The sequence below is a fragment of the Qipengyuania citrea genome (genome assembly GCF_009828015.1).
GTDB lineage: Bacteria > Pseudomonadota > Alphaproteobacteria > Sphingomonadales > Sphingomonadaceae > Qipengyuania > Qipengyuania citrea.
On record NZ_WTYG01000003.1, the window covers coordinates 1 to 223257 of the forward strand.

Here is a 223257-nt window from a genome sequence, read left to right on the forward strand (position 1 = left end):
TGCCATGACCCCCAGCTTTCCTCCAGCTAGGATTAGAGTCGAGTGGCTTTTGCTGTGCATGAGCGCGGTTGAAGCAATAAACTGCGTAGCGGAGCCGTTAGGGCGTAGCGGCATAGCCCGTTGCTTATCCAGTTTGGCGGCGTTAGTCGAACCGGCAACGCTGGTTCGCCACTTCGCGCAGCTTCTCTCGTATCTCGTCGTAATCGTCCCTCGTGGAACGGTAGCACACGCTCCCCGATTAACATCAATGACCCGGCACGCCCGCCGCTCGCTCATCCCATGGCGGTCCTGAAGATGAGCAACAGCTTCCTGCCTCGCGCAGGGCGTCAGAACTTTCTTGCCAGGATATCCTTTAACGCAGCCTGATCAAGCATCGCATTCGCCGACAGCCGCTTCAGCTTCGCGCTCTCGCTCTCGAGCGTTCGCAAACGACGAGCCCGGAAGCCTTAAGCCTGCCATACTTCGACTTCCCGGGCCGACGAACCAAGTCAGCTCGCCCCCGCTTCGGCCTCTTTCAGAACGCTAATGATCCGCTCCTCGCCAAACCCCGCTCTTCTAATCTCGTCCGATTTCGCTACGACCTTGAGCAATACATCTAGGCTACCCTCTCGCAGTCCTACGACCTGAAGCTCGGTACCCTGGCCTTGGGCTACAGTGGCGGCGCGCTGCAGAAATCACCCTAGGGTAGTAACTGTCACGCCATTTTTGCTGTCAAAATGAAAGGCAAACTCATTAGCCGCAAGTTCTGCCTTAACGCCGTCGCAATCAAGAAATCCCCCATTCGCTATCTGAAACCTGACGGTCCCGAAGCACCCCATCCGTCGACACGACTGACTTCGGCATCACCGCCATCCACTCGGACCCGAAATATTTTACTATCGGCCTCGATCTCGAAGACATGTTTGATGAGCCCATGAGCTGAAGTTTTTGACCCGGATGCTTAGTATCGGATTGATTCACTTCGAGACAACTCGACCCCCGTCCCTTGCCCCGATGAACTATCCCAAGTGGGTGCCCCAACTCACCTATTAGGTGGCGACTGTCCCACGCATTCTGCGATTTTCGAGGCACTAATTTTTCGTCTGAGGTCCCTGCCACCCCAGCCACTATCCTGACATTTATCAAGCGCTCGCGAAGCGTCAGCTTCCCACCCGCTCAAACCACCTGGCACCCTGCCGTGGTCTTGAGAACAGCAGCATGTATCGCACCTTTCCGGCCGGATGGGAGAAGAGTACCGACCGCGCCTGTCGGAGCCGTCTATTCGGCTAAGATCTCCGGAGCCTCAGCGAATGGCTCGATACCGAAGAAAGGGTAGATATCGCTCGGGAAGTAAACCGTCCCGTTCGATACCACCATCTGGATCCTCTTGATTTCCTTCAGATTGGCAGTCGGATCACCGGGCACCAGGAAGAAATCCGCATACTTGCCCTTCTCGATCGAGCCCAGTTCCTGATCCTGATTGAGGTATTCGGCCATGTCATAGGTGGCCCGCCTCAACACCTGCGCCGGAGACATGCCGAGCTTCCCGAAGAGTTCGAGTTCGCGGTGATACGCAAAACTGCCGCCGAGGTCCGTGCCAGGAACCAGGAGAATGCCCTTGTCATTCATCAGCGTGAGCGTCTCGATGATCGTGTCGAAAGCCGCTATGTAGGCCTCTCTCTCCGCCTGATTTTCCGTGCCGAACAAAGCCTGCTTCATGTACCGCTGCGTGTTGACCGGCATGTTGTCGAACACGTCGATCGAGCCTGCGGGGACCTGCCCGTCGATGGCCGTCAAACCCAGTTCGTGAATGGCAATGGTGGGATCGTGCGCAACGCCCTTTTCCGCCATCTTGTCCAGGGTCGACTGGACCAAGTCGCCATCCAGGTCGAGTGAGGGAAATCGTTGCATCGCGGTGAAGCGGAAGAGGGTGCGTGTGTCTTCCCCCTCGTTCAGGACCCAGCCGAGCATTAGTTGATTGACGTGCGTGATCTCGTCGAAACCGGCATCAATCATGGCGTCTGCAGTCGAAAAAGCTGGCACATGGCCGGCTACGCGCATGCCGAGATCATGGGCTTCGCCAACGACGGCATCCGCCCATTCGGGATTCATGGAATTGTACAGCTTCACCTGCGGATAGCCGCGCGCGGCATACCAACGCACAAGATCGATGGCTGCCTGCTCGTTGGCTGCGATTTCACCCGTCGCTGCGGAGAATTCGGATTTGCCCTCGATAAATCCCGACCGGCTGATGCGAGGTCCCGCGATAATACCCTCGTCGATCCGTTCGATCAGCCCGTCCAGGACTTCGTTCTCATTTCCCATGTCACGGACTGACGTGACGCCCGCCACGATGTTCATCAGGGCATTGTCCTGGCCTATGTGGCCGTGCATTTCGTACATGCCAGGAACAAGCGTGCCCCCCGCCCCGTCGATCACGGTTTCGCCTTCGGTCGGGAGACTGCCCAAGTCCTCGATACTGGCAATGCGCTCGCCGTATATGACGACATCCCTGGCTTCCGTCAGGGCAAGCGTTTTCGGATCGAAAATGCGCACGTTGCGAATGCGAACCGGGCCATCGAAGTCGCGGGCGGCCTTTGCCTGTATTTCGACAAAGCGCTGCGTCGAGTAACGTTCGGCTTCGGCGCGAAGCGCCTCGTCAGCCGCTTCATAGCCTTTCCGAACGATCGCGAAACGAGGGTCCGCGACCGAGAATAAATTCAGGTCCTGATCAAGGGTGATATGGGCCGGATCGGTCGACAGTCCTGTGATTTCGTAGGTGGTGACGGTCACCTCCCCGTCGGCCCCGTCGTAGGTCGCAGTATCACGCGCCCTGATCCGGGCAGTTCCGCCGGGAAGCACCGCCATTTCAGCGTCTGGAGTCGCAAGCAGGGCCTTGGCGAGCAAGGAGATGCCCCAAGGGCTCCCGTTCTGGTCGATGTAAAATGAACACGCGCCTGCCGAACCTGGGCCAGTCGAGTCCCGCCAGCTCGCTTTCCCGTCAGCGCAGGCATAGCTCTCGTTCACCGGGTTCCCGAAAGTGGTGCGGCCCGTGATGGTCCAGTTGGTCGGGATGCCCTCCGCATCGACCTCCACCTTCTCCGTGATGGTCGGACCTCTGCCATTCTGCTTGTAGTCGAACTCGATGTTCGACGTGTTGCCGGCGGTTTCGACTTCCAACCCGCCTACATCATCGCCGCCAAAGAGGACGCGATATTGGTAAGTCTCGGCCGACGCGGCAGTTGAAAGCAACACGGCAACGGAAACGACAAGAAACTTCATGGCAGGCCCCCTGATTGAGGCGCCAACCTTAGGCGGGATTGGTAACTTTACAATCAGATTGGACGCAAATCTGGCTGCTGACACGCTCAAGAACCCTGGGGGCGCCTGGATGCACGGCGGGGTTGTCAGGACCGTTTTCAGCGCCCAACTGCGGAACCAAGGGAAATTGCTGCATTTCACCTCGGCGATCCGGATTGCGGTGCTGCTTCAATGCTTCTTTTACGGCTTCCATGGACGCGATTGAATCGACAGGATGAGCTACCCGCTTTCCGATGAAGCTCGGAACACTCTTCGCCAATCGTGGGGGAACGCGGAGCGTCTAGCCGGCCGTTTCCACATCATCCCAATACAGTTTCATGGGATTGTCCACCAACAGTTTGCGCTGCAATTCGGCTGTCGGCGCAATGCGGGGGATCATGTCGACGATGTGCCCGTCATCGGGGACTTCGTCCTGCATGTTGGGATGCGGCCAGTCGGTGCCCCAGATGCAGCGATCCGGATAATCGGCAACCAGCGGAGCGACCGCCTTGGCGAAAGCATCCCACGGGTCGCCCTGCCCGCCTTCCTTCTTCGCGTCGAGCCGGTCCGGGCAAGTGGGTTTGAACCACAGGTCCTCGCGGCTGTCGAGCAGCGACCTGAACGCCTTCATATCGGGTCCGTCGGGCCCCTGTGTCACATCGGGCCTGCCCATGTGATCGATTACCACAGGAACGGGAATAGCATCGATGAAGGCGCGCAGTTCGTCCAGAATGTCCGCTTCGAAATAGATCACCACGTGCCACCCGGCAGGTAACCGCTTGGCGACATCGAGAAACCTGTCCTTCGGTGCGTTGTCGACCAGGCGCTTGAGGAAATTGAACCGGACCGCGCGCATCCCGCCATCATGCAAGCGATGCAGATGGTCCTCCGAGATCGCCGGATCGACCACCGCGACACCCCTTGCCCTGCCTTCGGACCTGGCGATCGCGTCGAGCGTGGCGGAATTGTCGGTTCCGTGGCAGCTCGCCTGAACGATGACGTTCCTCGAAAAACCAAGATGATCGCGCAGGGCGAAGAGCTTTTCGGGCCCGGCATCGGCGGGCAGGTACTTAGCCTTCGGGCTGAACGGGAAACGCGCCTGCGGGCCGAACACATGGCAATGGGCATCGACGGCGCCGGCGGGCGGCGTGAAAGCGGGCCGCGAGGGTGCGTCGTGCCAGCTGACGATACGATCAGACATATACAGTGCCATCCGTCAGCTTGCGCGCTGTCCTGAGCAGCGCGGCGGAAACCACCCCCCCTGCGGGATCGACTTCGAGCACGCAGCTCATTTCGCCGGTCGGATGCTCGATGCCCAGGGTTTTACGGGCGCCTTGCGGCACCTTCGCGACCGCCGCCGCAGGCGAACCCGGAATCAGGCAGGCGGTCGCTGCCGTCACCGCGCCCAGCACCCCGATGCTGGCATGCGCACGGTGCGGTATGAATACGCGCGTCGTCACGGCCCCACCGTGGCGCGGCGGCGCGACCAGCGTCATCTTGGGAACGGTCTTGTCGCGCACATCCCCCAACTGCATCAGCGGGCCTGCTGCCAGCCGGATGCGTTCTATCCGTTCACGAACCGGGGCGAATGCCGCGCTTTCGAGCTCCTCGCGGCTTTCGTAGCCGGTGGCGCCGACGTCTTCCGCCCTGAATACGACGCAGGGCATGCCGTTGTCGATCAGCGTGCACGCCACCCCGGCGACATCGTCGACCGGATTGCCGGTCGGCAGCAGCGCCCCGCAGCTCGACCCCGCCGTGTCGCGGAACTCCAAGGGAATGGGCGCGTGAGTCCCCGGTACACCGTCGATGGCTGCATTACCGGCATAGCTGACCGAACCGCCGGGCGTTTGTACGCTGGCGATGGCAGTTTGGCCCGTGTTTTCCATGTAGATCGCCACACGCGTTTCCTCACCCGCGGGTTCCACCAGCCCGCGTTCGATCGCGAACGGGCCGACCCCGGCGAGGATATTGCCGCAGTTCTGCTGGTCCGAGACCAGCGCCTCGTCGACGGACACCTGCAGGAACAGATAGTCGACATCGATTCCTTCGCGCGCCGACGGCTTCACGATGGCCACCTTGCTGGTCAGCGGGTCGCCGCCGCCCATTCCGTCGATCTGGCGCGGGTCGGGGCTGCCCATCGCACGCAGCAGGAATGCGTCGCGTGCGCCCCGGTCGGCCGGCAGGTCGGAGGCGAGAAAGTATCCCCCTTTCGACGTTCCGCCGCGCATCCACATGACAGGCGCGCTGGTCTTCATCAGACGTACTTCAGCCCTTCGGCCTCGAGCCGCTCGCGCATGGCATACATATCGAGACCCAGTTCACCCTTCGCGAGGCGCTGCCGTTTTTCTTCCTCGTTCGCTTCGCGCGCGCGCGCCTTTTCGAGCACGGCCACTGCCTGCGCGCGCTTCACAACGCATACGCCGTCGTCGTCGGCGACGATCACGTCCCCCGGCTCGACATGAGCCCCGGCGCAGACCACCGGCACATTCACGCTCCCGAGCGTGTTCTTGACCGTCCCCTGCGCAAAGACCGCCTTCGACCAGACGGGGAAGCCCATTTCGGTCAGATCGCGAACATCACGAACCCCGGCGTCGATAACCAGCCCCTGGCACCCCCGCGCGATCGCGCTGGTCGCCAGCAGATCGCCGAAATAGCCGTCCTCGCAGGGACTGGTGGGCGCAAGCAGGAGGATGTCGCCCTCCTGCAATTGTTCGATCGCAACATGGACCATCCAGTTGTCACCTGGGGGCGAACTGATCGTGACCGCACTCCCGGCGATGCGCGCGCCGGAATAGATCGGACGCATGTAGCTCGCCAGCAGGCCCTTGCGGCCTTGCGCCTCATGGACGGTCGCGACGCCGCAGCGAGCCAGTCCGGCAATAGTGTCGCGGTCGGCCCGCTCGATGTTCTGCACAACCACGCCCATGGCGATCTCCTTCGGCGGGTTACCTGCGCCCGCCATTTCGGCCATGCCAATGCGAAGCTTTGCCGTCGTATAACATTTTGCTAATCGTACACGATGATCGAACGCCTGCCCAATATCCGGCATCTTGCCGCGCTCGTCGCAACCGTAGAGCATGGCACGGTGACCGAAGCGGCGCGTTCGGTGCACCTCACGCAGCCGGCGCTGACGCAGGCGATCGCCCGTCTCGAACGGACGCTGGAATGCCGCCTGTTCCAGCGTGAACCCGATGGGATGAAACCGACCGAGCCGGCACTGCTGCTTAACGCGCGTGCGCGAACCGCGCTCGAGCTGATCGGGTCCCCCCGCGTGACTGCGACGCAGATGCGCGCCTTTATCGCCCTTGCCCGGACGGGCAGCTATTCCGCTGCCGCGCAGCTTGCGGGTGTGGCCGCCGCCTCGCTCCACCGCGCGGTCGCCGACCTCTCGCTCGCCCTTGGGGAACGTCTGGTCGAACGGCGCGGACGCTATCTTACCTTCACCAGAAAGGGCACGCTGCGCGCACGCAACTTCAGCCTGGCCCAGAACGAGCTGCGCAACGGGCTCTCGGAAGTCGCGGTGTGGCTCGGTAACGCCAAGGGGCGCGTGGTCATCGGCGCCATGCCGCTGTCGCGGGCGCGGTGGCTGCCGCGCGCGCTTCTGGCATTTTCCCGCCGCCATCCGGGGGTGGAAGTCGCCGTGATCGAAGGCAGTTATCCCGAACTGGCCGGCCCCTTGCGCGATGGCGAGATCGACCTGCTGCTCGGGGCGCTGAGACTGGACGATCCCTCGGACGACCTGGCGCAGGAGGTCGCCTTTACCGATCGCCCGCAAATCGTCATGCGAGCGGGACACCCGCTTGCAAGCGGCAATCCCCTGCCGCTAGCCTCGCTGCGCGATTATCCCTGGATCCTGCCTTCGAGCAATGCGCCGCTGCGGCAGTATTGGGAAACGATGATCGGGGCCGACGGCGGTGCGGAACCGGAGGTGCGCATCGAATGCGGTTCGGTGCTCACGATCCGTGAATTGCTGCTGGAAACCGACATGCTGTCGCTCCTGTCGCCGGACCAGCTGCGCGTGGAGATCGAAGCGGGCCTGATCGAAACATCTCCGCCCCCGAGCGAGGTTTCGCGCACCATCGGGATCACCACGAGGCGCGACTGGCGTCCGACCGCCGCGCAACGTTCGATGCAGCTTGTCCTGCGAGAGATCGCGCAAGACTATTCGTAAAAACTTATTCGCTGGCCGGGCTATTCATTGGTTTGCATAGGCGCTCGGCTGCATCCTGTCGGACATGGAACGCGATCTTGCCCTTATCGGATTTGGCGAAGCGGGCAGCACCTTCTGCGCCGCTGCACGCTGGGCCAAGCCCGCATGCGCGTTCGACCCCGACCCTTCGCGCAAACAAGCAATTGAAGAAGCTGGCATAAGCGCTTCGACCGATGTTCGCAGCGCGCTTGCCGATGCCTGGATTGTGCTGTCGCTGGTCACCGCAGATCAGGCGCTGGCTGCGGCGCAAACGGCGGCAGCGTTCCTCCAGCCGGGCGCATGCTGGATCGACATGAATTCGGTTGCGCCCGATACCAAGCGCCGGGCAGCGGCTGCAATCGAAGAGCGGGGCGGCGTCTACGTCGATGCCGCGATACTCGCACCGGTCCGTCCGGCCGCGCTGAACGTCCCGGTCCTGCTTGCCGGAAACATGGCCGAAACGGCGCGCGAGGAACTCTTATCGCTCGGCTTCACGAATGTACGCGTGGTGGGCGAGGAAGTCGGCCGCGCATCCGCGATCAAGCTCATCCGCTCGGTCATGGTCAAGGGCGTGGAAGCGCTCACCGATGAAATGATGAGCGCGGCCGAAGCGGCGGGCGTGGTCGAGGAGGTCCTGGCCTCGCTCGATGCCAGCGAAAAATCGGACAGCTGGTTCAGACGGGCCGCCTATAACCGCGAACGCATGACGACGCACGGCATCCGCCGCGCTGCCGAGATGGAAGAAGCGGCCAGCACGCTGCAATCATTGGGCGTCGAACCGGTCATGACGCAGGGCACCGTCCGCCGTCAGCGCGCCGCCGCGGCCCCGATCACCACGGAGAGAAACGCGGCATGAGCCTGATTATCGATTGCCACGGCCACTACACCGTCCTGCCGAGAGGCCATGATGCGTGGCGCGAAGAACAGAAGGCGGCCTTCGCTGAAGGACGCCCCGGCCCGCCCTATCCGGACATCACTGACGACGAGATCCGCCAGACGATCGAAGACAACCAGCTGCGGCTGATCAAGGAACGCGGCGCAGACCTGACGATATTCAGCCCCCGCGCCAGCGCCATGGCGCATCATGTCGGCGACCAGGACGTGTCGGCGACCTGGGCCCGGCACTGCAACAATCTCATCTACCGGGTGACCCAGCTCTTCCCCGATGTCTTTGTCGGCGGCTGCATGCTCCCGCAAAGCCCGCAGGCGGGTCTCGAAGCGAGCGTCGCGGAATTGCGCCGCTGCGTCGAGGAACTGGGCTTCGTCTCCTGCAATCTCAACCCCGATCCGGGCGGCGGCCATTTCCAACATCCGCCGCTGACCGACGATTACTGGTTTCCGCTCTACGAGGTGATGGAGGAATTGCAGGTCCCCGGGATGATCCACGTATCGGGCAGCTGCAACCCGGCAATGCATGCGACCGGCGGATACTATCTCGCCGCGGATACCGTCGCCTTCATGCAGCTGTTGCAGGGAGACCTGTTCAGCCGTTTTCCCGGCCTGCGTTTCATCATCCCGCATGGCGGCGGAGCAGTCCCCTATCACTGGGGACGGTATCGCGGCCTGGCCGATATGCTCAAGCAGCCGAGCCTCGATACGCATCTGATGAACAACGTGTTCTTCGACACCTGCGTCTATCACCAGCCGGGGATCGATCTGCTGGCCGATGTGATCGAGAACAAGAACATCCTTTTCGGCAGCGAGATGGTCGGCGCGGTCCGCGGGATAGACCCCCAAACCGGGCATTATTTCGACGATACCAAGCGCTATGTCGATGCCCTCGACATCTCCGAGGACGAACGGCGCGCCATCTTCGAAGGCAATGCCCGGCGCGTCTTCCCGCGCCTCGATGCCCTGCTGAAGGAGCGCGGGCTATGACCGACAAGCGCGACATTCATGCCTATCTCGGCGAGTTCGATGACATCCCGGGCACACGCGTCTTCACCGCAGCGCGCGCGCGGCAGGGATATCACCTGAACCAGTTCGCGATGAGCCTGATGAAGCCGGACAACCGCGAGCGGTTCAGGGCCGACGAAAAAGCCTATCTCGACGAATGGAAGCTGACCGATGCGATGAAAGCAGCGGTGCTTCGGCGCGATTACAACGCGTTGCTCGATCTGGGCGGGAACGTCTATTTCCTGTCGAAGATATTCTCCACCGACGGGGTCAGCTTTGCCGAAGCGGTTTCGACCATGACCGACATGGATTTTCCCACCTACCGTGACATGATGAACAAGGGCGGGCGCTCTCCCGAAGGCGTCCGTTCGATCAAGGACAAACGCTGATGGCCCGGATTACCGCAGGAGTAGCGACCAGCCATGTCCCGCTGCTCGGCGTCGCCGCCGATCAGGGCAAGGCGGGCGACGAGTATTTCGCGCCGATCTTCGCAGGCTATGAGTGGTCGCGCGAATGGATCGCCCGGAACCTCCCCGACGTCATCGTGCTGGTCTATAACGATCACGCATCCGCTTTCGACATGAAGATCATCCCCACATTCGCAATCGGCTGCGGCGAAAGCTACGCCCCGGCCGACGAAGGCTGGGGACCGCGGGAAGTGCCCGACGTCGAAGGCCATCCCGACCTGGCCTGGCATATCGCGCAGAGCCTGATCCTCGACGAGTTCGACATGACGATCATCAACGAGATGGATGTCGATCACGGACTTACCGTGCCGCTGACCATGATGTTCGGCGCGCCCGACAAATGGCCGTGCAAGGTCATCCCACTGGCGGTCAACGTGGTCACTTATCCGCCGCCTTCGGGCAATCGCTGTTGGGCGCTGGGCGAAGCTATCGCCCGGGCAGTGGACAGCTTTGCCGAGGACCTCGATGTGCAGATCTGGGGCACGGGCGGGATGAGCCACCAATTGCAGGGTCCGCGCGCAGGCCTGATCAACCGCGAATGGGACAACATGTTTCTCGACAAGCTTTGCGGCACCAGCGACGACCTGCGCCACATCCCGCATATCGAATATCTGCGCGAAACCGGGTCCGAGGGGATCGAGATGGTCATGTGGTTGATCATGCGCGGTGCGCTGGGCAGGGAAACCCGCGCCCTGCACCGCCACTATCACGTCCCCTGCTCGAACACGGCCATCGGCCATCTGGTGCTGGAGCCGGTCGACGGAACCGTGCCTCCCTCGCCCAGGATCGAGGGCAACAGTCCGGCCGCGCAGGCCATGATCGAATGATTTTCAGGAGTATCCCATGATCCGCATCGCCCTCGTCGGCGCCGGCGCCTTTGGCGAAAAGCATCTCGTCGGTCTCAAGAACATCCCCGACGCCGAAGTGGTCACCGTGGTGAGCGCATCGGAGGAAGAATCGCGCAAGCTCGCCGAGCCGCACGGCATTTCAGACGTGTCGGACAGTTACGAGGCGACGTTGCGCCGCGATGATATCGACGCCGTCATCCTCACCACGCCGACCCCGATGCATGCCCGCCAGGCGATCCAGGCCATGGATGCCGGCAAGCATGTCGAAGTGGAAATCCCCGTGGCGGATAGCTGGGCGGATGCGCAGGCAGTGATGGCGAAACAGCGCGAAACCGGCCTCGTCTGCATGGTCGGCCATACCCGCCGCTTCAATCCTTCGCACCAATATGTGAAACAGCGGATCGATGCGGGCGAGTTCGCCATCCAGTCGATGGATGTGCAGACCTTCTTCTTCCGCCGAACCAACACCAACGCCAAGGGCGAGCCGCGCAGCTGGACCGATCATTTGCTGTGGCACCATTCCGCCCACACGATCGACATCTTCCAGTACATGACCGGCGCGAAGGTCGTTCAGGCCAACATCCTCCAGGGGCCGAAGCACCCCGAACTGGGGATCGCGATGGACCAGTCGATCCAGATGAAGACCGACCAGGGGCAGATCCTCACCCTCGCCCTGTCGTTCAACAATGACGGGCCGCTGGGCACCTTCTTCCGCTACATCGGCGATACCGGCACCTATATCGCGCGCTACGACGATCTGGTGAACGGACGCGAAGAGCCCATCGACGTGTCGCAGGTCGACGTCAGCATGAACGGCATCGAGTTGCAGGACCGCGAATTCATCGCAGCGATCAAGGAAGGCCGCGAACCGAATGGTTCGGTCGCGCAGGTGCTCGACTGCTACCGCGTGATCGGCGAACTGGCGGACAGCCTCGAAGCGCAAGACGGCTGGTCGTGAACACGCGGCAATTGTGCGGACGGCCCGTCCGCCCCATCGGTCTGGGCTGCATGAATCTCTCGTGGGCCTATGGTGATCCTCCGCCGCACGAGGACAAGGTGCGCTTGCTGAATGAAGCGCTCGACCTCGGCTATGATCATCTCGATACCGCCAATATCTATGGCAAGGGAGCCAACGAAGAGTTGCTCGGCGACGCCGTCATGCACCGGCGCGATGAATTCCTGCTCGCCAGCAAGACCGGCATCATCGTCGATGGCCCGCGCCGTGGGATCGATTGCTCGCCCGAGGCGATTAGCAGTTCGCTCGATGCCAGCCTGAAGCGGCTGGGCACCGGTCATATCGATCTGTTCTACATGCACCGCTTCGACCCGAAAGTCCCGGTCGCGGACAGCGTCGGCGCGATGGTCCGTGCGATCGAGGCGGGCAAGATCGGGGCTTACGGCGTGTCCGAATGGTCCGCTGCCCATATCCGTGAGGCGCATGCGGTTCATCCCATGGCCGCGGTCCAGACCGAGTTCTCGCTGTGGACCCGCAACGTCGAACTCGGGGTGCTGGACGCCACCCGCGAACTCGGTATTGCGCTGGTGGCCTTTTCGCCGGTTGCCCGCGGCGCGCTGGGCGGCGAGCTGAAGGATCCCGCGACCTTGGGGGACAAGGACCTGCGCCGGTCGCATCCTCGGTTCGATAGCGCAAACTGGCCGCACAATCGCGCGCTGATCGACCAGTTCGACGACCTGGCGCAGGAGAACGACCTCCGACCGGCCCAACTCGCGCTCGCCTGGGTCCTGGCGCAGGGCGATCACGTCCATGCGATCCCCGGCACCACCGACATTGGCCATATGGCCGACAATTTCGCCTCGTCCGACAAAACGGTGCCAGCCGAAGTCCTCGACCGCGCGGGGCAACTGATCAACCAACAAAGCGTGCGTGGTCACCGCTATCCCGAAGTGATGCGGAGCACGATCGACACCGAGGATTATGCTTAAAGCGGCAAGCCCGCATAATTCTCTGCAATCGAGGTCTGCGCTGCCCTGCTGCTCGCGATGTAATCGAGTTCCGCCAGTTGCATGGTCCGCTCGAAGGGACCGTCTTCGGGAAACCGGAGCATCAGCCGCGTGAGCGCCCAGCTGAAGCGTTCGGCCTTCCAAACCCAGGCCAAGGCCGTTTCGGAATACTCCGCGATGGCATCCGAGTCGCTGCGCTTGAAGAAGCGGACCAGCGCATTTGCCGCGTAATGGACGTCGCTGGTAGCCAGGTTCAGATGCCGATCAGCCGCTCACCCTCGGCGAGGTTGAAGCCATCATGCGGCATGCCTTCGGTCTTCACCCGGGCGTCGAGCCCGAGACGTTCCATCAGTCCGACAGTGACCTGTTCGAGTACGCCGGCCCGGATCCGGCCGAGCACATAACCGGGCGACTGTCGTTCGACCACGATGCAGTCGATGCCCTCGGCACGCAGCAGGTGCCCTAGGGGCAGTCCGGCGGGGCCTGCACCGCCAATGCAGGCCGACACTTTCACACCTGGACGACTTTCTGCTCGATCGCGCCAAACGGCAGCCCCCCATCGAGCCCGCGTGCAGCCATCCGGACCGTATCGCCAAACGCCATGAAGGGCGTGGTCGCCGGGCCCTTGTCACGGATCATCTCGATGGCCCGCACTTCGGAAATGCAGCTCGAACCCACCTGAGCGTAGTCGGCGTTCGAGACGGTGCCCGAGCCGATTATCGTTCCTGCGACGAGGTCGCGCGTAAAAGCCGCATGCGCAATGAGGTCGTGGAAGCCCACATCCATTTCCCGCCCATTAGCCGCGCCGAACCGCTTGCCGTTCCAGTCAATCTCCAGGTCGAGGCAAACGCGGCCGTCCTGCCACGCATCGCCGAGCTCATCGGGCGTCACCGCAAAGGGCGCCATCGAACATGCCGGCTTGGCCTGAACCCAGCCGAAACCCGTTTTCATTTCGACCGGCGCAATGGCACGCAGCGACCAGTCGTTGATCTGCACGATCAGCTTGATGTGCTTCATCGCTTCGGCGGCATCGGTGCCCATCGGAACGTGGTCGACGATCACCCCGTACTCGCCTTCGAAGTCGATCCCGTGTTCCATGCCCGGGAACGGCACGTTATCGACCGGGCCGTAGAAGCGATCGGAAAGACCCTGATACATCAGCGGCTTCTCGGCTTCGATCGGATCGAGACCGAAGGCGACCTGCATCAGTTCGCCGTGCGTCGAAAACGCCGATCCGTCGAGCCATTGCCAGCTGCGTGGCAGTGGGGCGGCGCAATTGGCGGGATCGAAACCATCCCCTTCGCCCTGTTCCAGCCGGTCGGCGAGTTCCGAAAGCCGCGGCATGAGTGCATCCCACCGCTCGATCGCTCCGAGCAGATTGGGGGCAGTGTCCCCGACCTCGAGATAGCGGCGCCCATCGGTGGATATGACGACCAGGCGGCCATCGCGGGACTGTGAGGTGAAAGTTGCGAACCGCATGGGTTTCTCCGGAATATCTTGCGAGCTTCGGGCGCGCCGTCACACGCGAGGATGGCGGTGCTTCAGCCCTTCAGTTCTTCGCTGAATTCGCCGTCGATCAGGATGAAGGCGATGCGGCAATTCCGGTCCGTCCGGTTGGCCCAGCCGTGATTGGTGCCGCGCTGGACGACGATGTCCCCTGCCCGCACGGTTGTCTCGCCCTCGTCCATGATCAGGACCAGCTCGCCTTCGATGACGATGCCGTAATCGACCGTTTCGGTACGGTGCATATGGGCATGACGCGATTCCTTGCCCTCGAACGACGAGGCGTCAGCCGCGCCGATTTCGGCGAAGTGCGCGCGCGCCTCTTCCGGCGTCATCTCGGCAAACGACGGATCGTCGGGCGGAATGTCGAGCACGCGGATGCGCGTCCCGTTCTTGGGCGGCGCGAGGATGATCCCCTCTTCCGGTGGTTCGCCCGAAGCGGGATCGATCGGGGCCGGTGTCGCCCGCGTGTTCCACACTTCGTAGAACATGGGGCCGGTGTCGCCGCCGATCTTCTGGATGCGCGGGACGGTGCCATCTTCCTGGATAATCGCGCGACCGGAAGCATCATGGCCCGTGACCACGCGGCGGATCGGTGCGTTATTCATATTCGGTCCTCTCAACTTTTCTGTGTGGTCACTTGAGGCGGCGTGAATGCCAGACCGCGCTGCTTTAGGTCCTGCTGCGCGCGGGCTTCGTGCTCCAATGCCCGTTTCGCCGCTGCGCGATCGTTGGCGCGCCCGGTCATTTCGGCGATTTCGGGAAATGCCGCGGCATCGAATCCCGCACCGGTTATGCGGAACCAGATCCAGGCCAGATAGGTATCGACAATCGACCAGTCGGGCCCGAGCATCCATCGCTGCTGCGCCAACTGTTCCGCGATCGGCTGCAATTGCTGGATCAGCAGCTCTTCCGCCTTGGCCCGGATTTGCGGGGCCGCCTCGTCCGACTGGAGCATCATGCCCGGCAGAACGAACCGCGTCACCAGCGGATGCAAATCGCTCGATAAGCGGAAGAGCGTCGAAACTGTCGCCGCATCCCCGAGCGGATCGCCGGTCAGCGGGAGCAATTTGGTATCCGGGTGCGTTCGCGCCAGGTACAGCAGGATCGATCCGCTCTGCGTCACGATCCCCCTCCCGGTATCGAGCGCAGGAATCTTGCCCGCAGGATTGACCGCAAGATAGTCCGGTCGGCGGTGCTCGCCCGCCTTGAACGCGATCAGGCGGGTTTCGAACGGCTCACCGATCTCTTCCAGTGCCGTAAGGCTCACGCGCGCGCAGGTTTGCGGCGCCATGTAAAGTATTGGCGCGTGCTCGGTCACTCGGTGCGGCTCCCCAGGCGGAATGAAAGGGCAGCGACGATGCTACCCACGGCCACGACGCCAGCATAAACCAGCAGCGCACCGGCCAAACCTGACGTCGCACCGACAACCGCTGCCGCAACCAGGGGGGCCAGGAACTGGCCGAGAAAAAATGCCCCTGTCCAGAGCCCGGTTCCGCGGCCGCGAAACTCGGGGGGGAGACGCCGCATTGTCCATGTCAGCATGTTGGGCAGCAGGATGCCGCTGCCGACGCAGGCGAGCGCGGCGAACCCGGCGACCGACGGCAAGCTCGTCGAATAAGCGGCCCCGGCGTAGCCCAAGGCGGCCAGCAGGAGGCCCAGCGCCAGCGGCATTCTTCCCGCGTGCTGCTTGAGTTTGTGAAAAATGAAGCTCCCGCCACCCACTGACAGATTTGTAACCGCACCGACCATTCCGATAGTCGCAGGCGAAACGGGCCCCGAAAGTTCGAGGATGGGCCCGAGCTGGACTATCAGCGTGTAGAAGACGATCCCGACCCCAAGAGTAATCACCACGAGCGGCAGGACCCTGGCGAAGGGGAAAGCGGTGGCGCCAACTCCGGTCGATCGGGCGTGGTCCTCGGGTTCGAACAGGATCATTGCGGCCATGCCGGCTATCGGCAGTCCGAGAAGGTAAAGCAGGAACGGGCCGCGCGAGCCGAGGATCTCGCCCAGCAAACCGCCGACTGCGATCAGAACGATGGCCGATACACTGGTGGTTGCCACCTGCAGTGCGATCCACTTCTCCCGACGCTCGTCGACAAAGTAATCGCCGATTAACGTGGTCGCGACGGTCATGATGACCGCCTCGGTCATTCCAAGCGCGATCCGGGCGGCGATGATCTGGAACAGATCGTCCAGAAACCACGGCACGATGCCGCAAGCGGCGTAGAGGACGAGCGCGGAAACAAGCAGTATCTTGCGGCCGATCCGGTCTGCCAGCCAGCCAGCCACGGGCGAGAACAGGGCGACACAAAGGGCCGGAATGGTGAGCGCGATGGGAACGAGAAACTCGCTGCCCGCCACCCCGGCGAATTCGCGCATCAGCAATGGCAGTACAGGAACCAGCGAGATGATCGCCATGACCGGCATGACCGAGGCGGCCAGCAGCACCACCCCGTGGCGGGTCGCGGCGATATCCCGCGTGCGCGGTGCCGGATGCAATGGCGGGGTACCCGTCATTCGCTTGCTCCGGGCTCGCGAGGGGCAACATCCTCCCAGTGGTAGGAGAGGCCGTCTTCGCGAAACGCGAAACGGGCGACGTGCCGCTCGACCGCGCCCTTCAGCCCTTTGAGCTGTCCCGGCTCGCTTGCCTCGATCCGGCACAGGAGAATTCCGTCCTCCGGCTGCAACGTGACCAGGGCATCGCCGGACCACGCCGCACCCCGCGCATCCCGCGGGAACGTGATCCGGCGCATGTCGCCGCTTTCTTCTACCGCAAGGTTGTGCTGCCAATGCTTGCCCAATTGCAGCGCGTACTTGCGCGCATGGGGTGTGGGCACCCGGGCCTGCGAGACGAGAGACATTGCGCTAGTCCTCGGGCGCGATTGCGAGCTGCAGTCCGTCGAGCGCGTCGGTATACGCGATCTGGCAGGAGAGCCGGGACTGCAGCGTACGGTGATCCGAGCTTTCGAGAAGGTCATCCTCGTCTTCGCTCATGGCAGACAGCTTGTCGAACCATTCGCCTGCCACGTGCACGTGGCAGGTGGCGCAGGAACAGCAACCGCCACACAGGGCCAGCAGTTCGTCGATCCCGGCATCCCTGATCGCTTCCATGACCGAACTGCCGCCAGCGGCTTCGACGGACTGCTCGGTCCCGTCTCGAAGGGTGACGTTGATGGTGCCCATCAGTACACGACCACCGCGCGGATACTCTCGCCGGAATGCATCAGGTCGAAGCCCTTGTTGATCTCGTCCAGGCTTAGCCTGTGGGTAATCATGGGATCGATTTCGATCTTGCCGTTCATGTACCAGTCGACGATCTTGGGCACGTCGGTACGGCCCTTGGCGCCGCCGAAGGCGGTGCCGCGCCAGTTCCGGCCTGTCACCAGCTGGAAGGGGCGGGTTTCGATGGTCTTGCCCGCTTCGGCAACGCCGATGATGATGCTGGTGCCCCAGCCCTTGTGGCAGCATTCCAGCGCATCCCGCATGACCGCGGTGTTGCCGGTGCAGTCGAAGCTATAATCGGCCCCGCCGTCGAGCATGTTGACCAGTGTTTCGACCACATTGCCGACATCCTTCGGATTGACGAAATCGGTCATTCCGAACTTGCGGCCCCATTCTTCCTTGGAGGGGTTGATATCGACGCCCACGATCCGGTCGGCGCCCGCCAGTTTCGCGCCCTGGATCACGTTCAGGCCAATTCCGCCGAGGCCGAAGACCACGACGGTGTCGCCCGGCTGGACCTTGGCGGTGTTGGTTACCGCGCCAACGCCGGTCGTCACGCCGCAACCGACGTAACAGGTCGTGTCGAACGGTGCATCTTCGCGGATCTTGGCTACTGCGATTTCGGGCAGGACAGTGAAGTTCGAGAAGGTCGAACAGCCCATGTAATGATAGATCGGCTGGCCCCGATAGCTGAACCGCGTGGTCCCATCGGGCATCAGGCCCTTGCCCTGGGTCTCGCGGATCGCGCTGCACAGGTTGGTCTTGCCGGACAGGCACATCTTACATTGGCGGCATTCGGGCGTGTACAGCGGGATGACATGATCGCCCTCCTTCACGCTGGTCACGCCTGCGCCGACTTCCCGCACAACGCCGCAGCCTTCATGGCCGAGAACGGAGGGAAACAGCCCCTCGCTGTCCAACCCGTCGAGCGTATAGGCATCGGTATGGCAGATGCCCGTTGCCATGATCTCGACCAGAACTTCCCCCGGCTTGGGGCCCTCGAGGTCAAGCTCCACGATCTCGAGTGGTTTCTTCGCTTCGAAAGCTACGGCAGCTCTGGTCTTCATTTCGGGTACTGGTCCTATTTCATTGATCGCTGCGTGCGGCAGCGAATGGGTGCTTGTGATCAGGCCGGTTCGACTTCGACCGGCACGCTGTCGATAGCGTGGAGCGTATTGTTGAGACGTCTGACCGGGGCACCGGTGAGCCGGATGGAAGCGACACGTTCGGCAATCGCGGTTCCGATCAGCTCGCCCTCCAGCCTCGCGACCATCTGGCCGAGACACTGGTGGATCCCGAAACCGAAACCGACATGCCCACTGGTGTTGCGCTCGATCCGGAAGGCATCGGGTTCGTCCCAATGCAGAGGATCGCGGTTTGCCGCGGCGAGAAACAGGAGAACCTTCTGGCCTTCGGGAATTTCGGCCCCGCCCACTTCCACCCGCTTGGTCGTCGTGCGGAAGAAGGTCTGGACCGTTGAATCCCAGCGCAGGCTTTCCTCGAATGCCCGCCTGACCAGCGAGGGATTGCTGCGCAGCTTCTGGTATTCCTCCGGATGGCCGGCGAGGGCCAGCACCATGTGGCCGATCCCGTTGACCGTGGTGTCCACTCCCGCCGAAAGAAAGGAACGCACAAGCCGCTCGGCCTCTTCATGCGTGCATTCACCGCGGTCGGCGGCTTCGAAAACGGCCATTCCCCAGCCGCCTTCCTTCAGGTTGTCGCGTTTGCAAGCCTCGGCCACCCATTCGATGGCCGCTTCCTTGCCTTCATTGCCTTCCCGCAGCACGTCATTGTCGGGGCCGAAGGCGTTGAACACGATCGTGGCATAATCGAGCAAATGCTCGCGGCCATCGTCGCGGAGGCCGATCGTGTCCGGAAAGATCATCATCGGGAAGATCTCGGACAGGTCCTTGACCGCATCGAAGCGGCGCCGTTCGACAAGGCGATCCACCAGTTCTTCGGCCTTGGCCTGCCAGCGGGGGCGCAGTTCCTTGAGCGCTTTCAGCGAAACAATGCGGTTCATCATGCTGCGCGTTCGATCATGCAGCGGAGGATCCGCCTCGAGCAGCAGAGACGGCGGCCGGAAAGGGGTTTCCTTGGCGAAATCCAGCGTGCCGACCCCGCGGCTTGAACAAAAGGTCTCGTGATCCCTGAGGCTGTCCTTCACCTCCTCGTAGCGTGCCATTGCAAAGGCGCCCACGCTATCGAGCCATACCACCGGGCCGGCTTCCCGGATCATATCGTGATACGCGTAGGGATCGCCGAGGAAGACCTTGTCGAAGGGATCGATTGCCAGGTTCGGCACCGCTTCGGCTTCGGCAGGCTTCATCACGCCGCTCCGGTATTTCCGCCCAGGGTTTCGGCGAACCAGTCCGACAGCAGGTCGAGGCCATAGGCGATGTTGTCTGCCCCGACATGCTCGACCCCGCCCTCGCGTGCGGTGAAGATCACCTTCTCACGGCGCGGCGAGTTGACGAGCTGGTCGTAAAGATCGTCGGCATAGCCCGGGCTGATCTGCCGATCGTTGGCACCATGCGTAACGAGGAAGGGAACCTTGATCCGGTCCATATGGCCGTTGAGGTTCATATCGGTGGACTTTTCGAGAAAGTCCTCTTGGCCCTCGGCACCGAACGCCCAATGGACGTGGGCCCAATAGTGCGGAACGGGGTTCTCGCCCTCGCGCTCCATCCGCTTGTCCTGCACTTCGCGCCAATTGTGGTTCGCGCCCCAGACCGCACCGCTGGCAAAGCGCGGTTCATAGGCAACCGCACGCGGGGCGAAGTGCCCACCGAGCGAGATGCCGGTCATGCCGATCTTGTCGGCGGCCACATTCGGTTGTTGTTCGAGCCAGTCGACGGCCTTGGAGGCCCAGCTCTCGCTGTGCGGATCGACAGGCAGGCCCTGCAAGCGCAGCGCCTCGCCCGACCCTGGCTGGTCGACGCACAGGGTGGAAATGCCGCGACGCGCCAGCTCTTCGGGAAGCCCCGTCCAGTAGAGAAGTTCCTTGTTGCTATCGAGGCCGTTGCAGAACACGACTGCGGGCTTCGGCCCATCGCCGGGTGCGCGCGTCCAGAGCGCCGGCATCGTGCCGGTTTCAAGCGGGATTTCGACCCGCTCGCGGTTCAACTGTCCGAGCTTGGTCGACCGGTCGAACGCCTCGCGCGCCTTGGCGAAGGTTTCCTTGCGTCCCGGGTGGCCGTGGCCCTGCATCCGTTCCGCCGTGATCAGGTAGAGCGATGCCCGCTCCAGCTTGTTGGACGCGGAGAAGTTGCGCCCCTTGGCCTCGTCTTCGGCCGCCAGCTCGAGCAATTTGTCGCCCATTGCAGCCCATTGTTTCATGAACTGCGGCGTGCCCGCATCGGCACCGCTATCGGCGGCGTCCTTGATCGGCTGGCACATGTCGACGATTTCACCGATCTTGCCACCGCTTTCCATGGCGATCGCGACCGACAGGTTCCAGATGTAATTGGGGAAGTATTCGAACAAGGCCATCGATCACACCTCCGCCGACTGGAATAGGCAGGGATCGGCCGCCGGTTTGGGCATGGTTTGCGGACCGCCCGAACCGACCCCCCACTGATCCATCACCTGCGGTCCCGGTTCGTGGACCGTGGGTTCGTGCGTCTCGAAATCGACTTCTTCCAGTTCGGACGTATATTCGACCGCGAAGCCAGCGGGCGTGCAGAAATAGCTGAAGGTGTTGTTGCCGGCGGTATGGCGTCCCGGGCCCCAGCGAATGTCGCAATCGCGCTTCTTGAGCCGGCTCGCTCCGCGCATCATGTCGTCGACCGTCAGCATGTCGTAGGCGACATGGTTGAGGCACGGCGGCCCCGGCAACAGGGCGAAACGGTGATGGGCTTCGTTGCAGCGCAGGAAGCACATGAAGTCGCCCAGCCAGTCACTGACCTTGAAGCCGAGCACTTCGGTGAAGAATTTCACCGCGGCCTGGTGATCGGGCGAATGCAGGACGATGTGGCTGATCTTGAGCGGCATGCCCTCCCACCGCTCCATTGCGCGGTGATCGCCGCGCGCAACATCGGAGGAAATCTCGAAGGGCAGCCCATCGGGTGAGAAAAACCGGAACCCATAGCCGCCGCCCGGCCCGTCGATCTCGCCCGGCTCGCGGATGATCTTGCACCCGGCATCGCCGACCTTGGCGCGCAGGGCATCGACATCGTCGCGGCTGTCGGCGCTAAGCGCGATCACTTCGATGCAATTGGTATCGCGCTTGTGCAGCCGGACAACGTGGTGCTCGTCATGTCCGTGGGTCTTGAACCAAGCCATGTCTTCGGTCGCCTCGACCTCGACCAAGCCCCAATCCTCGGCATAGAATTTCCGCTCGGTAGCGAAGTCTTCGACGCCGTATCCGACATAGCGAATTTCGGTTACTCGGCTCATATCCAATTCCTCGAAATCTTGATCAAATCGGCTGCGAAACGATGCCGAACATCTCGTGCGTGGCAGCAGCGTTATCGACTGGGGGGCCCTTGCCGAGCTGGCCGTGGCAAATGGCCAGCGACTTCTCGACGATGTATTTGCAGCGATCGAAGCGGCGATCGCGATAGGCCTTGAAGGCCTCCTGCGGCGTGTCGTGCCTGGTGATCTCGTCGGCCAGGACAAGGCTGTCCTCGATCGCCATGCCGGCGCCCTGCCCCAGATGAGGGGTGGTCGCGTGAACGGCATCGCCCAGCAGGACCACTCGGCCACGGTGCCAGTCGCCATAGAGCATCATCTGCTCGAGCGGGCGGTAGACGACACCGTGGTCGTCGGTGATCTCTTGCGCCAGTTCCTGGATCTGGGGCGGCGCCTTGGCGAGCTTCTTGCGCATCGCCTCGGCACACCCTTCCCTCGGATAGTGCGGATTGTCCGGTTCGGGCGTCGTCACGTACATGTACATCAGCTCTTCACTGATGGGCACGAGACCGATCCCGGTCGGGCCGTTGTAGACGTGCAGAGCGTTGAGGTCGGCAGGGCGCTTGAAATTGTAACGCCAGACCGATTGCCCGGTAAATTCGGGCTGCTCGGCGTCGGGCAAGATCTTCTGCCGCGTATCGGAATAGACGCCGTCCGCGCCGACGACGAGATCGAAGTCACCGCTCTCGCCATCCGAGAAAACGACATGGACGGCATCGCCGCGATCATCGAGCGATTGTGCAGTAACGCCGAGGCGAACGTTCGCGCCCGAGGCGATCGTGCGGTCGCCCAGCACCTTGTGCAACGCCGGCCGGCCGATCCCGACATTCGCGGGGTAGTTTTCGGTCAGGCGCGGAGCGGGGATTTCCGCCACCTTGGTTCCGTCGGGGGTGTGGATGGCAATGTTGTCGAAGGGGACCCCGGCAGCAAGGTAATCGTCGAGAAGTTCGAGTTCCGCCATCGCCCGGATGACGTTGGACTGCTGGATGATACCCACGCCGTAGACGGACCAGTCGGGATCCTTCTCGATCACCGTCACGGTGTGTCCGGCGCGGCGCAGGGCGATCGCGGTCGTCAGTCCGCCGACCCCCCCTCCGATTACAAGTACATTTGCGTTTCGCATGGCTCAGTACACATCCATATCGTTGGCAATGACCACGGGGCCGTCATACTGCTCGGCAATGTCGCGCAGATATTCGAAGTGCTTCGGATCACCGCGTTCGCGGCCAGCAAAATGGGTCACGACGAGCGCTCCGACGCCGGCGCTTGCCGCCATCTGGCCAACATCGCTGGGCAACAGATGATGATTGCGAAGGTGCTGCTCGATCCCTCTGGCTACAACCTCGGGCATATTCGGATTGTCGCGGCGGATCTCGGCGATGGTATCATCGACATCCATCATTTCAACTACGAGCAGGTCTGCTCCGGCAGCCAGTTCCTCGACCTCTCCGCTTGGCCCTGTATCGCCCGTGTAGACGATGGATCGCCCTGGCAGATCGAAGCGGAAAGACAGGGACTCGAACCGGTCGGCCAAATCACTGTCCGCTGCGAAACTGTAGTGCGAATTGTTTCGCACCGTCACGGTCATGCCTGCAAGTTCGACGCCGGCCTTGTCGCGCAGTTCGAAAACTTCAGCGAGTTCGTTCAGGTCGGTTTTGGGTGCCCCGGGAACACCATATCCCGCCGTCGCACCGGGGACCATGGAAGCAAGCAAGCCGGCGACCATTTCCTTCGTCCCCGGGGGCCCGTAGATGCGAAGGCGCGGGGGCGAATTCGTCTGGGCGCGCAGACCGAGGAGCGCTGCGAGCCCCCCGGTATGGTCCCAGTGCAGGTGGCTGATAAATACCGCGTCCACCTGTGCCGTGCGGAGGCCAAGCTTGGCAAGCTGCCCTGCCGTCCCGTCACCGACGTCGACCAGAATGTTCTGGCCACCCGCGATCAGCAGGTTGGCCGGCTGCGAACGCGTGGGACTGGCTACCGGACCGGCAACCGTCCCCAGCGTCACCCAGCGACCAGCATCGACCGCCACTGCGGTTGCGTCAGGTGCGGCATCGACCTCCTGAGCATGGAGAGGTGCGCCGGCAAGCGTCAGGGCGCCTGCCAATGCAGTTGCGAATTTAAACATTCTTCCCTCTCCGATCAGAAGTCGATTTTCGCCCGCACACCGTACGTCCGCGGCGGGTTATGTTCGCCGTAGAATGCTCCGGAGCTGCCTACGTTGGTATTGACCAAATACCGCTCGTCGAACGCGTTGTTGACGAAGGCAGAGATCGACCAAAGAGCGTCCGCCGGCTCAAGCGTGAGCTGGAAGTTCGCGGTGATGTATTCATCCGAAACGGTCTGCGGCGTGAAGGACAGGTCGGTCTGTTGCTCGCTGCGATAGGATGCATCGGCAAAGAACGTCAGATCGAAGTTGCCCAGGACGAAAACCTGCTCAAGCGCCAGATCAAGCGCGATTTCGGGAGAATAGAGAAGCTCGGTGCCGGCACATTCGAATGTCTGCAGGCCAGAAACCACGCCAACATTTTCGCACCCGAAACGGCCAGTGCCGGGATCGGAGACCAGTGTCAGCTGGTCCAGCTTCGCATCCAGATACTGGAACTTCACCCCCAGTGTCGTGGTCGGCGTCGCAGCCCAGAGCACGTCCAGATCGATACCCTTGATCGTCGAATCGCCATTGGCCGTACCGAAGTTGGGCGCATCGTCGATCGTCGAGAAATAGGTGATCTGCTGGCCCTTATACTCCCAGTAGAAACCTTCGATATTGACCTGGAGCGTGTCGCCCAGAAATCTGTTCTTCGAACCGATGGTGAAAGCATCGATAAATTCGGGATCGAAGCTCAGTCCGCCACCGGCACCGACCGCCGCGAGCTCGACCCCGCCCGCACGGTAACCGCGCTCATAAGTCGCATAGAGCAGGCTGTCGGGCGTCAGATCGTACTCGACGCCGACACGGTAGGTCGGCTCTTTCCAGCTGTCCTCGCTCGTCAGGCCCTGGCCCGCGCCGCCGTCGACGATAAAGCCCGCCGAGCCGTTGATGAGCGGATAGAAGCCATCGTTGATCGTCGAGCCAGGCGGAATGAAGCCACCGGCGATCAGGCTGTCGATGTAGACCTGCGGATCCGTGGTCGGCGGCAGGACGGCCGGATAGTTCTGTGCAGCGCATCCGGCAAAGTCCGGGATCGTGAACGGGGCTCCGGGGAACGGCGGAACTTCGAGCGGACAGATCGTCAGGAAGGCGAAATCGTCGCCTCTGACGAACTTGTTGTCCTCGGTGTAGCGGCCACCGACGTTAATCCGGAACTGGTCCGTAACGTCGAACGTGACTTGGGCGAATGCGGCCCAGGAATCCCCGCCGTTGGTCCAGTTCTGGATCGGTGCAACCGCAACCTGGTAGAAGTTCGCCGCAAAATCGACCTCTTCCTCGAAATAGTAGAGGCCGAAGACGCCGTTCACAGGCCCGTCGAAATCGGATGCGAACCGTGCCTCGATCGAGAACTGTTCCCCACTTTCCTGCGTAGGCGCAGGCGCGAAACCCGGGCCTACGAAAGTGTAGTCCTGCGAATATTCCCGCCAAGCAGGGATGATCGTGATCGTTCCGGCATCGAGCTCATAGGTGAGTTCGGTTTGCAGCCCGCCGTAGGACAGGTCCTGGAAGAGGTCGTCGCAGCTGATCGGCGGCAGCAATGCGAAGGAGGGACCCTGGAAGGTCTGCACCCGGAACGCATTGGAAGCGGCGCTGCATGCGCCGCTGTCGATGTCGATCCCCGTGGGCGTGAATTCGGTCTGCTGCCCCGGCGTGTTGCTGAAAAAGCCCAGCAGCGAGCCGGTAGAGCCCTTGCCCCCGACCGACGTGTAATCGAATCCAAATCTCAGGCTCAGACGGTCGGTCGGCTCCATCAACATCTGCGCGCGCACAGAGGTCGCTTCCAAGTCGGAAGTCCCATCGTCGTTGTAACCGTCTCGCGACTGATGGCTGGCAGCAAGCCTAACCGCCATCCCGTCGGTCAATGGTACGTTGACCGCCCCCTGGACACCGATCTTGTCGAAGTTGCCGTACTCGGCCTGTAGGTAACCGCTGAACTCGCCGACTTGCGGTTTCATGGGGATGTAGTTGAGCACGCCGCCCGTCGCGTTCCGGCCGTACAGCGTCCCTTGGGGACCTTTCAGGACCTCCACACGCTCCATGTCGTAGAAGTTCTGGCCGGCGGCCGAGCTGGCGCGGCCCAGGTATACGCCGTCGTAGTTCTGCGCGACGCCCGAATCCTGCAGCGGATTGACGGTCAGTGCGCCGACACCGCGAATGAAGAGGCTGGTCAGCGGTCCGCCGCCCGGGTTGACGCCGAGCGAAGGGGAAATGCGCCCCAGATCGTTCGCGCTTTCAATTCCCGCGCGCGTAAGCTTTTCAGACGAAAGCGCGTCGATCGGGATCGCTGCGTCCTGCAAGCTTTCCGCGCGCCGCTGCGCAGTCACGATGATCGTATTCAGGCCGCCCGGGACGCCTTCCGTTTCCGACAGTTCGGCTTCACGTTCAGCTTCCGTTTGCGTGGCCATGTCCTGCGCCATGGCAGGACTGGCGACCGCAACCGCGGCTATGGCACCGACAGCGCTTCCCAGCAGATAAACCTTCCGCATCCTCAATCTCCCAAATTTCATCTTTTGTTATTACCCGGCAGACTGCGCCTCACCTTATCATCAGTCCAATTTTTTGTTTTTCTGAATTGCTATCGATGATATCGATGCATGATGCGGCTGGACAATTTCGATCTCAATCTGCTCGTCGCGTTCGAGGTTCTGCTCGAGGAGCGTAGCGTGACGCGTGCGGCCAAGCGCCTCAATGTGACGCAATCCGCGATGAGCGCCGCACTCAAGCGACTGCGGGAGAGTTTTCAGGATGAACTCCTGATCCTTCATGGCAAGAAGATGATCCCCACACAGCATGCGCTGACGCTGGCGCCCGAGGTCAGCACGACCTTGATGCGGCTCAAAACGCTCATCGCCACGGGCACCGGTTTCGATCCGGCGACATCGAAGCGGCGTTTCCAGATCAACGCATCGGATTACATCACCACGGTCTTGCTTGTGCCGCTGATCGAACATCTGCAGATCGAAGCGCCCGAAATCCGCCTGAACCTGTCACTGCCCAGTGCGCAGAGTGCCCGGCGGCTCGAAGCAGGCGAAATCGACCTGTTGATGACACCCAACGAGTTCCTCGAAACCGATCATCCGCGCGAACTGTTGTTCGAAGAACGCCATGTCGTCGTCGGCGCCAGGGACAATCCGTTCCTGCAAGGCCCCCTGTCGATCGAACAGTTCAACGAATGCGGCCATGTGGTCGTGCGCATATCGAACCAGGACACCTATATTGAGGCGATCCTGCGCAAGCTCGCCCCCGACCGGCGGATCGACGTGGCCGCGCAATCCTTCATCCAGGTGCCCTGGCTGCTGCGCGGGACGAACCGCCTGGCCGTCATGCACGAACGCCTCGCGCGCGTAACCCAGCCCGTCTTCGACCTCGCGATCGTCGACCTCCCCTACGACCTGTCGCCCATGCGCGAAATGATGCAGCACCACGTATCGCGTACGCGCGATGCGGGATTGACCTGGCTACGCCAGAAGATCCTGCAATTCGCGAAGGACAGTTGAAAACGATATCGGCCAGTGCCCCGCTCCACGACTTTCCTGTTCGGGTTTCGATCTGCCTCATACGCTAGGCCGCACGGGATCGCGCTAGAAACCAACGACGATTCCACGCGAAAAAGGTTTGCATGCTCGATCGCTGTGCGCGCGTCTGCGTGCGCAAGGTCGCGGCCTCTCCCCATTGTAAGAGGCCAACTTCTCAAGTTTCGGTTGCAGCATGCAACCTGCTTGCTAGGCATGGCGGTGAGAGGAGAGCGAGCGTGACCGAGCAGGATCCAGAGACCATTGCCGTTATTATCGGTGTTGGCCAGATCAACGATCGGCCCGAACAGCCGGGTGACGGCCTGGACCCCGTCGGGTTGATGGCCGAAGCGCTGCGGCGCGCGGATGCCGATGCGGGCGACGGCGTACTCGAGGACTGCGATTCGCTGGCGGTTGTCGCGCAGCTAGCGTGGCCGCAACTCAATCCAGTGGATGGCAAGGTAGCCGAGGCGCTCGGCATCGATCCGTCGCATTGCATGCAGACGGCCATGCCCAACGGCGACAGCCCGATCCTGCTACTCAACGAGGCTGCCAATCGCATCGGTCGGGGAGAATCCCGGATTTGCGCGGTTGCCGGGGGCGAGGCGCTGCGGACTGCGGGTCAGCTGGCTGCACTCAAGGCACGCGATGGCAGCGAGAAACCCAATGCGCTGCGCGACGCATCGCACCGCGTGCGCAAGGGCTATGCACAAAGCTATGGGCTTACGGTCCCGACCGATGTCTATCCGCTGTACGAGAACACCGGCCGCGCGGCCTATGGCCAGACGCTCGCACAGGGGCAGGCCGAAAGCGGGACCATCTGGGCGGGCATGAGTGAAGTCGCGGCTGCTGGCGAGGGTGCGTGGATTACCAAGCCGGTGAGCGCGGAGGACGTCATCACGCCATCCGATCGCAACCGCCCGATCGCCTTTCCCTATACCAAGCTGCAGGTGGCCAATTCCTCGGTCAATCAGGGCGCGGGCTTTCTCGTAACTTCGCTCGCGGAAGCACGGCGGCGCGGGATCCCGGACGAGGCGCTGGTCTTCATCGGCTATGGCGCAGCGGCGCATGAAAGCGACAATTTCCTCGACCGGGACCGCTACGATGCTTCACCCAGCCTCGCGACATCGATCGAACGCGCGATGCAGTTGAACGCGGTCGGCACCGAAGATCTGGCCCATGTCGAACTGTACAGCTGCTTTCCCTGTGTCCCGAAAATGGCGCGCCGGGTGCTTGATTGGCCCCTCGATAGGCCGGCCACGGTGTTTGGCGGATTGACCTTCGGAGGCGGCCCGATCGGCAATTACATGAGCCATGCGGTCGTCGCCATGGTGCAGAAGCTGCGCGGGACCGGGGATAAGGGCCTGCTGTTCGCCAATGGCGGCTATGCAACGCACAATCATACTATCCTGCTTGCGGGGACGCCCACCGGCGCTGCCTTCCCGCACGACTTCGACTATCAGGCCGAAGCCGACGCGCGCCGCGGCGCTGTCCCCCCGCTCGACCGGACCTACGAGGGGCCGGCGACGATCGAGAGCTATACGGTCCATTATGGCCGCGACGGTTCGCCCAAATCGGGTGTGATCGTGGCACTCACCCCTTCGGGCAGCCGCACCCTTGCCGGCGTGGCAGGAGAAGATGCCGCCATGATCGCGTTCCTGACGGACGGCATGCATGAACCGGTAGGCAGTGCCGGCAATGTGACCCGCGGCGACGGCGACCTGTCAATGTGGGTGCGCGGCTAGCCACCCGTTCAGAACAGCAGAGCGGATACCGTATTGCCTGCTTCCAAGCCGGCCTGGCTGGATGGGCAGCGGATCAGCCAGTCGGCGCGGGCCAGGCCGCCCTGCACTCCGCTGTCCTGGTTGCCCAGTACTTCGAGGCCTGCCTGGCCCCAATGCGCCCTGGCGAAGGTCTCGCGGTCACCCGTCGCAGGCAGCGGTGTGGCCAGCGGCATGTCGCGCCAGGCATGATACCCCTCCCCGCCCTGCAAGCGCTCGAGAATCGGAACGAGGAACAGCCGCGCTGTCACCATGGCCGAACTGGGATTGCCCGGGAGTCCGAGAACGAGCCGTGCGCCAGCCCGCCCGAGCCACACCGGCTTGCCCGGCTTGATCGCCAGCCTGTCGAAGACCAGTTCGAGCCCATGCGGGGCGAACATGGGTTTGGCGAAATCACGATCGCCGACCGATGCTCCGCCGATGACAATCACGATATCGGCACTCTCCAGCAATTCGCCCGCCTGTCGCTCGAGCGCGGGCAAATCGTCCTGTCCGCGGCACCGCGAAGTTACGCAGGCACCGGCATCTTGCGCCAGCGACGCGATTGCCAGCGAGGTCGAATCCGGAATCGCGTAGGGTGCCAATTGCGCGGATCCCGGCTCGGCCAATTCATCCCCGGTGGCGATGATCGCAATCGCTGGCTGACGATGCACGGTGATCTCGGCGACATCGGCGGCCGCTGCCGCCACCAGCGTCTTCGCATCAAGGCGGGTGCCCCTGCGCAGCAGGACTGCGCCTTCCTCAAAATCGCTGCCACGCTGCCGCACGTGTTTCGCAGGGCCGAACCCCGCGGCGAACCATACCGTGTCCGCATCGCGCTGCGCATACTCCTGCATGATCACGGAATCGGCACCGTCGGGAAGCGGTGCGCCCGTGAAGATGCGAACCGCCTCTCCCGCCGGCAGGACGCTGGCGAAAGGGGCGCCGGGCCGCGCTTCGCCCGCGACCTGGACGGGTTCACCCCCAGCGATATCGCTTTGGCGCACCGCATAGCCATCCATCGCTGAAACGCTGTGCCGCGGAGACGGAATCGCCGCGCGAATATCTGCAGCCAGCACGCGCCCGGCGCCTGCGCTCAGAGGGACGGTTTCGATTTCCAGCGGCGCGACATGGGACGCGATCAGCGCCGACGCTTCACCGAATGTCTTCATGGCAGCTCTCATCGCGGGAGCTGCCAGGCGCCCGAAGCGCCGCCCTCCTTCTCGGTCACGCGGATTTCGCCGATGGTCATGCCCTTGTCGGCTGCCTTGAGCATATCGAACAGTGTAAGGCAGGCGACCGATACTGCAGTCAGCGCCTCCATTTCGACCCCGGTTCGCCCCTCGGTACGGACTACGGCTTCAACGATAAATCCGGGCAGGCTCAGGTCCATGGCGATCGCGACGTCGATCTTGCTGAGCGGCAAGGGATGGCACAGCGGGATCAGATCCGCGGTGCGCTTGGCAGCCATTACCCCGGCCAACTCAGCCGTTGCGATCACGCTGCCCTTGGGGGCCTTGCCTTCCTCTACCAACGCCAGCGTTTCGGCAGAACACGACAAGCGACCCTGCGCCCGCGCGCGCCGCGCGGTGACCGGCTTGTCCCCCACATCGACCATTCGTGCACGACCGTCCTGATCGAGATGCGATAGCTTGGGCAAATGCGGATCCTTGTCGGGTGAAGAAGAGAACCGCCGCTCTATCGCGTGAGCGTATCCGGCGACAACCCATCTCGCTGCGGACAATCATCGCAATACGGACCATAGGACCTATATCTCAAGCAAGCTTTACCTTTGGGAAGGTGATGAGCCACTCTGGCGGGCTGGCTCCGGAGATGGATGATGTGATGGCACGTGCGAGCGAGATGTCCCGAGCCCGACGCCGCCCGTTCGGCGGTGCTATTTCTCGCGCGTCAGCGGAAGCGGCCGCGCGGACGGTGCCAGCGCTTCCTGCCGGTCGAGTTCCCAGTTTGCGAGGCTGCGCACCTTCGTGCTGTGCGGCCAGTGGTACTGTGCCAGCAGGTCCCGCGTGCCCTCTTCGTCGAGCGGATAACCGAGGTGATAGCCCTGCCCGAACTCGGCACCAAGCTCGCGCGCGGTTTCCCGATCGCCCGAAGTAGCGATGAATTCGGCGACGCTTTCGAGCTTCATCGCGGCAATCATCTTCACCACCCCGCGGAGCATGTCACGCCCCTGAGGATGGCGCGCCCGCTTGATCAGCGACCCGTCGATCTTGACCTTGTCGAAGCGAATCTCGCGCAGATAAACCAGCGAGGCGAAACCGGCGCCGAAATCGTCCAGCGCCACCCGGCATCCGGCCTCGCGCAGCATGTCGACATTGCGCCTGGCGGTAGCGAAATCGACCAGCATCGCGGTCTCGGTGATTTCCAGTTGCAGACGCTCGGCCGGGTAATTCTTCTGCTTGATCAGGGCGACGATTTCGCTCGCCGCATCGCCGCCGCAAATATGCGCTGCGCTTAGATTGAACGACAGACGGCACGATGCCGGCCATTCGGCAGCGAAGTCCACTGCGCGCGAAAGCAATGCGAGAGTGATCGGCCGGATGCAGCCGATCCGCTCCGCGATCGGGATGAACTGCCCCGGAGATATATTGCCGAGCACCGGGTGCTCCCAGCGCGCCAGCGCTTCGAACGACGAGAGCTGTCCGGTCCGCAGGTTGAAGATCGGCTGGTAGGCCAGCGAAAGCTGATCCAGCGCGCCCTCCTCGAGCAGCGCGGTCTCGATCGCGTGGAGACGCTTGTTCTTGTCGCGTATCTCTGCGTCGAACAGCTTCGTCTCGATCATATCGTTGCGTTTGGCAAAATAAAGCGCTGCATCGGCATCGCGCAGCGCCTGGTCGACATCCGGGGCGTCCTCGCCAAGCAAGCGAGCGCCAGCGCACGCCCCGATGCTGACCTGCGCATTCGCCAGACGCATTGGTTTGCACAACTGCCTTAGCGCCTTGTCACACACATCGACCAATTCCCCCAGTTCGGCGAGGCAGGAAGATCCCGCGATGAATACGCCAAATTCGTCGCCGCCCAGACGGCCCACGACCGTTCCCTGGGGCAGAACGCGCTGAAGTCGAAGCGCGACCTGACGCAAGACTATGTCGCCCGCATGGTGGCCGTACAGATCGTTGATCGGTTTGAACCGGTCGAGATCGATCACCGCCAGCAGGCCGCACTGCCCACCGTCGAGCTTCGCCTCGATGTCGTGGATGAAGGCCAGCCGGCTACGCAATCCGGTAAGATTGTCGGTTTCCGCCTGATATTGCGCGTTGCGCCGCGCATCGGCCAGCTCGGTATTGGTGCGCTCCATTCGCAGCAACGCCGCGTCCGCATCGTATTGGGCCTGGAACAGCCGCAACTGCGTCCGATGACTGGTTTCGGCAATATAGAAATTGACGGCCGTAAGGACGACCGTCGCGACCGAAGCCGGGATATTGGATGCAGCGAAAAGATAGAGAACCGCGGCGACGACCGGCATGACGAAGCAGAAGAAAATCACCCTTGAGGCGAAAATGATCCCGGTGAGTGCGGCACCCTGCGTCAGTGCGGCTAGCAAACCCAGCGCAAGGATGGGCAACCAGCTCGGCGTGCCGCCGGCCATGCCGTCGAGATCGAAGGCAAGCGTAAGGTAGAACGCGGCCTGTGTGCAGGACAACAGCACCACCATAAAACCGGTCAGCCGGGCGGCGTTGCGATTGACGTCCTCGGTTTTCCCTTCGGGTACCGGAAGCATCCAGTGCCGGAAACGAAACGCGACGGCCAGCGTCAGAATGCACGCCACGATCCGGGTGACGAGGTGATCCCATGTTACCCAAGCCAGCCCGGCGTAAGGAGCAAGTATGGTAAGGTAGTAATAGTGAATTGTTTCGCGGACCGACTTGACGCGTTCGCGGCTGAACCTGTCAGCAATCTCGTCGTCGGATTCGAATCCGATCAACCTGTCGATGTGCTGCAACAATTTCACCCGATCCTCGATCATTCGGTCGCAGTGCCATGCACAGCCCAAATGATGGTTAAGTGATAGTCAGGGAAACTACTGTGCTTCGCAACCTTTGATATCATCCCTCGTTTCCCGAGCCTTTCCGAGTGTCGAACTCGCTCTACGATTAACCCTCGCCTTCGCCCTTTTGTCCGCTCGGCGAATAGGAAAAGGGGCCCCGCCGATCACGCGGCATGGCCCCTCTCTTATCAGTTGTAGCGATGGCGCAGCGTTACCGCGATCAGTCGACGCTTTCCATATGGAGCACCTTGCCGACCCATTCCGGCGATTCCGCCGCATCAGCAAGCAATTTGGCGACATCCCCCCGGGCAGCCTCGCCCTTGGGGTCGACATTCTCGCCCAGGCGGACCTCGCCGGTCCCGCGTTCATCGGTCAACGCGACCGGCCGCAGGATCGCATATTCGAGATCGGTCGCCTTGAGGTGTTCGTCCGCTTCGTGCTTCGCCTGCAAATAATGGCCAAGCTCGTGGTCGGGATCAGGGTCGCCCGCGCCGATGCTGCTGAGCATGACGAACCGGCGCACGCCGTTCGCCACCGACAGGTCGATCAGCTTCTTCGCCCCGTCGCGGTCGACCTTGTCGGTCATTTCGGCCGAAGTGTCGCCGCCCGAACCGGCGGCAAACACGACGACGTCGCAGCCTTCGGTGACGTCGTCGGACAGGTCGGTGAGATCCGCCTGGCGCTGGGCGACACCTTCGGGCAGGCCCGAGGTGTCCGAGCTTTCGCGGACCATTGCGACGGGGTTGAGCCCACGCTCGTGCAGTTCGCGGACGAGGCGCTGGCCGGTGTTACCGGTTGCACCGGCTACAAGTACTTGCATCATAATTCTCCGAATTTCTTTTTGGGCGTGCGGGCGATTTACTGCTCAGGAAGGCAGGAAGATCGCCTTCGCATTGACGAATTCCTTCATGCCGAAGCCGCCGTGTTCGCGGCCGTAACCGGAATCCTTCACGCCGCCGAAAGGCATGTTCGGGTCGGCCGCGCCGAACGAGTTGATCCGGACCATGCCGGTGTCGAAATGGTCGCGGGCCAGGCGGACCGCCTTGTCTTCGTCCTTGGTAAAGATGCCTCCGCCGAGGCCGTAACGGCTGTCATTGGCAATCCGCATCGCATTTTCGTCGTCCTTGGCGCGGATGACCGATGCGACCGGGCCGAAAAGTTCATCGTCATAAGCGGGCATGCCGGGCTTGCAGTCGGCGAGTACGGTGGCGGGGTAATAGCAACCGGCATCGTCTGCGGGATCTCCGCCGCAAAGCAGCGTGGCGCCCTGGTCGATGCTTTTGGAAACCTGCTCGACGATCGTGTCGAACTGTTCCTTGCTGGAAAGCGGCCCGAGCTGCGTGTCGTCCTTGGTCGGATCGCCCATGGTCACGCCCTTCATCCGTTCGACGAAGGCGGAAACGAATTCGTCATAGACCGCGTCGGTCACGATGAAGCGCTTGGCCGAGACGCAGGTTTCGCCATTGTTGTACAGTCGGCCCATGACGCAGGTCTTGACCGCGGTTTCGATATCGGCGTCTTCGAGCACGAGATAGGCGTCGTTCGAGCCGAGCTCGAGCACCGTTTTCTTGAGGTTCTTCGATGCCAGTTCGCCGATATGGCTGCCGGCGCCGTCGCTGCCGGTCATGGTCACCGCGCGGATGAGCTTGTGTTCGATCACCTTGTCCGACAGGTCATGACCGACGATGATGACATCGAACAAGCCCTTGGGCAGGCCGGCTTCCTCGCAAAGATCCCGCAGCAGCAGCCCACTGCCGGTGCAGATCGAGGCATGCTTGAGGATTACCGAATTGCCCGCGATCAGATTGGCGGCAAGCACACGGACCGGCTGGTAGAGCGGGAAATTCCACGGCTGCACGCTGTAGATCACGCCGATCGGCGAGAAGGTCACGATACCGCGCTTCTTGCCGCCGCTATGCGTCCGTTCCTGGTCGGCCAGCTCTTCCGGCCCCTTGTCGGCAGCATATTCGAACAAGCGCGCGCAAAGCTCGACTTCAGTCTTCCCGTCGCGCAGCAGTTTGCCCATTTCGCGCGTCATCAGTTCAGAGAAACGCTCCGAATTGTCGCGCAGCACTCCGGCAATCTTGCGGAGATAGGGTGCGCGCTCTTCATGCGACTTGCTTCGCCAGTCGAGGAACGCTTCATGCGCGCTGTCGATCTTGGCGAACACCTCCTGTTCGCCCATCACCTCGTAGGTTTCGAGCACTTCGCCGGTGGCCGGGTTGCGGGTCTGTATCTGGGACATGGGGGGCCTTCTCGCTTGCATAGCGCCAACCCGCCCGGCGGATCCGGACTGCTGGCGCTGCTGATTGCATGTTCACCAGACTAACGGGACCCCCGTCCCGCCGTTCCTGTGTGACACGAGGAATGCCGCTCAGCGCGCCAGAGCGTGTGGGAAGCAGGACGATGTCCGTAGGCGCGGCGTACGGTCAGGCGGTCTGCCGGCCGACAAGCTCGGGCGGAAGCACCACGCTCGCGGTGTTCTCGCCCCCCATCCGCCGCAGCAGGAGGTCGGCGAGGCGCGCGGCGCCAGCAGCGATATCCTGCCGGATGGTGGTCAGCGCCGGCCGGGTCTGCGAGGCAATGGGCAGATCGTCGAACCCGACGAGCTTCATCCCCCCGGGCACATCGATCCCGCGCTTCTGCAATTCGGTCATACAGGCAATCGCGAGCATGTCCGAGGCGGCGAAGATTCCATCGATACCCGCCATATCGCTCGCCAGATGCGCTGCAATCTCGTCGGCGGCGTGTTCAGGACTGAGATGGGTCGGCAGCGCACGGATCGGGACGCCCTTGTCATCGGCAACAGACTTCGCCCCCGCGTAACGGGCAGCAAATTCGATCGGGTCGGTTGATCCCAGAAAGCCGATCGTGCTGGCCCCCGCGGCGATCAGGCGTTCGGCGGCCAGTCGCCCACCGGCAAAATTGTCGGTCCCGACTACGCAATGGCGCTGGCCTTCCTGATGGTTGCCCCACACCACCATGGGCAGGAAGCGCGCCGCGGCAGCTTCTATCCGCTCGAACTGGTCCGACTGGCCGATCACGATAACCCCATCGACCATGCCCGACCCGACGAAGCGATCGAGCCAGTCCCCGTCGCGATCGGGGATGACCCGGCGCAGCATGAGGTCATAGCCGCGTTCGGTAAGCTCGTCCGCCAGATAGCCGAGCAGCGTCATGAAGAACGCGTCCGAAATATGCTGCCGGCGGTCGTGTCCGAGCGGGATGGCGACGCCGATGACGCCGGTCTTCTGCCGTCGCAACCGGCTCGCCATCTGGTTGAGGCGAAAGCCATGTTCGCGCGCCAGCGCCTCGATCCGCTCGCGGGTCTTGGCGTTGACCAGGCTCTTGCCCGCAAGCGCGCGCGACACCGTACCGGGCGATACACCGGCAATCCTGGCGAGATCGGTGATCGTGCGCGCGCGCTCGGGCGGCGGCGCGAGCTCCTGCGCGGTTTCGTGCGTGGGTTCGGACATCGGGTTCTAGTTCGCCTCCGGCCGCAGGCTTTTGGGCACCGGGCGGCCCGCGTCAACGAACATTGTCGCGACCGCACCGACCAGCATCAGCACTCCGCCAAGCAGCAGCACATTGCGCGGATCGCTGCCGAGCAGCGGTTCGTAGAACAGCGGCATGGTCAGCGTCTGGATAAGCATCGGAATCACGATGAACATGTTGAAAATACCCATGTAAATGCCGTTGCGTTCGGGGGGGATGACATCGGCCAGCATGACGTAGGTGTTGCCCATCATGCCTGCCCAGCCGATGCCGATACCCAGCATCAGCACGAACAGCGCGGCGGGTGTCTCGACCCCGGGGATGAGCAGCATCGCCGCGCCCGACGCGGTCAGGCAGATGGCATGCACCAGCCGCGCGCCCAGTTTGCGCACGATCGGGATCAGCAGGAGCGCGCCGAGGAAGGCGATGAAATTGTAGAGCGCCCCGGCCTGCTGCGTCGTCAGCGTCGCGTCCCTGAACGCCGCGCTGGAGGGATCGGAGGTATCGTAAATCGAACGGCCGACCGCGAAAGTGATGTACTGCCAATAGGCGAACATCGCATACCACTGGCACAGCATCGCCACCGACAGCTGCCGCATCGCCCTGGGCATGTCCTTGATCGCGCTGCCGATTTCACCAAGCGTCGCCTTGACGGTCATGGGCTTGCCGACAAGGTCCGCCTTTTCCTGCGCCGTCATCGGCAATTCGGGTACCCGCCAGACTGACCAGACAATAGTGCTTATCGAGAGGATCGCGCCGATGATGAAGGCAATCTTCACAATGACGGGAATGCCATTCGCATCGAGCACGTCCTTGGCAACGAAAGCGGTCAGCAGCGTCGGCGCAAGATAGGACAGGGTCTGCGCCAGGCCGGTAAACGCGCTCTGGGTCAGGAAGCCGGTGGCGCGCTGATCGGGCACCAGCCGGTCGGCGACATAGGCGCGGTAGGGTTCCATCGTGATGTTGTTGCCGGCGTCGAGGATCCACAGCAGGCTGGCGGCCATCCACAGCGCGCTGGAATAGGGCATCAGGAACAGGCTTATCGAACAGATGATTGCGCCGATCAGGAAATAGGGCGTGCGCCGGCCCCAGCGCGATTGGGTGCGGTCGCTCATTGCCCCGATGATCGGTTGCACCAGCAGGCCGGTCATCGGTCCGGCGAGCCACAGCAGCGGCATCGTCGCCTCGTCCGCACCGAGGAAGCCGTAGATCGGCCCCATGTTCGCCTGCTGCAGACCGAAACTGAACTGCAAGCCGAAGAAGCCGACGTTCATCTCGATGATTCGTAGCAGCGAAAGCCGCGGTTTTCCTGTGACTTGCATATCCGGTACTCTCTCCCAGCCCCACCTGTAGCAGCGACGTCGAGCAAGTTGGTGTCACAAACAACGCCTGATTGCAAACGTTTGCATTTTTGTATTGCAAACGTTTGCACCAACGGTATGTCTAAGGGGCGAATCGAAAGAATTCCATCTGGGAGAGCAATGATGAAACTTCGCAACGTGCTTGCTGCCGGGGTCGCGCTGTCGGCGATATCCGCCCCCGCATTCGCTCAGGAAGGCGCACCCGCTGCCGATGGCGACCCCGTCCTCGGTGACAATGTCATCATCGTCACCGCGGTCGCACAGGGCCAGAACCGTCTGGAAAGCTCGGTCTCGGTCAGCGCGCTCGACGCGGAATCGATCGCCGATCTCAACCCCAGCTCTTCCGCCGATCTCATCCGCCAGATCCCCGGCATCCGTTCGGAAGCCTCGGGCGGCGAAGGCAATGCCAATATCGCGGTTCGCGGCATTCCGGTCTCGACCGGCGGCGCGCGCTATATCCAGCTGCAGGAAGACGGGCTCCCGGTCCTCGAATTCGGCGATATCGTGTTCGGCAATGCCGACAATTTCGTGCGCGCCGATCGCAATGTCGGCCGTGTCGAGGCGGTCCGCGGCGGCTCGGCCTCGACCTTTGCCTCGAACTCGCCCGGCGGGGTGATCAACTTCATCTCGAAGACCGGGCTCGAAGAAGGCGGCGCGGTTGCCGGCACGATCGGCATCGATCACGAAACCTACCGGCTCGACTTCGATTACGGCGGCGCGCTCGACGCAACCAGCTATTTCCATGTCGGCGGTTTCTACCGCACCGGCGAAGGCGTTCGCGACACCGGTTTCAACGGCAAGGAAGGCGGCCAGATCAAGGCCAACCTCATCACCGAATTCGACGGCGGCTACATCCGCGTACACGGCAAGTACCTCGACGACAGCACGCCGACGATCCTGCCGCAGCCGGTGGCCGTGACCGGGACCGACAGCGATCCGGATTATACCGCGATCGCCAATTTCGACCCGCGCACCGCGTCGCTCTACAGCCGGTACATCTCGGCGGCGCGGACGCTCGATGGCGACAACAACCCGACGACTTACGACATCCACGACGGCCTGTCGGTCAAGAGCGCCGCATTCGGCGTCGAGGCGGAAGTCGAGTTCGCCCCCGGCTGGACGCTGACCAACCGCTTCCGCTACGCCGACAACAGCGGCAGCTTCGTTTCGCCCTTTCCCGCCAGCGTGGGCGATGCGCAGGCGATTGCCGACGGGATCGGCGGCGCCGGTTCGAGCATCGTTCTGGCCAGCGGCCCCAATGCGGGCCAGGCAGTCGCCAACCCGGCGACCCTGGGCGGCAACGGCCTGCTGACCAATGTCGTATTGTTCAACGTCCGCCTGAACGATCTCGACTACCTGGTAAACGATCTGCGGGTCGCCAAGGATTTCGATGTCGGCAGCGGCAGCGCGACCTTCACCGCGGGCTTCTATGGCAGCCGCCAGGACATCGACACCGACTGGCTGTGGACGTCCTATGTCCAGACGGTCGAAGGTGACGGCAATTCGGTCCTCGTCGATATCGTCGATGCCGGCGGCAACGTCGTCACCGATGCGGGCGTGGCCGGTTACAGCGCCAGCTTCTTCGGCAATTGCTGCCGCCGCAATTACGATGTGCGCTACGACACCTATGCGCCCTTCGCCTCGCTGGCCTTCGATTTCGATCGTGTGACCTTCGACGCCAGCATCCGCTACGATTTCGGCAGCGCCAAGGGCACGATCACCGGCTCGGATACCGGTTTCGGTGCTGGCGTGACCGCATTCGACTTCGACAATGACGGGGTTATCAGCCCCGCCGAAGCGCAGACCGGCGTGCTCCCGGTCGGCAACGCCCGCCCGGTCGATTACGATTACGACTATTTCTCCTTCTCGGTCGGCGCCAGCTACCTGCTGACCTACGACCTGTCGCTGTTCGCCCGCTACAGCCAGGGTGGCCGCCATACGGCAGACCGCAGCCTGTTCTCCCCCGCGATCAGCGCGGTGGACGGCAGCCTGCCGGGCGACGACGACAACGGCGTGATTGCCTCGGTCGACCAGCTCGAAGGCGGGCTGAAATACCAGGGCGGCAATGTCGATCTCTACGCGACCGCCTTCTATGCCGAGACCGCCGAAACCAATGTCGAAATCGCCCCGCTGCGGCTGACCGACAACACTTACGAAGCCTTCGGCCTCGAACTCGAGGGCAGCTATTCGGTGGGTCCCTTCTCGCTGTCGGCCGGTGCCACCTGGACCGATGCGGAGATCAAGGAATCGCTCAACGCCGCGGTGATCGGCAACACGCCGCGTCGCCAGGCCGATCTCGTCTTCCAGGGGACCGCGCAGTACGAGAACGATGTCTTCACCGTCGGCCTCAACGCGATCGGCACCACGGACAGCTACACGCAGGACAACAACCAGCTGAAGCTGCCCGGCTATACGCAGGTCAATGCCTTCATCGCCGTGCGTCCGATGGACCGGCTCGAGCTGTCGCTCAATGCCAGCAATCTGTTCGACGTCTACGGTTACACCGAAGCCGAAGAAGGTGCGATCCCGGGCAATGGCCTGGTCCGCGCCCGTTCGATTGCCGGACGCAGCATTCTCGCTTCCGCCCGTATCGACTTCTGACCCAGTGTCAGGACACCGGGCCGGCCGGGTCCCCTACCCCCGGTCGGCCCACCCTTTCCTCCCATCTGTGGACGCTGAGATGACAAGCGTATGGACACGCGAAGACGCCAGCAGGATCGACCCGCGTCCTGAGAACCGCATTTCCGAAATCACCCGGCCGCGCCGGAGCGACCTCGACCGCAACCGCGTCTATTGGGACATGTGGCCGATCCAGGACCGCGACGGGTGGATCGCCGATTGCCGCGGCCGGGAATTATGGATGGCGCTGACTGCACCCGATCGGGGCGATCCCAGCCTGCGCCATTTCGAGGCCAAGATCCGCCTGCTTGAACGCAAGCCGGATGGCTGGACCGATCTCGGCGACGTGCTGCCCGATCGCGCAGTGCCTTACGAACGCGAATGGGCGGGTTCGGCCGTTACCGATGGCACGACCGTGAGCCTGTACTTCACCGCCGCAGGCACTGCCGAGAAGCCCGGCGGTTACCAGCAGGCGCTCTATGAAACGCATGCGCGGATGCGCGAGGACGGGCTGCCGGTCGACTGGTCGGTTCCCGCCCCGTCGGTGCCGGTGATCACCGATGACTACCAGCCTGCCGACGCGCACGAAGGCGAGGCCGGGAAGATCAAGGCGTTCCGCGACCCCGCCTATTTCCGCGACCCCGCCGATGGCCGCGAGTATCTGGTCTTCACCGCCTCGCTCGCCAATGCGCAGAGCGAATTCAACGGCGCAGTGGGCATTGCCCGCAAGGATGGGACGCAGTGGAACCTGTTGCCGCCGCTGGTCCATGCCGATGGCGTCAACAACGAGCTCGAGCGCGCGCATGTGGTGTTCCACGACGGGCGCTATCATCTGTTCTGGGTGACGCAAAGTTCGACCTTCGCCCCGGGTCTGCGGCATGCCCCCAACGGGATGTACGGCATGGTCGCAGACAGCCTGTTCGGCCCCTACCGCCCGCTGAACCACAGCGGCCTGGTGCTGGCCAATCCCAGCGACGAGCCGATGCAGAGCTACAGCTGGTTCGCCTCGCGCGAACTGATCGTGTCGAGCTTCGTCGATTTCTGGGGCATGGACGGGCGCGAATTGCCGCGCGACCATTCCCAGGTGGCCGACCGCTTCGGCGGCGTCCCCGCGCCGCTGCTGCAGTTGACGATCAAGCAGGACCGCTGCGAATTGTTGCAGACGATCGACGCATGACCGGCGCGCGGCCCCTGTTCGGCGGGATCGAGGCGGGCGGGACCAAGTTCGTCCTTGCAGTCGGCCATTCGCCCACCGAAATCCTCGCGCGCCACGCCCTCCCCACGCGCGCGCCCGAGGCCACGCTGCGCCAGACCGAAGCATGGTTTCGCGAACAGGGCCCGCTGGCCGCGCTCGGCATCGCCAGTTTCGGCCCGGCGGTGGTCGATCGGGCTGATGGCAGCTGGGGCCATATCGGGACCACGCCCAAACCGGGCTGGTCGGGCTGCGACCTTGCCGGCCATTTCGCGCGCGCATTCGATGTTCCGGTCGGCTTCGACACCGATGTGAATGGCGCCGCTCTGGCGGAAAGCGCTTTCGGGGCCGGCCGCGAGCTGGCCTCGCTCGCCTATGTCACCGTGGGCACCGGGATCGGCGGCGGGCTGGTTGTCGATGGCCGGGCTCTGCACGGCGCGGCGCATCCCGAAATGGGGCACCTGTTCCCGCGGCGGCATCCTGCGGACGGCGAATTCGAAGGGATCTGTCCTGCGCATGGCGATTGCCTCGAAGGGCTCGCCTGCGGGCCGGCGATCCTGCAGCGCTGGGGGGCCTCGCTGTCCGACCTGCCCGACAACCACGAAGCGCACGCGGTCATTGCGTCCTATCTCGGCCAGCTGTGCCACGCGATCTTCGCCATGACCGCCGCCGAAATCGTCGTGCTGGGCGGCGGGGTAATGCACACCCCCGGCCTGCTGGAGCGCACGCGTGAAGCGGCAGCGCGCCTCGATCGGGGTTACCTGCCCGGCGGGGCCCGCCACGCGATCGTGGCCCCCGCGCTCGGCCCCAATGCGGGAATTGCCGGGGCGATCCTGCTTGCGCAGGCGGCCCGGGCGGAAAACAGCTAGGCGCCCACCGCGCGCAGGCGGCGGGCGCCTCGACGCGCTTATTTCGCCTGCGGCGTTCCGACCATCGCGGCCACGGCCTCATTGCCCTGTGCCAGCGCGACCGAAGCCGCGGTGTTGCCCTGGAGATCGACCACCCCGGCATCCGCGCCTGCCGCCAGCAGCAGTTCGATCTGGCGTTCGCGGCCGAACATCGCCGCCATCATCAGGGCGGTCTGGCCCATCGCATTGGCCGCGTTGATATCGCAGCCGGTGGCGATCAGCTGGCTGGCGATCGCGTCATGGCCGCGGAAGGCGACACCCATCAGCGCCGTATTGCCGCGTGCATCGCCGGGCTTGCAGGGATCCGCGCCGGCTTCGACCAGTGCCGAGAGCATTTCGCCGTGACCGGCATAGGCCGCGAGGATCAGCGGGGTGAAGCCCTGTTCGTTCGTCGCGTCGAGATCGGCGCCCAGCTTGACGAGGCCGTCGACCAGATCGACCCGATTGAGCCGCGCGGCATCGAACAGCAGCGCCTGCGCGCGATCCGATCCGGGAAGTTCGGCCGAAGCCGCGGTTGCGCCCTCTTCCGCAGGCTGGGGGTGTTCATGCCCGTGGGCATGGGCGTGCGCATGTTCCTGCGCTTGCAGCGGCATCGCCGCGCAGGCCAGCGCCGCCAGCGGCAGCAGCCGCGTCGTGAATGTCATCATGGGATTGGTCTTTCGTGGGGAGTGGGATGGCGGCACCGCGCCTGCCCCGAGAGGCTGGACGCGGTGCCGCGAGGTCTGGCGTCAGGGGCTCGGGAAGGTCTGCGGCGCCGCGGCGTTGAATTCGGCCACGGCCTGCATCACGTCCGGCATGGCCACGTCGACCGCTCCGGCCAGCCGCGTGCCGTATTCGGGATCGGCCTGGTAGAAATAGCTGACCATGATCGTCCGCGTGCGGTCCGACACGACCTGGCCGAGGTCGCCCGAAAGATTGGCGATGAGCTGCGCCTTGTCGGCTTCGGACAGCGACCGCCAGAAGATGCCAGGCTGCTCGAAATCCGGCGTCTTCTCGATCTGCTTCTGATCGACCATCGCCATGATCTCGTAATTCGAATAGCGCGCCCGCGCCGGGGTCTGCTTGGGAGCCATCGCCGAGGGGAAGTAGTTGACGTGGCTTTCGCGGCCCGAACGGTTGAGCTGGCCGTTCTGGTTGTTGTTGAGCGGCCCGTCGCCGGCCTCGGCCACGCGCGGCGCGTTCACTTCGAGATCGAACAGGTTGGCACCCACCCGGTAGCGCTGCGTATCGGCATAGGAGAACAGCCGGCCTTGCAGCATGCGATCTGGCGAAGGCTCGATACCCGGGACCATGTTGCTCGGCGCGAAAGCCGATTGCTCGGTCCATTCGAAGAAGTTCTCCGGCACCTCGTCGAGCGTCATCTCGCCGATCTTCATCCACGGACGGTCGAGCCATTCCTTGGTGTCGTCGAACGGATTGTAGTCGAGCGACCCGATTTCGGCGACGGGGAGGACCTGCATCATCAGGTTCCAGCTCGGATGGTCACCGCGCGAGATCGCGCCGTAGAGATCGTCGGTCAGGTAATTGAAGCCCGCTTCCTTGGCCTGCGCCGCGGTATAGTTCTTCACGCCCTGGTCGCTGATCCAGCGGAACTTGGCGAACACCTGCTCGCCCTCGTCGTTGACGAGGCGGAAGGCGTGCACGCCATTGCCGTCCATCTCGCGGTATGACGCGGGCGTGCCGAGATTGGTGTAGAGATGCGTCAGCATGTTCGTCGCTTCGGGAACATGGCTGAAGAAATCGAAGAAGCGGTTGGGATCCTGCCGGTTGGTCACCGGGTCGGGCTTGAGCGAATGGACCATGTCGGGGAACTGCATGGCGTCGCGGATGAAGAACACCGGCAAGTTGTTGCCAACCAGGTCCCAATTGCCCTCGTCGGTGTAGAACTTGGTCGCGAAGCCATGCGGATCGCGCAGATATTCGGGGCTCAGATGGCCGTGGATGACGCTGGAAAAGCGCACGAACACAGGCGTTTCCTTGCTCGGCTGGAACAGGCTGGCCATGCTGTAGTCCGAAATGTCGGCAGTGGCGCGGAACATGCCCTTGGCGCCCGTACCGCGGGCGTGGACCACGCGCTCCGGCACGCGCTCGCGGTCGAACCGCGCCAGCTTCTCGATCAGATGCGCGTCTTCGAGCAGCACCGGCCCCATGTCGCCGGCGGTCTTAGAATTGCGGTTGTCACCCACTGGCGCGCCATTGTCGCGGCGGTAGATCGGGGCCGCGCCCGTCGGCGTCTCGATCACGCTCATCGGGACGACTTCGACGCGCTCGGCGGTCTGCATGCGCGATGCGACCTGCGCCTCCTGCGGCGCGAGCTGCTGCGCGGCCGCGGCCGTGGCCAGCGACGAGATCCCCACCAGCAGGGCGGTGCAACGTGCGAATGTAATGGTAGCAGTCTTGGCGGACATTCATTTTCCCTTTGACCCGCGGCGCACCAGCGCGCCGCTCGATTGAACTGTGTCGCGGGCTGGTGGCAGCAGAAGGGAAGAGAACGAAACGCGGAATATCGTTCACGACAATCGATATAATTGAATATGTTAGACGGGCACGCCGTCAATCGCGCGCCAACGCGGGGCACGGCGGCTGCCATGGCCCCCGCGTCCCCGCGCGGCGAAATACGGATCACATGGCGCGCCCGGAGCATACGGGGCGGGACCCGGCCTGGCCCCCGCGCGGCGCCAATTCTCGCCGATGGCCCGCCGCCGGGAAGGAGCGCTCCCCCTTCCCGCCGCAGCGGCCGCGGGGTTCGTCAGAGGCTCTGCAGCGCCTTGTCCAGATCGGCGATGATATCGTCGACATGTTCGATGCCGACCGAGATGCGCACCACGTCCGGCCCCGCTCCCGCGGCGACCAGCTCGGCCTCGCCCAGCTGGCTGTGCGTGGTCGAGGCGGGATGGATGATCAGTGAGCGCGTATCGCCGATATTGGCGAGATGGCTGAACAACTCGACCTGCGAGACCAGCTTCACCCCGGCGTCGTAGCCACCTTTCAGCCCGAAAGTGAACACCGCCCCGCCCTTGCCGCCGAGATATCTGTCGGCGAGCGGCTTGTAGGCATTTGTCTCGAGCCCGGCATAGGACACCCATGCCACCTGCTCGTGGTTCTCCAGCCATTCGGCCACGGCGAGCGCGTTGGCGCAGTGCCGTTCCATGCGCAACGCGAGCGTTTCCATCCCGGTCAGCGCCAGCCATGCGTTCTGCGGGGCCATGGCCGGCCCCAGGTCACGCAGGCCAAGCACGCGGCAGGCCGTGATGAAGGCGATCGGCCCGATGGGCTCCAGCGCATCGACGAGCACGGCCCCGTGATAGGATCCGTTGGGCTGGGTCAGGCTGGGAAACTTGTCCCCCGCCGCCTTCCAGTCGAACTTGCCCGAATCCACGATCACCCCGCCGACCGCATTGCCGTGGCCGTTGAGGAACTTGGTCGTCGAATGCGTCACGATGTCCGCGCCGTGTTCGAACGGACGGCACAGCATCGGCGTGGCCATCGTGTTGTCGACGATCAGCGGGACGCCGTGATCATGCGCGATATCGGCAATCGCCGCGATGTCGGTGACCACGCCGCCCGGATTGGCGAGGCTCTCGACGAAGACGCAGCGCGTCTTGTCGTCCATCGCCGCGCGGACATTGGCGGGATCGTCAGCATCGACGAAACGCGTTTCCCAGCCGAACTTGCGGAATGCCTCGCCCATCTGGTTGAGCGAGCCGCCATAGAGCTTCTTCGCCGCGACGATGTTGCACCCCGGTTCCATCAGCGTGTGGAAGGCGACCAACTGCGCCGCATGGCCGCTGGCAACGCCCAGCGCGCCGACCCCGGCCTCCAGCGCCGCGATCTTCTTCTCGAGCGCATCGTTGGTGGGGTTCATGATCCGCGAATAGATGTTGCCGAACTGCTTGAGCGCAAACAGGTCCGCGGCATGCTCGGCGCTGTCGAAGACGTAGCTGGCCGTCTGGTAGATCGGCGTGATCCGCGCATTGGTCGCGGGGTCGGGCTCGCACCCGGCATGCACGGTGAGCGATTCGAGTTTCAGATCTGTCATGGGGCATCCTGTCCGGTGGAATTGCCCCGAAGGGAGCAGCTAAGCCCGCCCCCCGTCAACCGCATTCTCGCGCGCGGCGAAGCTTGCATTCAGCCGAGGTAAGCACCCGGCCTGCTTTTGAATCACCCGGGCGCGAAGCTGCGCCGAGACCGGTTTGCAAACGCCACCAAGGACAGCATTACCGGAACCTCGACCAGAACGCCCACGACCGTTGCCAGTGCGGCACCGCTTCCAAGTCCGAAAAGCCCGATAGCCACGGCCACGGCGAGTTCGAAGAAATTCGAAGTGCCGATCAGCGCACACGGGGCGGCTACCGCGTGCGGCACCTTCCACGCCTTGGCCCAGCCGTATGCGATCAGAAAAATCCCGTAGCTCTGAACAATGATCGGCGCGGCGATCAGCGCGATCAGCAGGGGCCGTGCCACGATCGTTTCAGCCTGGAAGCCGAAGAGCAACAGCACCGTCAGCAGAAGCCCGATGATCGACAGCGGCTTCATGCGTCCCGTAAATTCTGTGACCGCCGCTTCATCGCCGCCATGCGCCGCAAGCAAACGATGGCGGACGAAGGCTCCTCCCCCCAGTGGCACGACCACATAGAGGGCGACCGAGAGCAGCAAAGTCTCCCACGGCACCGCGATGTCGGTAACCCCGAGCAGCAGTGCGACGATCGGCGCGAAGGCCACGATCATGATCAGGTCGTTCGCTGCAACCTGGACCAGCGTATAGGCCGGATCGCCCTTGGTGAGCTGCGACCAGACGAAGACCATCGCCGTGCAGGGAGCAGCCCCCAGCAGAATGAGACCTGCGATATATTGCTGGGCATCGGCGGGGGCGATCAGGTCGGCAAAGACCACTTCGAAGAACAGCACGCCGAGCGCTGCCATGGTGAACGGCTTGATAAGCCAGTTGACTGTCAGGGTGATGATCAGGCCTTTCGGCTTGTCACCGATCCGGCGCACCGCACTGAAATCGACTGCGACCATCATCGGGAAGATCATCGCCCAGATGAGCACGGCAACGACGAGATTGACCGAGGCATATTCGAAAGCCGCGAGGGCGGCGAACGCATCCGGCGCGAGGTTGCCAAGACCAATCCCGCCGAGGATCGCCCCGCCAACCCAGACCGAGAGCCATTTCTCGAACAGGCCCAGTCCTGCCGCGCCGGCATCGATGTCGGAAGTGACTGTGGTCATTGATCGTCCGCCTCGTAGCCGATGGCCTGCAACTGGTCCCGCAAGGCGATTTGATCCAAGCTGGCGATAGGCAGCGCCAGCATCAGGTCGATGCGCCGCCTGAGCATCCGGAAAGCATCGAGGAAGGCCGCCGCCTTTTCCGCATCGCTTCCCTCGACCGCTGCCGGGTCGGGAATACCCCAATGCGTCGAGGTCGGACGCCCCGGCCAGACCGGGCAGCTCTCCGCCGCCGCATTGTCGCAAACGGTGAAGATCAGGTCGAACTCGGGGCCTTCGGCAAACTCCGTCCAGTTCTTGGAGGAATAGCCCTCGGCGGGATAACCCAGCGTCTCGAGCGTGTGAAATGCCCAGGGGTTGACCTCACCGGTGGGATTGCTCCCGGCACTGTAGGCTTTGAAGCGGCCTGCACCGTCATGGTTGAGGATTGCCTCGCCCAGGATCGAGCGTGCAGAATTGCCGGTGCACAGGAACAGCACGTTCAGCGGTCGGTCTGACATGGATGACCTCAACAGCAGGAATTCTTGGGGGACGCCATCTGCGGCGCGCAGCAGGCGCTCGATGCGGCGTTGGCGGAAGCGAGCTGGCCGAGGTCGGGACTGCCGCCATAGGTCGTGCTCTCGCCATCGGTCATGAAGGCTTCCCACACCACGCCGTCGGGATCGGCAATCCAGCTCTTTTCCGACTGCGCATAGCAGCACGTCGTCGCGCCTTCTTCGAGAACGGGACGGTCGGCAGCCTTCAGACGGCCGTAGACCTCTTCGAGTTCGGCCTTGTCCTCGACCTGCAAGCCGACATGCTCGACGCCCTTGGTCGCATCCTCGCGCATCGAGATAGCGAAGTTTATGCGGGGATCTTCAAGCATCCACTTGGCGTAGTCGCCCTTCACCACGGAAGGCCGGGCACCGAAAAGGCTTGAATAGAAGGCTACGGACCTATCGATGTCGGTTACGCCGACATGCACATGAAAACGTTTCATCGGGCGCTCTCTCTTTCGGGTATTGAAGCGAAGGCAGGGTCTTCCGAACACGACATGCCGCCACAGCAATTTTCGGTGAGATAGCCCATCAGGCCGCTCATCGCGGCATAGTCGGCCGAATAGATGATCGACCGGCTTTCGCGCCGCTGCGTGACCAGTCCTGCATTGGCGAGCTGCGCCAGGTGGAAGCTCATCGAGGATGCAGGGACGTCGAGTTTTTCAGCCAGCACCCCGGCAGCAACGCCCTGTTCGCCTGCCTGCACGAGCAATCGGAATGCTGCGAGGCGGTGCTCCTGCGCCAGCGCGGAAAGTGCGCGGATGACCCGATCGGCTTGCATCTTTTGCTCCAACAATTCGATAAATATCGAAATATGGAATTGCGGGGTGCCGGTCAAGGCTGCGTTGGCCTGCTTGCAATCGAAATTCCGAAACGGATCGACCAAGGTTCCCAGCCGCAGATGGTCCCGCCTTGCCGAGCGCATCAAGGCCTGCGGGAAGTGCTTTCATAACCGCGACCGGACATCATGCGCATGACGACCGGCTTCGCCGGAGAACTGTTGATCAACCATATCGGGGAAATGGTAGCGGAGGAGGGACTTGAACCCCCGACACGCGGATTATGATTCCGCTGCTCTAACCACCTGAGCTACTCCGCCCCAAAGAGGCATGCCGGGGCAATAGCCCGCTCGGCAGGCGGCGCGTTTAGGGCGGTCGGGGCATGCGGTCAACCGCGCAAATGCGTATTGTCCGTGATTTCTTCAGGCGGTCGCGTTCGGGGGCCTGCGGGGCGCCGTTTGCCGCCGATGGACAGCGCATCGAACAGGCCGGGCAGCGCGCTATTTCCGGGGTGCCGCCCGCACCTGACGCGTACCACCCGAGCGGCGTCGGTGCCGCCCCCCACGATCGTGCTCTGCCGCGGGGCCGTGCTGCGGCCCTACCCGCGATCCACGGGCACGCTTAGGGTGCGGCGGTGCCGCGAAAGGCGAAGTCCCGCACCCGCTCCCACGGGCCGCCGCGGTAGCGAAACAGTTCGAGGCCGCGAAAGGCGAACGGCGCCGGGGCGATCGTCCCCGCCAGCTGCGCCTGCAGCGCCTTCGCTTCCTTGCCCGTGACCTTGTTCTGGATGGTGACATGCAGGCGCGGACGCTGCTGGTCCTGCTGCGTCAGCAATCCGTGGAAGTGATCGGCAATGATGCCGCGCAGATCGAGCATGGCGGGCGCAGACAGCTTGATCGCGGTGCCCCGCCCCAGCGACATCAGCCCTTCGACCTGCCCCGGCACCGGCGCGAATTCCGCCGCCATGCGTTTGAGAACGCTGCAGGCTTCCGCCTCGCACATCGCCGGCAATGCGTGGAACAGCGTGACATGCGCTTCGAGATAATTGCGTTCGGGCGGGAAATGGGCAGTGCGCAGCGCGGTGAAACGCGCATGCAGATCGCGCGGGAGCTGCGCGGTGAGGATCAGCGGGGCGTCTTCCCCGCTCACATTTCCCCGCGCTGGCGGCGGATTTCGAACCACTTGGCGACGTTGCGGTTATGCTCTTCCAGCGTCTCCGCAAAGGCATGGCCACCGGTACCATCGGCAACCATGTAGCGCGCGCTCGTTTCCGCCGGGTCCAGCACCGCTGCGATCGCCTCACGCCCGGGATTGGTGATCGGACCCTTGGGCAGGCCGACCATCGTATAGGTGTTGTAATCGTTGATCGCGGCGATTTCGGACTGGCGGATGCGCCGGCCCAGCGGCTTGCCCTTGGTCAGCGGGTAGATGATGGTGGGATCGGCCTGCAGCAGCATGCCGTCCTTGACCCGGTTCGAATACAGGCCGGCGACCATCCTGCGCTCGCGTGCGACGCCGGTTTCCTTTTCCACGATCGAGGCGAGGATCACGGCCTCCTGGACGCTGTCGACCGCAATATCCTCCGCGCGTTTGGGCCAGGCCTCGGCGAGATAGTTCTGCATCGCCGCCTGCATCCGCGCGAGCACCGCGCTGCGCGCCTCGCCGCGTTCGAAATCATAGGTATCGGGCAGCACCGAGCCTTCGACCGGCACCGGGATTTCGCCAGTCAGGTGATCTTCCGCCATCAGCCGTTCGTGGACGAGGATCGACGGCAGGCCTTCGGGGATGGTGACGAAGCGACGGATCACCTCGCCATGCTGGAACGTGTCGAGGATCGCGGCGCTGCTGGCCCCGGCGGGAAGCAGGAATTCGCCGGCCAGGATCGGATCCGACGAGCCGAGGATCTTGGCGCGCAACAGGAATCCCTGCGGATCGGCGATCACGCCTTCCTCGGCCAGCTTCTCGGCGACCGAGGTCAGGCTCGCACCCGAGGGGACGATGAAATTCGTATCCTCCTCGATCTCGGCACTGCCCCACCATCCCGAGACGAACCAGATCGCCGCAACGGCAAGGACCAGCGAGAGGACGCCTGCGAGGAGGCACCCGGCCTTTTTCACGTCAATCGACCTTCTGGACGATCAGCGAGGCATTGGTGCCGCCGAATCCGAAGCTGTTGTTGAGCGCTGCGCGGACTTCGCGCTGCTTGGCCTGCTTGGGCACGAGATCGACGCCTTCGGTGCCTTCGTCCGGATTGTCGAGATTGAGCGTGGGCGGCACGATCTGGTCGCGGATCGCGAGGATGCAGAAAATCGCCTCGACCGCGCCGGCGCCGCCGAGCAGGTGACCGATTGCCGATTTGGTGCTGCTCATCGACGCGCCGCTGAGATCGTCGCCCAGCACGCGCTTGACCGCGCCGAGCTCGATCGTGTCGGCCATGGTCGACGTGCCATGCGCGTTGACGTAATCGATATCGCCGGGCGCGAGACCGGCCTTCTTCAACGCCATGCGCATCGCCAGTTCGGCACCCTTGCCCTCGGGATGCGGCGCGGTGACGTGATAGGCATCGCCCGACAGGCCGTAACCGGTGACTTCGGCGTAGATCGTCGCGCCGCGCGCCTTGGCGTGTTCGTATTCCTCGAGCACCACCACGCCCGCGCCTTCGCCCATGACGAAACCGTCGCGGTCCTTGTCATAGGGGCGGCTGGCCTCGGTCGGCCGGTCGTTCATGCTCATGTTGAGCGCGCGGGCCTGCGCGAAGCCGGCCACGCCCAGCGGATTGATAGTGCCTTCGGCCCCGCCCGCCAGCATGACGTCGGCATCGTCGAGCGCGATCATCCGCGCGGCATCGCCGATCGAATGCGCGCCGGTCGAACAGGCTGTCACCACCGCGTGATTGGGGCCCATCAGGCCGTATTTGATCGAGACTTGGCCCGAGATGAGATTGATCAGCCGCCCGTGGACGAAATGCGGCGACACGCGGCCGGGACCGCGTTCGTGCAGCACGATGCTTTCCTTCTCGATCCCCGGCAGACCGCCGATGCCCGAACCGATCGAAACGCCGGTGCGCAGTTTGAGCTCGTCATCCATGTCGACGAGACCGGCATCCTCGAGCGCCTGGCCCGCCGCGTCGATGCCATAGACGATGAACGGATCGACCTGCCGCTGGACCTTGTGATCGACGCGCTTGTCGGGATCGAAGCCGAATTCATGATCCTTGGGCTTCACCTCGCAGGCGATGGTGCATTTCTGCCCTTCGGTGTCGAAGCGCGTGATTTGCGCGGCTCCGCTCTTGCCCGCGATCAGGTTCTTCCAAGAAGTCTCCACGTCCCCGCCGAGGGGGGTGACGAGGCCAAGTCCGGTTACGACCACACGACGCATGTAATTCTCCGCAGATAAGACAACAGGCCCGGCCCGCTATGGGGTCGGGCCTGTCCGGTCCCGCATATAATGCGGGATTCGAAAAGCGCGAGCCTTAGCCCTTGTGCTCTTCGATATACTTGGTCGCGTCGCCGACGGTGGTGATCTTCTCGGCCGCATCGTCGGGGATTTCGACACCGAATTCCTCTTCGAAGGCCATGACCAGCTCGACGATGTCGAGGCTGTCCGCACCGAGATCGTCGATGAAGCTGGCTTCCTGGGTGACCTTGTCGGCCTCGACGCCGAGGTGCTCGACGACAATTTTCTGCACGCGGTCGGCAGTATCGCTCATTTGTATCCCTCTCGAATTTGGGGGTTTCTGAATTGCCAATCGCCCTAATCAACGGAGCGGCGCAGCGCAAGGGCAACTCGCCGTGTACCCCGGACCCAAACGCGTTGCGGTTGATTTCCCCTTCATAGCACACACTGCAAAAAGGGAAATAAAACAATGGCTAGCACCGTTTTCAAGAGCCTCACCGATACCACTTTCGATTCCGTCGAAGGCTATCGCCAGGCGGCCGAAACCGCCAACAATCCGCAGCTGACGCAGGCCCTGCAGCAGCGCGGCCAGGAGCGCGGCCAGACGCTGCAGCAGATGAATGCCGAACTGCAGCGCCAGGGTGAGGAACTGGTCACCAAGGGCACGCTGACCGGCGAAGCGCACCAGATGTGGCAGAGCGTCACTGCCGCCGTCGAAAACAACGACGAAGCGGCCGCAGAGCGCGTCGAGGAAGGCGAGGACTACATCAAGAACAAGTTCCAGCAGGCGCTCGAGAGCGACCAGCTCGAAGTGCAAGAGCGCGCGGTCGTCCAGCAGGCATATAGCGAGATCTGTGCCGGCGAACGTTTCGGCGACTTCGCCGCCAAGCAGTTCGACTGACATATTCCTGAATAACGAAAAAGGGCGCGGGATCCGGTCCCGCGCCCTTTTTCGTTCGCGCTGCGCGGCTTGTCGCCCTGCGCTTGCCGGTCAGTCGCCCGCGCGGTCGACGCGGGTCGCCTCTGCCCCCTGCGGCTTGGGTGCATCGACGGTCCGGATATGGACATCGCGCAGCTGGCGCGGACTGACGAGGCTGGGTGCACCCATCATCAGGTCCTGCGCCTTCTGGTTGAGCGGGAAGGCAATCACTTCGCGGATATTGGGTTCGTCCGCCAGCAGCATCACGATCCGGTCGATCCCCGGGGCCGAACCGCCATGCGGCGGGGCGCCGAGCTTGAACGCCTCGATCATGCCGCTGAAGTTCTCGTCGACATCGGCCTGGCTGTATCCGGCCAGTTCGAAAGCCTTGTACATGATGTCCGGGCGGTGGTTCCGGATCGCGCCCGAGGACAGCTCGTAGCCGTTGCAGACGATGTCGTACTGCCACGCGAGGATGTCGAGCGGGTCCTTGGTTTCCAGCGCTTCCATCTCGCCCTGCGGCATCGAGAAGGGGTTGTGGCTGAAATCGATTTTCTTCTGTTCTTCGTCATATTCGAACATCGGGAAATCGACGATCCAGCAGAACTTGAAGCAGCCTTCCTCGATCAGGCCGAGTTCCTCGGCCACGCGGGTACGCGCGGCGCCCGCCAGCTTGGCGGCGTCCTTTTCCTTGCCTGCGGCAAAGAACAGGCCGTCGTTCTCGCCCAGTCCCAGTTCGGCATAAAGCTTTTCCATGCCTTCGGTGCCGTGGTTCTTGGCGATCGGCCCGCCGAACTCGCCGCCCTTGCGGGTGACATAGCCGAGCCCGGCAAAACCTTCGCGGCGTGCCCAGTCGTTCATTTCGTCGAAGAACTTGCGGCTCTTCTCATGCGTGCTCGGTGCGGGGATCACCCGGACCCGGCCGCCGCCGCCCACGATCTTCTCGAACAGGCCGAAGCCGGAGGTTTCGAAGTGTTCGGTCACGTCCGAGATGATCAGCGGATTGCGCAGGTCGGGCTTGTCGCTGCCGTATTTGAGCATCGCTTCGGCATAGGGGATGCGCGGGAACTCGCCCGCGGGCGTGACGCTCTTGCCGCCCGAAAATTCCTCGAACACGCCGGCCAGCACGGGCTCGATCGTCTGGAAGACGTCTTCCTGCGTGACGAAGCTCATCTCGAAATCGAGCTGGTAGAATTCGGGGCTGCGGTCGGCGCGCAGGTCTTCGTCGCGGAAGCATGGCGCGATCTGGAAGTACCGGTCGAAGCCCGCCACCATCAACAGCTGCTTGAACATCTGCGGGGCCTGCGGAAGCGCATAGAAATGGCCGGGATGCAGGCGGCTGGGGACCAGATAGTCGCGCGCGCCTTCGGGGCTCGATGCGCCGAGGATCGGGGTCTGGAACTCGCTGAAGCCCTGCTCGATCATCCGGCGGCGCAGCGAGGTAATGACCCGGTTGCGCAGCATGATATTGGCGTGGACACGCTCGCGGCGCAGGTCGACGAAACGGTATTTGAGGCGCGTTTCCTCGGGATAGTCCTCTGCCGAATTGACGATCAGCGGCAGGTCGTCGGCACGGCTCTGGACATTGACCGAGCGCGCGAAGACCTCGATTTCGCCGGTCGGCAGGTTGGCGTTGACCGCAGCGCCGTCGCGGGCCTTTACCACGCCGTCGATGGTGACCACCGATTCCAGCTTCATCTTGTCGAGGATCGGCAGTGCCTCGCTGTCCTCGTCGGCTACGATCTGGGTGATGCCGTAATGGTCGCGCAGATCGACGAACAGCACGCCGCCATGGTCGCGCTTGTTGTGGACCCAACCCGACAGGCGAACGGTTTCGCCGACATTGTCCTTGGTCAGCTGGGCGCAGGTATGGGTGCGGTAGGCGTGCATGAAAAGCTCGATCTTTCTGCCGGAATCGGATGGGACCGCGCGCGCATCCGGGCGCGGCGCGAAAGCGCGCCCCTAACAGCCATCAAGGGCTGTTTTGTCAAGATTCGTCTGGTCTGGAAGGTCAGGCGATTCGCGCGCGCCGCAGCGCCCGCAGCGCGGCCGCACGCAGCCAGGGCCGCGCCCCCGGCGCCGGCAAGCGCACGCGGTAGCGGCCAAGCAGGCCGTTCAGGGCCCAAGCATCGTCCTGCATCAGGCTGCTGTGCGAGCGCCAGGTTACCGAGAGCGAGATCGACGGTTCGGCCCCGACCGTGACCGTGTGCGGGGCCTTGAAGGGAACGTGGAGCGCATCGCCCGGCGCAAGGTCGAAAGGCCAGCCCTGCGCTGCCAGTTCGGGCCGCCAGTCGAGCAGATTGTCGCCGCTGCGATGGAAGCGTTCATTGTCCGACCGGGACGGCAGGCCGCAGGATGGCGGCAGGATCGTGAACCGTTTGCGCCCGGAGATCTGGAACAGGATGTTGTATTCCGGATCGAAATGCAGCGGAGTGACAAGCCCCGGCGAACTGATGAACAGGAAGGCGGTGGGTTTGACGATCGCGCCGGTACGCGTTTCGACCACCGGCGCGACTGCCTGCAGGATATCGGCGACGAGCGGCGCGAAATCGGGCCATCTGTCCAGTTCGCGCAGCATGATCCAGCGCTTCGTGCCGGCGAGCCCATGCACCAGCGCCCGCAGATCCGCCGGGTGTTCGGGCAAAACGCGAAAGCGCTGCTGCGGCGTATCCTCGCGTATCTCGATCAGCGCGGGATCGGCTCCCGCGATGGTATCGGCCAGCCGCGCCCAGTCGAAGCACGGTTCGATGTCGAGCCTGTGCGAAAGCAGGTGCGCGGCTTCGGGATCGGCCCCCCACAGCGGCGCGCGGTCGAAGCCGGGCGTGGCTGCGACTGCATCGAAAGCATGCTGGAATTCCATGCGGGACATGGGGTGTACCATGGCACGCAAGCGTTAAGACCGCCTTGACCCGGCCCCGTGCAGGTCTAAAGCGGCGCGCATCGCGACGGTGCATAGCTGCATGGCCGCGATTGCAGGCAGCGCGCACAGCCCGCTAGCCTGCCCTTGCGGGATGACCCCGCGCATTCATGGGCCCCGGCCCGGGGGCGGTACTCCGCCCGACAGAAACGAAAAGATACGATGAAAATCCACGAACTTATAACCGAAACCGAACCGCTGGCGGAACTGTGCGAGCGGCTGGGCCAACACGAATTCGTGTGCGTCGACACCGAATTCATGCGCGAGAACACCTTCTGGCCCGAACTCTGCCTCGTGCAGATCGGCAATGGTGAAGAAGCCGCTGCGATCGACCCGCTCGCACCCGGGATCGACCTGGCCCCGCTGTGGGACCTGCTGTGCGACAATGATGACGTGCTCAAGGTCTTCCATGCAGGCGGACAGGACGTCGAGATCGTCTACAATTTCACCGGCAAGACGCCGCAGCCGATCTTCGACACGCAGATCGCGATGATGGCGATCAGCCAGTCCGAACAGATCGGCTATGCCAATCTGGTCGAAAGCTGGCTGGGACTGACGATCGACAAAGGTGCGCGCTTTACCGACTGGAGCCGCCGCCCGCTCACCGATCGGCAGATCGAATATGCGATCGGCGACGTGACGCATCTGGCGGACATCTTCCCGCGGATCCTCAAGAAGCTGATCAAGACCGGCCGCGGCGCATGGCTCGATGCCGAGATGGAGAAGCTGGCCGATCCGCAGAATTATGCCAACGATGCCGATCTCGCCTGGAAACGGATCCGATCGTCCGGCCGCAATCCCGCGGTTCTCGGCCGCCTGAAGGCGCTCGCCGCCTGGCGCGAGAGCGAAGCACAGCACAAGAACATCCCGCGCGGCCGGATCATGCGCGACGAAACGCTGGCCGATATCGCCAGCCATCCGCCCAAGCAGCAACCCGATCTCGTCAAGGTGCGCGGCTTGTCGAATGCGTGGAAAGACAACGATATCGGCAAGCGCCTGATGAAAGTGCTCGAAAAGGCCGAACCGCTGCCCAAGGATGAAATGCCCGACAAACCCAAACGCGGTGCGCCGCTCGGCAAGGAAGGCGCACTCGTCGCCGACCTGCTCAAGCTGCTGCTCAAGATCCGTGCCCGCGAGATCGACGTCGCCTCGCGGCTGCTGACCCGCGCCGACGAAATGGAAGCGCTGGCCGCAGGCGCGCGCGACCTGAGCATCCTCAAGGGCTGGCGCTACGACGTGTTCGGCAAGGACGCGCTCGAACTGGTCGAAGGCCGCCTCGCCTTCGCCGTCAAGGACGGGCGGCTGCTGATGACCCATGTCGATGAACTGCACGCCGGCATGGTCGAAGCCCAGGCCGCCGAATAGCAGCCGGGCAGGAACCGAACCGCCATGTCGACCTATCTCCCCACCATCAAGCAGCTGCAGTATCTCGTGGCGCTGCACGAACACGGCCATTTCGGCCGCGCTGCCGAGGCGAGCTTCGTTTCGCAATCCACCCTATCGGCAGGCATCCGCGAGCTCGAATCGCTGCTCGGCGTGACCTTGGTCGAACGCAGCCGCCGCGTGGTGCGGTTCACACCGCTCGGCAATACGGTGGTCGAGAAAGCGCACCGCCTGCTGCGCGAGGCGGAAGAGCTGTCCGACCTCGTCCTCGCCGCCGGCAAGCCGCTGTCGGGCGAGCTGCGGATGAGCGTCATACCGACGATCGCGCCCTTCCTGCTGCCGCGGATCCTGCCCCGCCTGCGCGAGGAACGCCCCCAGCTGAAGCTGTTCCTGCGCGAGGAGACCACCGATCACGCGCTGGAATCGCTGCATCACGGCCGCGCCGACTGCGTGCTGATGGCGCTGCCCTTCGCCACCGGCGATGTCGCCAAGGCGACGATCCGCGAAGATGCGCTGTATGTCGCTTTTCCCAAAGACGATCCGCGCGATCCGCCCGCCGTCATTCCCGCCAGCATGATCGACCAGGGGCGGCTGCTGCTGCTCGAGGACGGGCATTGCCTCAAGGAACATGCGCTGGCGGCCTGCAACCGGCCCGAATTGCGCGCCAGCGCGACAATGATCGGGACCAGCCTGCACACGATGGTCCAGATGGTCGACAATGGCCTCGGCCTGACGATGCTGCCCGAAATGGCGATCGAAGCGGGCATCCTGCACGGCACCGATGTCGTGGCGCGCCCGCTGAAGGGTGACAACACCAGCCGCGAGATCGCGCTGATCTGGCGCACGAATTCGCCGCGCGAAGAGGAATTCAAGCTGCTGGCGGAAGAGCTGCGCGCGGGCTAATTTCGGCTGAGGCGCTGATGCCGAGCCGGCGCAAAGGCCTTCTCGCGCGCGTCAGTCCATGTGCTTGAGGCCGACGCGCAGATAATCCCAGCCGGTAATGACCGTCAGGATCGCCGCGCCCCACAGCGTCACCAGGCCGACCAGATGCGGGATATTGTGCAGCACCCCGCCCGCTGCGAAGTTCCATCCGGGCAGGCCCTGGCCGAGGATGAGTGAGCCCAGCGAGACCATCTGCAGCGTGGTCTTCCACTTGGCGAGCTTGCTCACCGGCACCGAGACCTGCAGCGGCCCGAGAAATTCGCGCAGGCCCGACACGGCGATTTCGCGCATCAATATGACCAGCCCGGCAACCACATGCATGTCGCCGACATAGGGTCCGCGCAGCACGCCTTGCGCCGCCAGCACCAGGATGACCGCCGCCACCATGATCTTGTCCGCGATTGGATCGAGAAAAATGCCGAGCTTGGACACCGTGCCGCTGGTCCGCGCGAGATAGCCGTCGAAATAGTCGGTGATCCCCATCAGGCAGTAGAGCCCGAAGGCGAGCAGGTAGCCCGCCGCCCAGCCCGGCCACCAGAGGAAATAGGCCAGCAGCGGAATCGCGAAAATGCGCGACAACGTCAGGATGTTGGGCAGCGTCAGCATGATGCCCGACTGCCTAGCGATATTCGGCCCATCGCAAAAGCCGCTCAATTCCCTTGTCCGCCATCACGATAGCTCTAGACTCGCGCGGGAGAATGGGTTTCGCCCGGGGGGTCATGCTTACATCCACGCATCTGCTGCGGCGCAGGCGATTCCTGCCGCTGTTCGTCACGCAGCTGTTCAACGCGTTCAACGACAATCTCTACAAGACCACGATGGTCCTGTTCGTGGTCTACGCGGTCTACAATGACGAAAGCACCGAAGCTGCCTTCAGCGGGCTGGCATCGGGGCTGTTCATCCTGCCGTTCTTCCTGCTGTCCGCACTGGCCGGACAGCTTGCCGACATGCGCGACAAGGCGCGGATCATCCGCACCGTCAAGCTGTGCGAAATCGGCCTGATGACAATCGGCGCGGCAGGGCTCTACATGGCCTGGCAAGGCATATTGGTTCAATCGGTCGCCATTCCGCTGCTGCTGCTGGCGCTGTTCCTGACCGGGGTGCAATCGACCTTCCTCGGCCCGATCAAATACGCGATCCTGCCCCAGCACCTGAAACAGGACGAGGTCCTGGCCGGGACCGGGCTGGTCGAAGCCGGCACCTATATCGCGATCCTCGCCGGGACGATCCTGGCGGGGCCGCTCGCTGTCGAACACACCGGCTGGGCTGCGATGGGGATCATCGTGATCGCCTGTATCGGCTATCTGGTCAGCCGGCAGGTGCCCGCTGCCCCGCCCATGGGCGAGGTCGAGAAACTCGACTGGCACATCCTGCGCGCCTCGGTGAAACTGGTGCGCGACACGATGCACAACGCCGAAGTCTATTACGCCATCCTGGCGATCAGCTTCTTCTGGACGATCGGCGCGGTCCTGTTCATCCAGTTCCCGCCACTGGCCAAGAACACCATCATGGCCAGCCCCGAAGTCGCCAGCCTGTTCCTCGTCGTTTTCTCCATCGGCGTGGCGATCGGGTCGGTGGCCATCAACACGCTGCTGAAAGGTCGCGTCTCGGCGCGCTATTCGCCGGTTTCGGTGATCGTCATGGGCGCATTCGTGGTCGCCTTCTATGTCGTGGCGAAGCTGTGGGAAGCGGACCAGCCGCAAAGCCTGCTCGGCGTGGGCGCGTTCCTCGCCTGGCCGATGGCGACCGTGCTGCTCGGCTGCCTGCTGGGGATCGCGATTGCGGGCGGAATGTTCGTCGTCCCGCTTTACGCCTTTCTCACCACCCGTGTCGCGCCGCACAAGGCTTCGCGCACGATTGCCGCGAACAATATCGTCAATTCGGGCGCAATGGTGGCCGGATCGCTGGTCGCCATGGCGATGAGCGCAATCGGCATTCCGATCACCGAACAGGTGCTGCTGTGCGCGGCGATGTGCCTGGTGTCCGCCTGGCTCGGCAAGCGGCTGGTTGCCGCCGAGAACGAGGCCGCCGACCTCGCCGCGACAATGCGCATCTAGACGATAAAGGCGAGCACGGCGGCGAGCGTGGCGAAATAGGTCGAGGCGGCACCGCGGACGTCCTGCGCGGTCAGGCGCCAGTCGACCGGGGCAACGGGAGCGATATCGGCGAATGCGCGGCGGCGCTGCGGCAGGCTGGCGCGGAACCAGTGGCGGCGGGACTCGGTCGAGAGGACTAGGGAGCGTCGCATAGGAAACAGTTAACGAATTCTTAAGGATGTTGTCTCCTGCTCCGGCGCGGTTGTCCCCCGCTGGTACGCCTCATTCCATCTCCAGCATTGCGCGGCGCCCTCGCGCGGCGCGATTGCACGCCGCGACCAGCCGGGCTAACCGCCGCAGCATGCAAGCGCCCGATACGCCCGCCGCAGCCAAACTCCTCGTCGATTGCCTGGCCGAGCAGGGGTGCGACCGCATCTTCACCGTTCCCGGCGAAAGCTTTCTCCAGGTCCTTGACGGCCTTGGTCGGCAGGACGCCATCGACGTGGTGACGTGCCGTCAGGAAGGCGGGGTCAGTTTCATGGCCTGCGCCGATGGCGCGATGACGGGGCGTCCCGGAGTGGCCTTCGTCACCCGCGGACCTGGCGCCACCAATGCGAGCATCGGCGTCCATGTCGCGCAGCAGGATTCGCAGCCGATGATCCTGTTCGTCGGCGATGTCGACAGCGAGATGCGCGACCGCGAAGGCTTCCAGGAAGTCGATTTCGCTGCCTTCTTCAGCCCGATTGCCAAGTGGGCCGCGCGGATCGATTCCGCCGATCGCATCCCCGAATATGTCGCGCGGGCCTATGCCACCGCGATCTCGGGACGCCCCGGCCCGGTCGTACTGGCCCTGCCCGAGGACATGCTCGGCCGCGAGACCGCCGCGACCCCACGCGCACGGGTGGAACGCCCCGCGCAGGCCCCCTGCCCCGATGCCATGCAGGCGATGATGGCGCTGATCGGCGACGCCGCCGCACCGCTCGCCGTAATCGGCGGCGCGGGCTGGAATGCGCGGGCACGCGCGCATTTCCAGGTGTTCGCCGAACGGCTCGGTCTGCCGGTTGCAACCGCCTTCCGCCGCCAGGATGCAATCTCACCTTCAAGTAAGGTTTATGCCGGCAATCTGGGCTATGGTCCCAATCCCAGGCTGGTCGAGCGCGTCAAACAGGCCGACCTGATCCTGGCGATCGGCGCGCGGCTGGGCGAGGCGACGACCGATGGCTATACCGTCCCGCCCCCGACCGCGCCCGACAGGCGGCTGGTCCATGTCCATCCCGATGCGGACGAACTCAACCGCGTCTATCCCGCCGACCTCGCGATTTGCGCCAGCATGGACGAATTCGCCGAAAGCGCCGCGCTGTGGGATGATGGCGCGGTCGTCGATTTCGACGCCGGGGCCGAAGCGCATCGCGAGTGGGAGGAATGGGCCACCGCGCATCCCAATGGCCACAGGCTCGACATGGGCCAGGCCGTGCAGTTCATGCGCGATACGCTGCCTGCCGACACCATCATCTGCAACGGCGCCGGCAATTTTGCCGGCTGGTGGCACCGTTACTGGCGCTATGAAGGCTTCCCCACCCAGTTGGCCCCGACCTGCGGGGCGATGGGCTATGGCGTGCCCGCCGCGGTCGCTGCCGCGCTGCGCCACCCCGACCGCACGGTCGTTGCCGTGGCGGGCGATGGCGATTTCCTGATGAACGGACAGGAACTGGCCACTGCCGCCCAGCATGGGGCGCAGATGATCGTCATCGTGGTCGACAATTCCGCTTACGGGACGATCCGCATGCACCAGGAACGCGAGTTTCCGGGCGAGGACCGGATCAGTGCGACCCGGCTTGCCAATCCCGACTTCGCCGCGCTGGCCGAGGCCTATGGCGCATGGTCGGCGCGCGCTGCCACCACCGACGAGTTCAAGGACGCGCTCGTCGCCGCGCAGGGGCGCAGCGGTTTGCGCCTGATCCACTGCACGATCGATATCGAGCAATTGGCTGCCAGCGGCGCCAGCGTGAGCGGTTTGCGCGGGCGCTAGGCGGCGAAGCGGGTCAGATCCCCGCCATGGCGCAGATCACCGACCATTCGTCAGGCTTGATCTCCGCCACCGACAGGCGTGACAGCTTGACGAGTTCGCAATCCGCCAACTTGGGTTCGGCCTTGATCTGCTTGAGCGTCACAGGATGCGGCAGCTTGGTCTTCGGCTTGACCTTGACCGCGGCCCATTTGCCCTCGGGGTCGGTGGGATCCATGATCCCGGCCACGCTGACTTCGCAGATGCCAACGATCTCGAGCCCTTCGCGTGAGTGGTAGAAGAACACCTGGTCGCCCACTTCCATCGCCGCGAGGTTGTTCTTGGCCCGGTGGTTGCGCACGCCGTCCCAGGTCCCCTCCTCTTCTGCGACGAGATCGTCCCAGCTGTATTTGAAGGGTTCCGATTTCATCAGCCAGTAACGCATCGCGTAACCATCTCCGTCTACTCATTCGCGTGCCTGCGCCGTTAGCCGCTGCAGCGAGAGCTGACCACCCTGCGCAGCGCCGGCCCCCCACCTTGCGCGGTTAACCTGTTTTTAGGCGGCGCGCCTTAAGCAAGCGGAACTCAGCCAAGCCAGGGGGCGGGATTGACCGCGAACAAGACCACGACCAAGGACGCCCGATCCCCGCGAAAGGGCGTGCAGACGCGCCGCCGCGACCATGATGTCGTGACGCTGGGGATCGCTTTTGCGGCGATCATCCTGTTCGTGGGCACGGCCGGCGTAGTGCTGCCCAACCTGATCGAGGCATGGACGGGCGACAACCCCTCGCCAGATTCGGCGCTGACCAATGCCCTCCTGCTCAACATTGCGCTGATCCTGCTCGGCTGGCATCGCTACAAGGCGCTCACCGAAGAACTCAACTCGCGCCGCGAATCCGAGGAAGAGGCCCGCCGCCTCGCCGATATCGACCACCTCACCGGATGTCAGAACCGCCGCAGTTTCACCACTGCGCTGGGCGATCTGCTGCACGATCTGGAACGCCGCGAGGAAGCGCTGGCGGCGATCGCGGTGGATCTCGACAATTTCAAGCAGGTCAACGACCTCCACGGCCACCAGGCAGGCGACGAAGTGCTGCGCGTTACTGCCGGACGGATCCAGCGCCTGCTGCCCGAAGGCGGCATTCTGGCCCGGCTCGGCGGCGATGAATTCGTCTGCGTCGTCCCTTATCACCCGCAGGTGCCCGACCGGGTCGACCAACTGGCAACGCGGATGGTCGAGAACGTCGCGCGGCCGGTCGAATATGGCGACATGCCGGTGGATGTGACGATGTCGATCGGGATCGCCTCGAGCACGCAGATGGACAATGTGCGCGACGGGACCGCTGCCGCCCAGACGCTGATGCACAAGGCGGACATCGCCATGTATCACGCCAAGAAGCAGGGCAAGAACCGCTTCTACTGGTTCGAACCGCAGATGGAAAACGAACTGCGCTTCCGCAACGAACTGGAAGCGGGCATCCGGCGCGGCATCGTGAACGGCGAATTCCTGCCCTATTACGAACAGCAGATCGATCTCGACAGCGGCAAGCTGGTCGGCTTCGAAATGCTCGCCCGGTGGGAATCCCCCGAAATGGGCGTGGTCGGACCCGATATCTTCATCCCCATCGCCGAGGAAATCGGCGTGATCGGCGAAATGAGCGAGGCGTTGATCACGCGCGCGTTCGAAGATGCCAAGAAATGGGATTCGGACCTCTCGCTTTCGGTCAATATCTCGCCGGTCCAGATGCGCGACCCCTGGTTCGCCCAGAAGCTGCTCAAGCTGCTGGTACGCCACAATTTCCCCGCCAACCGCTTGGACATCGAGATCACCGAGAGCTGCCTGCACGAAAACGTCGGCATGGTTCGGTCGATGATCTCGAGCCTGCGCAATCAGGGCGTGAAGATCAGCCTCGACGATTTCGGCACCGGCTATTCGAGCCTGTCGCAATTGCGCGCGCTGCCGTTCGACCGGATCAAGATCGACCGTGCGTTCATTTCCGAACTCAAGCAGGAAGAGCACGGGGCCAAGCTCGTCGATGCGATCCTGACGATGAGCGACGGGCTGAACCTGCCGGTCACCGCCGAGGGGATCGAGAACGAAGTCGTGCTCGAAACGCTCAAGCGGATGGGCAAGATGAAGGGCCAAGGCTATCATTACGGCCGCCCGGAACCCGCCGCCAAGGTGCTCGAACGGCTCGACCAGCAGAACCTGCTGGCCAAGGACCGGCTCGACAATGTGACCGAAGTCGACTTCACCGCGCAGGAACATCGCCCCGGCGGCGGCAAACGCGCCGGCTGATCCGCACTGGACGCTCTGCGGGCGAATGCATAGATGCGCTGCACAATGCGCGTCGATTTCGTAAAAATGCATGGCTTGGGCAACGACTTCGTCGTGCTCGATGCGCGTGCGCAGGCCTTGCCGCCGCTTGGCGAGGGCATGGCGAGCGCGTTGGCCGACCGCCGCAGCGGCATCGGCTGCGACCAGCTGATCCTGCTCGAACCCAGCGGCGCTGCCGATTTCCGCATGCGGATCTTCAACGCTGACGGCAGCGAAGTGGGCGCCTGCGGCAATGCCAGCCGCGCGGTCGCCCTGCTTCATGGCAAGCCTGCGCGGGTCGAAACGGGCGGCGGCATAATTGCGGTCGAACCGCGCGGCGACGGGGCCAGCGTCGACATGGGCGAACCGCGCTTCGACTGGCAGGATATTCCGCTGGCCTATGGCATGGACACCGCGCTGATGCCGGTGAGCTGGGAGGGCCTGGACCAGCCGGGTGCAGTCAATGTCGGAAACCCGCATGTCGTCTTCTTCGTCGCGGATTGCGATGCCGTGCCGCTCGACCGGATTGGCCCCGAGATCGAAACCGATCCGCTGTTTCCCGAGCGCGTCAACGTCAACGTCGCGAGCGTGACCGACCGTGGGCACATCCGGCTGCGCGTCTGGGAACGCGGCGCCGGCCTTACCCGGGCCTGCGGCACCGGCGCCTGCGCCACCGCGGTCCATGCCATGCGCCGCGGCCTTGTCGAACGCGATGTGGCCGTGGCCCTGCCCGGCGGGACGCTGACGATCGCCTGGGGCGAGGACAACCGGATCCGCATGACCGGACCCGCGACCGAGGCCTATCGCGGCAGCTTCGAATGGGGCGATTTCGCGTGAGCGGCACGCAGGTCATCACGCTGGGTTGCCGGCTCAACCTGTCCGAAAGCGAACAGATCCGCGCGATGCTGGCGCGCGAGGACGATCTCGTCGTGGTCAACAGCTGCGCAGTAACGAGCGAAGCGGTGCGCCAGACGCGCCAGGCGATCCGCCGCGCCCGCCGCGCCAATCCCGATGCGCGTCTGCTGGTGACCGGCTGCGCGGGCGATATCGAGCGCGACCAGCTGGCCGCAATGCCCGAAGTCGACGGTTTCGTCGCCAATACGCAAAAGCTCGATCCGCGCGCGTGGAACGCCCCGGCCAACGTACCGCCCACCCCGCAGGACCGCACGCGCGCCTTCATCGCCGTCCAGAACGGCTGCGACCATGCCTGCACCTTCTGCGTCATTCCGCAGGGACGCGGGTCGAGCCGCTCGCTGACCATCGGGCAAGTGCTGGGCGAAGTCGAACGCCATCTCGATCACGGTGCAGCCGAAGTGGTGCTGACCGGTGTCGACGTGACGTCCTGGGGGCATGACCTGCCCGACACTCCGCCGCTGGGCGCGCTGGTCGAGGCGGTACTGCGCCGCTTCCCGCAGCTCGAGCGGCTGCGCATGTCCTCGCTCGACGGGATCGAGATCGATCCGCTGCTGTTCGAGCTGTTCGCCGGCGAGTGGCGGCTGATGCCGCACCTGCACCTGTCACTGCAGCACGGGCATGACCTCATCCTCAAGCGCATGAAGCGCCGCCATTCGCGCGCCGACGCGATCGATCTGGTTACCCGGCTGGCAGCGCGGCGCCCCGACCTTGCCGTCGGCGCCGATCTGATCGCGGGCTTTCCGACCGAAACCGAAGAGCACCACGCGGCCAATCTGGCGATCATCCGCGAACTGCGGATCGTCCACGCGCATGTCTTCCCCTATTCGCCCCGCCCGGACACGCCAGCCGCGCGCATGCCGCAGGTCGATCGCGCCACGATCAAGCGGCGCGCTGCCGATCTGCGCGATACCGCGCGCACGACACGCGACGCGTGGCTATCCACGCTCGTCGAAAAGCCGCATGCGGTCCTCGCCGAACGCGATGGTACCGGCTACACCCCGCATTTCGCACGCGTCGCGCTGCCCGGCACGGTACCCGCGGGCACGATCACCACGGTGACGCCGTCCAAGCATGAGAATGGCCTTCTAGAATGACCGAGAAGCAGAGCTGGAGCGACCGGCTGTTCGGCGGGTTTCGCAAGACCTCCGAGAAACTGACCAGCAATCTGACCGAAGTGGTCGGCACGGCAAAGCTCGACGATGCCACGCTCGACGACGTCGAGGACGCGCTGATCCTGTCGGACCTCGGACCGGCCGCGGCTGCACGAGTTCGTGCGAAACTATCCGAAAAGCGGTTCGGGCTGGAGATTACCGAGCAGGAACTGAAGGACGCGGTCGCCGAAGAAATCGCCGCAATCCTGCGGCCGGTGGCCAAACCGCTCGAGATCACCGCCTTTCCGCGCCCGCAGGTGCTGCTGGTGATCGGCGTCAACGGCAGCGGCAAGACCACGACGATCGCCAAGCTGGCACACCTGTTTCAGGAAGACGATTACGCCGTCATGCTGGCGGCCGGCGATACGTTCCGCGCAGCGGCCATCGGCCAGCTGGCGACGTGGGCCGACCGTGTCGGCGTGCCGCTGGTGCGCGGACCCGAAGGCGGCGATCCTGCCTCGATCGTGTTCGACGCGGTGAAGAAGGCGACCGAAGCCGGCACCGACGCACTGATTGTCGACACCGCCGGACGTCTGCAGAACAAGCGCGAGCTGATGGACGAACTCGCGAAGATCCGCAAAGTCCTCGGCCGGCTCAACCCCGAAGCCCCGCATGACGTGGTGCTCGTCCTCGATGCGACCAACGGCCAGAACGCGCTGTCCCAGATCGATGTGTTCAAGGAAGTTGCCGGGGTCACCGGCCTCGTGATGACCAAGCTCGACGGCACCGCGCGCGGCGGGGTGCTGGTCCAGGCGGCCGAACAATACGGCCTGCCCATCCACGCGATCGGCGTGGGCGAAAAAATCGACGACCTGCGGCCCTTCGATCCCGATCTGGTGGCGCGCGTGATTGCAGGAGTAGCCTGATGACCGAGAGTGCCAAACCCAAGCCCAAGACCGGCTGGCTCAACATCCTCGTCGATTACGGGCCGCTGCTGGTCTTCCTTGGCGTGTACAAGTTCTACCAGCCGCCTGAAACGTCGACCTTCGGGGAAATCGCCGCGGTAATCTACGGGACGATCGCCTTCATGATCGCGGCGGTCGCCGCGCTGGTCTTCAGCAAATTCAAGTTCGGCCATGTCAGCCCGATGCTGATCCTCTCGACTGCACTGATCGTGGGGTTCGGCGGGCTGACCATCTGGCTGCAGGATGAAAAGTTCATCCAGATCAAGCCGACCGCAATCTACCTCTTGTTCGGCGTGCTGCTGCTCGGCGGCTGGCTGCGCGGCAAGGCGCTGCTCCAGATCCTGCTCGAAGCCGCTTTCGAAGGCGTGGACCGCGAAGGATGGCTCAAGCTGTCGCGCAATTGGGGCGTGTTCTTCGTGTTCATGGCAGGCCTGAACGAAGTCCTGCGGCTGCAGCTGGACTTCGAAAGTTGGCTGTGGGCGAAGCTGTGGGTGTTCATGCCGCTCAGCTTCCTCTTCACCTTCAGCCAGATCCCCATGCTGCTCAAACACGGACTGGCGATCGAAGACCGCGATGAAGTGGTCAAGGACGAGCCGCCTACGGCTTAGGCTAGGAAAAACCTCAACCCAAATCGAAGTTCGGGTTCGGCCCCCCTGCTGGCCCGGCTTTCTACTAATTTTCTAACCCGACCACAGTGAACCTGCTGGCAGTTCCCAGCCGGTGGTCAATGCCGCACCCGGGGGCGCAGCCCCCGCATCCTGCAATCAGATTTCCACCTGGCTGCCCAGTTCGACCACGCGGTTGGTGGGCAGACGGAAGAAGTCCATCGCAGTCGCGGCGTTGCGCAGCATCCAGGCGAAGATCTTCTCGCGCCAGATCGGCATGCCGGGCTTGTCGCTGGCGAGCAGCGTCTGACGGCTCAGGAAGAAGCTGGTGTGCATCATGTCGAATTCGCCGCCACAGCGCTCCATTTCCTTCAGCCCCTGCGGAACATTGGTTTCCTGCATGAAGCCATAATGCAGCACCGCACGGTAGAAACCGTCGCCCAGATCGTGGATCTCACACCGCTTGTCGCTGTCGACATAGGGGCTGTCGGCAATCAGCACGGTGAGGATCACCACGCGTTCGTGCAGCACCTTGTTGTGCTTGATATTATGCAGCAATGCGCTCGGCACGCCGGCGGTCTGGCTGGCCATGAAGATCGCAGTGCCCGGCACGCGGGTCGCCGAATTCTTCGCGCTCTTGGCGAAAATCTCGATCGGCAGCGCGGTCTCGCTCATCCGGTCGCGCATCAGTTTGCGCCCGCGCGCCCAGGTCGTGAGTAGCGTGAATGCCACGAGACCGACCACCAGCGGGAACCAGCCGCCGTCGGGGACCTTGGCCAGATTGGCCGCGAAATAGGCGCCGTCGACGATCAGGAAGAAGGCCACCACCGGGAGTGCGATGAACCATTTCCATTTCCAAACTCCGACGAACAGCACGCCCATCAGCAGCGTATCGATCGTCACCGCGCCGGTCACCGCGATGCCATAGGCTGCCGCGAGGTTCGACGAGGTCTGGAAGGTCAGCACGAGGATGATCACCGCGACCATCAGCGCCCAGTTGACCACCGGAATGTAGATCTGGCCCGCCTCGGTTTCGCTGGTGTGGCGGATCGACAGGCGCGGCATGAAACCCAGCTGCATGGCCTGGTGGGTAATGCTGAAGGCGCCCGAAATCACCGCCTGGCTGGCGATGAAGGTCGCCACTGTCGCCAGGATGACCAGCGGCAGGCGGAACTCTTCGCTGGCGAGCAGGAAGAACGGGTTGCGCACGACTTCGGCGGCCTGTTCGGGCGGCAGGCCCGCGATCATCGCGCCCTGTCCGAAATAGTTGAGCAGCAGGCATGGCATCACGAAGCCGAACCACGACAGGCGCATCGGCCCGCGTCCGAAATGGCCCATGTCCGAATATAGCGCTTCGGATCCCGTCACTGCCAGCACCACGGCGCCCAGCGCGAAGAAGGCCACCGCGCCGTCGGTGACGAAGAACATCACCGCGTAATAGGGGTTCAGCGCCCACAGGATATCGGGGTTCTGGATGATCTGGTTGAGGCCGAGCCCAGCAATGGTGATGAAATAGACGATCATCACCGGCGCGAAGAGCGCCCCCACCTTGGCCGTACCCCGGCTCTGCAGCAGGAACAGGAAGATCAGCAGGACCAAGGCGATCGGGATCACCAGCGGGTCGAGCCCCGGATTGACCACGGTAAGTCCTTCGACCGCGGACAACACCGAGATCGCCGGCGTGATCATGCTGTCGCCGTAGAACAGCGAAGTCGCAAACACCCCGAGCAGGACGACCAGCCAGCCATAGCTCGACTTGCCGATATGGCGGCTGAGCAGTGCAACGAGCGCGAGGCTGCCGCCCTGCCCCTTGTTGTCGGCGCGCATCAGAATCGTGACATACTGGATCGAGACGACGATCAGCATCGACCAGAAGATCAGGCTGACGACGCCCAGGACGTGAAGCCGGTCGATCGCAATATTCGCCGCCCCGGCGAAAGTTTCGCGGAAGGCGTATAACGGACTGGTGCCGATGTCGCCGAAGACCACGCCGACCGCGCCGACAGCCAGCGCCGTGCGCGAGCCGCTGTGGCGGTGGCCATGGCCGTCTTTCGACGGCACACCCTCGGGAACCGGGTCTTGCGCTAACGCAGTGTCGTTCATGTGGGATCGGTTTCCGACAACATCGTGTCACTTGGCCTGTATGGCGAAGTTGCGGGCGTTAGCAGCATCGCTTCGCACCCGCAACAAGCCGTACAAGCGCTTGTTTAATCGGGACTTTGCACGGCGCCGCCTACCGGTCCGGCGGCAAGGATGGCTTCCAGCCTGTCGAGTCGGGCGGCCAGCGGGGCGCGCCACTCCGCCTGTTCGGGAGCCGATTGCAGCAATTCGCGCCAAAGCTCCAGCGTCCGTCCGGGTTCACCACCGCGCAGGAAGGCGAGTCCGAGGAAATAGGTCGGTGCCGGATTGTCGGGTGCCACCGCCTCGGCCTGCGAATAGGCGTAAAGCGCCGCGGCTGTCAGCTGGCCATCGGCATGTTCGACCAAGGCATTGCCCAGCGCCAGCCAGGCTTCGCTGTCAGCGGGGTTTTCCGCGACGGCGTTGCGCAGGAAATTCGCCGCCTGTTCGTGCTGGCCGCGCCGGGTGAAAGCATCGGCGGTGACCACGAAGCGCGAGGGAAGCCTGCCTTCGGGATAGAATTCGCGCCGCGCCACGACCATCATTTCACCCGTCTGCGCGGTCTCGTCGACCACCGGGTCGGCAGGCGCGCCGGGCTGTCCCGGATTACCGTGCATGGCATAGCCGGCGAGGCCGAACAGCAGCGCCGAACCGAACAGCATCCACAGCGCGCGGGGCAGCTTGAGCAAATAGACCGCGAGCGCGAAGACCAGCGCGGCAAGCGCGATGATGGGAAGCCAGCTCATGCGCGTTTCCGGAACCGGCGCAGCAGGATCGCCCCCGCCACCGCTATCAGCAGCAGCGGGATGGCGAACAGCGGCCAGGTCGTGGCGCTGACTGCCGGCTTATAGCTGACATAATCGCCATAGCGCTGGATCAGCCAGCTGCGGATCTCGTCGGGGCTCTCTCCCGCCGCCACCCGGATGCGCACCTGGTGGCGCATGTCGCCGGCCATCGGCGCGTCGCTGTCCGCGATCGATTGCGACTGGCACTTGAGGCAGCGCAAGGTCTCCATCAGCTCCTGCGCCGCCGCTTCCTGGGCGGGATCCTCGAGCTGGCGATAGGCGAAGGGCGCTGGCGGCATGGTTTGCTGCGCCGCCAGCGGCATGGCGAACGCGAGGCAGAAAGCGGCAAGTGCGGGACGCGTCATCGGGCCTTCTCCAGCTCGTCCAGCAGGATCGGCACGTCCCGTGCCCGGATATCACCGATATGCTGGTAGCGGATGACACCCTGGCCATCGATCACGAAGGTTTCAGGCACCCCCGAAGACCCGATCGCCAGCTGCACTTCGGACAGATCGTCGCGTCCGATATGGGTGTAGGGATTGCCATGCTGCGCGAGGAATCCGGCAACATCCTCGGGGCGGTCGCGAATGGCGATGCCGACGATCTTCGCTCCCTGCTGCTCGAGGCTTTCGAGCTGCGGCGCCTCGGCGATGCAGGGCAGGCACCAGCTGGCCCAGATATTGAGCAGCCGCGGCTCACCATCGGCAAAGGTGCCGCTCTTGACCCCTTCCACGCCGTCCATCGCCGGCGGAAGGTCGAAATAGGGCAGCGGCTGGCCGACCATCCCGCTTTGGACGAAATCGTCCTTCGGCTGGGTAAGCTGATAGGCTGCCAGGCCGACAAAGGCGGCAAAGGCGAACAGCGGAACCCACAGACGCCAGCTCATGCCAGTGCCTCCCGGTCGGCGCGCCGTTCGGCAATGCGCGCGGCCAGGCGACGGTGGCGAAGGTCGGTCAGCACCCGGCCGATCAGCGCGAGCAATCCGCCCAGCGCGATCAGCAGGCCGCCGTACCAGATCAGCGTGACGAAGGGTTTCCACCACAGCCGCAGCTGCCAGCGACCGTCAGGCGACCGATCGCCGACCACGGCGTAGAGCTGGCCGTTCCAGCGTGTCGCCAGCGCGCTTTCGGTGGTCTGCTGCGGCGGGGCCCAGAAATTGCGCGACTGCGGCGTCAGCTCGCGCGCTTCGCCGTCTCCATAGTGCGCGGAAAGACGGGCCTGGACCGCGGTCCAGTTCGGTCCGGCCACCGGTTCGACCCCTTCCAGGACGACGGTCCAAAGGCCCACCGTGGCGGTATCGCCCTGTTCGATCGCGGCGAGCCGTTCCTCGGTGAAGGCACTTTCGCTGGCCATGCCGATCAGCGCGACCGCGATGCCGAAATGGGCGACGACCATGCCCCAGGTCGCCAGCGGTGTGCGTGCCAGGTTGCGCCCGCGCAACGGCAGCCAGCTGGCCACCGCCAGTCCGATCCCGAAAGCCAGTCCGAGCAGCGGCAGCAGACCGATTTCCGTCAGCAGGCTGGTCAGGACCAGCGCGGCCACCACCAGCGCCGCGGTCAGCGCTACTTCCTTGCCGATCCGGTCGATGCGATCCTCGCGCCAGCGCAGCAGCGGACCCACGGCCATTACCGCGAACATCGGAATGGCGAAGATTGCCCCCACCGGATTGAAATATGGCGGCCCCACCGACACGCGGACATCGAAGGCTTCGGTCAGCAGCGGGTACAGCGTGCCTAGCAGGACGATCGCCAGAATGGCACTGAGCATGACGTTGTTGAACACCAGCGCGCCCTCGCGGCTTGCCAGCGCAAACCGTTCGCCTTCGCTGATCGTGTTGGCGCGCAGGGCGAACAGCAGCAGCGCGCCGCCGATAAAGATGCCCAGCAAGACGAGGATGAACGTGCCGCGTTCGGGATCGACCGCGAAGGCATGGACGCTGGTCAGGATGCCCGACCGCACGAGGAAGGTCCCCACCATACTCATCGAGAAGGCCACCACGCCCAGCATGATCGTCCATGTCCGCAAGGCGTCGCGGCTGGCGAGGACGCTGGCCGAATGCAGCAGCGCAGTGGCTGCCAGCCATGGCATGAGCGAGGCGTTCTCGACCGGGTCCCAGAACCACCAGCCGCCCCAGCCAAGCTCGTAATAGGCCCAATAGCTGCCCGCGGTGATCCCGATCGTCAGCATGATCCAAGCGGCCAGCACCCAGGGCCGCATTGCGCGCGCGAAATCGGGAGTTACCTGCCGGGTCAGCAACGCACCCACCGCGAAGCTGAAAGCGACCGACAGGCCAACATAGCCGAGATAGAGCGTGGGCGGGTGGAAGGCGAGACCGATATCCTGCAGCAGGGGGTTGAGGCCCATTCCCTCTGCCGCGGGGACAGGCAGCCGCTCGAAGGGGTTCGAACTGAGCAGCAGAAAGGCATAGAATCCGAGCGAGACAACGCCCTGCGCCGCGAGCGTTGCGTTCATCGTCCGCTCGGGCAGGCGCCGTTCGACCAGTGCGATCAGCGCCCCCGCCAGGCCCATCACCATGACCCACAGCAGCATCGAACCTTCGTGATTGCCCCAGGTGCCCGATAATTTGAACACCAGCGGCTTCAGCGAGTGCGAATTCGATGCCACCAGCTTGACCGACAGATCGGTGATGGCGAACAGCCAGACGAGCATGGCGAAGGAGAAGGTTACCAGCACGCCCTGGACGATCGCCGCGGGGCGGATCAGCGCGGCCAGTTCGCTCGCATTACCGGCGCGCAGAGCCAGGAAACCAGCGATCATCTGGAGCGCGGCAAGCGCGGCGGCAAGCCACAGGGCCGCAAGACCGAGTTCGGCGATCATTCGAGACCTACCGTGGTTTCTTCGGCCATTTCGGCAGCGCGGTGCTGCTCCATTTCCTGCAGCTCGCGCGGGACGTAGTTCTCGTCGTGCTTGGCCAGCAAATTATCCGCGATAAAGGTCCCGCCGGGACCGAGCCGCCCCTCCGCAACCACACCCGAACCCTCGACGAACAAATCAGGCGCAATACCGCTGAACCGGACAGGAACGCGCGCGCCATCGTTGCCCGTTACCGCGAATGTCAGCGTGACGCCGTCCGCCGCAGTCTGCAACGACCCCTCTTCGACCATGCCGCCGAGTCGCACCGCCTGGCCGGGTTCGGGCGGGTTTTCGAGCATCTGTTCGGGCAGGTAGAAATAGCTTGCCTGATTGCGCAGCGCATAAGCCGCCAGCAGTCCCGCCCCGATCAGCGCGAACAGCGCCAGGACGACAAGCACGAGCCGCTGGTGTTTGGGTTTCATCGCGCTCATTTCCTGCGGCTTTCATCACGGCGCTTCTCGGCGCGTTGCATATCGAACCAGGCCCAGGCGACCATGCCGAGCGTGCCGATGACACCCACCGCATAGGCCGCGACGACGAAGTCCCACTGGTCGAGCGCTTCACGCATCACACAGCCTCCATCGCGCGGCGGCGCAAGCGGGCTTCCGCCTGGATATCGGCAAGCAAGGCGCGCATCCGGGCCAGCACAACACCGCCGAACAGCAGCGAAAAGCCGATCACCGCGACCAGCAGGGGAATGAGGAATTCGGCATCGATCGCGCTCTTGCCAACGGTGATGCTGGGTGGCTGGTGCAGCGAATTCCACCATACCACGCTGCGGTTGATGATCGGGATATTGATTGCGCCCAGGAGCCCGAACAGCGCGGGAATGCGCGGTGACAGCCCTTCACGCTGCGCGGCCTGCGCCAACGCGATATAGGCGGCATAGAGGAAAGCGAGCACCAGCATGCTGGTCAGCCGTCCGTCCCACACCCACCAGGTGCCCCAGGTCGGACGTCCCCAGATCGAACCGGTGGCCAGGCAGATGATCGTGAAAGCGAGGCCCGGAAGCGCCGCGGCGCGTGCCGCCAGCGCGGCCAGTGGATGACGCCAGACAAGAAACGCAAGACTGGACAATGCAATCGCCATCCAGCCCCCCATTCCCAGCCACGCGGCAGGAACGTGCAGGAACAGTATGCGGACCGTTTCACCCATCAACCGATCGGGCGGCACCTGGAACAGGCCCCAATACAGCGCCGCAGCACTCGTCAGGAGGCCGCCGATCAGCAGCGCCGGCGTAAGCCAGGCTGCAAGCGACAGGAACCGTTTGGGATTGGCGAAGCCATGCATTGAAATTTACCGTCCGGCACCGCTTTGGCAGCGCTCATCAGGCGTCGCAAGACCGCAGTTCAACGACCGATCAGTTCCTGCGCCATGCGGTCGGCAACCTGGTCGGGCGATACGCCGGTTTCGTCGCTCTGCCGCCAGATCTGCTCGAGCCGACCGGGGATCAGCGCGATACGCTTGCGCACTTCGTTGATGTCGCAAGGGGCATTGTCGCGGCGGCACAGATATTCGAGCGTTACCGAGATGATCCCGCCCGCGTTGATGACGTAATCGGGAGCGTAGAGAATACCGCGTTGCGCCAGCATCGGCCCGTGTTCGGGCCGCTTGAGCTGGTTGTTCGCGCCGCCGGCCACGATCTGGCAATCGAGCCGCGCGATTCCTTCGTCGTCGAGCACCGCGCCCAGCGCATTGGGGCTGAAGACATCGCAGGCGATCGACATCACCGCATCGGGAGCCGCGGTTTCGGCGCCGAGTTCGGCGGCCAATGCGGCCGCGCGGTCTTCGTGGATGTCGGACAGCGTCAGCCGGGCGCCATCCTTGGCCAGCAGCCGCGCGACGCCGCCGCCAACGCTGCCGGTGCCCTGCACCGAGACATGGACGCCAGCGACGCTATCCTTGCCCAGCTTGTGCTTGACCGCGGCCTTGATGCCCAGAAAGATGCCCAGCGCGGTAAACGGGCCCGGGTCACCCCCGGCAGCGCCCTCGCCTTCAACCGGAAGCCCCGAAACATGCTGAGTGCGCTGCGCGACCGCGGCCATGTCGGCTTCCGAGATGCCGACGTCTTCGGCCGTGACGTAGCGCCCGCCAAGCGCATCGACGGCATCGGCGAAGGCCGCGAGCAGTTCGGGAGACTTGGTCTTGTCCTTGTCCGCCAGGATGACGGCCTTGCCGCCGCCCATGGGCAGTCCGGCCATGGCGTTCTTGTAGCTCATGCCGCGCGACAGCCGCAGCGCATCGCGCATCGCATCGGCGGGATCGGCATAGTGCCAGAAGCGCGTGCCCCCGGCACCGGGGCCGAGATGCGTTGAATGCAGCGCGATAATCGCGGTCAGCCCGCTCTTGGCATCGCGCACCACATGAACCAGTTCATGGTCATCGAAATCCGCTTCGGTCCAGAAAGCCGTCATGCGTGCGCGCCCCATATGCTTAGGTGGACGGCTGGAAAACGGGCAAAATGGGGCGATCGACGGGGTTCGAACCCGCGACCTCCGGTACCACAAACCGGCGCTCTAACCAACTGAGCTACGATCGCCATATGCCCCCGGAACCGCCCGGGAAGGGGGCCTGATACGCATGCGGGTAACAGCGTCAAGCCGCCCTGCGCAACGGCGCGTGCCTGTTGCACAATGAAGTGCATATGGGAAGCGAAAATCGCAAGCCGGCGTCATGCACGCAATTTTCTTTCGCGGTTGTGGTCGGGTCTTCGCGCGCTATCGTGTTCCCCATGATCCGACCGGGCGAATCTTCAGCCGATACCCTGTTGAACCACCGCGGCATTCAGCGCGTGCCGAGCGATCGGATCGAGCTGTTCCAGTTGCGGCAGTTCATTGACGGCGACTTGCGAACCGAGCTGATCCGCCTGATCGAACAGGACCGCCGACCCTCGACGCTCGCCGATGCCGGCGAAGACCGGTATTTCCGGACCAGCGAAACCTGTGACCTCGACGCCGGCGAACCCTGCGTGCGTGCGCTCGAGGACAAACTCGCCGCGCTCAACGGCATCGATCCGGCGTATGGCGAACCGCTTCAGGGCCAGCGCTACGAAGTCGGGCAGGAATTCAAGCCGCATTGCGACTATTTCAATCGCGGCGGAACTGACTGGGACAAATACTGTTCGGTCGCGGGGCAGCGCACCTGGACGTTCATGATCTATCTGAACGATGTCGAGGCAGGCGGTGCAACGCGGTTCAGGGTCATCGGCAAGACCTTCCAGCCCGAAGCGGGAAAGCTGCTATGCTGGAACAACCGCCGCCCTGACGGGACCGAAAACCCGGCCACGCTGCATCACGGCATGAAAGTCCGCAAAGGGCGCAAATACGTGATCACCAAATGGTACCGCGAGAAGCCCTGGGGCTGGTAAGCGAGCCCCGCGCAGACTGTGGCGCAAACGCAAAAGGGCGGCCCCGCGGGACCGCCCTTGAATAAGCCTTGTGGCTCGCTGCGCTCAGTTCTTCTTGAGCGACAGACCGCCGAAGCGCTTGTTGAAGGCTGCGACACGGCCGCCTTCCTGAAGCTGCTTGGTGCCACCGGTCCAGGCCGGGTGGCTGGTCGGATCGATTTCGAGCGCCAGCGTATCGCCTTCGCTGCCCCAGGTGGAGCGCGTCTGGAATTCGGTACCATCGGTCATCTTGACCGTGATCATGTGGTAATCGGGGTGACCTTCGGCCTTCATGATTTGCGTCCTTTGAGCTTCGGAGCGGTTCCGACCGATCCAGCTGTTTGTGGGAAAGGCGCGCGCCTAATCGGATTCCCTGCCAAAAGCAAGCCCGATCACGCGGCGCCGCTTGCGCCGTTCAAGCCGCGAAGGATTGCCCGTAGGCACTCCCGCAGCCGGATGCGGATCAGTCCGCCGGAGCGTCGGCGATCATGGCGGTGAACTGGACTTCGCAGGTCACCTTGCCGTCAACCGAAGCTTCGCCCGCGAACTTGCAGACCCGCGCGCGTTTCTGAACGAAACTGGCCTTGAGGTCGAGCAGGACGCCGGGCGTCACCGGGCTGCGGAACTTGGCGTTTTCAATCGCCATGAAATAGACCAGCTTGCCCGATCCGGCGAGCCCGAGGCTGTCGACTGCGAGCACGCCGGCGGCCTGTGCCAGCGCTTCGATCTGCAACACACCGGGCATGATCGGCGCGCCGGGGAAATGCCCCTGGAAGAAGTCCTCGTTGAAGCTGACCGCCTTCACCGCATGGATCCGCTCGTCGGGCACGAGCTCCTTCACTCGGTCGACAAGCAGCAGGGGATAGCGATGCGGCAAGCGCTTCAGCACCTCGACGATGTCGAAACCCGTATCGCTCATCACCCTGCTCCTTCGTTCAGGCTCAGCGGCCGGCCGGCTGCGCAGCGGGCTGCTGCTGCTGCTGCTGCGCCTGTTGCTGGGCGGCCTGCTGCTGCGCGACATTCATCAAGACCTGCGAGACGGTCTGCTGCGCGGCGAGCGAATCCTGGCGCGGGCGCCAGCCTTCGGGGGGCGTGATCTGGACGGTCGGCACGCGCTGGTCGAGCACGGCGACCAGATCGTCGGTCACGTTGACCGCTTCGGGGGCCCACTGGATCGCATCGGGGGTGAGCAGCAACTGGATGTTCTTCTGCTGAACCACCTGCTGGCGGACGTTCTGGTAGTCGTTGATCAGCTGTTCGATGGCATAGGTCTGCGCCAGCACGATCGGCTGCGAAGCCTGGCCAAGCTGCTGTTCCTTCTGCTGGATCTGCTGGACCACGCCGGGGTTCGCCTGCAGTTCGGCCTGGCTCAGCTGGCCATTGCTGTCGGTGTCGAGGCTCTGCTGCAGCGTCTGCATTTCCTGGCGGAGCGTGCGGATCTGGCCGATCTGCGCGGCGAATTGCTGGTCGATCTGCTGATAGGCAGCGATCCGCGCCTGGCTGCGCACGATCACCGCTTCGGGGCTGCTGGTGGCGATGCCGGCCACCTGGGCTGCGGCGGGGGTGGCGATGGCTGCGGTGCCCGCGAGTGCGGCTGCGGCGATGGTCTTGGTGAAAAGTTTCATCAGAATTGCGTTCCTACGTTGAAGGAGAAGGTTTTGGTGTCGTCACCGACCTGCTTCTTGAGCACGCGAGACACGTCGATCCGGAACGGACCGAAGGGCGAGTTCCAGTTCACGCCTACACCGACCGAGATACGCGGCGCCGGGCTGTCACCGACGAAGACTTCCTTGAAGAAGGTCCCGGGAATGACGTTGCGTTCATTCTCGGTACCGTCGGGAGCAAAACGGTTGGTCACCGCCTGGATGATATCATTGCCCTGGTCGTCGACACCGGGCTGGAGATACAGCAGATTGCCGTTGCCGTCGGTGGCCTGCAGGCCATTGGGATAATCCTGCAGCACCGGCTGGGTCACGCTGAACAGCGAACCCACGTCGAGGAAGATCGACGGGCGCAGGCCCATTTCGCGGGCCCCGCTGCCGAGCGGGATTTCGAGTTCGGCACGGCCGAGGTAATAGGCCTTGCCGCCCAGCGCATCGTCGACGCGCTGGTCGCTGGCGAGCGCTTCTTCGATCGTCTGCGGGACCAGCGGCGTCGCATCGTCGCCATCGTCGTTGAGGTACTGCAGGCGAACGATGCGGGGGCCGACACCGCGAATGTCGAAGCCGCGCATCTGCGGTTCACCGAGGAAATAGCGGTCGGTCAGGCGGACATCGTCCTGCCCGGCGACCGAATTGTCCTCGAGGCTGCGGATCCAGCCGCCTTCGCCGGTTATCGAGAAGATGAACCCGGCCCCGACCGGCCAGTATTTCGCGGCACGCGCACGCGACCGGACATATTTCACGTCGCCGCCCAGACCGGCGAATTCGGTAGTCCAGCTGACGGTTTCGCCGCGCGATGGGCGCAGGCGGCTATTGAGCGTGTCGTAATTGAACGTCAGACCGACGATCGAGCTCGTGCGCTCGCCGATTGCTTCGCAGAGATAGCGGCTGGCAAGGATCGGATCGCAGGTGGCGATGCCGTCCCCATCGCGGTCGGAGAAATACAGCCCTTCGTCGAGCGACACATCGTCATAATTGAAGGTGTAGCTGCCGATCGCCGAAACATATTCGGTCAGCGGAACGCCGGCACGCACCTGCAGACCGGTGGTCGACTGTTCGAAGGTGGTGTTGCGTTCGTTGTTGCGGAAATTGAAGCTGTTGGTGTCGCGGCGATAGACATCGACCCCGGCAGAGATGTTCCGATCGAAGACATAGGGCTCCGAAAAGCTCACCTGCGCCGATTTCGAGTAGCGCGAATAATTGAGGCTCAGGCCCACGGTCTGGCCGCGCCCGCGGAAATTGCGCTGGCGGATCGAGCCGGCCAGGATGAAGCTTTCGAGGCTGGAGAAGCCGGCCGACAGCTGCAGTTCGCCGGTCGCCTGTTCCTCGACATTGGCTTCGAGCACGATCCGGTCGGGCGCGCTGCCCTCGACCTGGTTGATCTCGAAGTTTTCCTGGAAATAGCCCAGCGAATTGATGCGCGCGGTCGACCGCGCGACCGACAGCGAATTGAAGGCATCGCCTTCGGCCAGACGGAATTCGCGGCGGATCACCTTGTCCTGCGTCAGCGTGTTGCCGTTCACGTCGATCCGCTCGACATAGACACGCGGCGCCTCGCGCAGGACGAAGCTCACGTCCATCGTCAGGCTGTCCTGGTTGCGGCTGAATTCGGGCGCGACATCGGCAAAGGCGTAGCCGAACGTGCCGGCCAGCTCGCTCAGCTGCTCGACCGTGTCCTCGACCTGCTTGGCGTCGTACCAGTCGCCGCCCTGCATCGGCAGGCGGGCGGTCATCGAGGCGTCGTCGAAATCGCGGATCTGCGATTCGACATCGACTTCACCGAATTTGTAGCGCTCGCCTTCCTCGACCACGTAGGTGATGATGAAGTCGCGCTTGTCGGGCGTCAGTTCGGCCACTGCCGAGACCACGCGGAAATCCGCATAGCCTTCGGTGAGGTAGAACTGGCGCAGCTTCTGCTGGTCGAACGCCAGGCGATCGGGATCGTAGCTGGTGTTGGAGCTGAGGAAGCTGGTCAGCCGCGCCTGCTTTGTCAGCATTTCGCCGCGCAGCTCGCCATCGGAAAACGCATCATTGCCGATGATATTGATCTGGCGGACCTTGGACTTGGGCCCTTCGCTGATCTCGAAGACGATATCGACGCGGTTCTGCGACAGCTGCACCATCTTCGGTTCGACCGTGGCGGCGAAGCGTCCCTGCCGCTTGTACAGCTCGATTATGCGCGCAACGTCGGCGCGAACCTTCGAACGCGTGAATATCTGCCGCGGCGAAAGCCGGATTTCGGGCAGGATCTTGTCGTTCTTGATCCGCTTGTTGCCCTCGAGGATGATCCGGTTGATGACCGGGTTCTCGACGATCGTGATGACGACATTGCCGTCGCGGTTGACGACGCTGGCGTTCGAGAACAGCTCGGTTGCGTAAAGGTCCTTGAGAACCGCGTCGCCCGCCGCCTGCGTCCACGTGTCGCCCGGACGAAGCTTGATATAGGACAGGATCGTCTGCGGCTCGAGCCGCTGCGCACCGCTTACCGCGATGGTGCGAACCACATCGGCTTGCACCGCTGCGGCAGGCGCAGCCTCGGTCGCGGTTTCTTCCTGTGCGAAAGCGGCGACCGGAACACTGGCGAGCATGGTACCGGCCAAGAGGCCCACCGCCAGCCGTGTGGCGGAATTCCTGCGTCGCGAGGCGGCAAAAGCAAAATCAGTCATCGACAAGGAGTTTCCCGTCCTCGTTATACATACAACGTACCCGGCTGGTGGCGCCCCGATCCGGCAGAGGGTCGCAGCATGCGGGACGACCCTGCCGTCCCCTGCCCCAAGCGCCTGCGCCGATCAAGCTTTGCCACCGTATATCGCCGGTTTCCCGCTCCCTTTCCCCGGCTAATTCCCGAAAACGGGCAAGCTTACGAGGTCGTTGATCGTGACGAACACCATCAGCATGAGCACGAGGGCCACGCCGGCGCGGTACGCCACTTCGGTTCCACGGGGACCCACCGGCTTCCGACGGACAGCTTCTGCCGCGTAGAAAGCCAGGTGCCCGCCGTCGAGCGCCGGGATTGGCAGCAGGTTGATGAATGCCAAGTTAAGCGAAATGAGTGCGGCGAAATTGATGAATGCCATGGCGCCCAGGCTCAGCTGTTCGCCCGAAAACTTGGCAATCTTGACCGGCCCGCCCAGTTCCTGGACCGAGCGTTCGCCGGTGAAAATCTGGCCGATCCCGGTGACCATCATGTCAACGATACCGAGCGAGTGGTCGACCGCCAGACCGAGCGATGCGATGATGCCCTGCGGTTCGAAATCGAAAGACGACGCGCCCGACGCGATCCCGATCAGACCGACTTTCGAGACGTTGCCGAACCGGTCTTCCATCTCGACGCTGCGCACGGGCACCGCGAAGGTGCGTTCTGCCCCGTCACGGTCCACCGTGATGTCGAGCGTGCGGCCGGGGTAAAGCAGGATCGAATCCTGCACGTCGCGGAAATCCTCCATCCGCTCGCCCTCGACCGCAACGATCCGGTCGCCAATTTCAATTCCCGCGGCCCGAGCCGGCGAGACCTCGGCAAATTCGGCCACCGTCATCTGCTGCGCCGCATCGGCGGGAACCGGCTTGCCGTAAAGGGCGAAAAAGCCGGCAAAAATGGCCAGGGTCAACAGGATATTTGTGGCTGGGCCCGCGAATACGATCAGCGCGCGTTTCCACAGCGCCGCATGATGGAAGCTTCCGATCCGGTCCTCGTCGCTTGCCAGCGCAGCGGCATCGGCATCGGGAATGCTCGCGGGGTTCATATCGCCCTTGAACTGGACATAGCCGCCCAGCGGCAGCGCGCTGAGTTTCCAGCGCGTCCCGCGCCGGTCGGTGAAGCCCGCGATTTCCTTGCCGAAGCCGACCGAGAACGCCTCGGCGTGGACACCGAACCAGCGCCCGACGAGGTAATGGCCCAGCTCGTGGATCGTGATCAGCGGCCCGAGCAACAGCGGGAAACCGAGCACGTAATACAGCCAGAGAGGCAGGTTCAATTCCACGGGTCAGGCAGGCTCCAATATGCGCGTCGCGCGACTGCGGGCATCCTCGTCCACCCGCAGCACGTCTTCGAGCGTGCGAGGAGCTTCGGGCAATTCGCCTTGGTTGAGGACATCCTCCACCACTACGGCAATCCGGCTGAACGCAATCTTACGGTCGAGGAAGGCGGCCACGGCAATCTCGTTGGCTGCATTCAGCACCGCTGGCGCGGCTCCGCCCGCCTCCGCCGCCTCACGCGCGAGACGCGTGGCCGGAAAACGCGTTTCGTCCGGGGCGAAGAAGGACATCTCGCCGATTGCGGGCAGGTCGAGCGGTGCCATCGGCGTATCCATCCGCGCGGGCCAGGCGAGGCACGAGGCGATCGGCACACGCATGTCCGACGGTCCGAGCTGCGCCAATGTCGAGCCGTCGCGGTATTCAACCATCGAATGGATCACGCTCTGCGGGTGCACCACGATACGGATGCGATCGAGCCCGACAGGAAACAGGTGATGCGCCTCGATCAGTTCGAGGCCCTTGTTGAACATCGTCGCGCTGTCGACGCTGATCTTGGCGCCCATGTCCCAGTTGGGATGCGCGATCGCCTGTTCGGGCGTGACCGCGGAAAGGTCATCCACCGTTCGCAGCGGGCCGCCACTGGCCGTGAGCGTGATCGACCGGACATCCTCGATCCTGCCGCCGGCGAGGCACTGGAAGATCGCATTGTGTTCGCTGTCCACCGGCAACAGCGTTGCCCCGTGGCGGGCGACTGCGGCGGTCATCACTTCGCCCGCGGAAACCAGCGCTTCCTTGTTGGCCAGCGCGATTGTCCCGCCCTGTTCGATGGCAGCCATGACCGGTCCGAGACCGGCGCAGCCGACGATCGCAGCCACGGTCATGTCGACCGGGCGCGAAGCCGCTTCGCACAGGGCACCCCGCCCCGCGGCCGCTTCGATTCCGCTTCCGGCCAGCGCATCACGCAGCTCGCCGAGCCGGCTTTCGTCCGCCACCACCGCAACCTGCGCACCGAATTCGCGCGCCGAGGCTGCCAAGGCCGCGACGTTGCTGTTGGCCGTAAGCGCGACCACGTTCCACTCGGCCGGATTGCGGCGAACGAGATCAAGCGTCTGTTCGCCCACCGAGCCAGTGGCGCCGAGGATCGATATCGAACGCATCAGCGTGCCGCCCCGAGCAGGATACCGGCCAGCAGCACGACGGGGATCATCCCGTCCGTCCGGTCGAATACGCCGCCATGACCGGGGATCAGCCTGGAACTGTCCTTCACTCCGGCCTTGCGCTTGAGCCAGCTCTGCAGGAAATCGCCCGCCTGAGCGACGACGGCAACCGCCGCGCCCAAGCCCAGGATCTGCCCTGCTTCGGAGAGGTCGAAGAACATCGTCGTCTCGCCCGCAACGCTGCGCGCCACAACGTAGATCCAACCCGCAATCCAGACGGTCGCACCGACGATTCCGCCAAGCAGCCCCGCCCAGGTTTTCGACGGGCTGATTGCCGGCGCGATCTTCGGACCGCCCAGCGTGCGTCCGAAGAGATAGGCAAAACTGTCCACGAAAATGACCGCGCCGATCACCCCGACGACAATCGGCAGCGGGAAGCGCGACAGCATGTAGCCGGCAACGCCAATGTAGATCGTGCCGGCAAGGATGCCCGCCAGGCGATAGGAAATATTGGGTGTCGCCTTGACGACGAGCAGGACGAACTCGACCAGCGTGGCCAGAACCACGGCCAGCACGAACCAGCCGAACCACGGTTCGCCCGCGACCAGCGCGCCCACTGACAGCGCGATCATCACCAGCGCGGAAACGATCCGTACCGGCAAATCGGCATTCTTGCGCGCGGCTACGCCCGCTCCATTTTCAGCGTCCACCAAATCGCCTCTCCCTCTCCGCGAACTCGGCCAGCGCCCCGGTTAGGTGGTCCGGGGTGAAATCCGGCCATAGCACATCGAGGAAGAGCATTTCCGCGTATGCTGCCTGCCACAAGAGGAAATTCGACAACCGCACTTCGCCGCTGGTCCGGATCAGCAGGTCGAGCGGCGGCAGATCGGCGCTGAACAGATGGCGTTCGATCGATTCCTGCGAGATTTCGCCTTCGGCCGCCGCCTTGCGCGCGGCCTGCGTGATTTCCGCATGCGCGCCGTAATTGAGCGCGACTGCCAGCGTGCGCGATCCTTGCGCGGTCTGCGCCAACGCATCCTCTAGCATCTCGACGATGTCCGGTGCCAGCGAACGCCAGTCGCCGAGGATATGCAGCCTGACGTCGTTGGCGATGAATTCGGGCAGGTCCGATTTGATGAACTTGCGCATCAGGTTCATCAGATCGTCGACCTCTTCCTCGGGCCGCTTCCAGTTCTCCGAACTGAAGGCATAGAGCGTGAGGCATTCGACCGGCGTATCCTTCAGGCTGCGCACCAGTTCGCGCACGGCCTCCACGCCCTTCCTGTGCCCCATTGCGCGGGGCAGGTGCCGGCGTTTGGCCCAGCGGCCATTGCCGTCCATGATGATGGCAACGTGCCGCGCAGCTTTGTCAGGGGTGGTCACGAGTTCGTCCGATAGTGGCGGGCGCTACAGGCGTGCGCGCGCGAACCGAAGGTCCGGCATCGCCCGCAGCGAACACAGATGCGGTGCGGGCCGCTCACTGCGTGAGGATTTCCTTTTCCTTCTGCGCGGCGACCGTATCGCATTCGGCGACATATTTGTCGGTCAGCTTCTGCACTTCGTCCTCGCCGCGCTTGCGCTCGTCTTCGGAAACTTCCTTCTTCTTTTCGTCTTCCTTGAGCGCTTCCATGCCATCGCGGCGCACGTTGCGGATCGCGATCTTGGCCTGTTCGGCATATTGGCCGGCCAGCTTCGCCAGCTCCTTGCGGCGTTCCTGCGTCAGGTCGGGCATCGGCAGGCGGACGTTCTGCCCGTCGATCATCGGGTTGAGACCGAGGTTGGCCTTGGCGATACCCTTTTCGACCGCGGTGACATTGGCCTTGTCCCACACCTGCACGCTGAGCATGCGGGGTTCGGGCGCGCTTACCGTGGCGACTTGGTTGAGCGGCATCATCGAGCCGTAGACCTCGACCATCACGGGATCGAGCAGGCTGGTGTTGGCGCGACCCGTGCGCAATCCGCCAAGATCGCTCTTCAGGCTCTCGACCGCGCCGTTCATACGGCGTTCGATATCAGCTTTGTCATACTTGGCCATGGCGGCTTCCTCTGTCTTTTCGTTCAGTTCCTGACGATCGTCTGCACGCCCTGACCGCTCAGCACGCGGGCCAGATTGCCTTTCTCGCGGATCGAGAAAACGACGATCGGAATATTGTTGTCGCGGCACAATGCAACCGCGCTGGCATCCATGACCTTGAGATCATCGGCCAACACCTTGCCGTAACTTACGGTATCGAAACGCTTGGCGCCGGCATTCTTCTTCGGGTCACTGTCATAGACGCCATCGACGCTGGTGCCCTTGAGCAGCGCATCGCAATTCATTTCCGCGGCACGCAGGGCTGCGCCGCTATCGGTGGTGAAGTAAGGCGCGCCCACGCCGGCCGCGAAAATGACGATACGGCCCTTTTCGAGATGCCGCTCCGCGCGGCGCCGGATCACCGGTTCGCAGACCTGGTCCATCTGCACCGCGCTCTGCACACGGGTCTGCACGCCGAGCTGTTCGAGCGCGCTCTGCATGGCCAGCGCATTCATCACCGTGGCGAGCATGCCCATGTAGTCGGCCTGCGCGCGGTCCATCCCCTGCGCCGCGCCCGCCATCCCCCGAAAGATGTTGCCACCGCCGATGACCAGGCAGATCTCGAGCCCGGTCTCCTTGGCCGTTTTCACTTCTCGCGCCAGTTCCATCACGAATGCCGGATCGATGCCGAACTGCTGATCGCCCATCAGCACTTCACCCGAAAGTTTCAGGAGGACACGTTTCATCGTCGAAAGGGGCATGGATTCTCGCTCGGCAGAAGTTGGCGCGGCTTTAGAGCGCATGAAGGGCGCTGCCAAGTGCGCGGGAGGTTTTGGAACACCAGTGGGATACGCGGCCTTACGGCCAGCGCGTGATTTGGCGCAGCGCTCCACGCGGGTTGCTTGCGCAGAATCACCGTCGCCCAATGGAAAGCGGCCGCCGAACCGAAGCCCGACGACCGCCCCGAATACGGGTATTTTCTAGTAAGCGCAGGAAAAGGCTTTGTTCCAGCCTCTTACTGCGGCTCATGCACAGAATTATCCGGCTGCTGCAGCCGCAACTTCCGCGGCGAAGTCGGATTCTTCCTTCTCGATGCCTTCGCCCAGCTGGAAGCGGACATAGTCCACCAGCTCGACCTTGGCGCCGACGTCCTTGCCGGCCTGCTCGACGACCTGAGCGATGGGGGTCTTGTTGTCCATCACGAAGACCTGGCTGAGCAGCGCGTTTTCCTTGGCGTACTTGCCGATCGCGCCTTCGACCATCTTTTCCTGGACGACTTCGGGCTTGCCGCTTTCGGCAGCCTTTTCCTTGGCGATCGCGCGTTCGCGTTCGATCACTTCGGCGTCGAGGCCGTCAGCGGTCAGCGCCTGCGGGAATGCCGCGGCGATGTGCATGGCCAGCTTTTTGCCCAGTTCCTCGAGCTTGGCGGCGTCGCCTTCGCTCTCGAGCGCGACGAGCACGCCGATCTTGCCGAGGTCGGGCGCCACAGCGTTGTGCATGTAGGGCACGATCACGCCATTGGTAACCGAAACGGTCTTCATCCGGCGGACCTGCTGGTTCTCGCCGATGGTCGCGACATTGTTCGTCAGCTTGTCGGCAACGCTGCCGCCATCGGGATAGTCAGCAGCCTTGAGCGCTTCGACATCGTCGGCCGAGGCCTTGAGCGCGACCTGCGTGGTCTTGCGGACGAAGTCCTGGAACTGGTCGTTCTTGGCAACGAAGTCGGTTTCCGAGTTCACTTCGACGGCAACGCCCTTGGTGCCTTCGACGGCAACGCCGACGAGACCTTCGGCAGCGGTGCGGCTCGACTTCTTCTGGGCAGTGGCGAGACCCTTGGCGCGCAGCGCGTCGACTGCGGCTTCGATATCGCCGTCCGCAGCTTCGAGAGCCTTCTTGGCGTCCATCATGCCTGCGCCGGTCTTTTCGCGCAGAGCCTTTACGTCAGCAGCAGTGAATGCAGCCATGGTGTTTTCCTTCTCGATATGATGTGCGGGCACCGGGCCAGCTAGGGAGCGGCCCGGCGCGTTACTCCGCTATATGACGGGCGCATGATGGCGCCCGTCAATGGAGGGCTCAGGCCCCGACGGTTTCCTCGGGCGGATTTTCCATCGCGCCGACATCGGCACCCGAATCCTGCACGCCGTCGCCCTTGCCGCTCTTGGCCGCATTGGCGACCGCTTCGCAGTAGAGGCGGATGGCGCGGGCAGCGTCGTCATTGCCCGGGATCGGGAAGGCGATGCCCTCGGGGTCGACATTGGTGTCGAGCACGGCAACCACGGGGATGCCGAGAACGTTGGCTTCCTTGATCGCCAGATCTTCCATGTTGGCGTCGATCACGAACATCACGTCGGGAATACCGCCCATGTCGCGGATGCCGCCCAGCGAAAGTTCGAGCTTGTCCCGCTTGCGGGTCAGGTCGAGGACTTCCTTCTTGGTCAGGCCGGCAGTGTCGCCCGACAGCCGTTCATCAAGCGACTTGAGATACTTGATGCGTTCGCTGATCGTCTTCCAGTTGGTCAGCATGCCGCCGAGCCAGCGATGGTTGACGAAGTGCTGGCCCGAAGCGAGCGCGGCTTCGCGGATCGCGTCCTGCGCCTGGCGCTTGGTCCCGACGAACAGCACCTTGCCGCCCGAACGGGCCGTCTGCTGGACGAAGTCGAGCGCGCGCGCAAACAGCGGCACGGTCTGCGACAGGTCGATGATGTGGATGCCGTTGCGCGCGCCGAAGATGTACGGCTTCATGCGCGGGTTCCAGCGGTGGGTCTGGTGGCCGAAATGCGATCCGGCCTCGATCAGTTCCTGCATCGTGACGGTAGGTGCCGCCATAGTAGAATTCCTTTCCGGTTATGCCTCTGGAAAGCTGGAACCCGAATGCGGTCATGTCCCGCGGCGGGCACCGGTATGTGCGCCTTCCATGTGGATTTGCCCGCAGCGCAACGACCGGGAATCGCCCGAATGCGTTGCAGACCGCGCGCCCTTAGCGCTGCGGCCGGACAAAATCCAGCATCAATTCCGGATGCGAAACGGAATTTACGAGTCAGTTACCGCTTGACAGCGCAGAACAAAAAGAGAACAAATGTTCCAGCAACGGAACAGCCGCGTTGCAGTGCTGGTTTTCCACACGGCTGGGCCCGGTCTGTCAACAGGTTTGTCGACAGGCATCTAGGGAGATTTAGAGATGTTCGCACTGGTCCTGCTCACGTTGTTTGCCGCCATGACCGCGGCGACCGCAGCCGTTCTGGCCGACAGCGCGCTGCGCTGGTGGTCGGCCTTTTCAAGCCTGCGCCGCGAACTCCCTGGCCAGGCGGACGGCGCCCTTCCCGCGCTGCGTCCGACCTCCGGCGCAGCGCGTCCCGCATTGCTCCGCCCTGCTGCTCTGCGGACAGCGAACCGCGGGATCAGCCGCGCCGCTTGAAACGGGCGTAGCGCAATAGCGAATAGGGTAGCAGCAGCAGGTAACCGGCACAGATCGCGCTGAGCGTCCACCATGGCTCGACCAGCAGTGCGGCGAACAGGAGACCCACGAAAGCCAGCACCTCGAGCCGGATTCCCCTCCGCGGGCGCAGCGAGGTCCAGCTGGGGGTAGCGATGTTGGAGATCATGAGAACGGCTATCGTGGCCAGCCATATGCCGACCAGAATGGGATTGCGCAGCTCTTCCATTCCCGTTGCCATCCACAGATAGAACGGCGCGAAGGCGAGGCCCGCCCCGATCGGCGCGGGCACGCCGGTGAGGAAGCCGAGCGATTTATGCGGCTGGTCCTCCACATCGATCTGCGCATTGAACCGCGCGAGGCGCAGCGCACAGCAGATCGCGAAAGCGAGCGCGGCAAACCAGCCGAGCCGCGGCTCCGCCGACAACGACCACAGGAAGATTATGATTGCGGGCGCGGTGCCGAAGCTGAGCGAATCGGCCAGGCTGTCAAGCTCAGCCCCGAAGCGCGACTGCGCCTTCAGCGCACGCGCGACCCGGCCATCAACCCCGTCGAGCACGCCGGCAAGGATGACGGCGACGACCGCGGCACCCCAGTTCTCGTCGATCGCGAAGCGGATGCCGGTCAGTCCGGAACACAGCGCGGCGGCGGTAACCGCATTGGGGATCATCGCGCGCAAGGTCAGCGCGCGCGTGTGGATCTCGGCGGGCGGTTCGTCCTCGGTCGCTTTCGGCCCCAGGCGGACAGCCTTATCGTGTTCGGTCATTGTGCTACACCCTCAAGCAATTGCTGCGATCCGATTTCGGCCAGCACGGTTTCACCTGCGACGACTTTCTGGCCCAGCAGGACCTTGGGATCGGTTCCGGCAGGAAGATAGACATCGACCCGGCTGCCGAAGCGGATCAGTCCGATCCGCTGCCCCACACCGACCGTGTCTCCGGGCTTGACGAAGGGGACGATCCGCCGTGCGATCAGGCCCGCAATTTGCGTGAAGCCGATCTTCAGCCCATCGGTCCTCTCGATCAACAAGTGCTGCCGTTCGTTCTGCTCGCTCGCCTTGTCGAGACCCGCGTCGAAGAACTCGCCGGGGATATAGACCACCCGGCGAACCGTGCCCGCGATCGGTGCCCGGTTGATATGCACATCGAAGACCGACATGAAAATCGAAATGCGTGTCACCCGCCCCGGGGTAAGCCCGGGATGGCCGGTGCCGTCGTCGACCATCATTTCCTCGGGCGGGTCGACCTGCGCGATCAGCGAAACGAGCCCGTCGGCGGGGGACAGGATCACCCGGTCATCCTGCGGCACCACGCGCTCGGGATCGCGAAAGAAGGCGAAGATGCCGAGCGAGAGGAGCAGGAGCGGCCAGCCGATGATCTCCCAGTCGAAACCGATCAGGAACACGAGGCTGACGAGCACCGCGACCGCGCCGAACTTGCGTCCTTCGGGATGAATCGGCGGCCATGACCAGCGCACGTCGCCGCGGCCACGATTGTCGAGAAGATCACCTGCCATCGCAAACACCTAGGGCCTGGGCCCCACGGTCACAAGGTGTCATCCCACCTTGCGCACGAACACCGCCCCCGCCGAGTATCCGGCGCCGAAGCTGCAGATCAGCCCCGTATCGCCGGCCGACAGATCTTCGTGGTGCTTGTGAAAGGCAATGATCGACCCGGCGCTGGAAGTGTTGGCATAGGTATCGAGCACCGTAGGGCTTTCGTCCGCACTGGCTTCGTGCCCCAGCACCCGCTGCGCGATCAGCCGGTTCATCCCCGCATTGGCCTGATGCAGCCATAGCCGGCGCAGCGCCTGCGGATCGATGCCAAGTCGCTCCGCTTCGGTCACGATCATTTCGGCGACCATCGGCACGACCTCCTTGAAGACCTTGCGGCCTTCCTGGACGAACAGCTTGTCCGGCTTCCCCTCGCCTTCGGGTGAAGCGCGGTTGAGGAAGCCGAAATTGTTGCGGATGTTGTTCGAGAATACGGTCTTGAGCCGCGTACCGAGGATATCCCAATGCTCTGCCGGGGCCATTTCGGCATCCTCGACAAGGACGGCGGTCGCCACATCGCCGAAGATGAAATGGCTGTCGCGATCGCGCCAGTTGAGGTGGCCGCTAGTGACTTCGGGACTGACCACCAGCACGCTGCGCGCATTGCCCGCGCGAATGTAATCGGCAGCGGTCTGGATGCCGAAGGTCGCGGACGAGCATGCGACATTCATGTCGAAGGCGAAACCGTCGATCCCCAGCTCCTGCTGGATCTCGATTGCCATTGCCGGATAGGCGCGTTCCATGTTGGACGCCGCGCACAGCACAGCGTCGACATCGGCCACGTCGCGGCCTGCCCGCTCGAGCGCATCGCGCGCCGCCTTGACGCCGATCTCCGCCATCACCGAAGGTTCGTCGTTCGACCGTTCGCGCATCCGCGGCGCCATGGTTTCCGGGTCGAGGATCGGCGCCTTGGTCATCACGTGGCGCGCCTTGATCCCGCTCGCCTTTTCGATGAACTCTACCGAACTGGGCTGCAGTTCCGCGACTTCGCCCGCCGCAATCGCCTGCGCATTGTCGGCATTGAATATCTCGACGTAGCGATTGTAGCTTTCGACGAGTTCTTCATTGGTTATGGTTTCGCCGGGCGTGAACAGCCCGGTGGAGGAGATGACCGCGCGCCCGGCCGAATTCTGGTTCTGGCTCATTGCGGCTGGTTAGTCTCGCTCAGATTTTCTCGCAACCGTCTAACCGGCCCCGCCCTGCCGTCCGGCCGCTGCGCCGCGAGACGCCGCAGTCCAGACCGATGCCCCCTCTTGGCAATGACACGGCGACTCGATACCGCAGCCGCATGCCCGAACTGTCCCTCAGCCGTCCGACCAGCTTCTGCGATGCCTGCGCGATCCGCAATCGCGCGATTTGTGCCGATCTCGATGATCGCGAGATCGGCCTGCTCAACGGCATTGGCCGACGGCGCCATTTGGTCGCAGGCGAGCAGCTGATGTGGGAAGGCGACGAGGCCGTGCTGGTGGCCAACGTCATCGAAGGCATGCTCAAGCTCTCGACGCATCTGTCCGATGGCAAGGAACAGATCCTCGGGCTCGTCTATCCCTCGGATTTCCTCGGCCGGCCTTTCGGCGAAACCTCGCCCTATGGAGTCGAGGCGCTGACCGACACGGTCATCTGCGTCTTCGAACGGAAGGATTTCGAACGCTTCGCCAGGGATCACCCCCGGCTCGAACACAAATTGCTCGAACGAACGCTGACCGAACTCGATCGCAGCCGGCGCTGGATGTTGCTGCTGGGGCGGATGACTGCCGAACAGAAGGTCGCCAGCTTTCTCCTGGAGATCGGCGAACGGCTGGGCAACGCCAAAGCCCGCGCAGGCACCCACGTCCCGCTGCCGCTTTCTCGGCAGCAGATCGCCGATGTGCTGGGCCTGACCATCGAAACGGTGAGCCGGCAACTGACCCGGCTGCGCAATGCGGGCGTCATCGACTTGCCCTCGCGCCGTGAAATCGTCCTGCAGGATCTACCCGACCTCGAGGCGCGCGCGAGCTGACCGCCGAGCCCCGCGGGCCGGTTTGTCATTTAGTAGAGGGTGGCGGTGGTGGACAGGGCTGGATTCGAACCAGCGTACGCTTGCGCGGGCAGATTTACAGTCTGCTGCCTTTAACCACTCGGCCACCTGTCCACACGGGCCATTTCACTGAGGAAATCGAGGGATCGGATAGTCCGACCCCGTGCCGAGAGGCGCCCCTTTGGCGAAGCGGCGCTTGCCTGTCAATGCCCTCGCTGGCACAGGCCCATGCAAAGTTACAGACAGGACGTATTCGATGGCTAAAGGCGAACGCAAACGCGCACTCAGGGGCCGTGCGGGCCGAATGAAGGGCGGCCGGGGCAGCGGCCGCGCGGGATCGGGGCAGGTGCGCCTGTGGGGCCGGCACGCGGTGGAAGCCGCGCTCAAGAACCCCGACCGGGTGCATCGCAAGCTATGGGCGACGCGCGATGCAATCGATACGCTCGATGGCGAATTGCCGGCGGATTTCCCGCTCGAATACGCCGAAGCGACCGATCTGGCGCGGCTGGTGGCCAAGGATGCCCCGCACCAGGGACTCGTGCTCGAATGCGCGCCGCTGGAAGACATGCATCTCGACGAGGTACTGGACGGAGACCCGGCGCGCCCGATCGTGGTGCTCGACCAGGTCACCGATCCGCACAATGTCGGCGCCATCATGCGTTCCGCGGCCGCATTCGGCGCCGCCGCGCTTGTCACACAGGATCGCCATGCCCCGCCCGAAGGCGGCGTGATTGGCAAATCGGCCTCCGGCGCACTCGAAGTGCTGCCCTGGGTCCGCGTCGTCAATCTGGCACGCGCGCTCGAGCAGATCGCCGAGGCGGGATACTGGCGCATCGGTCTGACCGGCACTGCAGATGCGACGCTGGGCGAAACGCTGGCCGCAGGCCCCATCGCGCTGGTGCTCGGGGCCGAAGGCGAAGGCATGCGGCAGAATATCGAATCGCATTGCGACGTGCTCGCGAAACTGCCGATCGGAGACCAGATCGAGAGCCTCAACGTGTCCAACGCGGGAGCGATAGCGCTCTACGCGGTCGCCACGCGCTAGCCCACTTCAACACGGGGGAACCGACATGAACCGCATCCTTATCGCGCTGTCCGCATCGTTCGCGCTCGGGGGATGCCTGTTGTCGCCGGGGACGTTCAGCAGCGAGCTGCATCTGTATTCCGACGAAAGGTTCTCCTTCGCTTATGACGGCGAGATCGAAATGCTCGCCCTCAGCCAGCTGGCACAGATGAACCGGGCGAGTGAAGAGCGCTTCGAAGCCGAATGCTATGACGAGGATTACGAGGTCCGCGAGTGCAGCGAGACCGAGATCGCTGCGCAGCGCGCTGAATGGGAAGAGACTGCCGGCGAACGCGCGGCAGAGCGCGTACGCGAAGCGGAAATGCTGCGCCAGTTCGTCGGCAGTATCGATCCGTCCGACCCCCAGGCCGCGCAGGAGATCGCTACGCGGCTGGAACGCCAGCGGGGCTGGGAAAAGGTCGAGTACCGGGGTGACGGCCTCTTTGATGTGAGCTTCGTCACTGCTGGGACACTGACGCACGATTTCGTCTTTCCCACGGTCGAAGGGATGCCGGGGGCCAATGCTTTCGTGAGCATCAACCTGCGCGACGGCGGCGAAGTACGCGTCGATGCCCCCGCCTTTGCTGCAGGGAAGGAAGAACCGTCCTGGGGCACGGCGTCTTTCGCCGCCCTTGCTGCCATGGCACAGGCCGAGGAAAGCGGCGAAGCCCCGCGAATTGTCGTGCCCCAAGGCACATTCACGATCGTCACCGATGGACGGATCCTGGCGAACAACACCGATGAAGGCCCCAAGCCGCACGCACGCGGGCAGTCGCTGAGGTGGAATGTAGGGCCGTCGAAGCAGCAGCCGCCCACCGCGCTGGTGGCATTCGACTGAACGATACGAAAACGCCGCGCCTCCCGGGATGGAAAGCGCGGCGCAGTTCGGTTCCATCCGCGCGTCAAGCGCGCGGATGCGGAAATCGTGCTTAGTTCACGGCGTCCTTGAGGCCCTTGCCGGCCTTGAACTTGGGCTGGTTCGAAGCCTTGATCGTCATCGGCTCGCCAGTGCGCGGGTTACGACCGGTCGAGGCCTTGCGCTTGGCGACCGAAAACGTGCCAAAGCCCACCAGGCGCACTTCGTCGCCGCTCGACAGCGACTTGGTGATGGCGTCGAAAACGCCTTCGACCGCGCTCGAAGCGTCGCTCTTGGAAAGGCCGCTGGAGTCGGAGACTGCGGTGATCAGGTCGTTCTTGTTCATTCTGGGAAACCCCCTTGTTTTGTCTTCGGGTGGGAATGGCTGAATCGCCTCGGCGAAGACGGAGGAATTGAGAGTTTTTTAGGCGCGCTGTCAAAGGCATTTTTGGCTGAAAACAGCGGATTTCAGGGCAAGACAGCGGAAAACTAGGGTGAACCGCGAATTCACCAATCAATCTGGCGAGTGGTCACGCGACATGGTCCGCGAAACCGAGTCCGCGGACCATGCGAGTCGCTGCAATGCAGCACATCAATTGTTAATGCGCAGTCTGTGATGCCACTCTTTGTGCGTGGTCGGGCTGCGCTGCGAGATCGTCGGCTTCGGTCCATTCGATCGGGTCCGGCACGCTGCACAGCGCATGCGCGAGCACTTCGTCGACATGGGCCACGGGAACGATTTCCAACCCGTCCTTCACATTCGCGGGGATTTCCGCGAGGTCCTTGACGTTCTCCTCGGGGATCAGGACTTTGCCGATCCCGCCGCGCAGTGCGGCGAGGAGCTTTTCCTTCAACCCGCCGATGGCGAGAACGCGGCCCCGCAGCGTGACCTCGCCGGTCATGGCGACATCGGGCCGTACCGAGATCCCCGACAGCGTCGAGACGATCGAGGTGACCATCCCCACGCCAGCGCTGGGGCCATCCTTCGGCACTGCCCCTTCGGGCAAGTGAATGTGGATGTTGCGGCGCTGGAACAGGCTCGGCTTGATCCCGTAATGCGGCGCGCGCGCCTTCACGAAACTGAACGCCGCGGCGACGCTTTCATTCATCACTTCGCCGAGCTTGCCGGTGGTCTTGATCTCGCCCTTGCCCGGCGTGGTGACGCTTTCGATCGTCAGCAGTTCGCCGCCGACCTCGGTCCAGGCGAGCCCGGTCACGGCACCGACCTGAGGTTCTTCCTCGCTCATGCCGTGCTTGAACTTGCGCACCCCGGCAAACTCGCTGAGGTTGTCAGGCGTAATCGTGACGCTTTCGACCTCGTTTTCGAGGATCTTGCGCAGGCTCTTGCGAGCCAGCCGGGCGAGTTCCCGCTCCAGCGTGCGCACGCCCGCCTCGCGGGTGTAATAGCGGATCAGGTCGCGCAAACCTTCTTCGGTCAGCTCGAATTCGCCTTCCTTGAGGCCATGTTCCTCGATCTGCTTGGCAAGCAGGTGGCGCTGGGCGATCTCGACCTTTTCGTCCTCGGTATAGCCTTCGAGCCGGATGATCTCCATCCGGTCGAGCAGGGGCTGCGGCAGGTTCAGGCTGTTCGCCGTCGTCACGAACATGATGTCCGACAGGTCGAGATCGAGTTCCAGATAGTGGTCCTGGAACTTGCTGTTCTGTTCGGGGTCGAGCACTTCGAGCAGCGCCGAAGCGGGATCGCCGCGGAAGTCCTGGCCCAGCTTGTCGATCTCGTCGAGCAGGAACAGCGGGTTGATCTTGCCCGCCTTCTTGAGGTTGGTGACGATCTTGCCCGGGAGCGAGCCGATATAGGTGCGCCGGTGCCCTCGGATTTCCGCTTCGTCGCGCACGCCGCCGAGCGACTGGCGCACGAATTCGCGTCCCGTCGCCTTGGCGATGCTCTTGCCCAGCGAGGTCTTGCCGACGCCCGGCGGGCCGACGAGGCACAGGATCGGCCCCTTCAGCTTGCGCGTGCGCGCCTGCACCGCGAGATATTCGATGATCCGGTCCTTGACCTTCTCGAGCCCGTAGTGATCGGCATCGAGCACCTGCTGCGCCTTGCCGATGTCTTTCTTGACCTTGCTCTTCTTGCCCCAGGGCAGGTCGAGCAGCACATCCAGATAATTGCGGATGACCGTCGCTTCGGCGCTCATCGGCTGCATGGCCTTGAGCTTCTTGAGCTCGGCTTCGGCCTTTTCGCGGGCTTCCTTGCTGAGCTTGGTCTTGGCGATCTTTTCGGTCAGTTCGGCGATTTCGTCGCTCGCGTCGTCGTCGCCGCCCAGCTCGTTCTGGATCGCCTTGAGCTGTTCGTTGAGATAGTATTCGCGCTGGGTCTTTTCCATCTGCCGCTTCACGCGGCCACGGATCCGGCGCTCCACCTGCAGCACCGACAGCTCGCCTTCCATGAAGGACATGACCATTTCGAGCCGCTTGAGCGGGTCGCGCTCGACCAGCAGCGCCTGCTTGTCCGACACCTTGGCGTTGATCGCTGCGGCAATCGTATCCGCGAGCTCGCCGGCATCGTCGATATCGCCCAGCTGGTCCGCCGCGTCCTCGCCCAACTTCTTGTTGAGCTTGGCGTATTCGCCGAACTGTTCGACCACCTGCCGCATCATCGCGATCACTTCATTGCCCGAAGCGGTTACCAGATCGCTCGACGAAACCACCGCTTCGACGAATTCGCCGCGCGGTTCGAGCGCTTCGAGCGATGCCCGCGCCGACCCCTGAACCAGCACACGAACGGTGCCGTCGGGCAGCTTGAGCAGCTGCAGGACCTGCGCCACCACGCCGACGTCGAACAGATCGTCGCGCTCGGGATCGTCGCAGCCGGGGTCGAGCTGCGCGAGCAGGAAGATGTCCTTGCTTCCTTCCATCGCCGATTCAAGCGCGGCGACCGATTTGTCACGTCCCACGAACAGCGGCACCACCATGCCGGGGAACACCACGATGTCACGCAGGGGAAGAAGGGGGTAGCTCTGGGTCATCAATCAATTCCATTGGGGGCCTTTGTCGGCCGTTCCCGAGGAATATGGTGAGCCATGTCCCGCAACGCAACGCCGCCGGTCAAAGTCATGTGGATGGCTGGTGACGCGCTTCACACGCGTTTAATGTCGCTTAACCATACACCGACTCGGTGCCAAGACGCGTTCTGCAGTGGGAGGGCTAGCGATGCTGGGTTCAATGGTCTGTAAAATGCGCGGCCATCGCGTGAACCGTCGCCATGTCTGGGACGATGGGATGAATTTCCGGACGAATTGCGCGCGGTGCGACGCGGCTTTGATCCGTGACCGCGAGGGCTGGCGCACCTTCGACAACAACCGCGATCTGGACGAACGGCGACGACCGCATCCTCGGCAGGACTGATATGTCATGGCCGGAGCGCTTCTGAAACGCCCCGGCCAGGGAAGTGCACATTGGCGGAAAGGCCGTGTTTGGCCCGCTGAGAGCGCGCACCGACCCGGCGCGCACCCCGATCTTACATTCCGGGCAGCTTGAACCCGGCGGGAAGGCCGGCGCCCTGCTGGATCTTGTCCATTTCCTGACCCGATACGCGATCGGCGCGATCACGCGCGTCGTTGAACGCCGCCGTCACCAGATCCTCGAGCATCTGCTTTTCTTCGGGCTTCATCAGGCTGTCGTCGATCGCAACGCCGACGATCCGGCCCCGCGCGGTCGCGCGCACCTTTACGAGGCCGCCGCCGGCCGATCCTTCGACTTCGATTTCGTCGAGCTTGGCCTGGGCATCGCTCATCTGCTTCTGGATCGTTTCTGCGGCTTTCTGCGCCTGCGCGAGCATTTCTTCCATGTTCATGCTTTTCTACTCCAAGGGATTTCGCGGCGCTGGGAGGATGCGCCGCCGTCTTCAATCAATTCCGCTTCGGGGAAGGTGTCGAGCGCAGCCCTGACGAGCGGATGCGCCCGTGTTGCTGCGGCGGCCGCATCACGCTCGGCCTCGGCCACTTCGACCAGCGAGGGCGCGCCATCCCCGCCCGGCACTTCCTCGACCGTCCAGCGCTTGCCGGTATGGCGGTGCAATGTCTCGCGCAGGACCGGCGCGATATCTTCGGAATATTTCGCATCGCGCCCGTAGCGCAGGGTACCCTCGGTAAACTCAACCACCCGCACCTGCAGGCGCATGACGCTGGCCTGCTGCATCATCCCCGAAGCGTCGATCGCATCGACCGTTTCCTTCCAGTCCAGCGCCGCTTGCGGGGCCGCCTCGCCCCCGCCTTCCGGTGCGGGGGGAGATGCTGGCGCAGGTCCACGCTCGGAAAGGGTTTCGAGCTTCCTGGCCAGCTTGCCCGGATCGGGCATCTGTCCGGCATGCAGGGTGCGCAGCAGCGCCATGCGCAGCGCAACCAGCGGATCGGGCGCAAGCCGGACTTCCTCGTGCCCCTTGAGCAGCAATTGCCACAGACGGTGCAACTGGCCGGCGGGGATCTGCGCGGCCCATTCCGCCAGCTGCTCGCGCTCGTCCGCGCTTACCCCTTCGGGCTCGTTGCCGGAAACCTGTGCCACCGTGATCCGGTGGGCCACATCCATCTGTGCGCGCAGCAGCGCCAGCGGCTCTACGCCCAGTGCATATTGTTCGTCGACCGCCTCGAGCAGGGCCTTGCCCTCGCCCTCCAGCATGTGGCCGAACAGGCGCCGCTGCGCGCTCTTGTCGGCCAGGCCCAGCATGTCGCGAACCCGCGCTGCGGTCACCTTGCTGTCGGTATCGAGATCGGCGTGCGCGATGGCCTGGTCGAGGATCGACAACCCGTCGCGAACCGAACCCTCTGCCGCGTTGGCAACGATGTGCAGCGCCTCGGCTTCCGCCTCGACGCCTTCCTTTTCGCAGATCGACGCAAAATGCGCTTCGAGCAGTTCGGAAGGGATGCGCCGCAGATCGAACCGCTGCGTGCGGCTGAGCACTGTCACCGGAAGCTTTTCGACCTCCGTGGTGGCGAACAGGAACTTCACATGCGCGGGCGGTTCTTCCAGCGTCTTGAGCAAGGCGTTGAAAGCGTTGCGCGACAACATGTGGACTTCGTCGATAATGTAGATCTTGTAGCGCGCCGAAACGGCCGCGTAGCGCACCGCTTCGATGATCTCGCGCACATCGTCGACGCCGGTATGGCTGGCGGCGTCCATCTCGATCACGTCGATATGGCGCCCCTCGGCAATCGCCCGGCAGGGTTCGCACACGCCGCACGGGCTGATGGTCGGGCCGCCCTGCCCGTCGGGTCCGACGCAGTTCAGGGCCTTCGCGATAAGCCGGGCGGTTGATGTCTTGCCCACCCCGCGCACGCCCGTCATCAGGAAGGCATGCGCCAGCCGGTTGCGCGCGATCGCATTGGCCAGCGTACGCACCATCGCTTCCTGCCCGATGAGTTCGGCGAAGGTCTGCGGCCGGTACTTGCGCGCGAGAACGCGGTAGGGCTGTGCGGGATCGACCGGCGCCGGATTGGCGGCATTTACAGTTGGCGGAGGCGATGCTTCTGCCGGGCTATCGGCATGCGACGCCACTGGCGCGGCAGGCTGCGGTGCAGCACCGCCGAACATCTGTTCCTGCCCCGCCTTCTCGAGGTCCGCCGCACTGGGCGTATCGACCTCTTGCGCGGCGCCGTCCCACGGGGGTCTGTCAGGATTGTCCGGTGAATCACCCATCGCCGACTAGGTAGGCACTACCGCGGCAAAAGTCATGCCGTCACGGTTACGAATTGTGGGTGAAAGAGGAGCCGGCCGACCCGCCGCAATTCACCTGGGCTGCTTCCTTCCGGACCTGACCCGGTGAGCGAACGCAAACGTCCGACCGACTCCCGGCGCGCCATATGGTAAGGTTGGCAGGTTTTGTCCAGCCCCCAGGCCGGGCATTCGCGGCAGCGCTATCAGCCACTGGTTATCCTGCTGAAGGACGAACTGCGCTCAGCGAAAATTGTCGGCGTAGGCCTGCAGTTTGAGGCTCTTGGGCGGCGTAGCATGGACGCGGGCAACGATATCGTATTTGCGCGCATAGGCCTGCGCCTCTTCCTTCGTCGGAAAAGTCAGCTGAACCTGCGCCTGCGTATCGCCGCTGCCGGTCCACCCCATCAGCGGATCGGGACGCCGCGCTTCTGACTGCTCGAATTCGAGCACCCATTCATCGGTCCGGGCCCTGCCCGACTGCATGGCGTTCTTCGGTCGCTGATAGATTCGTGCTGCCATGGGTGCGCCCTTAAGTCAGCCGCCGGTTTTTGAAAAGGCGTTCTTGGTTTTCAAACTCGGCTTTTCCGCCCAAGGCTGCTCGGGCCAGCGGTGCTTGGGGTAACGGCCCTTCATGTCCTTGCGCACGTCGGCCCAGCTCCCCCGCCAGAACCCCGGCAGGTCGCGCGTCGACTGGATCGGACGCCCCGCGGGACTCGTCAGCTTGAGCAGCAAGGGCGTGCGTCCGACCAGCGGATGGCGTTCCAGCCCGAACAGTGCCTGCACGCGCACTTCGACGCTCGGTGCATCATCCCCCGTATAGTCGATCGCATGCGTCGTGCCTGCAGGCGAAGCAAATACGCGAGGAGCTGCCCTGTCGAGCGTCTGGCGGCTATCCCAATCGAGCTGGCCCAGCACCGCATCGACCAGTCTGCCCTTCGGTATGTTCAGATCGCGCCGCCCCTCGACCAGCGGCAGCAGCCAGAGGTCTGCGGTCTGCGCCAGGGCCTCGGGTGAAAGCGCTTCGATCCCGGCATAGCTTGCACGCGCAAGCAGTTCCGCGGGAAGGAGTTTTGCCGGATCCTGCCGCGCCTTTTCCAACAGCAGCGCAGCGATGGCCTGCGGGTCCGGCGAAGGGTCGGGTCCGCGCGCGAGAGTGACCGCGCCGAGCCTGCGTTCGAGCAGGGCCTCGACCCGTTCCCCATTCCATCTTAGGACCTGCCGGCGTTCGATCCGCTCGGGCAACCAGCGTTCGATATCGCTTTCGGCCAGCGCGATTGCCGAAGTGATCCGCGCCCCCTTGGCCTGCCCCTGCGCATCACCGATGACGAGATAGTCGGCGCGTGCGAGCGGCGATGCCGGGGCGAGGACGAAACCGCGCCCGCCGGCGGCGATCCAGCTCTCTCCACTCGCATCGCGGCGCCGGGCAACGAATTCGGGTCGTCCGGCTGCGAGGAGGATGCCGGATGGGGGCCGGTTGGCATCCACGTTCGCCGAAACGAGGTTGCGTGCGGTTTTCGCCCAGCGGCTCGCCAGCCTGCGGTTCGCTTCCGCACGCGCGCCCCGGTCCGCGTTCCAGCGAGCGAGACGCGCTTCCAGATCTTCGCCCTGCCCGCCGAGCCCTCGTTCCTGGAGCAACAGGGCGAGCCGCGCCGCATCTTCTGCTACGCCGTGTTCGGCACCGAACAGCACGCACGCCGCTCCCTGCGGGTCGAGAGGGAGCTTGGCGAGCTTGCTTCCCGTCTCGGTAATGCGCCCTTTGGCATCGAGTGCCCCCAGTTCTGCCAGTGTGCTGCGTGCCGCGGCGATCGAAGCGGCAGGCGGCGGATCAAGCCATGCCAGTTCGCCTGGATCGCCCGTGCCCCATTGCGCCAGCGCCAGCACCAGAGGAGCAAGATCGGCGGTTTCCATTTCGGGCGGATCGAATGCGGGACGGCCCGCGTGACCTGCTTCTTCCCATAGCCGGTAGGCGACACCCGGGCCCTGCCGCGCGGCGCGGCCTGTCCGCTGCGCGGCAGCCGCCTGGCTCGCGCGATGTGTGACCAGCCGCGTGGTCCCGGCCGCGCGGTCGAATTCCGCGCGGCGGGACAGGCCGGCATCGACGACGATCGAGACGCCGTCGAGCGTGAGCGATGTCTCGGCGATGGCAGTTGCCAGCACGATCCGCCGACGCCCCTCGGGATCGCGCCGGATCGCGGCGCGCTGGCCCGCCGGATCGACTTGCCCGTGCAGCGGGAGGACGAGCGCATTCGGCAAGCGGCCTTCCAGCCGTTCGCGCGTGCGCTCGATCTCGCGCACGCCTGGCAGGAAGGCAAGGATGTCGCCCGCCTGTTCGCGCCAGGCCGTGCCGATCGCCTTGGCGACCGCGTCTTCCACCGGAATTTGCGGCATCGCGCCCAGCCATTCAATCTGCAGCGGGTGCGCACGCCCCGCGCTTTCGATCATGCGCGCGTCGTCACCGAGCAGCGTGCGGAAGCGCGCGCCGTCGATGGTCGCCGACATGACCAGCACGCGCAAATCCTCGCGCAGCACCGCTCGGCTTTCGAGCGCGAGCGCAAGCCCCAGGTCGCTGTCGAGGTGCCTTTCGTGCGCTTCGTCGAACAGCACCGCCGAAATGCCCGCCAACTCGGGATCGGCGAGCACGGTGTTGACGAAAATCGCCTCGGTCATGACCAGCACGCGCGTTCGTGCGGATCGCTTTGTGTCGAGCCGGGTCAGATAACCGATCGTTTCGCCGGGCTTTTCCCCCAGCGCCTGCGCCATCCGCTCGGCCGCGGCCCGCGCTGCAACGCGGCGGGGCGAAGTGAGGATCACGGTGCCATTGCACCACGGCTGGTCGAGCAGTGCGGGCGCCACCGCGGTTGTCTTGCCTGCGCCCGGCGGCGCGACCAGCACGGCCCCGCTGTGCATGCGCAGCGCGTCAAGCAAATCGGGCAGGACCGCGTGGATGGGTAGATGGCTCACGGCCCTGCCCCTAACCCCGTCGTCCGCATGAAGTCGAGACGGCTTGGGCAACCGCTGCCCAGCCAGACCCATCCGGATGTGGTCGGTAGCGTGAAGCCGCTCAGTACCCGCGTGCGACAGAGAACAGCGCAGCCTGCGTCATCGCCTGCCGCGCGGTACCGTCGGGGAAAATCGACAGGGCATCGATCGCGCACTGCGCAAAGTGACGCGCACGTGCTTTCGTGTCCGCCACCGCATTGTGCCGATCGATCAGTTCGATCGCATGGTCGAGATCCGCATCGCTGGTCTTGAAGCCGCCGATGGCTGCCTTCCAGAATTCACGCTCTTCCGCGCTACCCCGCGCATAGGCCAGAATGACCGGCAGCGTCATCTTGCCTTCGCGGAAATCGTCGCCCCGGTCCTTGCCCATGGCGGCCGCATTCGAATCGTAATCCATCGCATCGTCGACGAGCTGGAATGCCACCCCGAGATTGCGGCCATATTCGTCGAGCGCCTGCTCCTGTTCCTCGCTGCATTCCGCGACCACCGCAGCAATGCGGCTGGCCGCAGCGAACAGCGCGGCGGTCTTCGCGCGAATGATATGGAGGTAGCGTTCCTCGCTGGTGTCGATCTTGCGCTGCGCGGTGAGCTGGTCGACTTCGCCTTCGGCAATGATCGCCGATGCGCCCGACAGGATTTTGAGAACCTTGAGACTGCCGTCTTCGGTCATCAGTTCGAACGAGCGGCTGAAGAGGAAATCGCCCACCAGCACGGTCGCCGGGTTGCCGTAGATGATATTGGCGGCCGCCTTGCCGCGCCGCAGGTCGCTGCCGTCGACGACGTCGTCGTGGAGCAGCGTCGCGGTGTGGATGAACTCTACCGCCGCGGCGAGCTTGTGCTGCCGGTTGCCCGTGTAACCGACCAGCTCCGCACCCGCGAGCGTCAGCATCGGGCGCAGGCGCTTGCCGCCGCCCGAAATCAGGTGACCCGCAAGCGCCGGGATCAACGGCACCTCGCTTTGCATTCGGTCAAGGATGACCTGATTGACCTGGTTCATGCCCGGAGCGGTGAGAGCCAGCATCGGCTCGATCGATCCTTCGGGCTCCTTGCGCGGCAGGGTAAGTACGTCGGCAGACATTTCGGCTTGGCCATGGTCTGCGCAAGCTTTCTTGGCAAGCGTACATTTCTTGTTAGCCTACCCAGATGTCCGATAACGCCCCGCCCGATCCTGTGCTCGCCGGCTTTCGCAAGAGCATCGACAACATCGACGCCGCCCTGATCCACATGCTGGCCGAACGGTTCCGCATCACTCAGGCCGTGGGCGAATACAAGGCGAGGGCCACGCTGCCGCCCGCCGATCCCTCGCGCGAACAGGCGCAGATCGCACGGCTGCGGAACCTGGCCGAGGAAAGCGAACTGGACCCCGAATTCAGCGAGAAATTCCTGCGCTTCATCATCGATGAGGTCATCCGCCACCACGAACGCGCTGCCGGCCGCTAACTGGCAGCCGCGCGCTACGGCGCACTGCGCGGCAGCGTCAGGCGAACCAGCAAGCCGCCCAGGTCCTCGCTTTCGCCGAGATCCACCGAACCGCCGTAGATCTGGACGACATCGCGGACGATGGCGAGGCCGAGCCCGGTGCCGGGCTTGCCCGTGTCGAGCCGTGCACCGCGGTCGAAGATTTTCGCGCGCGCGCTTTCGGGGATGCCCATACCGTCATCCTCGATCCAGATCGTGCAGTCCTTCGCCGCGCGCTCGGCATCGATCGTCACGAACACGCTGCCACCTCCGTATTTGGCAGCGTTCTCGATCAGATTGCCCAGTATCTCGTCGAGATCCTGCCGTTCCATCGCGACCGCGGCATCGCGGTTGCCATCGAGGTCGAAGCGGGTGTCCTCGTAAATCCGGGTTACGGCGCGCAGCACGCTTTCCGCGCTTGGCCAGACTTCGGCACGCGCATGGCCGCTGGCCCGCCGGCCCACGGCACGCGCGCGGGCAAGATGGTGCTCGACATGGCGCTGCATCGTCTTGGTTTCGCGGCACACCAGATCGGACAGGCGCGGATCGTGCGCTGTCGCGGCGTTGGTCAGGACGGTGAGCGGGGTCTTGAGCGCATGCGCCAGATTGCCGGCATGCATGCGGGCTTCCTCGGCCTGCTGCTCGGTATGGGCCAGCAGTGCGTTGATCTCATCGACCAGCGGTTCGACCTCGAGCGGGAGCGGCGCAGTAATCCGGTTGGTGCCATGCGTCCGCATCGCCAGGATCGCCTCGCGCACCCGGCGCAGCGGCGACAGGCCGTACCAGCTCTGCAGCATCGCCATCGTCAGCAAACCGAGCCCGAGCGCGGCGAAACTCCAGACCAGGATCGAACGGATCCGCGTGATCTGGTAATCGAGCTCGTCGCGGGCCGAAGCCACCGCGAAGGTCCAGCGCGTGTCGCTGTCGGGCAGGATGACCGTGCGTTCGACGATCCGCAACGGTTCGTCCTCGAACTGGTCCGAATCGTAGAAATGGGGTTCGTTGTCGAAGTGATCGCCCTGGACCTTCAGGTTGCGATCCCACAGGCTGCGACTGGGGAACGGCTGGTGCCCTTCGCCGGTCACCTGCCAATAAACCCCGCTATTGGGTTCGAGGAACCGCTGGTCGCCGAGAGAGCGATACAGCTGCACATCCCCGAAGCTGTCGATTTCGGCCGAAGTGATCAGCGCGGTCTGCACATATTCGAGCTGTTCGTCGAAATTGTCCTCGACCAGCCGGACCAGCGTCCGATCGAGCGCGAAACCGCCGCCGAGCAGCAGCACGCCGATCCACAGCGCGGCAATCGCCATCATCCGCCGCGCCAGGCTGCGTTTGGCGGGCGGCGGCGTGGCCACGGTCACCGGATTTTCGGCGGCAGGATTCGCCGGCGGGGATTTCCCGACCTTCGCAACCGCGCCGGACGCCCCGTCAGGCGCGCGGCTGGTCGGCGGGGTCGTCGAGGCTGTACCCGAGTCCACGGATCGTCGTAATCACTTCCGCACCCAGCTTCTTGCGAATGCGGGTGACGAAGACCTCGATCGTGTTCGAATCGCGGTCGAAATCCTGATCGTAGATATGCTCGATCAGTTCGGTGCGGCTGACGACCTTGCCCTTGTGGTGCATCAGGTAGCTCAGCAGCTTGTATTCCTGCGCGGTCAGCTTGACCGGCTCGCCCTGCAGCGTCACCCGGCCCGACCGCGTATCGAGGCGGACCGCACCGGCAGTCAGCTCGCTCGACGTATTGCCCGAAGCACGGCGGATGAGCGCGCGCAGGCGGGCAATCAGCTCTTCGGTCTGGAACGGCTTGGCAAGGTAATCGTCGGCTCCTGCGTCGAGGCCGGCGACCTTGTCGGACCAACTGTCGCGCGCGGTCAGCACCAGGACGGGGAACTTGCGGCCTTCCTTGCGCCACATGCCGAGCACGGTCAGCCCATCGATTTCGGGCAGGCCGAGATCGAGGATCACTGCATCGTAATCCTCGGTGCTGCCGAGAAAATGGCCGTCTTCGCCATCGGTGGACAGATCCACCGCATAGCCATTCTGTTCGAGCGTCGATTTCAGCTGCTCGCCCAGCGTGGGCTCGTCCTCGACGATCAGGATACGCATATAAGTCCGTCCTCGGATAGTTTACGCCGCGTTTCGTTCATGTCGGTTAACGCGTCAACCGCGCCCGCGTTTCGGCGCCCGGTCAGCGGCTGCGCCGCAGCACCTTGCCGGTGCGCGCATCGACATCGACATACATCACGCGGCCATCCTTGATGAACTTGAACCGGTAGGCCATCGCAGTCGAATCGTATGCGGGCCCGAGATATTCGGCCCCGCGCATCGACGGCAGGATACGCGCCTCGATATCGCGCAATTCGAGGATATTGCCGGCGCTCATCTCGCGCCGCGCCTCGCCCTGTTCGGAACGGCGCTGCTGCGCAGAAGCAGGCTCGGCCAGAACGGGGCCCGCGACGAGCCCGGCGGCCAGCAATAAGGTCAGAATGCGTGACATGATGCGTGTCTGCCTAGCCGCAGGGCATTGAACAAGGGGTGAATGTGCGCGGAAGCGATGGTTCGACCTAGCGCGTCATCTCGAATTTCACCGTCAGCGAAACCCGCGTGCCGACCAGCCCCGGCTCGACGGGGGTCGGCGCATCGGCAACCTTCATCGCCTGCCGCCCGGCCGATTCCTCGAAGGCGATCGGCGAGCCGGCGGCCACGGATTCGCTCACTTCGAGCAGCCGTACGCCGGTGAAGCCCGACCACTGGGCATATTGCTGCGCCTGCGAGCGCGCATTGTCGAACGCGGCCTTGCGGGCCTGCGCGCGCGCGGCATTGTCATCGTCCAGCGAGAAGCGGGGACCGCCGACGTTGTTCGCCCCGGCTGCAACCAGCGCATCGAGCACTTCACCGGCGCGGTCGACATCGCGCAGCGTCACGCTGACGCGATTGGAGGCCTGATAGCCGCGAAAGACCTGTTCGCGCGTCTCCTGGTCGTAGTCGTACTGCGCATTGAGATCGATGCCCGCGGTCTGGATATCGTCCGCGTCCACGCCCAGCGCCTTGATCCGGTCGATCACGGCGGTCATCTCACGCGCGTTGATCCGCATGGCCTCGACCGCGGTGCGCGCCTGGCTGGTCACGCCCGCGCTCAGATCGACGATATCGGGCTTGGCGTCGACCACTTCGCTCACGGTGAGTTCGACGACCGGGCCCTGCGCCTGGATCTGGACTTCGGCGGCCTGCGCGGCGGAAGCGAAGGTGGCTGCCGCCAGGGCGGGAATTGCGAAACGGATCATGGCTTTGCTCCTCATAGGTCGAACGGATTATCCGTTTGGCTGCTTTACGGCTTGCTGAACGGGAATGTTCCCGCTTTCCTCGGACCGTGGCAGCCGCTAGCCACCGTCGCGGACTTCAGGGGGTATCTATGAAAGCTTGGACATTGGCACTCGCGGCGCTTGCCGGACTGGGGGGCCAGCCGCTCGCCGCGCAGATGGAGCGCGTGCCCGATCGTCCCGCCGGCGAAGGCGAAGGCCCCTTCGACAGACTGCTTATCCGCGGGGCTACCGTGATCGAAGGCAGCGGAGCGCCGCCTGCCGGACCGGTCGACATCGTCGTCGAAGGCAATCGCATTGCCGCACTCTATCCCGGCGGGGCCCCGGCCGCAGAGGCGCAAACTGCCCAGCGCGTGGTCGATGCGCAGGGCATGTACGTCCTCCCCGGTTTCGTCGATGTCCATGGTCACAATGGCGATGCGTCGAAGGCGCCGCAGCCGTCTTATGGCTACAAGCTGTGGCTTGCGCATGGCGTGACGACGGTCCGCGGCGTCAGCTTCTACTTCGGTCCCGATACGCCCGATATCAGCGACACGCGGCGCAGCGCCGCCAACACCATCACCGCGCCGCGCCTGATCCCCTATGCCGTGTTCGGCGACAAATGGGGCCGCGGCACCCCCGAAACGCCTGCCGCTGCGCGCGAATGGGTGCGCTGGGCGAAGGCGCAGGGATACTGGGGGGTGAAGTTCTTCAACGGCTATTCCCCCGCAGTCTTCGAAGCGGCTTTCGACGAAGCCGAGAAGCTGCAGATGGGCACTGTCGCCCATCTGGCGCAGACGGGCGTTGCCGAAGTCAACGCGCGCACTGCGGTCGAGCTTGGGCTCGACGACGTCACGCATTTCTACGGCCACTTCGAAAGTCTGCTCAAGGCCGGGCTGCCGCACTATCCCGGTGACTACAACTACTTCGACGAGCAGTCGCGCTTCGCCTGGGTGGCACGGCTGGCCCCGCAGGCGGTCGAGCCGGGTAACGAGAAGTGGGAAGACTATGTCGACCTGCTGATCGACGAGGACGTGACGCTCAGCCCGACCTTCAACATCTATGCCGCGAGCCGCGATGTCATGCGGGCGCGCGGTTTTGACTGGCACGCGAAGTACACGCTCCCCTCGCTCAGCGATTTCTACGCCCCCAGCGCGACCAATCACGGCAGCTATTATAAGGACTGGACCAGCGAGGACGAGGTCGCGTGGCGGAACTTCTACGCCAAGTGGTTCGAACTGACGAAGGACTTCCACGACCGCGGCGGGCGCGTCACCGCAGGCTCGGACCCTGGGTACATCTACCAGACCTGGGGCTTCGCCTATATCGGCGAGCTCGAGATGCTGCGCGAAGCGGGCCTGTCGCCGCTGGCGGTCATTCGCGCCGCAACGCTCGACGGCGCGCGCTCCTTGTACGAACCGCTCGGGCAGGAACCGCCGATGGGGCGCATCGCGGTCGGGCAGCTCGCCGATCTCGTGATCGTGCCCGAGAACCCGCTCGCCAATCTCAAGGTCCTCTATGGCACCGGGCATACGCGGCTGAACCGGGAAACCGGGGCGATCGAGCAGGTCGGCGGAGTGCGCTGGACGATCAAGGACGGGATCGTCTTCGATGCCCATGCGCTGCTCGCCGATGTCGCGCGGATGGTCGAAGAGCAGCGCCAGGCCCGCTGACGGCTTGCGGCAGGGGCCAAGCGCGCCTACCTCGCGCGGCCTATGGCACAGCCCCCCATCCTCAGCCTCGAAGGCATCGCCCTGCAGCAGGGCGGCAAGTGGCTGTTCGGCGGGCCCGACCACGAGCCGCTGAACCTGCACGTCGGCCCGCGCGACCGGATCGCGCTGATCGGACGCAATGGCGTGGGCAAGACCACGCTGTTCCGGATGATCGACGGCCAGGTCGAAACCGATGCCGGCGAGCGCAAGATCAAGCCGGGCACGCGGATCGTGGTGCTCGAGCAGGACCCCGACCTGACCGGCCATGCCACGTTGATGGATTGGGCGCTGGCCGGTGCCGGCGCCCCGCAGGAACACGAGGTCGACGCGATCGCGGGCCAGCTCGGCATCGACATGACGCGCGCCACCGAGGGCGCGAGCGGCGGCGAGAAGCGCCGTGCTGCCATTGCGCGTGCGCTGGCGCAGGACCCCGACCTTCTGCTGATGGACGAGCCGACCAACCACCTCGACCTGGGCGCGATCGACTGGCTCGAAGGCTGGCTCGAACGCTACAAGGGCGCCTTCCTCGTCATCAGCCACGACCGTACCTTCCTCAAGCGGCTGACGCGCGCGACGCTGTGGCTCGACCGGGGGATCCTGCGCCGCAAGGAAGTGGGCTTCGGCGGCTACGAGGCGTGGGAAGAGCAGGTCTACGCCGAAGAGGCCCGGGCCGCGGACAAGCTCGACGCCAAGCTCAAGCTCGAAGCACACTGGCTCGAACGCGGCGTCACCGCGCGGCGCAAGCGCAACCAGGGCCGGCTCGAGAAGCTCTACCAGATGCGCGAACAGCGCGCCTCGATGATCACCGCGGGCGGCACGGCCAAGTTGCAGCTCGCGACCGAGGCTTCGTTCAAGTCCAAATCGGTCATCGTCGCCGACGGGATCAGCAAGAGCTATGGCGAACGCACGATCATCAAGCCCTTCAGCCTGCGCATCCAGCGGGGCGACCGCATCGGTATCGTCGGCGCCAATGGCGCGGGCAAGACCACGCTGCTGAACATGCTCACCGGCGAGCTCGAACCCGACAGCGGCAGCGTCGAGATCGCCAAAACGCTGACCGGCGTGATGATCGACCAGCAGCGCCAGCTGCTCACTGCCGACAAGACCGTCCGGCAGGTGCTGGCCGAAGGCGGCGACTGGATCGACGTGCGCGGCAATCGCAAGCATGTGCAGGCCTATCTCAAGGACTTCCTGTTCGACCCCAAGATCGTCGACATGAAGGTCAGCGTGCTGTCGGGCGGTGAACGCAGCCGCCTGCTGCTGGCGCGCGAGTTCGCCAAGGCGAGCAACCTGCTGGTGCTCGACGAGCCGACCAACGACCTCGACCTCGAAACGCTCGACCTGCTGCAGGAGGTCATCGCCGACTACGAGGGCACGGTGCTGATCGTCAGCCACGATCGCGACTTCCTCGACCGGACGGTGACGATCACGCTCGGGCTCGACGGGACCGGGAGGGTGGACGTGGTCGCGGGCGGTTACGAGGACTGGCAGCGCAAGCGCCGCCAGACCATTGCGAGCAAGGCCAAGGCGGACAAGTCGGGCGGCAAGGCTCCGTCCACGCCCCCGCCCCCGCCCCCGCCGCCTGCCACGCCCGCCAAGCTGTCCTACAAGGACCAGCGCGACCTCGAGCTCCTGCCGGCGCGAATCGAGGAGCTCGAATCGGCGATCGCCAAGGGCGAGGCGATCCTGTCCGATCCCACGCTCTACACCGCCGATCCGCAACGCTTTGCCAACATCTCGCAAGGCATCGAGAATGCCCGCGCCGAGAAGGATGCCGCCGAGGAACGCTGGCTGGAGCTCGCCGAGCAAGCCGGAGCGTGAGCCCCGAGGCAGAGCTGCGCGCGGCGATCGCCGGCTGCCGCACTTGCGCTGCGCATCTGCCGCATGGCGTGCGCCCGGTGACGGGGTTTTCGGCAACCGCACGGTTGCTTATCATTGGCCAAGCACCCGGGTCGAAGGTCCATGCCAGCGGAATCCCGTGGGACGATGCCAGCGGCGACCGGCTGCGCGAATGGACCGGGCTGACCAAGCAGCAGATGTACGACCCTGCGCAGGTGGCGCTGGTGCCGATGGGCTTCTGCTATCCCGGCAAGGCCAGCGGCGGCGACAAGCCCCCGCGCCGCGAATGCGCGCCGCAATGGCACCATCGCATCCTCGACCTGCTGCCCGAAGACCGGCTGACCCTGCTCGTGGGAACCTATGCGCAGGGCCATTACCTGCCCGGTGCGCGCAGGCTGTCGATGACCGAGCGGGTGCGCCGATACCGCGAATTCCTGCCGCACTTCTTCCCGCTGCCGCATCCCGCGTGGCGTTCGACGATCTGGATGCGGCAGAACCCGTGGTTCGAGGCCGAAGTCCTCCCCGAACTGCGCGAGGCGATTGGCCGCCATATCTAGGATTGCCCCCGCACCAGCCCGACAGCATGCGGGAGACATGGACCGCATGGACCACGGTCCTGAGCGAAAAAGCCCGAGCATACGCAGCATCAACTAAGGCGATAGAAATCGGCCACCCGGTCGAGCGCCATACCGAGCACCAGCTTGCCGCTGCGCGCGGGCCAGGCCAGCGCCTTTTCCGCCGCCGGCACGCCTTCACCCCAACAGGCGACGCGCCAGAGGATATCGTTCAGCCCCGGCCCTGCCGCCGCCATCGCACCATCGAAGCGCGCTTTCGCCGCAAGCTGCCGCTCGCTTGGCGTGAGCCCGTCCCCGCCGCTTCCTGCGCAATCGACCCGCACCGGATCCCACCGCATCGTGACCGACGGCGCCAGCTGCGCCTTTTCGTAATCCAGCCGCAACCGCTCGGCGGCATCGAACCGGCGGTCGGACAAATGTCCACGCGCATGCAGCCAGGACAGCGGGCTTTCCGCCAGATTGACCGTCACGCTGCGCCGTGCGGGCCGTGCCCCCCTGCCACGGCGCGGGCCTTCCTCGGTAAGTTCACGTTCGACAAGCTTGCGGCGCATCGGCATTTCTCCTGCGGTGGGTGGGAGTTTGCCCTTGCTTCCATCTGGTTCCTGTAGGAAAGACGGAAAACCAATTTGGTTATTCCGGGGACCGTGCCGTGATCAACCGCATCCGCGATATCCGCCGCCAGAAGGGACTGACGCTGGCCGATCTGGCTGCTGCGTGCGAGCCGCCCACCACTCCGCAAACGGTGGGCCGGCTGGAAACGGGCATGCGCAACCTGTCGCTCAAATGGATGGAACGGATTGCCGCGGCGCTGGGGGTCGAACCCGAAATGCTGGTGCGCAGCGAAAGCGGCGATCACCCGCAAGTCGTTGCGACGCTCGAACAAGCGGGGCCGGAAGCGCGGGCCGCCCCGCGCGACGCCATCCTCGCCACCGATCTCGGCGGGGGCGGATCGCTGATGGTGCTCGATATCGCATTCCCGCATGGCGAATACCGCCCCGGGGACCAGTTGTGGCTGCGCCGGATCGCGCCCGAGGAGGCTGCCCGCGCCATCAACCGCGACGTGCTGGTGCCCCGCAAGGGTGGGCGCTTCGCGTTCGGGCGGCTGATCGACCGACAGGGCAGCATGGTTGGGCTGTTGCCTCCCGGGCATGGCGAAAAGCAGCAGGTGGTCGACAATCCGGCGTGGATCGCGGTGGCGGAAATGCTGGTACGGCGGCTGTGACCGTGGCGAAAACCCGCCGGGTCCTGTCGCTGTCGACCCTGTTCCCCAACACGGCGCAGCCGCGCTTCGGGATCTTCGTGGCCAAGTCGCTCGAAGCGCTCCAGCGCGACACGCATTGGGACACGGCGGTCATCAACCCCATCGGCCTGCCGCCGCTGGCGCTGGGCCGCTATCGCGCGCTTTCGGAGGCCGCTCGCGACACGCAGGAATTCGGCATGACCGTGCATCGGCCGGTATTCCGCCTGCTCCCGAAAGTCGGCGGGCGGCTCAATCCGGGCCTGATCACCAAGGCGGTCCTGCCGCTCGCGCGCGAACTTCACGCGCAGCAGCCGTTCGATCTGGTCGATGCGCAGTTCTTCTATCCCGACGGTCCCGCCGCGATGGCCGTTGCGCGCGATCTGGGCCTGCCATTCTCGGTCAAGGCGCGCGGCGCGGACATCCATTACTGGGGCGCGCGCGCCTATGGCCGCGATGCCCTGCTGAAAACCGCCGACGCCGCCGCAGGCGTGCTGGCCGTGTGCGAGACGCTGGCCGACGACATGGCAGAGCTGGGAATGGCGCGCGACAAGATCACCGTGCATTACACCGGGCTCGACCGCGACCTGTTTCGCCCGATGGATCACGTGGGCCTGAAAAAGCGCCTCGGGGAAAGCTTCGGCATCCCGCTGGCCGCGTCGGACACGGTGCTGGTCACGGTGGGCGCGCTGATCGAACGCAAGGGGCAGGCCTTCGTGATCAAGGCGCTGGCCGATCTGCCGAATGCACGTTTGCTGCTGGTCGGTGCGGGGGCGGATGAAACCAGCCTGCGCGGACTGGCCAGGCAGGTGGGCGTGGCCGACCGCGTGCATTTCCTCGGCAGCATCGAACCTGCGTTGCTCCCCCCCATCCTGAGCGCGGCCGATGCCATGGTGCTGCCGTCCGCCAGCGAAGGCCTCGCCAATGCCTGGATCGAGGCGCTGGCCTGCGGCACGCCGATCGTCATCACCGATGCGGGCGGCGCGCGCGAGGTGGTCACCTCACCCGCGGCGGGCGTCATCGTGGCACGGACATGCCGTGCGGTGCGCGAAGGGATCGACGAGGTGACGCGCAACCCGCGCCCGCCCCAGACGGTGGCGGCGACGGTGGAGCGGTTCAGCTGGGCAGCGAACGCCGCAGCGCTCGCCGCCCATTACGACGCGATCGCCTAGACCAGGCCGCGCGCCTTCTTCTCCTGTTCGTCGGCGACGCTTTCGGTCGGCACGAAACTGTCGCTGGTCACGCCCAGCCAGACCAGGATCGGCGCTGCCGAATAGACCGAGCTATAAGTACCCACGAAGAGGCCCAGCGTGATCGCGGCGACCATGCCGAACAGGCTGGCGGGGCCGAACAGCAGCAGCGGCAACAGCGCCACCAGCAGCGTGAGCGAGGTCATCACCGTCCGCGCCAGCGTTTCGTTGACCGACAGGTCGAGCAGCGCGGGAAGTTCCATCTTGCGGTATTTCTTCAAATTCTCGCGGATGCGGTCGTAGATGACGATCGTGTCGTTGAGCGAATAGCCGATGATGGCAAGGATCGCGGCGATGATCTGGAGGCTGAATTCCAGCTGGAACAGCGCGAACATGCCCAGCGTCAGGCTGACGTCGTGGAACAGCGCGAACAGCGCGCCCACACCGAACTGCCATTCGAACCGGATCCAGATGTAGAGCGCGATCGCCCCCATCGCGGCCAGCAATGCATAAAGCGCGGTCTGGCGGAATTCGCCCGAGACCTTGCCCGACACATTGTCGTTCCCGTCGAGCCGGAAATCGTCATATTCGGCCTGCAGCGTGTCGACGATATCGTTGGCTGCCTGCTGCGCGGCTTCCTTGTCGGCGGAAACCTCGTCGGGCAGGCGCACGCGGATCGAGACCTGGTTGTCTTCGCCGAAGCGCTGCACCACCGGCGATCCGTAGCCGAGCGCTTCGACCTGGTCGCGCAGCTCCACCACTGGCGCTTCTTCACTTTGCGTGAAGGTGGCGCGAACTTCGAGACCGCCGGCGAAATCGACGCCGTAATTGAGGCCCTTGGTCAGCACCAGCGCCCAGCTGACCGCAATCAGCAGCACGCTGATGGCGAAGAAGGGCACGCGCCACTTGAGGAAGCTGATATTGGTGTCGTCGGGGACGAGCTTGAGCAGTTTCATATCGTCGCCCTCCTTACAGTACGATGTCTTTGGGCTTGGTCTTGCGCAGCCAGCCGGCGACCCACATGCGGGTCAGGGTAACGGCGGTGAAGACGCTGGTGAACAGGCCGATGATCAGCACCACGGCAAAGCCGCGGATCGGACCCGAACCGAACAGGAACAGGAGCACACCGGCGATGAAGTTGGTGATGTTGGCGTCGTAGATCGCGCGGCTGGCTTCGTGATAGCCGTTCTCCACCGCGGCGATGACCCGGCGCCCGCGTTTGCGTTCCTCGCGGATGCGTTCGTTGATCAGCACGTTGGCGTCGACCGCCGCACCGATAGTCAGCACGAAGCCCGCGATGCCCGGCAGCGTCAGCGTGGTGTTGAGCGCGGCCATGATGCCCAGCAGCATCGCCACGTTGATCCCCAGCGCCGCGGTCGCATAAACGCCGAAGCGGCCATAGCTGACGATCATCAGCGCGATGACGAGCAACGAACCGACACCCAGTGCCAGCATGCCGCGCTTGATCGAATCGGCGCCCAGATCGGGCCCGACGGTGCGTTCCTCGATCACGGCGAGATCGACCGGCAGCGCACCCGACCGCAGCGAGATCGCCAGCTGGTTCGCGGTCTCGACCGAGAAGCTGCCCGAAATCTGCGCGGAGCCGCCGCGAATGGGTTCGTTGATATTGGGCGCGGACAGCACCTTGTCGTCGAGGATAATGGCGAAGGGCTTGCCGACATTGTCGGTGGTCAGCTTGGCGAAGCGGCGTCCACCGTCGCTGTCGAACTGGATATTGACAACCGGTTCGTTGGTCTGCGGATCGAAGCTCTGCTGCGCCCCGGTCAGATTGTCGCCGCGAATACCGCCGAGCCGGCGGACCGCCAGCGAAGTGCCCGCGAAATCGGAGGTATCGACATAAGGGAAGATTTCCGATCCCGGCGGGGCGAGGCCCTGTTGCACATCGCTGGGCAGCGCGTTCTGGTCGACGAGCTTGAATTCGAGCTTGGCGGTCTGGCCGAGCAGCGTCTTGAGCTGGTCGGGATCCTGCAGGCCGGGCACCTGCACCACGATCCGCGTATCGCCCTGGCGGATGATCGTCGGTTCGCGCGTGCCCAGTTCGTCGATCCGCTTGCGGACCACTTCGGTGGCGCTTTCCATCGCATCGCTGACAGCCTGGTCGGTGCCTTCCTGCGTGGGGGTGAGGACCATGCGGTTGCCGTCCTCGACCGCCATGTCCCATTCGCGCACCAGCCCGGTGCCGTTCATCGCGGGAAGCAGCAGTTCGCGGGCGCGGTCCACCTGGCCGGGATCGTCGAGCATGAAGCTGAGCCGGCCGTCGCGAGTGGAAACGTCGCCGATGCGGATTCGCGGATCGGCGCTGCGCATGGTGTTGCGCACGTTTTCTTCCATGTTCTCGAGCCGCTGCGCAGCGACCTGCGCGGCATCCGCTTCAAGCAGGATATGGCTCCCGCCGGCGAGATCGAGGCCGAGATTGACCATCGGCTGCGGCAGGGCATCGGGCCAGCGGATGCTGGTGGCCGACAGCAGCGAGGGCAGCGCGGCAAAGACGCACAGGCCGGCGATCAGCCATAGCCAGATCTTACGCCAGGTGGGGAAATCGAGCATGAAGTGGTGCGCCCCGTCCTAGTCGTTTGCGGCAGGCTTGTCGCGCGACGACAGCACTTCGCCGATCGTGTTGCGCACCGCCTTGACGGTCATGCCCTTGGTCAGTTCGACATGGACGTAGTGGTCCTCGACCTTGGTGATCTTGCCGACCAGTCCGCCGGCCGTAACCACTTCGTCGCCCTTGGCGAGACCCGCGACGCGTTCGCGGTGCTGCTTCTGCTGGCGCATCTGCGGGCGCAGGATGAGGAACCACAGGATCAGCAGCATGCCCAGCGGCAGGACCCAGCCCGTCCATGCGGGCGGCTCGGCTGCGGCGCTACCGGCGGCGGCGAGAAGATCGATCATCGATGAAATACCTGTCGGAAATTGGCGTTGTGTCGAATTCGCAATTGGAGCGCGCGGGCGCCGTGTTCAAGCCGCCTGCACCACCCTTCTTGCGAAAGTGCGGCGCGGTTAGCAGCAATGCGATGCCGGGGCAACGAATTGCCTGCGAACTGTGCTTGCCATGCTCAAACACCCGCCCTATAGGGCCGCCTCCACTGGTTTCGGGATGTAGCGCAGCCTGGTAGCGCACCATACTGGGGGTGTGGGGGTCGCTGGTTCGAATCCAGTCATCCCGACCAGTGGACTTCCCTCATATCGCAGCAGCCATGACGATCCGCGCGGTCCCGCGCCGACGTTCGCGTTTTCCTACACGAACCAATCTGGTTATTCGATTCGGTCTCGCCAACCGGAGACACCCCATGCCGCTCATCGAATCGCTTATCGGCCCGCTTGCCTCGATCATCGACAAGGTGATCCCCGACAAGGACGCACGGGCCCGGGCGAAGCTCGAACTGCTTGCGCTCGAAGGCACGCAGGAGTTGAAGCAGATCGAGGCGCGCCTGTCCGCCATCGTCGCCGAAGCGCAAAGCAGTGACCCCTGGACCAGCCGCGCCCGCCCAAGCTTTCTTTACGTCATGTACGCGCTGATCCTGTTCAGCATGCCGATGGGCGTGATCGCCGCTTTCGACCCCATCACTGCGCGCGCCATCGGCGAAGGCATGACCCGCTACCTCGCCGCGCTTCCCGAAGCACTCTACGCACTCTTCGGCACCGGCTACCTCGGCTACACCGCGGCGCGCCAATGGGGTAAGGTCAAGGGCGTGGATCAGTAGGTCTCACGGAGAGAGCGTTCTCAGCCCGCGTCGGCTTTCTGGCGCCAAGGCAGGCGCCCTTCGATTTCCGTCTCGAGACTGAAGCTCAGGAAGGTTCGGATCAAAACGATTCCCGCCAGGACGGCAACGCTTTCCAATGTCGGTTCGATGGCGACCGTGTTGATGATGTCGGCCGCGACAAGGAATTCGAGCCCCAGCAGGATGGCCCGGCCGAGGCTGGATCGCAATTTCTGCACGGCCTCGTTGCGGTCGAACCCGCTGACCAGCCGGTAAATGGACAGGGCCAATGTGGCGAAGCCGCCGATCGTAATAATGGCGATCCCGGTCAGCTCGATGATCCGGGTGGCGTGATTGGCAATTTCGATCGCGAGAGTGTCTAGCATGCGCGGGACCTCCTTTCCCCTGACACAAGACCCTCGAACGGCCAGTGCTGTTCCAAAAACCTCGCTCAATACGCGAAGCATCGCGGCCCTTCCGCGGCCTGCCGATTGCCGCTAACCCCTTCCCCATGACCGACACCGTCTTCGTCCTGAACGGCCCCAATCTCAACCTGCTCGGCACGCGCGAGCCCGAGATCTACGGCTCCGATACGCTCGCCGATATCGAGGCGATGCTTGGCGGGAAGGCGCGCGAGCTCGGCCTCGAGATCGACTTTCGCCAGACCAATCACGAAGGCGTGCTGGTCGACTGGCTGCACGAGGCGCGCAGCACCGGAGCGAAGGCGGTGCTGCTCAACGCCGCGGCCTATACGCACACTTCGGTCGCGCTGCTCGATGCGATCAAGGCGATCGGGGTGCCGGTGATCGAAGTGCACCTGTCCGACCCCGCGACACGCGAGGGTTTCCGCCATCTTTCCTATGTCGGCATGGCCGCAGTTGACGAGGTGAAAGGCCTAGGAGCGCGCGGCTATGCCGTAGCGTTGGAGAAAGCCGCCGCGCTCTAATTTGCGCCCTCACCCCTTGCCCAAACGCCGCGCGGGTAGCATAGGCGGCGCAAACAATACGCAAGGGGTTCCATGGCCGATCGTAAAGGCAGCACCGGCAAGTCCGGTATGAATGTCGACACCGCTCTCGTTCGCGAGCTCGCCGAAATGCTGGGCGACACCGGACTGACCGAAATCGAAGTCGAAGATGGCGAACGCAAGATCCGCGTTGCGCGCGGCGGCGTGGCGATGGCTGCGGCACCGGCCGCGGCGCCCGCCCCTGCGGCAGCGCCGGCCCCGAGCGCCGCGGCGCCGACGCCCGAGACATCCGCTGCCGACATCGATACCGCCGGCGCGGTCAAGTCGCCGATGGTCGGCACGGTCTACCTCGCATCCGAACCCGGCGCGGCGAATTTCGTCAAGCCGGGGGACAGCGTGAGCGAAGGGCAGACGCTGCTGATCGTCGAGGCGATGAAGGTGATGAACCCGATCACCGCCGACAAGGCCGGGACGGTCAAGTCGATCCTGGTCGAGAACGCCCAGCCGGTCGAATTCGACCAGCCGCTCGTCGTCATCGGCTGAGCGCGCCCGTGAGTATCTCCCGCATCCTGATCGCCAATCGCGGCGAAATCGCGCTGCGCATCCACCGCGCCGCCCATGAAATGGGTATCGAGACGGTGGCGGTGCATTCCACCGCCGATGCCGATGCCATGCACGTGCGACTGGCCGACCACGCGGTCTGCATCGGCCCGCCCAGCGCGACCGACAGCTATCTCAACGTGGCCAACATCATTTCGGCGGCCGAAGTCAGCCATGCCGACGCGATCCATCCCGGCTACGGCTTCCTGTCCGAAAACGCCAAGTTCGCCGAGATCGTCGAAGCGCACGACATCGCCTGGATCGGCCCCAAGCCCGAACATATCCGCACGATGGGCGACAAGGTCGCCGCCAAGCGGACCGCGGGCGCGCTGGGCCTGCCGCTCGTTCCCGGGAGCGACGGCGCAGTCAGCGAGATCGGCGAAGCCCGCGCGATCGCCGCCGAAATCGGCTACCCCGTCATCATCAAGGCTGCCAGCGGCGGCGGCGGGCGCGGGATGAAGGTCTGCGAAAGCGAAGACCAGCTCGAAACGCTGATGCAGCAGGCCGGCAACGAGGCGAAAGCAGCCTTCGGCGATGCCACCGTCTATATCGAGAAATACCTCGGCAACCCGCGCCATATCGAGTTCCAGGTATTCGGCGATGGCAAGGGCAACGCCATCCACCTGGGCGAGCGCGACTGTTCGCTCCAGCGGCGCCACCAGAAGGTGCTCGAGGAAGCCCCCTCCCCCGTGCTGGGCGAGGAAGACCGCATGCGGATGGGCGAGGTCTGCTCGAAGGCGATGCGCGACATGGGCTATCGCGGTGCCGGCACGATCGAATTCCTGTGGGAAAACGGCGAGTTCTATTTCATCGAGATGAACACCCGCCTGCAGGTCGAACACCCGGTCACCGAAATGATTACCGGGATCGACCTGGTCCGCGAACAGATCCGTATCGCAGCGGGCAAGCCGCTGTCGGTCACGCAGGACGAAGTCGAGTTCAAGGGCCACGCGATCGAATGCCGGATCAACGCCGAAGACCCGTTCGATTTCACGCCCAGCCCCGGCAAGATCACCTATTACCACGCGGCCGGCGGGATGCATGTCCGGGTCGATAGCGGGCTGTACGCCGGCTATTCGATCCCGCCCTATTACGACAGCATGATCGCCAAGCTGATCGTCTACGGCCGCGACCGCGAACGCTGCATGATGCGGCTCAAGCGCGCGCTCGAGGAAATGGTGGTCGAAGGCGTGAAGACGAGCATTCCGCTGCACCAGGAACTGCTCCAGCAGGACGATGTGAAGAGCGGCAACTACTCGATCAAATGGCTCGAGGAATGGCTCAAGACGCGCGAGGCCTAACAGAAGTTCGGCCAGTTCCGGTACGATCGGCAGGTTCGCGACTGCTCGGTGGGTTCAGCGCCTAGGTTTCGTCGCTCATGGCCGCAAATCGTGCGACCAGCGCCCGTACCTCGTCGTGATCGCACGGGGTGATCCGAAACCGCTTCCCGGCCACCGTGCGGATGTGCAGTTGCATCGCACCGAACCGCGATTCCGCACGGATGTGGCGAACTTCGTCCCAGCCCAGCGGATCCTTCCTGATAGAGGGGTGAAACCGCAATCCCTCGTCATTGGCCAGCACCGCGGTTTCATCGATCCATCGACGGGCCATCTGACCGAGGTTGTAGGTGACCGCCGCGGCGAAGAGCACCAGCGGTATGCTGATGCCCTGCCAACGCAATTGGGCGAGATACGCAATCACCTCGCTGCCCCGGGCCGAGGACGGTTCCACTTCGATTGCCGGGATCAGCGCGATCAGCGCCACGGAGATCGCGCCTACAGCCCCTGCCAGCATCACGATGGCCAGGTATCCGCCGGAGAACCGAACTCTGGTTGGTGGCACGCGGCGACGTCCGTCAGTTGAATTTGAAACCCGCCGCCTCGGCCTCGGCGATCACCTCGGCGCCGGTCTGGCGGGGGTGGTCGCCTTCGATGCGGCACCAGTCGGCGCGTTCGTCGACGAAAATTTCCTTCTCGATCGCATGTTTGGCAGCGGCATCGAACAGGCCCGCGGAGAAACTGCGGCCCCCCGTCGGCAGGAAGCGGAACCACAGATTGCTGCCGCAATGCGCGCAGAAAGCGCGTTCGGCCCATTCGCTCGAGCGGTAGATGGTGGCACTGCCCTCGCCCGAGATGCGGACGGATTCGCCGGTCTGCGCGCTGTAGAACGAACCCGCCCAGCGGCGGCACATGTCACACTGGCAGATCTCGATATGCTGCGCCGGATTGTCGAGCGCGATGGTGACCGCGCCGCACAGGCAATGGCCCTCGATCCGCGCGGCACCGCTCACAGCGGGACGCCGGGCTCGAGCTTGCTGGTGCGGATGGTGAGCGAGGTTTTCACGCTTTCGACATTGGGTGCCGGGGTCAGCTTGCTGGTCAGGAACTCCTGGAAGCTCTGCAGATCTTCGCTGACGATCTTGATGATGAAGTCGATTTCACCGTTGAGCATGTGCACTTCGCGCACTTCGGGCAGGTCGCGCATCGCCACTTCGAATTCGCGCAGCGCGTCTTCGGCCTGGCTCTTGAGGCTGACCATCGCGAAGACGGTGATCGAGAAGCCCAGCTTGGACGGATCGAGCTCGGCATGGTAGCCGCGGATCACGCCCTCTTCTTCCAGCGCGCGGACACGCCGCAGGCATGGCGGGGCCGTCAACCCGACCCGGTGTGCCAGTTCGACATTGGTGATTCGCCCTTCGGACTGGAGTTCCCCCAGCAGCCGCCGGTCGATATCGTCGAGATTGGCCATACTCATTGCCCCTGCTACCCTTACGCCGCGATGTGGCATCGCGAAACTTCCACGAAATGTTAACAACGCGACACAGGCGTCTTGGCTAACATTATTAGTCTTGCCAGCAATTGTCCCGCTTTGCAACGCGCTGGCAACTTTCCGTTCATTGTAAGTTTTACAGCGGTAGAAACCCTGGCCTGCGATGGGGTAACTGTCGCAAACCCTCGCCACCCCCGGAGAATCCATGCATTTCGACGATCGCCTTGCCACTGTGCTGCGCCACCGCGCCGCCGGCGAGCGCGCGGCGAAGACGCAGTTCCGGCAGTTGCTCGACCTGCTGGGTGAACGGCCGCAGGGTGGCGGCGACTCCGCGCTCAAGGCGGCGGCCTATCTCCGGCTGATCGCGTTGACCGACATGATCCCGACCGGAGAACGCGCCGCGATCGTGGGCGAAAACGGCTGGCGGTTCCGCAATCCCGAACTGGTTCGCTGGTTCGGCGAGGCGCATCCCGCGATCGCCGCGGCGGCTTTGCAGCGCGCCGATCTCACGGGCGAGGAATGGGCCGGGATCATTCCCACGCTGCCGATCCGGACGCGCGGCTTCCTGCGGCATCGCCGCGACCTGCCGTCGGCTGCCGTGCGCGTGCTCGACCGGCTGGGTGTATCCGACCGCGCGCTGCCGATGCCGAAGACCGTGGCTGCGAAAGAGCCCGCAGCACTGCCCGCGAAAGCCGAGGGGCCCGCGGACACCGGCGCTGGCATGCATGGTCCCGCGCCCTTCACGCTGCGTACGGCGCAGGCGCAGGCGCAGGCGCAGTCGCCGGACCCCGCGCCACCCCCGACCGAAGCGGCCGAGCCCACCAGGCCCGTCGAACCCGAAGGGCCGCCGGTCGCCCCCGAACTTGCCGAGCCTGTCGGTCCTGTCGATCCCGTGCCTGCTTCCGCCGCGCAGGATCCCGACAAGTCCGACGGCATTCGCGCGCTGGTCGAACGGATCGAAACCTTTCGCAAGGCGCGTGCGCCGCGCACCGCCCCAGGCGATGCGCCGACCCTGCCGATGGCCGAGCTCGAGCAGCCGGTTGCCCGCAAACCGATCGATTCCTTCAATTTCGGGACCAATTCCGAGGGCCGGATCGACTGGGCCGAACCCGCGATTGCCCCGCTGGTGGTCGGGATCGACCTATCGCAGCGCCGCGCCCATGCGCCGCTGGGCGGCGATTTCGCCGCCGGTTTCGCCAATCGCCAGCCGCTGCGCGACATGCCGATCACGCTGCGCGGGGCCGAGGCGATCGAGGGAGACTGGATCGTCGATGCCGCGCCGCGCTTCACCCGCGGCGACGGGCGCTTCCATGGCTATGTCGGTCGCTTCCGCCGCGCGATTGCGGCGGTCGACGACCGCGCCCAGCGCGGTGCCGACCGACTGCGCCAGCTGCTCCACGAACTGCGCACGCCGGTCAATGCGATGCAGGGCTATGCCGAAGTCATCCAGCAGCAGGTGTTCGGCCCGACCCCGCATGAGTACCGCGCGCTGGCCGCCTCGATCGCGGGCGACTCGGCGCGCATCCTCGCGGGTTTCGACGAGCTCGACCGGCTGGCGCGGCTCGAGACCGGCGCGCTCGATCTCGAGGCGGGCGAAAGCGATTTCGCCGCCATCGTCCGTGCCCAGGTCGATCAGTTGCAGAGCGTCCTCAGCCCGCGCGTGTCCCGCTTCGAAGCAGAGCTTGCCGCCGATACCGCACCATTGGCGCTGGCCCGCGAGGAAGCCGAGATGCTCGGCTGGCGCGTGCTGGCAACAATGGCCGGCGCAACCGCTGCGGGCGAACATGTCGCGCTGGCGATGGTGCAGGATGGCGAACAGGTCGCGCTGCGGATCGCCTTGCCCGCCAAGCTGGCCAAGGCCGAGGATATCTTCTCTTCCGATGTCCGCGCAGGCGGCAGCACGCTGAGTTCGGGCATATTCGGCGCCGGTTTCTCGCTCCGCCTCGCCCGCGCCGAAACGCGCGCCGCGGGCGGCGAACTGGCGCGCGAGGGCGATGCGCTGGTCCTCAGCCTGCCGCTCTTGACCGCTGCCGAGCCGCTGCCTAGCCCTGTCGATGCGCCCGATCGCGCCGCCGGCTAGGACACGCCCACCATCGCACATGCCAACCTCCTCGACCCGCCCGTACCCTCGCAGCAGGTCCGGTTTACCGAAGGGTTCGGTCAGCGGTCGCTGCTGACGGTCGACACCGAGGAGGAATTCGACTGGAATGCCCCTTTCCGTGCCGATGGCTATGGGCTGAGCCACGTCCGCGCGATTTCGGGTTTCCAGGAATTCTGCGAGGGGATCGGCGTGGTGCCGGTCTATCTGGTCGATTGGCCCATCGCCACCGACCCGCTCGCGCGCGAGATCATCGGCGATGCGGTCCGCGCGGGCACGGCCGAGGTGGGCGTGCAATTGCACCCGTGGGTCAATCCGCCGCATACCGAACAGGTCAACGCTCATCACAGCTATGCCGGCAACCTTCCGGTCGAACTGGAAGAGGCCAAGTTCCGCAAGCTGCGCGATACGATCGAGGAAGGCTTCGGCACGCTGCCGCGGATCTACCGCGCGGGCCGCTACGGGCTGGGCCCGCAGACCGCCAAGTTGCTCAGCGAAACCGGGATCGCCATCGATAGCTCGGTGCGCGCGCGTTACGACTATTCGGCGACGCAGGGGCCCGATTATGCCCGCCACCCGGTCACGCCCTACTGGACCGATCCCGACCACAAGCTGATCGAACTTCCGCTGACCACGGTGTTCTGGGGCCTGCTGCGCCAGCAGGGCGGCCACGTTTTCCCGCTCACGACGAGGTTCCCCCGGCTCGGCGGGGCGCTGTCCCGCCTCGGCCTGCTCGAGCGGATCGGCCTGACCCCCGAAGGCGTGAGCATGGACGAAGCGCTGCGCGCGATCGACATCGCCATCGACGACCAGTTGCCCGTGCTAGTGCTCAGCTTCCACAGCCCGTCGCTCGCCGCGGGGCACACCCCCTATGTCCGCACCGAGGCCGACCTCGATGCCCTCTACGACTGGTTTCGCGGGGTCTATGCCTATCTCGACACGCGCGGCGTGCGACCGACCACGGTCGAAGAAATCATGGCATCGGTCGACGCCTAGCGCTTGCCAGCCCATCGCCGCGCGGCTAGGCGCGCTGTTCCGCACGACGTGGCTGGGGGCCTGTAGCTCAGTTGGTTAGAGCTGGCCGCTCATAACGGCTAGGTCGCGGGTTCGAGTCCTGCCGGGCCCACCAAGCTCGGCGTCTTGCGGGAAAACCGGTCGGGGAGTGGCGCAGCCTGGTAGCGCACTTGTTTTGGGTACAAGGGGTCGCTGGTTCGAATCCAGTCTCCCCGACCAGTTTTTCATCGCCAGACGGCCCGGTGGCCGCTTCGGCCGGCCGAACGACCCGGCCCCGCGTGTGAGGAGCAAGGCCTGACACTCTCCGCACCATCGGCTGTCGATCCGCGGCTCATCTGGGCCATCGCGCTGCCCGCGATGGTGACCAATGTCGCCACGGCGCTGATCGGCGTGGGTGACATGTGGATCGTCGGGCAATTGGGCGATGCCCCGACTCAGGGCGCAGTCGATATCGGTGCCAAGCTGTTCGCCGCTCTATTCACCGTCATGAACTTCCTCAAGACCGGCACCACCGGCCTCGTCGCGCAGGCGGGCACGCGCGTGGGCCAGCACGCGCAGGCGCAGGTGCTGGTCAAGGGCGTGGTGGTCGGCCTCGCGATCGCGGCGATGCTGCTGCTGGCCAAGCCGGTGCTGCTGCCGCTGATGCTCGATGCGCTGGGTGCCGAAGCGCGTGTCCGCACGGCAGCCGTCCTCTATGCCGACATCCGCTACTGGAGCGCGCCGGCAGTGCTGGTGAATTTCGCGCTGATCGGCTTCCTCGTCGGGCGGCGGCGGATGCGCGAAGTGCTGGCGATCGAGATCTTCTACAATCTGCTCAACATCGCGCTGGGCCTGTGGCTGGCGCTGGGGCTGGACTGGAGCATCGCCGGGATTGGCTGGTCGAGCTTCATTGCCGAGTTCGCCAAGCTGGCGGCGACCGGCGCGCTGATCTGGTATCTGGCGGGGAATGATCTGTGCGCCGCGCTGGCAGACCGCGCGAACATTTCCCTGCGCGCGCTCGGGCCGTTCCTGGCAATCAACCGCGACCTCTTCCTGCGAACGGTGGTGCTGATGGTGGCGATCGCGATGCTGACCCGGCTGGGGGCGGAACGCGGCGCGGTGACGCTGGCGGCCAACGGCATCGTCTACCAATTGTTCGTGCTCGCCGCACTGCTGCTCGACGGGTTCGAGAACGCCGCCCAGGTACTCAATGGCGAGCGGGCGGGCGATGGCGACCGCGCCGGGTTTACCGCGCTGGTCCGGGCGATCCTGTGGCGCTGTCTCGGCGTGGCGATCCTTCTGTCGGCGGGATTTGCCGGGGCGGGCGGGACGATCACCGACAGTTTCGCGGCGACGCCCGCGGTCGCCGCCGAAGCGCGCACGCTGTGGCCGTGGATCGTGGCGATCCCGCTGGTGGGATTTTCCGGGTTCGTGCTCGACGGGGTGTTCGTAGGTGCCAGCTGGACGCGCGCACTGCTGCTGTCGATGGCGGGCGCCGCGCTGGGCTATGGCGTCATGCTGTGGCTGACATGGCCGCTGGGCAATCACGGGCTGTGGGCCAGCTTCATCGGCTTCCTGGTGCTGCGCGCCGGATTGCAGCTGGCGCTGATGCCGCGGTTGCTGCGCCGCGAAATGGCCTAGACGCGAGCGCGGCGCATGTCGGGGCCCTGCCGATGCGGTCCCATGGCAAGCAGCATCCCCTCATCCTGCGACACGATGCGGTTCCGGCCCGCCTGTTTCGCCCGATAGAGCGCCGCATCGGCGCGCGCGAACAGCCGGCCGTAACCTTCGTCGGGTTCCCACTGCGCAATGCCGAAACTGGCGGTCAGGCGGACACCGTCGGAAATGCCCTCGATCTGCATGTGTTCGAAGCGGGTCCGGATCCGCTCGGCGAGTTTGCGCGTCGGCCCGGCGGGGCAGTCCCACACGAACAGGCAGAATTCCTCGCCGCCGACCCGCCCGGCAATATCGGTCGACCGGATCGCCGAACGCAGCAAATCGCCGAAACCGGCAATCGCACTGTCACCGACCTGGTGCCCCCAGATATCGTTGACCCGCTTGAAGTGATCGATATCGGCTACGATCACGCTGATCGGGACATCCTCCTCCCGCGCGCGCTGCAGCATGGCGATCGCCTGCGTTTCGAAGGGGCCGCGCACTTTCAGACCCGTCAGCGTATCGCGCTCCGCATCGTCGCGCACCGCCTTGGTCTGATCGGTCAGCGCGGCCCCCAGCAGGATCAGGGCCATCAGGACCGCAGCCAGCGCGAGCCAGACGACCATCACGGCGTAGAACGGGGTCTCGCGGTATTCCACGGCGGTCATCTCGCCCTGGACCATGATCGCGACCAGCGGGCGGACGAAGAACTGGAAGGCGCCCATCGCGAGCAGGAAGAGGATCGCCTTGTCGAGCAGTTCACTGCCCGCCTTGCGGGCGATCGCCTGCGTTCCCAGCGCAAGGATCAGCCCATAGCTGGCGTTCGCGGCGTAGAGCCGCGCGTTGTAATCCGCCCCGAAGCTCGCCCCCACCATCATGACGAGGCCAAGCCCCGCGATAAACGCGTAGAGGCGGTGCGGGATCAGCTGGCCGTAGCGCGTGCCGATACCCCAGACCATGGCGATGGTGCCCAGGGAATAGAACAGGTGCATCGCCACGACCGCCGGGATGCCGTTGGGATCGGGCGTAAGGTGGAAGATGAAAAAACCAGCCGCGCTTGCGAAATAGCTTACGGATATGATCGCGATCCAGCTGGCGCCGGGTTCGCGGCGCCACAATATCAGGAAGGCGATACCGAACACCATGTTGAGCATGGGGTTCGCCAACGCGAGAATATTCTCCGACATGCTACACCTCGACCCTTCACCCCTTGCTTAGGTGATAACAGTTAAAGGTGGTTAAAGAATACCGCTTTTACTGGTGGATACCGCGTATGACACCAGCGATGACATGGACCGGCCGCGCCGGAAACTGCGGTCAGGCGTTGGCTTCGTGCCGCTTGTCGGCCAGTTCGGCAATGGATGTCACGACCCCGCGCTTCTTGCCCTCGCCGTCGCGCACGATGCAGTTGCGACCATTTTCCTTGGCCGCATAGAGCGCCCCATCGGTGCGTGCGAACAGCTTGCCATAACCTTCACCCTCGCCGCGTCCGGCAACGCCGAAACTGGCGGTCAGGCGCTGGTCGCCGGGCAATCCTTCGATCTGCGCCTGCGCGAACTTGCGGCGAATGCGTTCGGCCAGCGAGACCGCGGCCTGTTCATCGCAGTTCCACGCGAGGATGCAGAATTCCTCGCCGCCGATGCGCCCGGCAATATCGGTTTCGCGAATGGTCCCGCGAACGATCTCGCCGAACTGGGCGATCGCCTTGTCACCGGCCTGGTGCCCCCAGACGTCGTTGACCGCCTTGAAGTGGTCGATATCGGCAACCACCAGCGACACGGGCGCGCATTCCTGGTTGGCCCGCTCGAGCAGCGTGACCACGCCCTGTTCGAAGGCCCGGCGCGTGCGCAGCTTGGTCAGGCCGTCCAGATCGGCCTGTTCGCGTACGGCCTTGATCTGGTCGTAGAGGCAGGCGCCGACCAGGACCATCGCGCTCATCAGCGCGATCAGCGCAAGCGACAGATTGAGGACCGAGTAATAGACCGACTGCCGGTAGACGCTGGCCGGGATCGACTGTTCGATCAGCAGCGTCAGGACCGGGCGGATCATGAACTGCGCGGCCAGAACCGAGTGCGCGGCAATGATCAGCTTGTCGATCGCTTCGTGCCGCGGACCGCCCAGCAGCGACATCAGGCACACGAGATACATCGCGCCATAGCCGACATTGACGATGATCAGCCGCGAGGAAATATCCGGGCTGGTCAGCACCGCCACCGCCAGCGTGGCCGCCGACAGGCCGTAGATAACCAGCAGCACCCCGAGATAGGGCGGCTGTCCGGCGCGCTTGGTTAGCGCCCAGATCGCGGTCGCCGTGCTAAGCGAATAGAAGAACTGGGTGATGTGGAAGACGTAGGGGGAGCCCGTGTCGAACAGGTGGGTCGTCCCGAAACCGATCGCGAACAGCAGATAGGCCGACGCGAAGCCGAGCACGTAATTGCCCATCTTCCCGCGCCACCACATGATGAGGAAGACCGCGAAGAACACGATCGACATCGTCGGGGTGATCATGCCCATAATCTGTTCGCGCATGGACTGTCCCTACCCTTCCTGCCGGCATTTTAGGGGCGCCCTGTTAATAGAACGTATAAGGGAATACCCCAATCGGCGCTCCCATCGTGTTTCGCGGTTGAAAAGTCCAGCCGCCAATCGACCGGGGCTGCGCCAGTTGCCGCGGTTCGCCCGCACCCGCCGCATATGGCATTCCCCATGCTTGCCCCGTGGCGTCGGTGCGACTATCTGCGCGGCAAAGCTTGCGGGACGCCCGTGCCCGTCATCCCAAACCGATCCGAAGGACCCCGCCCATGGCCGCCCAGTACGCATTCGTCATGAAGGACATGACCAAGACCTTCCCCGGCGCTTCCAAGCCGGTGCTCAGCAACATCAGCCTGCAGTTCTACCAGGGCGCGAAAATCGGCATCGTCGGTCCCAACGGGGCGGGCAAGTCGACGCTGATCAAGATCATGGCGGGGATCGACACCGATTTCACCGGCGAGGCATGGCCGGGCGAGAACATCACCGTCGGCTATCTCGAACAGGAGCCCGAACTCGACGAGAGCAAGACCGTGCTCGAAAACGTCAAGGACGGCGCACGCGAGATCGCCGACAAGGTCGATCGTTTCAACGCCATCAGCGCGGAAATGGGCGATCCGCAGGAGGACACCGATTTCGATGCCCTGATGGAAGAGATGGGCACGCTGCAGGAGCAGATCGACGCGGTCGACGGCTGGACGCTCGACAACCAGCTCGAAGTCGCGATGGAAGCGCTGCGCTGTCCGCCGGGCGACTGGGCGGTGACCGACCTGTCGGGCGGTGAAAAGCGCCGCGTGGCGCTGACCCGCCTGCTGATCCAGAAGCCGTCGATCCTGCTGCTCGACGAACCGACCAACCACCTCGACGCGGAAAGCGTCCAGTGGCTGGAAAACCATCTCAAGGAATATGCGGGCGCGGTGCTGATGATCACCCACGATCGCTACTTCCTCGACAATGTAGTGGAATGGATCCTCGAGCTCGATCGCGGGTCGTACTATCCCTACGAAGGCAATTACTCGACCTATCTCGAGAAGAAGGCCAAGCGTCTCGAGCAGGAAAGCCGCGAGGAAAGCGGGCGCTCCAAGGCGCTGTCGCGCGAACTCGAATGGATCCGGCAGACGCCCAGCGCGCGCCAGACCAAGTCGAAGGCGCGTATCCGCAAGTTCGAGGAACTGCAGGAGGGCCAGAAGGACCGCAAGCCGGGCAAGGCGCAGATCGTCATCCAGGTCCCCGAACGGCTCGGCGGCAAGGTGATCGAGGCCAAGAACATTTCCAAGGCCTATGGCGACAAGCTGCTCTTCGAAAACCTGTCCTTCATGCTGCCCCCGGGCGGCATCGTCGGCGTGATCGGTCCCAACGGCGCGGGCAAGTCGACGCTGTTCAAGATCCTCACCGGCAAGGAAGAACCCGACAGCGGCACGGTGGAAATCGGTTCGACCGTCCATCTCGGCTATGTCGACCAGAGCCGCGACCATCTCAATCCGAAGAACAACGTCTGGGAGGAAATCTCCGACGGGCTGGATTACATGAAGGTCAACGGCCACGACACCAGCACGCGCGCCTATGTCGGCGCATTCAACTTCAAGGGGGCCGACCAGCAGAAGAACGTCGGCAAGCTGTCGGGCGGTGAACGCAACCGCGTCCACATGGCCAAGATGCTCAAGGAGGGCGGCAACGTCCTGCTGCTCGACGAACCGACCAACGACCTCGACGTCGAAACGCTCGCCGCGCTCGAGGAAGCGATCGAGAATTTCGCCGGCTGTGCGGTGGTCATCAGCCATGACCGCTTCTTCCTCGACCGGCTGGCGACGCATATCCTCGCATTCGAGGGCGACAGCCATGTCGAATGGTTCGAAGGCAATTTCGAAGCCTATGAAGAAGACAAGCGCCGCCGCCTCGGCGATGCGGCGGATCGTCCCACGCGCCTGGCGTACAAGAAGCTGACCCGGTAACCACCGGCCCCCGTCATCCCGGGCCGCGGCACGCAGGTGCTCCGCGGCCCGGTCGGACCTTTCCCCATCGCGCGCACGGCTGCGCGCCAAGTTTGCGCTGTCCCGTGGGCGCTCCGGGCCGACTGCGTTTGACTAGTGCAGGCCGAGTTGCGACAATCGCGGGCAAGGCGCCCTGCAATGGGCGCGTCCCCGCGCGGCGCATCGCCGCCGCCACACCAAATCTCGAAAAGGACAGTCATGACAACTCCCAACAACGGCGACACCGTATCGATCGACTACGTGCTGCGCAGAGGCGACGGCGAAGTCGTCGGCACGACCGAGGAAATGGGTCCGCAGGACATCGAACTGGGCAGCGGGCAGATCTTCCCGCAGATCGAACAGGCGCTGACCGGCATGGAAGTGGGCGACGAAGAAACCGTCGAAATCGCTTCGGACAGCGCTTTCGGGCCCCGCCGCGACGAACTGGTGATCGACATTCCGCGTGAAAACCTGCCGCCCGAGCCCGCCCCGCAGCCGGGCATGGCCATGCAGGCCCAGTCGCCCGACGGCCAGCCGCTGACGCTCTATATCGTCGAAGTCGGCGAACAGACGGTCAAGGCCGACGGCAATCATCCGCTGGCAGGCGAGGACATCAGCTTCGCGATCACGCTGCGTGACATCAAGCAGGCGGCCTGACAATGACTTGGCGGGCGGGCGGCACGTATCGCGGATCACCCGCGGCGTGACGGCCGCCCGCCGCCTCATCGCACGCGGACGCGTCCAGGGCGTGTTCTACCGCGACTGGACGGTCGAGACCGCTGCCGCGCTGGGCCTCGCCGGCTGGGTCAGGAACCTGCCCGACGGCACCGTCGAAGCGCATGTAGAAGGGCCGCAGGCCGCGGTCGACCAGATGATCGCCGCCATGCATGACGGCCCGCCGCGCGCCGCACCCGACACTGTCGACGCAGAGCAGACAAGCGCGCAGGGATACGATCGCTTCGAACGGCGCTGACAGACGCCGCTAGGGCGATATCCACTGGCCATCGCCGGCAGTCAGCACTGCACGCCGGTGCCCGGTATGCGCCAGGCTGAACCAGTCCGCCTGATCCACCTGAACCAGCAGCACGGCGAAGTTTTCGCGCGCGACCTGCACTTCGTCGTCGGTCGGCTCGACGCCTTCGAAGCGCTCCGGCAATCCCGAAGTGGGATGATCCGCCGCCACGCCCGGTCCCTCCCCAAGATAGCATCTCCGCGCGAAATTGTTGCTCTGCGACCAGGCTGCATCGGCAACCAGCCCGGTCCGTTCGATGCGGCCGGTGCCGCGAAGCCGCAACTGGATCTTCGCCTGCCTGTCATAGGCGAGAACCCCGATGCGAGGATCGGCTTCGATGACCGCAACCTTGGGCGACCGGACATCGGTATGGAACCGCAGCAACCAGCTGTCCGCATCGAATGCGCGCAGTACCATCACCCGCGCATCGGCATCGGCCGTCGCCACGACGGGGCTGTGCATCGCCGATCTGCGGTCGTTGGCCGCGGCCGAAAGACGTGCGGCGATATCGGTGCGGACTTCATCGAGCGTGTCGTACATGTCCATGGCAATGCCGGTATCGAACGATCGTGCCAAGTGTCAGTGCGTTCATGTTTTGCCAACTAAACATGAACAACAACCTGACCAACCGGTTCAGTTTCGCGTCAGGCCGTTGTGATACAAAGTGCGACATCGGTGCCGCAGGTGGTGGAGCGGCTTCAAACGCAAGCATGAGGACAAGCTCCATGAACCTGACCAAGCTGATGAAAGGCACGGCCCTGAGCGCGCTTGCCGCGGCGATGGCCATCACTGCCCTGCCCGCCCCGGCGGAAGCACAATCGCGCGAACGCGGCGAACGGGCCCAACGCGACCGCGGCGATCGGAGTGAAGCGCGTCAACAGCGTGCCGCACGCGAGCGCATGCGCCAAATGGATGCCCGCGAATTCCGCAACGTGCGCAGCGAACGGCGATCGGTTCAAGTCGATCGCGGCGACAACCGCGCCGACATCCGGCGTGCACGAACGGAAAGCCGGCGCGGGGAAGCGCAACGCGCAGAACGCGCCGCAGCCCAGCGCCGCCAGGCAGAGCGACAGGAACGCAGCCAGCAGCGCCAGCGTGTGCAGCGCGACGCCGCACGTGATGCCCAGCGTGCGCAGCAACGGCGCGAGGCACGCCGCGATGTCAGTGCGCGTCAGAACGCCTATCGCAGCGAACGGCGCCGCGACGCGCGCGAGGATCGTCAGCTCAGGCAGGAGCGTTACCGCGCCGAACGCCGCCGGGATGCACGCCAGGAACGCCGGTACAGGCAGGATGTGCAGCGCAGCGCGCGTCAGGATGCCCGCCGCGCACGCTATTACGACGGCCGCCGCTGGCACAGCTACAATCGCTGGGACCAGCGCCGGTGGCGCAACAACCACCGCTACGACTGGCAGCGGTACCGTCTGGGCAACCGCAGCATCTTCCGGCTCGGCCGCTATTACGCGCCTTATCGCGACTACCGCTATCGCCGGCTGAGCATCGGGGCACGCATCGGTAACCTGTTCTTCGGCAGCCGTTACTGGATCAACGATCCCGGTCGCTACCGCCTGCCCGCCGTCTACGGACCCTATCGCTGGGTGCGCTACTACGACGACGTGTTGCTGGTCGATATCTACAGCGGCGAGGTCGTCGACGTCATCCACGACTTCTTCTGGTAAGCCATACCGCCAGCCAGCTTTCGAGAGTGGGCTGGACGGTGACAGAGCCCCCGCCAAGCGATTGGCGGGGGCTTTTTCGTCCCTAGCCCAGGACAGAAAGCCGGTTTGTCAGGCCCGGCCGAAGGGCAGCATGCGGAAGATACCCCCGCTACGGTCGACAAAAGTGTGCTTGAGCGCGCCGAGGACATGCAGGACGATCAGCGCCAGAAAGACCGTCCCGCCCAGCGCATGGGCATCGAAGATGCGGCCCGCCAGGTCACCGTTCTCGCGCACCGGCAGCGGCGGAATGGTGAACAGGCCGAACATCTCGATATCGCGGCCGCTGAGCGAATTTGCCAGCCAGCCGCCCAGCGGCAAGCCGATCAGCAGGACGTAGAAAACGACATGGACCGTGCGCGCCAGTGCGGCTTCCCAGCCGCTGATCGTGGCTGGAAGCGGCGGTACCGGATGCGTAAACCGCCACAACAAGCGACCCAGGGTCAATACGAGGATCATGATCCCGACGGCCTTGTGATAACCGAACATCTCGATCTTCGCCGGCATGTCCAGCGCTTCGGCGCGTTCGGCGATCTGCCAGTTCGCGATCACGAGGACCGCGATAACCCAATGAAACACCATGGCCCCGGTCGAATAGCGGCGCGCATTCGTATCGCTCATCATTCCTGCTCCTGCTTTGACCCGGCCCGATCCTAGCGTGCACATGCCGTGCGACAAGCGCCTTACTTGAAGCCTCCGGCACGGTTGCTAACAGGAGCGCATGAGCAAGACTGCGAGTGTTCCCGATCAGGATGCCCTCAAGCGCGTCGGTGCGCGGGTGCGCCAGCGCCTCGAGAGCGATCCGCAAGCCTACAAGGTGCCCACCGACGCGGCCGAGATCTACGCCATCGGCGATTTCCTGTCCGGCGAGGAATGCCGCCGGCTGACGCATATGATCGATGCTGTCGCCCGGCCGAGCGAGCTGCACGAAACCGCCTATGTCGCCAAGTTCCGCACATCCTATTCGGGCAATTTCGACCCTCACGATCCCTTCATCAAAGCGATTTCGCGCCGCATCGACGATGTGCTTGGTCTGCCGGCCAATGTCGGCGAGAACATCCAGGGCCAGCGCTATCTGCCCGGGCAGGAATTCAAGCCGCACAACGACTGGTTCTATACCGACCAGGAATACTGGAAACTCGAACGCAAGCGCGGCGGGCAGCGCTGCTGGACCGCGATGGCCTTTCTCAACGAAGTCGAAGAAGGCGGGCACACACATTTCGTCGAGATCGGCGCCTCGATCGAGCCCAAACCCGGCGTGCTGCTGGTGTGGAACAATGCCACCGTTGAAGGGGTGCCCAACGAATACACGCTGCATGCGGGCACACCCGTGATCAGGGGGCAGAAATACGTGCTGACCAAGTGGTACCGCACGCGCAAGCACAGCTGACCCGGTCAGTTCGCCTTGCGCGAACGCGTAGGCACGCGGATAACTGCCTTCAGCCCTTCGGGCTCGAAACGCACGTCCACGCTGCCGCCGAGACCGCGAATGACCCCGTCGATCAGCCGCGTACCCGAACCGGTGCCCTTGATCTCGGGCTCATGCGCCAATGTGCCGGCACCTTTTTCGCGGCGTTCGATCCACTCGACCACCAGCATGTCGCGGCTGACCTGCCATTCGATATGGACCTTGCCGTCCTCATGCGAAAGCGAACCGTATTTAAGCGCATTGGTCGCCAGTTCGTGCATGGTCAGCCCGATCGGGGTGACATGCTGACGAGGTAACCGGGTCGGTTCACCGCCGAGTTCGATCCGGTCGGCATAGGCGTTGCGGTATGGCCGCATCACGGATTCGACCAGGGTAAGCAGATCGGTCTGATCGTGCTCGAGCGCCTCGCTCGACAGCGAGGCGCGGTGCGCCCCGGCCAATGCCTCGATCCGCCGCTCGACTTTCCCGGCGAGCTCGGCGACATCGCTCGAACCGCGCGCGGACAGGCGGACGATCGCGGTCAGCACGGCGAACAGATTGTCGGTGCGATGCCGCAGTTCCTTGGCCACCCGCTCGCCTTCGACGATCGTCTCGCGCGCGGCGAGCAGCTCGGTGATGTCCCATTGCGACCCGAAGAAATAGGCGAGTTCGCCCTGTTCGTCGTAGATCGGCCCGACATGCACCGCGTTCCAGAAGGCCGTGCCATCCTTGCGGTAATTGAGGACGTCGACGACGGTATATTCCGCCGTGCGCATCGCGTCGCCCAGCCGCTTCGTCGCCGACTGCCTGGTCGCGGGGCCCTGCAGGAAGCGGCAGTTGCGGCCGATGACCTCGTCGCGGGCATAGCCGGTCAGGTCGAGAAAGGCCTGATTGCAATACACGATCGGGCAATCGTCTTGGTACGGATCGGCAATGCACAGCGCCATCCGCGTCTGTTCGGTGGTCTGGAGGAATAGCTGCGACGAGCCGATCTTGAGATCGGCAAGCTGGCCGACGATCTGCGCGTTATGCGCAGCCTCGTCGATGGTATCATCCAGGGGGCCGGCGCCCTTATTTTCGGTGTCCTCTGAGTCCATGGCCCGCCCCATGGTGTGTCCCCTGTCGTATGAAACGCCTGTTGTCGCACAAAGACTGTCGCCAACCGCGCACGATGGCAAGTCCGAAGAGGGACGTAGACGAAGCGGACGCCCGGCGGCCTTGCCGCCCGCTCGCTTCTATTGACGCGCGAGCGCCTCGGCGATCAGCTGCCGGGTGTTGGCGACGCCGTAAAGCGCGATGAAGCTGCCCATGCGCGGGCCCTGGTCGCTGCCGAGCAGCGTCTGGTAGAGCGCCTTGAACCAGTCGCGCAGCGAGGCGAAACCGTATTCCTCGCGCTTGCCGATCTCGTAAACCTGCGTCTGCAGGTCTTCCGCACTGGTGTCCTCGGCGGCTTGCGCCAGATAGCTGTCGAGCGCTCGCAGCGCCTTGGCCTCGTTCGTGCTGGGGGCACGCTTGTCCAGCGTGGGGACGATGTAGTCCCGCGTATAAGTCACCGCCGTGGCGATGAGCACTTCGAGCTCGGGCGTGATCCGGCCATCGCCGATATAGCTGGCGAGGTAATCGCGCAGCGCATCTTCGCTTGCCTCGGCGCCCAGCACGCTGGCGAGGTTGAGCAGCAAGCCGTAAGTCACCGGCAGGCTGTCGCCCGCGCCCGGAGCTTCCGCCGCTTCGAAACCGCCATTGGCCCGCGCCAGGTGCCACACCGGATTGCCGAGCTGCTTGTCGAGCTCCTGCTCGGCCAGCCGCTCGCGGAACTGCCAGTAATCGTCCACCGCGCGCGGGATCACGCCGACGTGCAGCTGCTTGGCGCTTTTGGGATTGGGGAAGATGTAGAAGCCGAGGCTCTCTTCCGAACCATAGGTCAGCCATTCGTCGATGGTCAGCCCGTTGCCCTTGGACTTGGAGATCTTCTCGCCGTTCTCGTCGAGGAACAGCTCGTAGATCAATCCCTCGGGCTTGCGCCCGCCCAGCACCTGCACGATCTTGCCCGACTGCACGCCGCTGTCAGTCAGATCCTTGCCGTACATCTCGTAATCGACGCCCAGCGCATACCAGCGCATTGCCCAGTCGACCTTCCACTGCAGCTTGCTCATGCCGCTCAGCGCGCTCTGCTCGACGACGGTCCCGTCCTCGTCGGTGAAGCGGATCGTGCCCGCCTCGGCATCGACCACCTCGACCGGCACCTGCAGCACGCGTCCGGTCTGCGGGCTGACCGGCAGCACCGGCGAATAGGTCTGGCGGCGTTCCTCGCGCAGCGTCGGCAACATGATGTCGAGAATTTGCTGGTTGGTGCGCAATACCTGGCGCAGCGCCTCGTCGAAGGCACCCGAATTGTAGCGATCGCTGGCCGAGACGAACTCGTACTGGAAACCGAAGCGGTCGAGGAATTCGCGGAGCATCGCGTTGTTGTGCGCGGCGAAGCTGGCGTGCTCGCTGTCGAAGGGATTGGGCACCCGGCTCAACGGCAGGTGCAGATTGTCCTGCAGCAGCTGCTGGTTGGGCACGTTGTCGGGCACCTTGCGCAGCCCGTCCATATCGTCGGAGAACGCGACCAGCCGCGTCTTGCCGTCTTCGGGCTTGGCGCCGATCAGCGCTTCGAAGGCGCGGCGCACCAGCGTGGTGCGCAGAACTTCCTGGAACGTGCCGATATGCGGCAGCCCGCTGGGGCCGTAACCGGTTTCGAACAGGACCGGCGAGCCGTCGGGCTTGGCGCCGTCGGGATAGCGTTTGAGCAGGCGCTGCGCCTCCTGGAACGGCCAGGCCTTGGACACGCGTGCGGCGGCGATCAGATCGTTCATGCTCATGCGCCCGCCTCTCGCCAAATTGCCGCAACGACGCAAGCCGCAAATTGCGCGGCGGGAATGGTCCATATTCGTTCGATGTTTTGCGCATGGCGGGCCGCGAGCGCCCCGTTTGCAAGCCGATGCTGCCCCATGGTGGAGCGAGTTCCAGTCGAAAACGATGCCAGGAAAGCGGACCATTGCCCCGCGGCCACAAGGCGCCGCAGGTCACTCAGACATCGGAGTTGAAAATGGCAGACTATCCTGGTTTCGACGAAGAAAAGGTCCAGCATGCGCTCGACGCGGCCCAACGGCACAATGACGCTGTCGGACTGCAGAACTCGGACGGCGGGCCCAACATCCTGGCCGGCGGAGAATTCGCGGTACAGGCGCAGTGCATCAGCGTCACGGTGAAGAACAACAAGGTCTGCCTCAACCTGCCGTTGGGCATCGGTTCGGTCTGCCTGCCGATCCCCGTTTCGATCCCCGACGGCACGGCCGCCGAAGCCTGTCTCAGCATCTGCACCACCTGGGGCATACCCACCGGGGTCAAGGTGACGGTCTCGGTTGCCGGGCACACCATCGTGACGAAATCCTTCGGCAAATGCTGATCACCTGACCGCAGCACCGGGCAGCCGGTGCCGGCGTCCGGAATTCCCTCTCTGGCCGGACGGGTAGGGGCGCTTTCCCCGCGAGCGCCCCTATTGCCGCAGCCCCCTCCCCGATCGATCGGCGCGGCCCGCAAGCCAGCCCTCTCGGCATGACGGCTGCGCGCTCTGTTTACTTTTCGTTCCTGTCCCATCATGGTCGCGCGGTGAGCCAGCCCCTGCCCCTCCCCGCCCTGCACGCCAGCCACGCAGGCACCTGGCTGCGCGATGCCAATGGCGCCACGCGGGGCTGTTCGAAGGGCGAAGCCGTGATGGCCGCCGCCGATACGCCGCAATTGCTGATGAATGCGCCGCTGGTGGCCAGCCGCCTGGGCTATCCCGACCTCTCGGGGCTCGATCTGCTCGAACTGTTCGCCTTCGTTTATCCCGCCCGTTTCTGCGTGCCCACGCCCAAGGGCCTGGCGCATGCGCTGGGCCTCGAAGAACCGGCGGACGACGCGGCAGTGCCGCTCCTGCTGCAACGCGCCGCGGGCGCTCTGGTCGCGACCTGCGAAAGCGACGACTGGGCCGAACGCGAAGGCGCGTGGTCGACGCTGCAGTCGCTTGCGCGGTTGCGATGGCCCTGGGCGGGTGTGCTCGCGCCGCATGTCCGCCGGCCCGAGCGGGCCGAGAAGTGGCTGTTCACGCGGCTCCCCGAATGGGAGGAAACCGCCGAACGGCCGCAGCCGGCGCAAGTGCTCATCGACGAACCCGAAATCGAGGCCCAGCTCGAGCGGTTGACCGGCGAAGGCGCCGAACGGCGTGAAGGCCAGCGGCTGTTCTCGCGCGATGCAGGGCATGTCTTCGGGCCGCGCGACCGGCAGAAGCGGCCGCATGTCCTGCTGGCGCAGGCAGGCACCGGCATCGGCAAGACGCTCGGCTACCTCGCCCCCGCCTCGCTCTGGGCCGAACGGTCGGGCGGGACCGTGTGGGTATCGACCTATACCAAGAACCTGCAGCGCCAGCTGCGCCGCGAAAGCCGCAGCGCGTGGCCTGCCGCACGCGCCGATGGTTCGCCACCTGTGGTGGTGCGCAAGGGGCGCGAGAACTACCTCTGCCTGCTCAATCTGGAAGACGCCTTGCAGGGCGGGTTCGCGGGTCGCCCCGCAATCCTTGCGCATCTGGTCGCGCGCTGGGCCGCCTATTCGCAGGATGGCGACATGATCGGCGGCGACCTGCCCGGTTGGCTGGGCACGCTGTTCCGCAAGCGCGGGATTGCCGCGCTGACCGACCAGCGCGGCGAATGCGTCTATGCCGGCTGCCCCCATTACCGCAAATGCTTCATCGAACGCAGCGCCCGCAATGCGGCGCAGGCCGATCTGGTGATCGCCAATCACGCGCTGGTGATGGTCAACGCCGCACGCGGCCGCGATCCTGCCAGCCGCCCGACGCGGATCGTGTTCGACGAAGGACACCACGTGTTCGACGCCGCCGACAGTACCTTTTCCGCCGCGCTGACCGGGCAGGAAGCGATCGAGCTGCGGCGCTGGATTGTCGGCCCCGAAAAGAACAGCCGCGGACGTCGGCGCGGGCTTGCGGCCCGGCTGGCGGATGTCGCCAGTTACGACGATGCGGGCGGCGAAGCGGTCGAAGATGCGGTTGTTGCCGCGCAGGCGCTGCCCTCGGACGGCTGGCTTGGCCGGCTCGCCGAGAACGCCCCGCTGGGCCCGCTCGAACATTTGCTGGCAGCAGTGCGCGCGACCACTTTCGCACGCGATGAAAGCGGGCTCGAAATGGGCTATGGCATCGAAACCGAGACCGCCCAGCTCCCCGGCGAGCTGGTCGAGGCGGCAGGCACTGCGGCGCAGGCGCTGGCAGCCATCCGCACACCCTTGCTCAAGCTTGCCGGACGGCTCGAAGCGATCGTCGAGGACGCGCCCGACTGGCTCGATGGGCAAGGCCGTGCACGCATCGAAGGCGCGCGTCACTCGCTGGCCTGGCGGATCGACCTGATCGCGGCGTGGGAAGCGCTGCTGTCGCGGCTCGGCGGGCCGGCCGATCCCGAATTCATCGACTGGCTGCAGGTCGACCGCAACGATTCGCGCGAATTCGATGTCGGGATCTATCGCCACTGGCTCGATCCGATGAAGCCCTTCGCCAAGGTCGTGCTCGAACCTGCGCACGGGGTCATGCTGACCAGCGCCACGCTGACCGACCGCGACGAGACCGGGCCCGACTGGCCGCATGCCATCACCAAGAGCGGCGCGCCGCATCTGGAACTGGCACCGAAGACCGCTGAGGCGCAAAGCCCCTTCGATTACGCGGGCCGTGCAGAAGTGCTGATCGTCACCGATATCCGCAAGGGCGATATCCCCGCGCTGGCGGGGGCCTATGCGCGGCTGATCGAGGCGAGCGATGGCGGCGTGCTGGGGCTGTTTACCGCGATCCGGCGGATGCGCGCGGTCTATGGCCGGATCGCCGACCGCCTCGCGCGCGCCGGCCTGCCGCTCTATGCGCAGCATGTCGATCCGATCGATACGGGCACGCTGACCGACATCTTCCGCGACGATCCGCGCGCCAGCCTGCTGGGCACCGATGCGCTGCGCGACGGGGTCGACGTGCCCGGCCGGAGCCTGCGCTGCGTGGTGATGGAAAGCGTGCCGTGGCCGCGCCCGACCATCCTCCACCGCGCGCGCCGCGCCGCCGCGGCGGATCAGGAAGGCGGCGCCAAGCGCTATGACGACCGCATCATCCGCGCGCGACTGGCGCAGGCCTTCGGGCGCCTTATCCGCACGCGCGAGGATGCCGGCCATTTCGTCGTGCTTTCGCCCGCTTTTCCCAGCCGGCTGCTGTCCGCCTTTCCCGAAGGCACCCCCGTCACGCGGCTGACGCTCGAAGAGGCTTTACAGCGCGTGGCCAACGGTGTTGTTAGCGCCGACCTTTCGACAGCGGAGACCCTGCCCCAGTGATGACGCGCGCATGAAGATCCTCGGCCTGCTGCGTCATGCCAAGTCCGACTGGGGCCAGAGCGACAAGCGCGATTTCGATCGCGGGCTCAACGATCGCGGCCGGCGCGGAGCGCAGGTGATCGGCGACCACATTCGCGCACATGGCGTCACATGGGATCGCCTGCTCGCCAGCCCGGCGCAAAGGGTCAGGGCCACGCTGGCCGAAGCGCTGCCCGACATGGCCCCCGAGTGGGACGAACGGCTCTATCTCGCGGGAACCGATACGATCATGGATATCATCCGCGAGAAAGGCGGTGATGGCGATACGCTGCTGCTGTCGGGCCACAATCCCGGCCTTGGTGACATGCTGTTCGAACTGGTCGCGCCCAAGCAGGAAAACGCGCTGTACGACGAGGCCAAGGTCAAGTTCCCCACCGCTGCCTATGCGGTGTTCGAGCTCGATATCGACGACTGGAGCGAATTGCGCACCGGTTGCGGCGTACTCGCCCACTTCGCCCGCCCGCGCGATCTCGATGCGGAACTGGGGCCGGAGTACTGAGGCGACTTGCCCGGCCGGGAACGGCCTCGAGGGATCAGATCAGGCCGGCGTCCTTTAGCTGCGCAGCGCGCCCGCGAGCCACGGGCACCCTGAGGCCGGTTGCCAGCACGATCTTGGTGTCCCTGCCGCTCTTTTCGCTCCCCGCGATAGCCGATTGCGCCACCCACCAGCTGCGATGGACGCGCAACCCCGCTCCCGGCGGAACCAGTTCGGCGGCCTCCGACAGCGACATCAAGACCATTTCGCTGCGCCCGTCGCCGATCACCTTCACGTAGTGATCCTCCGCCGTCATCGCGATGATGCGCGGGAAACCCTTGGGCAAGCGGCAGTGCATGGCGGTCTCGGTCAAAGCGGATGCACCTTCGCCCGGCGCGTCACCGCGCGGCGCCGACATCTCGCCTCCCGTTCGCCTTTCGCTGCGGCGATAGGCAAGGAAGAACAGCACAAAAAAGGCGACAGCGATGAGCATCGACATCGGCCAGGCAAACGCAAAGGCGGAGCCGAACGCACCGCTGGTCCCGCCCGTCAGCCAGAGTATGGCCCAGGTGATGACGACCGATCCCACGGGAATGGCAAAGGCATAGCCCCACAGTTCGTCCAAGCCGAGCATGCGCGCCGATGCGGCACCGATCAACGACAGCCCGCGCATGACCGCCCAGCCGGCCAGGCATCCGCCGATACCGAAAGCCATCTGCATGCCGAGCGATGCCTCTGACGCAGGCGGGAATCCGATCAGGGCGAGGAAGACACCGCCAAGCGCCACGATGCCGACTTCGGCGAGCATGCGCTCGCGCGAACCGGGGCGGCGATTCGGCCGGCCTGACTGTTCCGGGAGAAGCTGGTCGGTCACCGCCGAATGTCTTCCCGGACAGTTCGCGCGGCAGCGGCGACCATCCACGTGTTTGCCTGACCGTTCACGTAGTTCCTCTTTGTTTTGCTGCGGCTCCGATCAATCCGGAAGTTCCTTTGAACGAAAAACCGAACCGACGGAACATCACCATGCCCAGAACCGCAAGCCGCAACAGGCCGAACGAAACCACGACGGGCGCGGCAAAGCCGCCCTCGATCCTGTCGACCGCTGCGATCACAATCGCGGCGACCGTGGTCATGACCGGAATATCGATGGTATTCGGCGGGTTCGGATCGCAGGATGCCATGCAGACATCGCGCGGGATCAGCTTGCCGATCGTCGTCCATCTGGCGACGGTGCTGTCCGCGCTGTTGCTGGGACCCGTCGTCCTGCTGCGCCGCAAGGGCGATCGCTGGCACCGCCGGCTCGGCCGGGTCTGGGTCCTGTTGATGGTCGTGACCGCGCTGGCATCGGCCTTCATCCGGTCGCCGGGGGCGGGTCTCTTCGGGACCGGCTTCAGCGCGCTCCACCTGTTCACCGTGTGGACGCTCATCTGCGCGCCGGTCGGTGTCTGGCTGGCATGGAAGAAGCGTATTGCAGCGCACCAGGGCGTGATGACCGGGCTCTATATCGGGCTGGTCCTCGCCGGATCCTTCACGCTGATACCGGGCCGGCTGCTGGGGAGTATGGTGTTCGGGTGACAACCGGCCGGAGCCGGTGCGGATCAGCTGATCAATCCGGCCACGGCAGACCGGCAGCTAGCGCAAAACCCGCGGCCCCGGCCCGGCTTCGGCCGCCATGTCCTCGGGATTGTAGAGCTTGCAGGTCTTCAGGCTGAGGCAGCCGCAGCCGATGCAGCCATCGAGATTGTCGCGCAGTCCCTGCAATTGCTCGATCCGGCGGTCGAGGCTTTCGCGGATCGCCTCGCTGATCTTCCACCAGTCGAAGCTCGAGGGGGTGCGGCCCTGCGGCAGGCTGCGCAGATGTTCGCCGATATCCTCGAGCGACAGGCCGAGTTTCTGGACGATGAGGATAAAGCTCAGCCGCCGGATATCGCTGCGCAGGAACCGCCGCTGGTTGCCTGCGGTGCGGATCGAATGGATCAGCCCCTTGTCCTCGTAGAAACGGATCGCCGAGGCGGAAAGGCCGGTGCGGCGCGCAAGATCGCCGATGCTGAGCTGGTCGTTCGCATTCATCGATCAGGCTGATAGATTATTTCGAGCTTGACCTCAAGTGAAGTTGAGGTTGCATAGGGCTGTGCATCGCAACCGGCGGGCGGCCATCCGGCCCCGCCTCACAGGAGATGCATAATGACGACAGGACGTCTCGAACACGCCAATATCTCGGTGACCGACCCCGAACGCTGCGCCGCGCTGCTCAGGGACCTGCTGGGCTGGGAGGAGCGCTGGCGCGGTCCGTCGCAGAAATATGGGCGTTCGGTCCATGTCGGGGGGCGGCACGATTACATCGCGCTCTATACCGGCGAGCATGTGCGCGGGGGTTATGCCAAGGGCCAGCCGCTCAACCACCTGGCTTTTACCGTGGACGATCTCGATGCCGCCGAGGCCGCGGTGACTGCGCACGGCCTCGAACCTTTCGGGCATGACGATTACGAACCCGGGCGGCGGTTCTACTTCTTCGACTGGGACGGGATCGAATTCGAGGTAGTCAGCTATGAATGAGCCGATGCACCGCGCGTCGCTGTTCGCGCCATCCCCGCGCCGGCCGGTGCGCCCTGGAACCCGGCCATCGCCCCGAGGGGAACCTCTTCGAACCGGCCGAGCCAGCGGCGCGCCATCTTCGCCAGCGGCACCGGGTTGAGATAGTGCCGCTTGCAGCGCCCGTCGCGTTCGGAAGCGACCAGTTCGGCCGCTTCGAGCACGGCGAGGTGCTTGGCCACCGCCTGGCGGGTCATCGGCAGGTCTTCGCTGAGATTCGCCAGCGTCAGGCCGCCCTCCTCGCTCAACCGGTCGAGCAAGTGCCGCCGTGTCGGATCGGCCAGCGCTGCAAATGTGTCGGTCATGCGAACATGGTTACGAAGATCTTGCCGAGTCGCTCAAGCGCGCGGCGTCCGCGTGGGCCGGTTTGTCCACGGTCGGGCCTCAACCGGGCAGCGTACCCGTCTGCCGCTGCGCCTCGGCCAACGCGATCGCGGCGCTCGTCGCGACATTGAGCGAGCGGACCGCGGGACGCATCGGCAAGCGCACCTGCGTATGGCTGGCTTCCACGACGGTATCCGGAACGCCTGCGCTTTCCTTGCCGAACAGCAGCACATCGTCGGCGCGAAAGGCGAAGTCGTAGGCCGAGTGTGTCGTCTTGGTGGTGAACAGCACGAGGCGGCTGTCGCCCAAGCTGGCTCGAAACGCCGCGAACCCCGCATGACGCGTGACCGCGACATGGTCGATATAGTCCATCGCCGCCCGCCGCACCCGGCGATCGTCCCACGCGAAGCCCAGTGGCTCGATCAGGTCCACCGCCGCGCCCATGCATGCGGCGAGCCGCAGCACGGCGCCGACGTTTCCGGCGATCTCGGGCTCGAACATCGCAATCCGCATCTCAGAGCAGCCTGGCTGTCGCTGGTGCGCCGCCCGCCCATGGCTGATCGGTCCGGTCGAGGACGAGCGGCCCCTCCCATGGACGGCACAGCGCGTGGGCGGTTTCGGCGGAACCCTGCGTCCACCGGCCGTGGTCTTCCCGCGCCAGCAATACCGGCATGCGCGCGTGGCAATCGGCAGCGACCCCGCAGGCCTCGGTCATCACCATTGCATAGCAGCGCCCCCATTCCGCCGATTCGCGCCACACCCCGGCGATGGCGAACACCTCGGCATCGGGGCGGCTCAGCCAGCTTCGCGTCTTGCTTCCTTTCGCGCCTTCCGCCTCGGCCCAGGCAGTGACCGGGATCAGGCACCGGCGCGATTCGAAACTGGCGCGCCAGAAGGGGCTACCCAGCTTGTCGGTGCGCGCATTGTTGACCGGCTTGGGTTTGAGCGGCTGTCCCTTGCTGCCCTTGAGCACCAGCGGGAAACCCCAGCTCATCTGCGTGAGCAGGCCTTCCGCCACCACGGCGCCGGGATAGCCGGGGAACACTTCGGCACCGAAATTCGCGCCTGCCAGGTCGTCGATCGCATCGAACCACTTGGCGACCTCGTCCTTGTTCTTGGTCATGCGGTACAGATTGCACATCAGGCGTTGCCCACGACGAAGCAGGCCGCCGCGACCAGCGCCCCGGCCCAGCGGTTGGCGCGGAAGCGGGCAAGCGGATTGCCGGCATCCTCGGCATCGAGCGTGGCGACTTGCCAGGCCAGATGTGCGGCGACAGGCAACAGCGCCAACAGGGCGACCCAGTCCGCGCGGTAAAGCCAGAAGGCCAGCGCCCACAGCGTGACCGCACCGGCATAGAACAGCGCCACCCCGCCCTGCACATGCCCGCCGAGACGCAGCGCGCTCGACCGAATGCCGACCAGCGCGTCGTCCTCGCGGTCCTGCAACGCATAGATCGTGTCATAGCCGATCACCCACAGCGCTGCGCCTGCATACATCGCGGCGAGCGCGTCCCAATTGTCGGCGCGCAGCTGCGTCCATCCGACCAAGAGCCCCCATGTGAAAACCAGTCCGAGCCAGGCTTGGGGCCACCAGGTGATCCGCTTCATGAACGGGTAGGCCGCGACCAGCACGAGGCTGCCCAGTGCCACCCCCTGCGCCAGCGGGCGCAGTTGCAACAGCACCAGCAGCCCGGCTGCGCACAACGCCAGCAGCCATGCCCATGCGAGCTTCTTCGAGATACGCCCGCTGGCGACCGGGCGCGAAGCGGTGCGGGCGACTTTCCGGTCGAGCTCGGCATCGACGATATCGTTGTAGACGCAGCCCGCACCGCGCATCGCGACAGCCCCCAGCAGCAACCACGCGAGCAGCGCCAGCTGCCAGCCCGCGCCGGTCAGCCACACGCCCCAGACGCAGGGCCAGAACAACAGCCACCAGCCGATCGGCCGGTCGAACCGCGCGAGCTGCGCCAGGTCGCGCGGCAGTTGCGGGAGGCGCGCAACCAGCCCGCGGTGTTCGCTGTCGGGGACGACGGTTTCATTCATCGCGCCGGCCCTATCAATCTCGCCATCGCAGCGAAAGCGGGGATCGCCGTGGACCTTCTTTAGGAAAGCACCCCGATACCGGCTTTCGCCCGTATGGCGGATGTGATTAGAGGGGCCATGCCCGCTACCCCCGCCTGGCCGCCCAAGAGCGCTCCGCGTCTGTTCGTCGAGCAGGAACTGTCGGCCGATACGCCGGTCACGGTCGAAGGCAATCAGGCGCATTACCTGTCGAAGGTCATGCGCGTCGCCCCCGGCGATGCGGTGATCCTGTGCGACGACATGACGGGTGAATGGGCCGCCGAAGTGATCGAAGCAGGCAAGCGCCGCATCGTGCTGCAGCCGCGCGACCACCAGCGGCCGCGCGAAGCGGTGCCCGATTTCTGGCTGTGCCCGGCCTTGCTCAAGAAGGACCGCTTCGACCTCGTGCTCGAGAAAGCGACCGAACTGGGCGCGGCGCGGATTGCGCCGGTGCTTACGCGACGCTGCGTGGCCGACAAGCTCAATGCCGAGCGGGCGGCCACGATCGTGACCGAGGCGGCCGAACAATGCGCACGCACCGCGCTGCCCGAAGTCGCGGCCCCGGCCCGGCTCGATGCCTTGCTGCGTGACTGGCCGCAGGATCGCCACCTGTTCTTCGCTGACGAGGAAGGCGGCGAGCCGGCCGCCGATGCCTTCTGCTATGCCGAGGGGCCCGCCGCGCTGCTGGTCGGCCCCGAGGGCGGGTTCGACGACGCCGAGCGCGCAGCCATCCGCGCGCATCCCGCATCGGTCGCGATCAGCCTCGGCCCCCGCATCCTGCGCGGCGAAACTGCGGCTATTGCCGGCATGGCGGTGTGGATGGCCGAAGCTGGCGACTGGCTGGACGCAGATTAATTTCCTTTTCACGCACGGCCGCCTTGCCTATCGCCACGCGCCATGAGCACGCGCGAGACATCGGGGGCACAGGACCCCATTATCGAAAGCCGCGACCAGCTGGTTGCTCCGATGCAGCGCGGCGAAAAGCCGAAGGCCGACTGGCGGATCGGTACCGAGCACGAAAAACTGGTCTATGGCAGCAAGGACCACCGCGCGCTGTCCTATGAAGAAGAAGGCGGCATCCGCGACATCCTGCTGTCGCTGCGCGAGTTCGGCTGGGAGCCGATCGAGGAAGGCGGCAAGGTCATTGCCATGCGCGGTTCTGACGGAACCGTCAGCCTCGAGCCCGCGGGCCAGCTCGAGCTGTCGGGCGCGCCGCTGGAAAACCTGCACGATACCTGCGCCGAGACCGGCCGCCACCTCGCGCAGGTGAAGGAAATCGGCGAACGGTGCGGGGTTGGCTTCCTTGGCCTCGGCATGTGGCCCGACAAGACCCGCGAGGAACTGCCGGTCATGCCCAAGGGCCGCTACGACATCATGATGCGGCACATGCCCAAAGTGGGCAACCTGGGCCTCGACATGATGCTGCGCACGTGCACCATCCAGGTCAATCTCGACTATTCGAGCGAGGCCGACATGGCGCAGAAGTTCCGCACCGGGCTGGCGTTGCAACCGCTGGCCACCGCGCTGTTTGCCAACTCCCCCTTCACCGAAGGGAAACCCAACGGTTACCTGTCCTATCGCAGCCATATCTGGAGCGATACCGATCCGCACCGGACCGGCATGCTGCCCTTCGTCTTCGAAGACGGCTTCGGCTATGAACGCTGGGTCGACTACATGCTCGACGTGCCGATGTATTTCGTCTTCCGCGACGGCAAGTATCTCGACGCCGCAGGCCTCAGCTTCCGCGATTTCCTCGACGGGAAACTGGAAATCCTGCCCGGCGAAAAGCCCACCGAAAGCGATTGGTGGGACCACCTGTCCACCGCCTTCCCCGAAGTGCGGCTGAAGAGCTTTCTCGAAATGCGCGGCGCCGATGGCGGTCCGTGGAGCCGGATCTGCGCGCTGCCCGCCTTCTGGGTCGGCCTGCTTTACGACCAGTCCGCGCTCGATGCCTCGTGGGACCTGGTCAAGCACTGGACGATGGAAGAGCGCGAGGAACTGCGCAACGCGGTGCCGCGGCTCGCGCTCGATGCGCCCATCCCCGGTGGCGGCAAGCTGCACGATCTGGCCAAGGAAGTGATGGCAATCGCCCGTGCGGGACTCGCCGCGCGGGGCCGTCTCAATTCATCGGGCGACAACGAGACCGGCTTCCTCGAAACGCTCGACGAAATCGTGGCCACGGGCAAGGTTCCGGCGCAGGTCATGCTCGACCGCTATAACGGCGAATGGGGCGGCGATATCGACCGCATCTACAAGTACAGCTTCTGAGAAGCGTGGGAGAACAGCGATGATCCAGATCAACGGTACAATCAGGCTGGGACGCTCGATCGATGCTGCCACGCGCAAGGCGATCGTCGAAATGGTCCGCGCCAGCCGCGCCGAGGAAGGCTGCATCGACTATGCCTTTGCCAACGACCTCGCCGATCCCGACACGCTGATCCTGTTCGAACGCTGGCGCGACCAGGCGGCGCTCGATGCGCATGGCAAGTCCGACCACATGGCAGCGTTCCAGGAATTCATGGGGGCGAACCCGCCCGAGGCCAGCGATCTGCGCATCTACGACACCGACGAGGGACAGCCGCTGCGCTGATTACTCCGCCGGTTGCGGCGCGATTTCGGGCTGCGGCCTGACCCTGTTCCATATCCGCGTCAGCGGCGCGGTGAGCAGCCCGTTCTGCGCCATCCATGCGTGGTATTCGCGGTATTTGGGATCCTCGGCCAGCAGGTGGGCTTCCTCGGTCTTGGCGCGCCAGAAATAGATCGCGTTGACCACCACAAGGAAGAAGCTGTTGCGGATTGCATCGACCGGCGAGCCGCTGGTCACGAGGAAGGGCAGGACCGCGGCCCACCAGAACAGGTTCTTCGACACATAGGCCGGGTGGCGGGTGAACCGATACGGGCCATTGGTCAGCACCCCGCGATAGGTGAGGTTGGAAAACCGCAGGCCGAAGGCGAAGGTCGCCCATGCGTAGACCCCGGTGAGCGCGACCAGCAGGGCGCCCCATAGCGCCAGCAGCGTGTCGTTCCCGGCCATCCAGTGTACCCAACCCGCGGTGTTCTGTTCGTAATTGATCGCCCGGCCATTGCCGAGGATGCCCCAGACGATCGGCGGATAGCAGATCAGCGCCGCCACCCAGCCCGCCAGCAGCGGGTTGCCCGAGCGGATATGCGCGTCGAGCGGGCGCATGGTGACGATATAGCCCACCGTCCCGATCATGACATCGATCATGAACATCGCCTCGATAATGGTCAGCGCGATGCGTTCGGGACGCGCGGCAACTTCGGCGAAATCGGCCGTCACGATGGTATGGAAGGCAAAGGGCACGATCGAGACCATGAAGGCCGTGAAGAAGGCCTTGATGATCCATACGCGCCAGTGACTGAGGACTTCTCGCGCGTCCCAGCCGGGACGCAGCAACAGCATGGCGCCAAAGTGCCAGGCATGGTCGCGCGGCTCGACCAGCGCCCTGTCGAGCCACGGGACATAGAGCAGCGAGAGCACGACCAGCGGTATGGCCGCGTAGGCCAGGACCTGCATCGAGAAGAGATATTGCCCGTCCCAGTACCAGCGGCACAGGCAATAGAGGCCGGCGATGATTGCCCAGGTCGCCCACAGGCCGGCCAGCTTTACCCAGGTCACCGCGCGGTCGGGCTCGCGGCGTGCGGGCAGCGACCAGTCGAGACCCGTCGAGGGGCGCAAATGCACCTTTTCGACGAAGATCGACCACGCCGCCATGGGCAGCGCTGCGGCCAGCAAGCCGACCAGCGCCGAGCTGCGCCCGCCCAGCGTATCGCGCGGGACCGCCCAGTCGAAGGTTTCGGCGATCGCCGGAAAGGCGCGCGCGAAAGCGACCCAGGCCAGCAGCCCGGCGAGGCCGACAAGCCCCACGGCCGCGGAGACATCGCTCTTCGGCCGCGCGGCGGGTGCTGTTGCAGGCGCGCTCATGACCTCCCTTCGTTAGCCCGGAATGGTTAACAGGCGGGTCATGCTAGCACGACGATCAGCGGAACGCAGTGATCCGGCCGCTGTCGTCGAGAATGTAAAGCGTGTTGTTCGCTACGATCGGGGCCAGCGAAACCGGCTCGTCGAGGTCGGTGAACAGGCTGGCCGAACCTTCCGCACTGCTGATGCGGTAGACTTCGCCTTCCGAGCTGACGGCCCACAGATTGTTCCCGGCAAGCACCGGTCCCGACCAGAAGATCGGGCCCTTCTTGTCCTTCTCGTCGCGCCAGCGCGGCAGTTGGGTCAGCCAGCGTACCTTGCCGGTCGAACGGGCGATGGCGAGCAGGCGCGCATCGTCGGTCAGCGTGAAGATCCACTCGCCCGCGATTGCCGGAGTGGAAATGCCTGCGAGGTTGAGCTCCCAGATCCGCTGCCCGGTCACCAGTTCGTAGGCCGCCATGCGGCCGCCCTGCCCCAGCGCGTAAACGCGGCCATTGTCGATGATCGGGTCGGCATCGATATCGGTCAGCGAACCGACCTGCGTCGAGATCGAGGTCAGCGCGAGCGCATCGGCCCACAGCGTCCGGCCATTTTCGTACCGGTGGGCGATCAGTTCGCCCGAACTGTAGCCCGCGATCACCGTGCCCTGCGCGGCAGCAGGCGCGGCCACGCCGAACACGCCGGCCTGCGTCGAGGAACCGGTGTCCTGCCACAGTACCGATCCATCGGCGGCATCGAGCGCGAAGATCTGGTCGTCCTGCGTCATCACGAAGACCGAGCCGAACGCCACCGTGGGCGATCCGCGCAGCGGGCCCGAGGGGCGCACCTTCCACACCACCGATCCGCTAGCCGCATCGAGCGCGGCCACATCGCCCACGCCGTCGGTCATGTAGACCTTGCCGTCGGCATAGCTGACGCCGCCGCCGAAAGCAGAATCCCTCAGCGCGCTCTCGACGCCGGGGTTGTAGCTCCAGCGCGCCGCGCCGGTCGCCGCGTCGAAGGCCGACACCACGCCGTCGCTGCCGACCGCGAACAGCATGCCGCCGCCGACGACCGGTGCCGCGCCGAAACGGCGGCGCTGGCTGGCGCCTTCGATATCGACGGTAAAGGCACGCGACGGGTCGCTCGCCAAGGCCAGATGGCCATAGGACTTGCCCGCATTGCCGCCCGCCTGCGCCCAGCTGTCATTGACCTGCGCCGGGGGCAGGACGATCGACACGGTGGCCAGCGCCGGATCGACCTTGGCGCCGGTCTCGATCCGCGACAGGATCGGCTGGCGATCGCCCAGCGTGGGGGTGACCTTCTTGTCGCCGCCGCCGAACAGGCCGCCGCTGCAAGCACCCAGCGCGAGTGCCAGGGCAGCGGCGCATGCCGTACGCGATAGGATTGTGCGGTTCATCTGTGTCCTCGTTCCGTATCTGGTGGCGGGCCGCAGCCTGCCCTATTCGGTTGCGACCGCGGCGTCTTCGCCTACGGCACTTTCGCGTTCGACCCCTTGCTCTGCGAGCAGCGCTTCGACGTCCTCGATCGCATCGACACCGAGCACGCCGGCCATCTGGCGGGCGCGCGATCGCACGCTTTCGGGCGCGGTCTGATCCTTGGCGATCTGCGCGAACAGGGCACCGGCTTCGGCGCGCTTGTCCTGATCGAGATAGGCATGTGCGACCAGCTCGCCAGCGCTGGCGAAATACGGCTTGCCGGGGGTCGCCAGCGGCTTGAGCGCAGCGACGATGTCGGCGCTGTCCATCGCGTCGTAATTGAGCGCCACGTCGCGCAACCGCGCAAGGTCGCGCATGGCGGGCGCCGCACCGTCGTCGGCGGCGATCTGCTTGAACAGCGCCGAGGCCTCGTCGGTATCGCCGCGCTGTTCGGCAATGCCTGCACGCATCAGCTTGGCTGCAACCGCCGCGCCGCTGCCTTCGCCCGCGGCGAGTTCCTCGAGGCGGTCATAACCGCTGTCGAGATTGCCCGCCTGGATCTGGTCGAGCGCGCCGACCAGCGTTTCGGAATCGCGTTCCATCGCGGCTTCCTGGCGGCTGTCCCAGTAGAGATATCCGGCGAACGCCACCAGCGCGAGGATGATCAGGCCCAGCAGGGGCTTGCCCCACCGGTCGAGGAACGCCTGGGCGTCGCTCTGGCGCACGGCGTCGTCGACTTCGCGCAGCAGCGCTTCTTGCTGTGCGCTTTCCTGCTTGGCGCGCTTTTCTTCGCGGGACAGTTCGTTCTTGGGTGTCAGGGCCACAGCGGCGGGCTCCATCTGGAAAGGGGTCGGTTTGCGCGGCTCTTTACGGACAGGCGCGGACAAGGGCAATGGTCGGGACTGCCTGTCCCCGCCCACGTGAACGGCGGCTTAAAGCGCCTAGAGCTCAAGGCCCATCGCGCTCGAATAGAGGCGGCGATAGGTCGCGACCATCTTGGCTTCGTCGAACTGCGCCACTGCCTTGGCGCGGTTGGCTTCACCGACCTCGCGGCGCAGGTCCTTCGACACCGCCAGCTGGACCAGCGCCATGCGCAATTCCTCTTCATTGCCCGGCGGCGCGATGAATTCCGCATTCGCCTCGGACACCATGTCGGCAATGTCGCCCACTGCAGGCGCGACCACCGGCAGGCCCGCGGCCATCGCCTCGACCACCGACAGCGGGAACTGCTCGGAATCGCTCGACAGCGCGAAGATGTCGAACAGGCCGATGACCCGCGCCGGATCGCTTACCGGCCCGGGCACATGGACCCTGTGGTTGATCTTCAACCGATCGGCTTCGGCCAGGATCGCATCGCGCGCCTCGCCCTCGCCGAGAATCACCAATTGCCAGTTTTCGGGCAGATCGTTGAACACCCGCACCAGCCGCGGCAGGTTCTTGACCGTCCGCAGCCCCGCCAGCGTGCCCACCCAGTGTTCGCCCGGATGCTTGATCAGCCGCAGTGCATCCTTCTTCGGACGCATGGCGAACCCTTTGGTATCGATGCCATTGGGAATGCGTTTCACCCGGCCCAGCGGTTGCTGCCAGTCGACCAGCGCGATTTCCTCGAGCCGTTCGGAAGGAACGACGAGCCCCGATGCACGTCCCAGCGCGATCCGGCGGAACCAGGTGCGGCTGGTTTTCAGTTTCTTCAGCTCGCTTTCGTCGAAGCCGTCCTCGTGATGGATCAGCGGCGGCAGGCCATGCACATCCTTGAACAATGTGTGCGCCATCACCGCATCCATCGCGCCCCAATTGTAGGTGCAGACCAGATCATAGCCCTTCATCGCCCGGGCGATCTTCTGCAGGCGGCCCGGCAGGGGCCAGCCTTTCAGGCTGGGGAACTCCGGCTGGATGCGCACATCGCATCCCTTCGCGATCCGTGCGGCCGCGCCCAGCTGCGCAGGTTCGGCGGAAACGATCGTGTGCCGTGCCTTGGCAGCAAAGGCATTGATCAGCTGGACGGTCCGCAATTCCTTCCCGCCCGGGGCGAAGGTCGAGTGCAGATGGAGGATGTGCGGCACCACGCCGCGGCGCGCCCGGTTCATACGAGGCGGGCCAGCAATGCATCCACCACGGCGCGCGCCTCGGGCTCGTCGAGCGTGGGTGCGTGGCCGACTCCGGGCACCGTGGCCGCGATTGCCTGCGGGGCGCGCTGCTGCATGGCGGCGAAGGCCTGCGCCGACAGCAATTGCGACAATTCGCCGCGCAGCAGCGCGAGCGGCTTTTGCGCCAGCCGGTCGTAGGCCGGCCAGAGATCGGGCGGGACCGCCGCATCGTCCGCCGCGAGGATCGGTTCGGCGATCTTCATGTCGTAATCGAATGCGATCCGGCCGTTGTTGCACAGCGTCAGCGTGCGCTTGGCCATCGCGATCCATTCCTGCGTGCCATAGCCCGGAAAGGCGGGCCCGTGCACTTCCTCGAGCGCGCGCGCGGCATGCATCCAGGTGGGGAAGCTGCGGCCCTGCCCGATATAGGACTTGATCGCATCGAGCCCCGCGGTCTCGATAACGGGCCCGACATCGTTCAGCAGCGTGCCCGCGATCCGATCGGGTTGCTGGGCTGCAAGCGCCAGCGTGATGAGCCCGCCCATCGAGGTGCCGACCGACACGAAACGATCGATCGCCTCGGCCTCGAGCAGCGCCAGCAGGTCGGCGGTGTATGTCGGGATCTGGTAGCTGGCGGGTTCCTCGGCGTAATCGCTGTCGCCGCGTCCGCGCATCGTCGGCACCAGCACGCGCCAGCCCTGCGCCGCGATATGCGGGGCCAAGTCCTCGAAATCGCGCGCATTGCGCGTCAGCCCGTGGAGGCAGATTACCGGCGGACGCCCGGTAGCGCTGCCGTAGTCACGGAAGCGGAGGGTGAGGCCGTCGGGGCTCTGCCAGTGACGGTCGGTGTAGCTGTTATCCATATGGGGCGGAGAAAACCTTGGTCGCTTGGCGTTGGTGCCCTTGTATCGGGCCTACATGCCGCCCACTATCGCTGGATGCGCGCCGAACCGCAAGCCGCGAGCTATCGCCCCGACACGCCGATCGAAACGCTGGCCGACTGGATCGGCGATGCAGTCGAACCGGCGGATTTCCCGAAGACCGAACTGCGTTTCCGCAACGAGCGGCATGCCGCGACCGTGGGGCTGGACGACTTGTCCGACGCCGAGTGGCTCCGCCATTTCGGCCGGTTCGAACCGCTGGCCGGCAACCTGCCGCAGCCGCTGGCGCTGCGTTATCACGGCCACCAGTTCCGCGTGTACAACCCCGAGATCGGCGACGGCCGCGGCTTCCTATACGCGCAGCTGCGTGATGCCGATGGCCGGTTGCTCGACCTGGGCACCAAGGGTTCGGGGCAGACGCCGTGGAGCCGCCGGGGCGATGGCCGGTTGACGCTGAAGGGCGCGGTCCGCGAAATCCTTGCCACCGAGATGCTCGAAGCGCTGGGGGTCTACACTTCGAAAACCTTCAGCGTGGTCGAGACCGGCGAGGCGCTGACTCGCGGCGACGAACCCAGCCCCACCCGCTCGGCAGTGATGACGCGACTGAGCCATGGCCACATCCGGATCGGCACTTTCCAGCGGTTGCTCGCCCTCGAAGAGCGCGCCCACATGGCGCAGTTGGTCGACTACTGCCTGGCGCAATTCCCCGGCCCGCCACCGCCTGAAGACGCCCCCGGGCGCGAGGACCCCGCAGTGCGGCTGATGCATCTTGTCGTCGAACGGCTGGCAGATCTCGCCGCCAGCTGGATGGTCGCGGGCTTTGTCCACGGCGTGCTCAACACCGACAACATGAACATCTCTGGCGAGAGCTTCGACTACGGCCCGTGGCGTTTCCTGCCGCGATGGGATCCGGGTTTCACTGCGGCCTACTTCGACCACCAAGGCCTCTACGCCTTCGGCCGCCAGCCCGAGGCGCTGCACTGGAACTGCGGCCAGCTGGCGGTGGCCTTGCGGCTGCTTGCCGATGCGCCGCCGCTGATTGCCGCGATGGAACGCTTCGGCCCGCTCTACATGGAAGCGATCGGGCGGCGCTGGTGCTGGAGGCTGGGCGTCGCCAGCCGCGGCCCCGAAGCCGACGGCCGCCTCGTCGCGGCCTGCGAAAAGGCGCTGAGCGACAGCGGTACCGCGCCCGATGCGTTCTTTTTCGCGCACCGCGGCGGCCGCGGGGCCGAGGGATCGCTGGCCGAAGCGTTCGCAGGCTATGAGCCGGTCGCTGGCGCGCACCCCTACTGGAATGGCGGCGGTCCGCAATCGATGCTGATCGAGGAAGTCGAGACCATCTGGGCCGCCATCGCCGAAAACGACGACTGGCAACCGCTGGCCGACAAGGTGGCCGCGCTGCGCGAAATGGGCGCCGCGCATGGCCCGCCCCCGCAACCCGCTGGGCATCGCCGGGCCGAGAGTGCAACTTGAATTGACGCAGCGCCCGCAACCTCCCACCTAGGGCACATTCCGAGGCGCAGAACAGGATAAGCATACGCCATGACGACCGAACTGGTCTCAACCGAACCCGCGACCGGCAAGGAAATCTGGCGCGGCCAGGCGGGCAATGTCGACGAGACGATCGAGCGCGCGCGCAAGGCGCTGCGGCAATGGTCGCGCGAACCGCTGGGCCGTCGGATCGAATTCGTGCGCCGCTTCGCCAATGAAGTCCGCAAGCACGGCGATGCCTTCGCCGAGCTGATCGCGCGCGAGACGGGCAAGCCGCTGTGGGAAGCGCGCACCGAGGTCGAAGCGGTCATCGGCAAGGTCGAGATCTCGATCACCGCCTATGCCGAGCGCACCGGGCAGAAAAAGCTCAACAGCGCGCTGCAGGGCACTGCCGCGCTGCGCCACAAGCCGCATGGCGTGATGGCCGTGCTGGGGCCGTACAATTTCCCCGCCCACCTGCCCAACGGCCACATCGTGCCCGCGCTGATCGCAGGCAATGTGGTGATCTTCAAGCCGAGCGAGAAAACCCCGGCAGTGGGCGAATTCCTCACCCGCTGCTTCCACGAGGCCAAGGTGCCCGAAGGCGTGGTGCAATGCATCCACGGCGGGGCCGAGGTCGGGCAGGCTCTGGTCGAGCACTGGATGGTCGATGGCGTGCTGTTCACCGGTTCGGCACGCGCGGGCATCGCGATCAACCGCAAGCTGGCCGCCGATCCGGGCAAGATCGTCGCGCTGGAAATGGGCGGCAACAACCCCATCGTCATGCTCGATACGCCCAAGATCGAAGATGCGGCGGCGACTATCGTCCAGTCCGCCTTCACCACCGCCGGCCAGCGCTGCACCGCAGCGCGCCGGCTGATCGTGGTCGATTCGATGTTCGACAAGATCGTGCCCGCGGTAAAGGCGCTGACCGAGAAGCTGATCGTCGACGAGCCTTTTGCAGAACCCCAGCCCTTCATGGGCTGCGTGATCGACAATTCCACCGCCGACCTGCTGTCCGAAAGCTTCGTCGCGCTGATGAGCCGGGGCGGCACGCCGATCATGCACATGAAGCGGCGCGACGAATCGCTGCCCTTCCTGTCACCCGCGATCCTCGACGCGACAGAGATCCACGACCGGCCTGACATCGAATTGTTCGGCCCGTTGCTGCAGGTGATCCGCGTGCCCGATTTCGACGCGGCGATCTATGAAGCGAACAATACGCGCTACGGCCTTTCGGCCTCGCTGATCGGGGGCAAGCCTGCCGATTTCGAGCATTTCTGGACCGAGATCCGCGCCGGCATCGTGAATTGGAACCGCCCCACCAACGGGGCATCCTCATCCGCGCCGTTCGGCGGCGTCGGTCTGTCGGGCAACCACCGGCCCGCGGCGTTCTATGCGGCGGACTATTGCGCCTATCCGGTCGCCAGCAACGAGATGGAGCAACCCCGTGCGAGCATCGGGGTCGGTATCCGGGAAAGCTGACCGCGCTGCGGTCAGTCGGTGGTGACGAGGTCGATCTCGGTCACGCCCTGCGGCAGCCGTCGCGCATAGACCACATAGGCCGAACGCCCCTTGGTCCCACTGAGGATGTTGTCGCCCGCGCTCTTGATGTGTTCGGCATTGTAGCCAGCGGCGCGTGCGCGCGTGTAGTAGAAGGCAAGCACTTCCTCGAGCGCGACCGGCGTCAGGAAGGACACTACGCGCAGCGCGCACTGGCCTTCGTCGGTTCCGGCCGCTTCCTGCGTGTTGCCGCGCGGATAGACGGGAAAAGCGGCGGGCAGCTTGGCCGCCCAGGCAGAGGTGTAATCGACCTTCTCGCCGCAATTCTCGCCGCCCGGCGAAACCGCGGCGCGGGCGGCGGCGACCATCGCCGCGCTCGGTGCATTGTCGTCGCCCAGCGTCTTGGCGGTCGGCGGCGAAACCAGTTCGCTGCGCCCGCCTACCAGTTCGGCGGCGCGGCTGCGCGCAGCCTCGATCGCGCGGGGCGACTTGTCGATATTGGGGATCGCGGCATTGCCGGTGCCCGACAACGCGGCATTGGCTTCGTTCCGTCCGGCCAGATCGGGATCGGACGATAGTTCGTCGTTCAGCGCCTGTTCGCTCGCCGGGTCCATGGCGTCGCCTGCCGCCTCATCCTCGTTCGTGTCACCACAACTAGCCAAAAGGGCAACAGGAACGAGAGAGACAAGCAGGCGACGGTTCATCGATAGACCTCAACTTGGGAACGCGACTGTCCTACGCAGCAATTGCCGCGCTTTGCCAGCCGACCGGAGGCGCTGCACCATAGCGGGACATGCCGGCTTGAAAAGCTAAAGGGCGCCGCCCGCCTCCCCGCAAGGGAAGGACAGACGACGCCCGCACGGCCCGGTGGCGAGCCGCGCTGTCCGGCCGTGGGTGGGCACGGCCGAAACGCACATTCAAATCAGCCGCAGCGGGTCTGCGAACGGTCGATCGACCGGCCGAGCAGTGCGCCCGCCGCCCCGCCGAGGATGGCGCCAAGCGTGCGATCGCCACCCTGGCCTGCGACTTCGTGCCCCAGCAGTGCGCCGACGCCCGCGCCGACCAGCAGGCCGGTGGTGCCATTGTCGCGCTTGCAGTAATAACGCCCGTCGTTTCCGCGCCAGACGCGGGTGTTGGCGCGTACGGGCTGGCCGTAGCCGCGGTCGTAACCCATGTAATAGGGACGCGACTGGCCGCCGCGATAGTCACCCCCGCCCCGGTAATCACGGTAATCGCGGTAATCGCGATCCCGGTCGTGCCGATGCCCGCGCTGGCGCTTGTGATCGAAGGTCAAGTCTCCGGTAACCGCTGCGTGCGCGCCGCTGTTGGTGTGCATCGCCGGCGCCGCACTGGCCGGCATGGCGAAGGCGAGGCCTGCCGCGGCGATGGCCATCGAAGCATTCCGGAAAGACTTGAGCATGGTTTATTCCTTTCTGAGCGCAGAGGCAGGAGGGGAGGCCCTGCGATGCCGTTAAGCTTTAGGCCGCCAAACCTGAACCGTATGCAACCATGCCGTCAGCTTTCGAAAAATCCGGCAGGCCGACGCTTCCGCGTCGACGAATTGCCGCTTGCGGGCGTGTTCGCGGGGGCCTAGCGCGCGAAAATGAACGCGAGCGCCCCACCCCAGACCGACCGCACGGGCCTTGCCGCGGCGTTCAGCGCCTATGTCATCTGGGGCTTCCTGCCACTCTACCTGATCCTTGTCCGCAGCGTCCCGGCGTTCGAATTCGTCGGCTGGCGAATCATCTGGACCCTGCCGCTGTGCCTGCTGATCGTGCTCGCCCGCCGCCAGGGCCCCGACCTGCGCGCCGCGCTGGCCAATCGCCGGACGCTCGGCCTGCTGGCGCTGAGCGCGACGCTGATCGCGGTGAACTGGGTGGTCTATGTCTGGGCGATCCAGAACGGGCAGGTCTATGCCGCCAGCCTCGGCTATTACATCAACCCGCTGGTCAACGTGCTGCTGGGCACCGTCTTGCTCGGCGAGAAGCTCTCCCGCCCGCAATGGGCGGCGGTGGGGCTTGCAGGGATCGGTGTCTCGCTGCTGGCCGCGGGCGCGCTCACCACGCTGTGGATCAGCCTGACGCTGGCGCTGAGCTTCGGGTCCTACGGGCTCATCCGCAAGCAGCTCGATGTCGGTTCGGTCCCGGGGCTGACGATCGAATCGGCGCTGCTGTTGCTGCCATCGCTCGCGGTCGCATGGTATTACGCGCAGACACAGGGATCGTCCTTCGCCGTTTCGACCGAACTCAGGCTGGCGATCATGGCCGGCGGCGTGGTGACCGCCTTCCCCCTGCTGCTGTTCGCGATTGCCGCGCGCAAGCTGCCCTATTCGATGCTCGGCTTCATCCAGTTCCTCGCTCCCAGCATCGTCTTCGTCCTGGGACTGACCGTGTTCGGCGAAGAGTTGAAGCCCGTCCAGGCCGCCTGCTTTGCCTGCATCTGGGCGGCCGCAGCGATTTTCGTGTGGGACCTCGTCGCGCGGACTAGGAAGCCAGCCGCCAGCTGAGCGTCTCGCCCGCGTGGAAGGGCACGATCCGCGCCTCGCCGCCATCGACTTCCGCCGGCACTTCCACCGGCGCCTTTTCCAGCGTGATCCGTTCTTCGTTCGGTGCAAGGCCGTAGAAAGCGGGGCCGTTGAGGCTGGCGAAGGCTTCGAAATGGTCGAGCGCGCCCTCGTCCTCGAACACCTGGACATAGCTTTCCAGCGCAAAGGGCGCGTTGAAGATGCCAGCGCAGCCGCAGGCGGTTTCCTTAGTATGCCGGTGGTGCGGCGCACTGTCGGTGCCGAGGAAATACTTGGCCGATCCGCTGGTCGCCGCGCCGCGCAGCGCCAGCCGGTGCTGTTCGCGCTTGGCTACCGGGAGGCAATAGAGATGCGGACGAATACCGCCGACGAGGATGTCGTTGCGGTTGATCTGCAGGTGCTGGGGGGTGATCGTCGCCGCAATATTGGGACCCGCGCTTTCCACGAAGCCGACCGCCTGCATGGTGGTGATATGCTCGAAGATCACGCGCAGCGTAGGCAGCCGATCGACCAGCGGCTGCAGCACGCGGTCGATGAACACCGCCTCGCGGTCGAAGATGTCGATATCGGGCGTGGTCACTTCGCCATGGACGCACAGCGGCATGCCGATATCGGCCATGCGTTCGAGCACGCCCATGATGTTGGCGACGTCGGTAACGCCGTGCGCGGAATTGGTGGTGGCGCCGGCGGGATAGAGCTTGGCCGCGGTCAGCACGCCGTCGGCATGGCCTGCGGCGAGATCGTCCGCGTCGCTCTCGTCGGTAAGGTAAGCGGTCATCAGCGGAGTGAAATCCAGGCCCGCGGGCACTGCGGCTAGGATCCGGTCGCGATAGGCCGCGGCGAGCGCGGTGGTGGTCACCGGCGGCGCCAGATTGGGCATCACGATGGCGCGGGCGAACTGGCGCGCGGTCTGCGGGACCACGGCGCGCATCGTGTCACCATCGCGGAAATGCAGATGCCAGTCGTCGGGGCGGCGGATTGTCAACGATTCGACCATGTGGTTGCCTATGGCGTCGGGCGGCCTATCTGTCACCCATGACTGCCACCCGCCTGTTCGACCGAGCCATCGTCCGCCTTACCAGCGAAGACCCCGACGAAGACGTCATTGCCTTCCTGCAGGGACTGGTGACGAATGATGTCACGGGGACCCTGCCCGCCTATGCCGGGCTGCTGACGCCGCAGGGCAAGACGCTGTTCGATTTCCTCGTATGGCCCGGCGCCGCCGGGGAAGTGCTGATCGATTGCGAAGCCGAGGCGGCCGAGGATCTGGCCAAGCGGCTGTCGCTCTACCGCCTGCGCCGCAAGATCGCGATCGCGGTCGATGCAGGCGTGGCCGTGCACTGGCAGGCTGAGATGGGCGATGGCGGTGCTGCCGACCCGCGACTGGCCGCGCTCGGGCAGCGCTGGCTGGCGCCAGTTGCCGACAGCGATGAAGCAGCGGACGCCGACTGGCGGGCGCACCGCCTCGCGCTGGGCGTGCCCGAAGGCCGGGCCGAACTGGGCGACATCCTGTGGCTGGAAACCAACGCCGCCGAACTGCACGGCGTCAGCTTCGGCAAGGGCTGCTATATCGGGCAGGAGAACACCGCCCGGATGAACTGGCGCAGCAAGGTCAACCGGCGGCTGGTGGTAGTCCCGCTCGAGCGTTCCGACGACAAGCGGCGCAAGGCGGATTACCCCGATCTCGGCCTGGCGGTGGACCATCTGCGGGTGGATGCAATCGACGCGGACAGCGCACCGGAATGGATGCGCGACGCGCTCAACCCTGCGGCAGAGTGATATCCATCGACCGGGTGAGCATGCGCTCGGCCCGGTCGCGCGCGGCTGTTTCGGGAAGCCCGAGCGAGCGTGACAGCGCGGTGCCGATCAGCGCATCGCCCATGGCCATCAGCACCAGCGCCAATGTCTCTTCATGCACCTGCGTCGGGGCAGCGCCATGCGCGGCTTCCTCGGGCGCGATTTCATCGACCAGCTGATGGATGGTCTCGACGATCGGGGTCAGCGCGTCCTCGTTACCGGTTAGGATCATCCAGCTGGCGAGTGCGCCAGCGCCTTCCTTGTCGAATGCGTCGAACGCCAGGTCGACCACCTCGCGCGGCGATCCGAGACCCGCGCGGCTTGCCCGGACCGCCTCGATGATCGTGTCGCACACCGTCTTGGCAAGATGGCCGGCCAGCGCCTTCTGCAGACCCGCCGCCGATCCGAAATGGTGAAGCAGATTGGCATGGGTGCGGCCGACGCGCGCGCCCACCGCCTTCAACGTCACCGATTGCGGTCCCGCTTCGATCAACAGCACGCGTGCCGCCTCGAGCGCTGCAAGTCGCGATTCCTCGGGCGATAGTCGTTTGCGCGTGGCCATTGACCGGTGCGGTAACCCATTGCGCAGGGCCGCGAAAGGCGCGACGCCAATTTATTGACAGCAATGTAAGTAGGCCTTACTTACATCAATGTCAGTTAATCCCGAGGAGCTTTTGATGAACGCCCCCGTTATGATCGATACCGACTTGCGTGACGCCGCGCCGACCCCGGCCGATCTGACCATCACCGTGCGCGACGAGCGCTTCAATCGCGGCACCAGCCCGCGGCGCTGGTGGGCGGGCGAACCGTTCGGCACTGCCTGGCACAATGCCCTGTCGGCCACCTTCCCTCGCGGCGAAGCTTTCTTCATCGAGGCGGTCAAGGCGCATCGCGAAGGCGCCAATCCTAAGCTCGAGAGCGAGATCCGCGCGTTCGTGAAGCAGGAAATCAACCACACCCGCGAACATATCGCCTTCAATCGGCTGGCCGAGGACGCGGGCTACGACATCAAGACAATCGACGCGCGGGTGGCGGAATTGCTCGCGCTGACCAAGGGGCGCCCGGCTATCGCGAACTTGGCGGTGACCATGGCGCTCGAGCATTACACCGCGATGATGGCAGCCGAATTCCTCGCCAATCCGAAGCATTTCGCCGCCGCCGACAAGGAAGTGCGCGATATGTGGCGCTGGCATGCGGCCGAGGAGATCGAGCACAAGGGCGTCGCTTTCGACACCTGGAACCACGCCACGAAGGACTGGACCGCCGGCAAGCGCTGGCGCGTGCGCAGCATCGTCATGCTCACGGTTACTGCGCGCTTCTTCAAGAACCGCTGGGCCGATGCGCTCGCTCTGCTCGAACAGGACGGCATCACCGGCTGGAAGGCGAAGTGGGGCCTGTTCAAATATCTCACCGTCAGCCCGGGCATCGTGCGCCGGATCTTCCCCGCGTGGCTGGCCTATTTCAAGCCGGGCTTCCACCCGTGGGATCACGACGACCGCGAATTGATCAAGCTCTACGAAGGCGATTTCAGCGACGCGCTGATGCCCGCCGAGTAAGGCTTCGTAGCTGAACAAAGAAAGGCCCCGCAGGTACAGCGCCTGCGGGGCCTTTCTCTTGCCTGGCTTCAGGCGGCCTGCGGCCGCGCGCGGGCATCGGCGCGCAGGTCGAGGCTGAAGAGCTTGCAGGGTGCTTCGCCGCCCCGTGCACGGCTCGCACGGGGCGCGACCCGGCCGGTGGGCAGGAAGCCGATCTTGCGCAGCACGCGGCCCGATGCCGGATTGTCGACGAAATGCCCCGCCTCGATCCGCTGGTGGCCGAGAAGGCGCGCCACTTCGAGCGCGCCGCGGCCCGCTTCGCTGGCGTAGCCCTGGCCCCAATGGGGCCGTGCGATCCAATACCCGATCTCGGCATCGGCGCTGTCGCAGGGATCGATGCCGATGCAGCCGATAACTTCGGAGCCGCTGCCCGTGGGCAGGGTAACGAGGAAGACCGGATAGCGCGGGTCGTGCTGGCGCATGACGAATTCGCGGGCGTGTTTGGGGAGATAGGGCCACGGCGCGCTGGCAAGATTGCGGACGATCGCTTCATCGGCGATTCCGCCCAGCAGCGCTTCGGCATCTTCGGGCCATGCCGGCCGCAACAGCAGCCGTTCGGTCACATGGAACATAGGTAATCTCCCCTTCGGTCCACGCTCCGGGCTCCTAGGCCGGACGCGTGACAATTGCGTGATGGCGAAAGAAAATTTCGCCGCGGAATTGAAGAAGGAGAAACGACAAGAGGGAGACGGGTCGGCCCCATCTCCCTCTTCGGTTGCCGGATCGTGGACCCGGCTGGGACCGTCCCGTTTGGACGATCCCGTTATCGGAGCGTCCGGTTTACTCGGCGGCTTCGGCCATCATGTCGACCGAGACGAACTGGCGGTCGAGCTTGCCCTTGTGGAAGCGGACCTTGCCGTCGGTAAGCGCGAACAGGGTGTGATCCTTGCCCATGCCGACATTGCTGCCCGGATAGTACTTGGTGCCGCGCTGACGCACGATAATGTTGCCGGCGATGACGTTCTCGCTGCCGAACTTCTTCACACCAAGGCGACGACCGGCCGAATCACGACCGTTACGCGACGAACCGCCTGCTTTTTTATGTGCCATCGTCCGCGCTCCTTACTTCTTGGCTTCAGTCGTCTTGGCAGCGGCCTTCTTGGGCGCAGCCTTCTTGGCAGGAGCCTTGTCTTCCGCGGCATCGGCCTTGGGAGCGGCTTCCTTCTTCGGCGCGGCCTTCTTGGCCGAACCGGCACCGACGTCGGTGATCCGCAACAGCGTCATCTGCTGGCGGTGACCGTTCTTGCGGCGATAGTTGTGACGGCGACGCTTCTTGAAAACGATCACCTTTTCGCTCTTGGCCTGTGCGATGATCTCCGCCGAAACGGTAACCTTGCCGGCATCCGAAAGCGAATCGCCTTCGCCTGCGAGCAGGACGTCGCCCAGCGTGATGGTATCGCCGGCTTCGCCAGCCAGCTTCTCAACCGCGATCTTGTCTCCGGCGGCAACCCGGTACTGCTTGCCGCCCGTGCGCACTACTGCGAACATGGTGGTTATCTCTCGTTCAAATTGCTGTGCCGTGATCTTGCGATGCACGGCGCGCCCGTCAGGCTACATGAAGCAGCCCCGGAAAGAAGCGTGCCGTTAAGCGATAGGTTGCCGCAAGTCAACGCTCGCCGCGAGGAATTTTGCATCCCCGCTGGTGCGCTGCGGCCTGCGTGATATGGAAGACAGGATGATCGATCGCAAGCTTTTCGCCCTCCCCCTCGCCATATTCCTGCTGGCCGGCTGCGCGGGCACCGCGTCCGAACGCTACCCTTCGCTGGCGACACGCGATGTGGAGCGCGCCGAAGGCACGTTCGAGCCCGTCCCGGGGCGACAGCTGGAGGTTCCGCAAGTTCCGGTAACGATGTCGGGCAGCCTTGATGAGCGGCTTGCTGCACTGGTCGAGCAGGCGCGCGAGGCGCATGCCGAGTTCACCGGTGCCGTCCCGGCAGCCGAGCGCAGGGTCGCCGCCGCCGCCGGCAGCGCGATCGGCAGCGATAGCTGGGCGACCGCGCAAGTGGCCCTCGCCGATCTCGATTCGGCGCGCAGCATTGCCGCGACGGCGTTGGGCGATCTCGATATCCTCTATACCGCTGCGACCGTCCAGGCGCAGGACAGCGCCGCGATCGCAGCAGCGCGGGAGACCGTCATCGCGCTGGTGCGCGAGGAAGACGACGTGCTGGCCAGGCTGCGCGCACGAATCCGCTGATCGCGCATACGAAAAACGCGGAGCCGGTTGCCCGGCCCCGCGTCCCCCCCACCGGAAAGGTGCCTATACGAAGGCGGCGATCGTCACCGTGGCAATGCCCCAACAAAAGATCAGCGCCGGCAGGATCAGCATCTGGACCGCGGCGTCCCCCGCCTTCACGCGGCCCGTATGCGTGACGATTCCCTGGCTTACGAGCTTCGCCCAGCTCATGTTGCGCCCGCGATGCTCGGGACCGATCCGTGTCCACAGCGCGGGCAGGCCGAAGCCGGCGACGATAAACAGCGTGAAGATGACCATCGGGATGATCAGCCCCGGCGTCGAAAGACCCGCAGCCATCACGGCGAGAAAGCCCAGATACAGGCCCACCGTCGCGATATAGAGACCCTTGGGCAGTTCGAAGCTGCGGTCGGTCTCGGGCATGGTCTTGGGCGCCGCAACGATGGCGGCTTGTTCGGCAACGAGTTCGCGAGTGAAATGCTTGGACATGGCGGGCTCCTTTGTTGGAGCCTTGATGCGCCCGAGCAGCCGGCGATTCCTTGATCTCGATCAACGAACGGAATTTATTTCCAGCGCTCCAGATCGGCATGATCCTGTTTCCGCGGCTCGATCCAGTGCCATGCATCGCCGCGTTTCTCGCGTTTCCAGAACCACGCCGCCGATTTGAGATGGTCCATCAGGTAATCGGCACCGGCGAATGCATCGCGCCGATGCCGTGCTGCGGTAGCCACCAGCACGATCGCCTCACCCGGTGTCATCACCCCCACGCGGTGCCAGGCAAGCGCGCCTTCGAGCCCGAAGCGCACCTTTGCCGCCTGCGCCAGGTCCAGCATGCCGCTGAGCGTAAGCGGTTCGTAGTGCGTCAGTTCGAGCGCCTTTACTTCGCCGTCCGGCCGGACCTTGCCGCAAAAGGAGACCACCGCCCCGGCCGCGCCCTGTGCCGCGTTGAAGGCGGCCAGCGCCTCTCCCACGGACAGCCCCTTCTCGAGCACGCGGACATCGAGCGGCGTTTGGAGAACGAGCCTAGCCACCGCTCACCGGCGGCAACAATGCAACCTCGTCGCCATCCCGCGCCGACAGCTGGGTCTTGTCCGCCAGCACCTTGCCTGCCCAAGCCAGATTGACCCGCCCCTCGCGCAGCTGTTCGGCAACCGCGGGGTTAACCGCGGCCAGCAGACCGTCCCAACCGAGCGGCGCTGCGACTTCGCATTCGTCCTGCCCGGCGAGATCGCGCAACGGACCGAGGAAAAGGATACGCACGCCCATGGTTCAGGCTTCCAGATATTGGCCGGTCACGCCGGGCGCCGTTGCAAGGTAGCTTTCGATCGCGGCGAGCGACGCGCCTTCCCCCGCGATCATGTTGATCCGGCGCGGCGCATGCTTGCGCGCCAGGGCGACAACGATCGCCCGCCGCCATTCGCGGTGGGTGTGATCGGCCGATGGTAGGACGAGGACGGCATCATCGCCCCCGGCCAGGGCATCCTCCGCCTGCGGCAGCCATTGTCCGTGGAACAGCGCCGCAGCCGCAAGCGGATCGCCAGGCAGGCCGTCCACCGCGATCCGTTTCATTCACGCCGCTCGCGGTGGAGCGTGATGCCGATCTTCTCGTCCGCCTCCGCAATCGCCAGCTTGACGATCTTGACCGTCACTGCGGTAATGCGCCGGTCCTGCAGGAACAGCGTTTCGCAGACATGGTCGGCGACCGCCTCGATCAGCTTGAAATGAACGCCTTCGGGCAAGGCTTCCGATGCGGCGAACTTGAGATCCATGTAGTTCTTCGAGTGATCGAGCGAAGTGTCGGGATCATAGCGGCGCAGGGGCTTCATCTGCGCCTGGATGGTAAAGCGCAGCGGCTGCGGCCGGCCGGTTTCTTCGGAATAGATGCCGGTGAGCACGTCGTGCTCGAAATCGGCCACTTCGAGGATCAGCGAATCGTCCATGGGCAGCGTCCTAGCGCGGATTCGACCAGCGCGCGAAGATCGCGGTGGGCAACAGCCGTCCGCTGCCATCCTCCTGCACCGCCAAGTCGCCATGTTCGATCGTGCCCGGCAGTTCGGCGAACAGTTCCTGAAGCAGGCCGACCAGGCTGAGGCTGCTCATGCGAACGGCATAGACGGTCAGGAAAAGGAACCGGCTGTCGGCATCGAGCAACTGGCGGCAATCGGACACGAGCTCCGGCAATCCTTCCTCAAGCCGCCACACCTCGCCATCCGGTCCTCGCCCGAACTTCGGCGGATCGAGAATGATGCCGTCATAGCGGCGCCCGCGCCGCACTTCGCGTGCCGCGTACTTCATCGCATCCTCGACCAGCCAGCGGATGGGACGATCATCGAGCCCCGCCATGGCGGCGTTCTCGCGCGCCTGGGCGACCGATTTCTTGCTCGCATCGACATGCGTCACACGGCCGAAGCGGCTGAGCGCCTGCGTGCCCACGCCGGTATAGCCGAACAGGTTCATCGTTTCGGCATCGCGCGCATCGCCGAGTTGCCGGCCCATCCATTCCCACACCGGGGCCATGTCGGGGAAGAAGCCGAGGTGCCGGAACGGCGTGCATTGCGCCGTGAAGCGCGCTTCGTCGCCCCAGCGCAGCGTCCAGCCATCCTGCGGCACGTCGCGCGCAAACTGCCAGCGGCCACCGCCGTCCTCGTCGCTGCCGGGGACGAATTCGCCATCCGCGTCCCATTCGGGCAGGCGCGGCGACCACATCGCCTGCGGTTCGGGGCGGATGAAGCGGTAGTCACCATATTGTTCGAACTTGCGCCCGTGCCCGCTGTCGAGCAGGCGATAGGCGTCCCAGCCTTCGCCGACCATCAGCACCGGATCGCGCCGCATTTGGGCCATCAGGCCGAATGCCCCACGATATGGTCGCGCACGGCTTCATAGGTGCCGGGAAGCTCGCGATAGGCTTCTTCGCGCGCGAACAGATCGCCGACCCGGGCCGGCAGCCCCGGCCGCGTGCCCGTCGCCCGCTCGACCGCATCGGGGAACTTCGCCGGATGCGCGGTGGCCAGCGTGACCACAGGGACGTCATGCGGCAGTTCGGCCACGCGCGCCGCGTGCAAGCCGATCGCAGTGTGCGGATCGACGATTTCCGCGCAATCCTCGCATGCCCAGCGCATGCCCCGCGCCATGTCGTCTTCGTCGGCGCGCATGCTGGTGAACAGCGCAGACGCGCCTTCGCGCTGCGCATTGGTTAGCTGCATTGCGCGTGCGCTTTCGAACCCGCGCATCTGCTCGGCCAGAGCGATCCCGTCGCGCCCGCCGACATCGAACAAGAGCCGCTCGAAATTGGAACTGACCTGGATGTCCATGCTGGGCGCAGCGGTGGGTGTCACCTCCCCGGCCGAATAGTCGCCGGCGCTGAGCGCCCGGTGCAGGATGTCGTTGACGTTGGTCGCCACGATCAGCCGCTCTATCGGCAGGCCCATCTGCGCCGCGACATGGCCGGCGAAGACATCGCCGAAATTGCCCGTCGGGACGCTGAACGCCACCTTGCGGTCGGGCCCGCCCAGTTGCAGCGCAGCGGCGAAATAATAGACCACCTGCGCCATCAACCGCGCCCAGTTGATCGAATTGACCGCGCCGATCCGGTGGGTGTCGGTCACGTCGCGATCGGCGAAGATGCGCTTCACCATCGCCTGCGCGTCGTCGAAGCTGCCATCGATCGCGATGTTGTGGACATTAGGCGCGCGCACGGTGGTCATCTGGCGGCGCTGGACATCGCTGACGCGGCCCTTGGGATGCAGCATGAATATCTCGACCCGGTCGAGCCCCGCCACCGCATCGATCGCGGCGCTTCCCGTATCGCCGCTGGTTGCCCCGACGATAGTCAGGCTGCCATCTTCGCGCGCGAGGAACTCCTCGAACAACAGGCCGAGCAATTGCAGCGCGACGTCCTTGAAGGCGAGCGTAGGGCCATGGAACAGTTCGAGCAGCCATTGCCGCTCGTCGAGCTGGGTCAGCGGGGTCACGGCCGCATGGGCGAAGCGGCCATAGGCCTTGGCGGTCAGTTCGCGCAGCCGCTCGGGCGTCAGGCAATCGCCGACGAAGGGCTGCATCACCCGCGCGGCCAGTTCGCTGTAGGGCAGACCGCGCATCGCGGCGATTTCGTCATGCGTGAAGCGCGGCCACTGTGCCGGGACATAGAGCCCGCCATCGCTGGCCAGACCGGCGAGCGTGACGCCGGCGAAATCGAGCGACGGAGCGCTGCCGCGGGTGGAGACATATTTCATCGGGATAGGCGGTTAGCGGGGCATGCCGGGGCGGGCAAGCAAGCGGCTCTTTAAACGTCCCTAGCACGCGTGGCACGGCGCCGCAGCGCGAGGATGTAGATGATCAGCGCAGTGAGCGCGAAAAAGAACCACTGGCCCGCATAGGCAAGGTGGTTGTTGGGCAAATCGCGAGGATCAGGCGGCGCCAGCGGGGCAAGACCGGCCACGCCTTGCGAGGCGACGATCCGGCCACCCGGCGCAATGGTGCCGCCAACCGGTCCCCCTGCCCATTCGACCGGCGCGGGATTGCGCGAAAATCCCAGGTCAATGCGGACCTGTTCGCCGCTGGGCAGCGCGCATGTCGCGCGGTGGGCGACGCCCTTTTCGCCGCGCAGGCTGGTCCCGGCGACGGTGTTGATCCCGACCACCTCGGCGCAGGTCACCTCGGTCCGGCGATACAGCAACTCCTCCGCCCGGGCCGGATCGCGCGGATAGCCGACCGGCTCCGCCATCTCCAGCGACCGTTCGGCGCGCTGGATCAACGCGTCCTTTTCCTCCATCCGGCCGAGCTGCCAGAAACCGAGCGCGATCATGACCGCAATGGCGGCGGCTACGATGACCGTGGCGAATATTGGAATGCGTCTCACAGCGCGCTGCTCTCCGGGATCACGGTGCGACTATTTCCGCCCGTGAAGGATTTCAGGGTCGGCATTGTTTTATCCACCGTGGGGCAAGAACCAAGAAGGGCAGCCACGGCGGTGCCGGGCTGCCCTTCCTGTTGTTCGAGCCTGTCGGCAGCCATCAGTGGACGGCGGCGCCCCAGCCACCCCAGACGTAGACGGTGATGAACAGGAACAGCCACACCACGTCGACGAAGTGCCAGTACCATGCCGCAGCTTCAAAGCCGAAGTGCTGGCGCGGGGTAAAGTGGCCCTTGTAGGTCCGCACGAGGCAGACGATCAGGAAGATCGTGCCGACGAGGACGTGGAAACCGTGGAAGCCCGTCGCCATGTAGAAGGCCGAGCTGTAGGTGTTGCCGCCGAATTCGAACGGCGCTGCGGCGTATTCGTAGGCCTGGATCGCGGTGAACACGGCGCCCAGGATGATCGTGAGCCACAGGCCCTTCTTCAGTCCATCGCGGTCGCCGTGGATTAGCGAATGGTGCGCCCAGGTGACGGTGGTGCCCGAACACAGCAGGATCAGCGTGTTGAGCAGCGGCAGGCTGAAGGGATCGATCACGTATTCGATGGCAGCAGGCGGGAAAGTCCCGCCCACGACATCGGACAACTCGCTCGGGAACAGCGCGAAATCGAACCAGCTCCAGAACCAGCCGACGAAGAACATCACTTCCGAAGCGATGAACAGGATCATGCCGTAGCGCATGTGAAGCTGGACGATCGGCGTGTGGTCGCCGCGTTCGGCTTCCTTCACGATGTTGCCGAACCAGGCGAAGAAGGTCGCGATCAGGCCGGCAATGCCGAGGCCGAGCACGAGATGCGCGCTGGCCATTTCGTGCATGTAGAGCACCATGCCGCTGGTGAAGGTCAGCGCCGAGAACGAGCCGACGAAGGGCCAGATATCGGGTTCGAGGATGTGATATTCGTGATTGACGTTGCCAGCCATAGTACTCGCGTCCTGGGTTTCGCTTTGCGGGTGCCCTTAATGCGCCAATGCGCTGGGGTCTAGGGGCTACTCGGCAGATTCCAGCGCCCGGTGGAAAGTATATGACAGGGTAATCTGCTCCACCCCGTCCATGTTGGGGTCGTCGAGCGCCTTCGGATCGACGAAATAGAGCACCGGCATGCGCACTTCCTGCCCCGGCTGCAGCACCTGCTCGGTGAAACAGAAGCACTGGATCTTGTTGAAATAGGCCCCGGCCTGCTCGGGTTCGACATTGAAGGTCGCGGTCCCGGTGATGGCCTCGTCGGATTCGTTCTTCGCGAGGTAGATTGCCATGTCGCGCTGACCGATCGTCACGGTGTCGGTGACCTGTTCGGGCCGGAAGCTCCAGGGCACATCGCCCGCAGTCGTCCCGTCGAAGCGGATCGAAATCGTCCGCCCTCCGGCACTGGCGCCAAGACGTTCGGCGATGGCCGCATCGCTCTCGGTCGCGCGCTGCGTCGTACCCCCGAAGCCGGTAACCTGGCAGAACAGCTGGTAGAGCGGCACCGCTGCGTAGCCCAAACCGAGCATGGCCAGTGCACCACCGAAAGCGAGCAGAGCGGTGCGGTTCTTGCGGGTATCGAGAGTAGCAGCGGTCATGGCGAAGCTCACATCCTAGCGATGGTTATCACATAGAAAAGAACGGCGAGGAACAGCAGGATACCGCCAACCACGAGGTTGCGGCTCTTCTGCCGGCGCTTGAATTCGGTTTCTTCTTCGGGCGTCATGCGATCCATCCCTGATTGGCCATTACCCGGTCGGCCACCAGCGCGGCGAACAGGGCGAACAGATAGATGATGCTGAAAGCGAACAGGCGCTTTTCGGGCTTCATCGTGTCATTGGCACCAGTCTGCCGAAAAGCGACCGGAACCGAAAGCGCAAGGAAGGCAAGCGACAGCGCAAGCGAAGCAACACCGTAAACGTAAGCCGTCCCGCCGATGAACCACGGGGCGGCCGCGACCGGCACGAGCAATACGGCATAGGCGAAGATTTGACGGCGTGTCGAGGTTTCACCCCGGACGACCGGCATCATCGGAATGCCGACATTGGCATAATCGGTCTTCACGAACAGCGCGAGCGCCCAGAAATGCGGCGGCGTCCACATGAAGATGATGAGGAACAGCAGCACGGGCATCAGCGTGATATCGCCGGTCACCGCGACCCATCCGATCAGCGGCGGAAAGGCCCCCGCCCCGCCACCGATCACGATGTTCTGCGGCGTGCGCGGCTTCAACCAGACCGTGTAGATGACCGCGTAATAGAACACGGAAAACGCCAGGATCGCGGCCGCCAGCCAGTTGAGCGCCAGGCCCATGATCATCACCGAAGCGGCAGCGATCAGGACGCCGAAGTCGCGCGCATCGGTGCGGTTCATCCGCCCCGCGGGCAGCGGGCGGGCCGCAGTGCGCTTCATCCCCGCGTCGATGTCGGCTTCCCACCACTGGTTCAGCGCTGCTGCCCCGCCCGCACCCAGCGCGATGCACAGCACCGCGGTAAAGCCCAGGATGGGGTTGATAGTGCCCGGCGCGGCGAGCAGCCCGCACAGGCCGGTGAAGATAACCAGGCTCATCACGCGCGGCTTGGTCAGCGCAAAGAAATCGCGCCATTCGGCGGGGAGCTGGGTGGGGACGGTCTGGGTCATGGGATCGGTCGCCATATAAGGCGTTACAGGCGCTTTAGCCAGTCAATCAGGATCGTATTTACCGCTTCGGGCCGTTCCTGCTGCGTCCAGTGACCGACGCCGTCGAGCACGTGACCTTCGATGCTCGGTGCGAACATGCGGATGAGCGCCACCGGATCCTCGATCGCGCCGAACAGGAAGGTGGCGGGATCGCGGGTTCCGCCGATGAACAGGGCGGGCTGCTCGATGCGCTTGCCGTTCCACTGCTGCAGCCATTCGAAGTCGGTTTCATGGTTGCGATAGCGGTTGAGCGGTCCGCGAAAGCCCGACGCGCGAAATTCGGCCTCGTAGAAATCGAGGTCGTCCTCGGTCAGCCAGGCTACCGGCGCGGGATCGGGCAGCCCCTCGAGGAAAGTCGCACCCAGCGGCTTGTCCCAATAGTCGCCCGGCGGCACATCGCCGCTGATCGAATACATCATCCGCTGCACGAAATCGCGGGGGTCGCGTTCCGCTTCGGCCTCGCCCACCCCCGGCTCCTGGAAATATTCCTGGTAGAAGAACTTGCCCTGGCTGGTGAAATGTTCGCGAAAGACTTCGGTGAATGGCCGGTTCGGCACGCCGGCGAACGGGACCGACAGCCCCGCCACCGCGCGAAAATGACCGGGATGCGTCAGCGCGGAATTCCACACGATCGGCGCCCCCCAGTCGTGGCCGACAAGCACCGCCGGGGCGCCGGGCGAAAGGGCTTCGCGCAGGCCCACCAGATCGCCGACGATATGTTCCATGGCATAGGCGCCAACCGGCTCTGGCTTGTCCGATCCGCCGTAACCGCGCACGTCGATCGCGCAGGCGGTGAAACCCGCGTCCGCGACGGGGCCGATCTGGTGCCGCCAGCTGTACCAGCTCTCGGGAAAGCCGTGGACCATGATGACCAGCGGGCCTTCGCCTTCGACGGCGCAGCGCAGGCTGGCTGAACCGGTATCGATCGTACGCATCTGGGGCATTCGCTCAGACTCCGGGCAAGCAAAGGAAAACGGCCGGTCCACCATGGGACCGGCCGCTCTTTCGTGTCCAGCCTTTCGCAGCTGCTTAAGCGGGCTGCGGCTTGCTCATGTGATCGTGAGCGGTGTGGTGGTCCTCGATGACCGGCAGCGTCTCGAACTGGTGGAACGGCGGCGGGCTGCTCAGCGTCCATTCGAGCGTGGTGGCGCCTTCGCCCCACGGATTGTTGCCGACCTTCTTGCCCGCCACGAAGGCGTAGACGATGTTGACGAAGAAGAAGACCATCGAAGCCGCCATGATCATGTAGCCGATCGAGCTGATCTCGTTCCAGTAGGCATAGGCCTCGGCATAGTCGGGATAGCGGCGCGGCATGCCCTGCAGACCGAGGAAGTGCTGCGGGAAGAAGATCACGTTCACGCCGATGAAGAACACCCAGAAGTGCAGGTGCGACAGCAGTTCGGAGTGCATCCGGCCGCTCATCTTGGGGAACCAGTAATAGAACCCGGCGAAGAGCGAGAACACGGCACCCATCGACAGCACGTAGTGGAAGTGCGCGACCACGAAGTAGGTATCGTGGACGACATCGTCGACACCGCCATTGGCCAGGTACACGCCCGTCACACCGCCGACGGTGAACAGGAAGATCATCCCGATCGCCCACACCATGGGCGATTTGAATTCGATCGACCCGCCCCACATCGTGGCGATCCAGCTGAAGATCTTCACCCCGGTCGGCACTGCGATGACCATGGTGGCGGCGGTGAAGTACATCTTCGTGTTCACGTCGAGACCGACGGTGTACATGTGGTGCGCCCACACGACGAAGCCGACCACGCCGATGGCGACCATGGCATAGGCCATGCCGAGGTAACCGAAGACCGGCTTGCGGCTGAAGGTCGAGACGATCTGCGAGATCATGCCGAAGCCCGGCAGGATCATGATGTAGACTTCGGGGTGACCGAAGAACCAGAACAGGTGCTGGTACAGCACCGGGTCGCCGCCACCGGCCGGATCGAAGAAGGTCGTTCCGAAGTTGCGGTCGGTGATCAGCATGGTGATTGCGGCTGCAAGCACCGGCAGCGCGAGCAGCAGCAGGAAGGCGGTGACCAGCACCGACCACACGAACAGCGGCATCTTGTGCAGGGTCATGCCCGGCGCACGCATGTTGAAGATGGTGGTGATGAAGTTGGTCGCGCCAAGGATCGAACCGGCACCGGCAAGGTGCAGCGAGAAGATCGCGAAATCGACTGCGGGGCCCTGCGAGCCGGTGGTCGAAAGCGGCGCATAGACGGTCCAGCCCGTGCCTGCGCCCGGCCCCGTACCGCCCGGCACGAAGAGCGAGAACAGCAGCGAAACGAAGCCGGCAACGGTCAGCCAGAAGCTGACGTTGTTCATGCGCGGGAAGGCCATGTCGGGCGCGCCGATCATCAGCGGCACGAACCAGTTGCCGAAGCCGCCGATCATGGCGGGCATGACCATGAAGAAGACCATGATCAGGCCGTGGGCGGTGATGAACACGTTCCACATGTGCAGCGAGGTATCGAAGTCCGACGTGCCGCCCATGAATTCGGCCCACCACTGCAGATACTGGATGCCGGGCTCGGCCAGTTCCAGACGCATGATGCCCGAAATCGCACCACCCACGATCCCCGCGATAATCGCGAAAATCAGGTAGAGCGTCCCGATGTCCTTGTGGTTGGTGGACATGAACCACCGCGCGAAGAACCCGGGCACATGATGGTCGTCATGCGCATGGTCTTCGGTGTGGGCCTGGAAGCTGTCGGCGGTGGTAGCCATCGTGCTATACTCTCGAGCTAAACGTAAATCTTAGACGGTCGGGGCTGCGCCGGCACCGGCGGCACCGGGAACCGCGCTTTCGGGTTCCTGCAGGGGCGCGGCGGCCGGATCGGCTGCGATACCGGTATCGGCTGCACCTGCGATCGTCCCGCCCTGGGCAAGCACCCATGCGTTGTACTGGTCCATCGGCAGCGCCTCGACCGCGATCGGCATGTAACCGTGACGCGCGCCGCAAAGCTCCGAACACTGGCCGTAATAGACGCCGGGTTCGTCGATCTGGAGGATCTTCTCGTTCAGGCGACCGGGAATGGCGTCGAGCTTGAACCACAGGCTGGGCACGGCGAACGAGTGGATCACGTCGGCAGCGGTCGTCTGGAAACGGATCGGGACACCCGCCGGCACGACCATGCGATTGTCGACCGCGAGCTGGTGCGGTTCGCCCCGCGCAGCGGCCTCTTCCTCGGTCAGCATGTTCGAGACGACTTCGAAATCGCCATTGTCGGGATAAGCGTAGCCCCAGTACCACTGGTAACCGATCGCCTTGACGGTGATCGCATCCTTCGGCGGCGACTGGTATTGTGCACTCAGCAGGCCGATCGACGGCACGGCGATACCCAGCAGGATCAGCGCGGGAACCACGGTCCAGATAACTTCGATCGTGGTGTTGTGGCTGGTCTTCGACGGCACCGGATTGGCGCGCTTGTTGAAGCGCAGGATGACGTAGACGAACAGCGCCAGCACGAAGAGGCTGATCAGCGCCATGACCCAGACGAGGCCGATATGCAGCGCATTGGCCTGCTGGCCGATGGGCGAGAACTGCTCCTGCACATCGATGCCCGCAGCCACCGGCATACCCTTGCCTTCGGTCGGCTTCATCGGGACGTAGGCGCTCGAACCGGCGGCCACGTCTTCGTTCGAGGCATCGGCAGCCACGGCCGGATCGACAGCTTCGAGCTGTGCGGTAGCCGCATCCTGCGCGATTGCGCCCGGTGCGCCGAAGGCCAGCGTAGCGGCCATGGCCAGGCTGGCTGCGATCCGTTGGAACCCGTTGAGGGAGCCGAGAATTTTCATCGTCTTGGCACTCTTTCGTGTCGTGTCTCGATACGGGCCCGCCGGCGCAGTCAAATCCCGCCTGCATGGCGGAAACGCCCTCGTTTTGGGCCCGATTGCGCCCGCCTATAGGCAGGGAATGCAGATGCCTCAAGCGGGTGGCCGATAAAAATGTGCAACCAGCTTTGCCTCTTGCGCAATCGGGCGCGACGCGCTTTGGACCGATGCATCATGACCGAAGAAGAAATCCTCCACGAATTCCGCGCCAGCGAAGCTCTGCTCGAAGGCCATTTCAAACTGTCGAGCGGGCGGCACAGCGGCCACTATCTGCAATGCGCACGCGTGCTGATGAACCCCGACCGCGCCGGGCGGCTGGCGTTTGCGCTGGCGCAGAAAATCCCGCGCGAAACGCGGAGCCAGATCGATGTCGTGATCAGCCCGGCGATGGGCGGCATCATCATCGGCCAGGAAATGGGCCGCGCGCTGGGCAAGGACGCGATGTTCCTCGAACGGCCCGATGGCGAATTCCACTTGCGGCGCGGGTTCCGGCTCGAGCCCGGGGCCAAGGTGCTGATGGTCGAGGATGTGGTCACCACCGGCCTGTCGAGCCGCGAGGCGATTGCCGCGGTTGCGCGCGAAGGCGGCGAGGTGGTCGCCGAAGTCGCCCTTATCGATCGCAGCAATGGCACGGCCGAACTCGGCGTGCCTTTCTATCCCCTGATCGACATCAATTTCCCGACCTATGCCGATGACGAGCTGCCCGAGGAACTGGCGGCCATCCCCGTGACCAAACCTGGGAGCCGCAAGGCGTGAGCGAACGGCTGCGCCTCGGGGTCAATATCGACCACGTCGCCACCATCCGCAACGCACGCGGCGGCGATCATCCGGACCCGGTGCGCGCGGCCGAGATCGTAGCCGCGGTCGGCGGCGACGGGATCACCGCCCACTTGCGCGAAGACCGGAGGCATATCCGCGACGACGATCTCGAACGGATCCAGAAGGCTACCGACCTGCCGCTGAACCTCGAAATGGCAGGCACGGAAGAGATGCTGGCGATCGCGCTTGCGCACAAGCCGCATGCCGCCTGCATCGTGCCCGAGAAACGCGAGGAACGCACAACCGAGGGCGGGCTCGATGCGGCCGGCCTGCACAACCAGCTCGCGCCGATCGTGTGGAAGCTGGCCGACCACGGGATTCGCGTGTCGCTGTTCATCGAGGCAGACGAACGCCAGCTCGAAGCAGCGCAGCGGCTGCGTTCGGCGGTGGTCGAATTCCACACCGGCGAATATGCCCATGCCGGCCTCGACGGCGACAGCGAGCGCGCCGCGCGCGAACTCGAACGGATCGCCCGCATGTCGAAACTCGCCCGCGAAATGGGTATCGAACCCCATGCCGGTCACGGGCTCACCTACGAGAATGTAAAGCCCATCGCCGCCATCCCCGAACTCGCCGAACTCAACATCGGCCACTATCTGGTGGGCGAAGCGGTCTTCGTCGGGCTGGAAGCCGCGGTCCGGCGGATGCGCGACCTGATGGACGAAGCACGCGCATGATCATCGGCCTCGGTTCCGACCTCTGCAATATAGAGCGCATCCAGAACTCGCTCGACCGCTTCGGCGAACGGTTCGAAAACCGCGTCTTCACCGAGATCGAACGCGCCAAGGCGCGGCGGCGCCCGTTCACCATTGCGGGCACCTATGCCAAGCGCTTCGCCGCCAAGGAGGCGTTCTCCAAGGCGGTCGGCACCGGGTTTCGCCGCGGGGTCTTCATGAAGGACATCGGCGTGGTCAACGCGCGCTCGGGCGCTCCGACGCTGTCGCTGACCGGGGGCGCGGCGATCGTGCTTGCGGAAATGGTGCCGCCCGGCCATGAGACGCGCATTCATCTTACCCTCACTGACGACCATCCATGGGCGCAGGCCTACGTCATCATCGAGGCCCTCCCCCAGTGACCAGCGGCACGGCAGCAGTGAAAACCAAAACCGACACATCCGACGACAAGGTCGACTGGATCGCCGAAATCCGCGGGCTGGCCGTGATGCTGCTCGCGGTGTTCGCCTTTCACAGCTTCATCGCCAAACCGTTCTACATCCCGTCGGAATCGATGATGCCGAACCTGCTGGTGGGCGACCGGCTGGTGGTGAGCAAATATCCCTATGGCTGGAACTGGAGCTCGGTCAGCTTCCACCTCGCCCCGCGGGGCGACTGGCGGGTGATGGGATCGACACCCGAATATGGCGATATCGTCATTCCCGTGCATCCCGAACGCGACGAGGATTACATCAAGCGCGTGGTAGCGTTGCCGGGCGACCGGATTGCGGTCCAGAACGGGCGCATCATCCTCAACGGCGCACCGGTGGAACAGAAGGTCGAGCCCGCGATCGCACTGCCGCTCGACGCCAATTCGCGCTGCGACGGCTTTGGGTTCGACGATTTCCGCGCGCAGAACGCTGCGGGGGACGACGTCTGCCGAGTACCGGTCCTGCGCGAAACGCTGCCCAATGGCGCCACCTATCTGGTGATCGACCACCAGAACCAGCAACTCGACAATTTTGCCGAGATCACGATTCCCGAAGGCCATGTCTTCGTGATGGGCGACAACCGTGATCATTCTTCCGACAGCCGCGAACTTGCGCATCCGCAAGGCCTGCTGGGCCCCGTTCCGCTGGAGAATATCGGCGGGCGCGCGGAATTCATCACCTTCTCGCTCGACGGCACGACCTCGCTCAATCCAGTGACCTGGTGGACGAGCCTGCGCGAAGGCCGCGCGTGGTCCACCCTGCGCCCGGCGATCGCGGAACGAAAACCCGCTGCCGAGCGCTAGGGTCCTGACCACACAGGGGAAGCGTATGGCCGACGACACGCAGGATTTCCGCGACAACGATCTCGGTACCAGCCCTTCGCGGATCGACGATCCACGCATTCGCCACGAAGTCTCGCGCGCGATGGTCTGGGTCGGCATCGTCGGTGCCGCCGTGCTCGCGGTGTGGATCGCGCGGCCGCTGCTGGTGATTTTCGGCGCGATGGTGTTCGCCTCGATGATCGAGGGCGGCGCGCGCCTGCTTGCCCGCGTCCTGCCGATCGCCCGCGTTTGGCGTGTCGCCATCGTGCTGGCGGGAACGCTCGCCTTCCTGGTGTGGCTCGGTTATTTCGCCGGCTCGACCATTTCGCAGGAAGCTGCGCAATTTCCCGCCATCATCGAACGCCAGATCAACGAGCTGTTCGCCTGGGCCCGTACGCAGGGGTTCGCGATCGAAGAGGCGCGGCTGCAGAACTATCTCGGCAATATCGGCAGCGGCATCAGCACGGTCACCCGGGCCCTGGGCGGGATACTCGGCGGGGCGGCAACGATTTTGCTGATTCTAGTCATCGGGATCTATGTCGCGGTCGATCCGCAGCTTTACGAACGCGGCGTTGCCTGGATGCTGCCGCGCGAACACCGCGACCGGTTCTATGTCACGGCGTCGAAGATGGGCAGCACCATGCGGCGGCTGATGGCCGGGCGCCTGCTCGGCATGGTCGTGGAAGCGGTGTTCACCTACATCATGCTGGCCTGGGTCGCGCCGCTGATCGGAATCGGCGCAGTACCGATGGCCGCGCTGCTGGCGATCCTTACCGGCCTGCTTGCCTTCGTCCCCAATCTCGGAGCGATCATCTCGGGCGCGTTGATGGTGCTGGTCGGGTTCTCGGGCGGGGTGGAGATGGGGATCTACACCATCGCGGTCTATTTCTTCGTCCAGAATTTCGACGGCTATGTCGTCATCCCGATGATCGCCAAGAAAACGGTCGATCTGGCGCCCGCGCTGGTGCTGGCATTCCAGCTGATCATGGGAATCCTGTTCGGCATCCTCGGCCTGTTCCTGGCCGACCCCCTGCTCGCGATGATCAAGGTCGCGCTCGAACGCAGGGCCGAGAGGACCAACGGCGAAAAACGTGGAGAGGAAGCCGTAAATGGCACGTAAGTTCCTGTACTTTATAGCCGTATGCATCGTTCTCGTGATCGTCGGATCGATTGCGCTGACTATCTGGTCGCGCGAGGCGACCGAGATCGCCTTCGTTCCGCGCGGCGAATTCGTCGAGCAGGACCCGCTCGCCGCCAACGCCTACCAGGACCCGCAGATGTGGTATTCGCGGCCCGGACTGGGCACGGGCGACCCGGCGCGCTACCAGCCGGCGATCGCCGAGACCGCCCCCGATCCAGCGACCCGCACCCCCTCGCCCGATGCGCCCGCCGCCGAACAGAGCCTCGACCGGAATGATCCGCTCGCCACCGCGGGTTCGGTCACCGGCGAACCGGCCGATCCGCAGGCATTGCCCGAATTCGCCGTCTTCTTCGTCTCGCCGACCAGCTATATCCAGGCGGGCGGCGACTGGAACGCGGCGCTGGGCGACGCTACGACCGACAACCGTGCCCGCCTGTTCCTGCGCGGGCTTGCCAGCCCCTTCAACCGCGCCGACGAGATCTGGGCTCCCAAGTACCGGCAGGCCGCGGCGGGGGCCTTCCTGACCGACCGACCCGAAGCGCAGCAGGCAATCGATGCTGCCTATGCAGATGTTGCGCAGGCATTCGACTATTTCCTCGACAGCATCGCTGACGACAAGCCGATCGTGCTTGCCGGGCATAGCCAGGGCGCCTCGCATATCCTGCGGCTGCTGCAGGAAAAGGTCGCGGGCACGCCGGTCGCAGAACGGGTTGCCGCGGTCTATGCGCCCGGCTGGCCGATTTCGGTTGAACACGATCTGCCCGTCCTGCCGTTCCCCGCCTGCGCCGCACCCGGCCAGCCGCAATGCCTGCTGGCGTGGTCGGCCTTTTCCGACGACGGCGATGCGGACATGATCATGCGGCGTTACGAAGCGACCGTCGGCTATGACGGCGAGCCGCGCGGCGACGGGCCAATCTTGTGTGTCAATCCGATCACCGGAGGCACCAATGGCGCTGCGCCCGCCAGCGCCAATCTGGGGACGCTGGTCCCCGACGACACGCTGTCGAAGGGCGAACTGGTGACCGGTGCGGTGCCCGCGCGCTGCGGCGATAACGGCCTGCTGTATATCGGCGACCCGCCCGAGCTGGGTCAGGGCGTGCTGCCGGGCGGCAATTACCACGTCTACGATATTCCGCTGTTCTGGAAGAATGTGCAGGAGGACGTCATCGCACGGGTGAGAGCATGGGCGACGGCACGGGCCTCGTAAGCGACAACGCGCTCGATTACGGCGATGCGCTGCCCGATGGCGGCGCCTTGCTCGGGCTGGATCTGGGCACGAAGACCATCGGGGTCGCGACATGCGATGCCGGATGGCGATACGCGACTGCCGGAAAGACGCTCCCCCGCAGCAAGTTCAGCAAGGATTGCGGTGCCTTGCGCAAACTGGTTGCCGAACGCTCGATTGCCGGCGTGGTGATCGGTCTGCCGCGCAACATGGATGGCAGCGAAGGGCCCCGCGCACAGGCCAGCCGTGCCTATGCCCGCAATCTGGCGGAAGCGCTCGACCTGCCGGTCTTGCTGTGGGATGAGCGTTGGTCCTCCGCCAGCGCCGAAGCGGCGATGATCGGGCAGGACATGAGCCGCGCCAAGCGCGCAGCGCGGATCGACAGCCATGCCGCGGCCGTGATCCTGCAAGGCGCGATCGATACGCTGTCGGGCGGCGGTTTCTAGCGATTGGCTGAAAACGCGCAGGACCCCGTTCGGCACAGGCACGGCCGCCGGTTCACGGTTCGAGCGCGGCGCGCTGCTGGCGGGCTTCCTGCGCGACCATCAGATTGCCTGCCGCCTCTGCCTCGCGCCAAAGCGCATCGCGGTGGTTGTCGTCCGCCATGCGCGCCGCTCGCGCCTCGAAACAGGCGAGCCGCATGCGGCCGCTGGGATGATGGCGGCCGAACTGCTGCGCCAGGTCGAGCGCTTCGTCCCCGCCCAGCGCGACGGCGCAGCGCAGGAATGTCTCGCTGGCACCGGGATTGAGAACCCCCGTCACGCGGTGCCGCTGCAGATCGAAACCATATTGGTCATACCAGCCCTGCCCCGCATGCATATGCATCAGATTAAGCGACACCGAAGTCGTCTCGGGCGGATATTGCGCATGCACATCGCGGTGGGCGCGGTAATGGAGCAGCCGCCCTTCATGCAGCGTGCTGGATTCGACGAACCGCAGCGCAGCGCGTTCGCCCCTCCAGCCGGCGATCTCGCGATAGTCGATCTCGAAATATTCGCTGCGATAGCCTGGGCCGAAATAGCCCATGGTGAGGAAATCGAAATTGTGGTCGTGCGCGGTGCCATAATCGAAGCTGCCGGCCCCGCTCGCGCGGAAGCAGCTTTCGCCTTCCCCCGGCCAGATATTGGCGCGAAGGAAGCTTCCCCCGCTCGGCGCCGACAGGACGATCACCTGCGGGCCATAGGCGGCCTCTGCTAGCGTATCGCGATACGCCTCCCGCAACTGCGCGATCAGCAGATCGCCGAGGAAATTGCGGTTGTTGCCCAGCCGTTCCAGACTGGCGGCGGCATCGAGCAGGCTGGTTTCATCCTGCGGATCGAACCCCTGCGCCACTGCCTCGACCGTTTCTTCGAGCGTGGCCGCGCCGTCCTGCGTATTCGCAATCACGCGGGGTATAGGGCGTGCCCCTTCCTGTCCAGCTGCGGATAGGCCGCAGCCAGCTGCGCTCGCAAGCTCGACGCGGGACCGAACAGCGGGTCCGCGCGGTCCGCTGTCATCCGCTCGAGCGCGACCAGACCAAGGGCGCTGTCGAGCGCGAGGCATTCGCGCAGCGCCTGCCAGCGCAGATGGGGGCTTCCCGCCAGCGTCGCCTGCGCAAGCGCCGGTGCGGCATCTGCGCGGCGCATCCGGCCCAGCAGCGCGAACATCAGCTCCTGTCGGCTCTCGCTGCGATCACCATGCGCACGGTGCAGCAGCTTGCCGCTGGAAATGGCGAACTGGCGCGTCGGAAGCGGCCTCGCCGCAGTCCTTACCAGCCGCAGCATGACCAGCGGGCGGTGCACATGGCGCAGGATCCGCGCCTGCCGATGGCCCGCGAGTATCATCCGTGCACCGGATGCGGCGCGTTTTGCGGTGCGCCCGATCCTGGCGTGCGATCCGTTCTCCGAGCGGATTTCCAGCAGTTCGACTTCGGCCATCCCGCCGATCACCAGCTCGTGCCGCTCGGCATCGGGGAAAGCCGCAATATCGCAGCGTCCCGCCTCCGGCGCGCATTCGTGCACCGCCAAGCCAAGCGTCACCTGTCCCCGCCCCGCCAGTTCGAGCGAATGGAAACCCCGCGCCGACTGGTGCCGCATGCCCAGTTCGACCAGCGGGAAACGGCGCTGCAGCGCGGTCAATTGCGCGATATACGGGCGCAGGAATGCGCGGGCTGCCCGCTCGCTGGCGAGCGCGTTCGCAAGCGCAGGGCAATCCGCCAGGCCATCGCCAGCCGCATAACGGTCGAGCGCCGCCAGGACGCTGCGAACGGCTTCGTCGCTGCGGCACCGCCGGACCGCACGCGTAGCTGCCTGGCGCATGACCTGCTGCATCCCATCGTCGGCACGCAGCCCGGCAATCCGCGGATCGACCAGCATCCCCCCACCCCCTTAGAGCAGCATATCGACCATCATGTGATCGAAGAGATAGATCATCACGCTGACGACCGTATCGCCTCCGCCCGATGCGGGAATGCTTCCGAAAACCCCCATTGCGGTGTCGAGTTCGGGCAGGCTTTCGAGGTCGATCTTGGGAAATTCCATGCGTGTCTCCATCCATGCAGCGGACCGTGTGAGGATCACCCGATCTGCAGGACCGGAAGCTGGCGCATTGCGGTGAGCGGTTGAAATTAAAAGATTGTAAGACCGCCAGCGGCCCGGCTATCGCAGCGCAAGATGAGCGAACAGCCGCGAAAATTCGATCCGTCCAAGGCGACGTCCTTCTTCACGGGACGCGGCCATCCCGGATGGCTGGGGCTGCAATATTCCGACCATGGCGACGATTGGGTCGAACTCGAACTGCCCTGGCGCGAAGACCTGCTGGGCGAAGAAGGCCAGCGCGTGCTCGCATCGGGCCCGATCCTCAGTCTGATGGACATGGCCAGCGGCATGGCGATCTGGCGCGCGATGGACGAGTTTTCGGCGATCGCAACGCTCGACCTGCGGGTCGATTACGTGCGCCCCGCGCGCGAGGGGGCGAGCGTTTTCGGCCGGTCGCAATGCTATCGCCTCACGCGCAGCGCGGCGTTCGTCCGGGGCCTCGCGCATGATGGCGATGCCGGCGACCCGGTGGCGCATATCCAGGCGGTCTTCATGAAGATCGCATCGACGGCGAGGCTCTGACATGGCCGACATTTCCGACATCGATGCGCTGACACCCTATGCCCGTTCGCTCGGTATCGCGCTGGAAAGCTGGGAAGACGGCATCCCGATCCTGTCGGTGCCGTTCGACGAATTGGTCGAGGGCCGGCCCGATCACTACCACGGCGGCGCGACCGGCGGCCTGCTCGAAACCGCGGGCTATGCAGTGCTACGCGCAGAGCTCGCGCGGCAGCAGCGCGCTGCGATGCTCAAGCCGATCAATATCACCGTGCAGTATCTCGCTGCCGGGAAAAGTCGGACGAGCTATGCTGCGGGGCGCATCACCAAGCTGGGCAGGCGCAGCGCGAACCTCACCGTCGAGGCGTGGCAGGACGATCGCAGCCGTCCGATAGCAACCGCTGTAATGAACGTCCTGATGGCCGAGCCTACCAACTAATTGCGCGCATCCTCCAGCTCGCGAAGCCGCTCGTCGCGCCGTTCGCGAATGGCTTCGTAGCGACGTTCGTCCGCCCACCGCCGCGCTTCCTCGATCGCCGCTTCGTCCACTGCGACACCCTGGTCGCCGATGCTGATGTCGACGGGTATGCCGTCGATCTCGGTCGAGAGAATGGCTTCGCCATCGCGGATGCGCAGCCGAGAACTGCCGTCGCCGAGCGGAATGTCGCCCAGGTCCGGCACGTCGAGCGGTTCGATCGGTCCGCCCGGATCGGTCTGTTCTCGCGGGGCCGGCTGGCTTGGCGCAGGCGCGGCGTTCAGCGCCCGGTTCATGAAGTCGCGCCAGATGCGCGCGGGCAGGCCGCCACCGCTGATCGCGCCTGCAAGCGGCGAATTGTCGTCATTGCCGATCCATACGCCGACCACCAGATCGCCCGCATAGCCGACGAACACCGCATCGCGGTTGTTCTGCGTGGTTCCGGTCTTGCCGAAATTGGGGCCGCGCAGCATCGCCGCCCGGCCGGTGCCCGAATTGATCGCCGAACGCAGCATCTGTTCCATGTCCGACTGCGTCGAGGATGACAGGCTCAAGGGGCCGTCCCACAGGTTTTCGAAGAAGCCGCGTTCCTCGCGTGCAAAGGCATGCGGTTCGACAGGCAGTGCATTGGCGGCCACCCCGGCATAGGCGGAGGTGAGTTCGAGCAACGTCATCGTCGAAGTGCCCAACGCCAGGCTTGGGTCGCCCTTCGCCAGCGGCGAGGTGACGCCCAGATCGCGTGCGGTGGCGATGACCTTCTCGCTGCCGACCTCGCCCAGCAACCGCACCGCAGCGACATTGCTCGACTGCGCAAAGGCCTGCTCCAGCGTGAGGCTCTCCGAATAGCTTCCGCGCGCATTCTGCGGGCGGTAACTGCCTTCGGCAATCTCGGTGTTGGCGATCCTGTCGTCGGGATCCCACCCGGCGCGCAGCGCTGCCAGATAGACGAACAGCTTGAAGGTCGACCCCGGCTGTCGCTTGGCCTGCGTCACCCGGTTGAACGGGGATTTCGCGTAATCCTTGCCGCCGATCATCGCCACCACCTCGCCATTGCGGCGCATCGCCACCAGCGCGACCTGCGCTTCGCCCAGCGGGGCAGCAGCGGTCACCTGCCGGGCGATGTTCTGCAGGCGGCTGTCGAGCGTCGTGGTCAACGTCTGGCGCGCATAGCCCTGCTCGGTCAGCGCGCGCGCCTCGGGGAGCGCCCAGTCGGCGAAATAGGTCCCGGTGGGCAAGTCGTTGCGCGTCCGCACGTCGAGCGCGGGCGGCTTCATCGCGCGCGCTTCCGCCGTGGTCAGATAGCCGGCGTCGACCATCGATTGCACGACGATCCGCATGCGCCGTTCGGCGCGGTCGTAATGCCTTGTCGGGGCATAGGCGCTGGGCGCCTGAAGCAGACCCGCGAGCATCGCGGCCTGGTTGGGTTTGAGGTTTTCCGGCTTGCGGTAGAAATAGTGCAGGCTGGCTGCACGTAGCCCGTACACATTGTCGCCGAAATAGGCGTTGGACAGGTAGCGGCCGAGGATCTCGTCCTTGGTCAGCCAGCCTTCGAGCCAGAAGGCAATCAACGCCTCGCGCGCCTTCCGCGTCAACGTGCGTTCAGGGGTCAGGAAGGTGAATTTCGCCAGTTGCTGCGTGATCGTGCTGCCACCGCCGGTGCCCGTCAGCGCCGCGCGTGCGATACCGCGCGGATCGACACCCCAGTGCGAATAGAACCGCCGGTCCTCGGTCGCCAGGAACGCCTCGATCACATGCGGCGGCAGTGCCGATACGGTGACCGGTTCGTCGGTGATCGCCCCGTTGCGCGCGATCGGCGTCCCGTCCGCCGCGAGCAGCGTGATCTGCGGGGCCGCGATCGGCTCGAGCGACTTGGACAGCGGCGCGGTGATTGCGAGCCACGCGGCGAGCACGATGAACAGGGCAAGGATGGCAGCGAGGATGCGCAGCGCCCACCAGCGCTTGCACCGGCCGGTCCAGTGCTCGCGCTGCCACCAGCGCGTGCGCTTCTTTTCTTCGGCATCCAACGCGCTGTCGAGCCGATCGAGCCGGCTGTCCCAATCGTCGTAATCGAGCGCATCATGCGTCGCGTAATATCCACGATGCCCCGGTGGATCGGGCAGCGGCCCGGGCTTGCGCCGGAAGGAATCGAATATGCCCATCGCCTGCTGTATTAACTTAACAATACAGCGATGGATAGGGGAGCGCGGATTAACCCCGCTTTATGCAGATTTTCCAACCACGCTCTCGGGCAGGTCGTCGCCGAACACGCGCTGGTAGTATTCGGCCACCAGCATGCGCTCCTCCTCGTCGCATTTGTTGAGGAAGGACAGGCGGAAGGAGAAGCCGACATCCTTGAAGATGGCGTAGTTCTGCGCCCAGGTGATCACCGTCCGCGGGCTCATCACCGTAGAGATATCGCCATTGATGAAGCCCTGCCGCGACAGATCGGCGACCTTGATCATGTCGGCGAGGACCTTGGGATCGATATCGGGGTTCTTCGCCTCGACGATCTTCTGCTCGGTTTCGGCGGGCAGGTAGTTGAGGCCGACAACGATGTTCCAACGGTCCATCTGGCCCTGGTTGATCTGCTGCGTGCCGTGATAGAGACCCGAGGTATCGCCCAGCCCGACCGTGTTGGCGGTGGCGAACAGGCGGAAATTGGCATCGGGCCGGATCACGCGATTCTGGTCGAGCAGCGTCAGCTTGCCCTGCTGTTCGAGCACGCGCTGGATCACGAACATCACGTCGGGCCGGCCCGCGTCATATTCGTCGAACACCAGCGCCACGGGATGCTGCAGCGCCCACGGCAGCAGGCCTTCGCGAAATTCGGTGACCTGCAATCCGTCGCGCAGCACGATCGCATCGCGCCCGACAAGGTCGATCCGGCTGATATGCGCATCGAGGTTGATGCGAATGCACGGCCAGTTGAGCCGCGCGGCGACCTGTTCGATATGCGTCGACTTGCCCGTGCCGTGATAGCCCTGCACCATCACGCGGCGATCGTGCGCGAAGCCTGCCAGGATCGCCAGCGTCGTGTCCGGGTCGAACACGTAGGATTCGTCGAGGTCGGGCGTGCGCTCGTCCGGCTTGGAGAAGGCGGGCACCTGCCAGTCGATATCGATCCCGAAGGTTTCGCGCACGTCGACGGTGGTGTCGGGCGCGGGGAGGACGGTCTTGGCGGAAGCGTCGAAGCTCTTGTCGGTCATATCGTTCATCGCGTGTGGCGGGGTAGCGGGATGGATAGGTAGCTGCAAGCAACGAAATTGCACCTCGGCCCAAGCATCCCTCGACTCCCCTTGCAAGCGGCCGCATAGTCGCGCCGATGCCGCCGATCCCCTTGTCCGAACGCCTGCGCCTCAAGCTCGTCGAGCAGGTGCGCGGCGTGTTCAACGACGTCGAGAGCGGGCAGCAGCCGGTCCCGCCGTCGGACGAGGCACTGTTCGCCAGGGACACGCCGATCCGGATGGTCCATGCCGACATCGTGGCGATGATGGTCGGCGGGATCCGCGGTCTGCTGCTGCAGATGCTGCATCCGCATGCGCTGCAAGGCGTGCTCGACCATTCGAACTTCCGCAGCGACATGCATGGGCGGCTGCGCCGGACCGCGCGGTTCATCGCGGTGACGACCTTCGGCCACCGGGACGATGCGCAGGCGGCGATCGGCCGCGTCAACCGCATCCACGCAGCCGTCGGCGGGACATTGCCCGACGGATCGCCCTATTCCGCCAGCGATCCGCGCGTTCTGGCATGGGTGCATGTGGCCGAAGCGACCAGCTTCCTCGCCGCCTATCTGCGCCATGTGCGGCCCGACATGCCGGGCGCCGAACAGGACGAATACTATCGCCAGTTCGCGGTTATCGCATTGGCACTGGGCGCCGATCCGGTGCCGACGAGCCGCGCCGAGGCCGAGGCGATCTTTCGCGAATTGCGCAGCGACCTGGCCGCATCGCCCGCCGCGCGCGAGGTTGCCGATCTCGTGCTTACTCAACGACCAAAAGGCGCCCCGCACGCGGTGCAGGCTCTGCTCGGCGCCGAAGCGGTGGCGCTGCTACCACCCTTTGCACGCTCGATGCTCGGTCTCGAACGGCCCGGACTGGCGGCAATTCCCGCGCGCGCGGCGACCTGGGGCATGGGAAAGACGCTGCGCTGGGCATTTCGCCAGACCTGATCGCCGCCCGCCATCCGACTGGCCGGCAAGCCTACTTCGCGCCCGAGACGAATGCGCCCGATTTGCGCAGCAGCTGGTAGGCTTCGACCACGCGGTTGAGGCGGGCTTCGTGCTGGCGGTCGCCGCCGTTGCGGTCGGGGTGGTAGCGACGCACGAGTTCGGAATAACGGCGGCGCAGACCGCGCAGATCGACTTCGAGGCCCAGCCCCATGGTTTCAAGCGCCTTGGCCTCGGCCGTGCTGAAGCGGCCGTCCATTGCCATTTCGGCTTCGCGGCGCGCGCGGCTCTTGATACCGCTGGCGCGCGCGGAGATTGCGTCGAGTGGATCGGTGAAGTCGGACCAGCGCGGCATGCCGTCGACCCCGCCGGTCGGACGGAAACTGGGACTTTCGGTGCGCCAGCCCGCGCCGGGAGCCTGCGCGGCGAAGATTTCCTCGGCGCTCATGCCCTCGAACCAGTCATAGCCGGCATTGAATTCGCGCACGTGGTCGAGACACAGCCAGCGCCATTCGGCCGGGCCATCGAAACCATGGCTCTGCCCGCTGGGTGCGCGGAACTCGCCGGGCTCCTCGCATGTGGGGTGGGCGCAGACCCGGCCCGTGCCTGCGTATTGTCCGTGAAACTTTGTCTGGCGCATTCGTTCTAGGATGGGGAGCGAATTGCGCTAAGAAAACCCCCGAGAGGAGAAACCTACCCGTGACAGGATCCGTGCAGCAGGAAATGGAGCGCCTATTGACCGCGGCCTTCGCGCCGACCCGGCTCGAGGTAATCAACGACAGCGCGAAGCATGCCGGCCACTCGGGCGACGATGGCAGCGGCGAATCGCATTTCACCGTAGTGATCGAAGCCGCCGCCTTTGCCGACCAGAGCCGACTCGAACGCCAGCGGATGGTGAACCGGGCGCTTGGCGACATCCCTGGCGAACGCGTCCACGCGCTGGCCATCCAGGCCTCGGCCCCAACCAGCTAGGAGGTTCGCGACTATGAGCCAGATCGACCAGGTCCTTGTTCCGACTACGCACGATCTCGGCCAGTTCACGGTCCGCCGCGTGCTGCCCGCGCGCCAGCGCAGCATGGTCGGGCCATTCATCTTTGTCGACCAGTTCGGCCCCGCGCAGCTCGATCTTGGCGCGGGCATGGATGTCCGCCCGCACCCGCACATCAATCTTGCCACGGTTACCTGGCTATTCGAAGGTGCGATCGACCACCGCGACAGCCTCGGCACGTTTTCGACCATCCGGCCCGGACAGGTCAATCTGATGACCGCCGGCCGCGGCATCGTCCATTCGGAACGCTCACCCCATGCGGAACGCAGGGGCGGACCGAAACTGTACGGTATGCAGACCTGGCTGGCGCTGCCCGACGGGCGCGAGGAAATCGATCCCGCCTTCGAAGCGATTACCGAACTGCCGGTGATCGAGGACGGGCGCGCCACGGCCATCGTCATCATGGGCGAACTGTGGGGCGAACGCGCGCCGACGACCACTCACGCAGCGACGATCTATGCCGAAATCGTGCTGGGCGCGGGCGGCGCGATCCCGCTTGAAGACGATGCCGACGAACGCGCGGTCATGCTGGTCGGCGGCGACGCGAGCGTCGATGGCCACGCGCTGAAGGAATTCGAGCTCGCCGTGCTTCAGCCCGGACGCGACATGACGCTGGCGAGCAAGGGCGGTGCGCGAGTGATGCTGCTCGGCGGCGAGGCATTTGCAACCGAGCGCCATGCCTGGTGGAATTTCGTCAGTTCGAGCCGCGACCGGATCGAACAGGCCAAGGAAGACTGGCGCGAACAGCGCTTCGACAAGGTCCCGGGCGATGAGGAGGAACGGATCCCGCTTCCCGAAGGCGCGCCGAAGACCGTAACCTATCCTTGAGGGGGGAGAATGATGAGTTTCGAAGGCAAGACGGCCTGGATCACGGGCGCGAGCAGCGGCATTGGCGCCGCACTCGCGCGTGAATGGGCGGCACGCGGCGCGCGGATCATCCTGTCGGGCCGCGACGAGGCGCGGCTGACGCAGGTTGCCGACGGGATAGACGGCGAAACGCTGATCCTCCCCTTCGACGTGCGCGACGAGGCGGCGATGAAAGCCGCGACGAAGCAAGCGGTCGACTGGCACGGCGGCGTGGACATCTTCGTCGCCAATGCGGGTATTTCGCAGCGCAGTGCGGCGGTGGATACCGACATGGCGGTATACCGCGAGATCATCGATATCGACCTCACCGCACAAATCGCCGCGACGCAGGCGCTGCTGCCCCATTTGGTCGCGCGGCAGAGCGGCACGCTGTTGTTCATCAGCTCGATCGCCGGCAAAGTCGGCGTGCCGATGCGCACCGCCTATTGCGCGGCCAAGTTCGGGCTCATCGGTTATGCCGACGCGCTTCGGGCCGAGCTGTCGCAGCAGGGGGTTTCGGTGCATGTCGTGTGCCCGGGATCGGTCGCCACCGATGTCAGCCGCAATGCGCTGACCGCCGATGGCAGCAAGCGCGGGCGCAGCGACAAGGTGATCGACAACGGCATTGCCCCGGACGAAGCCGCCAAACGTATCGTCGACGCGGTGGAGGCCAACCAGCGCGAGATCATCGTCGCCGAAGGCGTGGAAGAGGCCATGGGCGAACTGCGCCGGACACCCGATCAATTGCTCGACCAGGTCGCGGGCATGGTCGCGGCCGGATATATGGACAAGATGAAGGCGGACAGTTGAGCATGCCGCTGCAGCAGAAGCGCGTGGTGCTAGCGAACGGCATCGAACTCGATGTGGTGGACGAAGGCCCGCGCGATGCGCCCGCGCTGATCTTCCTGCACGGCTTTCCCGAAAGCCACCGCACCTGGCGCAACCAGATCCCGCATTTCTCGGGCCGATTTCGCTGCATCGCGCCCGACCAGCGCGGCTATCGCGGGTCGTCCAAGCCGCAGGAGGTGGAAGCCTATACGCCCGACAAGCTGGTGGGCGATGTGTTCCTGCTCGCTGATGCGCTGGGGGTCGAGAGTTTCACCATCGTCGGTCACGACTGGGGCGGCGCGATCGCGTGGGGAGTGGCCTATGGCGGCATGGCGAACGGCCGCGTCACGCGAGCAATTATTGCCAATGCGCCGCATCCGGTGCTGTTTCCCAAGCTCCTCTACACCAATCGCCAGCAGCGCAAGGCGAGCCAGTACTTCACGATTTTCCGCGATCCCGCGAACGATGCGCTGGTGCGCCAGCATGGTCTCGGGCCACTGCTGATCAAGGCGTTCGAAGGACAGGTGATGGCGCGCGTCGAAGAAGATGAGGCCGCGGCCATGCTGCGCGATTGGTCCGACCCCGAAGCGGCGTTCGGCATGCTCAATTATTACCGCGCGAGCCCGATGACGGTTCCGCCGCCCGATGCACCCTACGCACTGCCAGAGGACTACCAGCCCTACCCGCTGCCGACCTTGGCGATACCCACGCTGGTGATCTGGGCGATGGACGACGAAGCGCTGCCTTCCGCCAATCTGGACGGGCTCGACCAGATGGTTGCCGACCCCGAAGTTGTGCAGGTCCCCGATTGCGGACATTTCGTGCAATGGGAAGCACCCGAAGCGTTCAATGCGGCGGCCGACGCGTTCCTTGGCCGAACCGGCTGATCAGCCCTTCCATTCGATCCATGCGCCATGCGGATGGGCGGTGGCAAGATTGCGCCTCAGATCGCCGGCGGGCCAGTAGCTGGCGGTCAGCTCATGCCGGTGCGTATCGCGGTTGGCCTCCAGGCTGACCCAAGCGAGCGGCGTCTCGGAGTCCGCGCGCTGCCCCGCGGCTTCCATCAATTCGACGATCTGGTCGCGTTCGTCGCGCGGAATGTATTGCCAGACCACCGAATGCATCAGCACCCGCGTAGTCCCTCGTTCCTGCGGACGTTCCAGCCGATCGCGGAGGAAATCGACCGCCCGCCGGCGCTCGATCTCCGGCGGGAAGGTGTGCGCCGCCGCGATCGCCGTCTCCAATCGGGCGAAGCGGTCGGTAAATTCGGGCCAGATATAGGCCTTCAGGCGCGCGACCTGCCCTTCGTCGGTCAGGTCGATCGGCGACACGTCGCAGCCCTGCGCACCGACGATGTCGAACCCCTGGTCCGGCGGGGACGCGCCGCGCCATTCGGGCGCAATCCGCATGCGCGCATTCTTGGGCCCAACGCAGACGCCGCCGAGGTCATAGCGATATCGCCGCATCATCAAGTTGACGCCCGCGCTGGAGCCGATCTCGAGCAGGTCGAAATGGCCGGGAAGCCCCTGTTCCACCAGCCACAGGAATGCTGCCGCGAAACTGGCCGACCGGCCGGCTTCGTTGGTCTGGGGCGGACCGTCGAGCCACGGCATCAGGAAGGCTTCGTGCCGTTCGATCGCCGCAGCGACGAGTTCGGCGGCATTGTTCGGGCCCAGTCCTTCGTAGATCGGCGACAGGCCCGGCTCTTCCCCGCTCTGGTGCAGGGCGTGCAGTCCCCCCGCTACCCGTAGAGGCAGTGCATCGGCCAGCGGCGGACCGGCCCAGCGGCGCACCCGGCGCATGAAGGCGCCGCCGCGGTCCGTATCGAGCAGGTCGCCAACCGCCTGGCAGACCAGCGCGGTGACCCCCGCGCGGTTGTCGCGGCAATAGGCCACCTGGTTTTCGAAAGCGCGTGCCACCGCCGCCGGGCCGGTGGCCCCCGGCGTGGTCACGACATATTTTGCCTTGTCGATCGCCATTGCCCTTTGCACCCTCGCTGCCTATTTGCGCATCCAATGAACGAATGCCTCACCTTCGCCGTTCCAAAGGGCCGTATCCTTGACGAAGCGCTGCCAGTAATGGCGCGTGCCGGGGTCGTGCCCGAAGACGCTTTCCACGACAAGGCGAACCGCTCGCTGACCTTCGCGACCACGCGCAATGACATGCGCCTGATCCGCGTGCGCGCCTTCGACGTCGCGACTTTCGTGGCCCATGGCGCAGCGCAGATGGGTATTGTCGGTTCGGACGTGATCGAGGAATTCGACTATGCGGACCTTTACGCGCCCGTCGATCTCGACTTCGGGCACTGCCATCTTGCGGTGGCCGAGCCGGTAGAAGGCGCGGAAAGCATCGACGGTGCCAGCCACCTGCGCGTCGCGACCAAATACCCCAACCTCACCCGCCGCCATTTCGAACGGCAGGGCATCCAGGCCGAATGCGTAAAGCTGAACGGGGCGATGGAAATCGCGCCCGCACTCGGCCTTGCCGGGCGGATCGTCGATCTGGTCTCCACCGGCACGACGCTGCGCGAAAACGGCCTGGTCGAAACCAGCCGCATCCTCGACATTTCGGCGCGCCTCATCGTCAACCGTGCCGCGCTGAAGACCGATCCGCGCGTGGCCGCGCTGGTCGAAGCCTTCCGCGCCGACGCGGCACAGCGCGAGGCCGCCTGATGCAATTCCTGAAAACCGCCGACGCCGGGTTCGAAAGCGCTTTTGCCCGGATCGTGCGCGATCGCCGGGAAAGCGATACGCAAGTCGGGCGCGATGTCGCCTCGATGATCAACGAAGTGCGCGAACGCGGCGATGCCGCGCTGGCCGAATACACTGCGCGCTTCGACAGCCACCGGCTAGCCGAAGACGATGACTGGTGCATACCGCTGGCCGCCTGCCGCGAAGCCTATGATGTGCTCGACCCCGACTTGCGCGATGCGCTGGAAACCGCGGCCAGCCGCATCCGCGCATATCATGAGGGCCAGCTTCCCGAAAACCGCGACTATACCGACGATATCGGCATGCGGCTCGGTGCGCGTTGGAACGCGGTCGAAGCCGCCGGACTGTATGTCCCCGGCGGACGCGCATCCTATCCCTCGTCGCTGCTGATGAACGCGATCCCCGCGAAAGTCGCAGGCGTGGAGCGGCTGGTCGTCACCACGCCTACGCCGGGCGGCGAGACCAACGCGCTGGTTCTCGCCGCTGCCCATATCGCGGGCGTGGATGAAATCTGGCGGGTCGGCGGGGCGCAGGCCGTGGCCGCGCTGGCCTATGGCACCGACCGGATCGGCAAGGTCGATGTCATCGCCGGGCCGGGCAATGCCTGGGTCGCCGAAGCGAAACGCCAGCTCTACGGCGTGGTCGGCATCGACATGGTCGCCGGGCCCAGCGAGATTCTCGTCATCGCCGATGGCAACAACAATCCCGAATGGATCGCCGCCGACCTGCTGAGCCAGGCCGAGCACGACCCGACCAGCCAGTCGATCCTGATTACCGACAGCGACGCGCTGGCTCGGCAGGTCGAGGACGCAGTCGACCTCGCGTTGATGAAGCTGCCCACCGGCAAGACGGCCAAGGCCAGCTGGGACGCACATGGCCTGATCGTGGTGGTTGGCAGTCTCGATGAGGCACCCGCCCTGTCGGACCGGCTGGCAGCGGAGCATGTCGAGCTGATGGTCGACGAACCGCAGGGCCTATTCGACCGGATGCGCCATGCCGGCAGCGTCTTCCTCGGCCGGCACACGCCGGAAGCGGTGGGCGACTATATCGCCGGCCCGAACCACGTCCTTCCCACCGGGCGCCGCGCGCGCTTTGCCAGCGGCCTGTCGGTGCTCGACTTCATGAAGCGCACCAGCTTCATCGACGCCTCCGAAGCCGCGCTGGCCGCGATCGGCCCGGCCGCGGTCAGGCTGGCGGAGGCCGAGGGGCTTCCCGCGCACGCGCTGTCGATTTCCACGAGATTGAAATGAACCAGAATTCGAAGTCCCAGGCCCGCAGCGCGGCCCGCCTCGGTGCCGTGCAGGCGCTCTACCAGCAGCATATGGAAGGCACCGCCGTGACCAGGCTGCTGAACGAGTTCCACCAGCACCGGCTCGGCCGCGTGATCGAAGACGAGGAATATGCCGAAGCCGACGTCGATTTCTTCGACGACCTCGTCACGGGCGTGGATGCGCGCCGCGCGGAGATCGACGACAAGCTGACCGCGCGGCTGGCGCAGGGCTGGACGCTGGCGCGGCTCGACAAGACCATGCTGCAGATCCTGCGTGCGGGCACTTACGAACTGATCGCCCGGCAAGATGTCCCCAAGGCCAGCTCGATCAGTGAATATGTCGATGTCGCCAAGGCATTTTTCGACGATCGCGAGGCGAAATTCGTCAACGGCATCCTCGACGCCGTGGCGACCGAGGCCGGACGCTGAACGAAAGCGCGTTCGTCGCCGCGCTCAAGGCGCTGGCGGACACCCCCGCCGCACGCGGTCTCGAGGATGATGCCGCAGTTCTGAGTGTCGGCGGCCAGCAGCTGGTCCTCACCCACGACACGCTGGTCGAGGGCGTCCACGTCCGCGCGGACGAGGACCTTGCCGACATTGCATGGAAGCTCGTCGCAGTGAACCTGTCCGATCTGGCAGCCAAGGGTGCACGGCCCCTCGGCGTGCTGGTGTCGCATATGCTGGGCGATTCCGACGCGCGCTTTATCGAGGGCTTGCGTGAAATCCTCGGCGAATACGACGTGGCGCTGCTGGGCGGCGATACCGTGCGCGCCGAAGGCCGCAGGGTCTGGGGATGCACCGCGGTCGGCAAGGCAACGCATGCGCCCGCGCCCGACCGCCGCGGCGCGCGGGCAGGCGATGCGGTGTTCGTTACCGGCACGCTCGGCTATGCCATGCTCGGCCTCGGCGACCGCGCCAGCGGCAGCCGCGCAGACCTCGCCTATCGCCGCCCGCGCCCGCTGGTGGCCGAAGGAATCGCGCTGGCCCCGCATGTAACGGCGATGATGGATGTCTCCGACGGCTTGCTGCTCGACGCCTGGCGCCTCGCGCATGCCAGCGGCGTCGAACTGGCGCTCGACAGCGCGCAGGTTCCGGTGGCCGATCCTCAGAAGGCCGGGGAATGCATGCGATGGGGCGATGACTACCAATTGCTGTTTACCGCGCCCGCCGATGCTGCCCTTCCCGTTGCCGCTGCACGTGTCGGGACGGTGACCGGTGGCCCCCCCGGACTATCGCTGGACGGCGACATTTTCCCCTATGCCGAAGGGCTTGGCTACCGCCACTGATTGCTTGCGCGCAGGGCCGTGCGCGGCGAAATATTGCTACGTAATTCCACCTTGTCACGTAACGGATGCCGCTTATACCTTCGCTAAGCCTCGGCGTTTCCCGCGCCGGAGCGCAAAAAGATATAAACATAGCGGGAGGGGGAAATTTCGTGGACCTAGTTCTCATAGCAATACTGCTGGGACTGCTGGCCGTCGTGTACGGCTTCGTCACCAGCCGCCAGGTGCTTGGCGCAGGCGCCGGCAACGAACGAATGCAGGAAATCGCCGGCGCAATCCAGGAAGGCGCACAGGCCTATCTGAAACGCCAGTATACGACGATCAGCGTGGTCGGCATCGCGGTAGCGGTGCTGGTCTTCGCCTTCCTCGGCATCGTGCCGGCGGTCGGCTTCGTGATCGGGGCGATCCTGTCGGGTGTCGCCGGCTTCATCGGCATGAACATTTCGGTGCGCGCCAACGTGCGGACCGCCGCTGCCGCGCAAAGCGGGCTCCAGCAGGGGCTGACGCTGGCCTTCCGTGCAGGTGCGATCACCGGCATGCTGGTGGCAGGCCTCGCCCTGCTCGCGATTGCGGTGTTCTTCTGGTACCTCGTCGGCCCCGGCGGACACGCGCCCAATAGCCGCGAAGTGATCGACGGGCTGGTCGGCCTGGCCTTCGGCGCCTCGCTGATATCGATTTTCGCGCGTCTTGGCGGCGGGATCTTCACCAAGGCCGCCGATGTCGGCGCCGATCTGGTCGGCAAGGTCGAAGCCGGGATCCCAGAGGACGATCCGCGCAACCCTGCGGTCATCGCCGACAATGTCGGTGACAATGTCGGCGACTGCGCGGGCATGGCTGCCGATCTGTTCGAAACCTATGTCGTCACGGTCGGGGCCACCATGGTGCTGACCGCGCTGCTGTTCGGTGAAACGCTGGGCGATCTGCTGCTGCCGATGATGGCGCTGCCGCTGCTCATCGGCGGGGCCTGCATCGTGACCAGTATCATCGGCACCTATTTCGTGAAGCTGGGCAAGAACAGCACCAATGTGATGGGCGCGATGTACAAGGGTTTCATCGTCACCGCTGTTCTCGCAATCCCGCTGATCTGGCTCGTCATGAGCCAGGTTCTCGGCGGCATGGGTACCGAAATCGGCGGCAGTATCGCCGGGATCGACCCCGGGGCGCCGCTGGCCGAAGAAGGCACTGCCGAACAGGTCCGCTCGTTCAGCGGCTGGGACCTGTTCTGGTGTTCGGTCATCGGGCTGGTCATCACCGGCCTCATCATCTGGATCACCGAGTATTACACCGGAACCGGGTTTCGCCCGGTAAGGTCGATCGCCAAGGCTTCCGAGACCGGACACGGCACCAATGTTATCCAGGGACTGGCTATCAGCCTTGAATCGACCGCGCTGCCGACGATCGTTATCGTCGCGGGAATCATCGCCACCTTCCAGCTCGCCGGGCTCATGGGCATCGCCTATGCCGCAACGGCCATGCTGGCGCTGGCGGGAATGGTCGTCGCGCTCGATGCCTATGGTCCGGTGACCGACAATGCCGGCGGGATCGCCGAAATGGCTGGTCTCGACGACAGCGTGCGTGAAAAGACCGATCTGCTCGACGCAGTGGGCAACACCACCAAGGCGGTGACCAAGGGCTATGCCATCGGTTCTGCAGGTCTGGGCGCACTGGTGCTGTTCGCGGCCTATACGACCGACCTCGCGGAGTTCTTCCCCGATGCGGACGTCGATTTCAGCCTCGAGAACCCATACGTGATCGTCGGTCTGCTGCTGGGCGCACTGCTCCCATACCTGTTCGGAGCGATGGGCATGACCGCGGTGGGCCGCGCTGCGGGCGATGTGGTCAAGGACGTGCGCGAACAGTTCGCGGGCGATCCGGGGATCATGGCGGGCACCAGCAAGCCCGACTATGCCCGCACCGTCGATCTCGTCACCAAGGCCGCGATCAAGGAAATGATCGTACCCTCGATGCTGCCGGTCCTGGCTCCCATCGTGATCTATTACGCGATCTACTTCCTCGCGGGTCAGGAAAACGCCTTTGCTGCACTCGGGGCTTTGCTCCTCGGCGTCATCATCGGCGGGATCTTCGTGGCCTTGTCGATGACCGCAGGTGGCGGCGCATGGGACAATGCGAAGAAGTATATCGAGGACGGCCATCACGGCGGCAAGGGCAGCGAAGCCCACAAGGCCGCAGTTACCGGCGATACGGTCGGCGATCCCTACAAGGACACAGCCGGTCCGGCGGTCAACCCGATGATCAAGATCACCAATATCGTGGCGCTCTTGCTGCTTGCCGCGCTTGCGGGCGGCTGACGACGCGTCCGGGTGAAGGCGGTGGTGGCATGGACAGACGTGCCGCCACCGTCCTTTTCGACGCATTAACCCAGTTTAAGCGCTTTTTTCCTATGCTTGTCGCCCGATGGGGAATGCAGTGGCGCATATCGATGAACTCACGACCAGCAACCGGCTCGGTCCCGGCGGCGAGCACGAGGCTCGCTTGCAGGGCACCAGCACGCGCAGCGGCATGACCGGCCTGAGCGAAGGGTTCTCGGTCGCGTCATGGCGCGATGCGGATAACGCCGGTTTCATCGAAAAATGGCATCGCCTGGCGCTTGCCAGCGCGACGCCCAATCCCTTCAACGAAGCATGGTTTCTGCTGCCATCGCTGCGCCAGTTCGACCCAAAGGGCGAGGTCATGCTCGCCACCCATGTCGTGCGCGGAGAACTGGCCGGGCTGATGCCCATGCTGCGCGACCGCGACTATCACGGCAGGCCACTGCCGCATCTCGCCAACTGGCTGCATTCCAACGCCTTCAGCGGCGAACCCCTGGTCAGGGCCGATCATTGCGCGTCATTCTGGCAGCACATGCTCGACTGGTGCGATCGTCACGCGCACGGCAGCCTGTTCTTCCACCTTTCCGGAATCCCGGCGGATGGCGCTGCCTTGGCGGCGCTGCGTGATATCGCCGGAAAACCGGATCGCGGCCTGCGCATCGTCGAAACGATCGAGCGCGCCGTGCTGCACGGCGGACGATCCCCGCAAGACCATTTGCGCTTGGCGCTCGACAAGAAGCGCCGCAAGGAATTGAACCGCAAGCGGCGGCGGCTGGAAGAACTCGGCGAGTTGGTGCTGACGCGCCACGACGATGACACCGGGCTTGGCAGCTGGATCGACCAGTTTCTCGAACTCGAACAGGCGGGTTGGAAAGGCGCCCAAGGCTCGGCGATCTCCAGCGCGCCGAATACCGAGGCCGTGTTCCGCGAAAGCATGACGGCGGCCGCCCGTCTGGGAAAACTGCAGCGGCTGGCCTTCCACCTGGACGGACGGCCAGTCGCCATGCTCAGCAGTTTCATCTGCGAGCCCCACGCCTTCGGGTTCAAGACCACATTCGACGAAAGCCTGGCAAAACTCTCCCCCGGCATGCTGCTGCAGGTCGAAAATCTCGCAATTCTCGAACGCAGCGGCGTAACCCTGTCGGACAGCTGCGCAGCACCCGACCACCCGATGATTGGCCAGATCTGGCCCGACCGGCGCGAAATCGTCAAACTGTCGATCCCCATCGGCGGCAGTTTGCGCCGCAGCATCGGGCGCGCGCTGACCGCGCTTGAACTGCGCCGGGGCAGGAACCGCAAATGACCAGGCATGACGGCACCCCATCTGTTTCGGACCACCGGGTCTTTCCCGCGCAATCTTTGGCGGCCTTCGCCCGCGCCTATCCGGAAACGCCGCATGTCCTGCGTCACGGGCTCGAAGCCGATTTCCGGCTGTCGCTCGATTCGCTGGCGCAATTGGGCGAAGCGTTGCCGGGCAGCTCGGTCGAATACAATCGCGGTGACCTGCCGATCGGGGTCGACGGCAAACCCGGCGCCACCGGCCTCACAATCGGAGATACCATCCGTAACATTGCCACCTGCCGCAGCTGGGCGGTACTCAAGAACATCGAACAGGTGCCGGAATACCAGGCGCTGCTCATGGGGCTGCTCGACGAATTGCGCCCTGCAATAGAAGCAACCACGGGCGAATTGCTGGCTCCCCAGGGGTTCATCTTCGTCTCGAGTCCCAACGCCGTGACGCCGTATCACTTCGATCCCGAACACAATATCCTGCTGCAGCTTCGCGGGACCAAGGTCATGACGCAGTTCCCCGCCGGCGATGCCCGCTTTGCACCCGATCGTGTCCACGAAAGCTATCACCTCGGCGGGCCGCGCGAGCTGCCGTGGGACGATGCCTTGCTTGCAGACGGCACGCCCTTCGCGCTCGAGCCGGGCGAGGCGGTGTACGTGCCGGTCATGGCACCGCATTTCGTCCGCAACGGATCCGAACCCTCGCTCTCCCTATCGATCACCTGGCGCAGCCAATGGAGCTACGACGAGGCCGGCGCGCGCTGCTTCAACGGCCTTGTCCGCAAAACCGGCTATCGCCCCGCCGCGCCCGGACGCTGGCCGGCGCGCAATCGTGCAAAGTCGCTGGCCTTTCGCGCCTGGCGCAGGGTTTTCGGTAGTCCGAACTGATACGTCCCCCCGAGAGCATGACAAGCGACCAGCAGCACGGCGATGACGCAGCGCAGTTTGACGCGCTGGCGCAGAATGGTCCGCAGCAGCGGGCGTTCCTGCGCAGCCGGTGGTTCGATGCCTCCCCCGCCCCGCCCGACCGCATCGTGCTGCGCGGCGAAGAGGGTATGGCGCTTGCTGCATTAGGACTGGCCATGCGCCGCGGCGGCCCTTTCCGGCTGCGCGAGATTGCCGGGAGCTACTGGCCCTTCCGCGGAGTTCCGCTAGCCCAAGGCATCGACGAGGCGGTTCTTGCCGCCGCGCTCGGCCGGCAGCGCAAGCGGCTGGGTTCGATCTGGCGGCTCGGCCCGGTGGAAGCCGGCGATCCCGAACTCAAGCGGCTACGCCTGGCGCTGCGCCAGGCCGGGTGGCACGCGCTTGCGCGTCCGCTAGGCCAGGTGTTCGAGATCGATCTCGCAGCCTTGCGGCAGGACGGCGCCTGGCCGTCGACCAAGACGCAGCGCAAGAACCGCTGGCGCAAGCGGAGGCTGGAGGAAGAAGGCGGCGCGGTCTCGGTCGAATTCTTTAGCGGAAGCGACTGGACTGCGCGGCAGCGCGACGCATTGGCTCAGATCGAAGCGGAGAGCTGGCTCGGGACGCTTGCCGATGGCGGGGACACCAAGTTTCGCGACCCCGAGATGCGGCGCTATTGGGAGGATATCTGCACCGACCCGGTGCTGGCAGCCATGCTATTCGGAAGCCTGATGTGGATCGGGGACACACCCGCCGCCTTCACCTTTGGGATCGAGGCCGGACCGGTGCGCTATTACATCGCCAACAATTACGACCAGCGCTTCAACCAGTTCGGTGCCGGCCGCGTCCTGCTCTATGACGATTTTGCGCGGGCGGGCGAGCGCGGCGTGCGGCGCATCAGCTGGGGTGTCGGCGATGCCGGGTACAAGAGCGAGATGGGCGCCCAGCCCGGCGCGCTTCTGATCGACCTGCTGTTCGTCCGCAATGCCCTTCTGGCACGTTTGCTTTCGCCGTGGTGGGAGCGCGCGGCGTGATCACGCTGCGATGCCCCGTCATCCGCAGCACGCTGCTCTGGTGCGGTTTCATGATCGCGGTCGCGGCGTACGAACAAATCGTGCTGGGCTGGCATTTCGCCCGCGAGGAAGCGCCAATCCACGATGGCTGGCACTGGATGCGCACCGCGGGAATAGCCGTGCTGAGTTTCCTGCTCGTTGCATCGCTGGCGCAATCGCAGGTTCGCCGCGAGCAAGTGAGCGTGCGCGCGGGAGCTCTCGTCTTCGCGGTCGCGCTGCTTTCGCTCGCAGCGATCGCCCTGCTCGCCGCGAGCCCTGGTGCCTTTGCGCAGATCGGGGCCGAGGACAGCACGATCGAATGGCTTTCCGCCGTGCTGCTGTTCGGCGCGGCGGGCCTGATGGGATGGCGGCTGCGGGATCGTACCCGGCGGCAACCCGCGCATGGCCAGAGCTGGGTTCCGATGGTGGTCGGCCTGGGCTTTGCCGCACTCTTCGCACTGATGGCTCTCGAAGAAGTCAGCTGGTTCCAGAGGCAGATCGGCTTCGCCACGCCCGAAGCGATCGCCGCGCGCAACTGGCAGGGTGAATTCAACCTGCACAATTTCCATACCGATATTACCGAACTGGCGCTGTATTCGGGCACCGGCGCTTTTCTCCTGTTGCTGCCGCTGCTGCGCGAAAGCGATGTGGCGCGTTGGCCGATGGTGCGCGTTGTGGCGCCGTTCCTGCCCGACCGCACCGTTGCCGCCGTGTCCGCGCCGATGCTGGTCTTCACCTACAGCCATTGGACGCTGCTGCCCGTGCAAGCCGCCTTCTGGACCGGGCTGGCCGTTTGCGTGGCCTTCGCGCGCAGCAGCGCCACGCGGCGGGAGACGCTCTTGTGGAGCGCGCTCGCGATCTGGGTCGGCATGGGCCAGCTTACCATGCTCGCACTCGGTCCCACCAAGCTGATGGTCTTCGACAGCTCCGAATACCGCGAACTGTTTATGAGCATCGGCCTCGCGATGTACGCTTTTCGGCAATCACGTACGTGCAGTGCTTGACGCAAACGTAAAGCACCCGCAAACCGGCACCCGTGAGCATTGAAAAGACACCGGAAGAACTCGTCGCAGGCTTCGTTAGCCTGCTGTCCGTCACACGCGAAGGGGATGACGCTTTCAGCGGGCTGAAGCAGCCCAACGGGGTGGGCCGCGTCTTTGGCGGGCAGGTCATCGCGCAGGCATTGCAAGCGGCGCAGGCGACGGCGCCCGAGGGCCTCGAAGCGCATTCGCTGCATGCCTATTTCCTGCGCGGCGGCAAGGAAGGGCTCGACATCTCCTACGACATCGCGCGCGATTTCGATGGCCGCAGTTTCGCCAACCGGCGGGTGGTCGCCAGCCAGCAGGAGAAAGGCGAGGACAAACGCCCGATCCTGAACCTGACCGCCAGCTTCCAGCGCCCCGAAGACGGCCTGTCGCACGACGATGTAACCATGCCCGAAGTGGAACCGCCCGAGGACCTGCGCGGCGACATGGAAATGCGGCGCCAGATGGTCGAACGCATGGGCGAACGCATGAGCGAGCAGCAGCGCAATTTGGTGCTGCGCCCCCGGCCGATCGAAATGCGCACGGTCGACCGGCTGCACTGGATGAACAGCGAACCGCGCGAGCCACGCGCGCACAGCTGGTTCCGCACCGTCGCGCCGCTGCCCGCGATCGAAGACAATCCCGCGCTGCACCGCGCGGTAATCGCCTATGCCAGCGATTACACGTTGCTGGGCACCAGCGCGCTACCGCATGGCCTGTCGTGGATGCGCGGCGAACTGGTGGGGGCCAGCCTCGACCACGCGATCTGGTTCCATCGGCCCGCGCGCGCCGACGAATGGCTGCTCTATGCCACCGATGCGCCATGGAGCGGCGGGGGCCGCGGCTTCAACCGCGGTCGCATTTTCAATCGGCAGGGCGAACTGGTCGCCAGCGTTGCGCAGGAAGGCATGATGCGCAAACGCGTCCCGCGCGACAGCTGAGCCGGCCCAGCAGGCCCTGAACGCGGCCCTGCATTTTCCCCATTCGCAACGAACAGCTGAACGGGCAATTCCGGCGGCGTATGGCGCTGCCCCGCTCCAAATCGACCAAGTGATCGGGACTTCGGTCGGACGTGCGCGCACGCGCACATGAACGGGCCATCGCGGGCACTCTGGCGGGCAGATGACCGCGCAGATTCAGACTGGCCTTGCTAATGCGAGTGACTCTCATTACCAGCGCGCCGAATAAACATTCAGAACAAGGGATTCGTCGATGAAGGCTATTCTGGCCACCACCACTGCCACGCTCGCACTTACGCTGGCCGCCCCCGCTTTTGCCCAGGACGCGCAGGCCGACACGGACAATGAGACCGCCCAGGCGGATGCCAGCGCCATCGTGGTGACCGGGACGCTGAGCGAATTCGGCGCGATCAAGTCGGATACTCCCATCGTGGAAGTCGCGCGCTCGATCTCGATCGAAACGCAGCAGGACTTCGTCATCAAGGGCGCGCAATCGCTCGACGATGCGCTGACCTATACGGCTGGCGTCACGGCGGAACCGTTCGGCTTTTCCACCCGCGGCGATTTCGTGCAGGTTCGCGGCCTCGATGCACCTGAGTATCGTGACAACCTCCAGTATCTGTTCGGTTTCTACAACAACACGCGGCAGGACCTATACACGCTCGAACAGGTCGAGGTGCTCAAGGGCCCGGCCTCGGTGCTCTATGGCGCGGGCGCGCCCGGCGGCATTCTCAATGTGGTGACCAAGCGCCCGCATGGCGAAAGCGAAGGTCAGCTGCGTGTCGATTACGGCAGCTTCGATCGCAAGCAGATCGCGACCGATATCAATGTCGCGATTCCCGGCGCGGAGGACGAGGCCCAGTTCCGTTTCGTCGGGCTATACCGCGATGCCGATTCGCAGATCGAGGAAGTCTCGGACAACAAGCTCGTCCTCGCGCCGTCCTTCACCGCGCGTCCTGCTTCCGGCACCGAAATCACCATTCTGGCCAATTACTCGGATCAGGAATCGGACACCGCGCACCAGTTCCTGCCGGTCACCGGCACACTTCTGCCCGCACCCGGCGGGCAGGAAATCGATCCCTATGTCTACCACGGGGCCCCGGGCTTCAACGCATACGACACGCAGAGCTTCGCGCTGTCGCTGATCGTCGAACAGGAGCTGAGCCAGGCATTCTCGCTCGAAGGCATCGGTCGCTACATGCGCTCGGATGCCGAATACCGGCAGGCGTGGATCGCCTTCGCGGGCAACGGAGTGCCGCGGCTGGACGCCGATGGAAACGGGCTGTGGACCTATTACCTCGCCGACAACCGCAGCGAACAGATGGCCTTCGACGTGCGCCTGCGCGGCGAATTCGACACCGGGCCGATCGAGCACGAACTTCTCGCCGGCGTCCAGTATCAGGATGTCTTCACCGACAGCGACACCGCCTACATCTTCAACGGGGGTGTCCTCAATGCCTTCGATCCGCAGTACCAGAACGTGCTCAGCGTGGACGAAGTGCGGCAGGCACAGGGCAATGGCCCGCGCAACTTCATCGATACGACGGGCTACTACATCTCCGACACGATGACGCTGGGCAATCTCGTAGCCACGGCGGGCATCCGTTTCGACGAAGTGACCAATGCGGTCGAGAACGGTACAACGCAGGAAGATGATGCGACCAGTGTCAGCTTTGGCGTATTGTATCGCGGCCCGGCAGGCATTTCGCCCTATGCCAGCTATGCCGAGAGCTTCCAGCCGGTTGTGGGCATCGACACGATAACCAACCAGCAGCTCAAGCCGCAGGAAGGTCGCCAGTATGAGGTGGGGATCAAATGGCAGCCGCGCGGCGTCAATGCGCTGGTTACGGTGGCGGCATTCGACATCGAGATTTCCAACCTGCCGAACCCCAATTCGCTGTTTGGCGCCAACAGCCAGCAGGAAGGCGTATCGAAGGTCCGCGGTGTCGAGTTCGAGGCCAACGCGCTGCTGGGCGGACTGCGGCTCGACGCGAATGCCAGCTATCTCGATGCCGAAGACCCCAACGGCCTGCCGCTTTCGTCGATCTCGGACTGGCAGGCCTCGCTCTTCGCCATGTATGATTTCGCTGGCGCGCTCGACGGCTTCAGCTTCGGCGGCGGCGTGCGCTATGTCGGCGGCAACGAAAGCAGCGGCATTTCGGCCCTCGACGGGAATCTGCTGACCTACCGCGTCGACGGCCGTACGGTCGGTGACCTTTCGGCGGGCTATGATTTCGGGCCCTTCGAACTGCGCGTGACCGCCCGCAATGTGACCGACGAGGACTATTTCTCGGTCTGCCTCGTGCGCGGCGACTGCTTCCCCGGCGAACGCCGGTCGATCAACGGCTCGCTGGCGTTCAACTTCTGATGGTCAGCCCGGAGCTTATCTGGCTGGCGGGTGCGCTGGCGGTGATGGGTATCGCCTTGCTGCGAATGTCTTGGGGCCGGCCCGGCCGGGCTGCAGGGCTCAACGCCCTGGGCTGGGCTGCGCTGGCCATCGGCGTCGTCATCGGCGGGGCCGTGGCGGGCGCCTGGGGGATCGCGGTCACGTCGCTGTTCGCGGTCGGGACTGCGATAGCGATCCTCGCGAAAGCGGTGTTCGAACACCCGCGCCGCCAGCGACCCGCGCGGCCGCTGCGTGAAACCGAAGCGTTGAACGGCGTCGGCGGCACGCGGATCGGGCAGGCACTGGCGACCTTTGCGATCGCCGGGCCATTGGCGCTCGTCGTGTCGGTCCTGTTCGCACTTGCGGCGCGCCTGGCGCTGATCGCGGCAGGCGCGGGTGAAGCGAATGGCAATGTCGCCGTCCTCGGACTGGTGCCGCTGGTATGGCCGATACTGGCTTTTGTCCTGCTGATCACCCAAACCCGCGGGAAGCAATTGCTACTCACCAGCGCGGTTGCGATAGCGGCGCTGGCGCTGGCCGTTCTTGTGGGGGGATTTTGATGAGCCTGGGATTTGCCAAGGAAACCGTCCGCAAGGGCCTTGCCGCCCACACCGCGCTCGGCCTCGTGTGCTGCGCGCTGTTGTACCTGATCTGCGCGACCGGCACGGCGATTGTGCTGTACGAGGAATGGCAGCGGTTCGAGCAGCGGGATGCGCCCGAAATGACCGCGATCGAACCTGCGGCGGTCCAGCGCGGGATCGAGAACGTGCTGTCGGTCGAAAACGATCGCGCAACCACCACCCACCTCTTCGTGCACATGCCGACCGATGCGCTGCCGCGGACGACGATCACCACCGATACGCAGGCATTCCATGTCGATGCCGACGGCACCATCGTGATGCCAGAGGAGAACGCCTGGTCTGAATTCCTGCTGGCGCTGCACTACCGGCTCAACCTCCCCGCGATTTACGGAATGACGCTGGTGGGTGCATTCGGCGCGATGATCGTCGCGCTGTCGATCTCGGGTATCGTCGCCCACCCGCGCATCTTCCGCGATGCCTTCCGCCTGCGCGCGCGGCGCCGCGACGCTGTCGCCACAGTCGACTGGCACAATCGGCTGGCCGTGTGGACCCTCCCCTTTGCCCTTGCCATATCGCTCACCGGCGCCATGATCGGCCTGTTCTACGTCTCCGGCGGCATTGTGGCCGAAACCGCCTATGGCGGCGACAGCGAGGCAGCGCTGGCCCCCATTTTCGGCGAGGAAGCCCCGCAGGACCCCGCCAGCGCTCCGGTCGCCGACGCGCGCCCGGCGCTGGCGCATATGGCGCGCGCCTATCCCGAGGTGGAGCCCTATTACGTCATCCTGCATGATCCGCGCACGGCCGGCCAGCACATCCAGATCGTGGGCGAGCATCCCCGCCGGCTGATTTTCGGCGAGTATTACGCTTACGGTCCGGACGGCGAATTCCACGGAACCACCGGCCTCGCCGATGGGACGATCGGGCAGCAACTGGCCGCCTCGACCTACAATCTGCACTTCGGCAATTACGGTGGGTTGCCGGTCAAGATCGCCTATATCGCCTTCGGGCTCGCGCTGACCGCGGTGGTGGCCACCGGGACCTTCATCTGGCTTAACAAGCGGGCCCGCCAGGGCCGCCCCGCCCCGCGCACGAGAGCGGTCTGGTCGGGCTTCGTCAGCGGTGTGCCGATAGCGCTGGTGACCACGCTGCTTGCCCGCCTGCTGATCGGTAATGGCGCACCTTTCGTCGCGCTGTTCTGGGGCACGCTGGCACTGACCGTGGCGGTCGCGCTGCTGCGTTTGCGGCGCGACCGCGAGGCCGCGTCCGGACCGGCGCTCGCTCTCGCTGAGTAACCGGCCCGGACCGCATCGCCGGTATCAGTCGCCCAGCGCATTCTCGATCGCGCCAAGCGGCACCAGTTTGAAGTTCTGCGCCCGGCCGTCGTTCACGCCGTCCTGCGCGATGAACAGCCCGCCGGGGAAGTTCGGGCCGAAGTCACCGCGCTGCGCCTCGATCCCGTCGGTTTCCTCGGTGCTGCCATATTGCCCTGCGGCGATACGGAAGCGGCCTGCGGGGGTCACATCCGGCAGCGCGTAACGCATGTAGGTGTTGTCGCCCTGGCTCGAGGCATAAAGCCAGCCGCCCTCGTCGCCATCCGGGACCAGGGCAAGACCTTCGAGATCGGCCACGATCTTGCGCCCATCGACCGCGGCGACGAGTTCGCCCGCCGCCGCACCGCTGCGGAAGCGCCAGATCCCGGCCGCTTCCTCGCCGATATAAAGCGTGCCATCGCGGTGATCGACGGCGCAGCCTTCGGGCTGCGAAGGAACCTGCATCGTGCGCAGTTCGCGCGCGGTCGGGGTATCGCTTAGCGTGATTTCCCATTCGCCGATCCGGCCGCTCTTGGGCGCGGTATAGACGATCAGCCGGTCGCCGCGCCGGGTCCCGCAAATGCCGTAGGCCTCGCCGGGTCCGGACGTGACGCTGCCCAGTTCGACAAGCGATCCGCCGGCCGTGTCCAGCCGGAACAGTGCGATCCGCGCCTGTGCCAGATCGCTGCGGTCGCTGGCGAAGACGACAATGCCCTGATCCTCCATGTCGACGAGATCGACATTGTTCAGCGCCGCATGGGCAGTGAAGCTCTTCGGCTGGCCGCCGAGATCATAGACGTAGAGCCCCGCTTTCTTGTCGGTCGCAACGATCAGACTGTCGGCGGGCGCAGCGGCGTTGCGCCAGATCGCCGGGTCGTCCGCCGCATCTTCATTGGCCGTCACCACCGGCTGGGTTTCCGCCACCGCGTAAACCGGCACGGCGGGGTCGCCCGGCGCGGGTACGGTGGCGCAAGCTGCGGTCAGGCCGATCCCGGCAAGTGCGAATATACGAAAATCCCTGCGCATCAGAAAGTCACCCTCACGCCGCCCTTCATGGTCCAATTGTACTCTTCATATTGATACAGGTTACGCCCGCCGCCGAACCTATTGTAGGCGAAGTACTTGGCATTGTTGATGTTCACCCATTCGTAGAACAGCTGAACGGAATCGGTCACGCGGTACTTGGCCGACAGGTCGAGCTGGAAATGGTCGTCGACATAACGGTCGAGATCGCTCGTGTCGGACAGCTCGTCGAGATACTTGTCGCGGTATGTGCCCGACAGCCGGATATCGATCGGGCCCTTGTCGTATCCGACCGAGAAATTGGCGGTGTGTTTCGCCGTCGCAGGCAGCGGGATCGATCGCGGTCCCTCGCTGGCCAGCGTGGTCACCGTGCCATCGGCATCGGTGAAGGTGTAGTTCGCCTGCACCACGACGCCGTCGAGCGTGCCGGAAAAGGCCTGCGAAAAGCCCAGTTCGATACCGAAGATGTCCGCTTCGTCGCCGTTGCGGGCGATTGTCGCTTCGTCGAAGGCGATACCGCGGAAGCTGCCCGCGACATCGGTGTTCACATCGACGATGAAATTGTCGAGGCTCTTGTAGAAGACCGATGCGTGCAGCGCGCCGGTCGCGCTCATGTAATACTCTGCCGCAGCGTCGAAATTCCAGGCTTCGGTAGGCAGCAGCGCGGGGTTGCCGAATTCACCGCTGCGTTCGCCGTCATCGGCTTCCTCGACCGCGAAATGGGGCGCCTGCTGGAACGGCGATGGCCGCACGATCGAACGGTAGAAGCCGGCGCGCAGCACCAGATCGGTTTGCGGTTCGTACCGCAGGTTGAGGCTGGGCAGCCAGTGATCGTAATTCTTGTCGATCGAGACCGGGGACACGAGGACCGTGTCATCAGCCGCGATCGACCCGTCGGGCAGCGTCCCGTCTTCCTCGACCAGCAGGACGTTGTTGCCCACCAGCGTGTTGTCCGTGTGCTCGTAACGCAGGCCATAGACCACGCGCAGGTCCGCGCTTTCCCAGCGGCCGAGCAAATAGCCGGCCATGATGTCTTCAGCGACTGCAAAATCCTCGACCGCGCTGTCGAACGCGCTGTCGATTTCCTGCAATTCGAAATCGCCGAAATTGGCGCGGAAGAAGTCGGACCCTTCGGTGAAACCTGCAACCGGCCCGATACCGGTCAGGCGATAGGTCTGTCCTTCGCCCAACGCGTCGTTTAGCGTCATGGCGTCGTTTTCGTAGAACTCGACGTTCGCGTCATAGGTCTTGTCGCGCCAGCGGCCCTTGAAACCCACCTGTACGGTGAACTCGCCATTGTCGGCGGCGAAGCGGCGTCCCAGGTCGAATTTGGCGGCCCATTCCTCGTCCTGCGCATCCGACAACGCGACGAATTCGATATCGTTCAGCGCATAGGCACCGGGGTCGGTGAAATCGCTCGTCGGATCGGTGACGCTGTACAGCGGAATGCGCGGATCGGCGAAGTCGAGAGCGACGCCGAACCCTTCTTCCTCATATTCGCGTTCGAATGCGATGGGATCGAGGCTGCCGTTCTCCCGCTCGCTCGATTTTGCCCAGCTCGCCGAATAATTGGCGAACCAATCACCCCAATCGCTTTCGCCGCCGAAAACGAGCGAACGGATCTTCTGCGATTCGAAGCGGTCCTTGACGTCGCGCTCGACGGTAATCGCCGCGTCCTCGTCGGGGTCGGGATCGGTGTCGCTGTAACCGACCGTCCTGCCTGCACCCGTAACGATCGCATCGCCGAGATCGAAGATCAGGCGCCGGCGGCTCTCCTGGTCGTCGAACTGGCTGTAGACGCCGCGGGCATACAGTTCGGTGCTGTCGCCCGCGCGAAGGTCGAGGCCGAGCGTCGCACTGATACGTTCGCGTTCGACATCGTAGTCGCGGTATTCGAGATCCTCGGCATAGATGACGCCGTCGTCCTCCTCCCACCCGTCGGCTTCGATATTGTCGGTCTCGAAGGTGCGGCGGTAATAGCTGACGCCGCCCGAAATGCCGAAATTTTCGCCGATCCGGGTGGCGAAATCCAGGCTTCCCTTGGGGCTTATCTCACCGGCGTAATCGTTATAGCTGCCTTCGACCTTGGCGGTCAGAAGGCGCGTCTTGCGGTCGAACGCACTGGTGGTCTCAATCTCGACCGACGCGCCGATCGTGTCGGCATCCATATCGGGCGTGAGCGATTTCTTCACTTCGATCGATTCGATGATGTCCGAAGATACGACGTCGAGCGCGACCGCGCGAATATCGGCCTCTGGCGACGGCAGGCGCACGCCGTTGAGCGATGAAGAGACGAGATCGGGCGACAGGCCGCGGACCGATACGAAGCGGCCCTCGCCCTGGTCGTTGAGGACATTGATGCCGGGCAGGCGGCGCAGGCTTTCGGCGACGTTCTGATCGGGAAACTGGCCGATCGCGTCGCGTGTCAGCACGTCGGACACGCCATCAGCTTCCTTCTTACGCGACAGGGCGCTCGAAAGGTTCGCGACCTGGCCCACGACCAGGATCTCATCGTCGCCAAAGCCGGTCATCGCGATCTCTGCGCGCACCGTGCCGGTGGCCGGGACGGTAATCGCGCGCCTGACCGTTTCCGCCCCGACATAGCTGATTTCGAGCGTGTAATCGCCGGCCGGAACGTCTGCGAAGAGGAACGAGCCATCGCGCTCGGTCGCGGTCACGCGGTCGATCTCGACGATGCGCACCTGCGCGCTGCGCAGCGCGATGGTGTCGGTGGCATCGGATACGGTGCCGGCAAGATCGCCGGCCTGCGCCATGCCGGGAAGTGCCAGCGCCGCAATGGCAGCCCCGGCAAGAAGCGTATTCCTGATTTTCATTATTGCCCTCCGCTATCGTTGAGAGCCGCCTAGGCGCGCAGTTTGACTGCGATATTTCCGCATCGCGTCGGTTTGCGGACAATTGCGCGTGCGCTGACGCGGTTGCGTCACAAAGTGCGGGCTGCGTGCCGCGCGCCATTTCGGCCTGCGCAAGAAAGTGCGGGCCAAACGCTCCAATTGCGTGTAGGGGCGCCTCCGACTGCGGGCAGTGCCCGCGCCGCGACCAGCCGGGCACCCCCCGCCCGTGCATACGCGCAACCGAAAGAATACCATGCCCCTTTCCAACCTCCCGCCGGTTATCGGCGAGGCTTTGAGCGCCCGTGGCTACGACGCGCTTACCCCCGTCCAGCAGGCCGTGACCGAACCCGAAGCGCACGGGCGCGACATGATCGTTTCCGCGCAAACCGGGAGCGGCAAGACCGTGGCCTTCGGCCTGGCGCTTGCTCCCGAACTGCTCGACGCGGTTGGCGGCACGCCCTTGTCGGAGAAGCCGCTGGCACTGGTGATCGCGCCGACGCGCGAGCTCGCGCTACAGGTCAGCCGCGAACTCGGCTGGCTCTATGCGGGCGCCGGACTACGCATCGCCACCTGCGTCGGCGGGATGGATGCCAGCAAGGAACGCCGCGCATTGCGCGCCGGTCCGGCGATCGTCGTCGGGACCCCCGGCCGCCTGCGCGACCATCTCGAGCGCGGCGCGCTCGACCTGTCGGGCCTGGTCGGCGTGGTGCTCGACGAAGCCGACGAGATGCTCGACATGGGGTTCCGCGAAGATCTCGAGGAAATCCTCGATGCGACTCCCGATACGCGCCGCACGCTGCTGTTCTCCGCCACCATGCCGCGCCCGATCGAACGGCTGGCCGAACGCTACCAGCGCAACGCACTGCGCCTGTCACTTGCCGGCGAGACGCGCGGGCATGGCGACATCGCCTATCAGGCAATCACCGTCGGCCCGTCGGAGATCGAGAACGCGGTGGTCAACCTGCTGCGCTTCCACGAGGCGGAAACCGCGATCTGTTTCTGCGCCACGCGCGAAAGCGTGCGCCGCCTGCATGCCACGCTGCAGAACCGCGGCTTCGGCGTCGTCGCGCTGTCGGGCGAGCATTCGCAGAGCGAGCGCAACCAGGCGCTGCAGGCGCTGCGCGACCGGCGCGCGCGGGTCTGCGTGGCCACCGATGTCGCCGCGCGCGGGATCGACCTGCCCACGCTCAGCCTGGTGATCCATGTCGAAATCCCGCGCGATGCCGAGACGTTGCAGCACCGTTCGGGCCGCACCGGCCGGGCGGGCAAGAAGGGCACCGCCGCGCTGGTGGTGCCGTACAACCGCCGCCGCCGGGTCGAGGGCATGCTGCGGGGCGCGCAGATCGAGGCCGAATGGCTCGACGCACCGACCCCCGAGGCGATCCGCGCGAAGGACCGCACGCGGCTGATCGAGCGGCTGACCGAACCGCGCGAGTTCGACGAATACGAGCGCGAGCTCGGCGCCCAGCTGATGGCGAAGATGTCGCCCGAGGACATCGCCACCGCGCTGGTCCAGACGCTGCGCGCCGAGATGCCCGCACCCGAGGAGCTGATCGCCAACACCCCCGAGGCGCGCGACCGGGCGAAGGCCGAACGCCACCGTCCCGGCTTCGAGGACGTGGTGTGGTTCCGCATGAGCATCGGCCGCCGCCAGAACGCCGAACCGCGCTGGCTGCTGCCGCTGATCTGCCGCCGCGGGCACATCACCCGCAACGAGATCGGCGCGATCCGCATCGGCCAGCACGAGAGCTGGTTCCAGGTCCCGCGCCCGATCGCCGCCAAGGTTGCCGAGACCGTCACCCGCACCGCCTCGCCCGAGGACGAGCAGGACGAGATCATGATCGAGGAGGCCCCCGACGGCCCCCGCATCGAAGCCCGCGAGAACCGCCGCAAGCACGCCGATGGCGGCGGCCGGGTCGATCCCCGCCCCGCCGGCCGCGGCCCCCACCGCAAGCCCGGGGGCAAGCCGCCCTTCAAGAAGGGCAAGCCCGGAAGCGTCAAACCCGGCGCAGGCAAGGGCGCGGGCGCGGGCGGCAAGCCCTTTGCCGGCAAGCCCTTTGCCGGAAAGCCCAAGTTCAAGGGCAAGCCGAAAGGCAAGGGCAAACCCGCAGGTCCGCGCGGCGACTGACCCGCGGACCCGCCGGGTTCAGTTGGTCATCAGCAGGGGAATGCGCACGTCGGACAGCATCCGGCGTGTCGCCCCGCCGAAGATCCGTTCGGTCAGCCGCGTGCGGCCATAGGCGCCCATCACGATCAGCCCCGCCTTGCGCGCTTCCGCCGCGCCCAGCAGCGTCGCCGCGACATCCTTGTCGCCGCATTCGAGCTCGACCATCTCGCAGGCGATCCCGTGCCGCGAGAGGTAGTCCGCCCCCTTCACCGGCGGCAGGTCGAGCGCATCGGCCGACTTGCCCGTTTCGCCGACCGTGGCGAGATAGACCGCCCCCGCTTCGCGCAGCAGCGGCAGCGCCGCCTTGAGCGCATGCGATGCCTCGGCCGATCCGTCCCACGCGACCAGTGCGGGCGCACCGGTCTCGAAGCGGGTGCAGGTTTCTGGCAGGACCAGCACGGGGCAATCGGCGGTCAGCGCCAGCTCGCCCGCAGTGAAGGACGGCGTGCCCTTGGCGGTATGCGCATCGCGCGCGCTGATCACGATGAGATCGCTGAGCGAGGATTCGCGCAGCATCGCGAGCGCGACCGGGCCGGCGGATTCGACCCAGTTCCACGACACGCCCTCGTTCGCGAGGTCGGTCAGCGTCCGCTCGCGCAGCTTCGCGGCTTCCTCGCGCCAGACGGGGACCATGGCGGCGAAGGCGGCGCCGTGGAAGTCGATGGTCGCCGCGGCTTCATAGGGCATGGCGTGCAGCAGCGTGAGATGCGCATCGAACTGTCGCGCCAGATCGAGCGCGGCATCGAGCCGGCCGGTGAAAGCCTCGTCATCGGCGGCGTTGAACAGGATCGTCTTCATTGATCGTCTCCCAGCTTGCGGTCCGGCCGGTGGGCCGAGTCCCCGCTTGATGCGGCCAGTATAGCAGCTGTCCGACACCGCTCCTTGATCGAGATCAATTCGCGCGCATTCATGGACCGCGAAACGCGCGCCCGAAAAGCGTGACCTTCACCGCGCATCATGCCCGCCCCGCAGCCGCGCGCGTGCGCGAGAGCAGCACAAGAAGCGCGGTTTCATCGGGCTTGCGGACCACGCCGGCATAGCGCCCGCCGCGCAGCATGACCTGCCACAGCCCGGTCGCCACCCGCCATTCGAGCTCGGGGATCGTGACCTTCCGATCGGCCTGCCTCGCCGCGCGCGCTGCCGCCAGTGCCGCCTCGAGCCGCGCCCGCCCCGCCTCCGAACGCACCGACCCCAGCGCCACGTCCCACGCCGCCGCAAAGCCATGCGCCCCGGGCCGCGCGCGCAGGCGATAGGCGGTCTCGCGCGCCATCGAAACGCCGCGCGCTGCCGCCGCGACCGAGCGCGTCGCGGCGAGATGCCCGATGAACTCCGCCTGCCGCACGGGCGTCCATCCATCGGCGCGATGACGCAGCGGGACGGCGTGGAACGGCGGGATAGTAATGGAGGGCCTGCGCGGACGCGCGGAGCGCGGTGGGTAGTGCTTCATCCGAGAGGATAAGGCACGGGACAGGGTGTGTAGGAAAGCCCTGCCACCACGGCGTCAGCCCAGCCCACTTCGTCATCCCAGCGAAAGCTGGGATCGCCCTCGGCCCAGCCCCACCAAGGCAGCCAGCCCCGCCACGTCAACTCTGCCCCGCCATGTCATCCCAGCGAAAGCTTGGATCGCCCGCAATCAAAGCACCACGTCGAACAGATCGTCCCACGCAGGGTTCACACCCTCGATCAATTCGATCTTCCACGCACGCTTCCACGCCTTCATCGCTTTTTCGCGTGCGATCGCGTCTCCGATGCTGTCATGCTCTTCTGCATAAACGAGCCGCTTAAGCCCGTACCGGCGGCAGAAGGCCGAGCCCTTCCCTTCCCGATGTTGTATGATCCGCCGAGAGAGGTCGGCGGTCACACCGATATACAGCACGCCATCCTTGCGGTCGCTCATGATGTAGACCCACGCGCTCATGCGCCCCGACAGCTAGCCGCGCGCGTCGAGCGATCCCAGCTTTCGCTGGGATGACCGAGATGGGGTGGAAAGCGGACGTCGCGAAGATATAGCCTAAGTATGGAAGATCACGACTTGGAACCAACCTCGATGCTTCGCTATATTGCTGCTTACTTCGCGGTGAAGCTAGCCGCTGCCGGTGCGCTGCTACTGTATGCAATGAACTTCGATGGCGAGCCGTCGATTCCATCGACAGGAATTACGATCATAGCAGTTGCATTGTCAGTCGGCTGGTTCGTTAAAGCCGAGAACCGTCCCATGCCAGGTATAGAACGGTTGCGGTTTGCCTTCGGCAATACAGTAGCTGAGTTGGTTCTCACCTTTGCTTGGGGCTCGACCGTGTTCTGGCTAACGGATGCCTCCTTTGGCTGGGAAGGCCTTAGCCAAATACTGGGCGGTGACGGCGACCCTGAAGCAGCGAAGGTTGGCTTAGTCATCGGGATCACGTTTGGCTTGCTGCCAACCCCAATCTTTAGTGCCCTCTTTGGATGGTCGATGACGAAAAGCCTTCCAAAAACGGCGGCCCACATCCATTGAGCATTACTCCTTGCGGACCACAATCGGGTCGGCAGTAGAAAGGCGAGTTTAGGCAGTGACCAGGTTGAAGCTGCCTGGCCGTTCTGAAGGTCGCCTGGCGGCAACGGGAACGGCGAGATTTAGGGTGGAAAGCGGACGATGCGGCATTACAAAGAAGCATGGCAGAAAGTGTCGATCCGCGAGAATTATTCCAGCGAGTAAAGGGGCTGTGGCCCCAGTCGGTGGTGTTTGGCGATGACCCTCTGGTTGTTCTTAACGCGATCTATTGGCCGCTTGAGGAACGTCTCGGCAATGATGATGATGAATGGCTTAGTTTAGGAGCTTGGGCATTTCATCAGGGAATACACGAAATGGCCGAGGTGGTAGCTGCAAACTCAGAATCGACGGTCTCCCCGCGAGAGATGAGATTTTCGACTTTTGATCGGTGGATCCGCTTCAATCTTGAAGGCGACAATAGCTGGGCTGAGGAATTAGCCGAATGGCTGTCGAAGCGAGAAAGGTCGGCTGTCAGGTAACGCTGCAAACCTGCCCAATGTCCACAATCGGGTCGTTAGCGGCCAGCCAGCCCTCACCCACCCGCGTGGTAGAAATCATACACCTGCTGCGCCACCCCCGCACTGATACCCGGCGCGCGTTTGAGGTCGTCCAGCGCCGCGGCCCTGACCTTCCCAGCCGTGCCGAAATGCAGCAGCAGCGCGCGTTTGCGGGCCGGGCCGATACCCGGGATTTCGTCGAGCGGTGAGGCGGTGATCGCGCGGCTGCGTTTGGCGCGGTGGGCGCCGATGGCGTAGCGGTGGACTTCGTCGCGCAGCGTCTGGAGATAGAACAGCAGCGGCGAATTGACCGGCAGCGTCTTTTCGCGCCCGTCGGGAAAATGGAACACCTCGCGCCCCTCGCGCCCGTGATACGGGCCCTTGGCGATGGCGATCAGCGGGACGTCCTCGATCCCCATTTCCTCCAGCGTGTCGCGCACGCTCGACATCTGCCCCTTCCCGCCATCGATCAGCACCAGATCGGGCCAGATCGCCTCGTGCCCCTTGCCCTCGGTGCGCGCGTCGAGATCGCGGCCCGCTTCGGCCAGCTTGCGGAAGCGGCGTTCCATCACTTCACGCATCATGGCGAAATCGTCATTGGTCTGCGCGGTCTTGATGTTGAACTTGCGGTACTGGCCCTTCTCGAAGCCTTCGGGGCTGGCGACGACCATCGCGCCCAGCGCCTTGTCGCCCTGGATATGGCTGTTGTCGTAGACCTCGATCCGCTGCGGGACCTCTTCCAGTTCGAGGAATTCGGTGAGGTCACGCAGCACCTTGGCCTTGGTCCCGGTTTCGGCCAGCCGCCGCTCGAGCGCCTCGACTGCATTGCGGCTCGCCTGCTGCATCAGCTTGCGCCGCGTGCCGCGCTGCGGGATCGAGATCGCCACGCCGTGCCCCGCCTTTTCGCACAGCGCCTCGGCGACGAGGTCCTGTTCGGGCAAGGCGCGGTCGACGAGGATGGTGCGCGGCGGCGGCACTTCCTCGTAGAATTGCAGCAGCACATCGGAGAGCACCTCTTCCTTCTCGAGCTCGCCCGTGTTGCGCGGATAGAAGGTGCGGTGGCCCCAGTTCTGCCCGCCGCGGATGAAGAAGGCCTGCACCCCAACCTGACCGCCCTTGGCGGCCAGCGCGAAGACATCGGCATCGCCCACGCCTTGCGCGTTGATCGCCTGGCTGCCCTGGATGAAGGTCGCAGCGCGCAGCCGGTCGCGCAGGATCGCGGCGGTCTCGAAATCGAGCTCCTCCGCCGCCTTCGCCATCTGCTTTTCGAGATCCTGCTGCACCGCGCTCGACTTGCCGCCGAGGAAGTCCTTCGCCTCGCGCACCAGTTTCTCGTACCCCGGCTCGTCGATCCGGCCGACGCAGGGCGCGCTGCAGCGCTTGATCTGGTAGAGCAGGCAGGGCCGGTCGCGATTGTTGAAGAAACTGTCGGTGCAGCTGCGCAGCAGGAACAGTTTCTGCAGCGCGTTGAGCGTCTTGTTCACGCTGCCCGCGCTGGCGAAGGGGCCGTAGTAATTGCCCTTGGCCTTGCGCGCGCCGCGATGCTTGGTGATGCGCGGGAAGGCGTGGTCGGCGCGCAGCAGGATGAAGGGGAAGCTCTTGTCGTCGCGCAGCAGCACGTTGAACGGCGGGCGGTAGCGCTTGATCAGCTGCGCTTCGAGCAGCAGCGCTTCGGCCTCCGAAT

The 223257-nt window shown here is 64.8% G+C and carries 227 protein-coding genes, 6 tRNA genes, 1 other RNA gene and 2 pseudogenes (1 of these 236 only partly in view); 94 read left to right on the forward strand and 142 right to left on the reverse strand.

Annotated elements, in window-relative coordinates:
* Window positions 1–148: 148 nt before the first annotated feature.
* A pseudogene (locus tag GRI55_RS10025) lies at window positions 149–560 on the reverse strand (IS3 family transposase); the annotation flags it as partial.
* A 697-nt stretch (window positions 561–1257) separates the two neighbouring features.
* Window positions 1258–3261 carry an amidohydrolase family protein gene (locus GRI55_RS10030; protein ID WP_160767078.1) on the reverse strand — a complete coding sequence of 668 codons (2004 nt, stop codon included), beginning with the start codon at window positions 3259–3261 and terminating at the stop codon, window positions 1258–1260.
* Here GRI55_RS10030 and GRI55_RS10035 point away from each other — a divergent pair.
* Entirely contained in the window at window positions 3260–3505 is a 246-nt protein-coding gene (locus GRI55_RS10035) for a hypothetical protein (protein WP_160767079.1), read from the forward strand. The two genes, GRI55_RS10030 and GRI55_RS10035, sit on opposite strands and share 2 nt — an antisense overlap.
* A 75-nt stretch (window positions 3506–3580) precedes the next feature.
* Here GRI55_RS10035 and GRI55_RS10040 read toward each other — a convergent pair whose 3' ends face one another.
* The 3 genes from GRI55_RS10040 to ligK are packed head-to-tail and all read right to left on the reverse strand — an operon-like array spanning window position 3581 to window position 6205.
* On the reverse strand, window positions 3581–4480 hold the full coding sequence (locus tag GRI55_RS10040) for an amidohydrolase family protein (RefSeq protein WP_160767080.1): 900 nt from the start codon (window positions 4478–4480) through the stop codon (window positions 3581–3583).
* Window positions 4473–5534 (reverse strand): 4-oxalomesaconate tautomerase, encoded by a 1062-nt coding sequence (locus tag GRI55_RS10045; protein WP_237452492.1) that lies wholly within the window; start codon window positions 5532–5534, stop codon window positions 4473–4475. The genes GRI55_RS10040 and GRI55_RS10045 overlap by 8 nt, the downstream gene beginning before the upstream one ends.
* On the reverse strand, window positions 5534–6205 hold the full coding sequence (ligK, locus tag GRI55_RS10050) for a 4-carboxy-4-hydroxy-2-oxoadipate aldolase/oxaloacetate decarboxylase (RefSeq protein WP_160767300.1): 672 nt from the start codon (window positions 6203–6205) through the stop codon (window positions 5534–5536). The genes GRI55_RS10045 and ligK overlap by 1 nt, the downstream gene beginning before the upstream one ends.
* Window positions 6206–6298: 93 nt before the next feature.
* Between ligK and GRI55_RS10055 the strand changes: the two genes are divergently transcribed.
* The 7 genes from GRI55_RS10055 (at window position 6299) to GRI55_RS10085 (ending at window position 12623) form a co-directional block, all read left to right on the forward strand.
* Window positions 6299–7450 (forward strand): LysR family transcriptional regulator, encoded by a 1152-nt coding sequence (locus GRI55_RS10055; protein WP_160767081.1) that lies wholly within the window; start codon window positions 6299–6301, stop codon window positions 7448–7450.
* A gap of 64 nt (window positions 7451–7514) precedes the next feature.
* Window positions 7515–8324: an NAD(P)-dependent oxidoreductase gene (locus GRI55_RS10060; RefSeq protein ID WP_160767082.1), complete on the forward strand. Its 810-nt coding sequence runs from the start codon at window positions 7515–7517 to the stop codon at window positions 8322–8324.
* Entirely contained in the window at window positions 8321–9346 is a 1026-nt protein-coding gene (locus GRI55_RS10065; protein WP_160767083.1) for an amidohydrolase family protein, read from the forward strand. Before GRI55_RS10060 ends, GRI55_RS10065 begins: the two co-directional genes overlap by 4 nt.
* Entirely contained in the window at window positions 9343–9753 is a 411-nt protein-coding gene (gene ligA / locus GRI55_RS10070) for a protocatechuate 4,5-dioxygenase subunit alpha (RefSeq protein ID WP_160767084.1), read from the forward strand. The genes GRI55_RS10065 and ligA overlap by 4 nt, the downstream gene beginning before the upstream one ends.
* A complete protein-coding gene (locus GRI55_RS10075) occupies window positions 9753–10658 on the forward strand; it encodes a class III extradiol dioxygenase subunit beta (protein WP_160767085.1) in 906 nt (301 codons plus the stop codon). Before ligA ends, GRI55_RS10075 begins: the two co-directional genes overlap by 1 nt.
* 19 nt (window positions 10659–10677) lie before the next feature.
* Window positions 10678–11637: a Gfo/Idh/MocA family oxidoreductase gene (locus GRI55_RS10080; RefSeq protein ID WP_160767302.1), complete on the forward strand. Its 960-nt coding sequence runs from the start codon at window positions 10678–10680 to the stop codon at window positions 11635–11637.
* Window positions 11634–12623, forward strand: a complete 990-nt coding sequence (locus GRI55_RS10085) for an aldo/keto reductase (RefSeq protein ID WP_160767086.1) — start codon at window positions 11634–11636, stop codon at window positions 12621–12623. The genes GRI55_RS10080 and GRI55_RS10085 overlap by 4 nt, the downstream gene beginning before the upstream one ends.
* On the opposite strand, the pseudogene GRI55_RS10090 reads toward GRI55_RS10085, so the two are convergent.
* From GRI55_RS10090 to GRI55_RS10155, 14 genes and pseudogenes are all read right to left on the reverse strand, one after another.
* Window positions 12620–13155, reverse strand: a pseudogene (locus tag GRI55_RS10090) (FAD-dependent monooxygenase). The gene GRI55_RS10085 and the pseudogene GRI55_RS10090 sit on opposite strands and share 4 nt — an antisense overlap.
* Window positions 13152–14120: a fumarylacetoacetate hydrolase family protein gene (locus GRI55_RS10095; RefSeq protein ID WP_160767087.1), complete on the reverse strand. Its 969-nt coding sequence runs from the start codon at window positions 14118–14120 to the stop codon at window positions 13152–13154. The pseudogene GRI55_RS10090 and the gene GRI55_RS10095 overlap by 4 nt, the downstream one beginning before the upstream one ends.
* A 62-nt stretch (window positions 14121–14182) precedes the next feature.
* The gene (locus tag GRI55_RS10100) at window positions 14183–14752 is read right to left on the reverse strand and encodes a cupin domain-containing protein (RefSeq protein ID WP_160767088.1); all 570 of its coding nucleotides are present in this window, start codon (window positions 14750–14752) and stop codon (window positions 14183–14185) included.
* An 11-nt stretch (window positions 14753–14763) separates the two neighbouring features.
* Window positions 14764–15465 (reverse strand): glutathione S-transferase family protein, encoded by a 702-nt coding sequence (locus GRI55_RS10105; protein WP_160767089.1) that lies wholly within the window; start codon window positions 15463–15465, stop codon window positions 14764–14766.
* Window positions 15462–16598 (reverse strand): MFS transporter, encoded by a 1137-nt coding sequence (locus GRI55_RS10110; protein WP_307019226.1) that lies wholly within the window; start codon window positions 16596–16598, stop codon window positions 15462–15464. The genes GRI55_RS10105 and GRI55_RS10110 overlap by 4 nt, the downstream gene beginning before the upstream one ends.
* A gap of 62 nt (window positions 16599–16660) precedes the next feature.
* Complete coding sequence (locus tag GRI55_RS10115; RefSeq protein ID WP_160767091.1) at window positions 16661–17008, reverse strand: DUF2218 domain-containing protein; 348 nt, start codon at window positions 17006–17008, stop codon at window positions 16661–16663.
* 4 nt (window positions 17009–17012) lie between these two features.
* A complete protein-coding gene (locus GRI55_RS10120) occupies window positions 17013–17330 on the reverse strand; it encodes a 2Fe-2S iron-sulfur cluster-binding protein (RefSeq protein WP_050599964.1) in 318 nt (105 codons plus the stop codon).
* Window positions 17330–18436, reverse strand: coding sequence for an S-(hydroxymethyl)glutathione dehydrogenase/class III alcohol dehydrogenase (locus GRI55_RS10125; RefSeq protein ID WP_050599965.1), 1107 nt, complete (start codon window positions 18434–18436; stop codon window positions 17330–17332). The genes GRI55_RS10120 and GRI55_RS10125 overlap by 1 nt, the downstream gene beginning before the upstream one ends.
* A 59-nt stretch (window positions 18437–18495) precedes the next feature.
* Window positions 18496–19698, reverse strand: coding sequence for a cytochrome P450 (locus GRI55_RS10130; protein ID WP_050599966.1), 1203 nt, complete (start codon window positions 19696–19698; stop codon window positions 18496–18498).
* Entirely contained in the window at window positions 19698–20861 is a 1164-nt protein-coding gene (locus tag GRI55_RS10135; RefSeq protein ID WP_160767092.1) for an alpha/beta hydrolase family protein, read from the reverse strand. The genes GRI55_RS10130 and GRI55_RS10135 overlap by 1 nt, the downstream gene beginning before the upstream one ends.
* 3 nt (window positions 20862–20864) lie before the next feature.
* Window positions 20865–21767, reverse strand: a complete 903-nt coding sequence (locus GRI55_RS10140; protein ID WP_050599968.1) for a VOC family protein — start codon at window positions 21765–21767, stop codon at window positions 20865–20867.
* Between the two features lie 22 nt (window positions 21768–21789).
* Window positions 21790–22905: an FAD-dependent oxidoreductase gene (locus GRI55_RS10145; protein WP_160767093.1), complete on the reverse strand. Its 1116-nt coding sequence runs from the start codon at window positions 22903–22905 to the stop codon at window positions 21790–21792.
* Window positions 22906–22908: 3 nt separating this feature from the next.
* A complete protein-coding gene (locus GRI55_RS10150) occupies window positions 22909–23907 on the reverse strand; it encodes an MBL fold metallo-hydrolase (RefSeq protein ID WP_160767094.1) in 999 nt (332 codons plus the stop codon).
* A 14-nt stretch (window positions 23908–23921) separates the two neighbouring features.
* On the reverse strand, window positions 23922–26417 hold the full coding sequence (locus GRI55_RS10155) for a TonB-dependent receptor (RefSeq protein ID WP_160767095.1): 2496 nt from the start codon (window positions 26415–26417) through the stop codon (window positions 23922–23924).
* 108 nt (window positions 26418–26525) lie between these two features.
* Here GRI55_RS10155 and GRI55_RS10160 point away from each other — a divergent pair, with 108 nt between their 5' ends.
* Window positions 26526–27428 (forward strand): LysR family transcriptional regulator, encoded by a 903-nt coding sequence (locus tag GRI55_RS10160; protein ID WP_228135231.1) that lies wholly within the window; start codon window positions 26526–26528, stop codon window positions 27426–27428.
* A 254-nt stretch (window positions 27429–27682) separates the two neighbouring features.
* On the forward strand, window positions 27683–29188 hold the full coding sequence (locus tag GRI55_RS10165) for an acetyl-CoA acetyltransferase (protein ID WP_160767096.1): 1506 nt from the start codon (window positions 27683–27685) through the stop codon (window positions 29186–29188).
* Window positions 29189–29196: 8 nt separating this feature from the next.
* Here GRI55_RS10165 and GRI55_RS10170 read toward each other — a convergent pair whose 3' ends face one another.
* The 7 genes from GRI55_RS10170 to GRI55_RS10200 all read right to left on the reverse strand — a co-directional run bounded on the left by GRI55_RS10170 (window position 29197) and on the right by GRI55_RS10200 (window position 38029).
* Entirely contained in the window at window positions 29197–30375 is a 1179-nt protein-coding gene (locus tag GRI55_RS10170) for a molybdopterin molybdotransferase MoeA (RefSeq protein WP_160767097.1), read from the reverse strand.
* A gap of 8 nt (window positions 30376–30383) precedes the next feature.
* Complete coding sequence (gene moaC, locus GRI55_RS10175) at window positions 30384–30863, reverse strand: cyclic pyranopterin monophosphate synthase MoaC (protein WP_160767098.1); 480 nt, start codon at window positions 30861–30863, stop codon at window positions 30384–30386.
* Between the two features lie 237 nt (window positions 30864–31100).
* Entirely contained in the window at window positions 31101–33176 is a 2076-nt protein-coding gene (locus GRI55_RS10180) for a putative bifunctional diguanylate cyclase/phosphodiesterase (RefSeq protein WP_307019216.1), read from the reverse strand.
* A 256-nt stretch (window positions 33177–33432) separates the two neighbouring features.
* The gene (locus tag GRI55_RS10185; RefSeq protein ID WP_160767303.1) at window positions 33433–34032 is read right to left on the reverse strand and encodes an SDR family oxidoreductase; all 600 of its coding nucleotides are present in this window, start codon (window positions 34030–34032) and stop codon (window positions 33433–33435) included.
* A gap of 45 nt (window positions 34033–34077) precedes the next feature.
* Window positions 34078–35457 (reverse strand): NAD-dependent succinate-semialdehyde dehydrogenase, encoded by a 1380-nt coding sequence (locus GRI55_RS10190; protein ID WP_160767100.1) that lies wholly within the window; start codon window positions 35455–35457, stop codon window positions 34078–34080.
* A gap of 184 nt (window positions 35458–35641) precedes the next feature.
* Window positions 35642–36688, reverse strand: coding sequence for a LacI family DNA-binding transcriptional regulator (locus tag GRI55_RS10195; RefSeq protein ID WP_160767101.1), 1047 nt, complete (start codon window positions 36686–36688; stop codon window positions 35642–35644).
* Between the two features lie 6 nt (window positions 36689–36694).
* On the reverse strand, window positions 36695–38029 hold the full coding sequence (locus GRI55_RS10200; protein ID WP_063506432.1) for an MFS transporter: 1335 nt from the start codon (window positions 38027–38029) through the stop codon (window positions 36695–36697).
* Window positions 38030–38191: 162 nt separating this feature from the next.
* Between GRI55_RS10200 and GRI55_RS10205 the strand changes: the two genes are divergently transcribed.
* From GRI55_RS10205 to GRI55_RS10215, 3 genes are all read left to right on the forward strand, one after another.
* Complete coding sequence (locus GRI55_RS10205) at window positions 38192–40669, forward strand: TonB-dependent receptor (protein WP_202392476.1); 2478 nt, start codon at window positions 38192–38194, stop codon at window positions 40667–40669.
* Between the two features lie 79 nt (window positions 40670–40748).
* Window positions 40749–41864, forward strand: a complete 1116-nt coding sequence (locus GRI55_RS10210; RefSeq protein WP_160767103.1) for a glycoside hydrolase family 68 protein — start codon at window positions 40749–40751, stop codon at window positions 41862–41864.
* Window positions 41861–42748, forward strand: a complete 888-nt coding sequence (locus GRI55_RS10215) for an ROK family protein (RefSeq protein ID WP_160767104.1) — start codon at window positions 41861–41863, stop codon at window positions 42746–42748. Before GRI55_RS10210 ends, GRI55_RS10215 begins: the two co-directional genes overlap by 4 nt.
* 38 nt (window positions 42749–42786) lie before the next feature.
* Here GRI55_RS10215 and GRI55_RS10220 read toward each other — a convergent pair whose 3' ends face one another.
* The 12 genes from GRI55_RS10220 to GRI55_RS10275 all read right to left on the reverse strand — a co-directional run bounded on the left by GRI55_RS10220 (window position 42787) and on the right by GRI55_RS10275 (window position 53040).
* Complete coding sequence (locus tag GRI55_RS10220; protein ID WP_237452494.1) at window positions 42787–43434, reverse strand: ankyrin repeat domain-containing protein; 648 nt, start codon at window positions 43432–43434, stop codon at window positions 42787–42789.
* An 81-nt stretch (window positions 43435–43515) separates the two neighbouring features.
* Window positions 43516–45195, reverse strand: coding sequence for a catalase (locus GRI55_RS10225; RefSeq protein WP_160767105.1), 1680 nt, complete (start codon window positions 45193–45195; stop codon window positions 43516–43518).
* 341 nt (window positions 45196–45536) lie between these two features.
* Entirely contained in the window at window positions 45537–46826 is a 1290-nt protein-coding gene (locus GRI55_RS10230; RefSeq protein WP_160767106.1) for an O-acetylhomoserine aminocarboxypropyltransferase, read from the reverse strand.
* Window positions 46827–46948: 122 nt separating this feature from the next.
* The gene (gene arsB, locus GRI55_RS10235) at window positions 46949–48019 is read right to left on the reverse strand and encodes an ACR3 family arsenite efflux transporter (RefSeq protein WP_160767107.1); all 1071 of its coding nucleotides are present in this window, start codon (window positions 48017–48019) and stop codon (window positions 46949–46951) included.
* A complete protein-coding gene (locus tag GRI55_RS10240; protein WP_160767108.1) occupies window positions 48016–48516 on the reverse strand; it encodes an arsenate reductase ArsC in 501 nt (166 codons plus the stop codon). Before GRI55_RS10240 ends, arsB begins: the two co-directional genes overlap by 4 nt.
* A gap of 8 nt (window positions 48517–48524) precedes the next feature.
* A complete protein-coding gene (locus GRI55_RS10245) occupies window positions 48525–48995 on the reverse strand; it encodes an ArsI/CadI family heavy metal resistance metalloenzyme (RefSeq protein ID WP_160767109.1) in 471 nt (156 codons plus the stop codon).
* Window positions 48992–49333 carry an ArsR/SmtB family transcription factor gene (locus GRI55_RS10250; RefSeq protein WP_160767110.1) on the reverse strand — a complete coding sequence of 114 codons (342 nt, stop codon included), beginning with the start codon at window positions 49331–49333 and terminating at the stop codon, window positions 48992–48994. Before GRI55_RS10250 ends, GRI55_RS10245 begins: the two co-directional genes overlap by 4 nt.
* Before the next feature lie 241 nt (window positions 49334–49574).
* Window positions 49575–49651, reverse strand: a tRNA-Met gene (locus tag GRI55_RS10255).
* A 301-nt stretch (window positions 49652–49952) separates the two neighbouring features.
* Window positions 49953–50480 carry a 2'-5' RNA ligase family protein gene (locus tag GRI55_RS10260; RefSeq protein WP_050599982.1) on the reverse strand — a complete coding sequence of 176 codons (528 nt, stop codon included), beginning with the start codon at window positions 50478–50480 and terminating at the stop codon, window positions 49953–49955.
* A complete protein-coding gene (gene mltG, locus GRI55_RS10265; RefSeq protein WP_160767111.1) occupies window positions 50477–51448 on the reverse strand; it encodes an endolytic transglycosylase MltG in 972 nt (323 codons plus the stop codon). The genes GRI55_RS10260 and mltG overlap by 4 nt, the downstream gene beginning before the upstream one ends.
* A 1-nt stretch (window position 51449) precedes the next feature.
* Window positions 51450–52709, reverse strand: a complete 1260-nt coding sequence (gene fabF / locus GRI55_RS10270) for a beta-ketoacyl-ACP synthase II (protein WP_063506692.1) — start codon at window positions 52707–52709, stop codon at window positions 51450–51452.
* Window positions 52710–52803: 94 nt separating this feature from the next.
* Window positions 52804–53040 (reverse strand): acyl carrier protein, encoded by a 237-nt coding sequence (locus GRI55_RS10275; RefSeq protein WP_006834437.1) that lies wholly within the window; start codon window positions 53038–53040, stop codon window positions 52804–52806.
* A 156-nt stretch (window positions 53041–53196) separates the two neighbouring features.
* Here GRI55_RS10275 and GRI55_RS10280 point away from each other — a divergent pair, with 156 nt between their 5' ends.
* The gene (locus tag GRI55_RS10280; protein WP_160767112.1) at window positions 53197–53628 is read left to right on the forward strand and encodes a ferritin-like domain-containing protein; all 432 of its coding nucleotides are present in this window, start codon (window positions 53197–53199) and stop codon (window positions 53626–53628) included.
* A 90-nt stretch (window positions 53629–53718) separates the two neighbouring features.
* Here the strand turns inward: GRI55_RS10280 and aspS are convergent, their stop codons facing one another.
* The gene (aspS, locus tag GRI55_RS10285; RefSeq protein WP_160767113.1) at window positions 53719–55536 is read right to left on the reverse strand and encodes an aspartate--tRNA ligase; all 1818 of its coding nucleotides are present in this window, start codon (window positions 55534–55536) and stop codon (window positions 53719–53721) included.
* A gap of 121 nt (window positions 55537–55657) precedes the next feature.
* On the reverse strand, window positions 55658–56515 hold the full coding sequence (locus GRI55_RS10290; protein ID WP_160767114.1) for a cupin-like domain-containing protein: 858 nt from the start codon (window positions 56513–56515) through the stop codon (window positions 55658–55660).
* Window positions 56516–56725: 210 nt separating this feature from the next.
* On the opposite strand from GRI55_RS10290, the gene rnd reads away from it, so the two are divergent.
* Both rnd and GRI55_RS10300 read left to right on the forward strand, forming a co-directional pair.
* Window positions 56726–57928 carry a ribonuclease D gene (gene rnd, locus GRI55_RS10295; RefSeq protein WP_050599988.1) on the forward strand — a complete coding sequence of 401 codons (1203 nt, stop codon included), beginning with the start codon at window positions 56726–56728 and terminating at the stop codon, window positions 57926–57928.
* Between the two features lie 24 nt (window positions 57929–57952).
* Complete coding sequence (locus tag GRI55_RS10300; protein WP_050599989.1) at window positions 57953–58849, forward strand: hydrogen peroxide-inducible genes activator; 897 nt, start codon at window positions 57953–57955, stop codon at window positions 58847–58849.
* Between the two features lie 51 nt (window positions 58850–58900).
* On the opposite strand, the gene pgsA is transcribed toward GRI55_RS10300, so the two are convergent.
* Window positions 58901–59494: a CDP-diacylglycerol--glycerol-3-phosphate 3-phosphatidyltransferase gene (pgsA, locus tag GRI55_RS10305; protein ID WP_050599990.1), complete on the reverse strand. Its 594-nt coding sequence runs from the start codon at window positions 59492–59494 to the stop codon at window positions 58901–58903.
* Window positions 59495–59607: 113 nt separating this feature from the next.
* On the opposite strand from pgsA, the gene GRI55_RS10310 reads away from it, so the two are divergent.
* The gene (locus tag GRI55_RS10310; protein WP_160767115.1) at window positions 59608–60945 is read left to right on the forward strand and encodes an MFS transporter; all 1338 of its coding nucleotides are present in this window, start codon (window positions 59608–59610) and stop codon (window positions 60943–60945) included.
* Here GRI55_RS10310 and GRI55_RS10315 read toward each other — a convergent pair.
* Entirely contained in the window at window positions 60942–61136 is a 195-nt protein-coding gene (locus tag GRI55_RS10315) for a hypothetical protein (RefSeq protein WP_050599991.1), read from the reverse strand. The genes GRI55_RS10310 and GRI55_RS10315 overlap by 4 nt on opposite strands.
* A 149-nt stretch (window positions 61137–61285) precedes the next feature.
* On the opposite strand from GRI55_RS10315, the gene GRI55_RS10320 reads away from it, so the two are divergent.
* On the forward strand, window positions 61286–62953 hold the full coding sequence (locus GRI55_RS10320; protein ID WP_160767116.1) for a thiamine pyrophosphate-binding protein: 1668 nt from the start codon (window positions 61286–61288) through the stop codon (window positions 62951–62953).
* A 13-nt stretch (window positions 62954–62966) separates the two neighbouring features.
* Here the strand turns inward: GRI55_RS10320 and GRI55_RS10325 are convergent, their stop codons facing one another.
* Window positions 62967–63374: an EVE domain-containing protein gene (locus GRI55_RS10325; protein WP_050599993.1), complete on the reverse strand. Its 408-nt coding sequence runs from the start codon at window positions 63372–63374 to the stop codon at window positions 62967–62969.
* 162 nt (window positions 63375–63536) lie between these two features.
* Between GRI55_RS10325 and GRI55_RS10330 the strand changes: the two genes are divergently transcribed.
* From GRI55_RS10330 to GRI55_RS10350, 5 genes are read left to right on the forward strand one after another with little or no spacing between them, the layout of a single operon-like run.
* The gene (locus tag GRI55_RS10330; protein ID WP_063512901.1) at window positions 63537–65228 is read left to right on the forward strand and encodes a putative bifunctional diguanylate cyclase/phosphodiesterase; all 1692 of its coding nucleotides are present in this window, start codon (window positions 63537–63539) and stop codon (window positions 65226–65228) included.
* A 45-nt stretch (window positions 65229–65273) separates the two neighbouring features.
* Complete coding sequence (dapF, locus tag GRI55_RS10335; protein WP_160767117.1) at window positions 65274–66083, forward strand: diaminopimelate epimerase; 810 nt, start codon at window positions 65274–65276, stop codon at window positions 66081–66083.
* Window positions 66080–67255, forward strand: a complete 1176-nt coding sequence (locus GRI55_RS10340; RefSeq protein WP_160767118.1) for a MiaB/RimO family radical SAM methylthiotransferase — start codon at window positions 66080–66082, stop codon at window positions 67253–67255. The genes dapF and GRI55_RS10340 overlap by 4 nt, the downstream gene beginning before the upstream one ends.
* Window positions 67252–68178 (forward strand): signal recognition particle-docking protein FtsY, encoded by a 927-nt coding sequence (gene ftsY / locus GRI55_RS10345; protein ID WP_160767119.1) that lies wholly within the window; start codon window positions 67252–67254, stop codon window positions 68176–68178. The genes GRI55_RS10340 and ftsY overlap by 4 nt, the downstream gene beginning before the upstream one ends.
* Entirely contained in the window at window positions 68178–68825 is a 648-nt protein-coding gene (locus tag GRI55_RS10350) for an inner membrane-spanning protein YciB (RefSeq protein ID WP_160767120.1), read from the forward strand. The genes ftsY and GRI55_RS10350 overlap by 1 nt, the downstream gene beginning before the upstream one ends.
* 156 nt (window positions 68826–68981) lie before the next feature.
* On the opposite strand, the gene GRI55_RS10355 is transcribed toward GRI55_RS10350, so the two are convergent.
* The 10 genes from GRI55_RS10355 to GRI55_RS10395 form a co-directional block, all read right to left on the reverse strand.
* Window positions 68982–70925, reverse strand: coding sequence for a potassium transporter Kup (locus tag GRI55_RS10355; protein WP_050599998.1), 1944 nt, complete (start codon window positions 70923–70925; stop codon window positions 68982–68984).
* A 104-nt stretch (window positions 70926–71029) separates the two neighbouring features.
* Window positions 71030–71686, reverse strand: coding sequence for a tetratricopeptide repeat protein (locus GRI55_RS10360; protein ID WP_050599999.1), 657 nt, complete (start codon window positions 71684–71686; stop codon window positions 71030–71032).
* The gene (locus GRI55_RS10365) at window positions 71683–72090 is read right to left on the reverse strand and encodes a cytochrome c-type biogenesis protein (protein WP_160767121.1); all 408 of its coding nucleotides are present in this window, start codon (window positions 72088–72090) and stop codon (window positions 71683–71685) included. The genes GRI55_RS10360 and GRI55_RS10365 overlap by 4 nt, the downstream gene beginning before the upstream one ends.
* The gene (locus GRI55_RS10370) at window positions 72087–72611 is read right to left on the reverse strand and encodes a DsbE family thiol:disulfide interchange protein (RefSeq protein WP_160767122.1); all 525 of its coding nucleotides are present in this window, start codon (window positions 72609–72611) and stop codon (window positions 72087–72089) included. Before GRI55_RS10370 ends, GRI55_RS10365 begins: the two co-directional genes overlap by 4 nt.
* On the reverse strand, window positions 72608–74563 hold the full coding sequence (locus GRI55_RS10375) for a heme lyase CcmF/NrfE family subunit (RefSeq protein WP_160767123.1): 1956 nt from the start codon (window positions 74561–74563) through the stop codon (window positions 72608–72610). Before GRI55_RS10375 ends, GRI55_RS10370 begins: the two co-directional genes overlap by 4 nt.
* Entirely contained in the window at window positions 74560–75021 is a 462-nt protein-coding gene (gene ccmE, locus GRI55_RS10380; RefSeq protein WP_083437312.1) for a cytochrome c maturation protein CcmE, read from the reverse strand. The genes GRI55_RS10375 and ccmE overlap by 4 nt, the downstream gene beginning before the upstream one ends.
* Before the next feature lie 5 nt (window positions 75022–75026).
* Window positions 75027–75167 (reverse strand): hypothetical protein, encoded by a 141-nt coding sequence (locus tag GRI55_RS14900; RefSeq protein ID WP_197458278.1) that lies wholly within the window; start codon window positions 75165–75167, stop codon window positions 75027–75029.
* Window positions 75167–75889, reverse strand: a complete 723-nt coding sequence (gene ccmC / locus GRI55_RS10385) for a heme ABC transporter permease CcmC (RefSeq protein WP_063506596.1) — start codon at window positions 75887–75889, stop codon at window positions 75167–75169. Before ccmC ends, GRI55_RS14900 begins: the two co-directional genes overlap by 1 nt.
* 59 nt (window positions 75890–75948) lie before the next feature.
* Entirely contained in the window at window positions 75949–77013 is a 1065-nt protein-coding gene (locus GRI55_RS10390; protein WP_160767124.1) for a Glu/Leu/Phe/Val family dehydrogenase, read from the reverse strand.
* A gap of 48 nt (window positions 77014–77061) precedes the next feature.
* Window positions 77062–77138, reverse strand: a tRNA-His gene (locus GRI55_RS10395).
* A gap of 192 nt (window positions 77139–77330) precedes the next feature.
* Between GRI55_RS10395 and GRI55_RS10400 the strand changes: the two genes are divergently transcribed.
* Window positions 77331–77966, forward strand: a complete 636-nt coding sequence (locus tag GRI55_RS10400; protein ID WP_160767125.1) for a prolyl hydroxylase family protein — start codon at window positions 77331–77333, stop codon at window positions 77964–77966.
* An 84-nt stretch (window positions 77967–78050) separates the two neighbouring features.
* On the opposite strand, the gene rpmE is transcribed toward GRI55_RS10400, so the two are convergent.
* The 12 genes from rpmE to rpsB form a co-directional block, all read right to left on the reverse strand.
* Entirely contained in the window at window positions 78051–78278 is a 228-nt protein-coding gene (gene rpmE, locus GRI55_RS10405; RefSeq protein ID WP_050600006.1) for a 50S ribosomal protein L31, read from the reverse strand.
* Window positions 78279–78447: 169 nt separating this feature from the next.
* Window positions 78448–78903, reverse strand: a complete 456-nt coding sequence (gene fabZ, locus GRI55_RS10410; RefSeq protein WP_063506422.1) for a 3-hydroxyacyl-ACP dehydratase FabZ — start codon at window positions 78901–78903, stop codon at window positions 78448–78450.
* A gap of 22 nt (window positions 78904–78925) precedes the next feature.
* Entirely contained in the window at window positions 78926–79609 is a 684-nt protein-coding gene (locus GRI55_RS10415) for an OmpH family outer membrane protein (protein WP_160767126.1), read from the reverse strand.
* Window positions 79609–82311, reverse strand: a complete 2703-nt coding sequence (bamA, locus tag GRI55_RS10420; protein ID WP_160767127.1) for an outer membrane protein assembly factor BamA — start codon at window positions 82309–82311, stop codon at window positions 79609–79611. Before bamA ends, GRI55_RS10415 begins: the two co-directional genes overlap by 1 nt.
* A 171-nt stretch (window positions 82312–82482) precedes the next feature.
* A complete protein-coding gene (gene rseP, locus GRI55_RS10425) occupies window positions 82483–83619 on the reverse strand; it encodes an RIP metalloprotease RseP (protein ID WP_160767128.1) in 1137 nt (378 codons plus the stop codon).
* A 9-nt stretch (window positions 83620–83628) separates the two neighbouring features.
* Complete coding sequence (gene dxr, locus GRI55_RS10430; RefSeq protein WP_160767129.1) at window positions 83629–84777, reverse strand: 1-deoxy-D-xylulose-5-phosphate reductoisomerase; 1149 nt, start codon at window positions 84775–84777, stop codon at window positions 83629–83631.
* The gene (locus GRI55_RS10435) at window positions 84777–85487 is read right to left on the reverse strand and encodes a phosphatidate cytidylyltransferase (RefSeq protein ID WP_307019194.1); all 711 of its coding nucleotides are present in this window, start codon (window positions 85485–85487) and stop codon (window positions 84777–84779) included. The genes dxr and GRI55_RS10435 overlap by 1 nt, the downstream gene beginning before the upstream one ends.
* Window positions 85477–86118 carry a polyprenyl diphosphate synthase gene (gene uppS, locus GRI55_RS10440; protein WP_063506427.1) on the reverse strand — a complete coding sequence of 214 codons (642 nt, stop codon included), beginning with the start codon at window positions 86116–86118 and terminating at the stop codon, window positions 85477–85479. The genes GRI55_RS10435 and uppS overlap by 11 nt, the downstream gene beginning before the upstream one ends.
* Before the next feature lie 136 nt (window positions 86119–86254).
* Entirely contained in the window at window positions 86255–86812 is a 558-nt protein-coding gene (frr, locus tag GRI55_RS10445) for a ribosome recycling factor (RefSeq protein ID WP_050600013.1), read from the reverse strand.
* Between the two features lie 23 nt (window positions 86813–86835).
* Window positions 86836–87552: a UMP kinase gene (gene pyrH / locus GRI55_RS10450; RefSeq protein ID WP_050600014.1), complete on the reverse strand. Its 717-nt coding sequence runs from the start codon at window positions 87550–87552 to the stop codon at window positions 86836–86838.
* 276 nt (window positions 87553–87828) lie between these two features.
* Complete coding sequence (tsf, locus tag GRI55_RS10455; protein ID WP_160767131.1) at window positions 87829–88755, reverse strand: translation elongation factor Ts; 927 nt, start codon at window positions 88753–88755, stop codon at window positions 87829–87831.
* A gap of 109 nt (window positions 88756–88864) precedes the next feature.
* The gene (gene rpsB, locus GRI55_RS10460) at window positions 88865–89617 is read right to left on the reverse strand and encodes a 30S ribosomal protein S2 (RefSeq protein WP_050600016.1); all 753 of its coding nucleotides are present in this window, start codon (window positions 89615–89617) and stop codon (window positions 88865–88867) included.
* Window positions 89618–89969: 352 nt separating this feature from the next.
* Here rpsB and GRI55_RS10465 point away from each other — a divergent pair, with 352 nt between their 5' ends.
* Window positions 89970–90206: a hypothetical protein gene (locus GRI55_RS10465; protein ID WP_063505103.1), complete on the forward strand. Its 237-nt coding sequence runs from the start codon at window positions 89970–89972 to the stop codon at window positions 90204–90206.
* Here the strand turns inward: GRI55_RS10465 and GRI55_RS10470 are convergent.
* The 3 genes from GRI55_RS10470 to GRI55_RS10480 are packed head-to-tail and all read right to left on the reverse strand — an operon-like array spanning window position 90190 to window position 92921.
* Window positions 90190–90990: a CDP-alcohol phosphatidyltransferase family protein gene (locus tag GRI55_RS10470; RefSeq protein WP_063505102.1), complete on the reverse strand. Its 801-nt coding sequence runs from the start codon at window positions 90988–90990 to the stop codon at window positions 90190–90192. The genes GRI55_RS10465 and GRI55_RS10470 overlap by 17 nt on opposite strands.
* A complete protein-coding gene (locus tag GRI55_RS10475; RefSeq protein WP_063505101.1) occupies window positions 90987–91739 on the reverse strand; it encodes a phosphatidylserine decarboxylase in 753 nt (250 codons plus the stop codon). The genes GRI55_RS10470 and GRI55_RS10475 overlap by 4 nt, the downstream gene beginning before the upstream one ends.
* Before the next feature lie 39 nt (window positions 91740–91778).
* The gene (locus tag GRI55_RS10480) at window positions 91779–92921 is read right to left on the reverse strand and encodes a beta-ketoacyl-ACP synthase III (protein WP_160767132.1); all 1143 of its coding nucleotides are present in this window, start codon (window positions 92919–92921) and stop codon (window positions 91779–91781) included.
* 143 nt (window positions 92922–93064) lie between these two features.
* Here GRI55_RS10480 and GRI55_RS10485 point away from each other — a divergent pair, with 143 nt between their 5' ends.
* On the forward strand, window positions 93065–93775 hold the full coding sequence (locus GRI55_RS10485) for a Crp/Fnr family transcriptional regulator (protein ID WP_050600021.1): 711 nt from the start codon (window positions 93065–93067) through the stop codon (window positions 93773–93775).
* Between the two features lie 46 nt (window positions 93776–93821).
* Here GRI55_RS10485 and GRI55_RS10490 read toward each other — a convergent pair.
* Window positions 93822–93907 (reverse strand) — tRNA-Tyr (locus GRI55_RS10490).
* A 142-nt stretch (window positions 93908–94049) separates the two neighbouring features.
* Here GRI55_RS10490 and rlmB point away from each other — a divergent pair.
* Both rlmB and GRI55_RS10500 read left to right on the forward strand, forming a co-directional pair.
* Complete coding sequence (rlmB, locus tag GRI55_RS10495) at window positions 94050–94838, forward strand: 23S rRNA (guanosine(2251)-2'-O)-methyltransferase RlmB (protein ID WP_063505098.1); 789 nt, start codon at window positions 94050–94052, stop codon at window positions 94836–94838.
* A 25-nt stretch (window positions 94839–94863) separates the two neighbouring features.
* Entirely contained in the window at window positions 94864–95694 is an 831-nt protein-coding gene (locus tag GRI55_RS10500) for a hypothetical protein (RefSeq protein ID WP_160767133.1), read from the forward strand.
* Window positions 95695–95785: 91 nt separating this feature from the next.
* On the opposite strand, the gene GRI55_RS10505 is transcribed toward GRI55_RS10500, so the two are convergent.
* Window positions 95786–96058, reverse strand: coding sequence for an HU family DNA-binding protein (locus tag GRI55_RS10505; protein WP_050600063.1), 273 nt, complete (start codon window positions 96056–96058; stop codon window positions 95786–95788).
* A 253-nt stretch (window positions 96059–96311) separates the two neighbouring features.
* A complete protein-coding gene (gene lon, locus GRI55_RS10510; RefSeq protein WP_160767134.1) occupies window positions 96312–98699 on the reverse strand; it encodes an endopeptidase La in 2388 nt (795 codons plus the stop codon).
* A gap of 184 nt (window positions 98700–98883) precedes the next feature.
* On the opposite strand from lon, the gene GRI55_RS15005 reads away from it, so the two are divergent.
* Window positions 98884–99078, forward strand: coding sequence for a hypothetical protein (locus tag GRI55_RS15005; RefSeq protein ID WP_237452495.1), 195 nt, complete (start codon window positions 98884–98886; stop codon window positions 99076–99078).
* Between the two features lie 112 nt (window positions 99079–99190).
* Here GRI55_RS15005 and GRI55_RS10515 read toward each other — a convergent pair whose 3' ends face one another.
* The 6 genes from GRI55_RS10515 to GRI55_RS10540 all read right to left on the reverse strand — a co-directional run bounded on the left by GRI55_RS10515 (window position 99191) and on the right by GRI55_RS10540 (window position 105460).
* Window positions 99191–99526 (reverse strand): YbaB/EbfC family nucleoid-associated protein, encoded by a 336-nt coding sequence (locus GRI55_RS10515; protein ID WP_063505538.1) that lies wholly within the window; start codon window positions 99524–99526, stop codon window positions 99191–99193.
* Entirely contained in the window at window positions 99523–101364 is a 1842-nt protein-coding gene (locus tag GRI55_RS10520; RefSeq protein WP_160767135.1) for a DNA polymerase III subunit gamma/tau, read from the reverse strand. The genes GRI55_RS10515 and GRI55_RS10520 overlap by 4 nt, the downstream gene beginning before the upstream one ends.
* 61 nt (window positions 101365–101425) lie before the next feature.
* Window positions 101426–101520, reverse strand: an RNA gene (gene ffs / locus GRI55_RS10525) — signal recognition particle sRNA small type.
* A 102-nt stretch (window positions 101521–101622) separates the two neighbouring features.
* Complete coding sequence (locus GRI55_RS10530; protein ID WP_063505540.1) at window positions 101623–101901, reverse strand: ETC complex I subunit; 279 nt, start codon at window positions 101899–101901, stop codon at window positions 101623–101625.
* 15 nt (window positions 101902–101916) lie between these two features.
* Complete coding sequence (gene hrpB, locus GRI55_RS10535) at window positions 101917–104343, reverse strand: ATP-dependent helicase HrpB (RefSeq protein ID WP_307019183.1); 2427 nt, start codon at window positions 104341–104343, stop codon at window positions 101917–101919.
* A 100-nt stretch (window positions 104344–104443) separates the two neighbouring features.
* A complete protein-coding gene (locus GRI55_RS10540; protein WP_160767137.1) occupies window positions 104444–105460 on the reverse strand; it encodes a polyprenyl synthetase family protein in 1017 nt (338 codons plus the stop codon).
* 65 nt (window positions 105461–105525) lie between these two features.
* Here GRI55_RS10540 and GRI55_RS10545 point away from each other — a divergent pair, with 65 nt between their 5' ends.
* Window positions 105526–105822, forward strand: coding sequence for a chorismate mutase (locus GRI55_RS10545; protein ID WP_160767138.1), 297 nt, complete (start codon window positions 105526–105528; stop codon window positions 105820–105822).
* Window positions 105823–105836: 14 nt separating this feature from the next.
* Here the strand turns inward: GRI55_RS10545 and GRI55_RS10550 are convergent, their stop codons facing one another.
* The 4 genes from GRI55_RS10550 to GRI55_RS10565 form a co-directional block, all read right to left on the reverse strand.
* A complete protein-coding gene (locus tag GRI55_RS10550) occupies window positions 105837–107153 on the reverse strand; it encodes a sensor histidine kinase (RefSeq protein ID WP_160767306.1) in 1317 nt (438 codons plus the stop codon).
* Between the two features lie 115 nt (window positions 107154–107268).
* Window positions 107269–107946 (reverse strand): response regulator transcription factor, encoded by a 678-nt coding sequence (locus GRI55_RS10555; protein WP_050600073.1) that lies wholly within the window; start codon window positions 107944–107946, stop codon window positions 107269–107271.
* Window positions 107947–108028: 82 nt separating this feature from the next.
* The gene (locus tag GRI55_RS10560; RefSeq protein ID WP_160767139.1) at window positions 108029–108337 is read right to left on the reverse strand and encodes a PepSY domain-containing protein; all 309 of its coding nucleotides are present in this window, start codon (window positions 108335–108337) and stop codon (window positions 108029–108031) included.
* Window positions 108338–108404: 67 nt separating this feature from the next.
* The gene (locus GRI55_RS10565; RefSeq protein ID WP_160767140.1) at window positions 108405–109124 is read right to left on the reverse strand and encodes an SIMPL domain-containing protein; all 720 of its coding nucleotides are present in this window, start codon (window positions 109122–109124) and stop codon (window positions 108405–108407) included.
* A gap of 128 nt (window positions 109125–109252) precedes the next feature.
* On the opposite strand from GRI55_RS10565, the gene GRI55_RS10570 reads away from it, so the two are divergent.
* The 3 genes from GRI55_RS10570 to GRI55_RS10580 are packed head-to-tail and all read left to right on the forward strand — an operon-like array spanning window position 109253 to window position 113247.
* On the forward strand, window positions 109253–110812 hold the full coding sequence (locus GRI55_RS10570; RefSeq protein WP_160767141.1) for an amidohydrolase family protein: 1560 nt from the start codon (window positions 109253–109255) through the stop codon (window positions 110810–110812).
* A gap of 42 nt (window positions 110813–110854) precedes the next feature.
* Window positions 110855–112672, forward strand: coding sequence for an ABC-F family ATP-binding cassette domain-containing protein (locus GRI55_RS10575; protein ID WP_160767142.1), 1818 nt, complete (start codon window positions 110855–110857; stop codon window positions 112670–112672).
* On the forward strand, window positions 112669–113247 hold the full coding sequence (locus GRI55_RS10580) for a uracil-DNA glycosylase family protein (RefSeq protein WP_050600078.1): 579 nt from the start codon (window positions 112669–112671) through the stop codon (window positions 113245–113247). The genes GRI55_RS10575 and GRI55_RS10580 overlap by 4 nt, the downstream gene beginning before the upstream one ends.
* 89 nt (window positions 113248–113336) lie before the next feature.
* Here the strand turns inward: GRI55_RS10580 and GRI55_RS10585 are convergent, their stop codons facing one another.
* The gene (locus tag GRI55_RS10585) at window positions 113337–113816 is read right to left on the reverse strand and encodes a DUF6456 domain-containing protein (RefSeq protein ID WP_050600079.1); all 480 of its coding nucleotides are present in this window, start codon (window positions 113814–113816) and stop codon (window positions 113337–113339) included.
* A 98-nt stretch (window positions 113817–113914) separates the two neighbouring features.
* Here GRI55_RS10585 and GRI55_RS10590 point away from each other — a divergent pair, with 98 nt between their 5' ends.
* Both GRI55_RS10590 and GRI55_RS10595 read left to right on the forward strand, forming a co-directional pair.
* Window positions 113915–114487, forward strand: coding sequence for a helix-turn-helix domain-containing protein (locus tag GRI55_RS10590; RefSeq protein WP_160767143.1), 573 nt, complete (start codon window positions 113915–113917; stop codon window positions 114485–114487).
* 2 nt (window positions 114488–114489) lie between these two features.
* Window positions 114490–115674 carry a glycosyltransferase gene (locus GRI55_RS10595; RefSeq protein ID WP_307019178.1) on the forward strand — a complete coding sequence of 395 codons (1185 nt, stop codon included), beginning with the start codon at window positions 114490–114492 and terminating at the stop codon, window positions 115672–115674.
* Here GRI55_RS10595 and secF read toward each other — a convergent pair.
* Genes secF through yajC form a run of 3 tightly spaced genes read right to left on the reverse strand, consistent with a single transcriptional unit; the run spans window position 115671 to window position 118605 of the window.
* A complete protein-coding gene (secF, locus tag GRI55_RS10600; protein ID WP_063506008.1) occupies window positions 115671–116648 on the reverse strand; it encodes a protein translocase subunit SecF in 978 nt (325 codons plus the stop codon). The genes GRI55_RS10595 and secF overlap by 4 nt on opposite strands.
* Window positions 116649–116661: 13 nt before the next feature.
* Entirely contained in the window at window positions 116662–118260 is a 1599-nt protein-coding gene (gene secD, locus GRI55_RS10605; RefSeq protein ID WP_160767145.1) for a protein translocase subunit SecD, read from the reverse strand.
* A gap of 18 nt (window positions 118261–118278) precedes the next feature.
* On the reverse strand, window positions 118279–118605 hold the full coding sequence (gene yajC / locus GRI55_RS10610; protein ID WP_050600083.1) for a preprotein translocase subunit YajC: 327 nt from the start codon (window positions 118603–118605) through the stop codon (window positions 118279–118281).
* A gap of 201 nt (window positions 118606–118806) precedes the next feature.
* Between yajC and GRI55_RS10615 the strand changes: the two genes are divergently transcribed.
* A tRNA-Pro gene (locus tag GRI55_RS10615) sits at window positions 118807–118883 on the forward strand.
* 120 nt (window positions 118884–119003) lie between these two features.
* The gene (locus GRI55_RS10620) at window positions 119004–119417 is read left to right on the forward strand and encodes a holin family protein (protein WP_160767146.1); all 414 of its coding nucleotides are present in this window, start codon (window positions 119004–119006) and stop codon (window positions 119415–119417) included.
* Between the two features lie 20 nt (window positions 119418–119437).
* Here the strand turns inward: GRI55_RS10620 and GRI55_RS10625 are convergent, their stop codons facing one another.
* Window positions 119438–119800 (reverse strand): DUF1622 domain-containing protein, encoded by a 363-nt coding sequence (locus tag GRI55_RS10625; RefSeq protein ID WP_160767147.1) that lies wholly within the window; start codon window positions 119798–119800, stop codon window positions 119438–119440.
* 125 nt (window positions 119801–119925) lie between these two features.
* Between GRI55_RS10625 and GRI55_RS10630 the strand changes: the two genes are divergently transcribed.
* The 3 genes from GRI55_RS10630 (at window position 119926) to accC (ending at window position 122279) form a co-directional block, all read left to right on the forward strand.
* A complete protein-coding gene (locus tag GRI55_RS10630) occupies window positions 119926–120360 on the forward strand; it encodes a type II 3-dehydroquinate dehydratase (RefSeq protein WP_160767148.1) in 435 nt (144 codons plus the stop codon).
* 72 nt (window positions 120361–120432) lie between these two features.
* Complete coding sequence (gene accB / locus GRI55_RS10635) at window positions 120433–120921, forward strand: acetyl-CoA carboxylase biotin carboxyl carrier protein (protein WP_063535154.1); 489 nt, start codon at window positions 120433–120435, stop codon at window positions 120919–120921.
* 8 nt (window positions 120922–120929) lie between these two features.
* Window positions 120930–122279, forward strand: coding sequence for an acetyl-CoA carboxylase biotin carboxylase subunit (gene accC / locus GRI55_RS10640; protein WP_160767149.1), 1350 nt, complete (start codon window positions 120930–120932; stop codon window positions 122277–122279).
* A gap of 61 nt (window positions 122280–122340) precedes the next feature.
* Here the strand turns inward: accC and GRI55_RS10645 are convergent, their stop codons facing one another.
* The 3 genes from GRI55_RS10645 to GRI55_RS10655 are packed head-to-tail and all read right to left on the reverse strand — an operon-like array spanning window position 122341 to window position 123726.
* Window positions 122341–122820: a hypothetical protein gene (locus GRI55_RS10645; protein ID WP_160767150.1), complete on the reverse strand. Its 480-nt coding sequence runs from the start codon at window positions 122818–122820 to the stop codon at window positions 122341–122343.
* A 13-nt stretch (window positions 122821–122833) separates the two neighbouring features.
* Complete coding sequence (locus GRI55_RS10650) at window positions 122834–123268, reverse strand: GFA family protein (protein WP_307019173.1); 435 nt, start codon at window positions 123266–123268, stop codon at window positions 122834–122836.
* Complete coding sequence (locus GRI55_RS10655; RefSeq protein WP_050599282.1) at window positions 123265–123726, reverse strand: Lrp/AsnC family transcriptional regulator; 462 nt, start codon at window positions 123724–123726, stop codon at window positions 123265–123267. Before GRI55_RS10655 ends, GRI55_RS10650 begins: the two co-directional genes overlap by 4 nt.
* Before the next feature lie 226 nt (window positions 123727–123952).
* On the opposite strand from GRI55_RS10655, the gene GRI55_RS10660 reads away from it, so the two are divergent.
* From GRI55_RS10660 to GRI55_RS10680, 5 genes are all read left to right on the forward strand, one after another.
* Window positions 123953–125827 carry a histidine kinase dimerization/phospho-acceptor domain-containing protein gene (locus GRI55_RS10660; protein ID WP_160767151.1) on the forward strand — a complete coding sequence of 625 codons (1875 nt, stop codon included), beginning with the start codon at window positions 123953–123955 and terminating at the stop codon, window positions 125825–125827.
* A gap of 210 nt (window positions 125828–126037) precedes the next feature.
* Window positions 126038–126841 carry a polysaccharide deacetylase family protein gene (locus GRI55_RS10665; protein ID WP_369814687.1) on the forward strand — a complete coding sequence of 268 codons (804 nt, stop codon included), beginning with the start codon at window positions 126038–126040 and terminating at the stop codon, window positions 126839–126841.
* A 56-nt stretch (window positions 126842–126897) separates the two neighbouring features.
* A tRNA-Ile gene (locus GRI55_RS10670) sits at window positions 126898–126974 on the forward strand.
* Between the two features lie 27 nt (window positions 126975–127001).
* Window positions 127002–127078: transfer RNA gene (locus GRI55_RS10675), tRNA-Pro, on the forward strand.
* Window positions 127079–127216: 138 nt separating this feature from the next.
* Window positions 127217–128479: an MATE family efflux transporter gene (locus tag GRI55_RS10680; RefSeq protein ID WP_160767152.1), complete on the forward strand. Its 1263-nt coding sequence runs from the start codon at window positions 127217–127219 to the stop codon at window positions 128477–128479.
* Here GRI55_RS10680 and GRI55_RS10685 read toward each other — a convergent pair.
* Window positions 128476–129681: a GGDEF domain-containing protein gene (locus tag GRI55_RS10685; protein ID WP_160767153.1), complete on the reverse strand. Its 1206-nt coding sequence runs from the start codon at window positions 129679–129681 to the stop codon at window positions 128476–128478. The two genes, GRI55_RS10680 and GRI55_RS10685, sit on opposite strands and share 4 nt — an antisense overlap.
* 130 nt (window positions 129682–129811) lie before the next feature.
* Complete coding sequence (locus tag GRI55_RS10690) at window positions 129812–131023, reverse strand: GGDEF domain-containing protein (RefSeq protein ID WP_050599287.1); 1212 nt, start codon at window positions 131021–131023, stop codon at window positions 129812–129814.
* A 272-nt stretch (window positions 131024–131295) separates the two neighbouring features.
* On the opposite strand from GRI55_RS10690, the gene ettA reads away from it, so the two are divergent.
* From ettA to GRI55_RS10705, 3 genes are all read left to right on the forward strand, one after another.
* Complete coding sequence (gene ettA, locus GRI55_RS10695; RefSeq protein ID WP_050599288.1) at window positions 131296–132975, forward strand: energy-dependent translational throttle protein EttA; 1680 nt, start codon at window positions 131296–131298, stop codon at window positions 132973–132975.
* A 237-nt stretch (window positions 132976–133212) separates the two neighbouring features.
* Window positions 133213–133650, forward strand: coding sequence for an FKBP-type peptidyl-prolyl cis-trans isomerase (locus tag GRI55_RS10700; RefSeq protein WP_050599289.1), 438 nt, complete (start codon window positions 133213–133215; stop codon window positions 133648–133650).
* A gap of 46 nt (window positions 133651–133696) precedes the next feature.
* Window positions 133697–133966, forward strand: a complete 270-nt coding sequence (locus GRI55_RS10705; RefSeq protein WP_160767154.1) for an acylphosphatase — start codon at window positions 133697–133699, stop codon at window positions 133964–133966.
* Between the two features lie 9 nt (window positions 133967–133975).
* Here the strand turns inward: GRI55_RS10705 and GRI55_RS10710 are convergent, their stop codons facing one another.
* Window positions 133976–134581, reverse strand: a complete 606-nt coding sequence (locus tag GRI55_RS10710) for a PNPOx family protein (RefSeq protein ID WP_237452496.1) — start codon at window positions 134579–134581, stop codon at window positions 133976–133978.
* Window positions 134582–134730: 149 nt separating this feature from the next.
* Here GRI55_RS10710 and GRI55_RS10715 point away from each other — a divergent pair, with 149 nt between their 5' ends.
* Window positions 134731–135681, forward strand: a complete 951-nt coding sequence (locus GRI55_RS10715; protein WP_202392469.1) for an RcnB family protein — start codon at window positions 134731–134733, stop codon at window positions 135679–135681.
* A gap of 108 nt (window positions 135682–135789) precedes the next feature.
* On the opposite strand, the gene GRI55_RS10720 is transcribed toward GRI55_RS10715, so the two are convergent.
* Window positions 135790–136338, reverse strand: coding sequence for a cytochrome b (locus GRI55_RS10720; RefSeq protein ID WP_237452497.1), 549 nt, complete (start codon window positions 136336–136338; stop codon window positions 135790–135792).
* A 100-nt stretch (window positions 136339–136438) separates the two neighbouring features.
* Between GRI55_RS10720 and GRI55_RS10725 the strand changes: the two genes are divergently transcribed.
* Window positions 136439–137107 (forward strand): prolyl hydroxylase family protein, encoded by a 669-nt coding sequence (locus tag GRI55_RS10725; protein WP_063512450.1) that lies wholly within the window; start codon window positions 136439–136441, stop codon window positions 137105–137107.
* Window positions 137108–137112: 5 nt separating this feature from the next.
* Here GRI55_RS10725 and GRI55_RS10730 read toward each other — a convergent pair whose 3' ends face one another.
* Both GRI55_RS10730 and GRI55_RS10735 read right to left on the reverse strand, forming a co-directional pair.
* The gene (locus GRI55_RS10730) at window positions 137113–138222 is read right to left on the reverse strand and encodes a PAS domain-containing protein (protein WP_160767156.1); all 1110 of its coding nucleotides are present in this window, start codon (window positions 138220–138222) and stop codon (window positions 137113–137115) included.
* 138 nt (window positions 138223–138360) lie between these two features.
* Window positions 138361–139989 carry a lysine--tRNA ligase gene (locus tag GRI55_RS10735; RefSeq protein WP_160767157.1) on the reverse strand — a complete coding sequence of 543 codons (1629 nt, stop codon included), beginning with the start codon at window positions 139987–139989 and terminating at the stop codon, window positions 138361–138363.
* 227 nt (window positions 139990–140216) lie between these two features.
* Here GRI55_RS10735 and GRI55_RS10740 point away from each other — a divergent pair, with 227 nt between their 5' ends.
* The 3 genes from GRI55_RS10740 (at window position 140217) to GRI55_RS10750 (ending at window position 144059) form a co-directional block, all read left to right on the forward strand.
* The gene (locus GRI55_RS10740) at window positions 140217–140576 is read left to right on the forward strand and encodes a hypothetical protein (protein ID WP_063510946.1); all 360 of its coding nucleotides are present in this window, start codon (window positions 140217–140219) and stop codon (window positions 140574–140576) included.
* Window positions 140577–140725: 149 nt separating this feature from the next.
* Window positions 140726–143521: an ATP-dependent DNA helicase gene (locus tag GRI55_RS10745; RefSeq protein WP_370873224.1), complete on the forward strand. Its 2796-nt coding sequence runs from the start codon at window positions 140726–140728 to the stop codon at window positions 143519–143521.
* A 10-nt stretch (window positions 143522–143531) separates the two neighbouring features.
* Window positions 143532–144059 (forward strand): SixA phosphatase family protein, encoded by a 528-nt coding sequence (locus GRI55_RS10750; protein WP_160767159.1) that lies wholly within the window; start codon window positions 143532–143534, stop codon window positions 144057–144059.
* A gap of 34 nt (window positions 144060–144093) precedes the next feature.
* On the opposite strand, the gene GRI55_RS15245 is transcribed toward GRI55_RS10750, so the two are convergent.
* On the reverse strand, window positions 144094–144909 hold the full coding sequence (locus tag GRI55_RS15245; RefSeq protein WP_160767160.1) for a LytTR family DNA-binding domain-containing protein: 816 nt from the start codon (window positions 144907–144909) through the stop codon (window positions 144094–144096).
* Between the two features lie 64 nt (window positions 144910–144973).
* Window positions 144974–145168, reverse strand: a complete 195-nt coding sequence (locus GRI55_RS10760) for a hypothetical protein (RefSeq protein WP_160767161.1) — start codon at window positions 145166–145168, stop codon at window positions 144974–144976.
* On the opposite strand from GRI55_RS10760, the gene GRI55_RS10765 reads away from it, so the two are divergent.
* Window positions 145167–145610 (forward strand): DUF2306 domain-containing protein, encoded by a 444-nt coding sequence (locus tag GRI55_RS10765; RefSeq protein WP_160767162.1) that lies wholly within the window; start codon window positions 145167–145169, stop codon window positions 145608–145610. The genes GRI55_RS10760 and GRI55_RS10765 overlap by 2 nt on opposite strands.
* A gap of 57 nt (window positions 145611–145667) precedes the next feature.
* Here GRI55_RS10765 and soxR read toward each other — a convergent pair whose 3' ends face one another.
* A complete protein-coding gene (gene soxR / locus GRI55_RS10770; RefSeq protein WP_160767163.1) occupies window positions 145668–146105 on the reverse strand; it encodes a redox-sensitive transcriptional activator SoxR in 438 nt (145 codons plus the stop codon).
* A 114-nt stretch (window positions 146106–146219) separates the two neighbouring features.
* Between soxR and GRI55_RS10775 the strand changes: the two genes are divergently transcribed.
* Window positions 146220–146591, forward strand: a complete 372-nt coding sequence (locus tag GRI55_RS10775) for a VOC family protein (protein WP_160767164.1) — start codon at window positions 146220–146222, stop codon at window positions 146589–146591.
* Here GRI55_RS10775 and GRI55_RS10780 read toward each other — a convergent pair.
* The 4 genes from GRI55_RS10780 to ubiA form a co-directional block, all read right to left on the reverse strand.
* Entirely contained in the window at window positions 146582–146932 is a 351-nt protein-coding gene (locus tag GRI55_RS10780) for an ArsR/SmtB family transcription factor (protein ID WP_063505664.1), read from the reverse strand. The two genes, GRI55_RS10775 and GRI55_RS10780, sit on opposite strands and share 10 nt — an antisense overlap.
* 79 nt (window positions 146933–147011) lie before the next feature.
* Window positions 147012–147464, reverse strand: a complete 453-nt coding sequence (locus GRI55_RS10785; RefSeq protein WP_160767165.1) for a tRNA (cytidine(34)-2'-O)-methyltransferase — start codon at window positions 147462–147464, stop codon at window positions 147012–147014.
* Window position 147465: 1 nt separating this feature from the next.
* Window positions 147466–148092, reverse strand: coding sequence for an SOS response-associated peptidase (locus GRI55_RS10790; protein ID WP_160767166.1), 627 nt, complete (start codon window positions 148090–148092; stop codon window positions 147466–147468).
* On the reverse strand, window positions 148092–148994 hold the full coding sequence (gene ubiA / locus GRI55_RS10795; protein WP_160767167.1) for a 4-hydroxybenzoate octaprenyltransferase: 903 nt from the start codon (window positions 148992–148994) through the stop codon (window positions 148092–148094). The genes GRI55_RS10790 and ubiA overlap by 1 nt, the downstream gene beginning before the upstream one ends.
* A gap of 117 nt (window positions 148995–149111) precedes the next feature.
* Here ubiA and GRI55_RS10800 point away from each other — a divergent pair, with 117 nt between their 5' ends.
* Genes GRI55_RS10800 through GRI55_RS10810 form a run of 3 tightly spaced genes read left to right on the forward strand, consistent with a single transcriptional unit; the run spans window position 149112 to window position 151602 of the window.
* Window positions 149112–149867 carry a 16S rRNA (uracil(1498)-N(3))-methyltransferase gene (locus tag GRI55_RS10800; protein WP_202392470.1) on the forward strand — a complete coding sequence of 252 codons (756 nt, stop codon included), beginning with the start codon at window positions 149112–149114 and terminating at the stop codon, window positions 149865–149867.
* Between the two features lie 42 nt (window positions 149868–149909).
* A complete protein-coding gene (locus GRI55_RS10805; RefSeq protein WP_160767168.1) occupies window positions 149910–151280 on the forward strand; it encodes a glutamate--cysteine ligase in 1371 nt (456 codons plus the stop codon).
* Window positions 151281–151299: 19 nt separating this feature from the next.
* The gene (locus GRI55_RS10810; protein WP_160767169.1) at window positions 151300–151602 is read left to right on the forward strand and encodes a putative quinol monooxygenase; all 303 of its coding nucleotides are present in this window, start codon (window positions 151300–151302) and stop codon (window positions 151600–151602) included.
* Here GRI55_RS10810 and GRI55_RS10815 read toward each other — a convergent pair whose 3' ends face one another.
* The 5 genes from GRI55_RS10815 to GRI55_RS10835 form a co-directional block, all read right to left on the reverse strand.
* Window positions 151603–152958, reverse strand: a complete 1356-nt coding sequence (locus tag GRI55_RS10815) for a methyltransferase family protein (RefSeq protein WP_160767170.1) — start codon at window positions 152956–152958, stop codon at window positions 151603–151605.
* A 55-nt stretch (window positions 152959–153013) separates the two neighbouring features.
* Window positions 153014–154354, reverse strand: a complete 1341-nt coding sequence (locus GRI55_RS10820; RefSeq protein ID WP_050599308.1) for an outer membrane protein assembly factor BamB family protein — start codon at window positions 154352–154354, stop codon at window positions 153014–153016.
* 42 nt (window positions 154355–154396) lie between these two features.
* Complete coding sequence (locus GRI55_RS10825; RefSeq protein WP_160767171.1) at window positions 154397–155197, reverse strand: tetratricopeptide repeat protein; 801 nt, start codon at window positions 155195–155197, stop codon at window positions 154397–154399.
* A 117-nt stretch (window positions 155198–155314) separates the two neighbouring features.
* Window positions 155315–156460 (reverse strand): glycosyltransferase family 4 protein, encoded by a 1146-nt coding sequence (locus tag GRI55_RS10830; RefSeq protein ID WP_160767172.1) that lies wholly within the window; start codon window positions 156458–156460, stop codon window positions 155315–155317.
* A complete protein-coding gene (locus GRI55_RS10835) occupies window positions 156457–157323 on the reverse strand; it encodes an alpha/beta fold hydrolase (protein WP_160767173.1) in 867 nt (288 codons plus the stop codon). The genes GRI55_RS10830 and GRI55_RS10835 overlap by 4 nt, the downstream gene beginning before the upstream one ends.
* Before the next feature lie 75 nt (window positions 157324–157398).
* Here GRI55_RS10835 and GRI55_RS10840 point away from each other — a divergent pair, with 75 nt between their 5' ends.
* Together GRI55_RS10840 and astD are read left to right on the forward strand one after the other, a co-directional pair.
* Window positions 157399–158814, forward strand: coding sequence for a protein adenylyltransferase SelO family protein (locus GRI55_RS10840; RefSeq protein WP_160767174.1), 1416 nt, complete (start codon window positions 157399–157401; stop codon window positions 158812–158814).
* A gap of 69 nt (window positions 158815–158883) precedes the next feature.
* Window positions 158884–160296 carry a succinylglutamate-semialdehyde dehydrogenase gene (gene astD / locus GRI55_RS10845; RefSeq protein WP_050599313.1) on the forward strand — a complete coding sequence of 471 codons (1413 nt, stop codon included), beginning with the start codon at window positions 158884–158886 and terminating at the stop codon, window positions 160294–160296.
* An 11-nt stretch (window positions 160297–160307) separates the two neighbouring features.
* Here astD and GRI55_RS10850 read toward each other — a convergent pair whose 3' ends face one another.
* Both GRI55_RS10850 and GRI55_RS14905 read right to left on the reverse strand, forming a co-directional pair.
* Window positions 160308–160928 carry a hypothetical protein gene (locus GRI55_RS10850; RefSeq protein ID WP_160767175.1) on the reverse strand — a complete coding sequence of 207 codons (621 nt, stop codon included), beginning with the start codon at window positions 160926–160928 and terminating at the stop codon, window positions 160308–160310.
* Window positions 160929–161236: 308 nt separating this feature from the next.
* Window positions 161237–161734: a glycine zipper 2TM domain-containing protein gene (locus GRI55_RS14905; protein WP_063512572.1), complete on the reverse strand. Its 498-nt coding sequence runs from the start codon at window positions 161732–161734 to the stop codon at window positions 161237–161239.
* A 183-nt stretch (window positions 161735–161917) separates the two neighbouring features.
* Between GRI55_RS14905 and rarD the strand changes: the two genes are divergently transcribed.
* Window positions 161918–162820 carry an EamA family transporter RarD gene (rarD, locus tag GRI55_RS10860; RefSeq protein WP_160767176.1) on the forward strand — a complete coding sequence of 301 codons (903 nt, stop codon included), beginning with the start codon at window positions 161918–161920 and terminating at the stop codon, window positions 162818–162820.
* Here rarD and pyrC read toward each other — a convergent pair.
* On the reverse strand, window positions 162798–163835 hold the full coding sequence (gene pyrC, locus GRI55_RS10865) for a dihydroorotase (RefSeq protein WP_160767177.1): 1038 nt from the start codon (window positions 163833–163835) through the stop codon (window positions 162798–162800). The two genes, rarD and pyrC, sit on opposite strands and share 23 nt — an antisense overlap.
* 38 nt (window positions 163836–163873) lie before the next feature.
* Here pyrC and ygfZ point away from each other — a divergent pair, with 38 nt between their 5' ends.
* Window positions 163874–164617 carry a CAF17-like 4Fe-4S cluster assembly/insertion protein YgfZ gene (ygfZ, locus tag GRI55_RS10870; RefSeq protein WP_160767178.1) on the forward strand — a complete coding sequence of 248 codons (744 nt, stop codon included), beginning with the start codon at window positions 163874–163876 and terminating at the stop codon, window positions 164615–164617.
* On the opposite strand, the gene GRI55_RS10875 is transcribed toward ygfZ, so the two are convergent.
* Window positions 164598–165197 (reverse strand): TetR/AcrR family transcriptional regulator, encoded by a 600-nt coding sequence (locus GRI55_RS10875; protein WP_160767179.1) that lies wholly within the window; start codon window positions 165195–165197, stop codon window positions 164598–164600. The genes ygfZ and GRI55_RS10875 overlap by 20 nt on opposite strands.
* A gap of 115 nt (window positions 165198–165312) precedes the next feature.
* Between GRI55_RS10875 and GRI55_RS10880 the strand changes: the two genes are divergently transcribed.
* Window positions 165313–166191, forward strand: coding sequence for a metal-dependent hydrolase (locus GRI55_RS10880; RefSeq protein WP_160767180.1), 879 nt, complete (start codon window positions 165313–165315; stop codon window positions 166189–166191).
* Window positions 166192–166259: 68 nt separating this feature from the next.
* On the opposite strand, the gene GRI55_RS10885 is transcribed toward GRI55_RS10880, so the two are convergent.
* The 3 genes from GRI55_RS10885 to rplU all read right to left on the reverse strand — a co-directional run bounded on the left by GRI55_RS10885 (window position 166260) and on the right by rplU (window position 167718).
* Complete coding sequence (locus tag GRI55_RS10885) at window positions 166260–166802, reverse strand: GNAT family N-acetyltransferase (protein WP_160767181.1); 543 nt, start codon at window positions 166800–166802, stop codon at window positions 166260–166262.
* Window positions 166803–167010: 208 nt separating this feature from the next.
* Window positions 167011–167280 (reverse strand): 50S ribosomal protein L27, encoded by a 270-nt coding sequence (gene rpmA / locus GRI55_RS10890; RefSeq protein ID WP_050599321.1) that lies wholly within the window; start codon window positions 167278–167280, stop codon window positions 167011–167013.
* Between the two features lie 12 nt (window positions 167281–167292).
* Window positions 167293–167718, reverse strand: a complete 426-nt coding sequence (gene rplU / locus GRI55_RS10895) for a 50S ribosomal protein L21 (RefSeq protein ID WP_050599322.1) — start codon at window positions 167716–167718, stop codon at window positions 167293–167295.
* Window positions 167719–167905: 187 nt separating this feature from the next.
* On the opposite strand from rplU, the gene GRI55_RS10900 reads away from it, so the two are divergent.
* The gene (locus GRI55_RS10900; protein ID WP_160767182.1) at window positions 167906–168424 is read left to right on the forward strand and encodes a hypothetical protein; all 519 of its coding nucleotides are present in this window, start codon (window positions 167906–167908) and stop codon (window positions 168422–168424) included.
* 63 nt (window positions 168425–168487) lie between these two features.
* Here the strand turns inward: GRI55_RS10900 and GRI55_RS10905 are convergent, their stop codons facing one another.
* The 15 genes from GRI55_RS10905 to coxB form a co-directional block, all read right to left on the reverse strand.
* A complete protein-coding gene (locus tag GRI55_RS10905; RefSeq protein WP_050599324.1) occupies window positions 168488–168910 on the reverse strand; it encodes a hypothetical protein in 423 nt (140 codons plus the stop codon).
* 74 nt (window positions 168911–168984) lie between these two features.
* Window positions 168985–169452 carry a molybdenum cofactor biosynthesis protein MoaE gene (locus tag GRI55_RS10910; RefSeq protein ID WP_307019151.1) on the reverse strand — a complete coding sequence of 156 codons (468 nt, stop codon included), beginning with the start codon at window positions 169450–169452 and terminating at the stop codon, window positions 168985–168987.
* Window positions 169445–169687 carry a MoaD/ThiS family protein gene (locus GRI55_RS10915; protein ID WP_160767183.1) on the reverse strand — a complete coding sequence of 81 codons (243 nt, stop codon included), beginning with the start codon at window positions 169685–169687 and terminating at the stop codon, window positions 169445–169447. The genes GRI55_RS10910 and GRI55_RS10915 overlap by 8 nt, the downstream gene beginning before the upstream one ends.
* 3 nt (window positions 169688–169690) lie before the next feature.
* The gene (locus tag GRI55_RS10920; protein ID WP_160767184.1) at window positions 169691–169990 is read right to left on the reverse strand and encodes a Rossmann fold domain-containing protein; all 300 of its coding nucleotides are present in this window, start codon (window positions 169988–169990) and stop codon (window positions 169691–169693) included.
* On the reverse strand, window positions 169987–170361 hold the full coding sequence (locus GRI55_RS10925) for a dihydroneopterin aldolase (protein ID WP_063506550.1): 375 nt from the start codon (window positions 170359–170361) through the stop codon (window positions 169987–169989). The genes GRI55_RS10920 and GRI55_RS10925 overlap by 4 nt, the downstream gene beginning before the upstream one ends.
* 10 nt (window positions 170362–170371) lie before the next feature.
* Window positions 170372–171262, reverse strand: coding sequence for a class I SAM-dependent methyltransferase (locus GRI55_RS10930; RefSeq protein WP_160767185.1), 891 nt, complete (start codon window positions 171260–171262; stop codon window positions 170372–170374).
* Window positions 171262–172653 carry a threonine synthase gene (gene thrC / locus GRI55_RS10935; RefSeq protein ID WP_160767186.1) on the reverse strand — a complete coding sequence of 464 codons (1392 nt, stop codon included), beginning with the start codon at window positions 172651–172653 and terminating at the stop codon, window positions 171262–171264. Before thrC ends, GRI55_RS10930 begins: the two co-directional genes overlap by 1 nt.
* Before the next feature lie 50 nt (window positions 172654–172703).
* The gene (locus GRI55_RS10940; RefSeq protein ID WP_307019146.1) at window positions 172704–173279 is read right to left on the reverse strand and encodes an SURF1 family cytochrome oxidase biogenesis protein; all 576 of its coding nucleotides are present in this window, start codon (window positions 173277–173279) and stop codon (window positions 172704–172706) included.
* Window positions 173276–173434: a hypothetical protein gene (locus tag GRI55_RS10945; protein ID WP_160767187.1), complete on the reverse strand. Its 159-nt coding sequence runs from the start codon at window positions 173432–173434 to the stop codon at window positions 173276–173278. The genes GRI55_RS10940 and GRI55_RS10945 overlap by 4 nt, the downstream gene beginning before the upstream one ends.
* Entirely contained in the window at window positions 173434–174255 is an 822-nt protein-coding gene (locus tag GRI55_RS10950; RefSeq protein WP_063506135.1) for a cytochrome c oxidase subunit 3, read from the reverse strand. The genes GRI55_RS10945 and GRI55_RS10950 overlap by 1 nt, the downstream gene beginning before the upstream one ends.
* 66 nt (window positions 174256–174321) lie before the next feature.
* Window positions 174322–174894: a cytochrome c oxidase assembly protein gene (locus GRI55_RS10955; protein WP_050599375.1), complete on the reverse strand. Its 573-nt coding sequence runs from the start codon at window positions 174892–174894 to the stop codon at window positions 174322–174324.
* Window positions 174895–175018: 124 nt separating this feature from the next.
* A complete protein-coding gene (locus tag GRI55_RS10960; protein WP_160767188.1) occupies window positions 175019–175936 on the reverse strand; it encodes a heme o synthase in 918 nt (305 codons plus the stop codon).
* A 23-nt stretch (window positions 175937–175959) separates the two neighbouring features.
* Window positions 175960–176919, reverse strand: coding sequence for an alpha/beta fold hydrolase (locus GRI55_RS10965; RefSeq protein ID WP_063535371.1), 960 nt, complete (start codon window positions 176917–176919; stop codon window positions 175960–175962).
* A gap of 85 nt (window positions 176920–177004) precedes the next feature.
* On the reverse strand, window positions 177005–178714 hold the full coding sequence (gene ctaD / locus GRI55_RS10970; protein WP_050599334.1) for a cytochrome c oxidase subunit I: 1710 nt from the start codon (window positions 178712–178714) through the stop codon (window positions 177005–177007).
* A 30-nt stretch (window positions 178715–178744) separates the two neighbouring features.
* Window positions 178745–179785 carry a cytochrome c oxidase subunit II gene (gene coxB, locus GRI55_RS10975; RefSeq protein WP_160767189.1) on the reverse strand — a complete coding sequence of 347 codons (1041 nt, stop codon included), beginning with the start codon at window positions 179783–179785 and terminating at the stop codon, window positions 178745–178747.
* 210 nt (window positions 179786–179995) lie between these two features.
* Here coxB and pyrE point away from each other — a divergent pair, with 210 nt between their 5' ends.
* The 7 genes from pyrE to ruvX are packed head-to-tail and all read left to right on the forward strand — an operon-like array spanning window position 179996 to window position 185417.
* Window positions 179996–180577, forward strand: coding sequence for an orotate phosphoribosyltransferase (gene pyrE / locus GRI55_RS10980; protein ID WP_050599336.1), 582 nt, complete (start codon window positions 179996–179998; stop codon window positions 180575–180577).
* Window positions 180574–181317: a pyridoxine 5'-phosphate synthase gene (locus tag GRI55_RS10985; protein WP_160767190.1), complete on the forward strand. Its 744-nt coding sequence runs from the start codon at window positions 180574–180576 to the stop codon at window positions 181315–181317. Before pyrE ends, GRI55_RS10985 begins: the two co-directional genes overlap by 4 nt.
* Window positions 181314–181715 (forward strand): holo-ACP synthase, encoded by a 402-nt coding sequence (acpS, locus tag GRI55_RS10990; RefSeq protein ID WP_050599338.1) that lies wholly within the window; start codon window positions 181314–181316, stop codon window positions 181713–181715. The genes GRI55_RS10985 and acpS overlap by 4 nt, the downstream gene beginning before the upstream one ends.
* On the forward strand, window positions 181673–182587 hold the full coding sequence (lepB, locus tag GRI55_RS10995) for a signal peptidase I (RefSeq protein ID WP_050599339.1): 915 nt from the start codon (window positions 181673–181675) through the stop codon (window positions 182585–182587). The genes acpS and lepB overlap by 43 nt, the downstream gene beginning before the upstream one ends.
* A gap of 25 nt (window positions 182588–182612) precedes the next feature.
* Window positions 182613–183725: an AI-2E family transporter gene (locus tag GRI55_RS11000; protein ID WP_050599340.1), complete on the forward strand. Its 1113-nt coding sequence runs from the start codon at window positions 182613–182615 to the stop codon at window positions 183723–183725.
* Window positions 183715–184953 carry a DUF3089 domain-containing protein gene (locus GRI55_RS11005; protein ID WP_160767191.1) on the forward strand — a complete coding sequence of 413 codons (1239 nt, stop codon included), beginning with the start codon at window positions 183715–183717 and terminating at the stop codon, window positions 184951–184953. Before GRI55_RS11000 ends, GRI55_RS11005 begins: the two co-directional genes overlap by 11 nt.
* Entirely contained in the window at window positions 184929–185417 is a 489-nt protein-coding gene (ruvX, locus tag GRI55_RS11010) for a Holliday junction resolvase RuvX (protein ID WP_160767192.1), read from the forward strand. The genes GRI55_RS11005 and ruvX overlap by 25 nt, the downstream gene beginning before the upstream one ends.
* Window positions 185418–185469: 52 nt before the next feature.
* Here the strand turns inward: ruvX and GRI55_RS11015 are convergent, their stop codons facing one another.
* The 3 genes from GRI55_RS11015 to GRI55_RS11025 are packed head-to-tail and all read right to left on the reverse strand — an operon-like array spanning window position 185470 to window position 187490.
* The gene (locus tag GRI55_RS11015) at window positions 185470–186357 is read right to left on the reverse strand and encodes a transposase (protein ID WP_202392471.1); all 888 of its coding nucleotides are present in this window, start codon (window positions 186355–186357) and stop codon (window positions 185470–185472) included.
* Complete coding sequence (locus GRI55_RS11020; RefSeq protein ID WP_160767193.1) at window positions 186354–187325, reverse strand: hypothetical protein; 972 nt, start codon at window positions 187323–187325, stop codon at window positions 186354–186356. The genes GRI55_RS11015 and GRI55_RS11020 overlap by 4 nt, the downstream gene beginning before the upstream one ends.
* 12 nt (window positions 187326–187337) lie before the next feature.
* The gene (locus GRI55_RS11025) at window positions 187338–187490 is read right to left on the reverse strand and encodes a hypothetical protein (protein WP_156488935.1); all 153 of its coding nucleotides are present in this window, start codon (window positions 187488–187490) and stop codon (window positions 187338–187340) included.
* Window positions 187491–187622: 132 nt separating this feature from the next.
* Here GRI55_RS11025 and GRI55_RS11030 point away from each other — a divergent pair, with 132 nt between their 5' ends.
* Both GRI55_RS11030 and GRI55_RS11035 read left to right on the forward strand, forming a co-directional pair.
* Window positions 187623–188069 carry a PaaI family thioesterase gene (locus GRI55_RS11030; RefSeq protein ID WP_050599345.1) on the forward strand — a complete coding sequence of 149 codons (447 nt, stop codon included), beginning with the start codon at window positions 187623–187625 and terminating at the stop codon, window positions 188067–188069.
* 1 nt (window position 188070) lies between these two features.
* Window positions 188071–188484 carry a PaaI family thioesterase gene (locus GRI55_RS11035; protein ID WP_160767194.1) on the forward strand — a complete coding sequence of 138 codons (414 nt, stop codon included), beginning with the start codon at window positions 188071–188073 and terminating at the stop codon, window positions 188482–188484.
* Here GRI55_RS11035 and GRI55_RS11040 read toward each other — a convergent pair.
* Window positions 188481–190679: a transglycosylase domain-containing protein gene (locus GRI55_RS11040; protein WP_160767195.1), complete on the reverse strand. Its 2199-nt coding sequence runs from the start codon at window positions 190677–190679 to the stop codon at window positions 188481–188483. The two genes, GRI55_RS11035 and GRI55_RS11040, sit on opposite strands and share 4 nt — an antisense overlap.
* 60 nt (window positions 190680–190739) lie before the next feature.
* A complete protein-coding gene (locus GRI55_RS11045; protein WP_063510593.1) occupies window positions 190740–191735 on the reverse strand; it encodes an AAA family ATPase in 996 nt (331 codons plus the stop codon).
* A gap of 107 nt (window positions 191736–191842) precedes the next feature.
* Here GRI55_RS11045 and GRI55_RS11050 point away from each other — a divergent pair, with 107 nt between their 5' ends.
* On the forward strand, window positions 191843–192688 hold the full coding sequence (locus GRI55_RS11050) for an oxygenase MpaB family protein (RefSeq protein ID WP_160767196.1): 846 nt from the start codon (window positions 191843–191845) through the stop codon (window positions 192686–192688).
* Between the two features lie 31 nt (window positions 192689–192719).
* On the opposite strand, the gene GRI55_RS11055 is transcribed toward GRI55_RS11050, so the two are convergent.
* Window positions 192720–193325, reverse strand: coding sequence for a J domain-containing protein (locus tag GRI55_RS11055; protein WP_050599350.1), 606 nt, complete (start codon window positions 193323–193325; stop codon window positions 192720–192722).
* Window positions 193326–193384: 59 nt separating this feature from the next.
* Between GRI55_RS11055 and GRI55_RS11060 the strand changes: the two genes are divergently transcribed.
* Genes GRI55_RS11060 through GRI55_RS11075 form a run of 4 tightly spaced genes read left to right on the forward strand, consistent with a single transcriptional unit; the run spans window position 193385 to window position 196294 of the window.
* Window positions 193385–193657: a BolA family protein gene (locus tag GRI55_RS11060; protein WP_228135184.1), complete on the forward strand. Its 273-nt coding sequence runs from the start codon at window positions 193385–193387 to the stop codon at window positions 193655–193657.
* A gap of 13 nt (window positions 193658–193670) precedes the next feature.
* Window positions 193671–194561, forward strand: a complete 891-nt coding sequence (locus GRI55_RS11065; protein WP_160767197.1) for a pirin family protein — start codon at window positions 193671–193673, stop codon at window positions 194559–194561.
* A 12-nt stretch (window positions 194562–194573) separates the two neighbouring features.
* Window positions 194574–195389, forward strand: coding sequence for an SDR family NAD(P)-dependent oxidoreductase (locus GRI55_RS11070; protein ID WP_063512896.1), 816 nt, complete (start codon window positions 194574–194576; stop codon window positions 195387–195389).
* A 2-nt stretch (window positions 195390–195391) separates the two neighbouring features.
* Entirely contained in the window at window positions 195392–196294 is a 903-nt protein-coding gene (locus tag GRI55_RS11075) for an alpha/beta fold hydrolase (protein ID WP_160767314.1), read from the forward strand.
* On the opposite strand, the gene GRI55_RS11080 is transcribed toward GRI55_RS11075, so the two are convergent.
* On the reverse strand, window positions 196295–197386 hold the full coding sequence (locus tag GRI55_RS11080) for a DUF2332 domain-containing protein (protein ID WP_063512142.1): 1092 nt from the start codon (window positions 197384–197386) through the stop codon (window positions 196295–196297).
* 36 nt (window positions 197387–197422) lie between these two features.
* Between GRI55_RS11080 and hisG the strand changes: the two genes are divergently transcribed.
* The 13 genes from hisG (at window position 197423) to GRI55_RS11145 (ending at window position 212486) form a co-directional block, all read left to right on the forward strand.
* A complete protein-coding gene (gene hisG / locus GRI55_RS11085) occupies window positions 197423–198079 on the forward strand; it encodes an ATP phosphoribosyltransferase (RefSeq protein WP_063506448.1) in 657 nt (218 codons plus the stop codon).
* A complete protein-coding gene (hisD, locus tag GRI55_RS11090; RefSeq protein WP_160767198.1) occupies window positions 198079–199368 on the forward strand; it encodes a histidinol dehydrogenase in 1290 nt (429 codons plus the stop codon). The genes hisG and hisD overlap by 1 nt, the downstream gene beginning before the upstream one ends.
* Window positions 199365–199817: a transcription antitermination factor NusB gene (nusB, locus tag GRI55_RS11095; RefSeq protein WP_050599356.1), complete on the forward strand. Its 453-nt coding sequence runs from the start codon at window positions 199365–199367 to the stop codon at window positions 199815–199817. Before hisD ends, nusB begins: the two co-directional genes overlap by 4 nt.
* Window positions 199814–200674 (forward strand): thiamine-phosphate kinase, encoded by an 861-nt coding sequence (gene thiL / locus GRI55_RS11100; protein ID WP_160767315.1) that lies wholly within the window; start codon window positions 199814–199816, stop codon window positions 200672–200674. The genes nusB and thiL overlap by 4 nt, the downstream gene beginning before the upstream one ends.
* A gap of 149 nt (window positions 200675–200823) precedes the next feature.
* Window positions 200824–202980, forward strand: a complete 2157-nt coding sequence (locus GRI55_RS11105; RefSeq protein WP_063505877.1) for a sodium-translocating pyrophosphatase — start codon at window positions 200824–200826, stop codon at window positions 202978–202980.
* Between the two features lie 118 nt (window positions 202981–203098).
* The gene (locus tag GRI55_RS15250) at window positions 203099–204304 is read left to right on the forward strand and encodes a GNAT family N-acetyltransferase (protein ID WP_160767199.1); all 1206 of its coding nucleotides are present in this window, start codon (window positions 203099–203101) and stop codon (window positions 204302–204304) included.
* Window positions 204301–205179 (forward strand): cupin-like domain-containing protein, encoded by an 879-nt coding sequence (locus GRI55_RS11115; protein WP_160767200.1) that lies wholly within the window; start codon window positions 204301–204303, stop codon window positions 205177–205179. Before GRI55_RS15250 ends, GRI55_RS11115 begins: the two co-directional genes overlap by 4 nt.
* A 17-nt stretch (window positions 205180–205196) precedes the next feature.
* On the forward strand, window positions 205197–206225 hold the full coding sequence (locus GRI55_RS11120) for a GNAT family N-acetyltransferase (protein ID WP_160767201.1): 1029 nt from the start codon (window positions 205197–205199) through the stop codon (window positions 206223–206225).
* Window positions 206222–207247 (forward strand): hypothetical protein, encoded by a 1026-nt coding sequence (locus tag GRI55_RS11125; RefSeq protein ID WP_160767202.1) that lies wholly within the window; start codon window positions 206222–206224, stop codon window positions 207245–207247. The genes GRI55_RS11120 and GRI55_RS11125 overlap by 4 nt, the downstream gene beginning before the upstream one ends.
* Window positions 207248–207279: 32 nt before the next feature.
* Window positions 207280–208209: an acyl-CoA thioesterase gene (locus GRI55_RS11130; protein WP_160767203.1), complete on the forward strand. Its 930-nt coding sequence runs from the start codon at window positions 207280–207282 to the stop codon at window positions 208207–208209.
* 271 nt (window positions 208210–208480) lie between these two features.
* Window positions 208481–210595, forward strand: coding sequence for a TonB-dependent siderophore receptor (locus GRI55_RS11135; RefSeq protein WP_160767204.1), 2115 nt, complete (start codon window positions 208481–208483; stop codon window positions 210593–210595).
* Window positions 210595–211173, forward strand: coding sequence for a hypothetical protein (locus GRI55_RS11140; protein ID WP_050599365.1), 579 nt, complete (start codon window positions 210595–210597; stop codon window positions 211171–211173). Before GRI55_RS11135 ends, GRI55_RS11140 begins: the two co-directional genes overlap by 1 nt.
* Window positions 211173–212486 (forward strand): PepSY-associated TM helix domain-containing protein, encoded by a 1314-nt coding sequence (locus GRI55_RS11145; RefSeq protein WP_160767205.1) that lies wholly within the window; start codon window positions 211173–211175, stop codon window positions 212484–212486. Before GRI55_RS11140 ends, GRI55_RS11145 begins: the two co-directional genes overlap by 1 nt.
* A gap of 24 nt (window positions 212487–212510) precedes the next feature.
* On the opposite strand, the gene GRI55_RS11150 is transcribed toward GRI55_RS11145, so the two are convergent.
* On the reverse strand, window positions 212511–213530 hold the full coding sequence (locus GRI55_RS11150; protein ID WP_160767206.1) for a phytase: 1020 nt from the start codon (window positions 213528–213530) through the stop codon (window positions 212511–212513).
* Window positions 213530–216361 (reverse strand): TonB-dependent receptor, encoded by a 2832-nt coding sequence (locus GRI55_RS11155; protein WP_160767207.1) that lies wholly within the window; start codon window positions 216359–216361, stop codon window positions 213530–213532. The genes GRI55_RS11150 and GRI55_RS11155 overlap by 1 nt, the downstream gene beginning before the upstream one ends.
* Before the next feature lie 271 nt (window positions 216362–216632).
* Between GRI55_RS11155 and GRI55_RS11160 the strand changes: the two genes are divergently transcribed.
* Window positions 216633–218507: a DEAD/DEAH box helicase gene (locus GRI55_RS11160; protein ID WP_160767208.1), complete on the forward strand. Its 1875-nt coding sequence runs from the start codon at window positions 216633–216635 to the stop codon at window positions 218505–218507.
* Window positions 218508–218525: 18 nt separating this feature from the next.
* On the opposite strand, the gene GRI55_RS11165 is transcribed toward GRI55_RS11160, so the two are convergent.
* The 3 genes from GRI55_RS11165 to GRI55_RS11175 all read right to left on the reverse strand — a co-directional run bounded on the left by GRI55_RS11165 (window position 218526) and on the right by GRI55_RS11175 (window position 220464).
* A complete protein-coding gene (locus GRI55_RS11165; protein WP_050599370.1) occupies window positions 218526–219344 on the reverse strand; it encodes a universal stress protein in 819 nt (272 codons plus the stop codon).
* Window positions 219345–219501: 157 nt separating this feature from the next.
* Window positions 219502–219888 carry a hypothetical protein gene (locus GRI55_RS11170; RefSeq protein ID WP_160767209.1) on the reverse strand — a complete coding sequence of 129 codons (387 nt, stop codon included), beginning with the start codon at window positions 219886–219888 and terminating at the stop codon, window positions 219502–219504.
* A gap of 291 nt (window positions 219889–220179) precedes the next feature.
* Window positions 220180–220464, reverse strand: a complete 285-nt coding sequence (locus GRI55_RS11175) for a GIY-YIG nuclease family protein (protein ID WP_160767210.1) — start codon at window positions 220462–220464, stop codon at window positions 220180–220182.
* Between the two features lie 99 nt (window positions 220465–220563).
* Here GRI55_RS11175 and GRI55_RS11180 point away from each other — a divergent pair, with 99 nt between their 5' ends.
* Both GRI55_RS11180 and GRI55_RS11185 read left to right on the forward strand, forming a co-directional pair.
* A complete protein-coding gene (locus GRI55_RS11180; protein ID WP_160767211.1) occupies window positions 220564–221040 on the forward strand; it encodes an ABZJ_00895 family protein in 477 nt (158 codons plus the stop codon).
* 158 nt (window positions 221041–221198) lie between these two features.
* The gene (locus GRI55_RS11185) at window positions 221199–221555 is read left to right on the forward strand and encodes a hypothetical protein (protein ID WP_160767212.1); all 357 of its coding nucleotides are present in this window, start codon (window positions 221199–221201) and stop codon (window positions 221553–221555) included.
* A gap of 53 nt (window positions 221556–221608) precedes the next feature.
* Here GRI55_RS11185 and uvrC read toward each other — a convergent pair whose 3' ends face one another.
* A protein-coding gene (gene uvrC / locus GRI55_RS11190; protein WP_160767213.1) for an excinuclease ABC subunit UvrC crosses the window boundary here: on the reverse strand, window positions 221609–223257 show its 3' portion. 316 nt of this gene lie beyond the right edge of the window; 1649 of the gene's 1965 nt are visible here — the last part of the coding sequence; its start codon lies beyond the right edge, outside the window — the gene reads right to left on this strand; the stop codon is at window positions 221609–221611.

Excerpts from the sequence above, each read along its gene's own strand:
- GRI55_RS10035 (WP_160767079.1), top strand. The coding sequence starts at position 3,260 with ATGGCAGGCCCCCTGATTGAGGCGCCAACCTTAGGCGGGATTGGTAAC.
- GRI55_RS10030 (WP_160767078.1), bottom strand. The coding sequence starts at position 3,261 with ATGAAGTTTCTTGTCGTTTCCGTTGCCGTGTTGCTTTCAACTGCCGCG.
- GRI55_RS10040 (WP_160767080.1), bottom strand. The coding sequence starts at position 4,480 with ATGTCTGATCGTATCGTCAGCTGGCACGACGCACCCTCGCGGCCCGCT.
- GRI55_RS10045 (WP_237452492.1), bottom strand. The coding sequence starts at position 5,534 with ATGAAGACCAGCGCGCCTGTCATGTGGATGCGCGGCGGAACGTCGAAA.
- ligK (WP_160767300.1), bottom strand. The coding sequence starts at position 6,205 with ATGGGCGTGGTTGTGCAGAACATCGAGCGGGCCGACCGCGACACTATT.
- GRI55_RS10055 (WP_160767081.1), top strand. The coding sequence starts at position 6,299 with ATGATCGAACGCCTGCCCAATATCCGGCATCTTGCCGCGCTCGTCGCA.
- GRI55_RS10060 (WP_160767082.1), top strand. The coding sequence starts at position 7,515 with ATGGAACGCGATCTTGCCCTTATCGGATTTGGCGAAGCGGGCAGCACC.
- GRI55_RS10065 (WP_160767083.1), top strand. The coding sequence starts at position 8,321 with ATGAGCCTGATTATCGATTGCCACGGCCACTACACCGTCCTGCCGAGA.
- ligA (WP_160767084.1), top strand. The coding sequence starts at position 9,343 with ATGACCGACAAGCGCGACATTCATGCCTATCTCGGCGAGTTCGATGAC.
- GRI55_RS10075 (WP_160767085.1), top strand. The coding sequence starts at position 9,753 with ATGGCCCGGATTACCGCAGGAGTAGCGACCAGCCATGTCCCGCTGCTC.
- GRI55_RS10095 (WP_160767087.1), bottom strand. The coding sequence starts at position 14,120 with ATGCGGTTCGCAACTTTCACCTCACAGTCCCGCGATGGCCGCCTGGTC.
- GRI55_RS10100 (WP_160767088.1), bottom strand. The coding sequence starts at position 14,752 with ATGAATAACGCACCGATCCGCCGCGTGGTCACGGGCCATGATGCTTCC.
- GRI55_RS10115 (WP_160767091.1), bottom strand. The coding sequence starts at position 17,008 with ATGTCTCTCGTCTCGCAGGCCCGGGTGCCCACACCCCATGCGCGCAAG.
- GRI55_RS10120 (WP_050599964.1), bottom strand. The coding sequence starts at position 17,330 with ATGGGCACCATCAACGTCACCCTTCGAGACGGGACCGAGCAGTCCGTC.
- GRI55_RS10125 (WP_050599965.1), bottom strand. The coding sequence starts at position 18,436 with ATGAAGACCAGAGCTGCCGTAGCTTTCGAAGCGAAGAAACCACTCGAG.
- GRI55_RS10130 (WP_050599966.1), bottom strand. The coding sequence starts at position 19,698 with ATGAAGCCTGCCGAAGCCGAAGCGGTGCCGAACCTGGCAATCGATCCC.
- GRI55_RS10135 (WP_160767092.1), bottom strand. The coding sequence starts at position 20,861 with ATGGCCTTGTTCGAATACTTCCCCAATTACATCTGGAACCTGTCGGTC.
- GRI55_RS10140 (WP_050599968.1), bottom strand. The coding sequence starts at position 21,767 with ATGAGCCGAGTAACCGAAATTCGCTATGTCGGATACGGCGTCGAAGAC.
- GRI55_RS10145 (WP_160767093.1), bottom strand. The coding sequence starts at position 22,905 with ATGCGAAACGCAAATGTACTTGTAATCGGAGGGGGGGTCGGCGGACTG.
- GRI55_RS10150 (WP_160767094.1), bottom strand. The coding sequence starts at position 23,907 with ATGTTTAAATTCGCAACTGCATTGGCAGGCGCCCTGACGCTTGCCGGC.
- GRI55_RS10155 (WP_160767095.1), bottom strand. The coding sequence starts at position 26,417 with ATGCGGAAGGTTTATCTGCTGGGAAGCGCTGTCGGTGCCATAGCCGCG.
- GRI55_RS10160 (WP_228135231.1), top strand. The coding sequence starts at position 26,526 with ATGATGCGGCTGGACAATTTCGATCTCAATCTGCTCGTCGCGTTCGAG.
- GRI55_RS10170 (WP_160767097.1), bottom strand. The coding sequence starts at position 30,375 with ATGAAGACATTCGGTGAAGCGTCGGCGCTGATCGCGTCCCATGTCGCG.
- GRI55_RS10185 (WP_160767303.1), bottom strand. The coding sequence starts at position 34,032 with ATGCAAGTACTTGTAGCCGGTGCAACCGGTAACACCGGCCAGCGCCTC.
- GRI55_RS10190 (WP_160767100.1), bottom strand. The coding sequence starts at position 35,457 with ATGTCCCAGATACAGACCCGCAACCCGGCCACCGGCGAAGTGCTCGAA.
- GRI55_RS10195 (WP_160767101.1), bottom strand. The coding sequence starts at position 36,688 with ATGTCCGAACCCACGCACGAAACCGCGCAGGAGCTCGCGCCGCCGCCC.
- GRI55_RS10200 (WP_063506432.1), bottom strand. The coding sequence starts at position 38,029 with ATGCAAGTCACAGGAAAACCGCGGCTTTCGCTGCTACGAATCATCGAG.
- GRI55_RS10205 (WP_202392476.1), top strand. The coding sequence starts at position 38,192 with ATGAAACTTCGCAACGTGCTTGCTGCCGGGGTCGCGCTGTCGGCGATA.
- GRI55_RS10210 (WP_160767103.1), top strand. The coding sequence starts at position 40,749 with ATGACAAGCGTATGGACACGCGAAGACGCCAGCAGGATCGACCCGCGT.
- GRI55_RS10215 (WP_160767104.1), top strand. The coding sequence starts at position 41,861 with ATGACCGGCGCGCGGCCCCTGTTCGGCGGGATCGAGGCGGGCGGGACC.
- GRI55_RS10220 (WP_237452494.1), bottom strand. The coding sequence starts at position 43,434 with ATGATGACATTCACGACGCGGCTGCTGCCGCTGGCGGCGCTGGCCTGC.
- GRI55_RS10225 (WP_160767105.1), bottom strand. The coding sequence starts at position 45,195 with ATGTCCGCCAAGACTGCTACCATTACATTCGCACGTTGCACCGCCCTG.
- GRI55_RS10230 (WP_160767106.1), bottom strand. The coding sequence starts at position 46,826 with ATGACAGATCTGAAACTCGAATCGCTCACCGTGCATGCCGGGTGCGAG.
- arsB (WP_160767107.1), bottom strand. The coding sequence starts at position 48,019 with ATGACCACAGTCACTTCCGACATCGATGCCGGCGCGGCAGGACTGGGC.
- GRI55_RS10240 (WP_160767108.1), bottom strand. The coding sequence starts at position 48,516 with ATGTCAGACCGACCGCTGAACGTGCTGTTCCTGTGCACCGGCAATTCT.
- GRI55_RS10245 (WP_160767109.1), bottom strand. The coding sequence starts at position 48,995 with ATGAAACGTTTTCATGTGCATGTCGGCGTAACCGACATCGATAGGTCC.
- GRI55_RS10250 (WP_160767110.1), bottom strand. The coding sequence starts at position 49,333 with ATGCAAGCCGATCGGGTCATCCGCGCACTTTCCGCGCTGGCGCAGGAG.
- fabF (WP_063506692.1), bottom strand. The coding sequence starts at position 52,709 with ATGCGTCGTGTGGTCGTAACCGGACTTGGCCTCGTCACCCCCCTCGGC.
- GRI55_RS10275 (WP_006834437.1), bottom strand. The coding sequence starts at position 53,040 with ATGAGCGATACTGCCGACCGCGTGCAGAAAATTGTCGTCGAGCACCTC.
- GRI55_RS10280 (WP_160767112.1), top strand. The coding sequence starts at position 53,197 with ATGGCTAGCACCGTTTTCAAGAGCCTCACCGATACCACTTTCGATTCC.
- aspS (WP_160767113.1), bottom strand. The coding sequence starts at position 55,536 with ATGCACGCCTACCGCACCCATACCTGCGCCCAGCTGACCAAGGACAAT.
- GRI55_RS10290 (WP_160767114.1), bottom strand. The coding sequence starts at position 56,515 with ATGTCCCGCATGGAATTCCAGCATGCTTTCGATGCAGTCGCAGCCACG.
- rnd (WP_050599988.1), top strand. The coding sequence starts at position 56,726 with ATGAAAATCCACGAACTTATAACCGAAACCGAACCGCTGGCGGAACTG.
- GRI55_RS10300 (WP_050599989.1), top strand. The coding sequence starts at position 57,953 with ATGTCGACCTATCTCCCCACCATCAAGCAGCTGCAGTATCTCGTGGCG.
- pgsA (WP_050599990.1), bottom strand. The coding sequence starts at position 59,494 with ATGCTGACGCTGCCCAACATCCTGACGTTGTCGCGCATTTTCGCGATT.
- GRI55_RS10310 (WP_160767115.1), top strand. The coding sequence starts at position 59,608 with ATGCTTACATCCACGCATCTGCTGCGGCGCAGGCGATTCCTGCCGCTG.
- GRI55_RS10315 (WP_050599991.1), bottom strand. The coding sequence starts at position 61,136 with ATGCGACGCTCCCTAGTCCTCTCGACCGAGTCCCGCCGCCACTGGTTC.
- GRI55_RS10320 (WP_160767116.1), top strand. The coding sequence starts at position 61,286 with ATGCAAGCGCCCGATACGCCCGCCGCAGCCAAACTCCTCGTCGATTGC.
- GRI55_RS10325 (WP_050599993.1), bottom strand. The coding sequence starts at position 63,374 with ATGCGTTACTGGCTGATGAAATCGGAACCCTTCAAATACAGCTGGGAC.
- dapF (WP_160767117.1), top strand. The coding sequence starts at position 65,274 with ATGCGCGTCGATTTCGTAAAAATGCATGGCTTGGGCAACGACTTCGTC.
- ftsY (WP_160767119.1), top strand. The coding sequence starts at position 67,252 with ATGACCGAGAAGCAGAGCTGGAGCGACCGGCTGTTCGGCGGGTTTCGC.
- GRI55_RS10350 (WP_160767120.1), top strand. The coding sequence starts at position 68,178 with ATGACCGAGAGTGCCAAACCCAAGCCCAAGACCGGCTGGCTCAACATC.
- GRI55_RS10355 (WP_050599998.1), bottom strand. The coding sequence starts at position 70,925 with ATGAACGACACTGCGTTAGCGCAAGACCCGGTTCCCGAGGGTGTGCCG.
- GRI55_RS10360 (WP_050599999.1), bottom strand. The coding sequence starts at position 71,686 with ATGAGCTGGCTTCCCATCATCGCGCTTGCCGCGCTGGTCTTCGCGCTC.
- GRI55_RS10365 (WP_160767121.1), bottom strand. The coding sequence starts at position 72,090 with ATGACGCGTCCCGCACTTGCCGCTTTCTGCCTCGCGTTCGCCATGCCG.
- GRI55_RS10370 (WP_160767122.1), bottom strand. The coding sequence starts at position 72,611 with ATGAGCTGGCGTCTGTGGGTTCCGCTGTTCGCCTTTGCCGCCTTTGTC.
- GRI55_RS10375 (WP_160767123.1), bottom strand. The coding sequence starts at position 74,563 with ATGATCGCCGAACTCGGTCTTGCGGCCCTGTGGCTTGCCGCCGCGCTT.
- ccmE (WP_083437312.1), bottom strand. The coding sequence starts at position 75,021 with ATGAAACCCAAACACCAGCGGCTCGTGCTTGTCGTCCTGGCGCTGTTC.
- GRI55_RS14900 (WP_197458278.1), bottom strand. The coding sequence starts at position 75,167 with ATGCGTGAAGCGCTCGACCAGTGGGACTTCGTCGTCGCGGCCTATGCG.
- ccmC (WP_063506596.1), bottom strand. The coding sequence starts at position 75,889 with ATGCATGGCTTCGCCAATCCCAAACGGTTCCTGTCGCTTGCAGCCTGG.
- GRI55_RS10390 (WP_160767124.1), bottom strand. The coding sequence starts at position 77,013 with ATGACGGCTTTCTGGACCGAAGCGGATTTCGATGACCATGAACTGGTT.
- GRI55_RS10400 (WP_160767125.1), top strand. The coding sequence starts at position 77,331 with ATGATCCGACCGGGCGAATCTTCAGCCGATACCCTGTTGAACCACCGC.
- rpmE (WP_050600006.1), bottom strand. The coding sequence starts at position 78,278 with ATGAAGGCCGAAGGTCACCCCGATTACCACATGATCACGGTCAAGATG.
- fabZ (WP_063506422.1), bottom strand. The coding sequence starts at position 78,903 with ATGAGCGATACGGGTTTCGACATCGTCGAGGTGCTGAAGCGCTTGCCG.
- GRI55_RS10415 (WP_160767126.1), bottom strand. The coding sequence starts at position 79,609 with ATGAAACTTTTCACCAAGACCATCGCCGCAGCCGCACTCGCGGGCACC.
- bamA (WP_160767127.1), bottom strand. The coding sequence starts at position 82,311 with ATGACTGATTTTGCTTTTGCCGCCTCGCGACGCAGGAATTCCGCCACA.
- dxr (WP_160767129.1), bottom strand. The coding sequence starts at position 84,777 with ATGCGTTCGATATCGATCCTCGGCGCCACTGGCTCGGTGGGCGAACAG.
- uppS (WP_063506427.1), bottom strand. The coding sequence starts at position 86,118 with ATGGACGGCAATGGCCGCTGGGCCAAACGCCGGCACCTGCCCCGCGCA.
- frr (WP_050600013.1), bottom strand. The coding sequence starts at position 86,812 with ATGGCCAAGTATGACAAAGCTGATATCGAACGCCGTATGAACGGCGCG.
- pyrH (WP_050600014.1), bottom strand. The coding sequence starts at position 87,552 with ATGCCCCTTTCGACGATGAAACGTGTCCTCCTGAAACTTTCGGGTGAA.
- tsf (WP_160767131.1), bottom strand. The coding sequence starts at position 88,755 with ATGGCTGCATTCACTGCTGCTGACGTAAAGGCTCTGCGCGAAAAGACC.
- rpsB (WP_050600016.1), bottom strand. The coding sequence starts at position 89,617 with ATGGCGGCACCTACCGTCACGATGCAGGAACTGATCGAGGCCGGATCG.
- GRI55_RS10465 (WP_063505103.1), top strand. The coding sequence starts at position 89,970 with ATGTTCGCACTGGTCCTGCTCACGTTGTTTGCCGCCATGACCGCGGCG.
- GRI55_RS10470 (WP_063505102.1), bottom strand. The coding sequence starts at position 90,990 with ATGACCGAACACGATAAGGCTGTCCGCCTGGGGCCGAAAGCGACCGAG.
- GRI55_RS10475 (WP_063505101.1), bottom strand. The coding sequence starts at position 91,739 with ATGGCAGGTGATCTTCTCGACAATCGTGGCCGCGGCGACGTGCGCTGG.
- GRI55_RS10480 (WP_160767132.1), bottom strand. The coding sequence starts at position 92,921 with ATGAGCCAGAACCAGAATTCGGCCGGGCGCGCGGTCATCTCCTCCACC.
- GRI55_RS10485 (WP_050600021.1), top strand. The coding sequence starts at position 93,065 with ATGCCCGAACTGTCCCTCAGCCGTCCGACCAGCTTCTGCGATGCCTGC.
- rlmB (WP_063505098.1), top strand. The coding sequence starts at position 94,050 with ATGGCTAAAGGCGAACGCAAACGCGCACTCAGGGGCCGTGCGGGCCGA.
- GRI55_RS10500 (WP_160767133.1), top strand. The coding sequence starts at position 94,864 with ATGAACCGCATCCTTATCGCGCTGTCCGCATCGTTCGCGCTCGGGGGA.
- GRI55_RS10505 (WP_050600063.1), bottom strand. The coding sequence starts at position 96,058 with ATGAACAAGAACGACCTGATCACCGCAGTCTCCGACTCCAGCGGCCTT.
- lon (WP_160767134.1), bottom strand. The coding sequence starts at position 98,699 with ATGACCCAGAGCTACCCCCTTCTTCCCCTGCGTGACATCGTGGTGTTC.
- GRI55_RS15005 (WP_237452495.1), top strand. The coding sequence starts at position 98,884 with ATGCTGGGTTCAATGGTCTGTAAAATGCGCGGCCATCGCGTGAACCGT.
- GRI55_RS10515 (WP_063505538.1), bottom strand. The coding sequence starts at position 99,526 with ATGAACATGGAAGAAATGCTCGCGCAGGCGCAGAAAGCCGCAGAAACG.
- GRI55_RS10520 (WP_160767135.1), bottom strand. The coding sequence starts at position 101,364 with ATGGGTGATTCACCGGACAATCCTGACAGACCCCCGTGGGACGGCGCC.
- GRI55_RS10530 (WP_063505540.1), bottom strand. The coding sequence starts at position 101,901 with ATGGCAGCACGAATCTATCAGCGACCGAAGAACGCCATGCAGTCGGGC.
- GRI55_RS10540 (WP_160767137.1), bottom strand. The coding sequence starts at position 105,460 with ATGTCTGCCGACGTACTTACCCTGCCGCGCAAGGAGCCCGAAGGATCG.
- GRI55_RS10545 (WP_160767138.1), top strand. The coding sequence starts at position 105,526 with ATGTCCGATAACGCCCCGCCCGATCCTGTGCTCGCCGGCTTTCGCAAG.
- GRI55_RS10550 (WP_160767306.1), bottom strand. The coding sequence starts at position 107,153 with ATGATGGCGATTGCCGCGCTGTGGATCGGCGTGCTGCTGCTCGGCGGC.
- GRI55_RS10555 (WP_050600073.1), bottom strand. The coding sequence starts at position 107,946 with ATGCGTATCCTGATCGTCGAGGACGAGCCCACGCTGGGCGAGCAGCTG.
- GRI55_RS10560 (WP_160767139.1), bottom strand. The coding sequence starts at position 108,337 with ATGTCACGCATTCTGACCTTATTGCTGGCCGCCGGGCTCGTCGCGGGC.
- GRI55_RS10565 (WP_160767140.1), bottom strand. The coding sequence starts at position 109,124 with ATGATCCGTTTCGCAATTCCCGCCCTGGCGGCAGCCACCTTCGCTTCC.
- GRI55_RS10570 (WP_160767141.1), top strand. The coding sequence starts at position 109,253 with ATGAAAGCTTGGACATTGGCACTCGCGGCGCTTGCCGGACTGGGGGGC.
- GRI55_RS10575 (WP_160767142.1), top strand. The coding sequence starts at position 110,855 with ATGGCACAGCCCCCCATCCTCAGCCTCGAAGGCATCGCCCTGCAGCAG.
- GRI55_RS10585 (WP_050600079.1), bottom strand. The coding sequence starts at position 113,816 with ATGCGCCGCAAGCTTGTCGAACGTGAACTTACCGAGGAAGGCCCGCGC.
- secF (WP_063506008.1), bottom strand. The coding sequence starts at position 116,648 with ATGAAACTGCTCAAGCTCGTCCCCGACGACACCAATATCAGCTTCCTC.
- secD (WP_160767145.1), bottom strand. The coding sequence starts at position 118,260 with ATGCTCGATTTCCCCACCTGGCGTAAGATCTGGCTATGGCTGATCGCC.
- yajC (WP_050600083.1), bottom strand. The coding sequence starts at position 118,605 with ATGATCGATCTTCTCGCCGCCGCCGGTAGCGCCGCAGCCGAGCCGCCC.
- GRI55_RS10620 (WP_160767146.1), top strand. The coding sequence starts at position 119,004 with ATGCCGCTCATCGAATCGCTTATCGGCCCGCTTGCCTCGATCATCGAC.
- GRI55_RS10625 (WP_160767147.1), bottom strand. The coding sequence starts at position 119,800 with ATGCTAGACACTCTCGCGATCGAAATTGCCAATCACGCCACCCGGATC.
- GRI55_RS10630 (WP_160767148.1), top strand. The coding sequence starts at position 119,926 with ATGACCGACACCGTCTTCGTCCTGAACGGCCCCAATCTCAACCTGCTC.
- accB (WP_063535154.1), top strand. The coding sequence starts at position 120,433 with ATGGCCGATCGTAAAGGCAGCACCGGCAAGTCCGGTATGAATGTCGAC.
- GRI55_RS10655 (WP_050599282.1), bottom strand. The coding sequence starts at position 123,726 with ATGGCCAATCTCGACGATATCGACCGGCGGCTGCTGGGGGAACTCCAG.
- GRI55_RS10660 (WP_160767151.1), top strand. The coding sequence starts at position 123,953 with ATGCATTTCGACGATCGCCTTGCCACTGTGCTGCGCCACCGCGCCGCC.
- GRI55_RS10680 (WP_160767152.1), top strand. The coding sequence starts at position 127,217 with ATGGTGACCAATGTCGCCACGGCGCTGATCGGCGTGGGTGACATGTGG.
- GRI55_RS10685 (WP_160767153.1), bottom strand. The coding sequence starts at position 129,681 with ATGTCGGAGAATATTCTCGCGTTGGCGAACCCCATGCTCAACATGGTG.
- GRI55_RS10690 (WP_050599287.1), bottom strand. The coding sequence starts at position 131,023 with ATGCGCGAACAGATTATGGGCATGATCACCCCGACGATGTCGATCGTG.
- ettA (WP_050599288.1), top strand. The coding sequence starts at position 131,296 with ATGGCCGCCCAGTACGCATTCGTCATGAAGGACATGACCAAGACCTTC.
- GRI55_RS10700 (WP_050599289.1), top strand. The coding sequence starts at position 133,213 with ATGACAACTCCCAACAACGGCGACACCGTATCGATCGACTACGTGCTG.
- GRI55_RS10715 (WP_202392469.1), top strand. The coding sequence starts at position 134,731 with ATGAACCTGACCAAGCTGATGAAAGGCACGGCCCTGAGCGCGCTTGCC.
- GRI55_RS10720 (WP_237452497.1), bottom strand. The coding sequence starts at position 136,338 with ATGAGCGATACGAATGCGCGCCGCTATTCGACCGGGGCCATGGTGTTT.
- GRI55_RS10725 (WP_063512450.1), top strand. The coding sequence starts at position 136,439 with ATGAGCAAGACTGCGAGTGTTCCCGATCAGGATGCCCTCAAGCGCGTC.
- GRI55_RS10730 (WP_160767156.1), bottom strand. The coding sequence starts at position 138,222 with ATGGACTCAGAGGACACCGAAAATAAGGGCGCCGGCCCCCTGGATGAT.
- GRI55_RS10735 (WP_160767157.1), bottom strand. The coding sequence starts at position 139,989 with ATGAGCATGAACGATCTGATCGCCGCCGCACGCGTGTCCAAGGCCTGG.
- GRI55_RS10740 (WP_063510946.1), top strand. The coding sequence starts at position 140,217 with ATGGCAGACTATCCTGGTTTCGACGAAGAAAAGGTCCAGCATGCGCTC.
- GRI55_RS10745 (WP_370873224.1), top strand. The coding sequence starts at position 140,726 with ATGACGGCTGCGCGCTCTGTTTACTTTTCGTTCCTGTCCCATCATGGT.
- GRI55_RS10750 (WP_160767159.1), top strand. The coding sequence starts at position 143,532 with ATGAAGATCCTCGGCCTGCTGCGTCATGCCAAGTCCGACTGGGGCCAG.
- GRI55_RS10765 (WP_160767162.1), top strand. The coding sequence starts at position 145,167 with ATGACCGGAATATCGATGGTATTCGGCGGGTTCGGATCGCAGGATGCC.
- GRI55_RS10760 (WP_160767161.1), bottom strand. The coding sequence starts at position 145,168 with ATGACCACGGTCGCCGCGATTGTGATCGCAGCGGTCGACAGGATCGAG.
- soxR (WP_160767163.1), bottom strand. The coding sequence starts at position 146,105 with ATGAATGCGAACGACCAGCTCAGCATCGGCGATCTTGCGCGCCGCACC.
- GRI55_RS10775 (WP_160767164.1), top strand. The coding sequence starts at position 146,220 with ATGACGACAGGACGTCTCGAACACGCCAATATCTCGGTGACCGACCCC.
- GRI55_RS10780 (WP_063505664.1), bottom strand. The coding sequence starts at position 146,932 with ATGACCGACACATTTGCAGCGCTGGCCGATCCGACACGGCGGCACTTG.
- GRI55_RS10785 (WP_160767165.1), bottom strand. The coding sequence starts at position 147,464 with ATGCGGATTGCGATGTTCGAGCCCGAGATCGCCGGAAACGTCGGCGCC.
- GRI55_RS10790 (WP_160767166.1), bottom strand. The coding sequence starts at position 148,092 with ATGTGCAATCTGTACCGCATGACCAAGAACAAGGACGAGGTCGCCAAG.
- ubiA (WP_160767167.1), bottom strand. The coding sequence starts at position 148,994 with ATGAATGAAACCGTCGTCCCCGACAGCGAACACCGCGGGCTGGTTGCG.
- GRI55_RS10800 (WP_202392470.1), top strand. The coding sequence starts at position 149,112 with ATGCCCGCTACCCCCGCCTGGCCGCCCAAGAGCGCTCCGCGTCTGTTC.
- GRI55_RS10805 (WP_160767168.1), top strand. The coding sequence starts at position 149,910 with ATGAGCACGCGCGAGACATCGGGGGCACAGGACCCCATTATCGAAAGC.
- GRI55_RS10810 (WP_160767169.1), top strand. The coding sequence starts at position 151,300 with ATGATCCAGATCAACGGTACAATCAGGCTGGGACGCTCGATCGATGCT.
- GRI55_RS10815 (WP_160767170.1), bottom strand. The coding sequence starts at position 152,958 with ATGAGCGCGCCTGCAACAGCACCCGCCGCGCGGCCGAAGAGCGATGTC.
- GRI55_RS10820 (WP_050599308.1), bottom strand. The coding sequence starts at position 154,354 with ATGAACCGCACAATCCTATCGCGTACGGCATGCGCCGCTGCCCTGGCA.
- GRI55_RS10830 (WP_160767172.1), bottom strand. The coding sequence starts at position 156,460 with ATGAACCGGGCGCGCCGCGGCGTGGTGCCGCACATCCTCCATCTGCAC.
- GRI55_RS10835 (WP_160767173.1), bottom strand. The coding sequence starts at position 157,323 with ATGGATAACAGCTACACCGACCGTCACTGGCAGAGCCCCGACGGCCTC.
- GRI55_RS10840 (WP_160767174.1), top strand. The coding sequence starts at position 157,399 with ATGCGCGCCGAACCGCAAGCCGCGAGCTATCGCCCCGACACGCCGATC.
- astD (WP_050599313.1), top strand. The coding sequence starts at position 158,884 with ATGACGACCGAACTGGTCTCAACCGAACCCGCGACCGGCAAGGAAATC.
- GRI55_RS10850 (WP_160767175.1), bottom strand. The coding sequence starts at position 160,928 with ATGGACCCGGCGAGCGAACAGGCGCTGAACGACGAACTATCGTCCGAT.
- GRI55_RS14905 (WP_063512572.1), bottom strand. The coding sequence starts at position 161,734 with ATGCTCAAGTCTTTCCGGAATGCTTCGATGGCCATCGCCGCGGCAGGC.
- rarD (WP_160767176.1), top strand. The coding sequence starts at position 161,918 with ATGAACGCGAGCGCCCCACCCCAGACCGACCGCACGGGCCTTGCCGCG.
- pyrC (WP_160767177.1), bottom strand. The coding sequence starts at position 163,835 with ATGGTCGAATCGTTGACAATCCGCCGCCCCGACGACTGGCATCTGCAT.
- ygfZ (WP_160767178.1), top strand. The coding sequence starts at position 163,874 with ATGACTGCCACCCGCCTGTTCGACCGAGCCATCGTCCGCCTTACCAGC.
- GRI55_RS10875 (WP_160767179.1), bottom strand. The coding sequence starts at position 165,197 with ATGGCCACGCGCAAACGACTATCGCCCGAGGAATCGCGACTTGCAGCG.
- GRI55_RS10880 (WP_160767180.1), top strand. The coding sequence starts at position 165,313 with ATGAACGCCCCCGTTATGATCGATACCGACTTGCGTGACGCCGCGCCG.
- GRI55_RS10885 (WP_160767181.1), bottom strand. The coding sequence starts at position 166,802 with ATGTTCCATGTGACCGAACGGCTGCTGTTGCGGCCGGCATGGCCCGAA.
- rpmA (WP_050599321.1), bottom strand. The coding sequence starts at position 167,280 with ATGGCACATAAAAAAGCAGGCGGTTCGTCGCGTAACGGTCGTGATTCG.
- rplU (WP_050599322.1), bottom strand. The coding sequence starts at position 167,718 with ATGTTCGCAGTAGTGCGCACGGGCGGCAAGCAGTACCGGGTTGCCGCC.
- GRI55_RS10900 (WP_160767182.1), top strand. The coding sequence starts at position 167,906 with ATGATCGATCGCAAGCTTTTCGCCCTCCCCCTCGCCATATTCCTGCTG.
- GRI55_RS10905 (WP_050599324.1), bottom strand. The coding sequence starts at position 168,910 with ATGTCCAAGCATTTCACTCGCGAACTCGTTGCCGAACAAGCCGCCATC.
- GRI55_RS10915 (WP_160767183.1), bottom strand. The coding sequence starts at position 169,687 with ATGGGCGTGCGTATCCTTTTCCTCGGTCCGTTGCGCGATCTCGCCGGG.
- GRI55_RS10920 (WP_160767184.1), bottom strand. The coding sequence starts at position 169,990 with ATGAAACGGATCGCGGTGGACGGCCTGCCTGGCGATCCGCTTGCGGCT.
- GRI55_RS10925 (WP_063506550.1), bottom strand. The coding sequence starts at position 170,361 with ATGGACGATTCGCTGATCCTCGAAGTGGCCGATTTCGAGCACGACGTG.
- GRI55_RS10930 (WP_160767185.1), bottom strand. The coding sequence starts at position 171,262 with ATGGCCCAAATGCGGCGCGATCCGGTGCTGATGGTCGGCGAAGGCTGG.
- thrC (WP_160767186.1), bottom strand. The coding sequence starts at position 172,653 with ATGAAATATGTCTCCACCCGCGGCAGCGCTCCGTCGCTCGATTTCGCC.
- GRI55_RS10945 (WP_160767187.1), bottom strand. The coding sequence starts at position 173,434 with ATGGCTGCCGACAGGCTCGAACAACAGGAAGGGCAGCCCGGCACCGCC.
- GRI55_RS10950 (WP_063506135.1), bottom strand. The coding sequence starts at position 174,255 with ATGGCTGGCAACGTCAATCACGAATATCACATCCTCGAACCCGATATC.
- GRI55_RS10955 (WP_050599375.1), bottom strand. The coding sequence starts at position 174,894 with ATGACCGCTGCTACTCTCGATACCCGCAAGAACCGCACCGCTCTGCTC.
- GRI55_RS10960 (WP_160767188.1), bottom strand. The coding sequence starts at position 175,936 with ATGACCCAGACCGTCCCCACCCAGCTCCCCGCCGAATGGCGCGATTTC.
- GRI55_RS10965 (WP_063535371.1), bottom strand. The coding sequence starts at position 176,919 with ATGCCCCAGATGCGTACGATCGATACCGGTTCAGCCAGCCTGCGCTGC.
- ctaD (WP_050599334.1), bottom strand. The coding sequence starts at position 178,714 with ATGGCTACCACCGCCGACAGCTTCCAGGCCCACACCGAAGACCATGCG.
- coxB (WP_160767189.1), bottom strand. The coding sequence starts at position 179,785 with ATGAAAATTCTCGGCTCCCTCAACGGGTTCCAACGGATCGCAGCCAGC.
- pyrE (WP_050599336.1), top strand. The coding sequence starts at position 179,996 with ATGACCGAAGAAGAAATCCTCCACGAATTCCGCGCCAGCGAAGCTCTG.
- acpS (WP_050599338.1), top strand. The coding sequence starts at position 181,314 with ATGATCATCGGCCTCGGTTCCGACCTCTGCAATATAGAGCGCATCCAG.
- lepB (WP_050599339.1), top strand. The coding sequence starts at position 181,673 with ATGGGCGCAGGCCTACGTCATCATCGAGGCCCTCCCCCAGTGACCAGC.
- GRI55_RS11000 (WP_050599340.1), top strand. The coding sequence starts at position 182,613 with ATGGCCGACGACACGCAGGATTTCCGCGACAACGATCTCGGTACCAGC.
- GRI55_RS11005 (WP_160767191.1), top strand. The coding sequence starts at position 183,715 with ATGGCACGTAAGTTCCTGTACTTTATAGCCGTATGCATCGTTCTCGTG.
- ruvX (WP_160767192.1), top strand. The coding sequence starts at position 184,929 with ATGGGCGACGGCACGGGCCTCGTAAGCGACAACGCGCTCGATTACGGC.
- GRI55_RS11020 (WP_160767193.1), bottom strand. The coding sequence starts at position 187,325 with ATGCTGGTCGATCCGCGGATTGCCGGGCTGCGTGCCGACGATGGGATG.
- GRI55_RS11025 (WP_156488935.1), bottom strand. The coding sequence starts at position 187,490 with ATGGAATTTCCCAAGATCGACCTCGAAAGCCTGCCCGAACTCGACACC.
- GRI55_RS11030 (WP_050599345.1), top strand. The coding sequence starts at position 187,623 with ATGAGCGAACAGCCGCGAAAATTCGATCCGTCCAAGGCGACGTCCTTC.
- GRI55_RS11035 (WP_160767194.1), top strand. The coding sequence starts at position 188,071 with ATGGCCGACATTTCCGACATCGATGCGCTGACACCCTATGCCCGTTCG.
- GRI55_RS11040 (WP_160767195.1), bottom strand. The coding sequence starts at position 190,679 with ATGGGCATATTCGATTCCTTCCGGCGCAAGCCCGGGCCGCTGCCCGAT.
- GRI55_RS11045 (WP_063510593.1), bottom strand. The coding sequence starts at position 191,735 with ATGAACGATATGACCGACAAGAGCTTCGACGCTTCCGCCAAGACCGTC.
- GRI55_RS11050 (WP_160767196.1), top strand. The coding sequence starts at position 191,843 with ATGCCGCCGATCCCCTTGTCCGAACGCCTGCGCCTCAAGCTCGTCGAG.
- GRI55_RS11055 (WP_050599350.1), bottom strand. The coding sequence starts at position 193,325 with ATGCGCCAGACAAAGTTTCACGGACAATACGCAGGCACGGGCCGGGTC.
- GRI55_RS11065 (WP_160767197.1), top strand. The coding sequence starts at position 193,671 with ATGAGCCAGATCGACCAGGTCCTTGTTCCGACTACGCACGATCTCGGC.
- GRI55_RS11070 (WP_063512896.1), top strand. The coding sequence starts at position 194,574 with ATGAGTTTCGAAGGCAAGACGGCCTGGATCACGGGCGCGAGCAGCGGC.
- GRI55_RS11075 (WP_160767314.1), top strand. The coding sequence starts at position 195,392 with ATGCCGCTGCAGCAGAAGCGCGTGGTGCTAGCGAACGGCATCGAACTC.
- GRI55_RS11080 (WP_063512142.1), bottom strand. The coding sequence starts at position 197,386 with ATGGCGATCGACAAGGCAAAATATGTCGTGACCACGCCGGGGGCCACC.
- hisG (WP_063506448.1), top strand. The coding sequence starts at position 197,423 with ATGAACGAATGCCTCACCTTCGCCGTTCCAAAGGGCCGTATCCTTGAC.
- hisD (WP_160767198.1), top strand. The coding sequence starts at position 198,079 with ATGCAATTCCTGAAAACCGCCGACGCCGGGTTCGAAAGCGCTTTTGCC.
- nusB (WP_050599356.1), top strand. The coding sequence starts at position 199,365 with ATGAACCAGAATTCGAAGTCCCAGGCCCGCAGCGCGGCCCGCCTCGGT.
- GRI55_RS11115 (WP_160767200.1), top strand. The coding sequence starts at position 204,301 with ATGACCAGGCATGACGGCACCCCATCTGTTTCGGACCACCGGGTCTTT.
- GRI55_RS11120 (WP_160767201.1), top strand. The coding sequence starts at position 205,197 with ATGACAAGCGACCAGCAGCACGGCGATGACGCAGCGCAGTTTGACGCG.
- GRI55_RS11135 (WP_160767204.1), top strand. The coding sequence starts at position 208,481 with ATGAAGGCTATTCTGGCCACCACCACTGCCACGCTCGCACTTACGCTG.
- GRI55_RS11140 (WP_050599365.1), top strand. The coding sequence starts at position 210,595 with ATGGTCAGCCCGGAGCTTATCTGGCTGGCGGGTGCGCTGGCGGTGATG.
- GRI55_RS11145 (WP_160767205.1), top strand. The coding sequence starts at position 211,173 with ATGAGCCTGGGATTTGCCAAGGAAACCGTCCGCAAGGGCCTTGCCGCC.
- GRI55_RS11150 (WP_160767206.1), bottom strand. The coding sequence starts at position 213,530 with ATGCGCAGGGATTTTCGTATATTCGCACTTGCCGGGATCGGCCTGACC.
- GRI55_RS11155 (WP_160767207.1), bottom strand. The coding sequence starts at position 216,361 with ATGAAAATCAGGAATACGCTTCTTGCCGGGGCTGCCATTGCGGCGCTG.
- GRI55_RS11160 (WP_160767208.1), top strand. The coding sequence starts at position 216,633 with ATGCCCCTTTCCAACCTCCCGCCGGTTATCGGCGAGGCTTTGAGCGCC.
- GRI55_RS11165 (WP_050599370.1), bottom strand. The coding sequence starts at position 219,344 with ATGAAGACGATCCTGTTCAACGCCGCCGATGACGAGGCTTTCACCGGC.
- GRI55_RS11175 (WP_160767210.1), bottom strand. The coding sequence starts at position 220,464 with ATGAGCGCGTGGGTCTACATCATGAGCGACCGCAAGGATGGCGTGCTG.
- GRI55_RS11180 (WP_160767211.1), top strand. The coding sequence starts at position 220,564 with ATGGAAGATCACGACTTGGAACCAACCTCGATGCTTCGCTATATTGCT.
- GRI55_RS11185 (WP_160767212.1), top strand. The coding sequence starts at position 221,199 with ATGGCAGAAAGTGTCGATCCGCGAGAATTATTCCAGCGAGTAAAGGGG.